Here is a 228694-nt window from a genome sequence, read left to right as displayed (position 1 = left end):
CAATGCGGACACGGCGCCGCCGGGCGCCATCGCGTTCCAGGGCGGCATCACGGACATCATCCGGGTGGGCAGCCATACCGTGGTACTGGGCGAGGCGGGCGGACAGGCCTTGCAGGCGCGTCTCCAGGGGGACGCCGGCGCCCTGCGTACCGGCGGGCACGCGCTGTGGCATTTCGATCCGGCGCGCGTGCATTTGATCGCGGAGCAGCCATGACGGCCCGCCTGCCCGCGCCCGCCGCCCTGCTCGGCATCCCGCTTGCGCTGTTCGCGGCGTTTTTCGTGGCGCCCCTGTGCGTGGTCGCCCTGGCCAGCGTCTTCGCCGGCAGCCCGGGCGGTTTCACGCTGGACTATTACTTCAACGTCCTGGCGGACGGCTACCATTGGGACGTCATCGCCACCACGTTCCGTATCGGGCTCGGTAGTACGGTGGTCTGCCTGCTGCTCGGTTATCCGCTGGCGTGGTACCTGGTCCGCGTGGTGCGCTGGCGGCTCTGGCGGCGTATCTGCATCATCGTGCTGGTGGTGCCCCTGTTCACCAGCAACATCGTCCGCTCCTTCGGCTGGATGGTCATGCTGGGCCGCAACGGGCTCGTCAACGAAACCCTGCAGGCGCTGGGCGTCATCGAGCGGCCCATGCGCTTCCTCGGCACCGAACTCGGCATACTGATCGGGATGGTCTACATCCTCCTGCCCTTCGTCGTGCTGGCGGTGGGCAACACGCTCGCGCGGGTCGAGCCGGCGCTGGAACAGGCCTCCGCCGACCTGGGCGCCTCGCCCTGGCAGACCTTCTTCCATGTGACGCTGCCGCTGACCCTGCCGGGCGTGGTGGCGGGCGCCATCATGGCCTTCACCCTGGCCGTCAGCGCCTATGTGACGCCGGCGCTGCTGTCAGGCGGCCGCGTGACGGTGTTGTCGGTACTGATCTTCCAGCAGTACAGCAGCGTGTTCAACGAACACCAGGGCGGCGCGCTCAGCATCGTGCTGCTGGTATTCACGCTCGTGCTGGTGACCCTGGCCAGCCGTTTCGGCCAGCCCGCAAGGAGCTCCAGATGATCGCCCGGCCCCTGATACGCCTGTTGTCCTGGGTTCTGCTGGCCTACCTCGCCCTGCCCCTGATCGTCATCCTGGGCGCGTCCTTTACCGCCACGTCATACCTGGCGTTCCCGCCTCAGGGCTGGACGACCCAGTGGTATCGGCACCTGCTGGCCGACCCCAGCTACCTGTCCGCCTTCGTGACCAGCAGCGCGCTGGCGGCCGCGGCCACCGCCGTGGCGATCGCCCTGGCGGTGCCGTCCGCCCTCGCGTTGGCACGCTACGAATTCCGGGGCAAGGCGGCGATATCCGGCCTGTTGATGTCCCCACTGGTATTGCCGCACGTCGTGCTGGGCGCGGCGCTGCTGCAGTTCGGCGCCCCCTTGGGATTGACGCGTAATTTCACCGCGCTGCTGGTCGGCCATACGGTCATCGTCATGCCGTTCGTGTTGCGCAGCATCCTGGCCGTCATGACTCCGGAGCAACGCGCCCTGGAAGAGGCTTCCGCGGACCTGGGCGCCAGCCCGATGCAGACCTTCTTCCTGGTGGTCCTGCCGCAGATCCGGCCGGGCCTGCTGACGGGCGGCATCTTCGCCTTCATCTCATCGTTCATCAATGTCGAGCTGTCCATCTTCAACACCACGGCGCAGTTGAACACCATACCGGTCAAGCTTTTCAACTACGTGCAGTACACGATAGACCCCACCATCGCCGCCGTATCCGGCGCGACCATCGTCGCGGCCTTCCTGGCCATCGTGATCCTGGACCTCACCGTAGGGCTCGATATGTTGTCCGAGCCCCGCTGACCGCCCCGGCGGCCCGCCGCCCCAACCACCGTTCTTAACCAGCCATCCCTTTTCCATCCGGGAGTATCAGTCATGCGCAAGCAAGACGTGTTCGACGTCATCTATACCCATACCGAAGGCGAACCCCTGTGCATCATCCACAGCGGCATACCCTACCCCGCAGGCACGGATATCCTGCAGAAGCGCGCCTTCCTGGAGGCCAACTACGACTGGCTGCGCAAGGCACTGATGCGCGAGCCGCGCGGCCATCGCGACATGTTCGGCGTGTTCCTCACGCCGCCGTCCTCGCCGGACTACGATGCCGGCCTGGTGTACATCGACGGCACCGAGTATTCCCACATGTGCGGACACGGCACCATCGCCGTCAGCATGGCCATGGTGGCGCTGGGGCTGGTGCCCCGCAGCCCCGACGGGCTGACCCGCATCCGTTTCGAGACCACGGCCGGCCTGGTCGTGTCGGAGGTGAAGTCGGAAGGCGACGAAGTGCTGTGGACCCGCTTCGAGAACGTCCCTGCCTATGTCGAGGCCCAGGACCTGCCCGTGCACCTGCCGGGATATGGCGACCTCAAGGCGGACATCGTCTGGGGCGGCAACTACTTCGGCATTGTCGACCTGACGCACAGCGCGCTGCGCATTTCCCCTGAAAACGGCAGCGAGCTGTCGCGGCTGGGACTGGAAGTGCGCGACCAGCTCAATGCCCGCCACCGCATCCAGCATCCGACGCAGGCGCATATCAACAACCTGAACTATGTGACCTTCTGGCATCCCGCCACGATCGAAGGCGCGTTCTACAAGAACGTCCATGTATTCAGCCACGGCCAACTGGACCGTTCGCCCGGCGGCACCGGCACCAGCGCCATGATGGCCATGTTCGAAGCGCGGGGAAAAATGGGCCTGAACCAGCCCATTTTGTCCGAAGGCCTGCTGGGCAGCGGCACCTTCGAAGGCTGCCTGCTCGGTGAAGTGGACCTGAACGGCACCCGTGCGGTGCGACCGACCGTCAAGGGTACCGCGAGCATCCTCGGCACCGCGCGCTGGACCCTGGACCGCAACGACCCGGTGGGGGCCGGGTTCCTGGTGAAGTAGCCGGGGTATGCGGCTCGGCGTTGCCCGCGCGCCCCCGGCCGTCCGGGGCGCGTGGCCAGTGACGCCGGCCGCACTGCGATGCGGCCGGCGTCATCGATAAGGCATCATCGATAAGGCATCATCGGTAACGCATTGCCGAAATCGGGTTGGCGAAGACGCATTACCGGTAACCGATCATTCGACCTTGGCGCCCGACTTCTGCACGACTTCGGCCCAGCGCGGGATTTCCCGGGACATCAGGTCGCGCAATTGTTCGGGCGTGCTGCCGACCAGGTCCATGCCCATGGTCTTGCCGAGTTTTTCCTGCACGTCCGGTTCCTTCAGGATTTCCGCGATTTCCTTGGACAGGCGGTCGACGATGGCCTTGGGCGTGCCCTTGGGCGCGTACACCGCCTGCCACGAAGAGACGTCGAAACCCGGAACGCCGGCTTCCTGCAGGGTCGGCGTGTCCGGCGCCAGCGCGATGCGCTTGGCGGTCGTCACGGCCAGCAGCTTCAGCTTGCCCTGCTGCAACAGCGGCAAGGCGGCGGTCATCTGGTCGAACATGAAGGTGACATTGCCGGAGGACACATCGACCATGGCGGGCGGCGTGCCCTTGTAGGGGATGTGGGTCAGCGGGATGCCGATGGTTTCGGCGAACAGCTCGCCGGTCAGGTGGGTGGATGTGCCGGCCCCCGAGGACGCGAAGGTCCGCTTGGTCGGATCGCGCTTGAGCAGCGCGATCAGGTCGGCCACCGAATTCACATTGAGGTTCGGATCCACCAGCAGGACGTTGGGCAGTGTGGCGATCAAGGAAACCGGCTCGAAGTTCTTGACGGGGTCGTAGCTCAGGTTCTTGTACAGGCTGGCGTTGATGGCATGCGTGCTGATGGTGCCGCCGAACAGCGTATAGCCGTCCGGCGCCGCCTTGGCCACATAGGCCGCGCCCACGGCGCCCGCGGCGCCGGGCTTGTTCTCCACCACCACCGTCTGGTGCAGGCGCTCGGACAGCTTCTGGGCGAGCACGCGGCCGACCACATCGGTCGAGCCGCCCGGCGTAAAGGGCACTACGTAGGAAATCGGCTTTTTCTGCGGCCAATCGGAATCGGCGGCACGCGCCTGCACGCCCAGGCCGGCGAGCACGCCGGTGGCTACCAGCGCGGCGAGCGCCCTGCGTCGTTGGGTGGTCATGTCTGTCTCTCCTGTCTATCGCGATCTGTAGTTATGGAAGGCGCGGGCGACCGCCGCGCCTTGATGCCGGTACGGAATCCCCGCGCCGGAACGCTTCAGCACATCACCGCCTCACAGCTTCGGTGCTTCGGTGCTTCGGTGCTTCGGTGCTTCGGTGCCGAGGTGCCCAGCGCATCCAGGCCTCTGGCGCTTTCACGGCTTCAGCGCTATAGGCTTCGCGCCTTGGGCTTTAGCGGCCCTGCGCCTTGCGCCATTGCGCGAAGGCTTCGCGCGATGCCGGGTCGGTGGGCGGATACAGGCCCAGGATGGAAGCGCCCTCGTTCACGCGCTCGGTCACGAAGTCCTCGAACGCAGTCATTTCGGTGGCTTCGGCGGCGATTTCATCGGCCATGTGCGCGGGAATCACCACCACTCCTTCACCGTCGCCCACCACCACGTCGCCGGGGAAGACCGCCACGTCGCCGCAACCGATCGGCACGTTGATGTCCAGCGCCTGATGCAGCGTCAGGTTGGTCGGCGCGGACGGGCGCTGGTGATAGGCCGGAAAGCCCATCTGCGCGATTTCCGGCGAATCGCGGAAGCCGCCGTCGGTAACCACGCCGGCCGCGCCGCGCTTCATCAGGCGCGTGACCAGGATGGAGCCGGCCGAGGCCGCGCGTGCATTGCCGCGGCTGTCGATGACCATGACGGCGCCCTGCGGGCAGGTCTCGACGGCCACGCGCTGCGGATGCGACCGGTCTTCGAATACCTTGATGCCGTTGAGGTCCTCGCGCGCCGGGATATAGCGCAGGGTAAAGGCCTCGCCGACCATATTGGGCAGCGCGGGGTTGAGCGGACGCACGTCCTGGATGAACTGGTTGCGCAGGCCGCGCTTGAAGAGCGCGGTGCACAGCGTTGCCGTGCTGACCTTGGCCAGCAGCGCGCGCGTTTCGGGCTTGAGTTGAGACACAGGGAACTCCCGGATCGGAATGATGGGTGCGGATACGGGGCGCCGTCCGGCGCCCCGGGGTTGCGAGCGGACCGTCGTCCGCGTGGACTCAGAAGATTTCCGGTTCCGGAACCGGCGCGCCGAAGCCGGTCTCCAGGAAATCGAAATCGCAGCCTTCGTTGGCCTGCAGGATGTGCCTGGAATACATCCAGCCGTAGCCGCGCTCGTAGCGGGGCGGCGGCGGCGTCCAGGCGGCCTTGCGGGCGGCCAGTTCCTCGTCGCTGATATTCAGGTGGATGGTGCGCGCCGGCACATCGACCGTGATCAGGTCCCCCGTGCGCACGAGCGCGAGCGGACCGCCGATGTAGCTTTCGGGCGCGGCGTGCAGGATGCATGCGCCGTAGCTGGTGCCGCTCATGCGGGCGTCCGACAGGCGCAGCATGTCGCGCACGCCCTGCTTGACCAGCTTGGTCGGGATGGGCAGCATGCCCCACTCCGGCATGCCCGGCCCGCCTTGCGGCCCCGCATTGCGCAGGATCAGGATATGGTCCGCGGTGACATCCAGGTTCTCGTCGTCCACCGCCGCCTTCATGCTGGGGTAGTCGTCGAACACCAGCGCCGGGCCGGTATGCTGCAGGTACTGCGGCGCACAGGCGCTGGGCTTGATGACGCAGCCATCCGGCGCAATGTTTCCACGCAGCACGGCCAGCGCGCCTTCCTGGTAGATCGCCTTGTCCAGCGGCCGGATCACGTCGTCGTTATAGACCTCGGCGCCCGCGATGTTTTCGCCCAGCGGCTTGCCGGTCACCGTCATGGCCGACAGGTCCAGGTGTTGCGTCAGCCGCGACATAAGCGCGGGCAGCCCGCCCGCGTAGTAGAAATCTTCCATCAGGTAGGTGTCGCCGCTGGGCCGGATATTGGCGATGACCGGGACCTTGCGGCTGGCGGCATCGAAATCGTCCAGGCCCACCGTGCAGCCGGCACGCCGCGACATCGCCACCAGGTGCACGATGGCATTGGTGGAACAGCCCATCGCCATGGCGACGTTGATGGCGTTCTTGAACGACGCCGGCGACAGGATCTTCCGGGGAGTCAGGTCTTCCCATACCATTTCGACGGCACGGCGGCCGCAGTCGGCGGCCATGCGCATATGGCCTACGTCCGCGGCCGGGATGGAGGAAGCGCCCGGCAGCGTCATGCCTATGGCTTCGGCGATGGCCGTCATGGTGCTGGCCGTGCCCATGGTCATGCAGGTGCCATAGCTGCGCGCGATGCCGCCTTCCACCTCGGTCCATTCTTCCTTGGTGATATTGCCGGCGCGGCGCTCGTCCCACAGCTTCCATGCATCCGAACCCGAACCCAGCACCTTGCCCTTCCAGTTGCCGCGCAACATGGGACCTGCCGGCACGTAGACACAGGGCAGTCCCGCACTGATAGCGCCCATCAGCAGCCCCGGGGTGGTCTTGTCGCAGCCGCCCATCAGCACGGCGCCATCCACCGGATGGCTGCGCAACAGCTCCTCGGTTTCCATCGCCAGCATGTTGCGATAGAGCATGGTGGTCGGCTTGACGAAGGACTCCGACACGGACAAGGCCGGCAATTCCACCGGGAAGCCGCCGGCTTGCAAAACGCCGCGCTTGACGTCGGCCACCCGCTCCCTGAAGTGCATATGGCAGGGTTGCAGGTCCGACCAGGTGTTGATGATGGCGATGACGGGGCGGCCGACCCAGTCGTCCGGGCCGTAGCCCATTTGCATCATGCGGGAACGGTGGCCGAAGGAACGCAGGTCGTCCTTGGCCATCCAGCGGGCGCTGCGCAGGCTTTCGTAGGTACGCGTCATGGAATCCACTTGTCGTCGTCGTGGGCTGCCGGGGGACGGCAGCGGCTTTGTCTCACGGCGATTGAAACACTAATGTATTAGTATGTCAACGCGGATCCGCCGCTACAATTCCCACCCCCATACGCCACTCGCCGCCATGCCGCTGCCGGACATCCTTTCGTCGCCCCGCCTGGACCGCTCGCGCCACGCCGCACCGCAGGTCTTCGAGAAACTGCGCGAACTGATCGTGTCGATGGAGCTCGAACCCGGCACGGTGCTGTCGCGGCCGGAGCTGGCCGAGGCCTTCGGCCTGAGCCAGACGCCCATCCGCGATGCCCTGCTGCGCCTGAGCGAGGAAGGATTGGTCGACATCTTCCCGCAGCACACCACCGAGGTGAGCCGCATCGACATCGCCGCGGCGCGCCAGGCGCACTTCCTGCGCCGCTCGCTCGAACTGGAAATCGTGCATGTGCTGTCGGGCCGCGCCGACGCCGTGCTGGCCGCGCGCCTGCAGGCGCACATCGATCTGCAGCGCGCCAGCCTGGCGGCGAATGCCTATGCGCAGTTCATCGCCGCCGACCAGGCCTTCCACCGGGACATGCATGAAGCCGCCGGCGTGGCCGGGTTATGGGAGCTGGAGCAGCGCTACAGCGGGCATGTCGATCGCCTGCGCCGGCTGCACCTGCCGGAAGCCGGCAAGGCGGAGCGCATCCTGGTCGACCACCAGCGCGTGCTCGACGCCATCGTCGCGCGCGACGCGCGGCGGGCCCAGGAGGCGCTGCGCGAACACCTGTCCGGCACCTTGAGCCAGATCGAGGATATCTGCCGGCGTTATCCGGACTACGTGCGCGCCGGCTGAAACCGCCCGGCCGAGCCCCGCCGCCACACGCCCGACATTAGGGAAAACCACCCTGGCCGCGCCATGCACAGCCGGTAGAATGCCTGCATTGTGCTTGAAAGTATGACTTTATGATGAACGCGCCAGCGGAGTCGGTACTGCGTCGCAGCCGCGTCCCCCTGTACCTGCAGGTGGCCAGCCTGATGCGCCAGAAAATCGAAAGCCAGGAATGGGCGTTCGGCGCCCAGATCCCCACGCTCGACGAACTGGAGAAGGAGTACGAGGTATCGCGCATCACGCTGCGCGCGGCGCTCAACCAGCTGGAAGGCCTGGGCATCGTGCGACGCACGCGCGGCCGCGGCACCTTCGTCGCGAAGGACCTGTCGGAACAGCGCTGGTTCAAGCTGCCCAATACCTTCGACGAACTGGTCGGCACGGTCGCCAACCTGAAGATACGGCTGCTGCATATCGAACAGGCCGAGCGGCCCCTGGTGCCGGCCTTCCCTTTCGGCAACGTAGGCACGGCCTATCACCGGCTGCGGCGCGTGCACTATCACAACGAGGTGCCGTACTGCCTGATCGACATCTACCTGGACAAGGCCATCTTCGATTCCGATCCGGCCGCCTTCAGCAGCGCGACCGTCGTTCCACAACTGGCGGCGCGAAAGGATGTCACGATCACGGCGGCACCGCAGGTGATGCGCATCACCGTTTCCGACGAGGAGACGGCCGCGCACTTGGACATCGGCGTCAGCGATCCGATCGCCGATGTCTGCCGGGCACTGGTCGATACGGACGGGCGCATCGTCTATTACGCGCATATCCAGTACCCGGCGCAGATGATCCAGATCGAAACCGATCTGATGCAGGCGGGACGCAGGTCCCGGAAGAAGCGGTCTCCCGGCTAGGAGGCCGGGCGCACGGAACGGCGCGGCGGCGATATCCGAGGGCGCGGCAATGCCACGGATACGGCGAATACGGCCGGTAACGCCGGCACCAGAAAGGCCGGCCACGGCCCATAAGGAGACATCGATGTCAAGAAGCAGTACCCGCGCGGCCAGCAGCCTGGGCTGGGCCCTCCTGCCCTTCGTATTCCTGGTGCTCGGCTGGGTGGCGTTGCGCATATCGGGCGTGATCAATCCCGCCCTGCTGCCTTCCCCGCTGGAGGTCTTGCAGACTTTCTGGAGCCGGCTCAGCCAGGGCGAGCTGCTGCCCAACATCCTGATGTCGGTGCAGCGGGTGGTGGCCGGCCTGCTGCTGGGCATGGTGGCGGCGGTTCCGGTCGGCTTCCTGATCGGCTGGTACGCGCCGGTACGCCGCTTCGTCGACCCCCTGATCAATTTCTTCCGCGCCCTGCCGCCCATCGCGCTGATTCCGCTGGTGATCGTCTACCTGGGCATCGGCGAGCTGGCCAAGATCGCCATTCTTTTCTATGCGTCGTTCTTCGCGGCGGTCATCGTGATGTACGAAGGCATGACGCAGATCAGCCCGGTCTATATCCGTGTCGCGCGTACCCTGGGCGCGACCGACCTGGAAATCTTCCTGAAGGTCATCGTGCCCATGGCCGTGCCGCACATGCTGACGGCCCTGCGCGTGGCGCTGGGCGTGGCGTGGGCCACGCTGGTCGCGTCCGAACTGGTGGCCGCCCAGCAGGGCCTGGGCGCGATGATCCAGAACGCCTCGGCGTTTTTCGACCTGCGCACCATCTACCTGGGCATTATCTGCATCGGCGTCCTGGCGCTGTTGATGGACCTGGGCCTGCGCGCGCTGTCGCGCCGCCTGGTCAGTTGGCAGGACAAAACGGAGAACTGATCATGCAACACCCCGACGAGCGCATCCGCTTCGATAACGTGTCGATGCAGTTCCGCACGCCGCATGGCGCGCTGGACGTCGTGCGCGACATGTCGTTCTCCGTAAACCAGGGCGACTTCGTATCGCTGGTGGGGCCTTCCGGCTGCGGCAAGACGACCTTGATGAACATGGCGGCGGGCTTTATCAAGCCCACGCGGGGCCAGGTCACGCTGGACGGCAAGGTCATCGAAGGGCCCGGCCCCGATCGCGGCGTGATGTTCCAGGAATACGGCGTGTTCCCGTGGCTCACGGTGGAGCAGAACATCGCCTTCGGCCTCAACCTGAAACACAATGCCCGGCTGGGCGCCGCCGAGAAAAGAGCGATTATCGAGCGCTACCTGGCCCTGATGGGGCTGGCCGATTTCCGCAAGGCCTATCCCAAGACACTGTCCGGCGGCATGCGGCAGCGCCTGGCGCTGGCGCGCACCTATGCGGTGCATCCGGAATTCGTGCTGATGGACGAGCCTTTCGGCGCACTGGACGCGCAAACCCGCAGCGCCATGCATGACCTGCTGCTGGACGTGCTGCACGCGGAAGGCAAGAGCGTGCTGCTGATCACCCATTCCGTGGAAGAGGCGGTGTATCTGTCCAACAAGGTCCTGGTGATATCCGCACGTCCGTCGCGGATACGGGAGGTCATCGAGATCCCCTTCCCGTATCCCCGGCGCCGCGCGCTGCAGGAAACGCCCCAGTTCAACGCGCTGCGCGCCCGCATCCACGATTCGGTCATGCGCGAATACGCGGCCCAGGAAGCCCAGGCCCGCGCGCCCGTGACGATTTAGGGTCCGGCCGACCGCGACCGGGCCTGCATGGCAGCCTCTCGATACAACAAGACCACGAGGAGACACACATGAAACGACGCACTTTCATCCAGCTGGCCGCCGCCGGCGCCGCGACCGCCCTGCACGCGCCCTTGGCATATGCCCAGGCCACGCAGAAGATCAAGGTCGGCTACCTGCACACGCTGGCGGTGGACGGGCAACTGTGGCTGGCCGAGTCCATGGGCTTGTGGAAAAAGGCCGGCCTGGATCCGGAGTTCATCCAGTTCCAGACCGGACTCGAACTGTTCCAGTCCATGAGCGGCGGCAGTATCGACGTCCTGAGCACCGGCGCGGTCATGTCGAACTTTCCCGCGCGCGGCCAGGGCAAGGTATTCCTGATCAACGACGTCGAGTTCGCCACGGCGCAGTTGTGGGTGCATCCCGATATGGGCGTCAACAGCCTGGCGGACCTCAAGGGCAAGAAGATATCGACCACCACCGGCACCACGGCCCACGTCTTCCTGGACAAGGCCTTGCGCGCCAACGGCATAGACCCCAAAAAGGACGTACAGATCGTCAACCAGCGCATGCAGGACGCGACGTCCGCCTTCATCTCCAAGGCGGTGCCCGCGGTGGCGCTGTGGGTTCCGTTCAATATCGCCGTGCGCGACCGCGTGCCTTCGGCAAGGATGCTGGTGGATGCCTCCAAGTACTACCCGGACACGGCAATTGTCGGCGGCTGGGCGGCGCGCAACGACTACTACGACAAGAACAAGGACGCGCTCAAGCGCATCATCCAGGCCTGGGTGCAGGCCAACGACCACATGGTGGCGCACCCGGACGAATCGCTGGAGCTGCTGCAGAAAAAATACTATCCGAACGTGCCGCTGTCGGATATCAAGGAGCAGTACAAGGCCCAGAAGATGTTCGACTCGCGGGCCTGGGCCAAGCTCTATGCCGACGGCACGGTGACGAAGTGGCTGCAGCAGGTCACGGACTTCTTCGTCGACTTCGCCAGCATCCCCAACGCCGTGCCCGCCGCGCAGTACTTCGATCCGAAACTCTACCTGGATATCGTGAAGGCATGAGCGGCATCGGCAAGGGACCGCAGGCGGTCTATGACTACATCATCGTGGGCGCCGGCTCGGCGGGCTGCGTGCTGGCCAACCGGCTGTCGCGCGACCCGTCGGTCAAGGTGCTGCTGCTGGAATCCGGCAAGCCGAACCGGAACTTCTGGCTGCATTTGCCGGTGGGCTATTTCCGCACCATCTACGACACCCGCTTCTCACGCCTGTTCGATACGGAAGGCTGCGAAGGCACGGCCGGCCGCAACATCGTCTGGCCCCGCGGCCGTGTGCTGGGCGGCTCCAGCTCCATCAACGGGCTGCTCTATATCCGCGGGCAGCACCGCGACTACGACCATTGGGAAGCGCTGGGCGCCACGGACTGGAACTATCGCTCCGTGCTGCCGTACTTCAAGCGCTCCGAGGGCTACGAGCGCGGCGCAAGCGCGTACCACGGCGGCAGCGGCGAGCTGGGCGTTTCCGACCTGAAGAACGACCATCCCTATTGCCAGGCCTGGGTCGAGGCCGGGCAGCAGTTCGGCCTGCCCTACAACCCGGACTTCAACGGCGCCAGCGACTATGGCGTCGGCCCTTACCAGTTGACCATCCGCAACGGCTGGCGATCCAGCGCCGCGGTGGCCTTCCTGCGGCCGGTCATGGAACGGCCCAACCTGACCATCGTCACCCAAGCCGACGTGCACCGCATCCTCTTCGAGGGGGATGCCGCCACCGGTGTCGAATGGGTGCATGGCGGCACGGCGCGCCGCACGCGGGCCGATCGCGAGGTCATCCTGAGCGCCGGCGCGATCCAGTCGCCGCAATTGCTGCAGCTGTCCGGCATCGGCCCGGCCGCGCTGCTGCGCCGCCACGGCATCGAGGTGGTGGTCGATGCCCCGGAGGTCGGCGAGAACCTGAAGGACCACTACCAGGCGCGCACCATCGTGCGCCTGAAAAAAAAGATGTCCTTGAACAACGACGTGCGCAATCCCTATCGCCTGGCGGCCATGGGACTGGAATGGCTGGTCAAGCGATCCGGGCCGCTGACGGTGGGCGCCGGCCAGGTGGGCGGATTCGCCGCCACCCAGTACGCGCGCGAGGGCCGTGCCGATATGCAGTTCAATGTGATGCCGCTTTCGGTGGACAAGCCCGGCACGCCGCTGCACGACTACCCCGGCTTCACCGCCTCGGCCTGCCAGTGCCGGCCCGCTTCGCGCGGCCGCATCCAGATCCGTTCGGCCGATCCGCTGGACCCGCCCCGGATCGAGACGAATTACCTGAGCGAGCCCATCGACCGCGACACGCTGGCCGCCGGCGTGGAGATGCTGCGCGAAATCTACCGCCAGCCGGCGTTCGCGGGCCTGGTCGAGGCCGAGGTCCTGCCGGGGCCGGAAAGCCGCACGCGTGCGCATATCGTGGAGTTCGCCAAGCGCGCGGGCGGCACCGTGTTCCACCCGGTCGGGACCTGCCGCATGGGCACCGACGAGGGCGCGGTGGTGGATCCTTCCCTGAACGTGCGCGGCGTACGCCGGCTGCGCGTCATCGATGCATCGGTGATGCCCGATATGGTGTCGGCCAATACCAATGCGGCCGCCATCATGATCGGCGAGAAAGGTGCCAGCCACGTGCTCGAGGAAGCCGCCCTGCCCGCCCTGGAACACGCCGCATGACCCCGGCGCGCACCGCGGGCCGCCTCGGCGCCCGCTCGGCGGACCGAAGGCACGCGGGCCCCTTCGCGGCGCGCGCCGCCTTCCCCTGCATCCCCTCTTTTTCGAAGGCATCACCTTATGCTGCCCTTGCCCGCCTCCACGCCGCTACGCATCGCGAAGATCGATGCCATGGTCTTCCGCGCGCCGATTGCCCAGCCCGTGCAGACATCGTTCGGCACCATGGTCGACCGTCCGGCGTTGCTGGTGCGCGTACAGGATGACGACGGCGCATATGGCTGGGGCGAGGTCTGGTGCAACTTCCCCAGCGTGGGCGCGGAACATCGGGCGCGCATGATCGACGCCTACGCGGCCGCCGTGCTGCTGGAACGGCCGTGGTCCCATCCCACCGAAGCCTACGAGGCCCTGACGCGGCGCTTGCGCGTGCTGGCGATCCAGAGCGGCGAGCCGGGCACCATCGCCCAGGTCATCGCCGGGCTGGACGTGGCGCTGTGGGACCTGGCCGCGCGCCGGCTGGGCCAGCCCTTGTGGCGCCTGCTGGGCGGGGCGCCGCAGGTCCAGGTCTACGCCTCGGGGCTGAACCCCACGAACCCCGCCGAACTGGCGGCCGCGAAGCATGCGGAAGGCTATCGCGCCTTCAAGCTGAAGGTCGGCTTCGGCGCGGCGCGCGACGTGGCGAACCTGCGCTCGCTGCGCGACGCGTTCGGGCCGGACGCCACGCTGATGGTCGATGCAAACCAGGCATGGTCGCTGGCCGAGGCACGCGACATGAGCGCGCGCCTGGCCGAGCTGCGGCCGATCTGGCTGGAAGAACCCATACCGGCCGACCATGGCGCGGACGATTGGCGCAGCCTGGCCGCGGCCAGCCCCGTGCCGCTGGCGGGCGGCGAAAACCTGCGCGGCGACGTCGAATTCGACGCCGCCATCGAGGCCGGCGCGCTGCGCGTCATCCAGCCTGACCTGGGCAAATGGGGCGGCTTCAGCGGCTGCCTGCCCGTCGCCCGGCGCGCGATGGCGCAAGGCCGGATGTTCTGCCCCCACTGGCTGGGCGGCGGCGTCGGCCAGTTGGCCTCGTTGCACCTGAAAGCGATCGCCGGGGGCCCTGGCTATGCCGAAGTGGACTCCAATCCCAATCCGCTGCGGGAGCGGTTCGGCGGCGATCGCCTGCGACCGGTGGATGGCGTCGTCACGCTGCCCGATGCGCCCGGGCTAGGGAGCGAACCCGACCTGGCAGCGTGCCGCGACTACGCGGTCGACCATCGGTCTTGAGATTGTTCTGATTTACCGCGACCGCCGCGGCGCCTAAGGTTCTGCATGGCGCCCGCCGCGTGGCGGCCGATTCCCACAAGGAACTGCCGAGACAGGCCAGTGGCACGACCGCTTACCGCGCGCGTGCCACGCCTACCCATTGCACCACCCGCTGAACGGGGGACCGTGCGATCCACGCAAGCGACGCCCTCCACTCCGCCCATCGCCCTCGCGATGCGGCCCTCGCCGCCGCCGCGTACCGGGTAAACCACTACGCAGTAATACGAGCGAACGACTTCCCACGAGCGCGAACCGCTGTTATGGTATTTTGCATTCAAAATTCAAGATGCCAGGAGCGAGACATCCATGTTGCGACTCGACTTCCATCCCGCCGGGCGCCATTTCCTGCAGATCCCCGGGCCCAGCCCCGTCCCGGACCGGCTGCTGCGCGCCATGAGCTACCCCACGATCGACCATCGCGGCCCGGAGTTCGGCGCCCTGGGCCTGGCCGTGCTGGACGGCATAAAGAAGATCTTCAAGACCCGGCATCCGGTCATCATCTATCCGGCTTCCGGCACGGGTGCGTGGGAAGCGGCGCTGTCGAACACCATGAATCCCGGCGACCATGTCCTGATGTTCGAGACGGGGCACTTCGCCAGCCTGTGGAAAAAGATGGCGGATGGGCTCGGGCTCAAGACGGAATTCCTGGGACTTCCGGGTGTCGAGGGATGGCGCCGCGGCGTGCAGCCGCGCATGATCGAGGACCGCCTGCGGGCGGACGCCGCGCATGACATCAAGGCCGTCTGCGTCGTGCACAACGAGACCTCCACGGGCGTGACGTCCGATATCGCGGCGGTCCGGCGCGCCATCGACGCCGCCGGGCATCCCGCCCTGCTGCTGGTGGACACGATTTCAGGCCTGGCGTGCGCCGACTACCGCCACGACGAATGGGGCGTGGACGTGTCGATATCGGGTTCGCAGAAGGGCTTGATGCTGCCGCCCGGTATCAGCTTCAACGCCCTGTCGCCCAAGGCCATCGAACGCAGCGAACAGGCCGGGCTGCCGCGCAGTTTCTGGCGCTGGTCCGAAATCCTGGAGATGAACAAGACCGGGTATTGGCCCTATACGCCCAGCACCAACCTGCTTTACGCGCTGCACGAGGCGCTCGAGATGATCCTGGACGAAGGACTGGATGCCGTGTTCGCGCGGCACCAGCGCCTGGCCCGCGCCTGCCGCGCGGCGGTGCAGGCCTGGGGCCTGGAGATCCAGTGCGTCGAACCCGAACGCTATTCGCCCGTGCTGACCGGCGTCGTCATGCCGGCGGGCGTGGACGCCGATGCCGTGCGCCGCCTGATCTACGAACGCTTCGACATGTCCCTGGGCACGGGCCTGGGCAAGGTCAGGGGCAGCATGTTCCGCATCGGCCACCTGGGCGACTGCAACGACCTGACTTTGATGGCAACGTTGGCGGGCTGCGAAATGGGCCTGAAGCTGTCCGGCGTCACCCTGGCCGGCAGCGGCGTGCAAGCCGCCATGGATTGTTTGCAGGACACCGTGGAGGAACGCCAGGCGAAGGTCGCCTGACATCCGTAGCGGACGATCGCCGCGCCAGAAGGCGACGTCCATATCCGCGGCCACCCCACCCCGGAGGAGACATCATGCGAGCAAGGAAACTGCGAGGACTGCGGGCTTTTGCCATGGCTGCGGCGCTGCTGCCGGCCATGGCCTGGGCCTGGGAACCGACCAAACCGGTCGAAATCATCGTGCCGTTCAGCGCGGGCGGCGCCTCCGACCAGATGGCGCGCACGATACAAGGCATCGTCGCCAAGCACGCCTTGATGAAACAGCCGCTGATCGTGGTGAACAAGGCCGGCGCATCGGGCGCCGAAGGCCTGATGGACGCCAAGGAGTCCGCTGGCGATCCGCACAAGCTCCTGGTGGCCTCGTCGGCGCTGTACACCGTGCCCCTGATAAGCAAACTGCCCTTCAACTGGCGCGACCTGTCGCCGGTGGCCATGGTGGCGGTGGACGAGTTCGTGCTGTGGGTCAACGCGAAGTCCTCGTACAACACCGTCGACGACTTCATCGCGGCGGCCAAGGCCAAGCGCCTGAAGATGGGCGGCACCAGCTCCAAGCGCGAGGACCAGATGATCACCGCCATGGTGGAACATGCCACCGGCGCCAAGTTCATCTACGTGCCCTACAAGGGCGGCGGCGAGGCCGCCACGCAACTGTCGGGCAACCACATCGACGCCAACGTGAACAACCCGGCGGAGTCCGTGGCGCAATGGCGCGCCGGCGAGCACCGCGCCTTGTGTGTCTTCGCGGAACAGCGGCTGTCCTATACGCAGAAGGTCACGGAGACGCAAAGCTGGGCCGACATTCCCACCTGCAAGGAAAAGGGGCTGGATGTGCACTACGAGATGCTGCGCATCTTCCTGCTGCCCGGCAAGGCGACCCCGGACCAGGTGGCCTACTACACCGACGTCTTCAAGAAGATCAGCGAGACGCCGGAATGGAAGCAATACCTGGAACGCTCGGCCCTCAAGCCGGAGCTCCTGACCGGCGCGCCGCTGACGCAGTTCCTGGAGAAGGACGAGGCCGTGCACAAGGACATCATCAAGTCCGCCGGATTCGCGCAGTAGTGCCGGGCGGCGCGTTCCCCCTCGGGCGCGCCGTTTCATCGGATGGAGCACGATCATCATGCAGGAAGAGCGCATGCAGGAAGCGTCGTTGCCGGGAGCGTCCGCGCAGCAATCGGTGCAAAAGCAGCCCATCCAGGAGGCCCGGGTGCCCCCCGGGCCCCGGGACGGGATGGAAGCGGACGCCCCACCGGCCGGCCGCGCCGTCGTCACCTACATGACCATGGAACTCGCCGTCGCCGTGCTGCTGGCCGCGCTGGCGCTGACGGTGATCTGGAGCAATTACCGCATCGGCGCCGGCTGGACCGAGGACGGTCCGCAGGCCGGCTACTTCCCGCTGCGCATCGGCGTCATCATCCTGGCCGCCACCCTCGCAGTAGCCATCCAGGCGCTGCGCAAGCAAGACCGGCGCGCCTTCGTGCACACGCATGAACTGCGGCAGGTGGCGGTGGTGCTGCTGCCGCTCATCGTCTATGTGGGCGTCATCAAGGCGCTGGGCATCTATGTCGCGTCCGCGCTGTTCATCGCGGGATTCATGCGCTGGGTCGGCAAGTATCCGCTGTGGAAAGGCCTGCCGCTGGCCGTGGCCATCATGGCGGTGCTGTTCTGGGTCTTCGAGATGAAGTTCCTGGTGCCGCTGCCCAAGGGCCCGCTGGAAAACATGCTGGGCTACTAGCGTCGACAGGCCCCAGGCCTTTACACGCTGCAAGCAGCGCCGCATGGCTACGCAAACCGCTTATCCCGGGAAAACATCATGCAAGAACTGAGCGCCCTGTATGACGGCTTCGCGGTCGTGCTGTCGTGGGGGAACATCGGCCTGATGCTGGTCGGCATCCTGCTGGGGATCGTGGTCGGCGTGCTGCCCGGACTGGGCGGTCCCAACGGCGTGGCGATCCTGCTGCCGCTGACTTTCTCCATGCATCCCACATCGGCCATCATCCTGCTTTCGTGCATCTATTGGGGTGCGCTCTTCGGCGGCGCGATCACGTCCATCCTGTTCAACATTCCGGGCGAGGCCTGGTCGGTGGCCACCACCTTCGACGGCTATCCCATGGCGCAGCAGGGCCGCGCCGGACAGGCGCTGACGTCGGCCTTTACCGGATCGTTTTTCGGCGCGCTGGTGGGCGTGCTGCTGATCACCTTTCTCGCGCCGGCGGTGGCGCGCTTCGCCCTGCGGTTCGGTCCGGCGGAGTTCTTCGCGGTGTACCTGCTGACCTTCTGCAGCTTCATCGGCATGGGGCGGGAATCCAAGCCCAAGATCATCATCGCCATGGGCATCGGCTTCGCCCTCGCGGCGGTCGGCATGGATACCGTATCGGGCGACCTGCGCATGACATTCGGGTCCTCTGAACTGTTGCGCGGCTTCGACTTCCTGGTTGCCGTCATCGGGCTCTTCGGCATCGGCGAGATCCTGCTGACCATGGAGGAAGGCGTCGCCTTCAAGGGCAACAAGGCGCGCATCGACCTGAAAGTGGTGTTCAAGACCTGGGCGCAGTTGCCGCGCTACTGGCTGGTGCTGCTGCGGTCCTCGGCGATCGGCTGCTGGCTGGGCGTCACGCCCGGGGGCGCCATCGCGGCTTCGTTCATGGGCTACGGCATCGCGAAGAAATTCGCCAAGGATCCGGACTCCTTCGGCAAGGGCAATGTGGAAGGCGTGCTGGCGCCCGAAACCGCGGCGCACGCGGCCGGCACCAGCGCTTTGCTGCCCATGCTGGCGCTGGGCATCCCGGGCTCGGCCACGGCCGCGGTGCTGCTGGGCGGCCTGATGATCTGGGGCCTGCAGCCGGGACCGCTGCTTTTCACGGAGCAGAAGGATTTCGTGTGGGGGCTGATCGCCAGCATGTACCTGGGCAACCTCGCCGGCCTGATCGTCGTGCTGTCGACCGTACCGCTGTTCGCGGCGATCCTGCGCATTCCGTTTTCCATCATCGCGCCCCTGATCCTGGTGGTGTGCGCGATCGGCGCCTTCACCGTGCATAACGCCAGCTTCGACATCTGGCTGATGCTGGTCTTCGGCGTGGTCGGCTATCTGTTCAAGAAGCTGCAATACCCGCTCGCCCCCCTGGTCCTGGCACTGGTGCTGGGCGACCGCGCGGAAGACGCCTTTCGCCAGACCATGCTGATTTCCTCCGGCGACCTGAGCGTCTTCTGGTCCAACGGGCTGGTGGGCACCATCGTCACCCTGGCGCTGCTTGCGCTGTTCTGGCCGCTGCTGTCGGCCGGTGTCGCGCGGCTGCGCAAGGGCCGCAACAATCTTTCTCCCCGCTATCCATGACTACCACTCCCGCTCCCGGCCTCTCGCAGCCGATACGCCTGGTGCCCTATGCCGCGGGCGCCGCGCCTGCGCTGGCGGGACGCCTGCGCAGCGAACTGCGTGGCGACGTCCTCTTCGATGGCGCCAGCCGCGGCCGCTATGCCACCGACGCGTCCATCTACCAGATCACGCCCCTGGGCATCGTGGTGCCGCGCGACCAGGCCGATCTGATCGCCGCGCTGGACATCGCCCGCGACGAGGACATTCCGGTGCTCGCGCGCGGCGCCGGCACCAGCCAATGCGGCCAGACGGTCGCCGACGCGCTGGTGATCGACACCAGCAAATGGTTGAACAATATCGTCGCGTTCGACGCGCAGGCCCGCACCGTGACGGTCGAGCCGGGCATGGTGCTGGACCACCTGAACGCCTGGCTCAAGCCCCACGGGCTATGGTTCCCGGTGGATGTCTCGACTTCCGCGCAATGTACGCTGGGCGGCATGGCGGGCAACAACTCCTGCGGGTCGCGCTCGATCGAGTACGGCAACATGGTGCACAACGTGTTGTCGATCGACGCCATCCTGCCCGACGGCGCCCAGGCTGCCTTCGGCGCGGTCTCCCGCCTGGCCGCAGGCGCCCGCCTGCAAGGCATCCTGCAGGGGGTACGCGAAATCGCGCAGCGCGAGCGCGCCGAGATCGCCGAACGCACGCCCAAGGTGCTGCGCCGGGTGGCCGGCTACAACATCGACATTTTCGATTGCCAGAATCCGCGCGCCTATACCGACGACGGCGAGGCCAATCTGGCGCACCTGCTGGTGGGTTCTGAAGGTACGCTCGCATTCACCCGCCAGGTCACGCTGAAGCTGGCGCCGCTGCCCGCGCACAAGGTGCTGGGCGTCGTGAATTTTCCGACCTTCTACCAGTCCATGGACGCCGCGCAGCACATCGTGCGGCTGGGTCCCGTGGCCGTCGAGCTGGTCGATCGCACCATGATCGACCTGGCCATGGACAACCCTTCGTTCCGCCCCGTCATACAGGGCGCGCTGGTGGGGCAGCCACAGGCCATACTGCTGGTGGAATTCGCCGGCGACGACAAGGCCGTCCTGCTGGCGCGGCTGCGTGAACTGTCGCAACTGGTCGCCGACCTGGGCCACGCCGGCGCGGTCGTGGAGATGATCGACGCCAGCGCCCAAAAGGCGCTGTGGGAGGTCCGCAAGGCCGGCTTGAACATCATGATGAGCATGAAAGGCGACGGCAAGCCGGTGTCCTTCATCGAGGACTGCGCCGTCCCGCTGGAACACCTGGCGGAGTACACGCGCCAGCTCACCGAGGTGTTTCACCGGCACGGCACCGAGGGCACGTGGTACGCCCATGCGAGCGTTGGCACGCTGCACGTGCGGCCCATCCTAGACATGCGGCGCGATGGCGCCGCGAAAATGCGCGCCATCGCGGAGCAGGCGGCCGAGCTGGTGCGCCGCTACAAGGGCGCGTATTCCGGCGAACATGGCGACGGCCTGTGCCGCGGCGAATGGGTCAGCTGGCAATACGGCCCGCGCATCAACCAGGCCTTCCGCGAAATCAAGGCCCTGTTCGATCCGGACAACCGCTTCAATCCGGACAAGATCGTCAATCCGCCGCGCATGGACGATGCGGCCAACTTCCGCTTTCCCCCCCGCTACACCGTGCCCCCGCTCGCCCCGGCGCTGGACTGGTCGGCATGGGACGTGACGCGCGACCCGCTGACCGGCGTGGAAACGGCGCCGGGCAGCGGCGGCGACACCACCGGCGGCCTGGCCAAGGCCGTGGAGATGTGCAACAACAACGGGCATTGCCGCAAGTTCGACGCCGGCACCATGTGCCCCAGCTACCGCGTCACCAAGGACGAACAGCATGTCACCCGCGGGCGCGCCAACACCTTGCGGCTGGCGCTCAGCGGCCAGGTGGGCATGGAGGGCCTGGCCAGCCGGGCGGTGAAGGAAGCGCTGGACCTGTGCGTCTCGTGCAAGGGCTGCAAGCGGGAATGCCCCACCAGCGTCGACATGGCCAAGTTGAAGATCGAGGCGCGCCATGCCTGGGTACGGAAGCACGGGCTGACCCTGCGCGACCGCATGGTCGCTTTCCTGCCGCGCTACGCCGCGGCCGCCAGCCGCTGCGCGCCCCTGATGCGCTGGGTGGACAGGGCGCCGCTGCTTTCCGGCTGGGTCAAGCGCGGCCTGGGCATCGCGCCCGAGCGCTCCCTGCCGCATTTCACCCGCCCCTTCCTGGCGGGCGGCACGCCCGCGCAGCCGTCCGGGACCAGGCATGAAGTGCTGCTCTTCGTCGACACCTTCAACAACTACATGGAGCCGGAGAACGCGCGCGCCGCGCGCCAGGTGCTGGAAGCCGCCGGCTATACCGTGCACGTCAATATCCAGCCCGGGCAACGGCCGCTGTGTTGCGGACGCACCTTCCTGGCGGCGGGCCTGGTGGAACAGGCCAAGGCCGAGGCGCGCCGCCTGCTGGACGCCCTGTCTCCCTATATCGACCGCGGCGTGCCCATCGTCGGCCTGGAGCCCTCGTGCCTGCTGACCCTACGCGATGAATTCCTGCACTACGGATATGGCGACGCCGCCCGGCGGCTCGCGGATTCGGCTTTCCTGTTCGAGGAATTCCTGGTCCGCGAACAGCAGGCGGGGCGCCTGGCCCTCGACCTGCGCACGCCGGAGCGGAGCACCGCCGTGGTCCACGGGCATTGCCATCAGAAGGCCTTCGACGCCGTTCACCCCATCAAGACGGTGCTGGGCTGGATTCCAGGACTGCAGGCCAGCTTTGTCGAATCCTCCTGTTGCGGCATGGCGGGCAGCTTCGGCTACGAAGCCGAGCATTTCGAGGCGTCCAAGGCCATGGCGGAAGCCGCCCTGCTGCCCGCCGTCCGCAAGGCGCCCGCCGACAGTTGGATCATTGCCGACGGCACCAGTTGCCGGCACCAGATCCGCGACGGCGCCCAGGTAGAATCGCTGCACGTCGCGCGCGTGCTCGCGGCGGCCCTTGCGCCCAGGGCTGAGCCGGCAGTTCGCGGGAAGCCGGCCCTCCATGGAGATGAGGCCCACCCGGAACGCTGATGCTTCCCTGCCGTACCCGATGCACCCTTGGCGTTATGGGCCGGGCTGTTCAGCGCCGATGCGCCGCGGCTTTCGCGACCGCCCCTGACGGTGGGCGCCAGCGCAGCCCGGGGCGCAGGGGCCGGCCAGCAACGCCGTCGCGCCGCTCCGCACTCCGGTGGCCCATCGAAGATCCGCTATGTATACGAACCACGATTCTCCGCCCGTCACGCCAGTCCTGCCCAAGGTGGAGCGCGCCATCCTGCACGACTCGGTCACCGACCACCTGCGCAATTTCATTATCGAGGGCGTGCTGACGCCCGGCATGAAGCTCAACGAACGGGCGCTGTGCGAAACGCTGGGCATCTCGCGCACGCCGCTGCGCGAAGCGTTCAAGGTCCTGGCCGCCGAGGGCCTGATCGAAATTTCCCCCAACCGCGGCGCCGCGGTCGCCCGCATGACCGAAGCCGAGATCCGCGAGGCCTTCGAAGTGCTCAGCGGCCTGGAAGCTTTCTCGGGGGAACTGGCCTGCCAGCGCATCACCGACGACGAGGTCGAGCAGATCAAGGCGCTGCATCACGGCATGCTGGCCTGCAAGGCGCAGGGCGATCTGCCGGGCTACTACAGCCGCAACCAGCAAATCCACGACCGCATCAATCTCGCCGCGCGCAACCAGGTGCTGCGCCAGACCTACGTCTCGCTCAACCGCCGGGTCCAGGCGCTGCGCCTGCGCTCCAACCTGAAAACCCCGAAGTGGGAAAGCGCCATCGAGGACCACGAACAAATGCTGGTCGCCCTGCAGGACCGCGACGGCCAACGCCTGTCCCGCATCCTGCGGCAGCACCTGCTGGACAAGCGCGATGCCATCCTGGAACTCGGTGTAAAGGCTTGAGCGGTCGCGCGACTTGGCGTTTCCCCGCCCTTCCTGAGGCAAGGTCGTCGGCACGAGCCCGCCAGCACCATATTCGGTGGGCCAGAAAGGCTCCACAGTCGTTGGCATCCGGGGGGGCCGTCGCTGTCCCCGCCTGGGACATCGGCCACACGCACCGGCGTAAACGCTATGCCCGGCCGCCACGCCCCCGCTGCAGCAAGGTCTGGATATACCGCCCCGCCTCCAGGATGTCGCAGCGGATCGCGTGCGCCGTCGCTTCCGCGTCCCCGCGCGCCAATGCTTCCACCGCCACTGCGTGATAATCCATCCGCTTCAGATGCGGCACATACTCCGCCAGGACGAAGTTCAGCACCGGGCCGCAGCGCAACCACAGCGTCTCGATTGCGTCCTCGATAATGTCGAGCCTGCTCAGTCCGTAAATATGGAAGTGGAATTGCCGGTGTACCTCCAGGTAGCCCTGGTGCCCGTCCACATCGATCAGGCGCTTCATATCCGCCACCAGGCGCCGCAGCGTGTCCACATCCTCGGGCGTCGCGTGCGCAACGGCCTCCAGCGCCGCGCGGCTTTCCAGCTCCGCCCGCATCATCAGTAGCTGCCGCAACTGGTCCGCATCTACTTCCGGGACCACCGCGCCGCCGCCCTGGCCGCCCGTGCCCCGCCGCAGTATCCGTTCCGCGATCAGGTGGTTCACCGCGTCACGCACCGGCGTCAGGCTGATACCCAGCTCGCCCGCCACCTCCCGCAGCAGGATCCGGTGCCCGGGTTCGTAGCGGCCGCTCAGCAGCGCTTCGCGCAGCGCGGCATACGCGCGGTCCCATAGGGTTTCGCGGTCTATGGGCTGCAGCGCGGCGGGTTTCGCGGCCGCTGGGGAAGCGGCGGCTTTCAATTGGGACATGCCTGACCTTTGGTGTGGCGGTTTGCTTCGGTGGTTATCGGGGCGCCTTCGGGCGGGCGCATAGCGCTGGGTATTTTCGCACTCCTGCCCGCCCAGCGGATGCGCGCGCGCATCTCCGCAACCACGACAATACTCCGAAACTCCCCATTGTTATTCGTTATAACGAATGCTAGTATGCCTACGCAACGTCGCCCACAGAGGCACGGGGCGCGCCATCCCGGGCGCGACTGATGAGGAGACCGTACATGTCACTGCTAAGCAAATTGGCCGGCGCGCTCGCTTGCGCCTGCGCCGTATCCACCGCCTTCGCCGCCGACGGCACCTTCCCCGACCGCAGCATCCGCTTCATCATCCCGTGGAACGCCGGCGGGTCCAACGACATTGCCGCCCGCCAGCTCCAGCAGATCGTCGCCGAGCAGCAGAACGTCACCCTGGTCGTCGAGAACGCGCCCGGCGCCACCGGGGCCATCGGCCTGGGCAAGGTCGCGGCGGCGCCCCCCGACGGCTATGTCGTCGGCATGGGCACCAGCTCGACCCTGGCGCAGATCGCGCAGAACCTGACGCCGCTGCGCAACGAGCAGTTCGCCCACATCGCCCGCGTGTCGACCGATCCCCTGGTACTGCTCGTGCCCAAGGATGGCCCTGCCGACCTGGACGCCTTCCTCGCCGAGATGAAGCGCAATCCGGGCAAGGTGTCCATCGGCACCCCGGGCACCAACAACCTCAACCACATCTTCGCGGAAATGACGGCGCGCGCGGCCGGCGTCGGTTATGTCAACGTCCCCTACCCCGGCGGCTCGCGCGTCATCGCGGACCTGGCGGGCAAGCAGATACAGGCCGCCGTGCTCAAGCCCTCCGAAAGCAAGGGGCAGATCGACGCGGGCTATGTGCGCCCCATCGGCGTCTTCGGCAATGAGCGGCTGCAGGTCTTCCCGGACGTCCCGACCTTCAAGGAAAAGGGCTACGACGTCTATCCCTACGGTCCCTTGGTACAAATGGCCTATGTAGTCGCGCCGGCCGGCATCTCGCCCGACGTGCGGGCCCGCCTGATCGAGATCTTCGGCAAGGCCATCCAGAGCGAGAAGTTCAAGACCTTCGCGCAACAGAACGGCTTCCTGGTGGACGACCTGACCGGCGCGGCGCTGGACAAGGAAGTCCGCGACGTCCAGACCACGCTGAACAGCGTGGCCACCAAGGTATTCAAGCAACCCTGACCATCCGAACCGTCGTCCCACGGAAACATAATGAGCACAATCAAGAAAGTCACCTGCCATGTCGTCGCGGCACCCGTGCAGCGTCCCTTCACGTCCTCGCGGGGATGGCTGTACAAGACACGCGGATCGTGCATCGTCGAGATCGAGACCACCGATGGCGTGGTGGGCTGGGGTGAATGCTACGGCCCGTCCCAGGTGGCGCGCGCCTATATCGATACGCAGTACGCGCCGCGCATCATCGGCCGCGACGCCTTCGACGTGGAAGTGATCTGGGAAGACCTGTACAACCGCATCAAGGACTACGGCAATACCGGCATGGCGATCTCGGCGCTCAGCGGCATCGACATCGCCCTGTGGGACATCATCGGCAAGGTGTGCGGCAAGCCGGTGCACAAGCTCATCGGCGGGGCCTATCGCACGGAAGTGCAGTCGTATGCCACCGGCCTGTACTTCATCGATATGGACCGCCTTATCGAAGAAGCGGTGGAAGAGGCCTGCGAATACGTGAACCAGGGCTTTCGCGCGGTCAAGATGAAGATCGGCCTGGGCTCGCCCAAGCTGGATATCCGCCGCGTCGCGGCCGTGCGCGAAGCGGTGGGCGACGATGTGCGGCTGATGGTCGACGCCAACCACTGCTTCACCGTCCCCGCGGCGATCCGCCTGGGTCGCGAGCTGGAAAGCCTGGACATCGAATGGTTCGAGGAACCCATCTCGCCCGAAGACCTGGACGGGTATGTCGAAGTCACGCGCGCACTGGACATGGCCGTCGCCGGCGGCGAAAACGAGTTCACCCGCTGGGGCTTTCGCGACATCGTGACGCGCAAGGCCATGGACATCGTGCAGCCGGACGTATGCGCGGCCGGCGGCATCAGCGAATGCCGCAAGATCGCGACCCTCGCGATGACGCACGGGGTGGAGTGCGTCCCGCATGCCTGGGGATCGGCCATCGGCCTGGCGGCGACGCTGCAGTTCCTCGCCGCCCTGCCGGACCAGCCGCCCAGCTTCCGTCCCATGCCGCCGCTGCTCGAATTCGAGCAGTGCGAGAACCCCTTCCGCGACCTGCTGACCACCGAACCCATCGAGCAACGCCGCGGCATCGTGCAGATACCCACCGGTCCCGGCCTGGGCATCGAGGTCAAGCGCGAGATCCTCGACCGCTATCGCGTCGCGTGAGGACGCGATGAAATTCGTTTCCTTCCACCGCGACGACGGGCGCGTCGTGCCCGGCTTCATCGATAGCCGCGATCCCCAGGCGCCCCAGGTCATCGACGTGACGCGGCCCGGCAACGATCCGTGGGCAGCCGCGCTGCCCACGGATCTGGCCGCGTGGGTAGAACTGGGACTGCAATCGCTGGCGCACCGGCTGGCCGCGTGCAGCTACCCGGACGCCGCCCGCGTGCCACTGGCCCGGGCCAGGCTAGCCGCGCCCCTGCCTCGTCCCGGCAAGATTGTCGGCGCCGCCTTCAATTACCACGACGCGCTGCGCGAACGCGACATGGCGCCGCCCGCCACGCCGGTTATCTTCGTCAAATCCGGCCGCACGGTGATCGGCCCGGACGCACCCGTACGCCTGGCCGCCGATGTGGGCAATGTCACCTACGAGGCCGAGCTGGGCGTGGTGATCGGCCGCACCGCCCTGCGTATCGAGCCCGCGCAGGCGCTGTCCCACATTGCCGGCTATCTGGTCCTGAACGATGTCAGCGCGAGCGACATGGTGCGCGCGGACAAGGCGTTCGTGCGCGGCAAGAACCAGCCCACGTTCTGCCCCTGCGGGCCCTGGATCGCGACGCCGGACGAAATCGAGGACCCGGCCGCGCTCGGCGTGCGATTGCAGGTGGACGGCCGGATCCGCCAGTCCGGCAACACGGCGGACCTGGTGTTCGGCATCGCCGAGCTGATCGCCTATGCCTCGACACAGATGCCGCTGGACCCGGGCGATATCATCGCGACGGGCACGCCGGCGGGCGTCGCCGCTTCCCATCAACCCCCGGCGTGGCTGCGGCCCGGTTCCTCGATGATTACCGAAGTGGACGGCCTGGGCGCCCTGCATACCCCCATCCTGGCAAGCGAGCCTTCATGAACACTCTGCCCATCGTGGTGCTGACTAGCGCCATCCATCCGGACGAACATGCGCGCCTGGCCCAGGCCGCGGAGGTGCGTGTCGCCGCCGACGCGCGGCCGGACACCTTGAAGGCCGCCGCCACGGAAGCCACCGGCATCATCGTGCGCAACCCCTTGCCGGCGGACCTGTTCGACCACGCCCCGCATCTCAAGGGCGTGGTTCGCCATGGCGTGGGCCTGGACATGATTCCGGTCGAGGCAGCGACCCGGCACGGCGTCATGGTGGCGAACATCCCCGGCTCGAACACGACGTCGGTGGTCGAGTACTGCCTGGCCGCCATGCTGCACCTGCGGCGGCGGCTGGCCGTGGTGGACGGCATGCTGCGGCAGCAGGGCTGGGCGCCGGCGCGCGCCTTCGGCGAGGCGGGCGGCGAACTGGCCGGCGCCGTATGCGGCATCGTCGGCGTGGGCGCGATCGGCGGCCGGCTGGCGGCGGTGGCGCAGGCGCTGGGCATGCGCGTGCTGGGGCTGACCCGCCGTCCGGAGTCTCTGCCGCCCGGCGTGCAGGCCGTGGACAAGCCGACGTTGATGCGCGAATCGGATTTCATCGTGCTGGCGTGTCCCTTGAATGAACAGACGCGCGGCCTCATCGATGCCGGCGCGCTGTCGCTGGCCAGGCCCGGCGCCGTGCTGGTCAACGTGTCCCGCGGGCCGGTGGTCGATACCGGCGCCCTGCTCGCGGCGCTCAAGGAGGGCCGGCTGGGCGGCGCCGCGCTGGACGTGCACGAAGTGCAGCCGCTGCCGGCGGACTCGCCCGTGTTCGGCGATCCGCGCCTGCTGCTTACGCCGCACCTGGCCGGCACCACCACGGCCAGCCTGCGCAGCATGAGCCGCGGCGCCGTGGACGAGATGCTGCGCATCCTGCGCGGCGAGCCACCCCTGAATTGGGTCAACCGCGAGATCGCGGCCGCCGCGCGGCCGGCCTAGGGTCACTTTGGATAGAGGAAGACAACCATGCGGATCACCGATGTAAAAGCGCTGCCGATTTCCTTTCCCGTGCCGGAGAACCGTTCCGTGCGGCTGGGCATCGGACGCAGCGTCAAGCGCGATGCCGTGCTGGTGCGCATCGACACGGACGAAGGCCTGGTCGGCTGGGGCGAAGCGCATCATGGACGCTGCCCCGGCGCGATCGCGCGGCTGGTCGATACGACCATACGGGAACTGGTGCTGGGCATGGACCCGCGCGATGTCAGCGGTGTGACGGCGCGCGTGCTGAAGATGCAGTTCGCCAGCCATGGCATGGGCGCGGCCGCGGCGCTGGCGCTGAGCGGCGTGGACCTGGCCCTGTGGGACATACGCTGCCAGGCGACCGGCTGGCCCCTGTTCCGCCTGCTGGGCGGCACCGCACGGCCGATCAAGGCCTACGCGGGTGGCATTGCCCTGGGCTGGCAGGCGCCCGAGCTGCTGGCCGAGGAAGCCAGCGGCCTGGTGGCGCAGGGCTTCCGCGCCCTGAAGCTGCGCGTGGGCGATACGCCGGCGCGCGATATCGCCCGCGTGCGGGCGGTGCGCAAGGCGGTGGGCGACGACATCGACCTGCTGGTGGACGCCAACACGGCCTACAGCATCGAGGACGTGCGGCGCGTGATGCCGGCCTACGAGGAATGCCAGGTCATCTGGCTGGAAGAGCCTTTCCCGGCGCATGACCACCATGCGTACGCCCAGGCGGCGCGCCTGGGCCGGGTGCCGCTGGCGGCCGGCGAAAACCACTACACGCGCTATGAATTCGGCCCCCTGCTGGCGAGCGGCAGCGTGGGCTATGTGCAGCCGGACCTGTCCAAGGTGGGCGGCGTGACCGAAGGCATGCGCGTGGCAGCGCTGGCCAGCACACTGAAGCTGACCGTCAATCCGCACACCTCGGCCACCGCCATCAATATGGCGACGTCCATCCACTACCTTTGCGCAGTCGACAACCCGGGCTATTTCGAAGCGGACGTGACGCTGCTGAATCCTTTCCGGGACGACATGATGGACCGCGCGCCCTACACGCTGGACAAGGACGGCTACGTACGGCCGTACGAGGAGGCGGGCATCGGCCTGAAGATCGACCAGGACTTCCTGGCCGCGCATCCCCTGATCGAAGGTCCCTGCTACGTGTGATGGATGCGGCACGGAGGCCGCGCGACTGCTACGATTGCGGCATGCCGAGCAAACCCGCCCCGCCTCCTGCCGAAGACCCTTCGCCGAACCCATGGCTCAGCGGCGTTACCGCGCCTGCTCTCGCGCTGCGCCGGGAAGACTTCGTCGCCATGGCGCAGTTGCGCTACGCGCTGCGGCGCTTTACCGCCTTCAGCGAAGCCGCGGCAGCCGAATGCGGGCTGACGGCCCAGCAGCACCAGGCCTTGCTCGCCATCAAGGCAGCCCCGGACGAAACCATGACTGTGGGGGAAATCGCCGACTGGCTGTTGCTTCGCCCGCACAGTGCCGGCGAACTGGTCGACCGGCTCGAACGCATGGAAATGGTGCGCCGCACCGCGGATCGGATCGATCGGCGCAAAGTACATGTGGCGTTGACCCCCGCCGCCGAGCAGAAGCTGCAGGCTCTGGCCAGCGCGCACTTCGAGGAATTGCGCGCGATCGGCCCGCAACTGCGGCAGCTGTTGCGCCACATCGAAGCACGGCAGAATGGCACGCGTTGAAGAAACCGCATTGCGGGAACGCGTCGATGGAGCGCGTTGCGACGCCAGCTGACTGGACGCGTTGATTCGGCGCGCGTTTACGCCGGCACCTCGGTGATCTGCCACCACGCCGGCAGCAGGCGCCGCACCGCGGGACGGCGGAAACGCTCGTCCACCAGATAGACGCAGCCTTCATCGGTTTCCGAGCGGATCACCCTGCCGGCGGCCTGCACGACCTTCTGCAAACCCGGGTATAGATAGGCATAGTCGTACCCCTGGCCAAAGCGGTCCTGCATGCAGCGCATCATCTGGCCGTTCTCCCGGTTCCACTGCGGCAACCCGAGGGTCAGGACGAAGGCGCCGATCAGGCGCGTCCCGGGCAGGTCGATGCCTTCGCCAAACGCGCCGCCCAGTATCGCGAACCCAAGTCCTTGTCCATCCGCCTGGAAGCGCGCCAGGAAGGCTGCGCGGTCCTGGTCCGGCATGCCGGCGGTCTGTGTCCAGGCGCGCATGGCCGGATGCCGTTCCCGCAGCCGCTCGAAGATCCGGTGCAGGTATTCGAAGCTGCTGGCGAAGCACAGGTAATTGCCTGGCCGCCGCGCGTACTCGCGGGCGATCAGGTCCACGACGATATCCAGGCTGCCGTCGCGGTCGGCATAGCGTGTGGACACGTTGCCGACGACATGGACCGCCAGTCGCGCCGGGTCGAAAGGCGGCGGGATATCCAGGCACACGGTGCCGCGCGGCACGCCCAGTGTGTCGGTGTAGAAATGCCATGGATTCAAGGTGGCCGAGAACAGCACGCTGGCGTGGGCGGCGGCGAAACGCGGCGCCAGGAACGGGGCCGGAACGACGTTGCGGATGCACGCCGCGTCCTGCGTCACATCGAAAATCGAATGCGCTCCGTAGTCGTCCGCGATGCGCAGGAAGCGCAAGGCATCGAAGTAGAAGCGCAGGAGGGCGTCGTCGGCGCCGGCGGGCGCCGATCCATGTCCGGCCATGTTTCCGGCCGTATTTCCGGGCACCTGTTCCGCCACACCACCCGCTACAGCTCCCGCCATATGCTCCGCGATGGCCGCCGTGCCCTGCTCCAGCGCCTGCCGCAACGCTGGAGACGGTGCCTGCGGCGTCTGCGCGCCGGCCGGCCGCAAGGCCTGCGCCATTGCCCGCAAAGGCGCCCGCAGGGCCGGCGCGGCGACCCGAGCCAGGCGCTGCGCCTCGGACGCGCTGAGCTCCGCCGTATACATGCCACGTCCCCGCTCCAGCACGTTGTGCGCCTCGTCCACCAGCACGGCGACGCGCCACTGGTTGGCCAGCGCCAGGCCATGCAGCAAGCCATTGTGGTCGAAGTAGTAGTGATAGTCCCCGATCACCACATCGCTCCAGCGCGCCAGTTCCTGCGCCAGGAAATACGGGCAGACCGCATGCTCCAGGGCGACGCCGCGCACCGCAGCGCGGTCCCATCGGGGTTCGGCCAGCGCGGCGGCGCGCGCGGCGGGCAGTCGGTCGTAGAAATTCCGCGCGAGCGGGCACGAGCCGCCGTGGCAGGCCTTGTCCGGATGTACGCAGGCCTGGTCGCGCGCCACCAATTCCAGGGTGCGCAAGGACGGGCCTGCGCCCTGCTCCGCCTGCATCCGGTCGATGGCCTGCAGGGCGAGCTGGCGGCCGGCGGTCTTGGCGCAGAGGAAAAACACCTTGTCCAGGCGTCCCGGCGCGGCCTTCAGCGTGGGGAACAAGGTCGCCAGCGTCTTGCCGATGCCCGTGGGCGCCTGCACCATCGCGCATTGCCGGTCGCGGACCGCGCGGTACACCGTTTCCGCCAATTCGCGTTGCCCGGCCCGGAAGCTGGCATGGGGAAAGCGCAAGGCCGACAGCGCCGCGTCCCGTGCGTCGCGATGCGCCAATTCCAGGTCCGCCCAGGCGGAAAAGCGCGCGCAGGCATCTTCGAAGAAGGCCTGCAGCGATGCCGCGTCCTGGCGTTCCACCAGCACCGTCTCGCGCTGCGTGGCGATGTCGAAATACACCAGCGCCAATCCGATCTCGGCGCATCCGAGCTTGCGGCACAGCAGATGGCCGTAGATGCGGACCTGGGCCCAGTGCAAGGCACGTTGATGATGCGGAATCGCCTGCGCGTTGCCGCGATGCGTCTTGATCTCCTCGACGCGATGACCGGCGGGATCGTAGCCGTCGGCCCGGCCGCGGACGCGCAGCCTGCCATGCGTGCCGCTCAGGAAGACTTCGGTCTGGTAGCCCGCCGGACGACGTGCCGTCACCACCGCATGGCCGGCCTGGCCCTGCTGGGCCGACGGCGACGGCGCGAAGCGCAGGTCCAGGTCGCCGGTGCGCGCGCTGAACTCGCACAACGCGCGCACGGCAACGGTATAGGCGGGCGGCGCGGCGTCGATTTCTTGCGCGGACGGCCCGGCGGCGCGTTCGGACGCGATGGGCTCGTCGCCGCCCGCGGCAGGCATGCTCATTTCTGGAGGCATATAAATACTGTATTTGCATACAGTATATCCCTGCCCGCCTCCCCACGTTCCGGCTTACCGCCTTTCGGCGTCCGGGCCGCTTGCCCGGCGCGGCGCCATGGGGCGGGCAAGCGCGGCGCGTCGGGGCGCATCGCCTGGCGACTGCGGGAACATCCGCGTTGAGCCGCCTGGTTCCGGCAGGTATGCTGCCCGCCAGAACGCAGCAAGAATGCACAACACGGAAGCACGGCATGCGCGATGCGCGTGGGTGCCATCGGGAAATCGAGATGCCGACCGAACCTGCCGCCCCGCGGGCCAAAGCGCCCGCACGCTGGCCCCTGAACCTTTCATCCCGGCTGGACTTCGTGACACTGAAGCTCTTCGTCGCCACGGTGGAAGAGCAAAGCATCGCCAAGGCGGCGCAGCGCGAGTTCATCGCGCCGTCGGCGGCCAGCAAGCGCATCGCCGACCTGGAACATGCCACCCAGGCGCAATTGCTGTCGCGGCACCGCAAGGGGATAAGCCCCACTCCCGCGGGCGAAGCCTTCCTGCAGCACGCCCGCGCCATCCTGCGCGACATGGCGCAGTTGGAGGCGCACATCGGGGATTTCTCCACTGGCGCACGCGGGCATGTGCGCATCGCCACCAGCGAATCGGCGCTGTACCGGTTCGTGCCCGACGCGCTCAGTTCCTTCGCGCAGCAATACCCGCAAATCCGCATCGACCTGAAGGCGGAAGTCAGCACGGCGGTCATCCCCCTGGTCCAGGAGAACGCTACCGACATCGGGATCTTCTGGGGCGAGCTGCCCACCCCGGACCTGCATGCGGTGCCCTGCTATTCCGACCGCCTGATGGTGGCGATGCCGCGTGACCATGAGCTATCCGGGCACGCGACGCTGCGCTACCACGAAGTGCTGGAATTCGAGGTCATCGAACAGGAGGCGAACAGTTCGATGCAGGCCCTGCTGCTGCATGAGGCCAACCTGCTCGGGATGGTCCTGCGTAGCCGTATCCGGGTGGGCGGTTATGACGCGGCCTGCAGCATGGCGGTGGCAGGCTTCGGCCTGGCGATCATTCCCGACAGCTTCACGCAGCGCATGCAGCCCGGAATGGGCTTGGTCCTGGTGCCGCTGGATGAACCGTGGGCCACGCGGCAATACAAGATCTGCGCACGGGCCACCGACTATCTGCCGACGGCGACGCGGCTGCTGATGGAGCACTTCCTGTCCTGTGCGGCCGCCAACCGCCTGGCCAGTACCCCAGCGGCGCCGCCACGCTAGCGGCGGTTGGCCCGCAGCGCGCTGGCCACCGCGTCGCCCATGGCCTGGGTACCGACGATTTGCGCGCCAGGCTGGGCGATATCACGGGTACGGATGCCGTTTGCCAACACGTGCCGCACGGCCGCCTCGATGCGGTCGGCCGCTACCGGTTGGCGCAGGCCATGCCGCAACATCATGGCGGCCGACAGGATGGACGCGAGCGGATTGGCGATATCCTGGTTGGCGATGTCCGGCGCGCAGCCGTGCACCGGCTCGAACAGTCCCTTGCCGCCGGCGTTGATCGACGCCGACGGCAGCATGCCCAGGGAGCCGGTCAGCATGGACGCTTCGTCCGACAGGATATCGCCGAACAGGTTGCCGGTGACGATGACGTCGAACTGCCGTGGATCGCGTACCAGCGCCATGGCGGCCGCATCGACGTACAGATGGGTCAGTTCCACATCGGGGTAAGAAGGCGCCACCTCGTCGACGACGGTGCGCCACAGCTCCATGGACTCCAGCACATTGGCCTTGTCCACGGAACACAGGCGCCGGCCGCGCTGGCGCGCGGCCTGGAACGCGGTGTGGACCACCCGGGCGATTTCCGTTTCGTCGTAGCGCATGGTATTGGTGCCCACCCGCAGGCCGCCCTCGACGGCGATCCCGCGCGGCTCGCCGAAATACAGGTCGGAGGTCAATTCCCGAATCAGCAGGATGTCCAGGCCCCGCACGTGCTCCGGCTTGAAGGGCGACGCATCCAGCAGCGCCTCGAACGTAACGATGGGCCGGTAGTTGGCGTACAGGTCGAGTTGCTTGCGCACGGCCAGCAGGGCATCGCCCGGGCGCAGCCCGCGCGGCAAGGTCTCGTACTGGAACCCGCCTTCCGCACCGAAGAGAATGGCGTCCGCGCGGCGCGCCAGATCCAGGGTGGAGGGGGGCAAGGGATGTCCCGTGGCTTCGTACGCGCACCCGCCGATCAAGGCCTCCTGGCGTTCGAAATTCAATCCTTCGCCGGCCAGCACGTCCAGCACCTTCAAGGCCTGCCGGGTCACTTCAGGGCCGATGCCATCGCCGGGCAGGACTGCAATCTTCATGGTCATTTGACGAGCTACCTTATCGGGTGTTGCGGGCTTCGTAGCGGTCGATATGCGCGGCGAGTCCCAGGGTGTAGTCGATCTCGTCCAGCCCTTGGACCAGGCAGTGCTTGCTGAAGGGATCGATCTCGAAAGAAAGGCGTTGCGCGCCCGGTCCGGTCACTACCTGGCCCGGCAAATCGATGCACAGCTCGATCGCCGGGTCGGCGGCAACGGCCGCACGCCACGCGTCGGCGCGCGCATCCGGTACTTCGATGGGCAGCAGGCCGTTCTTGTAGCAGTTGATGCGGAAGATATCGCCGAAGCTGGGCGCGATGATCGCCCGTAGCCCGAAATCGACCAGGGTGTACACGGCATGCTCGCGTGACGATCCGCAGCCGAAATTGCGGTCGGCCAGCAGGATGCGCGCGCCACGGTATCGCGCCTGATTCAGCACGAATTCCTCGACGGGCCTGCCTTCGCCGTCGAAACGCAGGTCATGGAAGCAATAGCGTCCGTAGTCCTCCCTGGGCAGGTGCATGAACCGGGCCGGGACGATTTGGTCGGTATTGATGTCGCGCCCCGCCATGGGCACGGCGCACGCGCGCAGGATGTCAAAGGGCGGCATGGGGAAGCTCGTTGCGATAGTCGACGAGGCGGCCGTGGATCGCCGCCGCGGCCGCCATGCCCGGGTTGACCAGATGGGTCCTGACGCCCCGTCCCTGCCGGCCGACGAAATTGCGGTTGGAGGTCGACACGCAGCGTTCGCCCGGCCGGCCCGCATCGCCGTTGATGGCCAGGCACATCGAACAGCCCGGCTGGCCCCACTGCATGCCGGCGTCCAGGAAGATGCGGTCCAGGCCTTCCGCCTCGGCCTGCCGCCGCACGAGCCCGGACCCGGGCACCACCAGGGCGGGCACCCTGGCCACCCTGCCCTGGACCAGGCTGGCGGCCAGGCGCAGGTCCTCGATCCGGCCGTTGGTACAGGAACCGATGAAGACCCGGTCCACGGGCAGGCCGGCGAGCGCGAGCCCGGGGCCCAGATCCATATACCGCAGCGCGTCGTCGAAGCGCAGCCGCGCATCGCCGGGCTCGATGGCGTCGCGCGATGGAATCCGCTCCGCGATGGTCATGGCCTGCGCCGGCGATGTACCCCAGGTGACCATGGGCGCAAGGCCGGATACGTCCAGCGTGACTTCGCGGTCGAACACCGCGTCCGCGTCGCTGCGCAAGGTCCGGCAGCGCGCCACCAGTTCGTCCCATTGCGCGCCGACGGGCGTGCCGGGGCGTCCGCGCAGGTAATCCAGGGCCACCTCGTCAGGCGCCACCAGGCCGGCCCGCGCGCCTGCTTCGATCGACATATTGCACAGCGTCATGCGGCCTTCCATGGACAAGGCCTGCACGGCGGAGCCCTGGTATTCGATCACGTGTCCGGCGGCGCCCGCGGCGCCGATCTGGCGGATCACGGCCATGATGATGTCCTTGGCCGTCACCCCGAAAGGAGCCGTGCCGTCCAGGCGCACCCGCATCGTGGCCGGCTTGCGCTGCCATAGCGTCTGGGTGGCCAGGACGTGCGCCACTTCGGTGGCGCCGATGCCCAGCGCGAAAGTGCCCAGCGCGCCGTGCGTGGCGGTGTGGCTGTCGCCGCAGACGACGGTCATGCCGGGCAAGGTGAGCCCCTGCTCCGGGCCCACGACGTGGACGATGCCTTGGCGCGCGTCGCCCAGCCCGAAATAGGTGAAGCCCGCCCGTTCCGACTGCTGCCTGAGTTCCAGGATCATGGCGCGCCGCTGATCGTCCACCACGTCTTCCATGCGCGCACCCGCGGTCGGGGCGTAGTGGTCGGGCGAGGCGACGATCGTATCCGCCCGTCGGATGGGAATGCCGCGCCGGTGCAGCGAGCGAAACGTGTCGATGGGCAGGTCGTCGCCGACGTAATGGCGGTCGATATAAAGCAGCGTCTGGCCGTCGTCGCGTTCCAGGACGACATGCTGCCGCCAAATTTTGTCGAACAGCGTCGTTGCTGACTGCAAGTCGCCTGGCATGCTGCTTCCGCCTCCCAAGGCCGAACGTGGACCAGGCGCAAGTCTAGGCATGGGCCCGGGCGCCGTAAATTCGTGGATAGGCAGGCCAGCTACGCGAATGACGAGGGCGCGGCTGCATCGTTTTTCGCGAATGCGGCTTTCCCATCAACGTGTTGTGTGCCCATGGACGTCTCTGTAACGTTGCCGTCATCAAGGAGCGGGAGGCAGGGGTCCATCCGGCAGCACGCGATGACCGCACTCACCGCCCTCCCGCGAATTCCGGGCCAGGGGGAAGAATGGCACGTTCGGACGACGTTCTCGTCAGCTTCCGCGCCGTCGACAAGAGCTATGACGGCGAGCAGTACGTGGTGCAAGGTCTCGACCTCGACATCCATCGAGGCGAATTCCTGACGCTGCTGGGCCCCTCGGGCTCCGGCAAGACGACCTGCCTGATGATGCTGGCCGGCTTCGAGTATCCGACGCACGGCGAGATCACGCTGGAAGGCCGCGTCATCAACCGTATCCCGCCGCATAAACGCCAGATAGGCGTGGTGTTCCAGAGCTACGCGCTGTTTCCCCACCTCACGGTCGAACAGAACGTCGCCTATCCGCTGGCGATCCGGCGCGTCGACCGCGACAGCATCGCGCGACGGGTGGCGCAGGCGCTGGAGATGGTGCAGATGGGTCCTTATGGCAAACGGCGCCCGGCACAGCTGTCGGGCGGACAACAGCAACGCGTCGCGCTGGCCCGGGCGCTGATCTTCGATCCGCCGCTGGTGCTGATGGACGAACCGCTCGGCGCACTGGACAAGCGGCTGCGCGAGCACATGCAGCTGGAGATCAAGGAACTGCATCGGTCGCTCAACCTGACGGTGGTGTACGTCACCCATGACCAGGGCGAGGCACTGACCATGTCCGATCGCGTGGCGATATTCGATGCGGGCCGCATCCAGCAGATCGACCAGGTACGGTGTCTTTACGAAACGCCGTCGAACCGCACCGTGGCCAACTTCGTGGGCGACAGCAACCAGTTCCACGGCGTGGTCGTGGACGGCGCCGGCGAACGGTGCCAGATCCGGCTCGCCGACGGCACCTGCGTATGGGGAACGGCCGATACCGGTCTGGCGGCCGGCACGCCCGTCCATGCCTGCGTGCGCCCGGAGCGCCTGAACGTGCTGGCCCCCGGCCAGGCGGCCGTGAACCGGCTTGGCGCCACGGCCCTGGGCCTGATCTACCACGGTGACCATTTCCGGCTGCGTTGCGACGTGCAGGGCGCGTTGATGCCCTGCTTCGTCAAGGTCAGCCTGGAAGATCCCTGCCTGCGTGACTTCCAGCCTGGCCAGCCCATCGAACTGGGCTTCTCCCCGCCCCACCTGCGGGTCTTCCCATAGTCGCCTTCACCCGGTTTCTGGAGAAAACAGATGCATATCCAAACGAAGATGGCCGCCGGCATGCTGCTTGGCCTGCTGGCCGGGAACGCGCCCGCGCAGGACGCGCTGACCGTGGTGAACTACGGCGGCGCCAACGGCGCCGCACAGCGCAAGGCGTTCGTCGAGCCTTTCATTCGGTCCAGCGGCATCTCCGTCACCGTGGCCGAATACGCTGGCGAGCAGGCCAAGGTCAAGGCCATGGTGGACGCCGGCCGCGTGACCTGGGATGTGGTGGAGGTGGAATCCGCCGACGTCGAGCGCGGCTGCGATCAGGGGCTGTATGAACCGCTGGACTGGCAGTCCCTGGGCGGCAAGTCGCAGTTCCTGCCGCAGGCCGTGACCGAGTGCGGGGCCGGCTTCTTCGTATGGGCCACCGTGCTGGCCTACAACAAGGGCCTGGTCAAGGAAGCGCCGACCGGATGGAAGGACTTCTGGGACGTGAATCGCTTCCCCGGCAAGCGGGGACTGCGCAAGAGCGCCCGCGGCACGCTCGAATTCGCGCTGATGGCCGACGGCGTGGCGCCCCGGGACGTCTACGCCACGCTGAGCACCCCCGCGGGCGTCGACCGTGCCTTCCGGCAGCTGGACAAGCTTCGGCCGCACATACAGTGGTGGACCGCCGGCGCCCAGCCGCCGCAAATACTGCTTGCCGGCGACGTCGCCATGACGAGTGCCTTCGGCGGCCGCATCCGTACGGCCATCAGCGAAGGAGGCAATGTCGGCATCGTCTGGCGCCAGACCCTGTCGGACCTCGACTACTGGGTGATCCCCAAGGGTGCGCCGAACAAGGCGCTGGCGCAGAAGTACATCGCCTATACGCTGCAGTCGCCCGTGCAGAAGGAGTTCGTCACGATCTATCCGAACGGCCCGGTCAATGTCGACGCCTTCAAGCAGATGACGCCGGAGCAACTGGCGGTCATGCCGAATTCGCCGGAAAACATGAAAACCGCCCTGATCCAGAGCGCCTCGTTCTGGAACGAGCACGGCGACGACCTGGACCAGCGCTTCGCCGTCTGGGCCGCACGTTGATGGCATCCGGCATGGACGGGCGTTGACATGTTCATTACGACGCAGCCCACGGCGCTTGCCCGCGGCGCCGCCGGCGCCGTGGCCGACCCGAAGGCGGCGCTGCGCCGCGAGCGCCGCAAGCGTACGCAGGTGGCCCTGGCCTTCATCGCGCCATTGCTGGTTTTCATGGTGCTGTTCTTCGTGCTGCCCATCGCCAAGCTGCTGACCCTGGCGGTGTGGAGCCCCGAGGTGCGCGACGCGCTGCCCCGCAGCGCTCCCGCCTTGGCGGCGTGGGACCGGACCGCGCTGCCCGACGATGCCGTCTACCAAAGCTTCGTCGCCGACCTGCTCGCCGCCGCCGGCGACCGGGCACTGGGACGCATGGCGCAGCGCCTGGAGTACGAGCAGCGCGGCTTTCGCGTCCTCATCCAGCGCACGGCCCGTGCGCTGGGGCAGGCCCGGCAAGCCGGGACGCTCGCGCCGGCCACGGCCCGCGCCGCCCTGTTGGATGCCGACCGCCGTTGGGGCGAGCTGTCGTATTGGCAGGTCCTGGCCCGCGCCGCGTCGCCGTTGACGCCGTACTTCGTGCTGACGGCCATCGACATGGCGCAGGATCCGGACGGCCGCATCCACGCGGTGGAGCCGTCCCATGCGGTCTACCTGCGCATTCTCGGCCGCACGTTCTGGGTCAGCGCCGTCGTGACGCTGTTCTGCCTGGTGCTGGGCTATCCGGTCGCCTATTGGCTCACGACCTTGCCCGCGCGCCGGGCCAGCTGGGTCATGATCGGCATCCTGATCCCCTTCTGGTGCTCGATACTGGTGCGCATTGCCGCGTGGATGGTGCTGCTGCAGCGCGAAGGCCTGGTCAACACGCTGTTGCGCGCACTGCACCTGATCGACGAGCCGGTCGATATGCTGTTCCACCGCATCGCCGTCTACGTTTCCATGACGCATATCCTGCTGCCGGTCATGATTTTTCCGCTGTACAGCGTCATGAAAGAGATCCCCCCGGGCTACCAGCGCGCTGCGATCTCGCTGGGCAGCCATCCCTTCCAGGCGTTCTGGCGCATCTATGTGCCCCAGACCATGCCCGGCATATCGGCGGGCGCGCTGCTGGTGTTCATCATGGCCCTGGGCTACTACATCGCGCCCAGCCTGCTGGGCGGCGCGGGCGACCAGTTCATGAGCTACTACGTCGCGTATTTCACCAACCAGCAGATCAACTGGGGCCTGGCCTGCGCGCTGGGCGCCGTGCTGTTGCTGGCCACGGCGCTTTCCTATGTCGTGTTCATCCTGCTCAAGCGAACCGGGATGCTGGTACTGCGGAGATCCTGATGCGTGTCGCGCGGTTCGCCCCCTACACGTCGCCGGCCGAGAAAGCGTGGTACTACGCGCTGCGCGGCATCGGCTATGGCGTATTGGCCTTCCTGCTGCTGCCTATCGTATCCATCATCCCGCTGTCGTTCAGCGAGAATCATTTCCTGGGATACCCGATCACGGGATATTCGCTGAAATGGTACCGCTCGCTGTTGGCGTCGCCGGAATGGATCACGGCCGCGCGCAACAGCTTCATCGTGGCACCGGCCGCGACGCTCGTGGCGACAGTGCTGGGCGTCCTGTGCGCGCTGGGCCTGCAAGGCGGCGATTTCCGCGGACGCGGGGCCATCATGGCGATCATTCTTTCACCGGTCGTCACGCCCATCGTCGTGGTGGGCGTCGGCATGTATTTTTTCTACGCGGACCTTGCGCTGAACGACACCTACCTGGGGCTGGTGCTGGCGCACGCGATCCTGGGCGCGCCGCTGGTCGTGACTACCGTGCTGGCGACGCTCAAGGGTTACGACCGGCGCCTCGCGATGGCCAGCGCCAGCCTGGGCGCGTCCGGTGTACAGACCTTCCGGCGTATCACCCTGCCCATCATCCTGCCGGGCGTTCTGACCGGGGCGGTGTTCGCCTTCGCCGTGTCCTTCGACGAGGTCGTCGTGACGCTGTTCCTGGCCGGGCCCCGGCAAACGACCATTCCGCGGCAGATGTTCAGCGGCATCCGCGACGACATCAACCCGACCATCATCGCCTTGTCCACCGTACTAATCCTGCTGACCACCGCCCTTTTCCTGGTGCTGCGATGGCTGCGGCACCGCACAGACGGCCGCGCCCGCCCGTTCGGGTAGGTCGCACGGCCCGCCCTTTTCCACGATCTGGTTCCCTTCAAGGAGATTGCGATGCCCTCATCCGCATGCCCACCCAACGGCGCGCCAGCGCGCCCATCCCGTCGCAGCGCGCTGCGACGCGCGGGCGCATACACCGCGGGCCTCGCGGGCCTGGGCCTGGCGGGACTGACCTTCGCCCAGTCGACCGCGCCCCTGCATCTGCTGGTCGCGTATCCTCCAGGCGGCTCGGCCGATATCCTGGCGCGGTTGCTGGCCCAGTACCTGGGACCGGTCCTCGGGCGTTCCGTGGTCGTGGACAACCGTCCCGGCGCGGGCGGCATGCTGGGACTGAACGTGGCTGTCCAATCCCCGCCGGACGGCAACACCATCTTCCTGTGTCCGGTCACCACGCTGATCATCGGTACCGAGCTGAATAAGAATGCCCGCAACGATGTCGTCAGGGATCTGGAGCCGGTGTCCTTGCTGGCCAGCGCGCCGCATGTGCTGGCGACCAATACGCACGTGCCCGCGCAGGACATGGAGAGCTTTATCGCCTGGCTGAGGAAAAACGGCCCGAGCGTCAACTATGCCTCCGGCTACGGCACGCTCTCCCATTTGGAAGGGGTGTTGCTGCAGCAACGGCTGGGCGTGCAACTGACGAACGTGCCATACAAGGGCTCGGCCCAGGCCATGACCGACCTGCTCGCGGGGAGTGTGTCTTTCATCTTCGACAGCATCCCCTCGGCACTGCCTTTCATACGCAGCGGGCAGTTGCGCGGCCTCGCCGTGGCGTCGTCGCGCCGGGTCCCGGCGCTGAGCCAACTGCCCACACTGAAAGAAGCCGGCGTGCCGGGGTATGACGTGGACAACTGGTTCGGCATCTGCGCGCCCAAGGGAACGCCCCCGGCGGCCATCCAGACCCTGGACCAGGCCTTCGCCGGGATCATGGCCGATCCCAAGCTGGACGCGAGCCTGGAGCAGAACGGCTACCTGGCCAACTATGCCAATGCCGCGACGCTGCGCGATGTCTCCATTGCCGAAACAAGGAAATGGGGCGAGCTGATCAAGGCTGCGAATATTTCCCTGTAACTGCGTGCGCGCCCATCAGTTCCTCGCGCAGCTGCGCCACCAATGCGGCGGCCGGCAGCGCGCGCGATAGCGCGACGGCCTGGCCGGCCCACTGGGCGGCGAACTCGCTGTTGCCCTTGGCCTTCGCCGCCGCGTTCAGCGCCTTGCCGGCATCGTACGCAATGGGATAGTCCGGCACGCGGGGGCTGTCGGCGGCTTCGCCCAGGCGCATGAACCGGTTGTACAAGCCGCGCGCGCGGCGGCCGGATATGGCTGCCGTCATGGCCGTCCGGGCATTGCGCCCATCCTGCAGCGCCGCGCGGAAGGCCGCATCCGCGGCCGACTCCGGGCACGCGATGAAGGCGGTGCCCAGCTGCGCCGCCTGCGCGCCCAGGGCCAGGACCGCCGCGATGCCGGCGCCGTCCATGATGCCGCCGGCGGCCACCACCGGGATCTCGACATTGCGCACGATCAGCCGGGTCAGCGCCAGGGTCCCGAGCCGCTCATCCGCTGCCTCCGGGTCGAAAACGCCGCGGTGGCCGCCGGCCTCGTAGCCCTGCGCCACGACTGCATCGACGCCAGCCTCCTGTATGCGCAAGGCTTCATCCACGCTGGTCGCGCTGGCCATCAGGTAGATGCCGGCCTCGCGCAGCGCCCGGATACGGTCGGCGTGCGGCAGGCCGAAATGGAAGCTGACCACCGCGGGCCGCTCCTTTACGAAGACGTCCAGCATGGCGTCGTCCTCAACGAAGCTGGTGTAGATCTCGCCTAGCGCGGCCGGCGGCTGCGCGCCGAACTCCTGGAAGACCGGCGCCAGGTACGCCAGCCAGGCCGACTCCGTGGCCGCGTCGGCCACCGCCGGGGCATGGCAAAACACGTTCACCCCGAAAGGCCGCGCCGTCAGGGCGCGGGTTTCGCCGATGGCTTTGCGGGCGGCCTCGGCCGTCATCGCGCCAACGCCGAGAAAGCCCAGCGCGCCCGCATTGGATACGGCGGCGGCCAGCGCTGGCGTGCTGACGCCCGCCATGGGGGCCTGGATGACCGGCGTGGACAGGCCGAGGCGTTGCGCGAGCGGCGTGACGGCGACCGGTGTGTCGGGGGTGGCGGCAGTGTCGGCAGTGGCGGAAGTGGCGGGCATGACGGGCTCCTCGGTAACCGCGCCAGTATATTGCGGCTCGCGTCCGGAGGATGCGGGCCGCCCCGTCGATGGCTCCCACCTAGAACGGCACCATCACCCGCAACGTCCCGCTATGGCTCGCGACCTTGGAGGAGAGCTCCCCGTCGTATTGCAGCCGGAAGTCCATGTTCGACGCGGTGGTCACCTGCAGGCCCGCGCCGATCCTCGCCACGACCCTGTCCGTATCCATTGTCGTGGTGAACGACCCCGCGCCATCCGGCGCCCCCTGGAAACGGGCGCGGGTGCTCCACTTGTCCTTGGACAGGAACGCGGCGCCCGCATACGCATACGGCCGCATGGTGGCGCCATTGCCCAGGTCGGCGCGCCCGCCGATTTCCAGCATGGGCGACAGCGCCATGACGAACTGGCTGCTTCCATCGACCGAGAGATGCAGCGCGTTGCCCGACTCGTCATACCCCGGCATGCGCGCATAGGTGGCATCCAGGTCCAGGTATGGCTTCAGGTAGAAGTTGTCCGTCGGCGTGAAGGTGCGCGCGGCACGCAGCTTCGCGCCCACGGTGTAGACATCCGGGCTGCCTTCGGCCGTGCTCTGCATGTTCTGGATGCCGATATTGCGGTCCAGTTCATAGGAGCCATAACCGCCCCCGAGCGCGCCGGAGAACGTCCAGGGGCCGGCCTGCCGCTTCAATACCACGCCCACGTAGCCGCTGTCGCCATTGCCGGACACCCTGCCGTCCTGCCCGCGCAACTGGCTGCTCTGGTACGCCGCGGAGGCGCCGATGAACCAATCCGGCTGGAACTCGCGTTGCCCGCCAAACTGATAGGTCATGCTGTCGTAATCGAAGCCGGCCGTGCCGCCGCTGCCGTCCTGATGCGTGGAACGTCCGCTCACCTGGCCCCACAGGCAATTGCGTTCGCCCGTCAGGGCGTCCGCGCCGGCAAAGGCGGGGCAGGACATCATGCCGTCATTGAAGCGGCTCATTCCGGCCTGCATCTGCACGGCGGGCGCCAGCGCGACGCCGGGCGAGAGATCGGAGATGCTTTGCTGGTACGCGCCCGCGCCCTGGCGCGAGGCCTGGTCCAGGGCGGCGAACAGCGGGCCGAAACTGGAGTTGCCGCCGGCGTCCCAGGCGCCCTGCAGATTATCCGCGACCGCGGCCTGGTTGCGCTTCAAGCCCATGGACGGGGCCGCGAAGTCCGCGCTCGCGGCGCGCACGCGGTAATCCGGGCCTGCCGGGGTCACGGCGTAATCGATGACCGGCGAGTCCACCGCGTTCAACTGACCCTGCGCGGGGCCCTGGGCGGTCAGCACGGTGACCTCGCGATCCGGCAGCAGGCTTACCGCGCTCACGTCCACCGTCCCGCCCAGAACGGAAGCCCCCTGCACCACCAGACGGTTCGAGCGCAGTTGGTCGAAATCGGCGGTGACGCGCATCACGCCGCTTGCCTGCTGCGTGAAGTTGCCCGTCACCGTAGCGGTATCGAACTGCGCCGGCGTGCCGATAAACATGACGCCCGCATTGACCACATTGGCCTGGTAGACCGTGGCGTCGGCGAGCATGCCGGTCTGCGCATTGATGACGTTCGGCAGGCTGCCCTCGTTGCAGGCGGGGCCGCTGCCCGAGGTGTAGCAGTTGACGTTGCCCTGGATGACGCCGTTGTTGTTGACCGTCAGCACCGATCCATTGGACGTGTAGTTATCGCCGTCATATAGCACCGCCACGCCCGACAACGCGGAAATCGAGCCGTTCGTCCCGACATTCAGCACGTTGTTGTAGCCGTCGGCGACCCAGACGCCGCTGGCGCTTCCCGAACCGCCCTGCACCGTGCCGTTCACGTTCACCGTGACGGTGCCATTGCCGCTGGGGCCCTGGCTTTGCGCCAGGATGCCCGTCGAGCCCGGGCCGTTGGCGTACAGCGTGCCGCTCTGCGTCACCTGTACGTTGCCCGCCGTGCCGGAGGCTTGTTGATTGCTATTGCCGGCGAAGCCGGTGCCACCCACGCCACCCAGGCCGCCGCCGCCGCCTATCGACTGCGCGACGATGCCGAATGCGTTGGCGCCGTTGGTGCTGATGCTGCCGTCGACCGAGACCGACACCTGCTGCCCGGAACCATTGGCGCCGGAATCGGCGGGCCTGCCGTTCCAGGCGCCGGGGTTCAGTTGCAAGGCCAGCGATGTGTCGCCCGCGATACCGCCGCCACCGCCGATGGACTGCGCCACGATGGCATGCGAGCCCGCGCCGGATGTCGCCAGGCGGCTTCCGCTGGTCAACGCCAAGGTGACGGCCCCGCCGTCGCCCGCCGCGCCGCCGCTTCCGCCCAGCGCCACGCTGAGCAGGCTGCCGGCCGACCCCGCCCCGCCTATGCCCCCGCCGCCGCCCACGGACTGCGCCAGGACGCCATACGAGCGCGCGCCATGGGTCGTGAAGGCGCCGCCCGTCGAGGCATCGATGGTGCCGCCGTCGCCGCTGACGCCGCCCTTGCCGCCTACCGCCACGGCGACCTGGTGCGTGCCTATGCCGACCGACGAACTGGTGTTGCCCGCGCCGCCGATGCCGCCCCCACCGCCGACGGACTGCAAGACCATGGAGGGAGAGTCGCTGCCGCTGGTCGTCACATTGATCCAGCTGCCGCCTGCCGGCAGCGAGATCGTGCCGCCCGCCCCCGCCGCGCCGCCCGCGCCGCCGGCCACGCCGCCGACGGTCAGATTGCCGTTGGCCATATCGGAACCGTCGCCCCCCTGGCCGCCGCCCCCGCCGATGGACTGCAGCAGGACGCCGTATGCCATGTAGCCTGCGGTGGTGATGAGGTTGGCGTGGTCGTCGTCGAAGTGGCCGGTGATGTTTCCACCGTTGCCGGAGATGCCGCCCGTGCCGCCCACGCCAACCGTGATGTTGGCATTGACCTTGCTGCCCGAGGCGACCGATGAACCGCCGGCGCCGCCGCCTCCGCCGATGGATTGGGCGACATAGCCGTCGGCCCAGTCGCCCTGCGTGGCGATCTGGCCGGCGTGCGTGAAGGTGATCGCGCCGCCATTGCCGCCGCCGCCACCGCTGCCGCCGACGTTTACGGTAAGCGTATAGGTGGCGCCTGAATCCCCGAGGCGGTTTTTGTTGTCCTCGATGGTGCCGATGCGGTCGAGGATGGGATTGGACGACGCATCCGCGCCGATGGAGCCGCCCAGGCCGCCGCCGCCGCCGACCGATTGCAGCATGACGCCGTCGGCATCGCCGCCCGCGGTGGCGATGGCGCCGGAGGTCAACGCGCTGACGTCGCCGCCGTCGCCGCCCGAACCGCCGGTCTTGCCGACTCCCACGCTGAGGCGGGCGCCATAACCGCTCACCGCGCCGCCCAGGTAGAGCGTGCCGCCCTGCGAATTGCCGCCGCCGCCCCCGATGGATTGCGCGGTAATGCCGCGCGAGCCCGAGCCCAGCGTCTGGATGGTCTGGTTCGGATTCTGCGTAACGTTCACCGTGCCGCCGTAGCCGCCATAGCCGCCCTTTCCGCCCAGGCCCACGTTGGCCTTCAGGTTGACCACGCCGCCTTGCGCGTAGGCGTTGCTGGCGCCGATGCCGCCATTGCCGCCGCCGCCGCCGATGGACTGCGCCAGCACGCCGTTGGCATAGTCGCCGTAGGTCACGATGGTCGATGGCGGCGCCTGTTGCGAGATGGGCGGCAGCTGCAGCGGCGCCGGGATGCGCGCGTAGGCCGTGCCGACATCGCCCACGGTCACGTTGACCGTTCCGCCGTTGGCGCCGTTGCCGGTGTTAACGCCGCCGATGGCGATGCTCCCTGTAATCTCAACGGTGTCCTTGTCGCCCAGCACGGTGGACAGCGTGGAAGCGTCGCCACCGTTGCCGCCCCCGCCGCCGATCGACTGCGCCACCACCGCGTGCGAACCGTCGCCCAGCGTCGCCACCGAAGTGCCGTTGCTCAAGTTGATGTTCACCGTGTTGCCGCCGCCCCCCACGCCACCGTTGCCGCCTACCGAGGCGTTGAAGTTGACCGCGACGGGTACGCCGGTGCCGGTCGGCGCCGCCAGCACGAAGTCCTTGGCCGTGGAGCTGCCGCCGTTGCCGCCGCCGCCACCGATGGATTGCGCCAGGATGCCGAACGCGTCGTCGGGCGCGAAGGTCGACGGATCCACGTTGGGCGGGGGCATGCCCGTCACGATCTGGCTGTTGCGCAGATTGACCGTCGTCACGTCCGCCGAGCCGCCCGGGCCGCCGCTGCCCCCGATCGCAACCCCGGCGTTGAAACCTATCGTGGCATCGAAAAACGACGAGTCGCCACCGTTGCCGCCGCCGCCGCCGACGGACTGCGCCAGCACGCCGATGGCGTGCGCACCGCTGGTCGTGATCGACAGGAAGTCCTGCTGGACGGTCACGGCTTTGCCGCTCCCGCCCGCGCCCCCTGCACCGCCGATCTGCAATTCGACGAAGGAAGCCAGGCTGTGGTTGGTCGCGCTGCCGCCGTTGCCACCGCCGCCGCCAACGGATTGCCCGACCAGGCCGATGGCATAGTCGCCGAGCGTGGTGATCGCGCCCGGCAGGATGGCCGGCACCGGTGTGGCGCAGCTTCCGGTGTTGTCGATGCAGACGATGCCGCCGTCGCCGCCGCCGCTGGCGTTGCCGCCGATGCCCAGCGACACGCCGGTGGACAGGGTCATGGTGTCGCCGCCGTTGCCGCCGCCCCCGCCTATGGACTGCGCGAGCGCGCCGACCGCGAAATCGCCCGATGTCTTCACCGTGCCCAGATTGAGCAGGATCGCTTCGCCGCCCGCCCCGCCGGCCGAACCCGTGCCGCCGACCCCGGCGATGCCCTTGGCGTCGCCGCCGGTGCCACCGCCCCCGCCGACGGACTGCGCCAGCAGGCCGATGGCGGCATCGCCGGTCGTCGTGACCGCGCCAGAGTTGTAGATCAGGACCGTGCCGCCGGGAGAGGTGGTGGTGCCCGCGGCCTTGCCGCCGATGGAGAGCAGGCCGGTGGCCGAACCGGCCGCGCCGCCTCCGCCGCCTATGGATTGCGCGACCACGCCGTGCGCGCTATAGCCGCTGGTACTGATGGCGCCCACGTTCTCCACCTGGGCCAGGTCCGCCGTGCCGCCGCCCGCGCCCGACCCGCCCAGGGACAGCGCCACGGAGGTGTCCACGCCTCCGTTGCCGCCGCTGCCGCCCACGGACTGGGCCAGGATGCCGTAGGCGTGATCACCGCTCGTGGTGATACGCCCGGCGTTCTGTATTCTTACGACGCCCGCGTTGCCGCCATTGCCGCCATTGCCGCCCGACCCGCCCAGCACGCTGACGAAATCCGAACCCGTGCCGCCGCCGCCGCCCACCGAATGCCCGACGATGCCGACGGAATAGGCGCCGGTGGTGGCGATGGAGGTGCTGGATTCCGTTTCCACATAGATGGCGCCGCCGTTGCCCCCGAAGCCCCCGCCGCCGCCCGTGCCCGCGAGCGCGCCGCCGTTGCTGCCGTCCCCGCCCAGGCCGCCCAGGCCTTCGGCCAGGATGCCGAACATGGAATCGCCGCGCGTGGTCACCGAGCCGTTATCGGTCAGGTAGACCTCCGCGCCCCAGGCGCTGCCGCCGTAGCCGCCATAGTTGTCGCTGCTCGGACCCTTGCCGCCATCGCCGCCATGGCTGAGCGCGGCGATACCCGCGCCGATCACGCCCGCGGCGCCGGTCACGTCCAGCAGGATATTGGCGGTGGAGGACGTCACTTTCGCGTATTGTCCGGCGCCGCCATCGCCGCCCCGGTCGCTGTTGTCGGTGGAAGGCAGGCCATCGCCGCCGGCGCTGCGGCTCAACACGCCGAACAGGGCGCCCTGCGTCGTCGCATTCCAGTAGACGCTCACGGCGCCGGTATTGTTGAGGATGGCCCACCCGCCGTCGCCGGCATTGCCGTTATTGACGCCGCCCCCGCCACCGGCGGACCGCGCCAGGATGCCGGCGCCCAGGGCGGTTCCCTGCACCCGGCTGTTGCTATTGCCCAGGGCGATGCTGCCCTGGTTGTTTACCGTGACATTGCCGGCACTTCCGCCCGAGCCACCCAACTGGTCACCGGTCGCGGCGTTGTTCTGTTCGCCGCCCGTGCCGCCCTGGTTGTCGGCGAAGATGCCGAAAAAGCCTTCGCCCGATACGGTGCCGGACATGCTGAGCGCCGCGTTGTTCTGCACGGTGACGGTGCCGCCCGTGCCGCCCGTGCCGCCGTTGGAATTGTTGTTCTTGTTGTCGGCGCTTCCCCCGCCGCCGGCGGAGAACACGTACAGCAGCTTGCCGGTGGGAAAAAACCCTTGGTTGCTTCCGTTCAGGAACGCGCCGAGGGTGCCGTTGTTCGTCACCGTTACCGTGCCGCCCCCGCCGCCGTTGCCTTCGTCGTAGCCGAAGCCGCCTTCGCTGCCGACCAGGACCGCGGCGCCGCCCACGTACATCGAGCTGGAGTAGCTGATCGAGACATTGCCGTCGTTGGTCAAGGTGACGTTGGGACCGGCACTCCCCGTCTTGTTGCTGCTGGTGCCGTCCGCTCCGCCGTAGAGGGCTTCCTGGGAACTGCTGTACGAGCCGCCCGAAATGCTGCACGTCACGCTGCTGGTGCCGGAGCAGGAGGCGGCCCAGGCCTGGCCGGGGAGTATTGCCGGCAGTCCCCATGCCATCGCGGTGGACAGGACCGCCATTCCCGGCCAGGGTGCCACCGGCCAGCCGCCCGGCCAACGTGGGGAAGCCGGCGCCGCGAAAGTCGGCTGCTCCATCTTCCCCGTTACCCTGCGTTTCGTCGAACGTGCAGCTCGTTTGTTCATCTTCTGGTGCGCCAGGAAGGCAGCCGCCACAATGCGACCGCAATTGTTTCTTGTTACTTTTTCGGGCGCTGAAAGTTTGCCACGTGCCCGCGGCGCACGTAGGCGTTTTTCGATGAATCCGTGTTTTCGGTCGATGAAGCGTGCGTCTTTTCAGCGACAGATCTGCTGCTGACCTGCCCGGGGGCAGGAGCCGACGCACGCGGGGCAACGGCGCCGGAGGGGATCCTCCGGCGGGGCGCTGCGAGCCCTCCATTGCGCGACCCGTTCGACTGCGTCAGGTCGCGGACTGGCGCGGCGAAGGCCCGGGCGTGTCAGAGCGCCAGCCGATACAGCGCGGCCGCGTCATCGCGGCCCAGCTCGCGCGGATTGTTGACCAGCAGCCGTGTCTGCCGCATGGCGTCGTCCGCCAGCGCATCGATATCGCCAGCGCCTATGCCCACCTGCGCCAGGCGGGTCGGGATGCCGAGGGCGCCCGGCAGGGCCTCCAGCCATTCGATCAACGCGGTGGCGCGCGCCTCGACCGAGCCCTCCGCGTCCGGAAGGACCTGCCCCGCGAGTTCGGCATAGTGCCCATGGGCGGCCGGCAGGTTGAAGCGCAATACCGGCCCCAGCACCAGCGAGTTCGACAGGCCGTGCGGCACGTGGAAACGCGCACCCACCGGGTACGCGAGCGCATGCACGGCCGCCACGGGGGCATTGGCGAACGCCATCCCCGCCATGCAGGCGCCGAGCAGCATGTCCTGCCGCGCGGCGCGATCCGACGGCGTATCGCAGACCCGGTGGATATTGCGGGACAGCAGACACAGGGCTTCGCGCGCCAGGCTATCCGAAACCGGGTTCTTCAGGCGCTTGCTGGTGTACGCCTCGATCGCATGCACCATCGCGTCGATGCCCGTGGCCGCCGTGACGGCACGCGGCAAGCCCAGGGTCAGGTCCGCGTCCAGCAGCGCCACATCGGGCAGCAGCACGGGAGACACCACGCCCTGCTTCATGCCTTCGCCGGTCGTGACGATGGCGATGGGCGTGACTTCGGACCCGGTGCCCGCGGTGGTGGGCACCAGCGCCAGGGGCAGGCGGTGGCCGCGCACCTTGTCCACGCCGTAGATATCTTCCAGGCGCGTGTCTCCGCCGGCCAGCACGGCGGCCAGCTTGGCGGCATCGAGCGAACTGCCGCCACCGAAGCCGACGATGCAATCGGCCCCGCTTGCGCGGGCCTGCCCAGCCGCGCGCAGGACGACGTCCACCGGCGGGTCGGGTTCGACATCGGCGAAGCAGGAGACGGCAAGCCCCGCGCCGCGCAACCCCTGCAACACCGGCTCCAGCAGCCCGGCCCGGACCACGCCGGGGTCGGTAACCACCATCACGGAACGGCCGCCCAGGCGCAGGACATGCTCGGCCAACTGTGCGGCGCCGCCCGGCGCCACGAAGAGCGCCTTGGCGGCATGAAAGGCGAAAGCTTGCATGGCGCGTGTCTCCGTCGCGATTGGATGCCGGCCCACCTTACGCGTATCGGGAAAGCGCGGCAAGACGGGGAAAACCGGTCATGACACCGGCGCCGCGCCGGGCGTCCTGGACCGGCCGCTACAATCCCCGCATGCGGACGATGCCCGTCCACCCCGCCGGCCAAGGAACACCGTGCTTGCGCTTACCGACTACGACGAGGCCCTGTTGCGGGGCGAACACGGCGACGCCACCGCGCTGGCCATGCGCGTGCTGGTTCGTTCCGCGGCGGTCATGGGCGCGGCCGGCCTGCTGGACATCGTTAGCGCGCACATCGATGGCTGTCTTTACCATGGCCAGGCCAGCCTGGACTTCGTCGAACGGCTGGTGCAGGGCGGCGGCCGCGTCGTCGTGCCCACGACCTTGAACGTGGGCTCCATGGACCTGATCCACCCCGAACTGTTCCGCGGCGACAACGCGCTGCGCGATGCCGGCACCCGCCTCATGCAGGCCCATGTCGAACTGGGTTGCGAATCCAGCTTCACCTGCGCGCCGTACCAGATGAAGCGGCGCCCTGCCCTGGGCCAGCAGATCGCCTGGGCGGAATCCAACGCCATCGTGTTTGCCAACTCCGTGCTCGGCGCCCGCACCAATCGCTACGGCGACTTCATGGACCTGTGCGCGGCGCTCACCGGCCGCGCGCCCTGCTGCGGCTTGCACCTGACCGAGAACCGCCACGCCAGCGTGGTCTTTGCGCTGGACGACTTTCCCGGGGACCCGGCCAGCCGCGACATCTGGTACGCCGCCCTCGGTTTGCTGGTGGGAGCAAGGTCCGATGGGCGCATCCCCGCCATCACGGGCCTGCCGCCGGACACCACCGAGGACGAGCTGAAGGCGCTGGGCGCGGCCGCCGCATCCAGCGGGGCCATCGCCCTTTTTCACGCCGTGGGCATCACGCCCGAGGCGCCCACCCTGGCCGAAGCCCTCGGCACTCGTGCCGAGGGCGCAACGATCGCGGTGACGCGGGCCGACCTGCGCGCCATGCGGGCGACGCTCAGCAAGGCCCGGACGGGCGATCGCATCGCGGCCGTCAGTGTCGGCACGCCGCATTTTTCGCTGGCGGAATGCGCGGCGCTGGACCGCCTCCTGGCCGAGGACGGACGCCGATGCGCGGTCGACTTCTACGTGAACACCAGCCGCTACATCCTGTGGGAGCTGGATGCATCGGGAATGGCGCAAAGGCTGCGGGCCGCCGGCGTGCAGTTCGTGACGGACACCTGTACCTACATCACGCCCGTCATGCGGCAGACCCGCGGACTCGTCATGACCAACTCGGGCAAATGGGCGCACTATGCGCCGGCCAACATCGGCGTGCAGGTCGCCTACGGCAGCCTGCGCGAATGCGTACGCTCCGCCATGGAGGCCAGGGTGTGCATCGATGAAGATTGATCGCGGGCGTTTCCCCGGCCGCACGCTGGTTCCTGGCACGGGCGGCGGCGCGGCGCTGCCGCTGAGCGAACCATTGAGTTTTTGGGGCGGCTACGACGCCGCGACCGGCCGCATTATCGAACCGCGCCATCCCCAATATGGCGCATCGCTGCAGGGCCGCGTCATGTTGATGGCGCGCGCCAAGGGTTCCAGCTCCAGCAGCAGCGTGCTCGCTGAAGCCGTGCGCAACGGCACGGGCCCGGCGGCCATCATCATGCTGGATCGCGACCTGATCGTGGCGTTGGGTTGCATCGTCGCCGCGGAGCTCTATGGCGTCGACGTGCCGATTGCCGTGGTCGACGGCGAGACCTGGGATATCCTGCTGCGCGCGGGAGCGGACGCCACGCTGCACGTGGACGCCACGCCGACGCAATGCACGATTACCGTGTGCTGACGCCGGCACGGGCGCGAGGCCCGGTTGTAGCGGGCGGCGCCGGTATTACTGGAAGGCCGTTTCCATGAAGCTGCGCAGCTTGCGCGAGTGCAGGCGCTCCGGGGGCATTTCACGCAGAAGTTCCAGCGCCCGGATGCCGATCTCCAGGTGCTGTCCGACCTGCCGGCGATAGAAATCGGATGCCATGCCGGGCAACTTCAACTCGCCGTGCAGCGGTTTGTCGGACACGCACAGGAGCGTGCCGTAAGGCACCCGGAAGCGGAAGCCATTGGCCGCAATGGTGGCCGACTCCATGTCCAGCGCGATCGCGCGCGACTGGGCGAAGCGCTGCACGGGCTCCAGGTGCTCGCGCAGTTCCCAGTTGCGGTTGTCGATGGTCGCCACGGTGCCCGTGCGCATGATGCGCTTGAGCTCCCAGCCCGACAAACCCGCGACTTCTTCCACGGCCTGCTCCAGCGCGACCTGCACTTCCGCCAGCGGCGGCACCGGCACCCAGGTGGGCAGGTCGGCGTCCAGCACATGGTCGTCCCGCACATAACCATGGGCCAGCACATAGTCGCCCAGGCGCTGCGACGTGCGCAGGCCGGCGCAATGGCCCAGCATCAACCAGGCATGCGGTCGCAGCACGGCGATATGGTCCGTGATGGTCTTGGCGTTCGAAGGACCGACGCCGATATTGACCAGCGTGATGCCCGAGCCATTCCGCCTGACCAGGTGATAGGCCGGCATCTGCGGCAGGCGCGTGGCCACGGGCTCGGCGTCGATGGCGTCGCCCCGCTTCAACACCCGGTTGCCCGGCTCGACCAGCGCTTCGTAGTCCCCTTGCCCGCTGCTGAGCATGGCGCGCGCGCGGGCGCAGAACTCGTCCACGTAGAACTGGTAGTTGGTGAACAGGATGAAGTTCTGGAAATACCCCGGCGCCGTCGCGGTGTAATGCTGCAGGCGGTGCAAGGAATAGTCCACCCGCGGCGCCGTGAACGGGCTGAGCGGGCGGGGTTCGTTGTCGCGTCCATGCCAGGTGCCGTTGACGATGGCGTCGTCGGTGACCGCCAGGTCGGGCACATCGAAGATATCCCGCAGGGGCCGCTTCATTGCCTCCAGGTGCTGGCCTTCGATGTAGGCCCCATCCGCGAACGCGAAGTGCAACGGGATGGGCACGTGCGACTCGCCCACCTCTACCGGGACACCGTGGTTGTGCAGCAGATGGCCGATCTGCTCGGTAAGATAGGCCTTGAACAGGCGCGGCTGCGTGATCGTGGTCTGGTAGACGCCGGGATCGGAGACATGCCCGTACGACAACCGCGTATCCACGGCGTCATAGGTATGGACCGCCACGCGGATGGCCGGGTAGCAGGCGCGCACCCGGCCCAGCTGGTCTTCGCCGCGCGCGATCCGCTCCAGCGCCGTGCGCAGATAAGCGGTGTTGCGCTCGTAGATTTCGATCAGACGCTGCACCGCGGCGTCGGCCTGGTCGAATGCCTCGAAAGGCATGAAATCGGGCCGAACCGTGGGGCCTACCCCGTCGCCCATGCTCATGACTGCATCCCCCCGGCCGGCGCGGGCCTAGTTGGCCACGGTATGCGAACCGTCCTTGTGCCATTGGTAGACCTGGAAGTCGAAGGCGTTCAGGTCGCCCTGCGCGTTCCAGGATATCTTCCCGATGGGCGTGTCGATGCTGTTTTTATGCAGCCACTGCGCAACCTTGGCGGGATCGGTGCCGCCCGTAGCCTTGATGCCGTCCACAATCGCCATGGTGGCCGCATAGGCCGGCAATTGGAAGGCGCCCGACGGATTGCGCTTGGCGGCTTTCATTGCCTTGACGACCGCGGCGTTCTCCGGCTTCTGCGAAAAATCGGCCGGCAGCGTCAACAGCATGCCTTCGACCGCGTCGCCCGCGATGGCGTTGATGTCGGGGTTGCCGGCGCCTTCCGGCCCCATGAAGCGGGCCTTGACGCCCTGCTCCGCCGCCTGCCGCATCAGCAGGCCCATCTCCGGGTGATAGCCGCCGTAGTAGACGAAATCGACGTTATTGCTCTTGAGCTTGGTAATGACCGCCGAATAGTCGCTCTCGCCCGCATTGATGCCTTCGACGAAAGCGATGGGGATATTGGCCTTTTCCAGCGCATCCTTGACCGACATGGCAATGCCTTGGCCGTACGACTGCTTGTCATGCAGTACCGCGACCTTGCGCGGCTTGACCTTGTCGATGATATAGCGGGCGGCCGCCGGCCCCTGCTGGTCGTCGCGCCCGATCGTGCGGAAAATGAAGGTGTACTTCTTGCCATCCGTCAACGCCGGGGAGGTGGCGGACGGCGTGATCATGACAACGCCTTCCTGCTGGTAAATGGGCGCGGCCGCGATCGTGGCGCCGGAACAAACCCCGCCGACGACAAAGCCGATTTTCTCGTTGACCACGCGGTTGGCCGCGGTCGGACCCTGTTTGGGCTCGCAGCCATCGTCGATCACGACGGTTTCCAGCTTGCGGCCATTGATTCCGCCGTCGGCATTCACACGCTCGACGGCGGTATCGACACCTTCACGCACCATGTCGCCGTACTGGGTCACCGGGCCCGTGGTGGGGCCCACGACCGCGATCTTGATGGTCTGGGCATGGGCCGGAAAGGCCAGGAAGCCCGCGCTGACAGCCAGCGCCGCGCCCAGCGCGGCCAAACGTCGTTGGTGTGTTTTCATGGTGATCTCCTCCTGTTGCACACGCCACGCCGGTGGCGACTCGTGGTCCCCGCGGCGCGCCGCCGGCCCCACGGCCGGCGAAAAGGTTCAAAGGATACATGAAAGGCGCGCGGGATTATGGGCGGCTCGCCGGACTTCAAAAATATCGGCATCGTCTTCCGCGCGGCGTAAACGGCTGTTTCAACGGCTGGCCCGACGGCCGGCCCGACGGTTGTTTCAACCGCTGTTCCTGGGCTGTCCCAAGGGAGCTTCCAGGCTGCTTGCCCGCCCCGCCCCACGGGCCTTGCCGCCGGCCTCGCTTATAACAAGGGCAATATATACAAAAGCGCATTTAGTCGTTTGCGCAATGAAGGTCTGCCTGCATTATCGCGCCATGCGATTCCAACCGATCATCGTGCCGGGATGGCGCAATTCCGGTCCCGAACACTGGCAGTCCCATTGGGAACGCGGCCTGTCCCATGCGCTGCGCGTACGGCAGCGCGATTGGGACAACCCGGATCGCGATGCATGGATCGGCGCCCTGGCCGCGAGCGTGGAGCTCTCCCCCTGGCCCGTGCTGCTGATCGCCCACAGCCTGGGCTGCGTCGCCTCGGCCGCCCTGCCGCCCGCGCTGCATGGCCGGATCGCCGGCGCCCTGCTGGTGGCGCCGGCGGACGTCGAGCGCCCCGGCGCCCCGCCTTGCCTGGCGGCATTCGCCCCCATCGCCACCCGTCCGCTGCCCTTCCAGAGCGTCGTGGTGGCCAGCGACGATGACCCGTATTGCGGCGTGGCGCGCGCAAGGCACTTCGCCGAACAATGGGGCAGCCGGCTCGTCGTCCTGTCCGGCGCCGGCCACATCAATGCGGAATCCGGGCACGGCCCCTGGCCGGAGGGCCTGAAGCTGTTGCGGGCGCTGCGCCGGCGCGCGGCCTGGCGCGTGGTTCCGCGCGCGCCGCGCATCTGCCCGGTAGGCCATCAGGCGCGCACGTGAACGGCCGGCACGACGCCGGCCGCTCGCTCACTCTTCCAGCAGGCTGCGCAACATCCAGGCATTCTTCTCGTGGATATCCAGGCGTTGCGTCAGCAGATCCGCCGTCGGCTGGTCGTTGGCCGCGTCCGCCTTTTCGAAGGCCGCGCGAGCCGTCTTGGCGACGGATTCGTTGCCGGTCACGAGCATGCGCACCATGTCCAGGGCGGCCGGTACGTCGCTGGGTTCCTGTATCGAGGACAGCGCCGCGTATTCACGGTACGTTCCCGGCGCGTAATGGCCCAGGGCACGGATGCGCTCGGCAATGCCGTCCAGCGCATTCCAGGCCTCCGTGTACTGCGCCATGAACATCTGGTGCAGGGTATTGAAAAGCGGCCCCGTCACGTTCCAATGGAAGTTGTGCGTCATCAGATAGAGCGTGTACGAATCCGCAAGAAGCTTGGACAGCTCGCCGGCGATGGCGGCACGATCCTCCTCCGAAATACCGATATTGATGCGGGGCACCCCGGAAGCGGAACTGATGGTTTTTGCCATGGATATTCTCCGTGCAGAAAGGGATGAACGTGGAATGAAGCGTTGAATAACGGCTCTTGAAAAGAATAGCACCGCCACGCCTGCTTTATCGGAAGAACCCGCATCCGTTCTCATCCGCGCCCTACACGACATGCGGCGTCATCCGTTCCGCGCGCGCCTGTCCGCTTATGGATCGGCACATACCGCCCTTCTAGACTTGCATCGTCTTCAGCGCACGACGATAAGAAAGGAAAAGGAAGGTAATGAGCAACGCATTCGGCATACATGGCGCCCTGCCTGGCGTGATGGCCGCGCGGGAAACCGCGGCCCGCGGCAAGATCGGCAACCTCTCCTTCGCGGTACTGGCGGGATCGCCCAAAAGGCGCCCACCCGGTCCGGCCTCGGCGCCGCCACGCCCCTTCAACGTCGTGGAAACACGCAACAACGGCGCCCTGCGCAGGGCGCAGAACGCACTGGAGCGAGGCCTCGGTAAAACCGCGACGAACCTGCGGCGCGGCCTCATGAAAGCGAAGAACGGCCGGGCGCCGGACGGCCAGCGCGGCTTTGCGCGGCTCGACCGGATGGCCGGCAAGGCCGCCGACCTCGCGGCCCGTACAGACGGCGCGGCGGTCGACATCCACCGCATACTGCAGGACCACCTGCTGCAACGAGGCACCGGCAAGACCCGGCCCGACCCCGCCGAGCCGGGCGCAAGGCAGGTCGAGGATCTGCTGCGCCTGAAGCGAGCGACCGGCCATTGGATGCGCGGCGCCAGCCCCGACGAATCGGTCGAGCAGGTGAAACGGGCCTTCGACACGATGGTGAACGATGAATCCGCCCTGGTCGCGACACGCGAGCGCGTGGAAGCCTTGTGCCGCGGCCTCGCCGACGCCGAGAGAACGCCCGGCGCCGATGGATCGCTGCATATCGGCATCGATATCGTCAAAGGCTTCCGGCACTTGCAGAGCACGCGCCGCATGTTCCGCAGCGCGGCGGAGGATGTGGCCTTCCACATGCCGGCCGTACGCATGCTGAGCCGGCAGCCGAATGGCGCCGATACCTTGGGCCGGGCCTTGTGCGCGCTGTCGGCCCAGGCCGGCCCGGGATGGGAACAGGCAATGAACCGCTGGCTGGACGACGAGCCGCAACAGCTCTCGGGCGATGTCCCGCGCAGCGAAGTACTGAAGCGGGCAACCGCGGACTTGAAGAGCGAGCTGCACGCCTTCCGGACCGCCGCCATGCGCGCGCTGGAGGAAGTCGCGCAGGGCAAAGTGCTGCCCCTGGCCGATTCATCTTTGCGCGACACCGCAAGCGCCTTGCAGATCCTGTACGAAAGCGTGGCCGGCCTGCCGGGCTGCAAGGGGAATCCCCAGGAATGCAACACGCAGATCAGGGCGCTCTACGAGCATGCCCTGCATAATGCTTTGCTGCCCGCCGAAGAACGGAATCTGCACGGCGCCATCGAACTGTCCGCGCCGCTCACGGGCGTGCTCGCGACCCTCATGGCGCAGGTGGACGGGCAAATGGCTGCCTTGCGATGCCATGACGCCCTGGACGGCCAGGAGGTCCATGCCATGCGCAAGCGCCTGCTCTACGGCGTCCTGGACCGGATGGGGGTACGGCATGCCATCGACGGGCTGTCCGATTCCCTTTGGCTGGCGACGCAACGCGCGCAGCAGGCGTCCGGCCCCGGAAAGCGCGGCAAGACACGTCCCCCCTGGACGGAGAACCGCGGAAAAGAAATCAGGAAAGACCGGGCCAGGATGGCGGAGAAGGCCCGCAAGGACATGCTGAATCGCTTCGATGCCTTGCTGGCGTCCCTCGCACAGGGCGAAACCCGGCCGGCGCAAAAGGTCGCGGAGCGCAAACTGCCGGGCATTCTCGACGGCCGGCGGACGCTGGCCCGCTTCGGGCGGTCCGAGGACGCATGGATACAGGACATCGACAAGCGCCTCGCGGGGATGGGGGAAGACGCCATACGGCGCATGCGCAACGGGCCGCTCGCCCGGCACATGGCGGGCAGGATCGATCTGCTGGCAAACATGCCCGCCCAAAGCCGTGAAGACGCGCACAACGTACTGGAAAGCGTATGGCTGCGCATCAATATCGGACAGGCCAGAATACTGACGCGTGAATACATCGGCAAGGTCGCGGCGGCCGTCGACCCGGCGCACGGTCGATCTGCACCCGGCCAGCCCGGCGCGGATGGCTTCCATGACATCTTCCGCCAGGGCCCGGCGCAGCGCGAGGAGGCCCGCGACCAGGCGATATTCAAGGCCACCACCCAGCTGAACCATCAGCTCTACATGACCTTCTATGGCGTGGCGGCGGATGCCCAGGACCTGGGTGCCGCCGGCGCCCGCATGGCCTGGACCGCCATGGGGCAAGGCCTGCAACACTGCTGGCCCGCCTTGCGCGACGATGAGCTTGCCGCCTTGCTCAAGGTGTTTTCCCCCTATGCGGAGACGTCCGGCGGCATCAGCCTGCGGGCTCGTCAAGACCATATCGCGATGGCGGAGCAGGACGAAGACCGTACCGGCATGCCTGACGGGCAGGACGCCAGCCTGGCCGGACCGCGCAACCGGCCGAGCCGTGGCAACGGACGCCTGCTGCGCGGTGCGCTGAACGAGTTGATCTTCCAGAGCGCGAGCAAGGAGGCGCTTTCACGGCTCGCGCGCGCGGGCTACGCACAAGCCCCCACGCTGCGTGCAGGCCTGGCGCCGGAAGTCGAGGCACTGTGGGATGCCGTCGATCGGCGGCTGGCGGTTCAACTGAACAACGCGGAGGCACCGGAGGTGGTGTCGCGATTGGTGCGCCACGCCTGCAGGCCGGATAAGGCGGCGGTGCCGGCGTTTCTCTTTACAGGCTCGCGCTATGAGGCGGTCGAAAACCGGCTCAGCCGCCTGTGGCGTCCGTTCGAAGCGTTGGACCAGTCCCTGTCCGCCGCCGGCGCGGCCTTGAATATCGGCCTTTGCGGCGATGCCGGAGGCAACCGGATAGATGTCGTCCGCACCATGGCCGGACTGCGGCAGGCGGTGCTCGAACAAACCGGGATCCTGCGCGACATCGGCGATCCTGCCAGCCAGGGCGGGCTGCCGTGGCGGAAGATGCAAAAGGCATCGCGGCCCGTGCCCGACCGCGGTGCGGACCACACGTTCCCCTTCCCCACCTTGCCGCTGACGCCGCAGCCTTCGTTGCGCATGGCTGGCGATCGGGCCGTCACGGTGCCGCCGCCGCCCGCCGGACGGCCGGTATCTCCGCCTCATTCCCTGGCGCCCGGTTTCACGCGACAGATGTATGACGCCGTGTCCGACGACGACATGTACGAGCGCATCTCGCTGGATGGCGGCGCGATGCAAACGCACCGCGAACCTCGCCAGTCCTTGTACGAGGGTGGATCCGAGGCGTCCGTGTCGGCGGGTCAGCGCCGGCTGCCGGTGACCGGCAATGATTGGCCGCACGGCATCCACCACTACGACACGGTCAGCGATAGTGGCAGCGACAGCGGTATCCAGGATATGTCTTCGGAAGACTCCGTCGACGAAGATGGGTACCAGAGAGCGCGTCCCGCGCGCGCGGTCGCAACCGCGATCCCTGGCGGCGGCGCCGTACCGTCGCGCATCGCGCAGGACCGGCCCGGATCGGATACCGCAGACGGCCGCGGACGGCTGGCCGACCTGGCGTTCGAAGCCGCGCAGCGCCGCAAACGCGAGGCGCTGCGGATATCGATGGTCTGAGCGCCGGCCGCTAGTCCTGGTGCGCGGCCGCGATGCCCTCCAGCATGCGGACACCGGGCATGGGGCTGGCATAGACCGCCTGCGCCAGCGCTTCGATGGCGGCCAGCCGGGGGAAGCTGCGCCGCCACGCCAGCACCACGCGGCGGTCCGGCGCGGGCGCCTCCAGCGGCACGTAGCGCAGCAGGCTGTCGGCCGGCGGATGCTCCGGCACCGCGCTGACCGGCAACACGGTAATGCCGATGCCCGCGGCCACCATATGGCGTATGGTCTCCAGCGACGAGCCTTCGAAGGTGCGCTGGATGCCGTCGCTGGCCGCGGAAAAACGCGACAGCTCGGGGCAGACTTCCAGCACCTGGTCGCGGAAGCAGTGGCCGCTTCCCAGCAACAGCATGGTTTGCTGCTTCAGATCCTGCGCGGCGATCTCTTTGCGCTCGGCCCAGGGATGGTCCTTGGGTACGGCCACCAGGAATGGCTCGTCGTACAGCGGCTGGATCACGAGGCCCGCCTCGGGCAGCGGCAGCGCCATGATGGCGCAGTCGATTTCTCCCTGGCGCAGCAATTCCACCAGCCTGATGGTGAAGTTCTCCTGCAGCAGCAGCGGCATCTGCGGCGTGCGTTCGATCTGCACGGGCACCAGCCTGGGCAGCAGGTAGGGCCCGATGGTATGGATGACGCCCACTCGCAGCGGCCCCGCCAGGGGATCATGCCCCTGCCGGGCGATTTCCTTGATGCTGGCGCTTTCCTCCAGGACCTTCTGCGCCTGCGCGACGATGCGCTGGCCGATGGGCGTGACGCCGACTTCGGCGCCGCCGCGTTCGAAAATGGTCACGCCCAGCTCGTCCTCCAGCTTGCGGATGGCCACCGACAAGGTCGGCTGGCTGACGAAACAGGCCTCCGCCGCACGGCCGAAGTGGCGTTCGCGCGCCACGGCGACAATGTATTTGAGTTCGGTGAGGGTCATGGTGGCGGTTCCGTAGGCATGGCCGCAAGGCGGCACGAGGGTCGGGGTCGGCGCATCGCTTCAGGTGCGCAGGAAATCTTCGCGGCCGCGCATCCAGCGCGCCAAATGGGCTTGCACGGCATCCAGGTAATCCTTGCGCAGCCACACTGCGGCCTCGCGGGCCTGCTCGGCGATCGCCGCATCCAGCTCCAGGTCGGCGAAGCGCAGCAGGGCAAGGCCTGACTGGCGCGTGCCGAGGAACTCGCCCGGGCCGCGCTGCAGCAGGTCGCGGCGCGCGATCTCGAAGCCATCCGCCGTCTCGAACATGGCGCGCAGGCGTTCGCGCGCGATGCGCGACAGCGGCGCCTGGTACATCAGTACGCAGACCGATTCGGCCGTGCCCCGCCCTACCCGCCCGCGCAGCTGATGCAGCTGCGCCAGGCCGAAGCGCTCGGCGTGCTCGATCACCATGAGCGACGCATTGGGCACGTCCACGCCCACTTCGATCACGGTGGTCGCCACCAGCACGTCGATGTCGCCAGCGCGGAAGGCCTGCATGACGGCGGCCTTGTCGCCTTGCGGCAGGCGCCCATGCACCAGGCCGATGCGCAGGTCCGGCAGGTCCGCGCGCATCGCTTCGTAGGTGTCCACCGCCGTCTGCAGCTCCAGCGCTTCGCTTTCCTCCACCAGCGGGCACACCCAATATGCCTGGCGGCCGCTGCGCACGGCCTGTGCGATATGCGCGATGACCTCGTCGCGCCGGACATCGGACACCAGCTTGGTGACGACGGGGGTGCGGCCTGGCGGCAGTTCGTCGATGACGGACACGTCCAGGTCGGCGAAGAAGGTCATGGCGAGCGTGCGCGGAATGGGCGTCGCGCTCATGTTCAGCTGATGCGGCACCACGCGGCCGCGCGTGGTTTCGCCCTTGCGCGTCAGGGCCAGGCGTTGCCCGACCCCGAAGCGGTGTTGTTCGTCCACGATGGACAGGCCCAGCCGTTCGAAGGCCACATGGTCCTGGATCAGGGCCTGCGTGCCGACCACCAGCCGCACGCTGCCATCGGCCACCGCCGCGGCAGCTTCGCGCCGCGCCTTCGCGCCCAGGCTGCCGCTCAACCAGGCCACCCCTACGCCCAACGGTTCCAGCCAGTCGACCAGCTTGCGGAAATGCTGCTCGGCCAGGATCTCCGTCGGCGCCATCATCGCGACCTGTACGCCCGCCTCCATGGCCTGCGCCGCGGCGATGGCGGCCACCACCGTCTTGCCGCTCCCGACATCGCCTTGCAGCAGGCGATGCATGGGAAAAGGCCGCGCCAGGTCGGCGCTGATTTCCTCCACCACGCGCGCCTGCGCGGCCGTCAGGGTGAACGGCAGCGCGCGATACAGGCGCGCCACCAGGCCGTCGGGGTCCTGCGTCCGCGCCAGCGGCAAGGCCTTGTGCGTGCGTCGTGCGGCACGCGCGGCAGCCAGGGACAATTGCTGCGCCAGCAGCTCGTCGAACTTGATACGGCGCCAGGCGGGGTGCGCACGCTCGACCAGTTCGTATTCGGACACGCCGGGCGGCGGGGCGTGCAGGATGCGTATGGCCTCGTCGAAGGCGGCCAGGTCGTAGCGTTCGCGCACCGGCGCGGGCAGCGTATCGGCCAGGTCCGCCTGGGACAGCGCCTGCGCGATGGCTTTGCGCAATACCGACTGATGCAGCCCTTCCGTAGTGGGATAGACGGGCGTAAGCGCGGTGGCCAGCGGCGCATCGGCGCTGGCCATGCGTGGATGCACCATCTCGCGCCCGAACAGGCCGCCGCGCACTTCGCCGCGCGCCCGCAGCCGGCGTCCCACGGTCAATTGGCGCTGCTGGCTGGGATAGAAGTTGAGCCAGCGCAACTGCAACTCGCCGGTCTCGTCGGCGATGGCGGCCGTCAATTGCTTGCGCGGACGGTACTGCACCTCGCAACGCGTGATTTCGCCCTCCACCTGCGCGGCGTAACCCGGCCGCAACGCGGAAATCGGCGTCACCCGGGTTTCGTCCTCGTAGCGCAGGGGCAAATGCAGGATGAGGTCGGCCGGCTCCACCAAGCCCAGCGATTGCAGCCGGCGCTCGGCATCGCTGCGCGCTGCCGGGGCCTGGGCAGGCACGGCGGCGCGCGTTTTACCGGAGGCCACGGCGGTCGGCATGGCGACTGAAAGCGGCTGGAGCGTCGGAACGGCGAACTGTCTCTACAGCACCACCACGGCTTCGACCTCGAACTGCGCGCCCTTGGGCAGGCTGGCCACGCCCACGGTGGAACGTGCCGGGAATGGCTGGGGGAAGAATTCTTCCATGATGGCATTCACGGTGCCGAACTTGCCCAGGTCGGTCAGGAACAGGGTGAGCTTGGCCACGTCGGTCAGCGTGCCGCCTGCGGCCAGCACCACCGCGTGCATGTTCGCGAACGCCTGCCTGACCTGCCCTTCGAAGCTTTCCGAAACCAGTTCGCCGCTATGCGGCTCCAGGCCGATCTGCCCGGAGAGGTAGACGGTCTTGCTGCCGCTCACAGCGACCGCCTGGGAGTAAGGGCCGACGGCCTTGGGCGCGTCCTGGGTATGGATGATTTGCTTGCTCATGGGCGGATCCTCGGAAAGGCATAGGAAAACTTCTATCGAAGTTTAATCATCCATAGACTACTGCGAAAGTCCCGTGGCGTGTTCCGCCGACGCGATATGCGCGCGCTGGCACACCAGCGTGTCGTACAGGGTCTGCGCCGCCAGCGGCAGGCTGCGTCCGCTGCGCCGGACCAGGTAGAGCGAGCGCGTCGGCGCCTTGCCGGCCAATGGCCGGATAGCGAGGCCGGGACGGCGGAAGTGGAACAGCGTCATGGCGGGCACGATGCTGACGCCCAGCCCCGCGGCGACCAGGCCGGTAACGGTGGCCAGGTGTTCGACCTCCACCAGGGGGCGCAGGCGGCGCCGGCCCAGCGCGGCGTCCAGGTGCTGCCTGACACTGCTGTTGCGGGCAAGCTGGATCAACGGCCACTTGACGATCTGCGCCAGCGTGGCCGCCGGCTGCGCGGCCAGCGGATGGTCGTCGCGGCACACCAGGTGGAAGCGGTCCGCGTGCAGGAATTCGCTATCCAGCTCCGACATATCGGCGCGGCGCGACGCCACCGCGAAGTCCACTACGCCATCGCGCACCATGTCCAGGCAGGGATCGAGCAAGGCATCGCGCAGCGTCAGCGCAATGCCGGGATAGGCGCGATGGAACTCGGCCAGGATGCCCGGCAGCCATCCGGCCGCCAGCGAAGGCAGCGCGGCCAGCGCCACGCGGCCGCGGCGCCGCGCGGCGTGGTCCCGCAGGTCTTCCATGACCAGGTCGAAATCCGCCAGCAGGCGCCGCGCGGAGGCATCCAGCACCCGGCCTTCCGCCGTCAGTTCCACATGGCGCGTGGTGCGGTCGAACAGCCGCATGCCGGTGCCTTCCTCGATGGCGCGGATCAGCGCGCTGAACGCCGGCTGCGTCAGGTGGCAGCGCTGCGCCGCGCGCGTGAAGTGCTTCTCTTCGGCCAAGGCCACGAAGGCACGCAGGTGCCGCGCCGATAAATTCATGGGTTTTCTCTATCAATCCATTCTTTATTTCTATTTTACGTATGAACGGCATCTTCCTATAGTGGTTCCCGGAGACAAAGAGACACTATGGCGAACTCCCCATTACTCATCGGGTGCGCATCGGGCTTTTCCGGCGACCGTACCGACGGCGCGGGCCCTGTGGTCGACACACTGGCCGCGCGGGGCGGCGGCACGCTGATCTTCGAAACGCTGGCCGAACGCACCCTGGCGCTGGCCCAACTGGCCCGCCAGCAGGATCCGCGCGGCGGCTACGAACCCTTGCTCGATGACCTGGTGGCACCCGTGCTGGCGCGGTGCCTCGCGCATGGCATCCGCATCGTCAGCAACTTCGGGGCGGCCAATCCGCCCGGCGCGGCCCGCCGTATCGCCGAACTGGCCCAGGCCCAGGGCCTGCGCCCGCCGCGCATCGCCATCGTCCACGGCGACGACCTATCCTCGCCCGCCCAGCGGGCCTTGTTGCGTGAACAACTGGGCACGGCGGTGGACAGCATGGATATCGTCAGCGCCAATGCCTACCTGGGCGCGGCCGACATCGCGGGGGCCTTGCGCGCCGGCGCCGATATCGTCGTCGCGGGCCGCGTGGCCGACCCTTCGCTGACAGTGGGTCCGGCCATGGCCCATTTCGGCTGGGGCGAAGACGAATGGGAAAAGCTGGGCCGGGCCACCATGGCGGGCCATATGCTGGAATGCGGGACGCAGGTCAGCGGCGGCTATTTCTGCGTTCCGGGCCTGAAGGATGTCGACGGGCTGCATGAAACCGGATTTCCCATCGCCGAGATCGACGCCGACGGCCATTTCATCGTGGGCAAGGCCGCACATACCGGCGGACGCGTGGATGCGCGCACGGCCAAGGAACAATTGCTCTACGAGGTCCACGACCCGGCGCGCTACCTGACGCCGGACGTGGTGGCCGACATCGCCCGCGCCGAGGTGGTCGAACTGGGCGAAGACCGCGTGGCGCTGCGCGGAATCACGGGCCATCCACGCCCCGATACGCTGAAGGTGAATGTCTGCCATCGCGGCGGCTGGCTGGCCGAAGCGGAAATTTCCTATGCCGGCGTGCAGGCCGAGGCGCGCGCGCGGCTGGCGGCGGATATCGTGCGGCGGCGGCTGAATGGCGCCTTGCCTTTGCGCATCGACCTGATCGGGGCCGTCAGCATCCTGGACGACGATGGCGGCGCGCTGCGAGCCGCCCTGCCCGGCCGCCATGCGCGCGACGTGCGCCTGCGCGTGGCCGGCACGCATGCAGACCGCGCCACCGGCGAAGGCGTGCTGCGCGAAGTCACGGCCTTGTATTGCTGCGGCCCCGCCGGCGGCGGCGGCGTGCGGACGGCGCTGCGACCGCGCCTGAACATGGTGTCCTGCGCCATCGCGCGCGACGCCGTGCGTAGCGGCTGGCGGATGTTCGATCACGCCACGGAGTTGTCATGAACGGATCCCCACAGCAACCGCCAGCCGACACAGGCATGCGCGACGTGCCGCTCTACCGGCTGGCGCATAGCCGTTCCGGCGACAAGGGCGATATCTCCAACCTCAGCCTCATCGCCTGGGATGAGGAATGCTATGCGGTGATCGAAGCCTATGTCACGGCCGAACGGGTACGGGAATGGTTCGCGTATCGCAAGCCGGACGCGGTCACCCGCTATGTGCTGCCGCGCCTGCAAGCCATGAACTTCGTGCTGGACGGCGTGCTCGATGGCGGCGTCAACGACGCATTGAACCTGGACGCCCACGGCAAATCGCTGTCGTTCTGGCTGCTGGACCTGCCCGTTCCGGTACCGGCGGCCCTGGCGGCCCGGTTGCCGGACGTGGACGGCGACATCCCGCCCTGGGGGTGATCCAGCCCCCGACGACACCCGACCACCAAACTACCAAACCACAACTCAGGAGACATGAATATGAAAATCCAAGCCCTGCCGGCGGTCGCGGCACTGCTGGTGGCCACCTGCGCGCCGTTCGCGGCGTCCGCGCAAGACTTTCCGAACCGCAATATCACCTTCGTCGTGCCCTTTGCCGCCGGCAGCGCCACGGACCAGATCGCCCGCGCCATCGGCCAGGGCGTGACCGAACAGACCGGCCAGGCCGTGGTCATCGAGAACAAGCCGGGCGCCAGCGCCATGATCGGCGCCCAGGCCGCGGCGCGCGCGAAGCCGGACGGCTACACGGTGCTGATCACGACCAACACCACCCACGCCGCGAACGAGCACCTGTACAAGCAGCTCCAGTACGACCCCGTGAAGGATTTCGCGCCCTTGACGCTGTTGGGCAAGGGTAGCCAGATCATGGTGGTGAATCCCGCCTTCCCGGCCAGGACGGTTGGCGAATTCCTGGCCATGGCGCGCAAGGAACCCGGCAAGCTGAGCTTCGGCAGCGGCAGTTCCAGCAGCCGCATCGCCGGCGAGCTGCTGCAGCAGATGGCCAATGTGAAACTGCTGCATGTGCCGTACAAGAGCAATCCCCTGGCCGTGACGGATCTGCTGGGCGGCCAGATCAGCACCATGATCACCGACATGGCGACCGGACTGCCGCAGGTACAGGCGGGCAAGCTGCGCGCGCTGGGCGTGACGACCCTGAAGCGCTCGCCACTGGCGCCGGACGTGCCGACGATCGCGGAATCCGGCGTGCCGGGATACGAGATGGGTTACTGGTTCGCGGCCTATGCGCCGGCCGGCACGCCCGACAATGTCGTCAAGCGTTTGAACGAACTGCTGGTCAAGGCGACCACCGGCGCGGCCGCCAAACAGTTCTATGGATCCACCGGCACGGAGCCGTCGACTTCCACGCCCGCCGAACTGGCCGCCTTCCAGAAGTCAGAATCCAAAAAGTGGCAGACCATCATCAAGCAGGCCGGCATCGAGCCTGAATGAGCACGCCGCGCCGTCGGGCGGGCTTGCCCCGACGGCGCATCGATGCGGGTTGGGCCGACGCGGGCTTACTTTTCCACGAAGGCGCGTTCGACCACGTAATCCCCGGGCTGGCCCACGCCGGGGGACACGACGAAGCCGCGATCGTTCAGCATGGCGCTGATGTCGGCCAGCATGTGCGGGCTGCCGCAAATCATGGCGCGGTCCACCGCCGGGTCCAGCGGCGGCAGGCCGATGTCCTGGAACAGCTTGCCGTTCTCCACCAGTTGCGTGATACGGCCCTGGTTGCGGAAAGGCTCGCGGGTCACCGTCGGGTAGTAGACCAGCTTGCCGTTGACCATGTCGCCGAAGAACTCGTTGGCGGGCAGTTCGTTCTGGATGTAGTCCGCATAGGCGAGTTCGCTCTTCCAGCGCACGCCGTGCACCAGGACGACTTTCTCGAAGCGGTCGTAGATGTCCGGATCCTTGATGATGCTCATGAACGGCGCGAGCCCGGTGCCCGTGCCGAACAGGTACAGGTGCTTGCCCGGCTTGAGATCGTCAACCACCAGAGTGCCGACCGGCTTGCGGCTGACCAGGATGGTGTCGCCTTCCTTCAAATGCTGCAGCCGGGACGTCAAGGGGCCGTCCGGCACCTTGATGCTGAGGAATTCCAGGTTTTCCTCGTAGTTGGCGCTGGCGATGCTGTACGCGCGCAGCAAGGGCTTGCCGTCCACTTCCAGGCCGATCATGACGAAATGGCCGTTATGGAAGCGCAGCGCCGCATCGCGGGTAGTCTTGAAGGAAAAAAGGGTGTCGTTCCAGTGGTGCACGCTGAGGACGCGCTCGGTATTGAAGGCTGCCATAGGGATCGAAAGGTGTGGCGCGGCAGCGCTCTGTGACCGCGGCCGCCGGACGGCGAAAAAAGGAAGCCGTCCAGATTGGGGTAAGTCCCGATTTTATACGGTTTTGTTGATAAGGCTTCTCAACTGGGCAGGTTTTGGCATATTTGCGCCAACAGATTTGTTGTTAGCAAATAACCGATGCAACGGCGCCCGACATCCGGACGCAACCGTGGCCCATCGCCCGGCCGCTCGGACCCATGACGCGCCTGACATTCAGTTGAATGAACGGTTGATTCTTGCTATCTTCCCGCTTTCGGTGACTGATAATAATTTTCGTTAACAGTCCGCTGGCCGCACGCGGGCGGTCGGCCGACACGGAGCCACACGCAATGAAATTCCTACGCTCTCCTCTTTCGAACGTTTTCGGCGCCTTGTGCCTGGCCGGCGCGGTATACGCGGCGCCTGCGCTGGCGGCCGACGAGGTCACGCTGTATACGACGCGCGAACCCAAGCTGATCCAGCCCCTGCTGGATGCCTATACCAAGGAAAGCGGCGTCAAGGTGAACACCGTGTTCGTCAAGGACGGGCTGCTGGAGCGCGTCAAGGCCGAGGGAGACAAGTCGCCCGCCGATGTGCTGATGACCGTCGACATCGGCAATCTGCTGGATCTGGTGGACGGCGGCGTGACGCAGGCCGCGCCATCCCGCGCGCTCGAATCCGCAGTGCCCGCCAATCTGCGCGGGGCGAATGGCGCGTGGTATGCCCTGTCCCTGCGCGATCGCGTGCTGTACGTCGAAAAGGACCTGCCGCTGTCCAGCTTCCACTACGAAGACCTGGCCGATCCGAAGTGGAAGGGCAAGGTGTGCATCCGATCCGGCCAGCATCCCTACAACACCGGGCTGATCGCAGCCATGATCGCCCACGACGGCGCCGAGGCCACTGAAAAATGGCTGCGCGGCGTCAAGGCCAATCTGGCGCGCAAGGCCGCCGGCGGCGATCGCGACGTGGCGCGCGACATCCTTGGCGGCATCTGCGATATCGGCCTGGCCAACGCGTATTACGTCGGCCACATGAAGAACGCGCAGCCCGGCACCGACGCGCGCAAATGGGGCGATGCCATCAAGGTGGTGCGCCCCACCTTCGCCAAGGCCAAGGACGGCGGCACGCACGTGAATATCAGCGGCGCGGCGGTCGCGCGCCATGCCCCGCACAAGGAAGGCGCGGTCAAGCTGCTCGAATACCTGGTATCGGCGCCCGCGCAGGCCTTGTATGCACAGGCGAATTACGAATACCCCGTCCGCAGCGGCGTCAAGCTGGACCCGGTCGTGGAAAGCTTCGGCCCGCTGAAGGTGGACGGGCTGTCCGTCGCGGAAATCGCCAAGTACCGCAAACAAGCGAGCGAGCTCGTCGATAAGGTGGGCTTTGACAACTGATGGCCTGGTCATGGGGCGCGGCTCTGATCGCGCTGGTCGTCTGCGCCCCGTTGGCGGCGCTGGGTTGGCAGGCGCTGGGGACCGACGCCGGCCACTGGGCGCACCTGGCAGCCTATGTGCTGCCCCAGGCCGCCTCCAATACCGGCCTGCTGCTGTTGGGCGTGGGCGTGCTGGCCGCGCTGCTGGGCACGGGGAGCGCCTGGCTGGTCAGCGCCTATGAATTCCGCGGCCGCCGCATACTGAGCTGGGCCTTGCTGCTGCCGCTGGCGGTGCCGACCTATATCGTCGCCTTCGCCTATCTGGACCTGCTGCACCCCATCGGGCCGGTGCAGGGCGCGATCCGCGCGCTGCTCGGCTATGACAGTCCGCGCCAGTTCCGCTTGCCCGAACTGCGCTCGCTGCCCGGCGCGATTTTCGTGCTGGGCTTCGCGCTCTATCCCTACGTCTACCTGAGCACCCGCGCCATGTTCATGACGCAGGCCGCCAACATGCTGGAAGCCGCCCGCACGCTGGGCGAAGGACGCATCGGCGCGTTCTGGCGCGTGGCGCTGCCCATGGCCCGCCCGGCCATCGCGGTGGGCGTCAGCCTGGCCTTGCTCGAAACATTGAATGACATCGGCGCCTCGGAATTCCTGGGCGTGCAAACCTTGACGGTCTCGGTCTATACCACCTGGGTCACCCGTTCGGATCTGGCCTCGGCGGCGCAGATCGCGCTGACCATGCTGCTGATCGTGGTGGGCCTGATCCTGCTCGAACGCCATGGGCGCCGGCGGCAACGCTACGCGACCGCGCAGCGCATGCGGCCGATGCAGCCCGTGCGCCTGCAAGGCTGGCGCGCCGCGCTGGCCGCCCTGCTGGGCGCCATCCCGGTGACGCTGGGCTTCGCCGCGCCGGCGCTATACCTGCTTTGGGAGGTGCAGAAGCGCCTGCACCTGGTGGGCGGCGTCTCGCGCCAGCTCTGGGCGGCGGCGGGCAATACCCTGGCCATCGCGAGCATCGCCACCGTGGTTACGCTGGGCTGCGGCATGGTGGTGGCATGGGCCGCGCGCGCCACGCGGGAAAGCGCCCGCGGCAGGCTGGCGCAGGCGTATGCGCGGCTCGCCGGACTGGGCTATGCGGTGCCCGGCACTGTGCTCGCCATCGGCCTGCTGACCCCCTTCAGCCTGTTCGACCGCGCACTCTCGGCCACGGTCGGAACGACAGGCCTGGTGCTGATGGGATCGGCGGCGGCGCTGGTTTGCGCCTATAGCATCCGCTTCCTCGCCATCGCGGCCGGCGGCCTGGAGGCCGGGCTGGCGCGCATCCCCGCGTCACTGGAACAGGCAGCGCGCCTGCTCGGCGAAACGCCGGGCGGGACGCTGCGACGCGTACACCTGCCGCTGCTGCGGCCGGCCATGGCCGCGGCTGCGCTACTCGTCTTCGTCGACGCAATGAAAGAGCTGCCCGCCACCCTGCTGCTGCGGCCGATGAATTTCGACACGCTGGCGACCTGGCTGTACGGCGAGGCGGCCCGCGGCACCTACGAAGAAGGCGCCGTGGCGGCGCTGGGCATCGTGGCGGCCGGACTGCTGCCGGTCATCCTGCTGGCGCGCGGCCAGGAAAAACTGCCGCGCGCACCGGCGGGCGCGGCCAGCGCCCGCTATACCGGACATCCCGCATCATGACCGCCACGCTCGAACTCGATCAACTCGGCCTCGCCTATGACACCCCGCGTGGCCCGCGGCGTGTGGTCGATGACCTGAGCCTGACGCTGCCCGGCGGCCACATCGGCTGCCTGCTGGGGGCCTCTGGCTGCGGCAAGACGACGGTGCTGCGCGCCATCGCGGGCTTCGAACCGCCGGTGGCCGGCCGCATTCTTCTCGACGGCGCGGTCCTGTCCAGCGCCACCTCCTCCGTCGCGCCCGAACGCCGGCGCGTAGGCATGATGTTCCAGGACTATGCCCTGTTCCCGCACCTGACGGTACGCCGCAACGTCGGCTTCGGCCTGCGCCGCATGCCGCGCGACGAGTGCAGGCGCCGCGTCGACGAAATGCTGGACCTGGTCGGCCTGGCCCACGCGGCGGACAGCTATCCGCACGAGCTGTCCGGCGGGCAGCAGCAACGGGTCGCGCTGGCGCGCGCCCTGGCGCCCTCGCCCGAGCTGCTGCTGCTGGACGAGCCGTTTTCGAATCTGGACGCGGATGCGCGCGAACGGCTGGCCTTCGAGGTGCGCGACATCCTCAAGCACACCGGCCACACGGCGATGCTGGTCACCCATGACCAGGCCGAGGCCTTCGCCATCGCCGACCGCATCGGCGTCATGGCGGAAGGCCGGATCGCGCAGTGGGATACGCCCTACAACCTGCGCCATCATCCGGCCACGCCAGCAGTGGCCGACTTCATCCGCCGCGAAGCGCTTGCGGAACGGCGCGCCGCTGCGTACGCGCGCGGCGCCAGGCCCCCCGCCGCCGCGGCCTGACATCGCGCGCGGCAGCGCGGTCCCAACGCGAATCCGGCGCGGTCCCCACCGGGTTGCAGCACGATTCCATCGCGATTCCTGCGCGATTCCAGTATCCCACCGGCATCCTCGCGCCGGCACCGCGCCCGGGGTTCAATCGGCCCGCAGCTTGACCTTGCGCGACAGGGCCTCGAAGGTCTGGTATTGGCTGCGGGTCAGCTTTTCCACCTCTTCCGGCGAAGAACCGGAGGGCGCGAAGCCGGCCTGCTCCAGCTTTTGCCTGACGTCGGGCAAGGCCAGCGCCCACTGGAAACCGGCGCTCAGCGTCCTGGTGACTTCAGGCGGCATGCCTGCCGGCCCGTAGACGGCGAACCAGGGATCGACCACCGCGCCCGCATAGCCCAGCTCCTTCAGCGTGGGGACATCGGGCAGTACCGGCGAACGCTTGCTGCCGGTGACGGCCAGGGCCTTGATCTTGCCCGCCTTGATATGCGGCAGCGAGGCAGGCAGGTTGTCGAACAGCATGTCGACATGGCCGCCGAGCATGTCGTTGAGCGCCTGCGAACTGCCCTTGTAGGGGACGTGCTGCAGCCCCGCGCCGGTCAGCTGGTCGAACATGATGCCGGCCAGGTGCATGGACGTGCCGGCGCCCGGCGTGCCGTAACCCAGTCCAGGGTGCTTGCGGGCGTAGTCGATCAGTTGCGCCACGCTGTCCACCGGCAGGCGCGGACCGACATCCAGCACGATGGTGGAGGTGCCCAGCATGCTGATGCCCGTGAATGCCTTGGTAGGGTCGAAAGGCATGGACGGATAGACGAAGGGATTCAAGGCATTGGTCGAGATGGCGCCCAGGCCGATGGTATAGCCGTCCGGCGCCGCCTTGGCGACGGCCTCCATGCCGATGTTGCCGCCGGCGCCAGGGCGGTTTTCAACGACCACGGGGTGGCCGAACCGTTCGGTGAGTTTCTGCCCCACCGTACGGGCCACGATGTCGGTGGTCCCGCCGGGCGTATACGGCACGATGAAGGTGATCTGCCGGGTGGGGAAATCCGCCGCCGACGCCACTGCGCACAAGCCGGCCGCCAGCATCGCGACCGTGGAAAGCCACTTCGCCGATATTCGCATCATTGCCTCCGTGTAAGCGTTTTGACAGCCAACGCATCATATCGGCAAACCGGCGCGCGCGGCCCTGGGCTAACCCTGCCTGGCGGGCGCCAGCGCGGGCAGCGGCGGCGCCGGTATGAATTCCGTGGTGTCCTCCGGCACGCTCTGGCCGAAGCGGTCGCGCGTCCAGTCCTCGCGCGCCTGGGCGATGCGGTCGCGCCGGCTGGACACGAAGTTCCACCACAGGTAGCGCGGACCGTCCAGCGGCTCGCCGCCCAGCAGGGCAATACGCGCGTCACCGAGGGCGCGGAAGCTCACGGGCCGGCCCGGCGCGAATACCACCAGCCGCCCCGCATCGAAACGTTGGCCTTCGATTTCCACTGCGCCCACGGCCACGTAGGCAGCCCTTTCCTCATATTCGGGCGCCAGATCCAGGCGGGCGCCCGGCGCCAGCGTCACGTCGCCGAAAAAAAGCGGAGACAGGGACGGTACCGAGGAAGTCTGCCCGAACAGCGATCCGGCGATGATCTGCGCGCGCACGCCCTCGCCCTCGGCCACGGCCTGCGCATCGCGGCCGTAGTGGGCGAAACCCGGGTCGGTTTCCTCATGGCTGGCGGGCAGCGCGACCCATGCCTGCAAGCCGGCCAGCCCTTGCGGTTGCGCGCGGCTGGCGGCCGATGAACGCTCCGAATGGACGATGCCGCGCCCGGCCGTCATCCAGTTGACCTCCCCGGGCAGGATGGTCTGCACATGGCCCGCGCCGTCGCGGTGCACGATGGCGCCCTCGTACAGGTAGGTCACGGTGGACAGGCCGATGTGCGGGTGCGGCCGCACATCGATCCCGGCGCCCGCCGGCAGGACAGCCGGGCCCATCTCGTCCAGGAAGACGAACGGGCCGACGGTGCGGCGCTCCCGCGACGGCAAGGCGCGCCGCACTTCGAAGTTGCCGATATCGCTGGTGCGGGGCACGACCACCGTTTCAATGGGGGGCGCGTAGCGGGGGGTGAGCTGGGACATGAAGAGGCTCCGCAAGCAAGGGGATCCGACAGGGAAGCAAGCTTCCCTGTCACCGGAGGTCATTCTGCAGTCAGGGCAGGTCGAACACCAGGACTTCGGCGCCTTCACCGTCCGACAGCGCAATGCCGCTTTCGTCCTGGACCGCCACGGCGTCCCCCGCCTGCAAGGCCTGGCCGTTCAGGCTGACACTGCCGCGCGCCACGTGGACCCAGGCGCGCCGCCCGGCGGCCAGCGACACCGTGGCGCTTTCCGACCCGTCGAACAGGCCGACGTACAGGCGCGCGTCCTGGTGGATACGTACCGAGCCGTCGCGTCCGTCGGGCGAGGCCACCAGGCGCAGCCGGCCGCGCTTGTCGGCCTCGTCGAAGCGCTTTTCCTCGTACTCGGGTTCGATGCCGGTCACATCCGGCTCGATCCAGATCTGCAACAGGTGCGTCCCGCGATCCGGCTGCGGATTGAACTCCGAATGCAGCACACCGCGGCCCGCGCTCATGCGCTGCACGTCGCCCGGCCGGATGGTCGAGCCATTGCCCATGCTGTCCTTGTGCGCGACCGCGCCTTCCAGCACATAGGTCACGATCTCCATGTCGCGATGGCCGTGCGTACCGAAGCCGCGGCCGGCGGCGATATGGTCATCGTTGATGACGCGCAGCGGCCCGAACCCCATATAGCGCGGGTCGTGATAGCTGGCGAAGGAAAAGGTATGGTGGCTCTTGAGCCAGCCGTGGTCGGCATAACCGCGTTCTTCGCTGCGTCGCAGGGTAAGCATGGCGTGAACTCCTGTGTGGTGTGTCGATGAACACCATTCTGGGCCCCGGGGCATGGCTTGCGGATGAATCGGTTTGACGACATCATTCAATAAATTTGAATGGCTGCCGCGCGCGGTGCGCTGCCCTCCGTCCGGAAATTTCGTGCCCTCCTCCCCTGCTTCTTCCGCGGCGCCTGTCCCAGGCGCCGATGCCCTGATCACCCCCGACCTGCTGCTATTGGTGGACGCCATCGCCCGCCATGGCAGTTTCGCCAAGGCGGCGCGCGAAATGGGCAAAGTGCCCTCGGCGGTCACCTACGCCATACGTGGCCTGGAAGACAAGCTCGACGTGCTGCTGTTCGACCGTGGCGGCCACCGGGCCGTCCTGACGCCGGCGGGCCAGGCGCTGCTGGCCGACGGCCGCCTGCTGCTGCAGTCGATGGAAGACCTCACGCGCCGCGTGCGGCGCATCGCCACCGGATGGGAACCGGAACTGCGCATCGCCGTCAGCGGCGTCCTGCCGTGGCCGCCGCTCTACGACCTGATCGAGGACTTCCAGCATGTCGGTGGCGCAACCAAGCTGCGCTTCTCCAGCGAAGTCCTGAGCGGCACCTGGGACGCCATGACATCGGGCCGCGCCGACCTCCTGATCGGCGGGGACGCGGCCTTCGCGCCCCCTGGACGCTTCGCCTCGCGGCCCCTGGGCGAGGTCACGCTGGTGTTCTGCGTCGCGCCGCATCACCCCCTGGCCAAGGTGGAAGACCCGCTGGCGCCCTCCGACATCGGCGCGCACTGCGCCGTCGTCGTGGCGGACACCTCGCGCGCCCTGCCGCCGCTTACGCGCAACCTGCTCGATATGCAGCAGCGCGTCGTCATGCCGACCATGCAGGCAAAGATCGACGCACAGGTCCGCGGCGTGGGCTGCGGCTATATTCCCCGGGTGCTGGCCCAGCCCTATCTGGACCAGGGGCTGCTCATGGAAAAAGCCACGCGCGACGGCCAGATGCGCGAGCAGCTCGTCTATGCGTGGCGCGCGCCGGCGCAGGGCGAAGCCCTGAAATGGTGGCTGAAGAAACTGGATTCCGCGCGCCTGCGCGCCAGCCTGACGGACCCCACGCCGGCCGGCTGAGCGGCGCGGACTATTCGTCCTCGATGCCCAGGTCGCGCAGCTTGCGCGTGATCGTATTGCGGCCGATGCCCAGGCGGGACGCCGCTTCGACGCGCCGTCCCCGGCTGGCCTCCAGCGCTGTCTGCAGCAGGATGCGCTCGAACTGCCGCGTCAGCGTGGCCATGATGGCCGGCTCGCCACGGTCCAGGCGATGCTGGGCATCGCGCAGCAAGGACTCCTGCCAGTTCTGCGGCGGGTCCGCGACCACCTGCCGTGAAGAAATCTGCGCTACCGGCTGCTGCTCCATCGCCCGGATCTCGGGCGGCAGGTCGGCGCGTTCGATGGTCTGGCCAGGCGCCATCACCGTAAGCCAATGGCAGAAATTCTCCAGTTGGCGCACATTGCCCGGAAAATCGAAACGCGTCAGCACGGCCAGCGCTTCCGGCGTGAGCCGCTTGGCCGGCACGCCCAGGGCGCGGGCGCTCTGCGTGAGGAAATGCTGGGCCAGCGCCGGGATGTCTTCCACGCGCTCGCGCAGGGGCGGCAAGCGCAGGCGGATCACGTTCAGCCGGTGGAACAGGTCTTCGCGGAACAGGCCCTGCTCCACGCGCCGCTCCAGCGGCTGGTGGGTGGCCGCCACGATGCGCACGTCCACGCGGACAGGTTGCGCACCGCCCACGCGGTAGAAGCTGCCTTCGGCCAGGACCCGCAGCAGCCGGGTCTGCAACTCGATCGGCATGTCGCCGATTTCGTCCAGGAACAGCGTCCCGCCGTTCGCTTCCTCGAAGCGTCCGCGCCGCAGATTGTTGGCGCCGGTAAAGGCGCCGCGTTCGTGGCCGAACAATTCCGCTTCCAGGAGGTCCCGCGGAATCGCCGCCGCATTCAGGGCGACGAAGGGACCGTTGGAACGCGCGCCGTGGCCATGCAAGGCCCGCGCGACCAATTCCTTGCCGGTCCCGGACTCGCCGGTGATCAGCACGGTGACCTTGGACTGCGCCAGGCGGCCGATGGCGCGGAAGATCTCCTGCATCGCGGTGGACGCGGACTGCGTCATCATCCAGCGTTCGGAGTTGGCCTCGGCCTGCGACGACGCCTCGTCGCCGGACTGTCCATCGGCCGACTCCTGGGCCGCGCGCTGGATCAACGCCACCGCATCGTTCACATCGAAGGGCTTGGCCAGATAGTCGAAAGCTCCGCCCTGGAAGGCCGACACCGTACTGTCCAGGTCGGCGAAGGCGGTCATCACGATCACGGGCAGCGCGGGATGGCGTTCCTTGATCTGCCGCAGCAGGTCGAGCCCATTGCCGCCCGGCATGCGGATATCGGACACCAGCGCCGCGGGCACTTCCGTCTCCAGCGCCGCCAGCACGTCTGGCGCCTGGGAGAAGCTGCGGGTGGTCATGCCGCCCCGGGCCAAGGCTTTTTCCAGCACCCAGCGGATGGCCTGGTCATCGTCTACGATCCAAACGGGTTTCATGCGGGTTCCATCGGCAATACCAGGCGGAATTCGGTGTGCCTGGGTCGGGATTCGAATTCGATGATGCCACCGTGTTGCTGCACGAAATCCTGGGCCAGGCTCAACCCCAGCCCCGTGCCGCCAGGACGCGCGGTGACAAGCGGATGGAAAATGCGGTCGCGGATATGTTCAGGCACTCCCGGGCCGTTGTCGATGATCGAAAGCACCGCGGCCAGCCGGTGCTGCCGGTGCGCCAGCATGACGCGACGCGCCACGCGGGTGCGCAATACGATTTGCGCCGGCGGCGTATCGGGGCCGCCCGGCTGCAGCGCCAACTCCTGCGCGGCGTTGCGCGCGACGTTCAGCACCGCCTGCATGAGCCGCGCGGCATCGCCCTGCAGGTCGGGCATGGAAGCGTCATAGTCGCGCACGATGGTCAGGCCATCGCGGAACTCCGCCTGGATCAGCGCGCTGACGCGTTCGCAGACTTCGTGGATATTGACCGGCCGCGCCTGCAACGGCATGCGCTGGGGGCCGATAAGCCGGTCGACCAGCGCCTGCAGCCGGTCGGCCTCTGAAATGATGACTTGCGTGTATTCCGCCAGCGCCGGATCGGGCAACTCCCCTTCCAGCAGTTGGGCGGCGCCACGCAAGCCACCCAGCGGGTTCTTCACTTCGTGCGCAAGGTTGCGCAGCAATTCGCGGTGCGTTTCGATCTCGTCGACCAGGCGGTGGTTACGGTCCGCCAGCACGCGCTGCTCGATCTCGCGCGCTTCGATGAGCACCGGCCAGGGCTGCCCCATCAAGGCGACGGTGGTCACCACCACGCTCACCGATTCGCCTCCGCGCCGCAGGGACGACAACTGGCGCGCGTCGGCGAAATTGCCGGCCTGCGCCTGCTCGATGGAATCCTGCACCGCCTCGCGGTCGTCGAACAGGCCCGCGGCGGACTGGCCGCCCAACTGGCGGCGCGACCGCCCGAACAAGTCCTCTGCCGCTGCATTGGCATGCACGACCAGCCCGTGCTCGTCCACCAGCAGTACGGATGTCGCGAGCAGGTCGAAGGCGTCTACATTCATCGTTGTCACCCGGGGCGGCGGACAGGCGGACCGGCAACCCGGTCCGCCCCCGCGTGTACCCGGGAAATCAGCCGTCAATCACAGGCTGTAGTACATGTCGAACTCGACGGGGTGCGCCGTCATGCGCAGACGCTGTACTTCCTGCTCCTTCAGCACCAGGTAGGCATCCAGCATTTCATTGCTGAACACGCCGCCCCGGGTCAGGAACTCGCGATCCTTGTCCAGCGCTTCCAGGGCCTGCTCCAGCGACGCGCAGACGGTCGGGATCTTGGCGTCCTCTTCCGGCGGCAGGTCGTACAGATTCTTGTCGGCGGGGTCGCCGGGGTGAATCTTGTTCTGCACGCCATCCAGGCCCGCCATCATCAGGGCCGAGAAAGCCAGATAGGGGTTGGCCAGGGGATCGGGGAAGCGCGTCTCGATACGGCGGCCCTTGGGGTTGCCGACATACGGGATGCGGATGGAAGCCGAGCGGTTGCGCGCCGAGTACGCCAGCTTGACCGGCGCTTCGAAGTGCGGGACCAGGCGCTTGTAGGAGTTCGTGCCGGGGTTGGTGATCGCGTTCAGCGCACGGGCGTGCTTGATGATGCCGCCGATGTAGTACAGCGCGAATTCCGACAGGCCGGCGTAGCCTTCACCGGCAAACAGGTTCTGGCCGTCCTTCCAGATCGATTGGTGCACGTGCATGCCGGAACCGTTGTCGCCCACGACGGGCTTGGGCATGAAGGTGGCCGTCTTGCCGTAGGCATGGGCCACGTTGCGCACGACGTACTTCAGGACCTGGTTCCAGTCGGCGCGCTTGACCAGCGTGCTGAACTGGGTGCCGATTTCCAGTTGGCCCGGAGCGGCCACTTCGTGGTGATGCACTTCGACCGGCACGCCCTGCTGTTCCAGGATCAGGCACATTTCGGAGCGCATGTCCTGGAAGGAATCGACGGGGGGCACGGGAAAATAGCCGCCCTTGACCAGCGGACGATGGCCCAGGTTGCCGCCTTCGAACTCGGTCCCGGTGGACCACGGCGCCTCTTCGGACTTGATCTTGACGAAGGTGCCCGACATGTCGGTGTTCCACGTCACGCCGTCGAACACGAAGAATTCGGGCTCCGGGCCGAAATAAGCGGTGTCGCCGATACCGGAGGACTTCAGGTAGGCTTCGGCGCGCTTGGCCAGGGACCGGGGGTCGCGGGAATAGCCGCTCATATCCGAGGGCTCGACCACGTCGCAGGTGAGCGCCAGCGTGGTTTCTTCCATGAACGGATCGATGCGGGCCGTGCCGGCATCCGGAATCAGAAGCATGTCCGAGGCTTCGATGCCCTTCCAGCCAGGGATCGAGGAACCGTCGAAAGCGTGGCCGCTTTCGAACTTGTCTTCGTCGACGACGCGCGCCGGCACCGAAACGTGGTGCTCGCGGCCAGCGGTATCGGTGAACCGGAAGTCGACGAATTTGACCTCCTTCTCAGCAATCTCTTTCACGACTTCTTTTGGGCTTGCCATGTCATCTCCGTTTGATAAAGGGTCGAGTGCTGCAACTCGACTGGCGTAGGACTAGAAGCAACATCCATGCCATGTTTTCCCCTGGGAATCCCGAAGGGTAGATACGAAATCATGCACCGGTATTGTGCATATCCTAGGGCACAAAGGTTCCATTTTGGTGCACAGGCCGGGGCGCCGTGGTGCATCAGGGCAGGAAAATGGCTTGAAGATCGTTCAGGAACGCCCAACCCTGAGGCGTTGCCTTCAGGCGCGTCGGGTCCGGATCCAGCAAGCCGCGGCGGACGGCTGCCTCCAATTGGTGCGCGATGGTCGCCAGCGACAGGCCGGTCCGTTCGGCGAAATGGGTCGCCGGCACGCCGTCCTTGAGCCGCAGCACGTTCAGCATGAACTCGAACGGCAGGTCCTCCGGACCGACCTCGCGCGACTCGGCCACGTGCGAACCGTCGCCTGCCAGCGCCGCCGCCATCCAGCGTTCGGGGTTGCGCGTGCGCGCCTGCCGGACGATGCGGTCGTGGAAGGACAGCTTGCCGTGCGCCCCGGGGCCGATGCCCAGGTAGTCGCCGAACTCCCAGTAGTTCAGGTTATGCCGGCAGCGCGCACCGGCCCGGGCATAGGCCGATACTTCGTAGCGGGCCAGCCCGGCCTGCTCCGCCAGCTCCTGCACCGTGTCCTGCATCGCCGCCGCGGTGTCGTCGTCCGGCACCACGGGCGGGTACTTCGCGAAGACCGTATTGGGCTCCAGCGTCAGGTGGTAGAGCGACAGGTGTTCGGTGCCATGGGAGAGCGCCTCGCGGACGTCCGCCGCACAGGCCTGCACAGACTGGCCCGGCAAGGCGAACATCACGTCAAGGTTGACCCGCGCCACCGCCGCCTGCGCCATCGCGATGGCGCGACGCGCCTGCGCGGCGTCATGGATGCGGCCCAGCGCGCGCAACTGTGCGTCGTCGAAGCTCTGGATGCCCAGGGAAAGGCGGTTGACCCCGCTTGCCGCGTAGTCGCGGAATCGGCCGGCCTCCGCGGTGCCGGGGTTGGCCTCCATGGTGATTTCCGCGTCCGGCCACAGGTTCAGGTAGGCCCGCAGCATCGCCAGCAGCTCATCCAGCCCCGCCGGCGACAGCAGGCTGGGCGTGCCGCCTCCAATGAATACCGTCATCACCTGGCGGCCCCAGATCAGGGGCAGCGCCTGCTCCAGGTCGGCGCGCAAGGCATCCAGGTACGCGCGCTCGGGTATCTCGCCCGCGATGGCGTGGGAATTGAAATCGCAATAGGGACACTTGCGCACGCACCAGGGCACGTGCACGTAGAGCGACAGCGGCGGCAGGCTGGTCAAGCCGGAAGCGCCGCGACGCGCCTGCGACGCAGGAAGAGGCACGTCCGCGTGGCGGATGGGAATGGTGATGGGCATGGTAGACAGCCGCGTCAGCGCGCGGCACGGTCCAGTTTGGCGAGCAGTTCGCGCAGCGCGAGCGCGCGGTGGCTGACGGCGTTCTTTTCGGTGGGCTGCAGCTCGGCGGCGGTCCGGCCCAGCTCGGGCAGCAGGAAGTGCGGATCGTAGCCGAAACCGTGATCGCCGCGCGGCGTGGCGCTGATTTCGCCGTACCAGACGCCCTCGCCCACCAGCGGCCGCGGATCGTCGGCGCTGCGCACCAGCACCAGGACGGCGACATAACAGGCGCGCCGGTCGGCCTGTCCCGCCAGGTTCCGTACCAGCAAGGCATTGTTGGCGGCATCGGATTTTTCCCCGCCGTCCAGGCTCGCGTACCGGGCCGAGTAGACGCCCGGCGCCCCGTCCAGGGCGTCGACGCACAGCCCCGAATCGTCGGCCAGCGCGGGCAGCCCGGTCAGGCGGCTGGCATGGCGAGCTTTCTCCAGGGCGTTTTCCACGAAAGTGACGTGGGGTTCGGGCGCCTCGGGCACGCCCAATTGATGTTGCGGTACCAGTTCGATGCCCAGGGGGGCGAACAAGGCGGCGAATTCCCGCAGTTTGCCGGCATTGCCGGACGCCAGTACAACGCGGTCGAGTCGGGAGGTGACGACGCTCATGATATGTAACGGGCGTGCGAGGCCCCAGGCAAACTGCTAGTGTATCGCCCGCGCCCCGGCCTGAGGTCACACTTTGAAACGCCGGCGCAACATGGACGGCTCACCATAGCCGACCTCCACCCGCTGCCTCCGCTGGCTTCCGTATGCACGCGCCTGTACATCCCGCTTCCGGAATTCCCGCCCACCATGCCGTCGCGCCGGCGGCGGGCCTGCTGGACGATATCCTCCGCGCAGGACAACTGACGCCGCTGTTCCAACCCGTGGTCGACCTGGCGCAAGGCCGCGTCTACGGCTACGAAAGCCTGATCCGAGGACCGCGGGACAGCTTGCTGCATACGCCCGACGCCCTGTTCGGCGAGGCGCGCCGGCGCGGGGTACACCCCGCCGTCGAACACGCGAGCGCGACCAGCGGCCTGCGTACTTTCCAGGACCTGGACGCGCCTGCGGACAGTTGTCTATTCCTGAACATGTCGGCCTCCGCCCTGCTGCATTTCTGGGCGCGCTGGGGACAGGAAACGCCCGCCCGGCTGCTGGAAGCCAGCGCCATCGACGCCGCGCGCATCGTCATCGAACTGACCGAGCATGACCCGGTATGTCCCGACCTGCGCGTGCTGACCGAAGTGTTCCGCGCCCTGCGCGCGCATGGCGTGCGCCTGGCGCTGGACGACTACGGCGTCGGCCACGCCAGCCTGCAACTGTGGTCCGAGGTGCAACCCGACCTGGTCAAGGTGGACCGCTACTTCTTCCATGGCATCGCGCGCGACGAGCGGCGGCAGCAACTGGTGCGCGCGATCCTGTCGGTCGCGCAGTGCCTGGGAACTCCCACCATCGCGGAAGGCATCGAGACCGCCGAAGACCTGGCCGCAGTGCGGGACCTGGGTATCCGCTACGCCCAGGGCTGGTTCCTGGGCCATCCCGCCGCCACCCTGGCCACGCACATCGGCGCGGAGGTGCGGCAGGCCCTGGCGCGCCGTCCCGCCCCGCGCGCCACGTCGCTGCTGCCCGGCGCCACCGCCGCCACGCTGCGCGTGGAGGCGCCTTCGGTGTCGCCCGGCCGGCATACCAACGATGACGTGCACCGCCTGTTCGACGAGCACAAGGCCCTGCACGCCGTGGCGGTGGTGGACGACGGGAACCGGCCGGCGGGCATCATCAACCGGCGCGACTTCACCGAGCGCTACGCCCAACGCTACACGCGCGAATTGTTCGGCCGCGACCCCTGCACCACGTTCATGAATAGCCAGCCGGTGCTGGTGGACGTGCACGCGTCCATCGACCAACTCAGTCACGTGCTGGTCTCGGAAGACCAGCGCTACCTGGTGGACGGCTTCATCATTACCCGCGACGGCCGTTACGACAGCCTGGGCACGGGCGAGGCGCTGGTCCGCTCGGTGACGGAAATGCGCATCGAAGCCGCCCGCTACGCAAACCCCCTGACATCGCTGCCCGGCAACATCCCGATCAGCCAGCACATCGGCAGCCTGCTCGAGGGCGGCGTGGACTTCGTCACCTGCTATTGCGACCTGAACCACTTCAAGCCGTTCAACGATGTGTACGGCTATTGGCGGGGCGACGACATGATCCAGTTGTGCGCATCGGTGATCCGCGCGAACTGCGACCCGCAGCGCGATTTCGTCGGCCATGTGGGCGGCGACGATTTCGTGATCCTGTTCCGCAGCGGCGACTGGCACGCCCGCGCCGAACGCATCATCGAACAGTTCAACGAGGGCGCCATCGCACTCTACGACGAAGGCGGCCGGGCGCGCGGCGGCATCGCGGCGGAAGACCGCTACGGCATCATGCGGTCATTCCCCTTCGTCACCCTGAGCATTGGCGCCCTGCAGGTGACGCCGCGATCAGGCATGCGCATCCGCGCCGAGGACATTGCCTCTGCGGCCGCGCGGGTCAAGCATCAGGTCAAGCACGGAAACGTGCCGCTCGTCGTCGAACCCTACCTCATGGCCGACGGCGCCTGAGCCGGGCCGGCTGGCAACGGGCAGGTCGGGGGCGCCGGCGTGCCCGGCGTCCACGCCGCCCAGGCGAAACACCGCGACGGCCTCGCGCAGGCGCTGCGCCCGTCCTTCCAAGGCGGCGACGGCGGCCGCGGTTTCCTCGGCCAGCGCCGCGTTCTCCTGGGTGTTGCCGTCCAGTCCCGACATGGCTTCGTGCATGGTGCCGATCCCCAACGCCTGCTCGGCGGCCGCCTCCGATATTCCGTGCACCAGTGCCGTGACGCAGGCGACCGCCTGGCGTACGTCATCGATGGTGCGGCCGGCCTCGCCCACTTCCCGCACGCCGGCCTGCACATGGCTGGCCGAATCCGCGATCAGCGTCTTGATCTCCCGTGCGGCATTGGCGCTGCGTTGGGCAAGGGTGCGCACCTCGCCGGCGACGACGGCGAAGCCGCGGCCCGCCTCGCCGGCACGGGCGGCTTCGACGGCGGCGTTCAGCGCCAGCATATTGGTCTGGAAGGCGATGCCGTCCACCACGCCGACAATGTCGCCGATGTGCCGGGCGCTGTCGGCGATGTCGCGCATGCGGGCGACCACGCGGTCGACCGCCTGGGCTCCCTGGCCGGCCAGCGTCTCGGCGCGCTGCGCCTGCGCGCTGGCCTGTTGCGCATTATCGGAGGTCAGGTGCACGGTCTGCGCCAGGGTCGACATGCCGGCCGCGGTCTCCTGCAGCATGCCGGCCTGTTCGGCGGTGCGCTCGGAAAGCTGTATGCCGCCCGCGGCCAGCGCGCGCATATCGGCGTGGATGTCGTCCACGGCGGTGCGCACCGTGCCGACCGCGGTCGCCAAACCGGCGCGCATGCGTGCCATGGCGGTGAAAAGCACGCCGATTTCGTTGTCGCCGGTGCGTCCTACCGCGCCGGTCAGGTCGCCGTCGGCGATATCGTCCAGGTGGTGGCCGGCCTCGACCAGGGGCCGCAGCAGCGCACGCTGCAGCACCAGGCGTATGCCGATGGCCAGCAGCAGCACGAATACCGCCAGGGCCACGGCACTGCGCACCGCGATGTCCTGCATGCGCGCGACTTCCCGTATGGCGGCCGCGCCCTGCTCCCGCATATAGCGCTGGAATTCACCTTCCGCCTTGACATAGGCCGCGGCCGCGGCGGGCAGCACCTGGTCGCCGAGCCGGTTCACCTCCACGCCGTTCCAGCCCTGGATCGCCTCGCGCATCGGCACCAGGCAGCCGTCCACCAGCGCGGCGTAGGCGCGCATCACGGCGTCATAGCGCGGCTTGCCGGCCTGGTTGGCGTAGGGCACGGCCTGCAGGCGGCTCACGCCCGCGCGCGCATCGGCCAGGAAGCGGTCGACGACGCGCAGCGCTTCGTCGCGATCCGGGATACGCCCGCCTTCCATATAGGTTTTCGCATCGACCAGGGCCGCGCGGGCCTGGAACACCGCCCCGCTGACATTGCCCATATCGCTGGCGCGCTCGATGTTATCGCGCCCCAGTTCTTCCACCCAGGCGCGGTTCTCGCGCAGCAGCGCGATGGCTGCCGCACCGGCGGCGCAAAACAGCACCACGAACAGCGCCAACACGATGGATAGCGCCTGCTTCACACTGAACTTGTTGTGCATCACATCCCACTTTCCCCTCGCGGGGCAAACATCCGGGGATGGATTATGTTGCGGCAAGTTGGCAGTTTCTTGACACTGGCGCAAGTCGTTGTGCGCGCCCGGGTGGCGCGGGTCCTCGTCCCGCGCCGCGCGGGCTCAACCCTGTCCCAGCGCCGCCCGTTGCGCCTGCACCAGGCGGCCGATGCCGCTTTCCGCCAAGGCCAGCATCGCGTCGAGTTCCGCGCGGCTGAAGGCGACCCCTTCGGCCGTGCCTTGCACTTCCACGAAGGCGCCCGCGCCGGTCATGACCACATTCACATCGGCATCGCAGCCGGAATCTTCTTCGTAATCCAGGTCCAGCACCGGCCGCCCGCCCACCATGCCGACCGACACGGCCGCCACATGGTCGCGCAAGGGATTGGCAGCGAGGTCGCCGCGCTTCATCAGCACGCCGATCGCGTCCGCCGTGGCGAGCCATGCGCCCGTGATGCTGGCGCAGCGCGTGCCGCCATCGGCCTGCAGCACGTCGCAATCGATCTGCAGCGTGCGCTCGCCCAGCAGGCCCATGTCCACGACGGCGCGCAGGCTGCGGCCGATCAGGCGCTGGATCTCTTGCGTGCGCCCGGACTGCTTGCCGCGCGCGGCCTCCCGGTCGCCGCGCGTATGCGTGGCGCGCGGCAACATGCCGTACTCCGCCGTCACCCAGCCCTGGCCCTGCCCCTTGAGGAAGCCAGGCACCTTGTCGAGCACGCTGGCGGTGCACAGGACATGGGTATTGCCGGCCTTGATCAGCACCGAGCCCTCGGCGTAGCGCGTAAAGCCGCGCGCCAGGTCGAGCGGGCGCAGTTCGTCAGGGGCGCGCCCGGAAGGCCGGACCATCGTGGTAGGGGTCGTCACGCGTTTCTCCATGGATACAGTCGGTGGGGTCGGCGGATTGTACGTGGCCCTCGCGCTTCAGGTTATTCTGCCGGCAAGGGTACGCTTCGCGCCCGTTCACTATCAGGATCTACCGAACATGATACGCAGCATGACGGCCTTCGGCAGCGCCCGCGCCGACCTCGATGCAGGTTCGCTGGCGCTGGAATTTCGCAGCGTCAATAGCCGTTTTCTCGATCTCTATTTCCGGTTGCCCGACGACCTGCGGCACCTGGAAGCCCCCCTGCGGGAACTGCTCACGAGCCAGCTCGCCCGTGGCAAGGTGGAGGTCCGCGTCAGCTACACGCGCAACGTCGCCGCCGATGTCGACCGCCTCGATCCGCAATGGCTGAAGACGCTGGCCGAACAATTGCAGGCGGCCCGCGAGATATTGCCGGAGATCGAGCCGCCGCGCCTGGTCGAACTGTTCAACTGGCCCGGCCAGCGCAACAACGACGCGCTGGACCCACAAGCCTGGGGCGCGGCCGGCATGCAGGCCGCACGCGAAGCCCTGCAGCAGCTGCAGGATGCGCGCGCCCGCGAGGGCGAACGCCTGGCCGCCATGATGCGCGAATGCGCGGCCGGTATCCAGAAGATCGTGGAGGAAGTGGAGCGCCACCTGCCCCAGTTGCTGGCCGACCATCGTGAAAAGCTGGCGGCCAAGCTGCGCGAAAGCGTCGAGACCGCCTTTCCCGGCGGCTTCACCCACATCAGCGGCGCCGAGCTGACCGAACGCCTGTCGCAGGAAGCCAACCTGTTCGCGCTGCGCATCGACGTTGCCGAGGAGCTATCGCGCCTGCGCTCGCACCTGGCCGAACTGGTGCACATCCTGACCGAAGGCGATGACAAACCCAAGGGCGGCAAGCGCAGCGGGGGCGGCAGCGGCAGCGCCGGCAAGCGCCTGGATTTCCTTTTCCAGGAAATGAACCGCGAAGCCAACACCCTGGGTTCCAAGGCCGGCAGCGTCGACGTCACCCGCGCCGCCATGGACCTGAAGCTGCTGATCGAGCAGATGCGGGAGCAGGCGCAGAATATCGAGTAGAAATATTAAAAACCACTGCAGATCTGGCGCGCGAGCGCGCAAGGGCGTTCCCTATCCGTCGTGCCACGGTGCTGCGAATGAAGGCGACGGTAGACCTCTGTCGCAAACGGCTGGCGCCCGCCTGACCCCGCCGCAGCCCTTACAGCACCCGCCCGAACCAGCGCAGCGACAGCAGCGCCGCGCAGGCGGCCAGCAGCGTACCCAGCGCGGTGAACAAGGCGGTCACTTCCACCGGTTGCCGCTTGCCCAGGGCCAGCCTGGCGCTGAGCGTGCGGTATACCGATTTCAACTCGGCCGCGTCCTGGGCGCGGAAGTATTCCGCGCCGGTCATGTCGGCCACCTTCTTCAGCGCCGCTTCATCCAGCTTGACGCGGGCCGCCATGCCTTCCAGGCGCAGCACCGTCCCTTCCGGCGTACCGACGCCGACCGTATAAACGCGCACGCCATGCTCGGCGGCGATGGTGGCGGCCTGGACCGCGTCCGGACCGGCATTGCTTTCGCCGTCCGACAACAGCACGATGGCGCCGGCCGCATAGGATCCCGGGGCCACGGGTCCCCCTTCCGCCTGCGGGCCTGCGGCGCGTTCCGCCGGGCGGGAAACGGCATCGGGCGGCCTGCCGGGCGCGCGCGCCGGCTCCGGCGCCTTCGCATTGCCGGTATTCATGAAGCGCTCGGCATCGATGCCGGCCTGCGGCAGCAGGGTCGTGAGCGCGATGATCAGGCCGCTGCCCAGCGCGGTGCCCCGCTGCGCCTGGAGGCGGTCGATGGCCGCCACCACATCCGCCTTGTTGCGCGTCGGCGGCTGCGCCACCGCGGCGGTGCCCGCCACCGCGATCAGCCCTACCCTGACGCCGACGGGCTGCTCGTCCAGGAACACCTTGGCGGCCTGCTGCGCGGCATGCATGCGGGTCGGCTTGATGTCCTCCGCTTTCATGCTGCCGGAGGTATCCACGGCCAGCAGAACGGTTTCGACACGCGATGGCAGCACCATCATCGCCTGCGGACGCGCGATGGCCAGGGTCAACGCCGTCAGGGCCACGAACATCAGCACCGCCGGTACATGGCGACGCCAACCGCTGCCGCCGCGTGCAACGGCCCCGACCGTCATCAAGGCGGGATAGCTCACGGCCACGCGGCGCCGGCGCCGCTCATGCCATAGGTACGCAATGGCCAGGACAGGGGGCAGCACGAGCAGCCAGAGCATTCTGGGCCACAGGAACTCCAGGGCGGCGAGCTGGCTCATATGGGTCTCCTTCCCACCTGGCCTTGTTCCCGGCCTTGCTGCTGTCGTTCCCCTTGCTGCTGTCGTTCCCCTTGCTGCTGTTGTCCCCATTGTTGCTGGCCCTGTTCCCCGCCTTGCCGCTGCGCCTGCCCCGCGTCGTCGAGCGCGGGATCCGCGGGCATGCCGCCCTTGCCCGGCGCGCGCCGCCGGCGGGCGAATTCCAGCAGGGCCAGATCCAGGCGTGCGTCGGTCGCCAGCGTCAGGCAGGTCACGCCGGCGTGCGCGAACGCCTGCTGCAGGCCGGTCTCGCGGGCCTGCGCCGCTTCCGCGAAGCGCTTGCGGAAGCTTGCATCGTGCGTATCGACGAACAACTGTTCCCCCGTTTCCGCATCCTGCAGGACGACCAGGCCCAGATCCGGCAAGGCGGTCTCCAGGGGATCGCGCAGGCGCACCGCCACGACATCATGCCGCCGGGCCAGCTTGCCCAGCGGCGCCTCCCAACCCGGCGCGCTGATGAAGTCGGACACCACGAACAGCGCGGATCGCCGTCCCACGGCCATCCTGGCGTGCTCGAGCAAATCGCTCAGCCGCGTTTCGCCGCGCACCGCGGGCGGCGCCGCCAGCATGCGATCGAGCAGATGCAGCAGGTGGCGCCGTCCCGCCCGGGCCGGCACGACGAGGGGACGCGTGTCGTCGGCGCCCACATACACCACGGCCCCCACCCTGTTTCCGTAGCGGGTCAGCAGGCGCGCCATGACTGCGGTGAACTCGTCCAGCAGCGCCCGCTTGCGCACACCCTGCGAACCGAAGTCCACCGAGCCGCTCATATCCAGCAGGAACCAGGCGGAAACCTCGCGGTCTTCCTGGAACTCGCGCACGTAAGGCGTTTGCAGGCGCGCCGTCACATTCCAGTCCATATAGCGCACGTCGTCGCCGGGCCGGTATTCGCGCAGGTCGGCAAGATCCAGCCCGAAGCCGCGGAACAGCGTGCGATAGTCGCCCTGGAGCAATCCATCGAGGCGGCGGATCACCGTCCACTCGAGCCGCCGCACGAGGGCCTCCGCGCGGCTCGCCGATATGTCGGGCGCCAGCCCGCCCGCCCCCGCGGGCCGTGCGTCGCCGGGAGGCGCGCGCCGCCGCTTAAACCGCAGCAACCCGAACATGGGATTCCAGCGGACGCTCGGGCGCCGGCAACGCGCGCAACACGCGCGCGACGATTTCGTCGGCGCTGATCCCTTCGGACAAGGCCTCGTAGGAAAGCACGATACGGTGCCGCAACACGTCGGGCACCAGGTCGACCACGTCTTCCGGCAGCACGTAGTGGCGGCCACGCAGGAAGGCCAGCGCGCGACCGCCCTCGATCAGGCCGATGGTGGCGCGCGGACTGGCGCCGAAGGTGATGTAGCGCTGCAGTTCAGGCAGACCGCAGTTGCCCGGCGCCCTCGTGGCGCCCACCACACGGACCGCATAGTGGACCAGGCCCGGATCCACATACACCCGGCGGCATTCATCCTGGAGCAAGGCGAGTTGTTCCGTCATGGCGACCCTGTTGACGTCGATACGCGGCCCGGTCACGCGGTTGACGATGACCACCTCTTCTTCATCCGTGGGATAGCCCACCAGCACCTTCATCAGGAAGCGGTCGATCTGCGCTTCCGGCAAGGGATAGGTGCCTTCGGTCTCTATCGGATTCTGCGTCGCCATTACCAGGAAAGGCACCGGTACCGGATGGGTCTCGCCGGCGATGGTTACCTGTCTTTCCTGCATCACTTCCAGCAGCGCGCTCTGCACCTTGGCCGGCGCGCGATTGATTTCGTCGGCCAGCAGCAGGTTCGCGAAGATGGGGCCGAGCACCGTGGAAAATTCCCCCGTGCGCTGGTTGTACATGCGCGTGCCCACCAGGTCGGCGGGCAGCAGGTCTGGCGTGAACTGGATGCGCTTGAACGACCCGCCCATGGTCTTGGCCAGGGTGTTGACGGTGAGCGTCTTGGCCAGGCCCGGCACGCCTTCGACCAGCAGGTGGCCCCGCGCGAGGACGGCAACCAATACCCGTTCCAGGAAATGGTCCTGTCCCACCACCACGCGTTTCACCTCGTACAGCAGACGCTCCATCAGGTTGGCGCTGTCCACGGCGCTCAGGGCTTGGTCGTTCATACGCCTGCACCTCTCTAGAAAGGAGAAAAGCCCACGGCCGTGCCGGCGCTTTCGATGGTGGTCGCGAAGCCGATGCCGACGAAGGTGCCGGTTTTCGCGGGGTTCAGGATGGCGGTGACGATGCCCACCACCTCGCCGTCCATATTGACCAGGGGACCGCCGGAATTGCCGGGATTGGCGGCGGCGTCGAACTGGATCAGGTGATCGAGGTCCTGCTTGCTCTCCGCCGAAACGAATTCGCGGTTGAGCCCGGACACCACGCCGGCGGACACCGACGGGCCGATACCGAAGGGAAAGCCGACCGCGACCACTTCGTCGCCCGGCGCCAGGTCCCGGCTGGACCCCAGCGTGGCAGGCGGCAGGTCGTCAGGCAGCGACTTGGCGCGGATGACCGCCAGGTCTTTTTCCGGCTGGACGCTGAGCACCGAGGCTTCCGACTCGCTGCCGTCGTGGAAGGTCACCGTCAGCCGCGCGGCGCCGGCGATGACGTGGTAGTTCGTAAGGATGAGACCGCCTTCGGTCACCACCACGCCGGATCCGATATTGACCGGTCCTCGCCTGGCCTCGCCCTGGCCCTTGCCGTCCGGCGCGTGCTCCTGGGACGGTGGCGGAACCTGGGCCTGCGGAGGCGCTGAACGTGGCACGTCCGGGCCTTGCGCCTGCGGCGGTGTGGGGTTGGGCGGCCGGGCCGGCGCCTGTGGCGGTACCGGCGCGGACTCGCGCCCCTGCCCCTGCGGTGGCGCAGGCTCGGCACGCGGCTCCTGCGGCGGTCCCCGGTACGGTCCTTGGGGTGGATCCTGCGGCGGCCCCTGTCCGCCATCCTGCGGCGCGGCGGGCTTGGCTTCCTCCTGCACGGCAGGATAGCCATGGATTTCGACGACCGATTGCTGGACCGCTTCGGCCGCTCGCGCGGTGCGCGATGGCAGCCGCTTGGTCTGCAACGTGTGCAGGACGGCGGCGTCGATGTCGGCCTGCGTGAGCAGCCGCCAGCGCGGTTGCATGTACCAGGCAAAGGAAAGGCCCGCCGCGACCACCAGCGCCGCCGCCCCCGCCGTCCATCCGTAGATCGCACGCCGTTTCATCGCAGCCACCGAAGTCCCGTGCCGCCGTCGGAGTAAAGTACCATCGACGCATCAACGCGCCAAGGAGAACTGTATGCGGTTTCTCTGGCCCGAAATGCTTTGGCTGCTTTTGGCGCTGCCCATCCTTGTGGCGGCCTATGTGTACGTGCTCGCCCGGCGCAAGAAGGCCGCGCTGCTCTACCCCAGCGTTGCGCTGGCGCGGGCGGCGCTCGGCCCCCGCCAGCGCCTGCGGCGCCATATCCCGCCGCTACTCTTCCTGCTCGCCCTGGCCGCCGCCTTGTTGGCCTGCGCGCGCCCCACCGCGACCGTCACGCTGCCAGCGGATACGCTGACCCTGGTGCTCGCCATGGATGTCTCGCGCAGCATGGAAGCGGGCGATGTCGCGCCCACGCGCATCGTTGCCGCACAGCAGGCGGCAAGGAACTTCATCGCCGAACTGCCGCCCAGCGTGCGGCTGGGCATCGTTTCCTTTGCCGCGGCGGCGACCGTCGTGCAGCCGCCCACCGACAACCGGCAGGACATGCTCGACGCCATCGACCGGTTCGAACTGCAACGCGGCACGGCCACCGGCAGTGGATTGATCGTCGCGCTGGCCACGCTCTTTCCGAACGACGGCATCGATGTCGAAGCGGTGCTGCTGAACACGCCGTCGCTGCGCTTCGATCGGCAGGCCGCGCCGCTGGGCCGGAACGGCGCTGCCGAAGCGGCCCGCAAACGGGAACAGGAGCGACCGCCCGTGGAGCCGGGATCCTATCCGAACGGCGCCATCATTCTGCTTAGCGATGGCCGCCGCACCACCGGCCCGGACCCCGTCGAAGTGGCACGCATGGCCGCCAAGCGTGGCGTGCGCATCTATGCCGTGGGCTTCGGTACGCGCCAGGGCGGCTATATCGGCGAAGAAGGCATGTCGTATTTCATGCAATTGGACGAACCGACATTGCGGGCAGTGGCCAAGATGACGGGCGGCGAGTACTTCCAGGCCGGGTCCGCCGCCGACCTGAGCCAGGTTTACCGCAATCTCAGCACCCGCCTGTCGCTCGAACGCAAGGACACCGAGATCTCGGCGCTGCTGACCGCGGCGGCCGCCCTGTTGCTGGCCATGGCCTGCACGCTGTCGTACCTGTGGTTCCGCCGATGATGGTGTCAGGAAACCAGTACGAGCAGGCGCTGCGGCTGCAGGGGATGGGGCATCACATGGGCGTCGATGCCGTAGGCCAGATTCAGGTTGGCGGGTGTAAGGACTTCTGGCGGCGTACCGACGGCAACCGTACCGCCCGCGCTCAGCAGCAACAGCCGATCGCACCATCGCGCAGCGAGGTTGATGTCGTGCAGGATGACAAGCACCCCGGTGGTGCCCAGGTGCGCGATCCGCGCGGCGATGCGCAGCAGATCGGCCTGGTGCCGGGGGTCCAGGCTGGCCGTGGGCTCGTCCAGCAACAGATAGCGTGATGACGCGCCGTCGTCACGCGCGGCATTGCACTGAACCAGCACCCGGGCGAACTGCACGCGCTGCTGCTCGCCGCCGGACAGTTCGGGGTAGCGTCGCGCAACGAGGTGACGGACATCGGCCAGGTCCAGCGCCTCGGTCACCAGCGCATCGACGTGCGCCGGCGACAATGCCGGAAAGGGATAGGCGCCCATCGCCGCCACATCCCGCACATCCAGGTCGAACGCCAGGCCGGGCTTTTGCGGCAACACCGCGCGGCAGCGCGCCTGCGCACGGTGCGACAGGTGGCGCAGTTCGGTGCCGTCCAACACCACCTTGCCCGCGTCGGCGCGGTGCTCGCCCGCCAAGGCCCCCAGCAGCGTGGACTTGCCGGCGCCATTGGCGCCCAGCAGGCCCACGACTTCACCGGGCTGCACCGCCAGGGATACGTCGTCCAGGATGCGGACGCCGCCACGTGTCACCGAAATGTTTTCCGCGGCCAGTGTCATGCCTGCTTCCCGCCCCGCGCCAGCAGCCACAGGAAGAAAGGCCCACCCACCAGGCTCGTCACGAGGCCGATCGGCAGCTCGGCGGGCACGACGGCCACGCGCGACAGCCAGTCCGCCAGCGTCAGCGCCAGTGCGCCGGCCAGCACGCAGGCCGGCAGCAGCCACCGGTGATTCGCGCCCAGCGTCATGCGGACCAGATGCGGCACCACCAGCCCGACGAAGCCGATGCCGCCGGTGGCGGCAACCAGCGGCCCGACGATGAGGGCGCAGGCCAGGACCAGCTGCGCGCGCACACGCCGCAGCGCGTACCCGAGGTGTTGCGCTTCGCGCTCGCCCAGCAACAGCGCATTCATCACCCGCCACTGGCGCATCAGCCACAGGGACATCAGCAAGGTCCACGGCCCCAGGAAAGCCAGCAAGCGCCAGTTGGCGCCGGCCAGGCTGCCCATGGTCCAGAACGTGATATCGCGCAGTTGGGCGTCATTGGCCACGAAGGTAATCAGGCCGATCATGCTGCCGGCGACCGCATTGATCGCGATGCCCGCCAGAAGCAGACCGGCCACGCCGGGCACGCGCCGTCCCAGCGCATAGGCGCACAGGGTCGCCGCCAGGCTGCCCGCGAAAGCCGCGGGCGCCACGAGCTGGAACCCGCCGGACGTCAGCACGATGGCGGCCACCGCGCCCAGCGCGCCGCCGGCGGAAATGCCGATCAGGCCCGGCTCCGCCAGGGGATTGCGAAACAGCGCCTGCATCGCGGCGCCGCTGACCGCCAGCGCCGCGCCCGCGACGAAGGCGAAAACCACGCGTGGCATCCGGATATCGAGCAGCACGTTGCGCCATAGCTCGGTGCGCGGCGTGGCCGCGTGCCACAGAAGGTCCGGCAGCTCGCTCAGGGGAATGGATACGGCGCCGCTGGCGCTGGCCGCCAGACCGACCAGGGCCAGCGCCAGCGCGAGGCCGCTCAGGACCCAGCGGGGATCGGGGCCGGTCGCGGCATTGCGCTTCGGCACGCCCCTAATGCCCCATGGCACGCGCGGCCTCCTGTTTGAGCTGGGTCAAGGCCAACGGCAGGCGCGGTCCCAGCCCCAGAATAAGCAGGTCGTCCATGACGATCACGCGCCGGTGCGCCCCGGCGGGTGTGGCGGCCAGGCCCGGCAGGCGCAGCAGTGCATCGATACCACCGCTGGCTTGCAGCGAGGTCGCGGTCACGACGATCAGTTCGGGCGCCAGCGCCGCCACGGCTTCCGCCGATACCGGCTTGTATCCCTGCTGGGCCTGCAGCACGTTGACCAGCCCGGCCTGCGTCATGATCTCATTGGCGGCGGTACCCTGGCCGGCGGCTTGCGGCGTGCCGCTGCGGTTGATCAAGAGGATGGCGCGTGCGCGCGTGGCGGGCACCGCACGCGCGCGTTCCATCTGGCGCGCCACGTCGGCCACCATGCGTTCGCCCGCCGCCTGCACGCCGAGCGCCTCCGCCACCGCGCGGATGCGCGCCTGCAGCGATTCGATGGACGGCGCATCCGGGACCGTGACCACGCGCACGCCGACATCGGCAAGCCGCTTCAGCGCGTGGGGCGGCCCGGCCTGCTCCGACGCCAGGACCAGGTCGGGTTGCAACGCCAGCACGCCTTCGACCGGAACGGCGCGGTAGTAGCCGACGCGCGGCAGGCGCGTCGCGGCTTCCGGATAAAGGCTCGACAAGTCGTCCCCCACCAGGCGTGCCCCCTGCCCCAGGCCATAGACGATTTCCGTGACGCTGCCGCCCAGGGTGACCACCCTGGATGGCGGCGCGGCGCAGGCCCACGAGGCGATCATCCAACCCAGCACCACCACCAGCAGTTTCTTCATTGCAGTCCCTTCAGACGGCCAGCGGCACGCGGCAGAATCCGGACATCAGGGCGCGCCACTCGGGCAATTCGGGCCGGCCCGGCTTGCGCTCGCCGAAGAACTGCACGATCAGTTCGCCGGCGCTGGAATACAGCTCCAGCGAGGTGACCCAGCCGTCGGAGGTCGGCTTGTTCACCACCCAAGCGGAATCGATGGCGGTGGTGTCCAGGTGCAGGTTGAATTTCGGGTCCAGCACGTTGTACCAAGGGCCGGTACGGCGCAGGTTGCCGACCGGGCCGGTGTGGATCTGGATCATGCCGCGATTGCCCACGAAGCACATGATGGAAAGGCCTGACCCGGCGGCCGATGCAAGCATGCGCTCGGCGGTGTCGGCCGGAACCCGCTGGGCCAGGTCGTCGCCCGCGGCCTGCAGCGCCGCCAGGCGGGTCACCTTGAACTTGCGCAGCAGCGGGAAGAACTCGTGGGTATCGCGCATGCCCAGCCACGCCTCGCGCCAGGCATGGTCATCGCCAACATGATCGGCATCGGTAGAGGCGGCGTAGGGTTGCGGCGTGGGCCATTCGGGGGTACCCGCAAAGCGGGCGACCAGCGCGTCGTAGGCCGCCACGTCGGTGGCATCGGTTCGATAGATCTTGTGCACGGCCACCCCTGCGCCGTCGAAGAATTGCAGGCTGTGGCGGCCGTCCTGCGCGACCGCCCAGGCCGACCGCCAGCACGAGAAAAACACGCGCAGGTCGATGTCCGGTCCCAGCACCAGGCCGACGGGGCCCTGGGCCTGGATGTCTTCATATCGGCCGTGCCGTTCGTGGACGCAATGGTCGTTGCGCGTGAGCGCCATCACTTCGCCCAGCGTCCCCAGCTCTCGGAAGATGGCCTGCGGTTCGCCGGTCAGCGCCACCGCCGGCACCCCGGTGCATCCCGCGGCCACCCATTCGGCCTCGGACACGTCCAGCAGGCGCGCCAGGTCGCGCGCCCGCAGCCTGGGGTTGTCGTCGGCCAAGGCCTTGCTGCGCGCGCGCAGATCCGTGGCGAGGGTCTCGAAATCCTTGTCGGTCATGCCGTTCCTCGATCCATATACAGGGTCAATATTGGTAAGTCAGTGAGAGCCGCACGCTGCGTCCCGGTTCGGTGTACCAGTCTACCGGGCGCGGGATGGGCGTGGCGCCGGCTGTCGGCACATCGATGGCCTGCCAGTACTTCTTGTCGAACAGGTTGAACACGCCGGCCTGCACCCGCAGGCCCTTGACCGCGGCCGGCCGCCAATAGCCCATCAGATCCACGACGCCATAGCCCGGCGCCCGGAAGTCGGGATTGGGCGCGTCGCGCGTGGCTTGCGGATATTCGACCTTGTTGCGGCGCATGGCCGTGGTCAGCATGGCATCCACGCCCCATGCCTGGCGGCCGTAGCCCAGGCCGACGATGGCCTTGAGCGGCGCCACGGAATTCAGGTACTGGCCCGTGCCCTCGTCCTTGCCCACCGCCCAGGCCAGGGAACCCCAGGTCCGCCAACCCGGCATGAAGCGCCAGTGGGCGCTGGCCTCGGCGCCGTAGATGCGCACGCGCGACCGGTTCACTGCGCCGGTGATCCCCAGGGGATACTGGCCGGCCCAGCCCGGCTGCCACTGCGGCGACGCGGGATTCAGCGGAACGTCGCTGTCGATGAAGTTCTGGTAGCGGTTGTCGAAAATGGCCAATGCGCCGCCCAGCGCTTCGGAGCCCATCTTCGCGCCCAACTCCCAGCCCTTGCTGGTTTCCGGCTTCAGGTAGGGGTTGCCCACGCGCAGGTAAGAGCCGGGCGCGCCGTAATTGGTATAGAGCTGCGTCGGACTGGGCGCCTTGAAACCATAGGCGTACTGGGCATACAGGCTGAGCGTCTCGCGCGCATGCCAGGTGCCCAGCAGCTTGGGCGAAAAACGGCTGCCGCTGGAAGACGGCGGCAAGGGGCCGGCGTTCGGGTTGCTGGCGTAGCCGTTGCCGTCGCGCGGCCTTTGTTCATAGCGGTCGTAGCGCAGGGCCGGCATCAGCGTGTAGCGCCCGTCGGCGAAACTGAATTCGTCCTGCGCCCACAAGGCCCATTGTTCGCCCCGGGACGGCGGCGAATCGGCCTGGTTGGTGTGCAGCAGATCGCAACTGCGCGGGCCGAACGGCGCCGGCAGGCCCGGCCGGATGGCCGGGCAGTTGTCGTAGCCGCTGGAATACTGCTCGGTCCTGTTGCCATACCATTCGCCGCCCAGCGCCCAGCGCTGGGCGACCGGGCCGTCGAAGCGCCTGGCCAGCTCGGCGCTGGTCCCGAACAGTGTCTGCTGGATCACGTTGTCGCGGCCGAAGGCGCCGCTTGGAAAGCCATAGCGGAACGGGTCGCGCGGGATGATGCGCGCCCGCGCATCGGGACTGCGCATGCCGTCCTGGGCTTCGTCCAGCTTGACGCGCTGCCAATACACGACGGCGGTGGCTTCATCGACGATCGCGCCGCTGCCGGGAGCCCGGTAGGCGTAATCCAGCGAGATACGCTGGCGCTCGGATTTCTTGGTGGTGGTGTTCTCGCCGTACAGGTAATTCGTTCCCGGCCCTTGCTGCCACATATTGTCGATGTCGGCGTCGCGCTTGAAATACTCGCCCGTCAGGCCGAAGCGATGGCCGCCCTGTACGCGCTGCTGCAACTTCAGCAGGAAACTGTGCTGGTCATAGTGTTCCGGACTGGGTTCGTTGCGCGCCGGGCCGTAGCCGCCCACATCGCCGCGGTTGTCCAGGTCGTGGCCGCTGCGCACCCCTGCCTGAACCAGCCAGTATGTGTTGTCTCGTATGCGTCCCGCCAGGGCGGCGTTGGCGCCACGGCTGGTATCGGCGGAATCGTAGTCCGACTTGACCAGCGCGCCGAAGCGCTTGTCGCCGTCGAGCAGGTCGCCCGGTTCGAGCGTATGCAGGTCGGCCATGCCGCCGAGCACGCCCGACCCGCCCCGCGTCGCGTCCGCGCCCCGCAGGATGTCCACGCGCGACAGGCTATTGAAGTCCACCGCTTCCAGTCCGCCCTTCACGCCCCGCGCGCCGTCGTCCAGCCAGGGCAGCCGGATGCCGTCCACGCGGGTCAGCACGCGGTCCTGGTCCATGCCCCGGATGTTGATGCTGTTGTTCTGGCGGTTGTAATTCACGCCGGCTTCGGCGCGCCTGCCGAAATCGCTCCAACTGTCGATCTGCAGCGCGTCCAGGCGCGCGCGGTCGGTTGTCGATTCCCAGGCGGGCGCCGCATCCGGAACGGCGCCGTCGACGGTCACCGGCGGCAGCTGGGCCACACCGCCCGCAGGCACGCGCTCGACCACGTAGACCCCTGGGCCGCGCTCGCGCACCGTCAGGCCGGTGCCCGCCAGCAGGCGCGCGAAGCCTTCCATGACGGAATGGCGTCCGTCCAGTTCCCGGCCGCGCGCGCCCTGCACGAGGGCCGGATCGAACAGCACGGTCACACCCTGGCGCTCCGCATAACGGGACAGGCTTTCTGCCAGGGGGCCGGCCGGGATCCTGTCGGCGTCGCCCAGGGATGCAGTGCGAACGGCGCCGCCCGGGGCAGGCGTCGGTACGAAGGCGGGCGATGCGGGTGGCGATGCGTGAACGCCGCCGGACGGCAAGCCACCCAGTACCGACGCGACGGCGAGGGCCAGCGTGGCAGGTAGTGCCGAAGCGTGCGGGGCGCGCATTCGCGACGTATGAACCTGCGGTGTGCGGACCCGCCGTGTGTACGCCCGCTGTGTATGCGCCCGCTGTGGAACGACGGGCGCCGCCAGGGCGGTCGAGGCGGCGGTAGTGGACCTGCCGGAAAGGCCGGGAGCCCGGCCGGTGTCCGGAGTGATGCGAGCGCCGTTCACACGGCCGACGCGAAAATGAGCCATGGTCATCCTTCCAATGCAAGGGGTGTCGGCATTTGGCTGCCTACACTGACCATGACCCGCGTGTCCGCCGAACCGGACACGTCGCGCGGGACGGCTTTGTAACGTCGTCACTTCGGCGCCCGTCCGAGGGCAGGAAAGCCTTCGGAATTCGCCGCGGGCCCTCGGCGCGCATCCCCGCGGGCAGATGGAAGGCGGTCGGGCGGCCTCACGCGCGTGCTGCCGGACCGATGCCGACCCAATACGGGGTGAGGTAGCGTACGCGCACGGGCAACGTGGCGGGCAGTGCCGCCAGCGCAGCGTCCGTATCGCGCAACTGGAAGATGCCGGAGATGCGCAGTCCGGCGACGGCGGGATCGCAACGCAGCACGCCGCGGCGGTAGCGGCCCAGCTCGTGCGCGAAGTCCGCCAGCGGCATCCGGTCGGCGTACAGGATGCCGCGGGTCCAGCCGTCCACCCGGCTATCGGCGGGCGCCGCCTCCGGCAAGGCGCTAGCCGTGAAATCGCCCTGCTGGCCGGCCTTCACCACGACGGCCTTGCCGGGCAGGCCCGCGCAGCGGATGCGGACCTCGCCCGCGCGGACCTGGACCTGGCAGCGTGCGTCTCCATCCCGCACGTCGAAGTCGGCCGCCTCGGTTTCGATCTCGCCATGGCGGGTGCTCACCAGAAGCGGCCTGCCGGCCGCCGTCGCGTCGCGCACCGCGTGTACCGCGATCTCGCCGCCGTACAGGCGCAGCAGCCGCATCCGGGCGTCGAAGCGCACGTCGACCGCGGTCGACGTGTTCAGCTCCAGTACGCTGCCGTCGTCCAGGGCCACCCGCCGGTATTCGCCGACGCCGCTGCGGTAGTCGGCGATCCATTCCCGCGCCCGCCCCTGCCCGGCCGCCCAGGCGCCCGCGCCGCCGGCGACCAGCGCCACCAGGGCTTTCAACACCGTCCGGCGCGGCCGCGATTCCGGACGGTCCAATGCGGCCATGCCCAGGGCGGCCGGTACGCGCGCGAACCGTTCGTTGATGCGCTGTGCGCGTTGCCATGCCTGCTCGTGCTCGGCCCGACTGGCGCGCCAGCGCGCGCAGGCCCGCACATCCGCGTCCGTGGCCGACGGCGAACTCAGGCGCAGCAGCCAGCGGGCGGCCGCGCGGGCGACGCCGCGTTCCAGCGACGGCGGGCCGGCTGGCGACGCCGCGGCCGCATCGATGGCGCCATCCGCAGCCGGCCCACCCTGCGCGGCCGTTACCCGCCCGTCAGGATGCACTGCTCGTAGCCTCGAACAATGTACCGGTGCACGGTACGCAGCGACACCTTCAACCGCGTGGCGATTTCCGCATGGCTCAAGCCCTCGATCTGCGCCATCAGGAAGGCCTGCCGGGTGGGCCGCGGCAGGCCGGCAAGCATGTCGTCGATCTCGTGCAGGGCTTGGAGAATGGTCAACCTCTGCTCGGGAGATGGCGCCATGGCCTCCGGCAGGCAGGCCAGCGCGTCCAGATAGGCCTGCTCCAGCGAGCGTCGGCGGAACAGGTTGAGCATCAGCCGCCTGGCAATCGTCGTCAGGTAGGCGCGCGGTTCCAGCAGGCGGTCCAGCTCATGACGGTGCCGCAGCACGCGCACGAAGGTGTCCTGCGCCAGATCCGCGGCATCGAAGGTATTGCCCAGCTTGGCGCGCAACCAGTTCTGCAGCCAGCGGTGGTGGTCGTGGTAAAGCAGATGAACGGGATCGGCGGACACAAGCACGGGGGTCGACACGGCACGAAGCTCCTGAAAGTGCTCTATTGTAAATAGAAATCACTCTCATTACACGACGGACGTATAAGGTCGGATCAACGCCCGGGAATCAGGGCTGACGTCACGCCACCCCACAATGCGCACCGCCCGGCTCCATTCGGCAGCCGGGCGGAAGGCCCTGTCCATTCCCCGCCCCGCTCGCCGGGCCGTATCGCAGCGCTATGTGCTCGCCCGCATCCGGTCGACCATCTCCGGCGCGGCGCCCAGATACCCCGCCGGGTCGCACAGCCTTTCGATGGCTGCCGCATCCAGGTGCGCGGAGACTTTGGGATCCTGCTTCAGTACGGACGCCAGCGTCGCACCGCTGGTGTACGCGCTGCGGCAGGCGTCGTAGACCACATCGTGGGCGGTCTGGCGGCCCAGGTACGGCGCCAGGCCCATCATCACCGCCTCGGCGACGATCAGGCCGCCGGTCAGGTCCAGATTGCGGCGCATGCGGACAGTGTCCACTTCCAGGCCGCCGAGCATGAAGCGCGCCTGGCGCAGCGCTCCGGCCGTCAAAATGAAGGACTCCGGAATCACCGACCATTCCAGGTGCCATGGCCCCGTGGCGCGCTCGAAATCCTGCACCATGGCGTCCAACGCCAGCCCGGCGTGCTGCCGCACGGTCTTGGACGCGCTCCACATCAGTTCGCAGGAAATGGGATTGCGCTTTTGCGGCATGGTGCTGGACGCGCCGCGATTCTTGACGAAGGGCTCGAAGGCCTCGCCCAGTTCGTTGGTCATCATCAGCATGATGTCCAGCGCGACCTTGCCCAGCGTAGACGTCACCAGTCCCAGGAACTGCACCGCCTCCGCCAGGCCGTCGCGGGCCACGTGCCAGGTCACCGGCGCGGCGCGCAGTCCAAGTTCCTGCATCAAGGCTTCGTGTACCGGCAGGCCGCCGTCGCCCAGCGATGCCAGCGTGCCGGCCGCGCCGCCGAACTGGCCGATCAGCACGCGGGGCTTGAGCTGGGCCAGCCTTTCCCGATGCCGGCGTACCATCAGCAGCCACACCGCCGCCTTGTACCCGAAGGTCACCGGCAAGGCATGCTGCAAATGCGTGCGGCCCGCCATCGGCGTGTCGCGGTACCGTTCGGCCAGTCCGTCGAGTATGCCGTCCAGCGCATCGAGATCCGCCTCGATCAGGCCGAGGGCTTCGCGGATCTGCAACACCGTCGCCGTATCCATGATGTCCTGCGTGGTGGCACCCCAGTGCAGGTACTCGCCTTCCGGGCCGCACATTTTCGCGACCTGGTGCACCAGCGGCAGGATGGGATAACCGACGATTTCGGTCTCTGCCTTGAGCAATTCGATATCCAGCTTGCCGGCGTCGGCACGCGCGGCGATCGCCTCGGCCGCCGCCGCCGGGATGATGCCCAGACGGCCCTGGACGCGCGCCAGCGCGACCTCCGTCTCGACATAGCGGCGCAAGGTTGCGGCGTCGTCGAATACCGCGCGCATCGCTGCGGTTCCGAACATGTCCTTGAAAATGGCTGAATCGATAACGGAAATGGGCATGGTGTGGGTGCTGCGAGGTTGATGGAAAGCGACGGCGGCCCGCCCACGGAAGCGCTTACCGGCCTTGCCGTCGCGGCGTCGACGACGATGCGCGGTGCGGCGGGTGGCGCTTCCTGGGCGTTTTGCTTACTGGAGCTTGATATCGGCGTCCTTGACGACTTTGCTCCAGCGCGCCATTTCTTCCTTGATGTAATCCATGAAGCCCGCCGGCGTCGACGGCGACGGGATGTAGCCCAGCGCTTCGACCGTCTTGGCGAACTCCGGATCGGCCAGCGTATCGCTGACGGACTTGTGCAGGACCTTGACCACGTCGTCGGGCGTGCCGGCCGGGGCCAGCAGGCCGTACCAGCCCTGCACTTCATAGCCTTTCAGGCCGGACTCCTGCACGGTAGGCGTGTTCGGCGTCAGGGCGAGGCGCTGCGGGCTGGTGACGGCCAGGGGATGCAGGCGGCCGGCCTGTGCCAGGTGCAGCGTATCCGGGCCGGCAAACACTGCATTGACCTCGCCCCCCATGGCGGCGGTGATCGACGGACCGCCGCCCTTGTACGGCACATGCAGCAGCTTCACACCCGCCATGTTGTTGAACAGTTCCAGCGCCAGGTGGCTGGTGTTGCCGTTGCCGGCCGAACCGACCGACACGGCGCCGGGATGCGATTTGGCGTAGTCGATGAATTCCTGCACCGTCTTGGGCGGGAACTTCGGATTGGTGTACAGGACCAGCGGCAGCTTCGCCACCATGGACACCGGCGTGAAGTCCTTCACGGAGTCATACGGCAGATTGGGATAAAGGCTGGGATTGATGGCATGCGCGGCCAGCACCATGATCAGCGTATAGCCGTCCGGCTTGGCGCGCGCGGCGTACTGGGTGGCGATGGTTCCGCTGGCGCCCGCCTTGTACTGGACGACCACCGGCACGCCAAGCCGCTTCTGCATCCCGTCGGCCAGCGGCCGCCCCACTGCATCGGCGGTGCCGCCCGGGGGATAAGGAATGATCAATTCGACTGCATGGTCCGGGAAGGCGGCGAACGCCGCGCTGGACGAAACGGCGAGGGCCGCCGCGCAAAACACGTGCTTGATGAATTTTTTCATTATGGGTGGTCTCCTGCGTGCTTGTTATAGAACGGTAAGGGGATCGGCAAAGGAAAGCGGCGCATCCGTGGCCGCCTGCAATGCCTCGCGGGTAATGCCTTGCGCCAGGCCGCGCACGACATAGCCTTGGCCCGGCACGACATCGATGATGGCCATGTCGGTATAGATGGTGTCGACGGCTGCCTTGCCGGTCAGCGGAAAGGTGCAGGCGCGCAGCAGCTTGGGCTTGCCGTCGCGCGTGGTGTGCTCCATGACGACGATGACCTTGCGCGCGCCCGCCACCAGGTCCATGGCGCCGCCGATGCCCGGCACGGCTTCGGCATCGTCGGTGGCCCAACTGGCGATATCGCCCTCGGAGGACACCTGGAACGCGCCCAGGATGGTTGCGTCCAGATGGCCGCCGCGCATCATGGCGAAGGACAGGGACTGGTCGCATATCGAAGCGCCGCGTATCAGTTGCAGGCGCGCCTTGCTGGCATTGATCAGGTCCTCGTCGCCCGGATCGCCGGGCGTCACGTCCTCGATACCCAGGATGCCGTTCTCGCTGTGCAGGATGATTTCCTTGCGCGGGTCCAGGTACTTGGCGACCAGGGTGGGCATGCCCAGGCCGATGTTCACGTAGCTGCCGGGCGGGATGTCTTCGGCTACCAGTTGCGCAACCCGGTCGCGGCTGAGTTTCTTGGCGTCGTTCATCAGTGGGCGTCCTTGCGCACGATTCTGCTTACGAAAATTCCCGGGGTAACGATGGTTTCCGGCTGGATCATGCCCAGCGGAAGGATGTCGTCGACCTGCGCGATGGCGGTCCTGGCGGCCATGCACATGACCGGGCCGAAGCCGCGTGCCGCCAGCCGGTACGTCAAGTTGCCCCAGCGATCGCCGTGATAGGCCTTGACCAGCGCGAAGTCGGCGTGCAAGGGTTCCTCCAGCACGTAGCCCCTGCCCTTGTAGACCTGCTGCGGCTTGCCCTCCGCGATCGGCGTGCCGTAGCCGGTGGGCGTATAGAACGGTCCCAGCCCGGCACCGGCAGCGCGCATGCGCTCGATGAGCGTTCCCTGCGGCACCAGTTCCAGTTCGATCCTGCGCGCCTTGTACAGGTCGCGGAACACGTCCGCGCCGGACGACTTGGGATAGGTGCAGATAATCTTGCGCACCCGCCCCGCCGCCAGCAGCGCCGCCAGGCCGGTCGTACCGGTTCCGGCGTTATTGCTGATGACGGTGAGGTCGGTCGCACCGTGCTCGATCAGCGCATCCAGCAGCGCACGCGGCAGGCCGGAGTCTCCGAAGCCGGTCACCATCACGGACGCTCCGTCGCCGATGCAGGACACCGCATCGACCAGGCGCGGAGAAATCTTGTTGATCATCGAAGTGTCTTCCTTTGGCTCTTCAAGGCAATACAGGCTGCACCGCGCGGCACGCTTGCAGCGGGCTCGCGCGACACAGGAGGCGTACACCGCGCCGGCGGCCGGGACGCTGTCCGCGGCCACCGGCACCGGCGCTTCTACAGCGTGGCTGCCGTCCCCAGGATGGCGGTGGACTGGCTCGAAAGCGTGGCGCCGTTGCCGTGCACCAGGGCCAGCTCGGCCTTCTGCTGCCGCGCGCCGGCCGTCCCGCGCAACTGGCGCACCGCCTCGATGACCAGGAACACGCCATACATGCCGGGATGCCCGAACGACAGCCCCCCGCCATTGGTATTCACCGGCAACTCGCCGCCCGGCGCGATCCGGCCGCCGGCGACGAACCGCCCGCCTTCACCCTTGGGGCAGAAGCCCAGGTCTTCCAGGAAAAGAATGGTGTTGATGGTGAATGCGTCGTAGAGACACAGCAGGTCGATGTCCTGGCGCGACACGCCCGCCATTTCAAAGGCGCGGGCGCCCGATTCGGTGGCGGCGGTGACGGTCAGGTCTTCCATCGAGGAGATCTGGCGATGCCATACCGCGGTGGCATTGCCCAGCACATACACCGGCGCGTTCGGCGTGTCGGCGGCGCGGTCGGCGCGCACCATGACGAAGGCGCCGGCGCCGTCCGTCAACAGGCAGCAGTCACGCAGCGTCAACGGATCGCAGATCATGCGCGACGCCAGCACGTCCTCCACGGTCAAGGGATCGCGCGACCAGGCTTCGGGGTTCAGGCGCGCCCAGGCGCGCGCGGCGACCGCGACTTCGGCCAATTGCTCGCGCGTCGTGCCGTATTGCGCCATGTGCCGCGCCGCCGCCAGCGCGTACGCGCTGATCGGCTGCATCGGCTCATAGGGCGTCTCGTAGGGCTGCGGATCCAGCACCTGGCGCATCTTGCCCACCGCCGCGCGGTTCACGGTACCGGTACGCTGCGTACTGCCATAGCACACCAGCACCGCCTTGCATTGGCCGGACAACAAGGCATGCATCGCCGGCAACAAATGCGCCACGAAGCTGGAGCCGCCCAGCATGGTGCTGTCGAGGAAACTCGGCCGCACGCCCAGGTACTCGGCGACCGGCATGGCCCACATCGTGGCCGAGGCGCTGCAGGTACACAGGCCGTCGATATCCTGCATCGTCAAGCCCGCGTCGGCCACCGCCGCCATCGCCGCCTGCGCCAGGATCTCCATCTCGGTATAGCCCGTGGCCGCGCCCATGCCGGCCTGCCCGACGCCGACGATCGCGGCGCCGCCGCGCAAAGGATTGCGTGTCATGCCTGGTCCTCCGTCGGTGCGAACACCACCAGCGTCTGTTCGTTCTCGCCCACCAGCCTCGCCCGGACCCGATCGCCGATGCGCACCGCCGCGGGGTCCTTGTCCTGCACGCGGCTCATCATGCGGAAGCCTTCGTCAAGGTCCACCAGGCAAAGATGCAGGTCGCCGCCCGCCTGTGCCGGCCGCCGCATCACCGTGGTGGAGTAGATCGTGCCCAGCCCCGAGGGAGCCACCCAGTCGAACGTGTCGTTGCCGCACGCCAGGCAGGCCACGCGCGGATAAAAGACCGCCTTGTCGCAACGCTGGCATCGCGGGATGCGCCACTCGCCCGACACGAGATAGTTGAAATAGGTTTGCTCCGGGCCCGTGGCCGGGGTCGCGCCGCCGTCCGGCGCCGTGTCTCGTTGCGACATCTGTGTGTTCCGTTATGCGTTATCAATGGGCGTTGGCGCGCGGGTCCGTCATACGCGTCACGCCGTGGGTCGGCCCTAAATCGGATCCCAGCACACGACATCCGGCGAGCGCTCCAACTCGTGGAAATGGCTGCGCATCGCGGGGATGGCCACTTCGGCGATGAGTTCCGGCGTCCAGCCGGTGCTCATGTGCACGGAGCGCACCGGACGCGGCTGGCTGAACAGGAACACCTCGTTGGCCCGCACGCCGAAGATCTGTCCGGTCACCGCGTTGGCCGCGTCGCTCGCCAGAAACACCACCATGGGCGCGATCTTGCCGGCGTCCATGCGCTTGAGCTTTTCCACGCGCGCCGCTTCCTCCGGCGTATTGGCCGGGATCGAGTCGGTCATGCGGCTCCAGGCGAAGGGGGCGATGCAATTGGAGCGAACGCCGTATTTCGCCATGTCCAGCGCGATGGATTTGGACAATGCCACGATGCCCAGCTTGGCCGCCGAATAGTTGGCCTGGCCGAAATTGCCGATAAGCCCGGACGTCGACGTCATGTGGACGTAGGCGCCGCCGTTCTGCGCGCGGAAGTGCGGCGCAGCCGCGCGGCTGACGAAGAACGTGCCATGCAAATGGACATCGATGACGGCGCGCCATTCCTCTTCGGTCATGTTGTGGAAAAAGCGGTCGCGCAGATTGCCGGCGTTGTTGACCACGGCGTCCACGCGGCCGAAGTGATCAAGCGCGCACGCGACGATGCGCTGCGCGCTATTCCAGTCGGACACATTGTCGGCATTGGAAACGGCTTGTCCGCCGGCGGCGCGGATCTCGGCCGCCAGCGCTTCGGCCACGGCGCTATCGCCGCCCTGTCCCGTGAGCGATACGCCCACGTCGTTGACCACGACTTTCGCCCCGGCCGCCGCCAGGGCATGCACGATGCCGCGCCCGATGGCGCCGCCGGCGCCCGTGACCACAACAACCTTGTCTTCCATCCTGTCCGCCCTCGGCGCCGATCGTGCGTCGCCAGTGTCTTGCCGGCGTTGCAACCATTGCAGCGCGCACAGCCGTTATATGTATGAACATATTCTATGGGCTGTACATATACGCTGTCAACGGCGGCGGGGAAATCGGGCGACACGCGCCACGCCCCCGCCTAGCCCAGGCGGTAATGCTCGTCGGGCACGGGAACGGGGGGCAAGGACGCCGCCCCGGTCGCCTCGGCCAGCGAACGTTCGATATGAACCGTCAGCGCATCCAGGGGCAGATCGTTTGCGTCCTGGCCGAACGGGTCTTCCAGTTCCCCGGCGATCGTGTGCAGGGCCAGGAACGCGTAGGAAATGAAGACCGCCACGATGGGTGTCGCCCATCCGGTGCTCTCCACCAGGCCGAAGGGCAGCAAGGCGCAATAGAAGTACGTCGTCCGGTGCAGCAGCACTTCGTAGGCATACGGCACCGGGGTGGTTCGTATGCGTTCGCAGCCGCCCGCGGTCGCGGTCAGGATATCCAGCTGCGCCAGGCAGGCGGCAAAGAGCACGTCGCTCAGCCGCCCCTGGCGCCGCCATGCCTCGATATGCGCTTGCAATAGCGCGACCACATGGTGCGGCCGGTACGCGCGCCGCATCACCTCGGCGGCCTCCGCGGTCCCCAGCAGCCGGGCCAGCGTGTCGGCGGGATCAGTCCCGCGCAGTTGATGGCGCAAGGCGTGCGCGAAGGCCGCCAGCAGGTCGACGACGCGGCGCACTTCCGGATGTGCGGCCGGCAGCCCCGGCACGGTGATCGCAAAGCGCGCCAGGCAACGCGATGCACCCAGCAATTGGCCCCAGAGCTTGCGCCCTTCCCAGTAGCGCTCGTAGCAGGCGCTGTTACGGAAACTGGCAAAAATGGCCAGCGCCACGCCGATCAGGGAGAACGGCACGGGGCTGAGCCGCAGGAAGAAATGATCGCTGCGGTGGTGCCCCCAGAGGGCGAGCAGCGATAGTCCGAGAATGATGGCCAGGGGCGCGAGTATGGTGTTCTGGACCGAGCCCTCCCAGGCGAACAGCATGCGGAACCAGTTTGTCTTGGGTCGGACGATCATCGGGCGTGCTCGGCAGCCGTCGGCGGCGATCGCGACACCTTAGCAACGCGACGCAGCCGCCAAGGCGAATTCCTGCAAACTCGTTGACCAGTCCGATATAGAACAATATATCATTACATAAACAGCACAAAGCATCCTGATCGGCAGGCGCATGGACGGCGCCGGGTCGGGGTCGTGAATCGAGCCGCCAGGGGGCGGCGCCTACTCGGGGAAAAGCTTGCAGGTGGACCGCGCTTACGCTGCGCCGGCACGGCATCCGGTTATCCACGCCGCTGTACTGGCGTGGGTGTGGGTGATCGTAGTTTTCGCGCCCATGGGCGCCACGCTGCACGCGCTCACGCACCTGCGTCCCCTCCTGTCCGTGTCCGCGGGCGCGCCGGGCATGGAGGGGCAGGAACACATTGGTGCAGCGGACGGAGACGACCGGGCGCCGCATGGCGCGCCCGCGCACTGTCACGGCTGCGACGCCTGGCAGTTCTTCGATCACGTCCTGCCGCTGGCCAGCGCAGGCGCGCCGCCGTCGCACGATGCCGGCCCGCCGCACACCACCGCCGGGGCCACGCGGGCTTCGATCGAGACGCCGTGGATCCTGCCACGCGCGCCGCCGTCCCACGCCTGAACGCCGCTTCATCGATTCCCGCATCCGGCCCGTATGCACTGGCCGGGACACCCCTCTCTTGCTCAAAAAACGATGTCCATATCCCGCCTCGCCGGTCCAGGCGCCGCCATGCGCCTGTTCGCCCTGACGCCTCTTGCCCTTGCCCTCGCCCTGGTCGCCGCACCCTCCGCGCGGGCACAGGCCACTTCCTCCGCTGCCTCCGATCCGGGCGCGCCAGTCACGCTGCCGCCTGTCATTGCGACCGGCAATCCGCTGGGCAACGCCGAACTGACGGCGCCCAGCACCGTGCTGGAGGGCACCGGCCTGGACCTGCGCCGTGCCGACACGCTGGGCCAGACGCTGAACGGCTTGCCGGGTATTTCCACGACGACCTACGGACCCATGGTCGGGCGCCCCATCATCCGCGGGATGGATGGGGACCGTATCCGCATCATGAACAACGGACTGGGTTCGGTGGACGCATCTTCGCTGTCCTTTGATCATGCCGTGCCGATCGATCCGCTCACCGCCAGCCGCATCGAAGTGATACGCGGGCCGGCCGCCCTGCTCTATGGCGGCAACGCCGTGGGTGGCGTGGTGAACGTCATCGACGACCGCATTCCCACCGAACCTGTCCAGGGCATACACGGCCAGGCCCAGGGCGACTGGGGCGGCGCCAACGACAGCCGCTCCGGCGCCGTCCAGCTGGAGGGCGGCGATGGCCGGTTCGCCATCCGGGCGGACGGCTTCACACGGTCCACCGACACACTGCGCATTCCCGGCTATGCCCGCTCTTCCAGCTTGCGCGCGCAGGACGAGCCCGGCACGGACGAACCCCGCGATCACCTGCCCAACAGCGATGGCTCGGTCCATGGCGGCGGCATCGGGATGGCATGGACAGGCGACAGCGGCTACGCCGGCCTTTCCTACAGCGGCTACGACTCCGATTACGGTTCGGTCGCGGAGGACTCCGTACGCCTGAAGATGCGCCAGGAACGCTTTGGCGCGACGGGACAGATCCGCGACCTCGAAGGGCCCTTCAAAAGCCTGAAGTTCGACTTCGCCTATACCGACTACCGGCACCGCGAAGTCGACGACGGCATCACAGGGACCACCTTCAAGAACAGGGGCTACGAAGCGCGCATCGAGGCACAGCATCGCGACCTGGGACCGGTGCACGGCGCACTGGGCCTGCAGATCGGGCAAAGCAAGTTTTCGGCGCTGGGCGGGGAGGCGCTGGTTCCCACGACGGACACGGATACGCTGGCGCTGTTCGACCTGGAGCAATGGGACGTCACCGACCGCCTGACGCTCAGCGCGGGCGGCCGGGTGGAATACACGCGGCTGTCTCCGTCGGCGCAGGGCAACCCCAAGTTCACCGATGCCGCGAATCGCGACTTCACGGCGGGCAGCCTGGCGCTGGGCGGCATCTACAAGTTCGACAGCGTCTGGTCGCTGGCCGCCAATGCCTCGTACACCGAGCGCGCGCCCACGTTCTACGAGCTCTACGCCAACGGCCCCCACGAAGCCACCGGGCAGTTCCTGATCGGCGACCCGTCCTTGCCCAAGGAGCGGTCCTTCTCCGGCGACCTGGGGTTGCGCTTCAAGGATGGCCCGCACCATGGCAGCTTCGGCGTGTTCTACAGCCACTTCCGCAACTACATAACGGAAGTCAATACCGGCCTGTTCACCGACGATGAAGGCAATATCGTGCCGGCTGGCTCCGAGGATGCGCTGACCCAGGCGGTCTACCGCGGTGTGCCGGCCGACTTCTTCGGCTTCGAAGCGGAAGGCACCTTCCGTGTCCTGGATCGTGGCGGCCACAAGCTCGACGTATTGCTGTCCGGCGACTATACCCACGCGCGCAATAGCGATACGGGGCAGCCGCTGCCGCGTATTCCGCCGCTACGCCTGGGCTTCGGGCTGGACTACGCCTATGGCGCCTGGGGCGCCGGCGTGTCGTTCACCAAGGCCTTCGCGCAGCATCGCGTGCCCGACAACGACGACAGCACGGCCGGCTATTACCGGCTGGATGCCGACCTGACCTACGCCTTCCGCATCGACAAGACGCAATGGCAGGCGTATCTCCGCGGGACGAACCTGACCAACCAGGAAATCCGCTACGCCACTTCGGTGGTGCGGGATCTCGCGCCCGAAGGCGGGCGCGCCGTGCTGGTGGGCGTGAGGGCCAGCTTCTAGCGGCGCGGGCGCCGGCGCGGCGCAAACACCCCGGGATCCCTTCTGCCTACCAGGCGGGCAGGGCCCCGGGCGCATGGCAGCGCGCACGGAGGATGTCACAAAATGCCGCCAGATTCGAAGAGATAGAACGAGGATGCCCACAAATGTAAGCGTTATTTCATAGGATATAATCGCCGGCGACCCGATCCATCCGCCGGCTTGAACGCAGTTGAAGCCACGCCATTCCGCACCGTATTTCATGTGAAGTTATGACGCCGCCGACGACACGCAGACCCCTACCGCGAATCTTCCTATCGACCGCCCTCCTGTCCCTTGCCCTCTCTGCCCTGCCCGGCACCGCCGTGGCCGTGGTCTCGCCCGATGCATTCGGGTCGCTGAAAGGGCTTTCCCCCACTGATCTGCCCACCGTGCCCAGCCTGCGCGACCGCGTCGTCGCCGCCGGGCTCGATGCCATCGGCACGCGCTACCGCTGGGGCGGCGACGATCCCGACGAGGGATTCGACTGCAGCGGCCTGGTCAGCTTCATCTACAAGGAAGTCGTGGGCGTGGACCTGCCGCGCCGCGCCCGCGACCAGCGTGGCGAAGGCCGCGCCGTCCGGGTCACCGAGCTGCAGCCCGGCGACCTCGTCTTTTTCGGCGTCCGGCGCCGCAACCAGACTTCGCACGTCGGCATCTACATCGGCAACAACGAATTCGTCCACGCGCCGACCCGCGGCGAGCGCGTCCGCGTCGATACGCTGGACAACGCCTATTGGTCCAAGCGCTTCAACGGCGCACGCCGCTATCTGGACCCGCACGGCGGGAACGCGGTCGCCGTGGCTTCCAGCTCCCGCTAAGACCCCGCCCAGGCCCGTTATGTCGCCGCGCGGCTAGCCGCGCCCGACGAAGGGCATCTTGGTGGCCATGATGGTCATGAACTGGACATTGGCATCCAGGGGCAAGGCAACCATCGCGGCCACCGCCTCGGCGACGTGCGCCACGTCCATGCGCGGCTCCGGCCGGACCGTGTGGTCGGGCTGCAGTACGCCGGCAACCATGCGTTCCGTCATCGGCGTGGCTGCGTTGCCGACATCGATCTGCCCGCACGCAATGTCGTACTGCCGGCAGTCCAGGGAAATCGATTTGGTCAGTCCCGTGACCGCATGCTTGGTCGAGGTGTAGGCGATCGAGTAAGGCCGCGGCGCGTGCGCGGAAATCGATCCATTGTTGACGATCCGGCCGCCGCGTGGCTGCTGCGCCTTCATGATCCGGATCGCCGCCTGCGCGCACAGGAACATGCCGGTCAGGTTGGTGTCCACCACGCTGCGCCAGACGTCCACCGGCAGATCTTCGATGGGTACGGCCGGCGCGCCCCGTCCCGCGTTGTTGAAGAGGACGTCCAGGCGGCCATAGGCGCGCTGCGTTTCATCGAAGAGATGGCGTACCGACGATTCGTCGCAGACGTCGGTAGGCACAGCGAGCGCCCGTACCGCGTCATCGCCCGCCGACGTGCGGGTCTGTTCCAGCGGCTCCGCGCGGCGTCCGGCAAGCACTACCCGGTAGCCTTCGGACAACAATTGCAGGGCGACCGCCCGCCCGATGCCGGTGCCGGCCCCCGTCACCACCGCTACCTTGCCATCGCCACGCCTGCCGCTCGGATTCATACCCGTCTCCTTGAAAAAGTACCGGGCATGCTACTCCCAAAGGCCGGCCAGGGGCAGGTCCGCTCGCGGGGACCGCGCGAGGCAGGCACGGCCAACGGAGCGGCTGCCCGGCCATGCCGAAACGGCCCCGCCCGCCTCCCGCAAAATTCAGGTACCACGCACGGGGAAGACGAGTACGACACCGCGTACAACAGCACGATGGGGCTTCACGATTTGTTATCCTTGCCGTCTTGGCCCTTACCGTACCCACCATGCCGCCCGCCGCCGGAATGTCCGCCTCCCCTGGAAACGTATTTATGGTCGTAGCGCCCAGCGGCGCCGGCAAGTCCACCCTGGTCCGCGCCCTGCTCCAGCAGGACCCGGCGATCTGCCTTTCGGTATCGTGCACCACGCGCGCGCCACGCCCCGGCGAAACCGACGGCCGCGATTACCGGTTCGTCACGGCGGCCGAATTCGACCGCATGCGCGAGGAAAACGCGCTGCTGGAATGGGCGGAGGTGCACGGGAATTTCTACGGCACGCCGGTGGACGGCATCGTGCAGGCCACGCGCGAAGGCCGCGACGTGCTGCTGGAAATCGATTGGCAGGGCGCTCGCCAGGTGCGGCAGCGGTTTCCGGGCGCCATCGGCATCTTCATCCTGCCCCCGTCCATCGAGGAACTGGAAAGCCGCCTGCGCGCGCGCGGGCAGGACTCCGACTCCGTCATCGCGCGCCGCCTGCTGGGCGCCGGCGGTGAAATCGCGCACGCGCCGGAATGCGAATATGTTATTATTAATCAAGAATTTAGCGTTGCGTTGAACGAACTTGTCCAGATCGTCAGCGCAGCGCGGTTGCGTTTCTCCTCACAAGCCGTCCGCCACGCCCAGTTGTTCTCGCAGCTCGGCATCTCGGCGCCCCATTGAGCGCAGGGCGCAGCTTCGTTCCCCTCTTCCAATCCGTTCGTCATCAGGTGACCCACTATGGCCCGTATTACCGTTGAAGATTGTCTGAGCCACATTCCCAATCGTTTCACGCTGACCTTGGCTGCCACCTACCGCGCACGTGAACTGGCCCAGGGCCACGCTCCGCGCCTGGACAGCAAGGACAAGCCCACGGTCACCGCCCTGCGCGAGATCGCCTCGGGACTCACCGGCGCTGAAATGCTGCGTAAAGTACCGACCTGATCGCGGTCGGGAGGTGGCGCGCATGGCCTTCCCCGCATTCAAATATGCCTCCACGGGACTGCTCGCCGCCCTGCGTGCGGGTTCCCGGCTGGGACGCCGCCCCGGCCGGCGGTCCAGTAAAGTCGCCCCCTCGCCCATTGCGGCGGCCATTCAGCAGGCCGCCGATGTGCCCGCAGTCCCGCAGATCGCGTCGCTAGCGCCGCTGACGGAAATCATCAGCCAGTACCTGGACCCCAAGGACGTCGAGCGGGTGCGCGAAGCCTACCGCTTCGCCGACCAGGCTCACCTGGGCCAGTTCCGCGCCAGCGGCGCACCGTACATATCCCACCCCATCGCCGTCACGGAAATCTGTGCCGGTTGGAAGCTGGACGCCAACGCGCTGTCCGCGGCGCTGCTCCATGACGTCATGGAGGATCAGGGCGTCACCAAGCACGAGCTTGCCGAACGCTTCAGCCCGGAAGTCGCGGACCTGGTCGACGGCTTGTCCAAGCTGGACCGCCTGGACTTCGCCACCAAGGCGGAGCAGCAGGCCGAAAGCTTCCGCAAGATGCTGCTGGCCATGGCGCGCGACGTGCGCGTCATTCTCATCAAGCTGGCCGACCGCGTGCACAACATGCGCACGCTGGACGCGGTGGCCCCGGAGAAACGCCGCCGCATCGCCCGCGAAACCCTGGAAATCTACGCGCCCATCGCCCACCGGCTGGGCCTGAACCTGCTCTTTCGCGAATTGCAGGACCTGTGCTTCGCGGCCATGTACCCGAACCGGTACCAGGTGCTGTACAAGGCGGTGCTGGCCGCGCGCGGCAATCGGCGCGAAGTCATCAGCAAGATCGAAGACGCCGTGCGCGCGGCACTGCCTGCCGCGGGCATCGAGGCGGAGGTCAGCGGCCGCGAGAAAACGCTGTACGGCATCTACCGCAAGATGGTCGACCAGAAGAAGACCTTCTCGGAAGTGCTGGACATCTACGGCTTCCGGGTCGTGGTCCACACGCTGCCGGAATGCTATCTGGCGCTGGGCACCCTGCACCAGTTGTACCGGCCGGTGCCCGGCAAGTTCAAGGACTACATCGCCATTCCCAAGGTGAATGGCTACCAGTCGCTGCACACCACGCTGGTCGGTCCCTACGGCACGCCGGTGGAATTCCAGTTCCGCACGCGCGACATGCATCATGTGGCCGAAGAAGGCGTCGCCTCGCACTGGCTGTACAAGAGCGCGGACGTCTCCCTGAACGACCTCCAGAAGCGCACCCACCAGTGGCTGCAATCGCTCCTGGATATCCAGAGCCAGACGGGGGACTCCAGTGAATTCCTGGAACACGTCAAGGTCGACCTCTTCCCCGACGCGGTCTATGTCTTCACGCCGCATGGCAAGATCATCTCGCTGCCGCGCGGCGCCACGCCGGTCGATTTTGCCTACGCCATCCACACCGATATCGGCAACCAGGCCGTGGCGGCGAAGGTCAACAACGAATTCATCCCCCTGCGGACCGAGCTGTCCAGCGGCGATACGGTGGAAATCATCACCTCGCCCGCTTCGCGACCCAACGCGCAGTGGCTGAACTATGTACGCACCGGTCGCGCACGGTCGGAAATCCGCCACTATCTGCGCACGGTGAAGTACGCGGAATCGGTCGCCTTCGGCGAACGCCTGCTGGCGCAGGCATTGCAGGAATTGCATCTTTCCCTGCCGGCGGCCGATGATCCCGAATGGGAAAAACTGGCGCGCAGCACGGGCGCCAGCTCACGCGACGAGATCCTGGCCGATATCGGGCTGGGCAAGCGCCTGGCCGCCGTGGTCGCGCGGCGCTTCGCCCCGGAATACCAATTGATCGCCACCACCGCGGCTGCCGTCGACGAGATCACGGCCGCGCGCAGCGCGCCCATCCTGATCCAGGGCAACGAAGGCCAGGCGGTACAACTGGCGCCCTGCTGCGGGCCGTTGCCCGGCGACCCCATCGTCGCCGGCATGCGGCTCGGACACGGCCTGGTGGTGCACACATCGGACTGTCCCGTCGCCGCACGACAGCGTGCGCGCGAACCGGAACGCTGGATCAATGTGGCCTGGGATGCGCAGACCGCCAAGCATCTGTCCACGCGCCTGGACATCGTGACGCGCAACGAACGCGGCGTGCTGGGCAGGCTGGCCGCCGAAGTCACCGCCACCGATGCCAATATCGTCCACGTGACCATGCACGACGACGCGGCGTCCACCGTGTCCCTGCACCTGACGGTGCAGGTCGACAACCGCAAACACCTGGCGCAAGTGATACGGGCGATCCGCCACGTTCCCCAGGTGCAGAAGATCGTTCGCGTGAAGGGCTGACGCAGCTTTCCGGCCCGTCTGGGTCCGCTTCGTCCGCTTCGTCCGCTTCGTCCGCGCAGTCCGTTCAGTCCGCTTGCGGCCCACTAAGGCCCGCCTGGATCTCCGCTCGGCCGTCCGGGCCGGCCCTTCGCGCTGCCCGCGCCGCCCGGCGCGTCGCGCCGGGCGCCGGCGCTACCAGCGAGCAGTCAGCCCACGTGCTGCAGGAAGTCCTTCAGCCGCTGGCTGGGCGGGTTGGACAGCAATTCGGACGGCACGCCATCGTGCGCGACCTTGCCGCCGTCGATGAAGATCAGCCGGCTGCCTACGCCGCGGGCGAACTCCATTTCATGCGTGACGACGACCATGGTCATGCCCTCTTCCGCCAGGTCGCGCATGACCTTCAGCACCTCATGGCGCAGTTCCGGGTCCAGCGCCGAGGTCGGCTCGTCGAACAGCATGAGCTTGGGCTTGATGGCCAGGGCCCGCGCGATGGCCACCCGCTGTTGCTGGCCACCGGACAATTCCGAAGGATAGTGGTCCATCCGCTGGGCCAAACCCACCTTGGCAAGCAGGGCCTCGGCTTCGGCCCGCGCTTCGCCGCGCGATGTCCCGCGCGTGTGTACCGGCCCGAACATCACGTTCTGCAAGGCCGTCATCTGCGGGAACAGATTGAACTGCTGGAACACCATGCCGGCTTCGCGGCGGATTTCGCGCACCTGGCCGGCATCGCCCTTGACGCTGAGGCCATCCACCAGCAGATCGCCGCCGTCGATGGTTTCAAGCACGTTGATACAGCGCAGGAAGGTCGACTTGCCCGAGCCCGATGGCCCGACCACCACCACGACCTCGCCGGCTTCGATGTTCAAGCTGATGCCGTCGAGCACGGTGGACGTGCCGAAGCGCTTGATGACGTTCTGGAATTCGACCATGCTCATAGAATGCGCATCCTTTTCTCGGCGATCCGCAGCGCCACCGCCATCAGGCCGGTGAGGATCAGATAAATGATCGCCACGGCGGACCAGATCTCGACCGCGCGGAAGTTGCTCGCCATGATTTCCTGTCCCTGCCGGGTCAGCTCCGCGACCCCGATGACGATGAACAGCGAGGAATCCTTCAGGCTGATGATGCACTGGTTGCCCAGCGGCGGGATCATGCGCCGCAGGGCCACGGGCCCGATGATGTGCAGCAGGATCTTGTGGAAAGGCAGCCCCATCGCCTGCCCCGCCTCTTTCAGCCCCTTCTGTACGGACAGCAGCGCGCCGCGGACGATCTCGGCAATATAGGCGCCGGAATTCACCATCAGCGTGATGATCGCCGCCAGTTCGGCATCGATGCGCAACCCGCGGGCGATCAGCGGCAAGGCGAAGTAGATGAACATCACTTGCACGACGATCGGCGTACCGCGGATCACGGCGACGTAGACCAGCGCAATGGTGGCCAGCGCGCGCGGCGCATAGGCGCGGGTCACGCCAGCCAGCGCGCCCAGCAGGAATCCGCCGAGCAAGCCCCAGAAGGTGATCTTGATCGTCATCACCGTTCCGTCGAGCAGGTTGGGCAAGGCGGCCCAGATCACGGACCAATCGAAATTCACATGTTTCCCCTGAAGGAAAGGCGCTACGCCGCACCGGCGCGGCGGTGCGGGAAGGCGGCGGGTGCCGCCACGCGTAAGCGATAAGAAAGAACCGGCGGCGGACGGATGTTGCGGAAGCGTCGTGGACGCATGCCCGTCGCCGGGAGAGATGGCTTGCTTACTTCGGCTTGGCGCCGAACCACTTGGTATAGATGGCGTCGTACTGGCCGTTGGCCTTCAGCGTGGCCAGCGCCTTGTTGACCTGTCCGACCAGGGGGCTGCCCTTGGGGAAGGCGATGCCATAAAAGTCGCCGCTCTTGACGGTACCCACCACCTTGACGCGGCCCTTGCCCGCCGTATTGGCGTAGTACTGGACATTCGGCGTGTCATGCACGGCGGCATCCACCCGGCCCGTGGCGAGCTCCAGGTATGCGTTGTCGATGTTGGGGAACAGCTTGAGATTGGCGCCGGGCACCTGGGTCTTCAGGAAATCGACCGTGGCCGTGCCGGTCTTCACCGCGACGTTCTTGCCAGACAGGTCAGCGGCGGTCTTGATCGTGTTGTTGTCCTGCGCCACCAGGATGGCCAGGCCGCTCTCGTAGTAGGGATCGGAGAAATCGATCACCTTCTTGCGGTCGTCGCGTATGGTGATGCCGGCCAGCGCCGCATCGATGTTGTTGGTCTGCAAGCCCGGGATGATGCCGTTGAAATCCATGGGCTGAAGCTTGTACTTCAGGTTCAGCTCTTTGGCGATGGCGGCCCACAGATCGATGTCGAAACCGGTGTAGGTACTGCCCTGCTTGAACTCGAAGGGGACGAAGGCGGTGTCGGTGGCGACCGTCAGCGTCTTGTCGCTCTGCGCCGACGCGGTGCCCATCATGGCGAACCAGGCCACGGACATGCCGGCGACTGCCGCGACGAATTTCTTATTGAGCATGTTGTACTCTCCTTTGTTGAAGGGCCCGGGGTACAGGCCGCTGGCCCCCGCGGGTTGGCGGAGGCCGAGCAGGCGATGTTACCGCAGCACACCTGACGCGTACCCCATTCGAATCGCTCCGGCACCGTTAAATTTTGCCGAAACCTCCGCCTCCGGGCGTTTCAACCACGAAAATATCGCCGGGTTGCAGTTCTGTGCTGTCCTGCGGCCCCAGCGACTCCACGCTGCCGTCGATCCGCTCGACATAATTGCGCCCCACCTGCCCAGGTTCGCCGCCATGCAGGCCGAACGGCGCGTAGCGACGATTGTTCGACAGGATGGCTGCCGTCATGCGCTCCAGGAAACGCAGCTTGCGCACGCCCCCGTCGCCGCCGCGATAGCGCCCCCGCCCGCCGGAGCCATGGCGAATCTCATACGATTCCAGGCGCACCGGGAAACGCAGCTCCAGCACTTCGGGGTCGGTAAGGCGGGAATTGGTCATGTGCGCCTGTACCACGGACTGGCCGTCGAAGCCCTGGCTGGTGTCGGCGGGCGCATCGATGCGCAACGGGCCGGCGCCCGTGCCGCCGGCGATGGTTTCGTAATACTGGTAGCGGGCGTTGCCGAAGGTCAGGTTGTTCATGGTGCCCTGGCTGGCCGCCAGCACACCGAGCGCGCCGTACAACGCATTGACGATGCACATCGAGGTTTCGACATTGCCGGCCACCACCGATGCCGGCGGATCGGGCCGCAGCATGGACGCGGGCGGAAGGATAATCTCCAGCGGCTTCAACCCCCCAGCATTCAACGGGATTTCATCGTCCACCAGGGTGCGGAACACGTACAGAACCGCCGCCACCGCGATCGCGCCCGGCGCGTTGAAGTTATTGTCCAGTTGCGGCGACGTGCCGGTGAAGTCCACGACTGCGCTGCGGCGCTCGCGGTCGACCCGGACCGCCACGCGGATCACCGCGCCGTTGTCCAGCGGGTATTCGTAGCTGCCGTCCTTCAGCACCGAGATCACGCGGCGCACGGCTTCCTCGGCATTGTCCTGCACATGGCCCATATAGGCCCGCACGACATCCAGGCCGAAGTGCTCGCACATGCGCAGCAATTCCTGCACGCCCTTCTCGTTGGCGGCGATTTGCGCGCGCATGTCGGCGATGTTCTGGTCCGGATTGCGCGCCGGCCATTTGCCGGAGCCCAGTATCTCGCGCGCCGCCTGCTCGCGGAACTCGCCGTCCCGCACCAACTGGAAGTTGGTGAACAGCACCCCCTCGTCTTCGACGGTACGGGAATCGGGCGGCATGGAGCCGGGCGTCGTGCCGCCGATGTCGGCATGGTGTCCCCGCGATCCCACGAAGAAAAGGATCTCCTTGCCCGCGCGGTCGAATACCGGCGTAATGATCGTCACATCGGGCAAATGGGTGCCGCCATGGTAGGGGTCGTTGACCACGTAGGCGTCGCCCGGCTTCATCGCGCCGGCGTTGGCCATCATGACGGTGCGTATCGACTCGCCCATGGAGCCCAGGTGCACCGGCATGTGCGGCGCATTGGCGATGAGGTTGCCCTGGGCGTCGAAAATGGCGCACGAGAAATCCAGGCGTTCCTTGATGTTGACCGAGTACGCCGTGTTCTGCAGCCGGTACCCCATCTGTTCGGCGATGGACATGAACAGGTTGTTGAAAACTTCCAGCATGACCGGGTCGGCCTCGGTACCGACGGCCCGCCCGTGGGGCCGCGCCGCGACACGGCGCAATACCACATGGTCGCGTGGCGTCAGTTCCGCCCGCCAGCCCATCTCCACCACGGTGGTCTGGTTTCTTTCCGAGATGATGGCCGGACCATCGACCACGTCGCCGGGAACCATGTCTTCGCGCACGTACAAGGGCGTGTCGCGCCAGGCGCCGGCGCTGTACATCCGGACGGTACGGCGGACTTGCAGCGGCCCCTCGCGCCGCGCGGATACGGCCGCTTCGACGACGGCTTCGCCTCCGCCGGTGGCTTCCACCGAGATCGTCTCCACGACGAGCTCGCGCCCCGGCATCAGGAAGGAGTAGCGCTGGCGGTACGCGGCCTCGAATTCGGCGCGGGCCTGCGTCGCGGGGGCGAATGGCACCTCGAGGGCCGTATCGGTGCCGCGGTACTTCAGATGCAGGCGCCGCTGCACGGTGATGGCGTCTTCGGCGACATGCTGGCGCCGCAATTCACCCACGGCGGCATCCGCCAGCACGTCCAGCTGGGCCTGGAGTTCGGGAACGAGGGGGTCGTCCAGCACCCGCTCCACCGTCTTCTGGCGCATTTCGGTCTGGTCGGCCAGCCCCATGCCGTAGGCGGACAGCACGCCGGCCAGTGGGTGCGCGAACACCGTCGTCATCCCCAAGGCGTCCGCCACCAGGCAGGCATGCTGCCCGCCCGCGCCGCCGAACACGGTAAGCGCGTATTCCGTCACGTCGTGGCCGCGCTGCACGGAGATGCGCTTGATGGCCTCGGCCATATTGCCGACGGCGATTTCCAGGAAGCCTTCGGCCAATTGTTCCGGGGTCATGTCGCGGCCCGTTTCCGCCTTGACGCGCTGGGCCATCTCGGCGAAGCCGCGCTCGGCCGCCTCGCGGTCCAGCGGCTGGTCCGCCCTGGGCCCGAACACGCAGGGAAAAAAGTCGGGCTGGATCTTGCCCAGCAACACGTTGCAGTCCGTCACGGCGAGCGGCCCGCCACGGCGATAGCACGCGGGACCGGGGTTGGCGCCGGCCGAATCCGGGCCGACGCGCAGGCGAGAGCCATCGAAATGCAGGATGGATCCGCCGCCCGCGGCGACGGTGTGGATGCTCATCATGGGCGCCCGCATGCGCACGCCGGCCACCCGCGTTTCGAACTCGCGCTCGAACTCGCCCGCGTAGTGCGACACATCGGTGGATGTGCCGCCCATGTCGAAGCCGATCACGCGGGTGAATCCGGCCAGTTCGCTGGTGCGCACCATGCCGACGATGCCGCCGGCGGGACCCGAGAGAATCGCGTCCTTGCCGCGGAAACGGTGCGCGTCCGTCAGGCCGCCGCTGGACTGCATGAACATCAGCCGGATGCCGGGCAGCTCGCCCGCCACCTGTTCGACGTAGCGCCGCAGGATGGGCGACAGGTAGGCATCGACCACCGTGGTGTCGCCCCGCGACACGAATTTGATCAAGGGGCTGACTTCGTGCGATGCCGATATTTGGGTAAAGCCCACCTCGCGCGCCAGCTCGGCGGCGCGCTGCTCGTGCCGGGGCTCGCGCCAGGCATGCATGAAGACAATGGCAAGCGCCCGAATGCCGCGGTCATACTCGGTCTGCAGGTCGCGCCGCAAGGCTGCCTCGTCCAGGGGCAGTACGACGCTGCCGTCAGCCGCCATGCGCTCCTCGGCTTCGATGACGCTGTCATAGAGCATCTCGGGCAGGACCACATTGCGATCGAACAGGCGTGGACGGTTCTGGTACGCGATGCGCAAGCCATCGCGGAAGCCGCGTGTGGTGACCAGCAGCGTGCGTTCCCCCTTGCGTTCCAGCAACGCATTGGTGGCGACCGTCGTCCCCATCTTCACGCAGTCGACCTGGTCGGCGGGCACCGGTTCGCCGGGCGCCAGGCCCAGCAGCGCGCGGATCCCCGCGACCGCGGCATCGCGATACTGTTCCGGGTTCTCCGACAGCATCTTGACGGTGGTGGTGGTGCCATCGGGCCGGCGGCCGACGATATCCGTGAACGTGCCGCCACGGTCAACCCAGAATTGCCACTTCATATGGATTCCTATGCTTGATGCCTGGCCCGGCGGGCTCGCCTGGGGCCGGTGGAAGGAAACTGCTCGAAAAACGGAATGCCGACGCCCGCGCTACAGCGAGGTGGCCGCGCGCGCGGCCTGGTCATAGACCCCGGACAGCCCGCGCAGCAGATTGGCGAGCTCCTGGGAAAACTCCAGCCCGTTGCTGGAGCCGGGCAGCCCATCGATCAGGCAGCGCTCGCGCACGTCGACGTAGCGCGCGATGATGTCGCTGCCCTTGGGCGTGACGGAATACACGACCTCCTTGCCGCTGCGCTGCCCGCTTACGACGCCCAGCCGCTCCAGCTTCTTGAGCGAATAGTTGACGATGTGGGTGTCTTCGATATTGAGGGTGAAGCAGATATCCGCCAGCTTCTTGCCGCGCTGCCGATGGTAGACGTGATGAAAGACGATGACATCGATGGCCGTGAGGTCGGGCAGTCCGGCGGCGGCCATGCAGCGCACGATCCAGCGGTTGAAGGCATGGCCGGCGATCATCAGGCCAAACTCCACCGCGGAGAGATCCGGGGCACGGTCGGATACCAGATGCGATGATGCGGCGATCATCGGTTTGGGCGCGTGGGGCGTATTCATCAGCCGTTTTCCAGTGGCACAACGGCTGCATGCTAATATTTTGTTGACGATTTATCAACGAAATATAAAACAAGCCGGGTTTTCCCCAAAGGAAGACCCGGCCCTACAGCCGTCAACGAGGCGCGGACCCGCCGTCCGGATCCAGGCGTACGCCTTCGACCCCTTGCACCGCCCCGCCGCCGGCTGCCGGCGGGCTGGAAACGGCGGGTGGCGACACCGTCGGCCGGGCTGCCGCCGGTGCGGTCCCTGCGGGAGGCGCCGCGCCCTGGCCGGCGCGCCTGGCCGCCAGACTGGCGAGACGTTCGGCTGCGGCTTGATCCAGTTTCGCCGCCAATTCTTCGTGCTTGGCCGAGCGCGCCCAGCTGCCGGCGTCCAGGCCCTGCGTATTGCGCATGGAAGGATCCGCGCCCGCCCGCAGCAACAATTCCGCCATCGCCTGGTTGCCCGATAGCCCCGCCATCATCAAGGGAGTGGTTCCGTCCGGTCCTGGTGCATTGACGATGGCCCGATGCGCGAGCAGCAGCTTGGCGACATCCATTTGCGCCTTCGACGCGGCGTAGTGCAACGGCGTCCATCCCAGGCGGTTGACTTGCGCCCCGCGCGCGATGAGGGCGCGCGCGCGCTCGGTCTGGCCTTGGATCGCCAGGTACATCAGCGGTGTTTCGTCGTGGGAATTCGCCACATTGACGTCCGTGCGCGGGTCGGCGGCCAACACATCGAAGACTCTCCAGGCGCCCTCGCGTATGGCCTGCATGATCGCCGGCTGCCCTTTGACCGTGCTGTTGGGGTTCCACTTTTGCGCAAGCAGCTCGCGCACCTCCACGACCCGGTCATTGGCGAGATAGGTTGCGACGTCCGCAGGATTCGCGGCGAGCGCTGCCCCCGCGCACGCCCATCCGGCAATGTGCAGGGTTACTCCGCCAGCCAGAAGCTTCCAACGATTCTCTTTCATTTCAGCACCTTAAGGAATTTAGTTAAAGTTCAACATCAGGTGCGCACCGAGCTGTCATGACGGCACACCGAAGGGCGAACGTCTTGAGAAACCACTTTAAGTTCAACCGGAAGCCGAATCTTTGTATGTTGAATATCAATAACTTACGTGAGGAATATGCGGGAATAGATTAGATTCGATGGCGGGGCTTTCCGAATGACTTGCTGTGGGTCCGGCATCGTGCCGGCACCGCTGAAGAGGGCGCGCGCAGACCTCATGCCCGACACGTGGGTGATACGGATTCCTCAGAATTCACTTTAAAAGTGAATTCTCTATATGCGCTGTACTTTACTGAAAAGATTGAAAAAATTATCGCTTGAAGCAGTGGCGATGTCGGCCACCGGCAAGCCTTTCAACTCCGCCACCTTCTCCGCGACGTGCACCACCATCGAGGGGTCGTTCAGCTTGCCCCGGTAAGGCACCGGCGCCAGGTACGGCGAATCGGTCTCGATCAGCAATCGATCGAGCGGCAGGCGCGAGGCGACATCGTGGAGCGTCGTGGCGTTCTTGAACGTCACGATCCCCGACATGGAAATATGGAAGTTCAGGTCCATGGCGGCCTGCGCAACATCCCAGGTCTCCGTGAAGCAATGCATTACGCCGCCCACTTCCTCGGCCCTTTCTTCGCGCAGGATCCGCAGGGTGTCCTCGGCGGAGGCGCGCGTATGGATGATGAGGGGCAGTCCCGCGCTGCGCGCGGCGCGGATATGCGTGCGAAAGCGTTCCCGCTGCCAGTCCAGCGGCTCGCTCAGCCGGTAATAGTCCAGGCCGGTTTCCCCGATCGCCACGACTTTGGGCGCCGTCGCCAGTTCGGCCAATTCATCGGCTGTCGGCTCCTGCATGTCTTCGTAGTCGGGATGCACGCCCACCGAGGCCCACAGGTTGGGGTGCGCGGCAACCAGGGCCATCAGGCCGGGCCAGTCCGGCATGGCGACGCTGGCTACCAGCGCATGGGTGACCTGGTTGGCCGACATGCGCGCCAGGATATCGGGAAGGTTCTCCGCCAGTTCGGGGAAGTTCAGATGGCAGTGGGAATCAACGTACATGGAATCGGCAATGATGCTCGAACGATCGCCCGGCGACCCGGGCTGCGGGATTCAAGCCTGGCAGGATAGCACCACGCGCTGCAGCGCGGCATGCGCGAACAGCTTGGGATTCAGGGGATGTCCGGCCACCGCGCGCTGGCGGGTCAGCCAGCGCGCCGCTTCGGCCATGCGCGCGGCGTTCGCGCGCGCCGCCGTCCGGGCCACGGCCGTTGCCAGCGCGGGAAAGTAGCGCGGCTGCGCGCCGGCGCCGGCCAGCATCAGGTCGACGTACAAGCGCTGCAAGGCATCGATCCACTGCACCGCGGGCATTTTTTCCAATTGGTCGGCCAGGGTGCCGACGTCCGGCGACTGGCCCTTGGCCAGGGGCGCCACGAGCTGGTCCAGCCAGGGCGGGCAGGCGCTATCGCCCGATTGCGCCAGCCGCAACGCGCCCAGGGGCGCGCCGCCGGCGGCCGCCAGCCACGACGCGGCGTCGGCCACCCCTTCCTGCGCCTGCAGCCACGCCAGGGACTGCCCGGCAGCCGGCGCCGCGAGCGGCAGACGACGGCAACGCGATAACAACGTGGGCAGCAGCCGGTCCGGCGCATCGGCCACGAGCAGGAAAACCGTATGCGGTGGCGGTTCCTCCAGCACCTTGAGCAAGGCGTTGGCCGATATGACATTGAGCGCCTGCGCGGGGTATAGCAGCGCGACGCGCCATCCGCCGCGATGCGTGGCGGTGTTGAACCACGACTCCAGGCCGCGGATCTGATCGACACGGATTTCCTTGGACGGGGCCCGCTTGGCTGCGCCGCCCGTGGCGGTGGAGGCTTCGGTATCTTCGCCTTCTGCGGCCGCCTCGGCCCCCTCTTCCAGGGCCACGGCTTCCGGACGTATGCGCCGCAAATCCGGGTGATTGCCGCTGGATACCCATGTGCAGGCCGCGCACTGGCCGCACGCCAACCCTTGTTCCGGGGTTTCGCACAGCAGGCTGGCCGCCGCCGCGGTCGCGAACTGCAGCTTGCCGATGCCCGCCATGCCGTGGACCAGCCACGCATGGGCGAAGCGGTCCCGCTGGCCCAACCAGGCGCGCGCGGTCTCCGTCTGCCACGGCAGGAATTGCGCCACGCTCATGGACCGGCCCTGCGCGCATCGACCAGCGCGCGGATCTCGGCTTGCAGCTGCGCCCGTATGGCCGGGATGTCGCGCGCACCGTCAATAACGCGGAAGCGGTCCGGATACGCACGGGCCCGCTCCAGATAGGCATCCCGCGTGCGCTGGAAGAAAGCCGCGCCTTCGCTTTCGAAGCGGTCCGGGCTGCGCGCGTCCGCCAGGCGCGCGCGCGCCACTTCAAGAGGCACGTCGAACAGCCAGGTGCGATCCGGCTGCAAGTGCGGATGCACCCACTGCTCCAGCACCGCCACGCGGCCCGCGCCCAGTTCCCGCCCGCCGCCCTGGTAGGCGTAGGTGGCATCGGTGAAGCGGTCGCAGACCACCCAGTCGCCGCGTGCCAGCGCCGGTTCGATGACCTGGCGCACGTGTTCGCAGCGCGACGCGAACATGACGAGCGTTTCGGTTTCCAGGCCCATTGGATGGTTGAGCACCAGTTCGCGCAGACGCTCGCCCAAGGACGTACCGCCGGGCTCGCGCGTGGCCACCACGTTCAGGCCGTGACTGCGCAGGGTCTCCGCCAGCCAGTCGGCATGGGTGCTTTTACCGGCGCCGTCCACCCCTTCCAGGGTGATGAATCCGCCTCGTGTCGTCATGGCGTCTGGTCTCTGCCCAATATGTAGCGCGATACGTTGCGGTTGTGATCGGACAGCGTCGCGGAGAACTCGCTGGTGCCGTTGCCCCGCGAAACGAAATACAGGTATTTGTGCTGCGCCGGCTGCACCGCCGCCAGCAGCGCCGCGCGGCCGGGACTGGCGATGGGGGTCGGCGGCAAACCAGGCCGGGTGTAGGTATTCCAGGGCGTATCGGTTTGCAGGTCGCGACGGCGGATGCGGCCCTGATAGGTATCGCCCATGCCGTAGATCACGGTCGGATCGGTCTGCAGGGGCATGCCTTCGCGCAGGCGGTTGATGAAGACGCCGCCGACGCGGGCGCGGTCGGCCGCGTCGCCGGTTTCCTTTTCGATGATGGAGGCCAGGATCAGGGCGTCATACGGCGTGGCCAGGGGCAGGTTCGGGTTGCGCTTGGCCCAGGTCTGGGCAAGGATGCGCTGCCCTTCCTGGTAGGCGCGACGCAGCAGATCGAAGTCCGTGCTGCCCGGCGAAAAAACATAGGTGTCCGGAAAGATCAGCCCTTCCATGCTGGGTGCATCCGCGCCCAGCCGCCGCAGCAGCTCGGCCTCGCCGACATCGCCCAGGGTCTGCTTGATGTCCGGGTTCTCGCGCAAAGCCTGGCGGATCTGCTTGAAGGTCCAGCCCTCGACGAAGGTGATCTGGCGCTGGGTCATGTCCCCGCGTGCCAGGCGCTCGAGCAGCAGCCACGGCGTATCGCCCTGTATCGCCTGGTAGCCCCCCGCCTTGATGAGCTTGTCCCGGCCGCTCAAGCGGGCCATCCACACGAAGCCATCCTCCCACACCGGGATGCCGTTCGCATTCAACATATGAGCGACGGCACGCGGACTGCTACCCGGGTCCACGACGAAGTCCACTCTTTCCGTGGGAAGACGCATGGAATGATTCATCCACAGCCAGGCGCTGGCGCACGCCGCTGCGGCGGCGATCACCAGGATGAGCAACGCGGCAAGGAGGTAAAAGACGGGACGCTTTGTCATGAGACCACGGAGTTTAATGGATGTGCCAAGGCCCCGCAGAGCGGGCGTTATCATCTTTGGTTTGCACTTTTGCCCACCAACAACAATGAACAGGGTCGCCCTATGAACGATATTCTTGCAGCCTCGTCCTCTGGGCCTGCCGTCGATCGCGCACGCTACGCCATCCTCCCCTACCTGCAGGTGCTGTCGGCTTCCGGCATGGATGCGGTCGACTTCCTGCACGGCCAATTGACCCAGGACGTGCGCGAGCTGACCACCGACGCCGCCGCCCTGGCCGGTTATTGCACGGCCAAGGGGCGCCTGCTCGCCACCCTGGTCATCTGGCGAACACGGGTCGACGGCCAGGGCGACCCCGAGGCCCCGCGCGTCCAGGCCCTGGTGCGCGCCGACGTCGCCGCGCCACTGGCCAAACGGCTCAGCATGTTCGTCCTGCGCGCCAAGGTCCGGCTGGCGATCGAGCCGCTGCACGTCGCCGGCGTGTGGAGCGATGGCGACACCGTCGCGCTGGAGGACGCCGCGGGTGGCCGGCTGCCGCGCGCCGCGTGGGAACGCGCCGACCTGCCCAGTGGCATCTGGATCGGCGCGCCCGGCGGCTCGGGGCGACGCTGGTGGTGGATCGCCTCCGCCGACCAGTTGCAGGCGCGCGAGCCCGGCCTGAACAGGATATTGGAGCAGGCCGACGCCGCGACCTGGCAGGCGGCCGACCTGGCCGCCGGAATCCCGTGGGTCGGTTCGCCCACGCAGGACCTGTTCATTCCGCAGACGGTCAATCTCGACCTGGTGGGCGGGGTCAGCTTCACCAAGGGCTGTTACCCGGGACAGGAGGTCGTCGCGCGCAGCCACTATCGCGGCACGGTCAAGCGCCGCATGGCGTATGGCATCGTGGCGGGACATTCGGGCGCGGCCATCGCTGCGGGATCGGATATCTACGATGCGACGGACGCGGGAGAGCCGTGCGGACGAGTGGTGGACGCGGCCGGCGCACCCGACGCGGCCGTTCTGTTCGAAACCACCTTGAGTTCACTGCCGCACGGCGACTTGCGCCTGGGCAGCGCCGACGGCCCGTCCATCGCGCTGCGGCCCCTGCCGTACAGCCTGGAGCCGAGCGAGCAGCCCTGACGGCGGCATCATGACCCCTCGGGCGCCGCCAGCAAGCCCTGACGGCGCCTTCAACCGCCCGGCGCCGTGTCGTCCAGCGCCCTTCAGTTCTTGCCGAACTCGTCCGCAAGTTCGCGGGAGCGCTGGGCCGCCGCCTGCATGGCCTTGGCCACCAGGCCCATGAAGTCGGCATCCTCGAACACCTTGAGCGCGGCGGCGGTCGTGCCTCCCTTGGAGGTCACCCGCTCGCGCAGCAGGGCCGGCGGGTCCTGCGATTCGCGGGCCAGGCGGGTGGCGCCCGACAAGGTCGCCAGCGCAAGCTCGCGTGCCTGGGTCGCATCGAGGCCGACCTGCTGGCCGCCTTCGATCAGCGCTTCGATAAAGCGGAACACATAGGCTGGCCCGCTGCCCGACAACGCGGTCACCGCGTCGATGGCGGCGTCGTCGTTCACCCAGACGACCTTGCCCACCGAGGCCAGCATGGCTTCGGCCAACGCCCGCTCCGGCGCGGCGACGCCCCCCATGGCCAGCATCCCGGTTACGCCCTCGCCCACCAGGGCCGGCGTGTTGGGCATGCACCGCACCAGCTTGGGCCAGGGTGTCGCGCTGCCGCCCAGCCAGGCCGCCAGCACGTCGCCGCGGATGCCGGCCGCCACACTGACCACCAGGGTACCTTCGCGCAGCCAGGGCCGCGAGGCCTCGACGGCATCGCGCATGAACTGCGGCTTGACGGCGTAGAACCACACATTGCAGCGCGCCAGCCGTTCGTCCGGCGCGGTGGCCGCCGTGGCGCCACGCGCGATCCACGCCTGATGCGCGGCGGTATTGATGTCGACCACATGAAACTGGTTGGCCGGGCAGATATTTCCGGCCATGCCGGCGCCCAGGGCGGAGGCCATGTTGCCGCCGCCGATGAAGGCTATGTGCAGATTGGTGTCCATGGGCGAAATTGTAAACGCAGGCGCATGGCGGTATTCGAATCGCCGCGCTTATTACTGCAGGTTTGCTCCTGCGCTCAGGGTGAGTCCCATTTGACAGACCTACTGGCGGGTGTAACAGTCACGTGTTCGTCACAAACAATTCATATGGTGTCGGGCTGCCTGTCCCTATCCGGGGCTGCAGCATCGCAATCCAGGAGGAACCACCCATGCGATCCCATCGACTCGCGCTTGTCGCGGCGACCCTGCTTACCGCCTTTGGCGCCGCGTCCGCCAATGCGGCGACCGAAATTCAGTTCTGGCATTCCATGGAAGGAGCCCTGGGTGACCGCGTCAACGAAATCGCGGCCAACTTCAACAAAACCCAGTCGGACTACGTCGTCAAGCCGGTCTACAAGGGTAACTACGGCGAGTCGATGAACGCCGGCATCGCGGCATTCCGGGCCGGGAACGCGCCCGATATCCTGCAGGTCTTCGAGGTCGGCACGGCGACCATGATGTACGCCAAGGGCGCGATCAAGCCGGTGCAGCAGATGTCCGAGGAAGTCGGCGATCCCATCGACCCGAAGAACTTCATCGGCGCGGTGGCGGGGTACTACTCCGCGCCGGACGGCAAACTGGTCTCCATGCCGTTCAACAGCTCCACGGTGGTGTTCTATTACAACAAGGACGCCTTCAAGAAAGCCGGCGTGGACGCCGACAAACCGCCCAAGACCTGGCAGGAACTCCGGGCCGTCGCGGACAAGCTGAAGGCCGCCGGCCAGGAGTGCGGCTACACCACTTCGTGGCCTTCCTGGGTCCAACTGGAAACCTTCTCGGCCTGGCACAACGTGCCCTACGCCAGCAAGGACAACGGCTTCGGTGGCCTGGACGCCCGCCTGAACATCGATTCGCCGCTGCACGTGCGTCACCTGACCTTCCTGGCCGACATGGCCAAGGCCGGCGAGTTCATGTACGGCGGACGCGGCGACGACCCCAACGCGCTGTTCATTTCCGGCAAGTGCGCGATGATCACCGGTTCGAGCGGCCTGCGCGCCAACATCATGAAGAACGCCAAGTTCGAGTTCGGCACCTCAACGTTGCCGTACTACTCGGACGTCAAGGGTGCGCCGCAGAACACCATCATCGGCGGCGCCTCGCTGTGGGTCTTCGCCAACAAGAAGCCCGAGGTCTACAAGGGCGTGACCAAGTTCTTCAAGTACCTGTCCAGCCCCGAAGTGGCGGCGAAATGGCACCAGCAGACGGGCTACGTGCCCATCACCACGGCCGCGTATGAGCTGACGCAGAAGGAAGGCTTCTACGATAAGAATCCAGGCACCGACGTTGGCGTCAAGCAATTGAACGTCCAGACCACCGCGCAGTCGCGCGGGGTGCGCCTGGGCTACCTGCCGCAGATCCGCCAGATCGAGGATGGCGCGATCGAAAACATCGTGGCGGGCAAGGTCAGCGCCAAGGAAGGGCTGGAGGACGCCAAGAAGCGCGGCGACGAACTGCTCGAAAAATTCGAAAAAAGTGTAAAGTAGCGCGCCTTTTCGGCGAAGTGTAGGACCAAGTCGCGCCCGGTCTACCGGCCGCGACTTGGCTGCCCCGCATGAACCCGAACCGATCGGCCCGGCGTCCGGGCTGATCGTTTCAGGTTTCTTACCGCCTACGGCCTTGCGCCCGCGAACACTTGCAAACATGGAAAAACGCGTCGTTTTCGGCCACAAGGCCCTGCCCTACCTGCTGCTGTTTCCGCAGCTCGTCATCACGGTTGTGTTTTTCTTCCTGCCCGCGGGACAGGCGATGTGGCAATCGCTGCACGTCGAAGACCCCTTCGGCCTGTCGTCTCAGTTCGCCGGCCTGTCGAATTTCGCCGACCTGTTCAAGCAGCAAAGCTACATCGACTCCTTCAAGGTCACGGCGGTGTTCTCGCTGCTGGTCGCGGTGGTCGGCCTGTCCGTCTCGCTGCTGCTGGCGGTCATGGCGGACCGCGTCCTGCGCGGCGCCAACGTCTACAAGACCCTGCTCATCTGGCCCTACGCCGTCGCCCCGGCGGTGGTAGGCGTGCTGTGGCTGTTCCTGTTTTCCCCGGCCGTCGGCATCCTGGCCGTGGCGCTGCGCAACATCGGCGTGCCATGGAATCCGCGCCTCGACGGTGAGCAGGCCATGGCGCTGGTGCTGATCGCCTCGGTGTGGAAACAGGTCTCGTACAACTTCCTGTTCTTCCTGGCCGGATTGCAATCGATCCCCCGCTCCCTGATCGAGGCGGCCGCCATCGACGGCGCCAGTCCGGCACGGCGGTTCTGGAGCATCGTCTTCCCCTTGCTTTCGCCGACGACCTTCTTCCTGCTGGTGGTCAACGTCATCTACGCCTTCTTCGATACCTTCGCGGTCATCGACACCACCACCCAGGGCGGCCCCGGCACTTCGACGTCCATCCTGGTCTACAAGGTGTACAGCGACGGCTTCCGCGGCCTGGACCTGGGTTCGTCGGCCGCGCAGTCCGTTGTGCTGATGGTCATCGTGGTGGCGCTTACCGTGCTGCAGTTCCGCTATATCGACCGCAAGGTCCAGTACTGATACACACAGAGGCTCTAGGCAATGGTTGAACGCCGTCCCTGGCTGGATGTCCTGGCCCACGTCATCCTGCTCTGCGGGGTGGCCGTGGTGGCCTTCCCGCTTTATGTCACCTTCGTGGCTTCCACCCAGACGGCACAGGAAGTGGCCAATGCGCCGATGTCCCTGCTTCCCGGGTCCCATTTCGTCGACAACTACCTGCAGGCCCTGTTCGCGGGGTCCGGCGGCGGCTCCAGCGGGCCGCCGGTGGGCCGCATGCTGTGGGTCAGCCTGGTCATGGCCCTGGCCATTTCGATCGGCAAGATCGTCATCTCCCTGCTGTCGGCGTTCGCGGTGGTGTACTTCCGCTTCCGCGGCCGCATGTTCTTCTTCTGGATGATCTTCGTCACGCTGATGCTGCCGGTGGAAGTCCGTATCGCACCCACCTACAAGGTTGTTGCGGACCTGGGCCTGCTCAACAGCTATGCAGGCTTGACGCTGCCGCTGATCGCCTCGGCCACGGCGACCTTCCTGTTCCGCCAGTTCTTCCTGACGGTGCCGGACGAACTGGTGGAAGCCGCGCGCATCGATGGCGCCGGCCCCATGCGCTTTTTTCGCGACGTGCTGCTGCCCCTGTCGCGCACCAGCATCGCCGCGCTGTTCGTGATCCAGTTCATCTACGGCTGGAACCAGTACCTGTGGCCGCTGCTGATCACCACGCAGGAAGACATGTACCCCATCGTGATCGGCATCAAGCGCATGGTCAGCGGCGGCGACAGCGTCACCGAATGGAATATCACCATGGCCACGGCCATGCTCGCGATGATCCCGCCCGCGCTGGTCGTCATCCTGATGCAGAAGTGGTTCGTCAAAGGCCTCGTGGACAGCGAAAAGTAATCGCTGCCGCAACTCACCGACTCTCCGTATGGCTACCCTGAGCTTTCGCAACGTCAAGAAAACCTACGCCGGCAATATTCCCGTCATCCACGGCATAGACGTGGATATCGCGGATGGCGAGTTCGTCGTCATCGTCGGACCGTCGGGCTGCGGCAAGTCCACGCTGATGCGCATGGTCGCCGGCCTCGAAAGCATTACCAGCGGCGAGATCGCGATCGACGGACGCACGGTCAACAACCTCGAGCCGGCCGAGCGCGATATCGCGATGGTGTTCCAGAACTACGCCCTGTATCCGCACATGAGCGTGTTCCAGAACATGGCCTACGGGTTGAAGATCCGCAAGATGTCGAAGGACGAGATCCGCAAGCGCGTCGAGGCCGCCGCGCAGATCCTGGAACTGGGTCCGCTGCTGGAACGGCGCCCACGCCAGTTGTCCGGCGGCCAGCGCCAGCGCGTGGCGATGGGACGCGCCATCGTGCGGGAGCCCAAGGTGTTCCTGTTCGATGAACCGCTGTCGAACCTTGATGCGAAGCTGCGCGTGGCGATGCGCCTGGAATTGCTGAAGCTGCACCGGCGCCTGGGCACGACCAGCCTCTACGTGACGCACGACCAGGTGGAAGCGATGACCCTCGCGCACCGCATGATCGTCATGAACAAGGGCATACCGGAACAGATCGGCACCCCCATGGAAGTATTCGAGCGGCCGGCATCGACCTTCGTGGCCAGCTTCATCGGCTCGCCTCCCATGAACCTGGTGACCGTGAATGTGCAGGGAGACGGCACGCTCAAGACGGCGGGCGGCTTCGACCTGGCCATCGCGCCAACCGAAGTTCCGTCGGCGGTGCGCGGCCGCAGCCTGGTCATGGGCATCCGCCCCGAGCACATGGTGCTGAACGCCCCGGGCGCGCGCATGGAAGTCGAAATGGTGGAAACACTGGGTTCGGAACAACTGGTGCACGGTCGCTGCGGAGATGCGGAGCTGGTCGTGCGCTGTGCCACCCGGCAGTTGCAGGAAGCCACCGTCAAGCCGGGCGACCAGCTGAACGTCGGCCCGGACGGCCGCCATCCGCTGCACTGGTTCGAGGCGGACAGCGGCAAGCGTGTCCAGGGAACCTGAGCGTCGGACCCTGCCGGGCCCGGCCGGTCAGGCCACCCTGTTCTTCACGCCGCCTGGTCTTCCCTGCGTGTAGCGGTCGCCTCGGCGCCCCAGGCATCGCGGTGCACGGACAACGACAGCTCGCGATCCCGGGCGATGGATTTTTCCAGCGTCTCCTGCGCACGCCGGGCCACCGTGATGCGATAGCCGTCGTCCTCGAAACGAGGCGCGGTTTCTTCCAGCATATCGATGTTGTTGCGGCGAAACGCGTCCGCGACTTCCTTGGCCTCGTACGCCCCCATGCCCAGGGCTTCCAGCGCCTGCCGTCCGGCACGCAGCGAAGACTCGAACATTTCGCGCTCCACCACGTCCACCCCTCGCTTGCGCAACTGGTAGTAGTGCACCGCATCACGCGCCCGCGCCACCACGCGCAGGTGGGGAAAGTCGCGCCGTACCAGGTCCACCAGCCGCAGGTTGTCCGGCACGCTGTCGATCGCATTCAACAGCACTTCGGCGCGCGCCGCGCCCGCCGTCTCCAGCAGGTCGGCGCGCGTGGCGTCGCCATAGAAGACCTTGGCGCCGAACCGGCGCAGCGTATCGACGTTGTCGGGGTCGTGATCCAGCACGACCACCTTGACGCCGTTCGCCAGCAGCAGGCGGCCGGCGATTTGCCCGAAGCGGCCGAAGCCGGCGATGATGACGCGCGCACCGTCGTCCTCGATGCGATCATCGGCGCGCGTGCTGCGCGGACGGCGCCGGTCGACGGCGTCGAGTATGGCCAGGATGATGGGCGTGGCGCCCATCGACAAGGCCACGACCAGGGTAAGGACCCGTGCCCAGTCCTCCGGCAGTACATCGGCCGAGCGCGCCGTGGCGAACACCACGAACGCGAATTCGCTGCCCTGCCCCAGCAAGGTGGCGAACAGCAGGCAACGGCCACGCTGCGCGCCGAATATCCGGCCCAGGGCATACAGCAGCAGGAACTTCAGCGCCAGGAAGCCGGCCAGCAGGCCAAGGACCAACAAGGGGCGCCCCAGCAAGGTGCCGAAGTCCACCGACATCCCCACGCCCATGAAGAACAGGCCCAGCAACAGGCCCTTGAACGGCTGGATATCGCTCTCCAGGGCATGGCGATACTCCGAGCTGGCGAGCAGGACGCCGGCCAGGAAGGCGCCCATGGCCATCGACAGCCCGGCGTGTTCGATGATTTCGCCTACGCCGATCACGAGCAGCAAGGCTACAGCGCTGAAGACCTCCCGCAGACCCGAGCGCGCGACGAAGCGCAGCAAGGGACGGGCAAGGTAGCGGCCCATGACTACGGCCGCCCCCAACGCGGCGACGATCTTCAGCGCGGCCATTCCGATGGAGTCTCCGCCGTCCCCTGCCTCGCCGACCGCCAGCAGCGGGATCAGGGCGACCAGCGGAATGGCCGCCAGGTCCTGGAACAGCAGCAAGGAAAACGCGCGCTCGCCCAGTACGGTCTGCAGCAGCCCGCGTTCGCTCATTGCCTGCATGGCCACGGCGGTGGATGACAAGGCCAGGGTCAGGCCGACGAGCGCCGCCAGCGGCCAGGCCATGCCCAGCCATGCCATCAAGCCGGCCAGCGCCGCCCCGCACAACCCCATCTGCAGGATGCCGCCGCCGAAGACAGGCACCCGCATGCGCCACAGGCGGCGCGGGTCCAGCTCCAGCCCGATCAGGAACAGCATCAGCACCACACCGATCTCGGCGAACTCCAGGATCTGCCCGGGGTCGGCGACCAGGGCCAGCCCCCAGGGCCCGATGACGCAGCCGGCCACCAGGTAACCCAGGACGGACCCCATGCGAGCCCGCATGGCCAACGGGACGAAGATCACCGCGGCGGCCAGGTAGACCAGTACCTGCAGCAAAAGCGCGTTATCCATGCGCGGTCTCCATCACGGCGGGCGCGGCCGACCCGGGCACGGTCCCCTCGACGTAAGGGGCAAGCCGCTCGCGATACCGCGCCGCCGCGATGTCCAGGCGTTCGGCATCCAGCGTGGCCGCCCCGTGCAGCGCGTAGGGCGGCTGCCAGCGCATGCCGCACAGTTCCGCCGCGCTGCGCAGGGGCTGTCCGAGCACGCCGAGATCGGTATCGGTGCAGCGCGTGAAATCGTCCGCGGCGCCGCCCGTGGTCACCGCCCACAGCACGGCCTTGCCGCGCAACGCATCGCCACCCTGTCCGTAGGCCCACCCGTGCTGCAGCACCTTGTCCATCCATAAGCCGAACAAAGGCGGCGTGCCGTACCAGTGCATCGGGTGCTGCCATACGACCAGGCTGGCCGGCCGCAGCGCGGCCTGTTCCGCGGCCGCATCGATATGGAAGTCGGGGTAGAGATCGTAAAGCGATCGCACTTGTACGGGCATGTCGCCCACGGCATCCAGCATGGCCCGATTCGCGCGTGAATACCGCGGATAGGGATGGGCGTATACGATAAGGATCATGAAGGTATCCTGCGGTGTGGCAATGTCGCGTTCAACGGGATGTTAGCCGTGCACGGGACGTTTCGGGAGCAAAGCATAATGGAACCGGTAGATCTCATTGGTGCGCCGACCGATGTCGGCGCCAGCATCCGCGGCGCGTCGATGGGGCCGGAGGCCTTGCGGGTCGCCGGCTTGCAGGCGGCGCTCGAAAGGCATGGACTCACCGTGTCGGACGCCGCCAATCTATCCGGGCCGCCCAATCCCTCCCACCCTGCCCGCGACGGCTTTCGGCATCTGGACGAAGTCGTCCAATGGAACCGCGCGGTCTACGAAGCCGTCCTCGGTTCCCGGCGCGCGAACCGCTTCCCTGTGCTGATGGGCGGCGATCATTGCCTGGCCATCGGTTCCATCACGGCCGTGGCGCAGCACTGCCGGGAAGCCGGCAAGCGCCTGATGGTGCTGTGGCTCGACGCGCACGCCGATGCGAACACCCATGCGATCACCCCGACCGGCAACATCCATGGGATGCCGGTGGCCTGCCTGTGCGGTGACGGTCCCTCCGCCCTCACCCGGCTGGGAGACGCCTTTCCCGCGGTCGCCGATCCGTCCAACATCCGGCAGATCGGCATCCGCAGCGTCGATGCCGAAGAAAAACGTCAATTGCGCGCGATCGGCCTCAAAGTCTTCGACATGCGCTACATCGACGAAAACGGCATGCGACAGACCATGGAGCAAGCCCTGGCGGGCCTGGGCGATGACACCCACCTGCATGTGAGCTTCGACGCGGATTTCCTGGATTCCGTTGTCGCCCCCGGCGTGGGCACGCCGGTACTGGGCGGGCCGACGTACCGCGAAGCGCAATTGTGCATGGAGATGATCGCCGACACCGGGCGCCTGGGTTCGCTGGACCTCATGGAGCTCAACCCGGCCCGGGACGTCCGCAACCAGACCGCCGAAGTGGTGGTCGACCTGGTGGAAAGCCTCTTCGGCAAGTCCACCCTGCTGCGCCCCTGAGGGCCGGCTGACCCGGCGGCCGGCCGGGCTGCCTGCCGCGCGCCGGCCCCGGCGGCTGCAGCCCGTGGCGGCGTTGGTCCCGATCGCACCACCCGTTCGCCTTCGTTGGCTCGCTGCCGCAGACAGCCGATCGAAGGTCGGCGCCGCCTGAACGAAAGGCGGCCGAAGGCCTTGCGCACCAATTGTGGAGCCTTGCCCAGGCCGCGCGTGGTTTTACCGGAAAGATTTGCAATAATTGCGCGACGCCCAGCCGGCGGCGATGCAAGATCGCGGACATCGCGGCCGGGTGCGGGCGCCACCCATCCACACCAACTTGAGAAGAAAACGATGAACCGACACGACGATATGGCCAAGCTGATCCTGCGGCTGGCCCTGGGCATCCTGATTCTGTTGCATGGCATCTTCAAAATGACGCATGGCGCCGGCGGCATCGTGAACGTGGTGAGCCAGCATGGCCTGCCCGGCTTTCTGGGCTATTTCGTCTATGTCGGCGAAGTGGTCGCGCCCATCCTCATCATCGCCGGCATCTTTACCCGCCTGGGCGGACTGATTGTCGCCATCAATATGGTGGTCGCCATCCTGCTGGCGCATCGCGGCCAGCTCTTCATGCTGAACGCGCAAGGGGGCTGGCAACTGGAATTGCAAGGCATGTTTCTGTTTGCGGCAATCGCGGTTGCGCTGCTGGGCGCGGGCCGCTTCAGTGTCGGCGGCGCCAGCGGCCGCATGAACTGAATTGCCTCGCCTGCCGGCGTAGGAATTCGTAACCCGGCAGGCATTTCAAAACGATTTCAAGGAGCCCTGTCCATCGACTGCATGCCTACACTGAAGCCGTGCACCGTATCGCGGCTGCATCAAGGAGTCAGGCATGAAGAAGCTCATCGCGGTCTTGGCAGTCACCAGTACGCTTAGCGGCTGCATCGTGGTACCGGCGCGCCCGGCCCACTACCGGCCGGCGCCGGTCTATTACTACCCCGCCGCGCCTCACTATTACTACGGCTACTGAAGGGTGCACGGCTGATGGGGAGGTTCCATGGATACCGCTTATTCTCCGCGCATCGGGCGCCTGGCGGCCGGGGCGGTGCTGTTGACCGCCGTCATGTCAGGCATGACGACGCCGCGCGCGCAGACCGCTTACCCTCAATCCTTGCCGGCCGTCGGCCACGATGGCGGACTGCCATATTCCACCGCAACGGGCTCCGGGAACGCGCCGGAGCAGTCGCCCGACCCATCCGGGCTGGATCCCTCCCAGCCGCAATACGCGGCATCGCCGGACCCGGACGCCGGGATACCACCCGTCCCATCTGACGGCGCGGACCCGGCTTCGGCGCAGGACGGGCAGGCGCCCCTGGCCGCCGACGGCCCGGATCCCGCCGACGCGAATCTGGCGCCTGTCGCCGTCTCGGCCGAACCGCCCCCTCCGATTCCGGTATACGCGCAGCCCGCGGCGCCAGGCGATGGCTACATCTGGATTCCGGGGTACTGGGCGCGCAACGCATACGGCTTCTATTGGGTGCCCGGGACCTGGGTCCTCGCGCCGTATGTCGGCGCCTTGTGGACTCCCGGCTACTGGTCGTACGCCGGCAGCGGGTATCGCTGGTCCCCCGGCTATTGGGGACCGCACATCGGTTACTACGGCGGCATCGACTATGGCTTCGGTTATATCGGCATCGGGTATCTCGGCGGCTATTGGAAGGACCGGCACTTCTACTACAACCGCGCCATCACGCGCGTGGATCCCGGTCGTGTGCGCTATGTCTACCACCACCCGAGGAACGTGGAGCACCGTCACGGGCCGCGCGTCAGCTACCACGGCGGTCCGGGAGGCCTGCGCAGGGGACCCGACGCCCGCGAACGGGCCGCGCAACGCGAGCGGCACGTCCCGCCCTTGCGGGCGCAGACCGAGCTGGACCGCCAGGCCGGCCGCCAGCGCGAACAGTTCATGTCCGTGAATCGCGGCCGCCCCGTGCATGCGGCCTTTGCCCATCCCGCGGGTAGCCCCGACGCGTGGCGCGCACCAATTCGTGGCGCAGGACGCTCCGGCGAGGGATTCGACAGGCATGAGCGGCCGGATGGCGCCTGGCCGGGCCGCGGCGGCCAACTGCAGCACATGCGAACGCAACGCCGCGAGCTGGAGCAGCAACGGGAAAGCCAGGAGCGGCTGGCCTCGACGCAACGCCAGCAGATGCACGAGCGTTTGGACCGCCCGCGAAGCGACATCCCGCGCAGGCTGCAGCAGGGCGATCCGCAGTTCCAGGCGCAAGCCCAGACGCCGCGCCTGCCCCTGACTTCTCCTTCGCAGGCGGCTCAGCCGCAGCGTCAACAGCAGTTCCAGCAACAACTCCAGCAACAGCAGTTGCGCCAGCAGCAGCAGTTGCAGCAGCAGCAACTGCAGCGCAATCTGGACCAGCAACAGTACCAGCAGCGATCCTTGCAGCCGCCCCGGGCGCCCGTGGTGCCGCAGACCCAGTTCCAACAGCAATTGCGGCAACAGCAGTTGCAGCAGCAACAGCAGCAGCTCCAGCAGCAGCAATCCGAGCAGCAGCAGCGGCTCCAGCAACAGCAGTTCCAGCAACGCCAGCAGCAGGAGTCCCAGCAAAGACAACTGCAGCAGCGCCAGCAGTTCCAGCAGCAACAGCAGCAGCAATTCCAGCAACGCCAGCAATTCCAGCAGCAACAACAGCAGCAATACCAGCAGCGCCAGCAATTCCAGCAGCAACAACAGCAGCAATACCAGCAGCGCCAGCAATTCCAACGGCAACAGCAGCAGCAGTACCAGCAACGCCAGCAATTCCAGCAACAACAGCAGCGCCAGCAGCAGTTCCAACGCCAGCAATCGCAGTACCAGCAGCGGCAGCAATTCCAGCAGCAACAGGTCCGACAGCAGCCGATGGGCCCGCAACAGATGCGGCAACCGCAGATATGGCAACAGCGTCCGGCGCAGCAGCGCCAGATCGAACAACAGCACCATCAGGCGCAACGCCAGGTGGCGCGTGAACATCAGGCCCGGCAGCAACAAGTCCGGCAGATGCAGGTGCAACGCCAGCAGGTGCAGCAGCGCCAGGTCCAGGACCGCCAACGCGGCCAGCGCGGGCCCATACGGGAAGCACAGCGTTAAGCGCGCTCCGCCGCCGGGCTTGCATCTCCCGGCATGCGCGGAGTGCGCAACCTCACACCATCGAAAGGCCCGGCGGCGGCCAGCGCACGCCCTGACGTCATGCAGGGTGCCTTCGCCGCCCGCTTCATCACCACGGCAGTCGGATGGTCCGCAGCAGCCCACGGGACGGAATAAAGCCGCGGGTGAGCCGTTTTACTGGCATGCGGCGGCGATCGGCCGTCAGCGCGACCAAGCGTCCCGATAAGCCATGGAGCTGGCCCGGCGTTGCCGCCGTGCGCGAGCCGCGTGCGGCCGACGGTGGACGCGAACGACAGGAGTGCAGCATGGCCAATCGTATCCACCAATCCGTCGATTCAACCGATCCCGGCTCGCCAGGACCGCGGGCGATCCAGGACGGCTATGCCGGACTGCTGCGCAGCGCGCGGCAGCCGCCGATACAGCCAGCCCACGCCACGTCCGCCGCAGCCCTCGCATCGGCGCTCGCGCATGTCCCAGCCGTGAGCAACGACAGGTCGCCAGGCGACGCGCCGGCGCCTTTCGTAATGGGCGTCCTGGCCGACCTTTCCGGGCAGCCCGGGGATCCTCTGCCACCCGTCGCGGACCGTCCTTTCCTGCCCATCGGCATCCACGATTTCGACGACCGCCTGAGGCAAGTGCGGCCCCGGGTCGCCATGAGCGTTCCCAACGCCTTGACCGGACACGGCCGCCTGAGCGTGGACCTTACATTCCAGTGCCTGGAGGATTTCGGTCCGGACGCGATCGCCCGCAACGTGCCGCCGCTGGCCAAGCTGCTGCACGCCCGCCGGGCACTGAGCGCCGTGATGCCGCCGACCCGTGGCCCCGTGGACGACGGCGTGGCGGCCAGGACGCGCAATGTCGTGGTCCAGGCGCTGGACACGCTGTCGGCGCACGCGCTCGGGCCAGTTGCCGGCGTATCGGAAGACATGCACAGGACCGCCCAGGCCCTCATCGCACGTATCGACAGCCTGCTCAACCGTCAGGTCAACGCCATACTGCATGCCGCGGCGTTCCAGCAGCTGGAAGGCAGTTGGCGCGGGCTGCACTGGCTGGTTACGCATACCGCCGACGATCGCGGCCTCGCGCTGCGTGTGATGAATCTGTCCAAGGCGGAATTCCATCGCAGCCTGCACCGCTATGCGGAAAGTTCTTGGGACCGGAGCCCGGTATTCTGCAAGCTCGCCCTCGGTGAAGGTCCCTCGCTGGGTCGGCCCTTCGGCGCCCTGGTGGCCGACTACTATTTCGACCACAGCGACCCCGACGTGGCACTGCTGACGCAGATCGCGCGGATGTCCGCCGCGTCGTACACCCCCTTCATTACCGGCGTCGACTCCGCCGTCATGTTGATGGGCTCGTGGCGCGAACTGCAAGGCCGGCGCGATCTCTCGAAATCGCTGGAGACCGGCCAACATGCGGCGTGGCAGGCTTTGCGCGACCTGGATGCGTCGCGCTATATCGGCCTGGCCATGCCTCGCTTCGCCGCGCGCCCGCCGTATGGCGCGCAGGGGCAGCAGGTGGAGGCATTCCCCTTCGAGGAGGAACTGAGCGCATCCGACCTGAGCCACTACACCTGGGCGAATGCCGCGTATGCCATGGCGGCGAATATGAACCGCGCCTTCCATTACTACGACTGGTGCCTGCGCGCGCGCGACGCCGAACTCGGCATGGCCGCCACGCCGATGGCGCCGACCGCCATCGTGGATACCGGCGACGGCCAGGCCGCTGCCTATCCGACCGAAGCGATCATCGGCGACCACCAGGAGGCGGAATTGACCCGAGGCGGCCTGATGCCGCTCGTCGGGCATGCGCGGCACGATGTCGCCGGCATCATCGCCGCCCCATCGTTCAACCGTCCCGCCGTGCGCGCCTCCGGAGACGCCGCGGCCCAGGCGCACCTATCGTCCCGGCTGCCCTATCTGTACGCATGCTGCCGCATCGCTTTCCAGATGAAGCGCGACGCGACCTCGCGTGCCTCGCCCCCGTCCGCATCCGCCACCGGCGTCTCGGCCACGCCCCTGCCCGTCGCGGCCGCGCCTGCGAATGCGTTGCCCCCGGGCCAGCGCGCGGACGACACGACACCGCTGCTGCTGCGCGCCATGCAACATGGCGCCATCGCCTGGCCCTGATCGCGCCGCGACCCGGCTACTCGCGGCCCCGCCGCCCATTTCCGACTGCGCCGACGCGCCCACCAAAGGAACCCCTCCATGCCTGTCCGACGTCCCCGCGCCGCTCGGCCTATCGCCGCCGCGCTGGCCGGCACCGCGCTATTGGTTGCGCGGGCGCCATCGGCCTCCCCCATCGATCCGCCCACCGGCACGCCGGTGCTGACCCTCACCGCGGTGGGCTACCAGGCGTACTCGTGCGAGTACGACGCGTCCCGCCGGCTGCAATGGCAATACATCGCCCCGCATGCCCGCTTGTATGACGCGAACGGCCGCCCCCTGGTCGAACATGGCCCCGGGCCTACGTGGCGAGCCAGCGATGGCAGTGGCATCACGGGCCGCGTCATCGGACAGATCCCGAGCGAAGCACCGCGCAGCGTACCGCAGCTGCTATTGGCCAGTACCAGTGTCGCGGGGCCGGGAATGCTGGCCGCCGTGCGGTATGTGCAGCGGGTCGGAACGGTGGGCGGGGCCGCGCCGGAGGCGGCCTGCGCGACAGAACATCAATCCGCTGAGTCGCCCTATATGGCCCAGTACGTGTTCCTGCGGTAACGCGATGGTGGGCGCGCTACATGCCGTACCGGGTGGTACGCGGTACGGGACCGTGGTGCCATAATGGCCAAACCGATACGCCCCCGTGCCGGCATCCGCCGGGCGCCATCCTTACGCCGCCGCAGAGGTCACCATGAAAACCCCCGCCACCTTGTCCCTGGCGCTCGCGCTGTGCGCCGCACCGGCCGCATGGGGCGCGCTGCCCGTCGGCGCCACGGCGCCCGATTTCTCCACCCAGGCGGCGTTGGACGGCAAGCCGTTCACCTTTGAGCTGGCGCGCGCCCTGCGCGACGGCCCGGTCGTGCTGTACTTCTATCCCGCGGCATTCACCAAGGGATGCACGATCGAGGCGCACAATTTTGCCGAGGCGACGGAGCAGTACCGCGACCTGGGCGCCCGGGTGATCGGCGTTTCCGCCGATGACATCGACGTGCTTCAGCGCTTTTCGGTCAGCGCATGCCAGAGCAAGTTCGCCGTGGCGGCGGACGCCGACCAGCGCATCATGCGCGCGTATGACGCCGTGCACGACCGCAACCCGGCGTATGCGCAGCGCGTTTCCTACGTGATCGTGCCGCCCGGCCGGGTAATCTACGCGTACACGGATAGCGATCCGGAGCATCACGTCACCAACACCCTGGACGCATTGCGCGCCTGGCGCCAGCAGAACCCGCAACGCTGATCCCCCTGGTGCGGCGCTTCGCGCGACGGACCGCCCTAGCCAGGCAGGATTTCGCGCAGGACGTCCGCGGGACGGCAAAGCCGTGTGCCGATGGGCGTGATGACGAAGGGCCGGTTGATCAGGATCGGATTGTCGATCATCGCATCGAGCAACTGCTCGTCGGTGACGTCGGCGGCATCGAGTCCCAACTCCTCGTAAAGCGGCTCCTTGGTGCGGACCGCCTCGCGAACGGTCAGACCGGCCTGGGCGATCAATGCCTGCAAGGTCGAGCGCGATGGCGGCGTCTTCAGGTATTCGATAACGGTCGGCGACATGCCGGCTTCGACGAGATGTTCCAGCACGGTGCGGGAGGTGCCGCACCGTGGGTTGTGATAGATGGTGGTGGACATGGTGGCACCTGGACCGATGACGTCCCGAGAGGGGCACGGGATGAAAAGTCTACCGGAAAAGCCCAGCGGCCCGGGGCCTGGGTTAGCGTGCGCGGCGGCGACGAGGTGCTAACTGAACGGCCACACGGTGGGATTGGTGCCGGGCGGTACCGAAGGCCGGATCCACTTCGGGGCCGTGGCGGAGAACCGGGCGGCATGGCGCACCGCGACCAGCCTGCCGAAACCCGATTCGGTTTCTTCCAGGTAGCCGTCCAGCGCCGGTAATGGGCAGGCAAGGCCGTTCGGTACGCGGGGCAGCCCGCGCAGCCAGCGCGCGGTCTGCGCCAGCGACACCCGCACGTGCCAACTGCCGCCCTCCACCGCCTGGCGCGCCAGCGCGGCCTGTGCGCCAAACGCCATCAGGTAACCGCTCGCGTAGTCCAGTATCTGGACTGGCATGGGGCGCGGCGCTTCCTGGCGCGCGGCCTGCGATTCGGCATGATTGAAGCCGGACGCGGTCTGTACCAGCGAATCGAAGCCTCGGCGCGTCGCCCAGGGACCGACATGGCCGTAGGCGGACAGGGAAACGTAGACGATGCCGGGACGGATACGCGCCGCGTCCTGCGGACCGAAACCCAGGGCGTCCAGGGCTCCGGGCCGGTAGCCCTGCACGAGAATATGCGCGCTGCGCAACAGGTTGCCGAGCGTGATACGGCCGGTGGCCGTATCCAAGTCCGCGTGCACGGAGAGCTTGCCGCGGCTGGTCTCCGCGATGGCGGCGATATTCGGCAGATTCGGAGAATTCAACAGCATGACGTCGGCGCCGTAGGCGGCCAGCGTGCGGCCGCAGACCGGCCCGGCCAGGATACGCGTGAGATCCAGCACGCGTATGTCCTTGAGCGGCCGGGGGTCATGCCCGTAACGCGGCAAGGGCCGCGACGGCGCATCGCCGATACGTTCGATGCTTACCAGCGGCAACTGCGACACGGCGATGCCCTGGGGATGGCGGTCCCATTCGTCGAAGCTGCGCAGGGCCGCGACAACCAGCCCCGCGTCCGCGGCGGCCTGCTCGAATTCCAGCGCGCTCCAACGCGACAGCGCCCGTTCCACGGCATCGCGATTCACCGTGGCGCCGGTGGGACAGCCCAGGAGAGACAAAGCGCCATCGCGATGATGCGCGAAGTTGGCGTGTATGCGGACCCAGTTGCCATCGCCGCAGCGGTAGACGCCGGTGATCTTGTCCCAGAGATTGGGCTGCACGCCGTCAAGGGTGAAATAGCCGCGCGTTTCCTGAGCCGCGTGGCGCATGTCGACGGACACGCGCTGGCGCTTGCCACCGCGCAGATGCCAGATTTCCGCGGCAGCCAGCGCAGCCGCGGCGATGCTGCACTGGGCCGCCATGCCGACGGCGAACGACGAAGGGAGGACGGGATCGGTGCCGGGCAGATCGACGTAGCCCAAGGCCTCGTCCGGCATTTCCGCCATCTGCCATAAAGCGGTCAGCGCGCCGTGCGCCGATTTCCGGCTGGAGGTAACCCCTCTGAAGAAGGGCGGACGAAGATCCATCAAATATCCCATTGCGACAGGCCGTGCTTATCCCAGCGCATTACAAATCCCGGGCCACAGAGGCGTCAACATGGTACGGCGTGCCCCGTGTTTCACGGTTTGACCGCAAGGCATACAAATGCACTGCAACAGCGGGGTACCGCTGCCCCAAGGGGTCACGCTGCGGTCACATCTGTTTTCGATTTGTGGCTCAAACCTACGCCAGCAGCGCCTCGGCTGTGACGCGCTTCCAACACCCGCGAAGCATTGGTGTCCGCGGCAACGGATCACGTATGCACGGCACTACGCAATAGTGCGTAAAACAAGGCAATAAAAGTGGATCGACGCGGACCGCCGCAAGTGCGGAACACGTGAGTCACGTCCGCTTATCAAGGCGCCGCAGGAACACGGCGACTTCCTTCATCACTTGCGCGTCGCCGTGTTCTGCGGCCACGGCGCTGGCACGTTCCCAGGCATGGCGCGCGCCCTCCTCATCGCCAAGGCCGAGACGCGCCTTGCCCAGCCATTTCCAGCCCACCGAATAGCGGGGGTCGTAGGCCACGCAGGTTTCAAGGTGATCGCAGGCCTTGGCGTAGTCTTCGGCTTCCGCATAGGCCTTGCCCAGGGTGTATCGCAAGAGTTTGTCGTCGCGGCCGGATGCCAGCATGGCTTCCAGGCGTTCCGTCATGGACCTCTGCGTCGTCATCGCCCTCTCCTTTCCTTGCTTGCGCGTGCGCGCCAGGCCCAACCGGATCCATGCGTACGGCTCGTCTAAAATGGCATGGCGGTCGCACCGTGTTCATGGTTCATCCTTTCGGCCCCATCCAGGCCGCGACCGCCTCTCACACCTACGTCCCGGTTCACACTCCATGCCTTTGCACCTTCTTGCGCTGGCCGCCGCCGCTTTCGGCATCGGCACCAGCGAGTTCGTCATTATGGGCCTGCTGCCCAACGTCGCGCAGGATCTTCACGTCAGCATCGATATCGCCGGCCTGCTGATCACCGGCTACGCCATGGGCGTAGTGGTCGGCGCGCCGATCATGGCGATCGCGACGGCCCGCATGCCGCGCAAGGCAACCCTGATCGGATTGGCCAGCACTTTCGTGGTCGGCAACCTGCTGTGCGCGCTATCTCCCACCTATGGCTTGCTGATGGGTGCGCGCATCGTCACGGCCTTCTGCCATGGGGCCTTCTTCGGCATCGGCGCCGTGGTCGCCGCCGACCTGGTGCCAAGGCACCAGCGCTCCAGCGCCATCGCGCTGATGTTCACCGGGCTGACGCTGGCGAACGTGCTTGGCGTGCCGCTCGGGACCGCGCTCGGCCAGGCCGCGGGCTGGCGCGCCACCTTCTGGGCCGTGACGGGAATCGGCACGCTGGCCGTCGCGGCGCTGATCGCATGGCTGCCGGGACGCATCCCCATGCAGGCGGGCAATATCCTGCGTGAATTCCGGGTGCTGGCCGATCCGCGTGTGCTGTGGCCGCTGCTGGGCAGCGTGCTGGCGTCGGCGGCGCTGTTCTGCGTGTTCACCTATATCGCCCCCCTGCTGCGCGACGTAACGGGCATATCGGATCGCGCCATCACCGGGATGCTGCTGGTGTTCGGCGTCGCCCTGACGGCAGGCAGCACGCTGGGGGGCAAGCTCGGGGACCGCAGCCTGGAGGCCTCGCTGCGCTGGCTGCTATTGGCCCTGGTTGCCGTGTTCCTGGCGATGACGAAGGCCGTGCACGGCTGGCTGCCCATGCTGTTCATCATCTTCGTATGGGGCATGCTTGCGTTTGCCCTGGTACCGTTGCTGCAGACGCTGATTGTCGACCAGGCGGCCGAAGCGCCCAACCTGGCGTCCACCCTGAATCAAGGCGCCTTCAATCTGGGCAATGCGAGCGGCGCCTGGCTTGGCAGCATGGCCTTGCGGCATGGGCAACCCTTGACCGCCCTGCCCTGGATCTCGCTGTGCATTATTACGGTCGCGTTGGCCTTGGCCGTTTGGGGAACGCGCTACTATGGACGCGCCATGCCGCCCGCGGGCACCGTACCGCTGCCCGGCCGCGCCACGCGCTAGCGCCATCATTGGGCGGCGCACGGCGGTTTGCCGGCCGGCACTATTCCCGGTCCCTTTCATGCATGGCATCGAACGGTGACGCTCCATGACCTCTCTCTACGATTTCTCGGCCCGCGACATCGATGGCGTGGAACGCTCCCTGGCGGATTACGCCGGCCGTGTCGTGCTGGTGGTGAATGTCGCATCGCGCTGTGGCTTCACGCCGCAATACGCCGGCCTGGAGGCGCTGTATCGGAGCCACCGGGAAGCAGGCCTTACCGTACTCGGCTTCCCTTGCGACCAGTTCCGCCATCAGGAACCGGGCGACGAAGCGGAAATCAAGCGCTTCTGTGCCTTGCACTATGACGTGACATTTCCGCTCTACGCCAAGATCGACGTCAACGGCGCCGCCGCCCACCCCCTGTACCAATGGCTCAAGCGGGAACGCCCTGGCGTACTGGGCATCCCGTCGATCAAGTGGAATTTCACCAAGTTCCTGCTCGGGCGGGATGGCCAGCCCATCAAGCGCTATGGGCCAGCCGTCAAGCCGGACTCGATCACGCCGGATATCGCCGCGGCCTGCGCCGCGCAGCGTGGCCAGCAGTGAAATAGTGCGGCCTTCAAGGTCCGCACTGAAGCTCGGGTAACCTCCCCGCGGCCGCGCGCCATCGGCGCGCGAGGCTCGTTCGCCACGCAGGTCTCCCTATCGCTCGAACAATGCTCAGCCGAGCGTGCGGGAAAGGAAGTCGCGCACCCGCGGCAGCGCGTCGTCGAAATGCGTCTCGAGCAGCCAATGGCCGGCATCAGGGAGCAGGTGCAACTCGGCGTCGGGCAGGTCGCGCAGATAAGCCCTGGCGGCGCTCTCCGGCATATAGCCGTCCTGCGGTCCCCAAATGAGCAACGTTCGCGGCTGGCGCGCGCGCAGGTAGGCCTGGTAGCGGGGAAACCATTCCAGGTTCGCTTCAAGCCCTTCCATCAGCGCGACGGCGATGCGCCGCCGCACCGGCGAGTTCATCAGTGGCCAGTGCAGCTTCCAGAGGTCCGGCGTTATTCGGACGGCCACCGCGTCGGAAACCTCGCCCACGAACTCTTCCCGGAACCCCTCCTCGCTGACTGCCTCTTCCAGCGGCCGGCGCGCTTCGGGGGTCTTCTGCGCCCAGTATTTCCTGATGGTTTCGTACTTGGGGCCGAGCTGGTCTTCGTAGATATCGCCGTTCTGGATGATCAGCGCGGCCACGTTATCGGAACGCGCGAGCGCATGGCGCAGGCCGATCTGCGAACCGTAATCGTGAAGCCAGAGCGCGTAACGCTGCAGATTCAGGGCATCCGCGAATTCGCCAAGCAAGTCGGCATAGGCGCTGAAGTCATAGCCGAACGCGGACAAGGCGGGCGTCCCGCTGTAGCCGAACCCCGGCCAGTCGAAAGCGATAGTCCGCCAGCGGTCGGCAAGTGCCGGCATGAGCCGGCGGAACTGGAAGGAAGAGCATGGATAGCCGTGCGGAAGGAGCAGGACGGGTGCGTCCGGGGGCCCCGCTTCCCGAACGAAGATGTCGAGGCCGGCGACCCGTTCGAAACGGTGCGTGGTTTCGCGTGTAGCCATGATGACTCCGTGACGTTTGGATCACCATAGCCAATTTCCACGAACGCGGGGTCCCGAGGGATGTCACATATCTCTACCGGAAGCGAAGCGTGCTTATTCACGAAACCGGTTCAGTCCAGCGGCGGCAGACGCCGGCGCAGCGTGGCGGCCTTGATGATGGCCGTATTGGTTTCCGCGTATTCCGTTACCCGCTCCAGTATCTCGTCCAGGTGCCCGATGGTGCGCAGCACCACCCGCGCAACGAAGCAATCGTCGCCGGTGACCTTGTCGCATTCGATGAATTCGGGAATATCCGCCAGCAATTGCTCCACCCGCCGCAACTGGCCCGGCAACGGTCGAACACGGACGATGGCTTCCAGGGCATAGCCTAGCGCGGCCGCGTCCACCTCGACGGTATAGCGGCGAATCACGCCAGACTCCTCCAGGCGACGCAGACGGTCCGCGACGCTGGGAGAGGACATTCCGACCTGCCGCGCCAGGTCGGCGACGGTGACCCTGGCGTTCGCCGCCAGCAGCCGGATCAGGCGCCGGTCCACCGCATCCAGGCCCCCTTCCTTGGTATTAAGGTCGCTAGCCATTTTTTCCCCAGAAAATTAGGTTTTCGGCTTGAAGTGCCACATCTTCGCCATATCGATCGGCGGTTCCGGCTGGGATAATTTGCCTGCACACAATACATAGCGCGCCTTCCTGGCGCAAGGTTTCGAGGTTTCATCATGGCGATATCTCCAGAACGCTTCGGCGCCGCGCAAATGAGCGCCGCCATGGGCCTGTCGGGCACGCTCGGTTTTTTCGTGCTGGAGTCCGGCCAAACACCCTTCAACGTGGTGTTCTTCCGCTGCGTCTTCGGCGCCCTGGCGCTGCTCATCTACTGCCACGCGCGCGGCTTGCTGTCGCGCAGATACTTCACGCGGCGCACGCTGCTGCTTGCCGCGGCGGCCGGCGCGGCCCTGGTGATGAACTGGGTGCTGCTGTTTTCGGCTTATCGCCTGGCGTCGATTTCCCTGTCCACGGCGGTCTACAACTTCCAGCCCTTCTTCCTGATGGCGCTGGGGGCGCTGTTCCTGGGCGAACGGCCCGGCGTGGCGAAGGTGGCCTGGGCCGTGGTGGCGTTCGCCGGCCTGTTGCTGCTACTGGATCTCAAGAGCGCTCAGGCGTCGCTGCACGACGGCCATCTGCTGGGCTTGCTGCTGGGCATGGGAGCAGGCGCGCTGTATGCCGTGACGGCAATCATCGTGAAGCGCCTGTCGGGCATTCCACCCCATCTGCTGGCACTGGTACAGGCCGCCATAGGCATCGTCATGCTGGCTCCCATGGCGGATTTTTCCGCGCTGCCGGGCTCGCTTCCGCAATGGGGTTGCCTGGTGGTGCTGGGCGTAGTCCATACTTGCCTGATGTATATCCTGCTTTACTCCGCCATCCAGAAGCTCGCCACGCCGATGATCGCGGCGCTGTCCTTCATCTACCCGGCCGTCGCCATCCTGGTCGACTATGCCTTCTTCGGACAACGGCTGGACATGGCGCAGGCCATGGGTATCTCGCTGATCCTGCTGGCGGTGGCCGGCGTAACCCTGAACTGGCGCCTCTGGCCGCGGATGGCGCCCAAGCGCTGCGCGCCTGGACCCGCTGCCCGCCCGTGAAGCCGGCGGCCGCCGGTCTCCACGCCGGCGTGCCGGGCCCGCCGGGACTTGTCCCCGAGCACCCTGCCGGCCTGTCCATCCCGGCGCAATAACCCCTGCCACCTGTCCCGTCCCGCCCGCCGGGCGGCCCGGTGCGCTTAAGATCCACCCATGCGCATGCCGGCCGGCGCTGTCCGGGCCGGCATGATGTCTCTGCCGCCGTGGTGGCGGCACTTCATGAGGACGATGCGCGATGACGGATCTGCATGACTGGGCGCCCGCCGGCGCCGGCACGACCAGGATGTTCGACGACGGCCGGCCGGCCCCCAGCCGGCGCGGACGAACCGCCCGGGGGGTGACGCCATGATGCGGCATGGCGAATACAAGGTGCCAGGCGGCAAACTCGTCGTTGCGGACGTCTCCATCGACGGCGGGGTATTGGCGCACGTCAGCATCAGCGGCGATTTTTTCCTGGAACCGCCCGAAGCCCTGCCGGAGATCGACCGCGCCCTCACCGGCCTGCCTGCGAACGCCACGGAGACCGAACTGGCGCTGGCCGTTGCCCTGGCGCTGCCGCCCGGCACCGAGATGTTCGGGTTCTCGCCGGAAGCGGTCGCCATCGCCGTGCGGAGGGCCCTGGCATGACGCGCACGACATGGCAGGAACACGACTGGCAACTGATCCACGAAGGTCCCCGCACACCCTTGCAGCACATGGCGCTGGACGCCGTACTGTGCGACGAGGTGGGCGCCGGACGCAGGCCGCCCACGCTGCGCTTCTGGGAATGGGCGGCGCCGGCCGTGGTCATCGGCCGCTTCCAATCGCTGAAGAACGAGGTGGACCCGGATGGCGCCCTGCGCTACGGCATCGAGGTGGTGCGGCGCGTGAGCGGCGGCGGCGCCATGTTCGTGGAGCCGGGCAACACGATCACCTATTCCATCTACGCGCCGCAAACCCTGGTAGAGGGCATGAGTTTCCAGGAGAGCTATGCCTTCCTCGACGAATGGACCCTGGAAGCCCTGCAGTCGCTCGGCATCAAGGCGTGGTACCAGCCGCTGAACGACATCACGTCCGCCGCAGGCAAAATAGGCGGAGCGGCCCAGGCGCGGCGCGGGCGGGCCGTGCTGCACCACGTCACCATGGCCTACGACATCGATGCCGGGAAAATGGTCCAGGTGCTGCGCATCGGGCGCGAAAAGCTGTCCGACAAAGGCACCACCAGCGCCAAGAAACGCGTGGACCCGCTCTTGACGCAGACCGGCCTTCCGCGCGAACGGATCATCGCGTGCATGATCGATATCTTCCGCGAACGCCACGGGCTGACGCCGGGCGCCGTCACACCGGCCGAGGAGGCCGAGGCGGACCGCCAGGCGCGCGAGCGCTTTGCCAGCGAAGCCTGGATAATGCAGGTCCCGTGATCGCACTGGAGGCTACGATGCGCCAACGACTTCACATTTTCCGGCCCGCGCCCATGGTGTCCCGCCGTGCGCTGGGCGGCGTGCTGCTCGCGTTGTGCGGCCTGTTGTCTGGCTGCGGCAGTTCGCCGCCCGCGGATATCAGCCTGGCTGGGGCCGGCAAACCGCAGGCGGATCTGGGCGACGTGCGGGTCGAAAGCGTCAAGTGGAGCCGCACCAAGCCCGGCTGCAGCGGCGAATGTCCGCGCATCGAGGTGGATTCCGTCGCCTTCCCCGGTATTCCGAAGCTGACTGCCCTGGTCGACCACGTACTGGCCTACATGACAGGCGTGGACCGCAACCGCCCGGGCCCGTATGACACGCTGGAGGAATACGCACGGTATTTCTGGCAGACTGCCGGCCCCCGGGACGAAACCTGGTTCAACGCGCAGGTCAAGGACACGGTGGGCGACATCATCGCCGTCGAGCTGAACACCGGACAGCAACTGACCGGGGCCGCGCATCCCATCCCCGCCACCCAATACCTGAACTGGCAGCGCAGCCAAGGCCGCGTGCTGGCCCTGGATGAGGCCATCATCCCCGGCCGGCAGACGCAGTTCGAGAATGCGCTGAAAGCGGCCCACACCAAATGGCTGGCGGGCAACGAGGACGCCAAGCGCGACCCCGCGGCCTACCGGAAGTTGTGGCCTTTCCTGCCTTCGGAGAACTTCGCCCTGACCAGGGATGGCGTCGTCGTGAAGTACGACGCCTACAGCATCGCGCCGTATTCCTATGGGGAACCGGAACTGCGGATACCGTACAGCGAACTGGTCGGCATCCTGCGTCCGGAATTCATCCCCGCCAGGAGTTGAGCCCCGGCGAGCCTTACGCCTCGGCTCAGGGGTACAGGCCGCGCACTTGCCGGGCTTGCAGGATGCGCGTGCACGCGACGATGAACGCGGCCGTGCGCAGCGTCACCTTGTGTTCGCGCGCCACCTGCGACACTGCAGCGTAGGCGTCGCGCATGATGCGCTCCAGGCGGTGATTGATCTCGTCTTCCGTCCAGAAGAAGCTGGAGAAGTCCTGCACCCACTCGAAATAGCTGACCGTCACGCCGCCGGCATTGGCGACCACGTCGGGTACGACCAGGATGCCCTTGTCGAACAGGATGTCGTCGGCCTCGGGGGTGGTCGGTCCATTGGCGCCTTCCACGACGACCTTGGCGCGGATGTCGCCAGCATTCGCGGAAGAGATCTGGCCTTCCAGCGCCGCGGGAATCAGGAACTCCGTTTCGAGCTTCCAGAACTCGGCCGGATCGAGCGCCTGCGCGTGCTCGTAGCCCCCCACCCCGCCGTTGCGGGACACGTGGACCAGCAGCTCCGGCACATCGAGCCCGAACTCGTTGTAGATGGTGCCGGTGTGGTCCTGCACGGCGATGACCTTGGCGCCCACGCCATGGAAAAGGCGCGCCGCGGTTCCGCCCACGTTGCCGAAGCCCTGGACGATCACCCGCGCGCCCGCCACGTCGATGCCCAGGTCGCGCGCCGCTTCGCAGCCGACCACGAATACGCCGCGGCCCGTGGCTTCCACGCGTCCCAGGCTGCCGCCCAGCGCCACCGGCTTGCCGGTGACCACGCCGGTCGCGGTGGACCCTTCGTTCATGGAATAGGTGTCCATCATCCACGCCATGATCTGGGCGTTGGTGTTCACGTCCGGCGCGGGGATGTCCTTGGAAGGCCCGATGATGACGCCGATCTCGCTGGTGTAGCGGCGCGTGATGCGCTCCAGCTCTGCCTGGGAATATCCGCGCGGATCCAGCCGAATGCCGCCCTTGGCGCCGCCGTAGGGCAGGTTGACCGCGGCATTCTTGATGGACATCCAGGCGGCCAGCGCCATGACTTCGGGCAGGGTCACATCCTGGTGGAAGCGCACCCCGCCCTTGCCCGGCCCGCGCGAGGTATTGTGCTGCACCCGGTAGCCCTCGAAATGCGCGATGCGGCCGTTGTCCAGCTCTACTGGAACGTCAACGATGAGCGCGCGCTTGGGCCGCTTCAGGGTCTCGGCCCAACGTCCCAGCGCGCCGAGGTATGGGGTCACCCGGTCGACCTGCTGCAGATAGGTCCCCCAGGGTCCCAGGTGGTCAGCATCCAGGTACGAAGGCAAGGCGTGGGTAGGCGTTTGGTGCATTTCGAACTGCTCCTGACGTGATGGCGCGCCCATTGTAGACGCAGAACAGATCCGTGTCCCTGTTAAATCGATAAATCAACATAACAGGGACATATTGGAACTTCCGCGGGGACAGCTGTTACCCGGCGCATGGCAGGCGCCGCCCCGCTCCGCGCATCACATACTGCCACCCGCGCTGCGCCTGCCCCCCGCCTACATGCCGAGGTAGGCCCGGCGCACCTCATCCGAGGCCGCCAGCTCGGCGGCACTGCCGGAGATCGCGATGGCGCCGCTCTGCATCACATAGGCACGCGCGGCCACCTCCAGCGCCGCGTTCATGTTCTGCTCCACCAGCAGCACCGACACCCCGGCCTGCGTGTTCAGGGCGGCCAGCGCGTCGAACACCTGCTCGACCAGCAGCGGCGAAAGCCCCAGGCTGGGTTCGTCAACCAGCAGCAGCCGCGGACCGCTCATCAGCGCGCGGCCGATCGCCAGCATCTGGCGCTCTCCGCCCGACATGGTGCCGGCCAATTGCGTACGCCGCTCCCGCAAGCGGGGAAATACCGTATACACCTGCTCCAGGCGTTCGCGATACACCGCTTCGCTGGCAACCGTGTAGGCGCCCAGGCGCAGGTTCTGCTCGACCGGCTGGCGTGCGAACACGCGCGCGCCTTCGGGGATCATGGCGATGCCGCGCTTGACCAGTTTTTCCGGTGGCGTGCCGGTGATGTCCTGCCCCTCGAAGACGACCCGGCCGCCGGCCGGCCGTACCATGCCCACCACGGCGGCCAGCGTGCTGGACTTCCCCGCGCCGTTCGCGCCGAGCAAGGCGGTGATCTCGCCAGGGCGCACTTCGAGCGAGATACCGCGCACCGCCTGCACGCCACCGTAGGCCACGCTCAGGTTTTCGACTTTCAGCATGGCGTCAGGCACGGTGCTTCCTCCCCAGGTAGGCCTCGATCACGGCGGGATGGCGCACGATTTCCTGCGGCGGCCCCTCGGCGATCGTCTGGCCGAAATTCAACACCAGTACCCGGTGCGCCAGGCGCATGACGACTTCCAGCACGTGCTCCACGATGACCAGCGTGATGCCGGCCGCATGGATGCGGCCGAGGATTTCCGACAGTGCGATGGCTTCGGTCGGATTCAGGCCGCCGGCAACTTCGTCCAGCAACAACATGCGCGGCTCCGTGGCCAGGGCGCGCGCCAGCTCCACGCGCTTCTGCCCCGCCACGTTCAGCCCCGCCGCCTTGACGTTGGCGCGATCGCCCAGGCCGACAAGGTCGAGGACGTTTTGCGCCGACGCGCGCGCATCGGCCAGGCGGCGATGGCGCAGCAACGCGCCTACCATGGCATTCTCCAGCACGGTCATCTGGCCGAAATTGCGCGGAATCTGGTACGTGCGCACCAGCCCCATCTCCGCCACCTGCTCCGGCTTCAGGCCCAGCATGGACTTGCCATTGAAGGACACCGTGCCCGCCGTCGGGGCGTGATGGCCCACCAGGCCGTTGAACAGCGTGCTCTTGCCCGCGCCGTTCGGGCCGATGACGGCGACGATCTCGCCTGCCTCCACCGACAGGCTGATGTCCTTGTTGGCCACCAATCCGCCGAAGCGTTTGGTCAGATCCTTGACTTCAAGCAGAGCCACGACGCCCCCTCAACGTGATCAGGCCGCCCGGCAGGAACATCGTCACCAGCAATATGGCCAGGCCGAATACCAGCAGATCCAGGCCCAGGCCGGAACTGCCCCACAGCACGCGCGTGCCTTCGGACAGGGGCAGCAGCAGCGCGGCACCGATCCACGGCCCGACGAGAGTGCCCACGCCGCCCAGGATGGCGACCAGCACCACTTGCACCGACATGGTCAGGCTGAACATCGATTCGGGATCGATGAAGCCCACATACATGGCGAAGAACCCGCCCCAGGCACCGGTGATGCCCGCCGAGAGCACGAAGGCCAGCATCTTGTAGCGGTCGGCCGGCACGCCCAGGCTGCGCGCGGCGGCTTCGTCGCCGTTGATCGCGCGCCAGTAGAAGCCGGTGCGCGAATGGACCAGGAAGTAGGTCAGCAGGAAGGTCAGCAAGGCCAGCACTACGGCGATCCAGTAGTACGGGACCTTGCTGCGGAACAGCAGCATCCATGGCGCTTCGCCGATGGGCGCCTCCAGTCCCACCGCCCCACCGGCCCAGTCCCAGTTGACCATCAGCAGCAGCCCGATTTGCAGCAGCGCGATGGTCGCCATCGCGAAGTAGTGGCCGGACAGCCGCAGGGTCGGTCCGCCGACGATGTAGGCCAGCAGGGCCGAAACCAGCGCGCCCACGGGGATGCCGATCAGCGGCGTCAGCTTCAGATGCTGCAGCAGCAGGATGGTGGTGTATGCGCCGACGCCAACGAAGACGCCATGGCCGAACGACACGCGTCCCAGGAAGCCGCCCACCAGATTCCATGCAGCGCCCAGCGCGCCGAACAGCAGCACCTGCAACAGGACCTGGATGGTGAACTGGTCGCTGATGAAGACGGGCGCCAGCGCGAACACCACCGCCAGCGCGACCGCGGCGACCAGGGGCGCCCGCGAATAGCGCGCCTTGGCGGGCATGGCGGCCGTTATATCGAGTTGTTTTACGTTTGCCATATCACCACCGCCCGAACAGGCCGCGCGGCCGGTACCAGAGAACCAGGACGAACAGGATGAAGATGGCCACCGTCTTCATCGCGGGCGCCACGAAATAGCCGGTCATCGCCTCGATGATGCCGATCAGGATGCCGGCGATGAAAGCGCCCGGCAGCGACCCGAAGCCACCCATGCACACGGCCACGAAGGCCAGCAGGCCGAACACCGTTCCCACGGAAGGGAACACATAGAAGAACGTCGTCAGCAGCGCCCCGGCCAGGCCGACCGCCGCGCTGCCCAGCATCCAGACCTGCGCATTGACGCGGTCGGGCGAAATGCCCACCAGCGCGGCGACCTGGCGGTCCTCGGCCACCGCTTGCAGCGCGTGGCCCCAGCGGGTGCGGTAGACCAGCACGAACAGCGCGATCACGACCACCAGCGCGACCAGTCCCGTCACCACCTGCGGTCGGCCTATGGACACGCCGGCCAGCGTCACGCTGCCCGACACGATGGTGTCCGGCAGGTTGCGGTAGTCGGGCGTGAAGGCGATGAAGGCCAACTGCCGCAATACCAGACCCAGGCCGAAGGTGGCCAGGATGACCGCCATGGGCGGCCCCTTCTGCAGGCGCTTGATGATGAGCGCATACGTCAGGAAGCCGACAAAGGCCAGCAAAATGGCCACCAACGGCGCCGACATGGTCGGATCTACGTGGCCCAGCGTAAAGAACCAGTAGGCGGCATACATGGCCAGCATCAGGAATTCGCCATGGGCGAAATTGATGACGTCCGTGATACCCCAGATCAAGGCCAGGCCCACGGCCACGGCGGCGTAGATCAGGCCATTGAACAGCCCGGCGTAGAGCGCTTCAAACATGCGGTGCTCCTGCGGCAGGCCCTGGCGGGCCGCCGTGTCTTGCGTTGCGCGTACGTGCGGACCGTCTTACTTCCAGGCGAAGGGCAGCGTCGGCAGCGATTTGTCGGTGCGGTATTGTTCCGGCCATACAGGCACGTAACCCGCGCCCTTCAATTCCAGGATCAGGCCCGCGCCCTTGGTGTTCTGGTTGTGGTTGTCGAACTTCACGCCGGCCCACGGCATGGCGATCTGGTTGTCGCCCAGGTCCGTCGCCGCGAGCGCCTTGCGTATCGCTTCGGGATCGGTGGAACCCGCACGGTTGATCGCATCGGCGAGCACGAGGACGCCCTGCATGGAACGGGCATTGTTGCCGTTCAGGTCCTTGCCGGTCTTCGCCTTGTACATCTCATTGATCTTCTTCAGGCCCGGCTTGGCGGCGGCGACGTCATTGCTCCACACGTCGCGCGTCAGCACGCCCTGCGCTTGCGGACCGACGTCCTGCACGAACTTCGAATCGATGAAGCCGGCATCGTTGGCCAGGAAGATGGGCGGCGCGTACTTGGCTTCGCGCATGGTGCGCACGAACAGCACGGCGTCGGACGTATAGCTGGCGAACAGCGCGACGTCGGGCTTGGAGGCGGCCAGCTTCTGCACTTCCGCCGTCACCGAGGGCGATCCCGCCGAATAGGCGATGCCGGTGATCTCGCGCTTGCCGGCCAGCTTCTGGACCGCCTTGTAGGTGTTGACGCCGAAGTCGGTGTTTTCATACACCACGACGATCTTCTTCGTGGGCAGCTGCTTGATGCCGTCCAGGAAGGCCAGCATGTTCTCGATGAAGGTCTCATCCGTGGGCGACGTGCGGAAGAACCACTTGTAGCCGCGCTCGGTCAGGTCGGGGCTGCTGGATTCGCCGTTCAGGTACGGGATACCCGCCTGTTCGGCAACGCGGCTCGCCGTCTTGGTGACCGCCGACTGATACGCGCCCGTCAGGGCCACGACCTTCTCCTGCTGGATCAGCCGCTGCGCGTCGGCCAGGCCGACATCGGGCTTGCCCTGCGAATCGCCGAACACAACTTCCAGCTTGGCGCCGCCGAGGTTCGGCAGGCCCGCGCCTTCGGCCAGCGGCAGTCCTTTGAGCTCCGGATGCGGGTTGTTGATGATGTCGACCGCAAGCTCGATAGCGTCCTTGATCTCGGTGCCCGTGGAAGCCAGGGCGCCGCTCAAGGGATAGATGGCCCCGATGCGCACGGTCTTGGTCTGGGCGGCGACGGGCTGCCCGAACATCAGCGCCATGCACGCAGCGAGGCCGGCGATCAGCTTCGCTTTGGACGCGACCGGCGCCACGTGAGGGATCATTCTCATTGCTTTTGCTCCTGAGGACTGACGATTTCGAAGAAAGGAAAACTGCCGACAGCAAGCTTATCCGCTACACCGCGATACAACCGCCCGAACAAACCCTGACAGGCAATGCAAATCGCGGCGTATGTTGCCGCCGGGACCATGGGCTTGCGCCGCCGCCGCCGCGCAGCCAGCCCCCGGACTTGGCGATCACGGTATGGGCGGGTGAGGATACGCGGGAATCAGAGCGCCGCCACGCGGCTATTGATCAGATCGGTCACCAGCATATGGCCCGGCGCGTGCGTGATGCAGAAGGCCGGCTTGACCGCCGCGACCACGGACTGCGGCGTGACGCCGCAGGCCCAGAACACGGGCACCTCGCCCGGCCGGATCTCCACGGGGTCGCCGTATTCCGGCCGATTGATATCCGCAATGCCGATGGCCGCCGGGTCGCCGAAGTGCACCGGCGCGCCGTGCACCGAGGGAAAGCGCGATGTGACCTGGATGGCGCGTATGGCGTCCGCCGGCTTGAGCGGCCGCATCGATACCACCAGGGGGCCGCTGAAACGGCCGGCCGGTGCGGTAGGCACATTGGTCCGGTACATCGGCACATTGCAGCCCTGCTCGATATGGCGCACGGGCAGGCCATTGTCCAGCATGGCTTCCTCGAACGAGAACGAGCAGCCGAGCAGGAAAGACACCAGATCGTCGCGCCACACGTGCCGCACATCCAGGGGCTCTTCCACCAGCACGCCGTCCTTCCACACGCGGTAGCGCGGGATATCGGTGCGGATATCGATGTCCACACCGAGCTCCGGCAAGGCGGGATCGCCTGGCTCCGACACCGCCAGGATGGGACACGGCTTGGGATTGCGCAGGCAGAAGCGCAGGAATTCGTCGGCCATTTCCCGGGGCAGGATCGCCAGGTTGGCCTGGACATGGCCAGGCGCCACATTGGCGGTGGGGCCGGTCATCGCGCCCGAACGGGCGGCCAGCCGGGCACGATAAGGCGCCGATGGGCCATCGGACGCGGATTGCGGAAGTGCGGACATGGTATTTCCCCGTGCAATGTGATGATTTTTTGTATGCGCTATTGCACCTTACCGTGGACCCGCCGTCCAATCACATGTTGCGATAAACCGCGATCACAATTATTTATCGCTCTTCCCGGGAGAGCGAGGGTTACTACCTAGAGCAGGCACGAGCGGCGGGGCCTCCAGCGTCATCGGGCTGGTCGCGATACGGGCGGCATCCTGGCGCGCGATGTACTGCGCGGCCTGCGCCACGGTACGCGCGACATGGCTGTCCGGCCCCTGCATCCAGCAGGCCGTGTAATTCAGGGAAGGCAGCTCCGGGGCGCGCACCTGCAGGACTTGCAACTGGCCCTGCGCCAGTTCGCGGCCCAGGATTACCGGGGCGATGACCGCCGTCCCGATGCCGTCCAGCGTCATGCGGACGATCACGCTGAGCGCGGAACTGCCGTACATGCGCGGCGTCTGCACGCCGCCTTCCAGCAGGATGCGGCGCACGGCGCGATGCGGATCGGTATTGGACGTATAGGTAATGACCGGCCAGCGGCCGAGCCGCTTCAGGGAAATCGGCGGACGCCCCAGCCGTAATTGCGGGCTGGCGATCCAGGCCAAGGGATAGCGGCACAAATGCAGGCTTTCGACGCGCGGCTCTTCCATGGGACCGAGCAGGAAGGCCAGATCGATCTGGTGCGACGCCAACTGCGTGCGCAGGCCCGTGCTGGTGTCGACCTGGATCTCGACCATCAGCGCCGGATAGGCCTCGTGCATGTATTCCATCAGGCTGGGCAGCCAGGTGTGGACGATGGTCTCCGACACGCCCAGGCGCAAGGTGCCGCTCATGATGTTCTGCGCGCGCGCGGCCTGCTGCATATCGCTGCGCATCTGCAGCATGCGCTCGGCATGCGACAGCAGTTCGCCACCCTTGGCCGTGAGCGTGATGCCACGCGAATTGCGTTCGAAAAGGCGCACGCCCAGGCCGCTCTCCAGCGAGGCGATACGTTGCGAGATCGCTGGCTGCGTGGCGCTGAGCTTCTCCGCGGCGGCGCGAAAGCCGCCCAGCCTGGCGACCCAGAAAAATGTCTCGATGTTGCGCAGGTCGATCATGGACGGCCGGTGCCGCGGGCACCCATCAGGAAAATTGATCGCGGTGAGCGTATCATGGCGGGCGCTGCAAAGAGGAGATCACGACATGCCACGGGTCACCGGCGCCCGAACCGCCGACACTGCCGCGCGTGCCGCGCCGGTTGCGGCCTCTCGTCCGCTGGCCGGCATCGCGCTCTTGCTGCTGTCGATGTGGGTGCTGTCCAGCCTGGACGCCAGCGGCAAATGGGTCATGGCGGCCGGCGTGCCGATGTTGCTGTTGTCGTGGGTGCGCTACGCCGCGCATCTGCTGGTGGCGCTGGCCCTGATCGTGCCGGTCAAGGGCTGGGGCATTCTGGCCAGCAAACGGCCGCGCGAGCAGATGCTGCGCGGCGGCGCCATGCTGGGCGCCACCCTGTTCTTCTTCACGGCGCTGCGCTTCCTGCCGCAGGCCGAAGCCACCGCCATCAACTTCCTTGCGCCGTTGATCGTGCTGCTGCTGGCGCCCTGGCTGCTGCGCGAACCGCCCCGGATGTCGCGCTGGGTCGCCGCCGGCGTGGCCTTCTGCGGCGTCCTCATCGTCATCCGCCCCAGCGGCGGCCTGGACGCCATGGGAACCATGTACGGCCTGCTGGGGGCGTTCTGCTTCGCCGGACAATACATCGCCACACGGCGCGTGGCCGGCGACGACCCGCTGACGTCGGTGATCTGGAGCGGCGGCGTGGGAACCGTGGTGCTCTCCTTCACCCTGCCCTATGCCGTGCCGGCCGCCTTGCCGGTCTTGCGCGAACTCGATGCCCTGCACTGGTTCGTCCTGGCGTCCACCGGGGTGACAGGCTGCCTGGGCCATCTGCTGCAAATCGCGGCGTATCGCAAGGCGCCGGCGTCCAGCCTGGCGCCCTTCGCGTATCTGCAGATCGTCAGTTCCACCACGACGGGCTGGTTGATCTGGGGGCATTTCCCCGACGCGCTGACCTGGGTCGGCATCGCCATCATCTGCGGCAGCGGCATGGGCATCGGCGTCCTCGAATGGCGGCGCGCGCGGCGGCTCGCACCTTAAGCAGTAGAAGCGCGGTAGACAGCCCCGCCGCGCGGCACACGCGCCGGTGCGCGGCCTATACTCGCCTGATAAAAAATCGGAAAACCCAAGAGCCGCCTGTTCCAGGTAGCCCGAGGCGGCCTCACCGTGACACCGGCGCGCGTCGCACGACGCCGTCCCTGCCGCGCCCTGCACGCATTCTGTCGACGGCGGGCCTTCGCCCCAACGCGGGCGCTGCACGCCGAAGGGGGCCTCATGTTCACGCTGTCCACCAACGCCATAGATGAATTGAAGAGCACGCTCCGAGGACGGATCGTGCGGCCATCCGATGCGGACTACGACGACACCCGCCGCATCTGGAACGCCATGATCGACCGACGCCCCGCCCTCATCGTCCGCTGCGCGGGCGTGGCGGACGTGCGCCACGCCGTGCGTTTCGCGCGCGCGCACGGCGTGCCCCTGACCTTGCGCGGCGGCGGGCACAATATCGCCGGCAGCGCGATCTGCGATGACGGGATGATGATCGATCTTTCACCGATGCGATCGGTCCGCATCGATCCGGCCGAGCAGCGCGCCTATGTCGAAGCCGGCGCAACCCTGGCTGACTTCGACCATGAGGCCCAGGCCTTCGGGCTGGCCACGCCGCTCGGCATCAATTCCACCACGGGCGTGGCCGGGCTGACCTTGGGCGGGGGTTTCGGCTGGCTGAGCCGGCGCTTCGGCATGACGGTCGACAACCTGCGGGCCGCGGACGTGGTCACGGCCGAGGGCGAGCTGGTGCGCGCCAGCGCCTCGTCGCACGAAGACCTGTTCTGGGCCCTGCGCGGCGGTGGCGGCAATTTCGGCGTCGTCACCATGTTCGAATTCCAGCTGCATGCCGTGGGCCCGCAGATCTACGGCGGGCTGGTGGTCGTGCCCGGCGAACAGGCGCCCCAGGCCTTGCGCGCCTACCGCGCGGCGGCGGCCTCCATGCCGGAGGAACTGACGGTATGGAGCGTGCTGCGCCAGGCGCCACCCTTGCCCTTCCTGCCTGCCGAGGTGCATGGCAAGCCGGTCGTCGCCTTCGCCGTCTGCTACACCGGGCCCATCGAGAACGGCCCCGCGGCCGTGCAGCCGGTGCGCCAGTTCGGCACGCCCTATGGCGAGCACCTGGGCGAGATGCCGTACACCGCGTGGCAGAAAGCCTTCGATCCCCTGCTGACGCCCGGCGCGCGCAACTACTGGAAATCGCATGATTTCGGCGAGCTTTCCGATGGCCTGCTGGACGCGCTGGTGGACGCGGCGGGGCGGCTGCCGTCACCGCAATGCGAGATCTTCGTGGGCCAGTTGGGTGGGCAGACGACGCGGCCCGCCGCCGACGCGATGGCCTACGGCAATCGCGAGACTCAGTACATCGTGAATGTGCACGGACGCTGGGCCGACTCCGCCGATGACGCCGCCGGCATCACGTGGGCGCGCGACTTCTTCGACAAGGCGGCGCCCTACTCCCTCGGAAGCGTCTATGTGAACTTCCTGACCGAAGAGGAATCGGATCGGGTCAACGCGGCCTACGGGACCAATTTCTCCCGCCTGGGCGCCATCAAGGGCCGCTACGATCCGCAGAACCTGTTCTGCCATAACCAGAATATCCGTCCGGCGAGCTGAAGGCCCGGGATTGCGCCGGTACGCTCAGTCGCTCGCGACAACCTTGCCGGCGGCCAGCACGAGCTGCCGCTCGCAGCGCGCGGCCAGGCTGGCGTCGTGCGTCACCAGGACGAGGGTGGCGCCCTGTTCGCGGTGCAGGTCGAAGATCAGGTCGATGACGCGCGCGCCGGTCGCCGCGTCCAGGCTGCCGGTCGGTTCGTCGGCGAACAACAGGTCCGGCTTGACGACGAAGGCGCGCGCCAGCGATACCCGCTGCTGCTCGCCCCCGGACAGCGTCCGCGGGTAATGGTGCAGCCGGTCGCCCAGGCCCACGCGCTCGAGCATCCCGCGGGCAGCTTCCTGGGCGGGCTGGCCCGCCAGCTCCAGCGGCAACATGACATTTTCCAGCGCGGTGAGGTTGGGTAGCAGCTGGAAGGACTGGAATACGAAGCCCACGTGGTTGGCGCGCAGCCGTGCGCGGCCGTCCTCATCCAGGGCGAACAGGTCATGCCCGGCCAGGGTGACCGAGCCCGAGCTGGGAACATCCAGGCCGGCCAGCAGTCCCAGCAAGGTCGATTTGCCGGAACCGGAACTGCCGGTGATCGCCAGGGCCGTTCCGGCCGAGACCGTAAAATCGATTCCTTCCAGAATGGACAGCGTCCCGCCCGCGTCGGCCACCCGCTTGCCCAGTCCCCGCACCTCTATCGCGTTTCCCGTATCCATGCGCCCGCTCATCCGTTTGTTGTTCGCGTTTATCCTGGCCGCGGCCGCCGCCGTCGCCTCTGCTCAGACCGCTGCCACCCAGGGCGGTTCCATTCCCGGCAAAACCATACTCGTGGTCGGTGACAGCCTGTCGGCGGAGTATGGCATCGCCCGGGGCAGCGGCTGGGTGCCTCTGCTGGGCCGCCGCCTGGGAGAGCAATACCCGGCCTATCGCGTCGTCAACGCCAGCATCAGCGGCGACACCACCAGTGGCGGCCTCAGCCGGCTGCCCGCCTTGCTGCGCCAGCACCATCCCGCCATTGTGATACTGGAACTGGGGTCCAATGACGCCCTGCGCGGCCTGTCGCTGGCGATGACGCAGCAGAACCTGACCGAGATGGCGCGCCAGGCGAAGCAGGCCGGCGCCGCCGTGCTGATCGTGGGCATGCAGATCCCGCCCAACTATGGCCGCACCTACACCGAACAATTCCGCGACCTCTTCGCCAAGGTCGCCAGCACGGAAAACGCGCGCCTGGTTCCCTTCCTGATGGAAGGCATCGCCACCGACCGCAGCCTGTTCCAGTCTGACGGGATGCATCCCAACGAAGCCGGCCAGCCCAGGCTGCTGGAAAATGTCTGGGCCGGGCTGAAACCGATGTTGAACTAAGGCAAAGAAGACGGGGCCGCTGGCCCGTTATCCGACCGCGCGAGCCACCGGGTCGAAATCAGCCGGCGGCCGTCTCGGCATCGCCGCCTTGCAGGACGCGTGCGGCCTCCGGCGCGATCTCGACCTTGTACTGGCTGCGCAGCATCTTCAGGACCGCCTCGTCCTCTGCCTGGCCCCAGGCATTCGACAATTGCTGGCTCAGGCTGGCCACCGCGCCCGGGTCGCTCTTGCCTGCTTCGACCTTCTCGATACGCGCCAGCACGTAGTCATCGCCGTCGCGCGTACCGGCATAGGCGGGCAGCGGCGTGGCGGGCGCCCGCATCACGGCATCCAGTACGGGACGGGACAGGTTCTGCGGATTCTGGCGCGAGACGTCGACCGGTCCGCCAAACCCGTCGGCCGGCGCAGCCGGATTCTTGCGCAAGGCTTCCAGCGCCTGTTCGCCCGCCTTGGCGGCGGCGTCCGCGGCGCGCTCGTCCACCAGGCGCGCGCGGATCTTGTCCTTCAATTTATCCAGCGGCGGAACGTGCGCCGGGGTGTTGGCCGCGACGCGGACCACCACCATGGTGTCGGGCGACAATTCGATGACGCCGGAGTTCTGTTTGTCGCGCAGGACTTCCGGACTGAACAGCGCCTGGCGCACGCGCGGGTTGTCCAGCAAGGCGGAATCCGGGCTGGCCGATGCCGCGCCGGTGCCGGCCTGGTCTTCGGGCAGCAGGCCGGTGCGCGTGATGCCGCCGGCCTGGCGGATCTTCAGGCCCAGCGCGTCGGCGGCGGGCTGCAGGCTGTCGCGCTGGTCGTAGACCAGCGAAGTGAGCTTGGTGGCCATGTCGGAAAAGCGCGACGCGGCGATCTGCTTCTGGATCTCGCCGGCGATCTGGTCGCGCACTTCGGCGAGCGGCTTGATCTGCGCGGGCTGCAGGTCCGTCAGCATGAGCACGTGCAGGCCATAGGGGCTTTCGACCACGCCGGATACCTGGCCCTTGGACAGGCCGTCGATCGCCTTTTGCAGCGCAGGTGTCAGCATGCCGGGCGAAATCCAGCCGAGGTCGCCGCCCTTGGACGCGGAACCGGCGTCCTGGGACAGCTTTTTGGCCAGATCGGCGAAGGCCGAGGGGTTGGCCGCCGCCTGGCGCGCGATATCGTCCGCCTTGGCGCGCGCGGCCTTGCGCTGCGCCTCGGTCGCGCCGGCCGGAACCTCGATCATGATATGGCTGGCGCGGCGCCGCTCCGGCTGGCCGAAGCGGCTCTTGTTCTGCTCGTAGTAGCGCGCGATGTCATCGTCGCTGACCTGGACGCCAGTGCTGGCGGCGGCTTCGTCCAGCACGATGTATTGCGCCTGCACCTGGTCCGGCACCAGGTACTGCTGCTTGTTGCCGTCGTACCACTTCTGCACGTCTTCGTCGCTGACCTGGACCTGCTTGCGGTAGTCCGCCGCGGCGAAGCGACGCGTCAGCACGTGGCGCGTTTCCGTCAGCGCGCTCTCGATGTAGTTGGCCACCGTGGCGGGCAGCCGCGCCGACTGGCCGATGGGATCCAGCACGCGGCCGATCGCCAGGTCGCGCCGCAAGCCGGCCTCGAACGTCGCCGGCGTCAGGCCCTGGGCCGCCAGGACGGCCCGATAGCGTTCCGGAGAGAAGCGGCCGTTGTCCTGCACCGCGGGATTGGACGCGATGGTGTTGCGCAGGGTCTCGTCGGAGACCGAGAACCGGTTGGCCGCCGCGGCCGCGGCCAGCAACCGCTGGTTGATCAACTGGTCCAGCAGGCGCTCGCGCATGGCGGGCGTGTCCAGCAGGGCCGGGTCGAACTGCGCGCCCATCATCTGACGGTACTGGTCCAGCTGGTCGCGCCGAGCCTGGTCGTATTCGCGCTGCGTGATCGGCTTGCCGTCCACGGTCGCCATCTTGGGCTCCTCGGACATGAAGCTGCTGTAGCTTTGCACCCCGAAGAAGGCGAAGGACGGAACTATCAGGATCAGCAGGATGAACTGCATCCAACGCTGATGGTTGCGAATGAAATCGAACATGGAGGCCCTGTTGCGGCGCGGTACACGTCTAGCCGTGTCGATCCGCGAAAAAGACGCAAAAAAAAGCGAACCGGATTCGCCTTGCTCTCATTACTGCGTGGTACCGGATCAGCGGGCTGCAGTTTAGCACCTCCGGCCACCCCGGCGCGCGGGCGGCGCGGCGTGCCGTTTGCATGGGCGGCACCAGGGACGCGCGCACCGGGACCGGCACGCGTCGCGGATGGCGCCCATCCGGGAGCGACGCCGCGGCGCCGCCGTGCGACGGTGCGGTATCCTTGATGTCGTCATCATGCCATCAAACGCCCACGCTTCATGACCACTTCTCTGTCACCCTGGCCCTATCCCCGGCTGATCGCGCACCGCGGAGGCGGACGGCTGGCGCCCGAGAACACCCTGGCCGGCATGCGTGCCGGCTTCGAGCATGGCTACCGGATGTTCGAATACGACGTCAAGCTCAGCAAGGACGACGTGCTGATCCTGCTCCACGACGACGACCTGGACCGCACCACCAATGGCCAGGGACCCGCCGCCGCCAGGACATATGCCGAACTGGCCGCGCTGGATGCCGGGGCCTGGCATTCGCCCGCCTTCGCCGGCGCGCGGATTCCGACGCTGCAGGAAGTGGCGCGCTACACGATCGAACAAGGCATTGCCAGCAACGTCGAAATCAAGCCCTGCCCCGGGCGCGAAATGGAGACGGGGACGGCGGTCGCGCTGGCCGTGCGCGAACTCTGGCGCGATGCGCCCGTGCCGCCTCTGCTGTCTTCGTTCTCGGAAGCCGCGCTGACCGCCGCGCACGTGGCGGCGCCGCAGATACCGCGCGCGCTGCTGGTCGAGAAGATTCCCACGGACTGGCGCGATCGGCTGGTGCAGCACGACTGTGCCGGTCTCAACGTCAACCAGAAGGACGTCACGCCGGCGCTGGTGCAATCGGTGCATGCCGCGGGCTACCGGCTCGCGGCATGGACGGTGAACGACCCTGCCCGCGCGCGGCAGCTGCTGGACTGGGGCGTGGACGCCATCTTCACGGACGAACTGGCCGCCATCCGGCCCGACGCCTGAACGCGCCGGCCAGCGCCCCCTCACGAGAAACTGCCTTGTTCAGCTACCGCCACGCCTTTCATGCCGGCAACCACGCCGACGTACTCAAGCACGCCATCCTGATCCACATCCTGGATTACCTGGGCCAGAAGGATGCGCCCTACTGGGTTATCGATACGCACGCCGGGGCGGGCTTGTACCGCCTGGACAGCGATTGGGCCTCCAAGAATGCGGAGTTCGCCGACGGCATCGGCCGGCTCTGGGATCGCCCGGACTTGCCGCCGCTGCTGGCGCGCTACGTGGAACGGATACGCGACTACAACGGCAATGGCCAGTTGCGGCACTATCCGGGCTCGCCCTGGCTGGCGCTGGACGCCTTGCGCGAGCATGACCGCCTGCGACTGTTCGAACTGCATCCCACCGAAGCCGAGGTCCTGGTGACGAACCTGGAGCGGCTCGGCGGCACGGCCCTGCGGCAGACCACCATCTATGCCACCGACGGGTTCGAGGGCATGAAGGCCCTGCTGCCGCCGCCTTCCCGGCGCGGCCTGGTCCTGTTCGATCCCTCGTACGAGGACAAGCAGGATTACCGCCGCGTCGCGCTGGCGCTGAAGGAAGGCATCAAGCGCTTCGCCACCGGCACCTATGCGGTCTGGTACCCGCAGGTGCAGCGGCGCGAATCGCAGGAACTGCCGCGCCAATTGGAAAAAGCCGGCGTCAAGCGCTGGCTTCATGCCAGCCTTTCGGTGAAGAAGCCTGCCAGCGAGGGTTACGGGCTGCATGGCAGCGGGATGTTCCTGGTCAACCCGCCATGGACGCTGGCCGAGCAGTTGAAGCACGCCCTGCCCTGGCTCAAGGATGTGCTCGGCCAGGACGCGCGGGCGCGCTTCACGCTGGACTACCGCGAGGACTGAAATGCGGGTGGCCGCCTGCGCGAGACGGCAGAAGCAGCGCGACGGCGCGTAGATCCGCACATCCACGCGCCGCGTGCGCCACGCGCGCGGCCCCTTACCATTGCGGGGACTGTTGCGGCGCCTGCGCCTGCGGTTGTTGCGGCGGCTGCGCGCCGGGCTGTTGTTGCGCCTGGGGTTGCTGCAACGCCTGCGGCGGCTGTTGCGGCGCCTGCGCCGGCTGCTGCTGCGCCACGGTCTTTTCCGTCCAGCCGCCGCCCAGGGCCTTGTAGAGGTCCACCAGATTCGTCAGGCGCGCCAGCCGGGTCTGCACCAGCACCTGCTGCGCGTCGTAGAGCGACCGCTGCGAGTCCAGCACGCTCAGATAGCTGTCCACGCCCTGCCGGAAGCGTTGTTCCGACAAGTCGTAGGCCCGCTGGTTGGCGTCCACCAGGAGCTGCTGCGCGCGGATCTGGTCGTCCAGCGTACCGCGGCCGGCCAGGGCGTCGGCCACCTCGCGGAACGCCGACTGGATGGCGCCCTCGTACGTGGCGATCTCGATCCGTTTCTGCACCTTGGCAAGATCGAGATTCGCTTGCAGCGATCCGCCGGTGAAGATCGGTATGTTGATCTGCGGCGTGAAGCTCCAGGCCCCCTGCCCGCCATCGAACAGGCGGCCCAGGCTGGCGCTGGCCGTGCCGGCCCCGCCCGTCAGCGTGATGCTGGGAAAGAATGCCGCGCGCGCAGCGCCGATATTGGCGTTGGCGGCCTCCAGCTGGTGCTCGGCGGCCCGGATATCGGGACGGCGCTCCAGCAGGTCGGACGGCAGCCCCGCCGGCAAGGTGGTCGGCATCAGCGCATCGTTCAGCGGCGACGGTTGGTCCAGCCTGGCGCGCACATCCTGCGGCAGCGGATTGCCCACCAGCAGCACCAGCGCATTCATGTCCTGCGCCGCCTGCCGCTCGAACTGCGCCAGGTTGCGTTCGGCGGTGCGCACGGAGATCTCCGCCTGGCTCAGGTCGAGCGCCGTGGCAATGTTGTTGTCGTAGCTCTGCTTGGTCAACTCGTACGAGTCGCGCTGGCTCTTGAGCGTATCGCGCGTCAGCTGCAGGAGCTCCTGGTCCGCACGCAGCGTCATGTAGGCGCTGGCCACTTCGGAGATCAGCGCCAGCTGCGTCGCCGTCCGAGTCTCGTCCTGCGCCAGGTACAACTGCAGCGCCTGTTCATTGAGGCTGCGCAGACGCCCGAACAGATCCAGTTCCCAGGCCGAGACATTGGCACCCACCTGGTAGCTGCGGGTGGTGGTCGCGCGGCCACTTTGCGAGAGGTCGCCCGGCAGGCGCTGCGCCGATTCCTGGGCGCCCACCGTCACCGTGGGCAACACTTGCGCGCGCTGGATCCGGTAGGTCGCCCGCGCGGCTTCCACGTTCAGGGCCGCCACGCGCAGGTCGCGGTTGTTTTCCAGCGACAGCGCGATGACCTGCTGCAGGAGCGGGTCGGTATAGAAGTCGCGCCAGCCCACATCGGGCGTGGCCGGATCGCGCGACCGGCCGGGCGCCTGGTTAATGGAGCGGTATGCCGGTCCGGTCGGATACGCCGCGTCGACGGGCGCCGCGGGCCGTTCGTAATCCGGCATCAGGGTGCAGCCGGCCAACACCGCCGCCATGGTGGCGGACAGCGACAGGCACAGCGTTCTACTCATTGCTTTCGTTGTCATTCGGCATGCCCCCCTGCTTGCGCCGGGGGCGTCGTACTGTGTTTCGGATCGCCGGGGTCGTGCGGGTCGCCGCGTTCGCTTTGGCGCTTGACCTTGAATACCCGCAGCATCGCGACGAAGAAGGTCGGCACAAAGAAAATCGCCAGGAAGGTCGCGGTCAGCATGCCGCCGATCACGCCGGTACCGATGGCGTTCTGGCTACCCGAGCCGGCGCCGCTGGCGATGGCCAGCGGGACCACGCCCAGGATGAACGCCATCGAGGTCATCAGGATGGGCCGCAGCCGCTGCCGCGCCGCATGGATGGCCGACTCCGTCAGGCTCGCCCCGGATTCGTAATGCTCCTTGGCGAACTCGACGATCAGGATGGCGTTTTTGGCGGCCAGGCCGACCGTCGTCAACAGACCGACCTGGAAGTACACGTCATTGGACAGGCCGCGCAACAGCGTGGCCGCCAGCGCGCCGATGATGCCCAGCGGGACCACCATCATCACCGCCGTGGGAATGGACCAGCTTTCGTACAAGGCGGCCAGGCACAGGAACACCACGATCAGCGATATCGCATACAACGCCGGCGCCTGCGAACCGGACAACCTTTCCTCATACGACAGGCCGGTCCACTCGTAGCCGATACCCGGCGGCATGGTGGCGGCGATGCGCTCCATTTCCGCCATGGCTTCGCCGGTGCTGCGCCCGGGCGCCGGCTGGCCCAGGATTTCATAAGCCGGCACGCCGTTGTAGCGGTTCAGCTTCTGCGGCCCATAAGTCCAGTCCGCCGATGCGAAGGCCGAGAACGGCACCATATCGCCCGCCGCATTGCGCACGTACCACTTGTTCAGGTCGTCGGGCAACATGCGCGAGCTGGGCATGCCCTGCACGTAGACCTTCTTGACGCGGCCGCGGTCGATGAAGTCGTTGACGTAGGTGGAACCCCAGGCCGTCGTCAGCACGCTGTTGACGTCCTGGATGGAAATGCCCAGCACGCGCGCCTTTTCGCGGTCGATGTTCAGGCGGTACTGCGGGGCGTCCTCCACGCTGTTGGGCCGTACGGCCATCAGGACGGGGCTCTTCGCCGCTTCGGCCAGCAACTGGTTGCGCGCGGCCAGCAGGCGATCGTGCCCCAGCCCCCCGCGATCCATCAACTGGAAGTCGAAGCCCGTGGCATTGCCCAGTTCCAGCACGGCGGGCGGCGCAAAGGCGATCACCTGCGCATCGCGTATGGTTTGCGCGAAGTGCGCGGACGCGCGCTGCGCCAGCGCGGCGACCTTCTGCCGCGCATCGGGCCGGTCGCCCCAGTCCTTGAGCTTGACGAACATCAGCCCGGCATTCTGCCCCCGGCCGCCGAAGTTGAAGCCGTTGATGGCGAACACCGACGCCACCGTATCCTTTTCGTCATCGAGCAGGTACTTGGTGGCCTGGTCCAGTACCGCCTGGGTGCGCTCGGCCGTCGCGCCGGACGGCGTGGCGACCTGCACGAACAGGATGCCCTGGTCCTCGTCCGGCAGGAAGGACGTCGGAATACGGGTGAACAGGAACACCATGCCGGCCACGATCAGCGCATAGATCAGCAGCACGCGCGGCGTGCGATTCAACACGCGCGACACGGTGTTGGCATAGCCGTGGCTGCTGCGGTTGAAGACGCGGTTGAACCAGCCGAAGAAGCCGCGCTTGTTCTCGTGGTGGCCCGGGGCGATAGGCTTGAGCAGCGTCGCGCACAGCGCCGGCGTGAAGACCAGGGCCACCAGCACGGATAGCGCCATGGCGGACACGATGGTGATGGAGAACTGCCGGTAGATCACGCCCGTGGACCCGCCGAAGAAGGCCATCGGAATGAACACGGCGGCCAGCACCATGGCGATGCCGACCAGCGCGCCGGTGATCTGCTCCATGGACTTGCGCGTGGCCTGGCGCGGCGTCAGGCCTTCTTCGGCCATGACCCGTTCGACGTTCTCCACGACCACGATGGCATCGTCCACCAGCAGGCCGATGGCCAGCACCATGCCGAACATCGTCAGCGTATTGATCGAATACCCGAACGCCGCAAGGACCCCGAAGGTGCCCAGCAGCACCACCGGCACCGCCAGCGTGGGCACCAGTGTGGCCCGCAGATTCTGCAGGAACAGGTACATCACCAGGAAAACCAGCACGATGGCTTCGCCCAGTGTCTTGAACACGTCCTCGATCGAAAGCTTGACGAAGGGGGTCGTGTCGTAGGGATAGACCACGTCCATGCCGGGCGGGAAGAAAGGCTTGAGGCCGTCCACGGTGTGCCGCACTGCCTCGGCCGTGTCCAGGGCATTGGCCCCGGCGGCCAGCTTGATCGCCAGGCCGGCGGCCGGCTTGCCGTTGTACAGGCTGTCGATGGTATAGGACTGCGCGCCCAGGCTGACGCTGCCGACGTCACGCAGGCGCACCTGCGAGCCATCCGCATTCACCTTCAGCAGGATGTTGCCGAATTGCTCCGGCGTCTGCAGGCGCGACGGCCCGATGATGGTCGCCGTCAGGTCCTGCCCGCGCACGGCCGGCAGCCCGCCCAGCTGCCCCGTGGAGACCTGCACGTTCTGCTGCGAAATGGCGTTGACCACATCCACCGTGGTCAGGCTGTAGTTCAGCAGTTTGGCCGGGTCGAGCCAGATGCGCATCGCGTACTGCGAGCCGAACAACTGGAAATCGCCGACGCCGCTGGTGCGGCTGATCGGGTCCTGCACATAGGACGCGACATAGTCGGCCAGGTCGGCGCGCGACATGCTGCCGTCCGTGGAGATGAACGCGGCCACCAGCAGGAAGTTCTTGGTGGCCTTGGTGACGCGGATACCCTGCTGCTGCACCTCCTGGGGCAAGAGCGGCTGCGCCAACGACAGCTTGTTCTGCACCTGCACCTGCGCCGTGTCGGCATTGGTGCCCTGCGTGAAGGTCAGCGTGATGGTGACGCTGCCGTCGGCCGCGCTCTCGGAGTTCATGTACTCCAGGCCATCGAGCCCGTTCATCTGCTGCTCGATGACCTGGACGACCGTATCCTGCACCGTCTGGGCCGATGCACCCGGGTAATTCACCTGGATGCTGATCGAGGGCGGTGCGATGGCGGGGTATTGCGATATCGGCAGACGCAGGATGGACAGGGCGCCCGCCAGCATCATGACGATGGCGATCACCCAGGCGAACACCGGCCTTTCTATGAAAAACTTAGCCATGCTTGAAACTCCCTGACCGGCTTACTGGGCCGGCGTCGCCGCGGCCGCGGTCGCGGGCTTGGCATTGGCATCGGCCACGGTTACGTCCATGCCCGGGCGTATGCTTTGCAAACCTTCGACGACCACCTTGTCGCCCGGCTTGAGGCCGCTGGTCACCAGCCAGTTCGAGCCGATCGCGCGATCGGTGGTCAGGTCGCGCACCTCGATCTTCCCTTGTGCGTTCACCACGTAGGCGGTCGGCGTGCCGCGCTGGTTGCGCACGACGCCGCGCTGCGGCACCAGCAGCCCTTCGCTGGCGACCCCGTCGACCAGCTTGGCCCGCACGAACATGCCGGGCAACAGGCGATGCTCGGGGTTGGGGAATACGGCACGCAACGTGACCGAACCGGTGCTCTGGTCCACCGTCACCTCGGAGAACTGCAGCTTGCCTTCATGGTTGTACTGGGTGCCGTCCTCCAGAGTCAGCGTCACCTGCGCGGCCTGCTGGTCGGCGGCCCGCTTGATCTCGCCCTTTTTCAGTTGATCCTGCAGGCGGAGCAACTGGACGCTGGACTGCACGACGTCGACGTAGATCGGGTCGATCTGCTGTACCGATGCCAGCGCCGACGTCTGGTTGGCCGTGACGAGCGCGCCTTCGGTCACCACGGACCTGCCGATGATGCCCTCGATGGGCGACAGGACCTTGGTATAGACGAGGTTGATGCGCGCGGTATCGACGGCCGCCTTGGCTGCCATGACGTCCGCCTTGGCCTGGTCGCGGGCGGCCACGGCGTCATCGTAGGTCTGGCGGCTGATGGCGCGCGTCTCCGTCAGCGGCTTGTAGCGTTCAGCCAGCAACGTCGCGGTCTTGACCTGGGCTTCGGCTCGCGCCAGTGCGGCGCGCTCGCTGTCCAGGGTGGCCTGGTACAGCGATGGGTCGATCTGGTACAGCTGCTGCCCCGCCTTCACCTGGCCGCCTTCGGTGAAGAGTCGCTTCAGGATGATGCCGTTGACCTGCGGCCGCACTTCCGCGACACGGTATGGCGTGGTGCGGCCGGGCAGCTCCGTGGTCAGCGACACAGGTTGTGCCTGCACGGTCACCACGCCGACGGTCGGCTTGGCGGGGGCGGCGGCGGCATTGTCCTTTTTGCCGCAAGCGGCCAGAGCAAGGACGAGCACGGCCAGGGCGGCCGCCGCGGCGGCACGCCCGGCGGTCTTCTTATTCATACGGTGCATTTCCTGATTCCCAACAAGAACCGGTCGGCGATCGCCGACCGCAACAACACGATCAAGGCGAGGCGCGCAGCGAGGCGCCTGGGCGGTTTGCTGCATTGCAAAAGCGTTGATTGTGCACTATTCCACCCGCGTAACAAAGGGCGCTATTGCGAAAACTTCGTTCCATCAATGAGACAATGATGCCATGACAAAGTGCCTTCAAACTATGGAGTTGTTCGTCGAGGTCGCGCGGGCGAAGAGCTTCAGCCGCGCGGCGCTGGTGCTCGGCGTCCCCAAGTCCACGCTGTCGCGCCAGGTTGCGGAACTGGAGCGCTCCCTGGGCGTGCAGTTGCTTAGCCGCACGACACGCAAGGTCGAACTGACCGACGCCGGCTCGCGCTACTTCGAGCGTTGCCAGCACATCGTCGCCGAGGCACAGTTCGCGCACGAGGAGATCCAGGGGCTGGCCAGTACGCCGGCGGGACCCTTGCGCGTGAACATGCCCATCGACTTCGGCACCGACTTCCTGGCCGAGTCGCTGATGGCGTTCTCGCGCCGCTATCCGGACGTCACCTTCCACCTGGACATGGCCGCGCCCGACCATGCCGGGCAGGTATTCCATGCCTGCGACGTCGCCATAGAAATCGGCGAACAGCCTTCGCCCACACGCATCGCCCGCCAGTTGGGGTCGATTTCGGCCTACCTGTACGCCGCGCCGTCCTATCTGGCCGCGCGCGGTACGCCGGTCCATCCGGACCATCTTGCCAGCCACGAATGCATGGAGTTTCGCGCAACGCCGGGCGCGCGCGTCACGCGGTGGCCGTTGCATCGGAACGGCGAACATATCGAATTCCATCCGGGAAAGCGGTTCTCGATGAACAGTGCCAGCATGTTACGGCGGCTGGCCACGCTGGGCGCAGGCATCGCCGTGCTGTCCGAGGTCGCCGCGCAGCAGGAGGTGGCCGCGGGCCGATTGCTGCGCGTACTGCCCGACTGGGAGGTCGGCCCCTTCCCCGTGTACGCCGTCACCGAGACACGGCTGCTGCCGGTCAAGACCCGCACCTTCGTGGAATTCCTGACCGAACGGCTGCAGGGCGACTGGTCGCGCCATGCGAAGCGTAGCGCAGCGCGGGCATTGGATGTCCGCGCTGAAACGGATTGAAATCGGTCGCGCGCTTTTCTTATGGGATCAGCGCTCCCACGGCGGCGCCGGACGCGCCGCGGCGCCCAGGCGCGCACGCAGCGCCTCCACGTCGTCGCCGCGCTGCAGGCTATCAAGCGCGCTCAGCACCATCCAGTCTGCGCTGACCTCGAAGAAATCGCGCAATTGCGCACGCGTATCGCTGCGCCCGAAGCCATCGGTGCCCAGGGTACGGAAGCGGCCGGGCGCCCAGGCGCGTATCTGCTCCGGGACCGCCCGCACATAATCGCTGGCAGCCACGATGGGCAATGCCGACTGCCCCCACTGCTGCTCGATCCACGCGGGCGGCGCATCCAGGCCCAGCAGGCGGGAGCGGTCCACCGCGCGCGCCTCGCGCGCCAGTTCGGAGAAGCTCGTCACGCTCCAGACTTCGGCCGCGACACCGTATTCGTCCTGCAGGCGTTGTGCCGCCATCATGGCTTCGCGCACCATGGGGCCGGCCGCGGCCAGGCGTATCCGGGCGGCGCCGCCGGCATCGCGCAAGCGGTACATGCCGCGCAGAATGCCTTCACGGACGGCGTCGCCGGCGGGCATATCCGGTTGCGGGATATTCTCGTTGGTGACGGTCAGGTAGTAGAACTCGTCACGCTGCTCGGTCAGCATGCGCCGCATGCCGGCTTCGACGATGACCGCGACCTCGTAGGCGTAGGCGGGATCGTAGGCCCGGCAGTTCGGGATCGTGCCGGCCACCAGGTGGCTGCTGCCATCCTGGTGCTGCAGGCCCTCTCCGCCCAGCGTGGTGCGCCCGGACGTGGCCCCGACCAGGAAGCCGCGCGTGCGCTGGTCCGCGGCGGCCCAGATCAGGTCCCCTACCCGCTGGAAACCGAACATCGAGTAGTAGATGTAGAACGGCAGCATGGGCAGGCCGTTGACGGAATAGCTGGTGCCCGCCGCGATCCAGGACGACAGGGCGCCGGCTTCGGTAATGCCCTCCTCCAGGATCTGTCCGTCGCGCGCCTCGCGGTAGTGCAGCACCGAGCCGATATCCTCCGGCTCGTACAACTGGCCTTGCGAGGAATAAATGCCGACCTGGCGGAACAGGTTGGCCATGCCGAAGGTGCGCGCCTCGTCGGCCACGATGGGCACGATGCGCGCACCCAGGTCGCGGTCCTTCAGCAACGCCGTCAACATGCGGACGATGGCCATGGTGCTGGACATCTCCTTGCCGCCGGGAGCCAGCGCGAAGGCAGCCCAGGACGCCACCGGCTGGGCCTGGAGAACGGGCGCGCGTCCGCTGCGGCGCGGGATGCAGCCGCCCAGCGCCGCGCGGCGGTCGCGCAGATAGCGCATCTCGGCGCTGTCCGGGTCGGGCCGATAGAACTTCAAGGCGGCGCAGTCCGCATCCGTGATCGGCAAGGCGAAGCGGTCGCGAAACGCCAGCAGCGCCTGTACGTCCAGTTTCTTCTGTTGGTGGGTCGTCATCTTGCCCTGGCCGGCCTCGCCCATGCCATAGCCTTTCTTGGTCTGCGCCAGGATGACGGTGGGCTGCCCGGCATGCCGTGCGGCGCGATGGTAGGCGGCATGGATCTTGACGATGTCATGCCCGCCGCGGCGCAACCGGTCGATGGCGTCGTCCGACCAGTCCGCCACCAGCGCGGCCAGTTCGGGCGTACACCCGAAGAATTGCCGCCGGTTATACGCGCCGTCTTTCGCGGCGAAGGTCTGGAACTGGCCGTCCACCGTATGCGAAAAAGCATGCGCCAGCGCGCCGGTGGCATCGCGACGCAGCAGCGGGTCCCAGTCACCGCCCCACAACAGCTTGATGACGTTCCAGCCCGCGCCCGCGTACAGGGTTTCCAGTTCGTCGATGATGCGGCCGTTGCCGCGCACCGGGCCGTCCAGCCGCTGCAGATTGCAATTGACGACGAACACCAGGTTGTCGAGCTTTTCGCGTGCCGCCAGCGTCAGCGCGGCGACCGACTCGGGCTCGTCCATTTCGCCGTCGCCGAAAATGCCCCAGACCTTGCGATCGGATGGCGCGGCCAGCCCGCGATGCTCCAGGTAGCGCATGAAGCGGGCCTGGTAGATGGCGTTGATCGGGCCAATGCCCATGGAGCCGGTCGGGAATTGCCAGAAGTCCGGCATCAGCCAGGGGTGCGGATATGACGACAGGCCGTGCATGCCGCGCCCCGAGGCTTCGATTTCACGGCGGAAATGGGCCAGTTCCGCTTCGCTCAGGAAGCCTTCCAGGAAGGCGCGCGCGTAGATGCCCGGCGCGGAGTGCGGCTGCATGTAGACGACGTCGCCGCCATGGTAGGCAGTCGGCGCGCGCCAGAAATGATTGAAGCCCACTTCGAACAGGTCCGCCGCCGAGGCATAGCTGGCGATATGCCCACCCAGTTCGCCGTGGGCCTGGTTCGCGCGTACCACCATGGCCAGCGCATTCCAGCGGTTGATCGAAGCGATGCGCTCCTCGATCTGCATATCCCCCGGAAACGGCGGTTCCTGCTCGGCGGGGATCGTGTTCAGGTAGGCCGAGGCGACCGGCCCATGCCCGCGCACGCCCAGGCGCGCCGCATAAGCCAGGACCTGTTCAAGCACGAAGGCCGCGCGGTGCGGACCTTCGGCGGCCACCAGGGACGCCAGGGCATCCCGCCATTCCGCCGTTTCCTGCGGATCCGCATCCACGCGCGCCATGGCGGCGGCGGGGTCCGCGGCTGCCCCGTCCAGCGGGACGGTGGCGGTCGCGGCGGGCGTGGCGATATGGGCAAGGTGGGGGGCGTCGGTGTCGAACATGGCGGCTCTCGCGGGACGCGGGAACAGGCCCATGCAGGCACGCGGAGGGACCGGTGGCGACATGTGCACAGGGGCATCCCAGTGCCCACCATGCTAGATGTGCAAGCCCGGCATAGGGCTTCGAATTCGAGGCGCCACGGCGGGCGGAACGGCATGTTATTCCGTCGATGGCGCGGTGTGCGGCACTTCCTGCCGTTATGCACGCGAAAGGCTGGATGAACCCCTGCGCCGCGTGTCACGGTGCGGCAATCGCGGTGTCCGCCGTGGCGGCGCATCCCCGGCCTGCGCGTCGTGCGGGTCGTGCGGGTTCTTGAGACGTCCGGCGGGGTAGTCGCCTGCCCGGGCCGGCGACTACCCCGCCGGACTCGAGCGTCTTGAATCGACGGATGCTGCGACCGGTTGTGTTCTTGCAGCTTCGGTCCCAGCAGTGGGGGGTGGAAGAGTTTGCGATGCCCGCCAAAGCACGGCCCCCTGCGGGCCGTGCTTTGGCATACGCGGTGCGGGCTTGCGACGGGTGATGGCGTTGTCGGTGGGATTGCGTCGGGATTGTGTTATTTCACCGACGGCCAGCGCCCGCCCAGGGCTTGGGTCGCCGTGCGCGCGGCCTCCTGCACCAGGCGCGACATCTTCTTGATGGCCGCGGGGGTGAAGCGCTCCTTCGGTCCGGAAAGCGATATAGCGCCGGACAACTGGTCGTCCGGCCCGAAGACGGGGCTGGCGACGGCGGCGCAATTGGGATCGCGCTCGCCCATGGACAGCAGCATGAGCCCCGCATCCTGGGGCGCTTCATGCTTGACCACATACGCGGTGATGAGGCGCCCGGCCGCCCCCTTGCTCAACGGCAGGAGGTCGCCGACCCGGATGCGATCCAGCGTGGAGTGATGCGAATCCACCCGCAGCAGGCAGATGCGGGAATCGGCATCCTGGTACACGTGGAAGGAGGCGCTCTCCGTACCCTTGTCCACCAGGTCCTGCAGCAAGGGCAGGATGCTTTCGGTCAGCTGGTAGGTGGCCTCGTAGGCGCGGCCGAGGCTGTGCGCATAGGGACCGAGGGCATAACGACCGTCCGGCCGCCGCACCACCAGGCACGCCCTTTCGAGGGTCGCGATCAGGCGCAGCAAGGTGCTCTTGTAGAAACCGGTGGCGCGGGACAGGTCTGCCAGGGTGATGGGATCGGTGCGCTGTGCGACGGCGTCGACGATGGCGAGGGCGCGCTCGACGGCTGCCACGCCATCGGTCGCGCCCTCCTGGCTGGCTTGGCGACTCATGCGTATGAAGAAAAGGAATTAAGGTGTGTCGACACTGGAAGACGTCTCCGGCTCGGCGTCGATGGCGCGGCTGACGACCGGCCAGTACCGATTGCCATCCCCACGCTGCAGCGCCGCTTCGAACCAGTGATCGACATTGCGGGCACCGAAGGCCTGCACGCCGGTCTGCTCGGCCAGCAGCAGCGCATAGCGCAGATCCTTGCGGGCGTACTGGACGGGGAAGGCCTTCTCCGGAAAATCACCCGGCAGAATAGCCTTTAAGCCATGGTTGCGCAACGCGAAGCTGTCGGCCGAGCCGCGCGACAGGGTGTCGAGCAGGACCTGCGGATCGACGCCCGAGCGGCGCGCGATGGCACGCGCCTCGGACAGCGCCACCACGGTCTCGAACAACACCATGTTGTTGAGGATCTTCACCACCTGGCCGCTGCCGACCGGACCGCACAGCGTGATCTCGCTGGCGAAGGTGGCGATCAACGGCCGGACGCTTTCGAAGGTGGCCGCATCGCCGCCCACCATCACCGACAGGGTACCGGCCTCGGCGGCGGCGCGCGTCCGCGCCACCGGCGCATCCAGGAAGGCAACGCCCCGTGTCGCGAAGTCGGCCGCCAGCTGGCGCGTGGTATCGACCGGCGACGTGCTCAGGTCGATGACGATCTGGCCGTCGCGCGCGCCCGCGAGCAAGCCGTCGTCCGCGCGAACGATCCTGTCCACGACTTCGCCGGAAGGCAGCGACAGGAAGACCACATCGCAGTCGCGCATGATGGCCGGCACGTCGGCGCCGGCTACCCCGTGTGCGGCCACCCGCCGCAGCGGTTCGGGATCGATATCGCAGGCGACCACCGGTACGCCGCACTTCTGCGCCAGATTGCGGCACATGGGTTCACCCATGACGCCCAGGCCGATGAAACCGATTTTCTTGATTGCACTCATGATGTCTCCGTCGAGTCGTTGGACCGATCGCCGCGCGACCGGCCCATGGGATGGATGGGCCCGCCTCACATGCCGAAATAGATGCCCTTGGACTGTTGATACAGGCGCAGGCCCCCTATGCCCTTCTCGCGCCCCAGGCCGCTCTGCTTGTAGCCGCCGAACGGCGTCGAGACGGACAACTGCTTGTAGGTGTTGATCCACACGCTGCCGGCTTCGAGCCGCGTGGCGATGCGCCAGGCGCGGCGGTAATCCGCGGTCCAGATGCCGGAGGCCAGGCCGTAGACGCTTTCGTTGGCTTGCTCGATCAAGTCCTCTTCGTCCTGGAACGGCAGCGCGCACAGCACGGGACCGAAGATCTCTTCACGCACCACCAGCGCGTCGCGCCGCAGTCCGCTCAGGATGGTGGGCTGGTAGAAAGCGCCCCCCGCCAGCGCCTCGGCCTCCGGTCGCTGGCCGCCGATCAGTACCTCGGCGCCTTCATCGCGCGCCGACTGCACCATGCTCTCTATCTTCTGCCGATGGCCGAAAGAAGCGATGGGCCCCATCTGCGCGCCCTGCGCCTGCGGCATGTCGACCTTGATGCGCGCGGTCCGCGCGACCAGGCGCTCCTGGAACTCCTGCGCGATGGCGGCCTGCACATAAAGCCGCGACCCGGCCACGCAGGATTGGCCGCTGCCTTCGAAGATTCCGCCCACGACGGCCTCGATGGCGGCGTCCATATCGGCGTCCGCGAACACGATGTGCGGCGATTTTCCGCCCAGTTCGAGCGCGACGGGCATCAGCTTCTGCGCCGCCGCGATGGCGATGGCGCGGCCGCTGGCCGTGCCGCCCGTGAACGAAACCATGCGCACGCCCGGGTGTTCGACCAGGCCCTTGCCGGCGACGGCGCCGGTGCCGGTAACCACGTTCAGGATGCCCGGCGGCAGCCCGGCTTCGAGGGCCAGGCGGCCCAGCTCCAGCGCCGGCGACGGCGTTACCTCCGACGGCTTCAGGATGACCGCATTTCCGGCCGCCAGCGCCGGTGCAACCTTCTGCGCTTCCATCGTCAGCGGCGAGTTCCACGGCGTAATGGCGGCGACCACGCCGTAAGGCTCATAGCGCGTCATCGACAGATAGTTGCCGCGTGCCGGCGTTACCTCGGCGCAGATGGTTTCGCAAACACCGGCGTAATAGCGGAAGGTGGCGGCGGCGCTGGCGACCTGCGCCTTGCACTCGGCCCACACCTTGCCGTTCTCGATCATCTGCAGCTGCGCGAACAACTCGGATTCGCGGTCCATGGCATCCGCGATGCGGCGCAGGATGCCCGCGCGCTGGTGCTGCAACATGTCGCGCCACGCTGGCTCGCGCACGGCGCGCCACGCGGCTTCGACGGCACGGTCGACTTCGGATGCCGTGGCGGCGCTGACGCGGAAATTCTCCTCTCCGGTGGCCGGATTGATCGAGGCAAAGGCATCGCGGTCGACGCTGACCCAGGCGCCATCGATCAACATGGGCTTGAGCTGTACGGCTGACGATGCAGGAGGCGTTCTCGGCGTGGACATGGTCGTCTGTTTCCTCTCGCGGAGCCGCCGCGGTGCCCGGGATGAGCGCGTGCGGCACGCATTTTCGTTGACAAGTTCTATGCCGCACAATATAAAATAGAATGATCGTTCTGTCTATAAGAACACACTGCACGCGGCACCGCAAGACAGAAACGTTCCAACAAACACCCCTTATCGAAGGTTCGAGGAGACCAAGTCATGCATTCATCCTGGATACGCGCCGGCCTGTTGGCCATGGCGCTGTTGACCGGCACGGCGCAGGCCGACACCTACCCCGCCAAACCGGTGACGATGGTCGTCCCATATCCCGCCGGCGGGGCGACCGACGTCGTCGCGCGTGCGGTAGCCGAGAAGCTCGGCGTTGCATGGAAGCAGTCGGTCATCGTCGAGAACCGCGCCGGCGCGGGGACCACCATCGCGGCCAGCTACGTCGCGCGCGCCCAGGGCGACGGCTACACGCTTTTCATGACGACGTCCGCGCACACCATCAGCGGCCACTTGTATTCCAAGCTGCCCTACGACCCGATGAAGGACTTCACGCCCATCACCCTGGTCACCAAGGTGCCCCTGGTGCTGGTCGTCAACCCCGCCATTCCGGCGCAAAACCTGAAGGAATTCCTTGCCTATCTGAAGAAGGACGGGGCCAGCGTGAACTTCGCCTCGCCCGGCACGGGGACGGCGCAGCACCTGAGCGGTGAACTGTTCAAGATCGCGACGGGATCCGGGATTACGCATGTGCCCTATCGCGGCGACGCCCCCGCCTTCACCGACCTGGTCGGCGGCCAGGTCCAGATGATGCTCGCCACCATTACGTCGGCGTTGCCGCTGATCGAATCCGGAAAGCTGCGCGCGCTGGCCGTGGCCAACGACAAGCGCGTATCCGCGCTGTCCTCGGTGCCCACTTTCGCCGAAGCCGGCATGCCCGGATTCGAAGCGGCCACCTGGTTCGGCCTGCTGGCCCCCGCCAGCATGAAGCCGGAGCTCGCCCAGCGCATCTACGGCGACGTATCGAAAATCGTCGCCACGCCCGACATGCGCAAGCGCATCGAGGACCTGGGCGGCGAAGTCGTCAACAGCACGCCGGCGCAGTTCGCCGATTTCATGCGCGCCGAAGAAAGCAAGTGGGGCAAGGCCGTGCAGGCGTCGGGCGCGAAGGCATCGGACTGACCGTGGCGCGGCGTTGGCGCGGCAGCCAGGGCAGGCACAAAGCCCGCGCACGCCCCAGGGGCACTGCGCGACGGCCCCGGACAAGCCCTTGTTGACATCGCGCTGACAGCCCCTAGAATGTTCTCTACAAAAGAATAGCCATTCTGTTTGACAGAATAAGCAATAAGCCGTCCCACACCCAGCCGCCGGGCGCGCAACCAGGCGCCCGGCGGACGCGACGAGGCAGGAGACATGCACGACCCATCCATCCAGCCGGACGAGGATCTCGTCCGCCGTTTCACCGCCTGCGCCACCGGATTCGCCCGCGCGCGGGCCGTGGACGCCGACATCCTCGTGCAGTTCGGCAGTGCGCCGGTGATCGTCAAGGTCCGCGACGGCGCGGTGTGTTCCATCGCCGCGCCGCGCGCACCGCTGCCATCCTGGGACTATGCCGTACGCGGCAGCGCGCGCGGATGGCAGGCGCTCTGGGAAGCCCCGCCGGCGCCGGGCTGGCACGACATATTCGCGCTTGCCAAGCTGGGCGAATTCGCCATCGAGGGACGCCTGCAAGGCCTGATGGCGCACCTGCAGTTCGTCAAGGACCTGCTCGCCTGCCCCAGGGCCGCCGGCACGCCGGGGAGCCACGCATGAACACGCCCATCGAACCCATCGTCGGTCGCTATGCGCGGATCGACATCCAGGGCAAGCCATGCCGTGTCTATTTCGAGGAGGCCGGCGCCGGCATCCCGTTGGTCTGCCTGCACACCGCCGGCGCGGACGGCCGGCAGTATCGCCACATGATGTGCGACGACGCCATCACGTCCCGCTACCGTGTGCTGGCCTTCGACATGCCGTGGCACGGCAAGTCCTATCCGCCTGACGGCGCCTACGGCGAGGAATACCGCCTGACCACCGGCTTGTACGTGGATACGGTGATGTCGTTCTGCGCCGCCTTGAACCTGGACCGGCCCGCCTTGATAGGCTGCTCCATAGGCGGGCGCATCGTGCTGCAACTGGCCCACGAGCACGGTGCGCGCTTTCGCGCCCTGATCGGCGTCGAGGCGGCCGACTACCAGGAACCCTGGTATGACACCGCCTGGCTGCATCGTGGCGACGTGCATGGCGGGGAGGTATGCGCCGCGCTGGTCTCGGGGCTGGTCGCGCCGCAATCGCCGGCGCGGTACCGCGACGAGACCCTGTGGCAGTACATGCAGAGCGGTCCGGGCGTATTCCGCGGCGACCTCTACTTCTATCGTCAGGACAGCGACCTGCGCGGTCGTCTCGGCGGCATCGATACCGCCGCCTGCCCGCTATACCTGCTCACAGGCGAGTACGACTTCTCATGCAGCCCGGACGACACCTTGCGCACGGCCCGCGCCATTCCGGGCGCGCAGGCCACCATCATGCGCGAGGTCGGGCACTTTCCCATGAGCGAAAACCCGGCGCAATTCCGCCGATACCTGCTGCCCGTTCTCGACGAGATCGCGGCGCGCTGACGCCCCGCGCAAGACCAACAACCCCGGAGACGATCATGAAAACCCACACTACCGCCACCTTGCTGCTGGCTCTCGGCGCCGCCTGCACCGCCACCGCGCACGCCCAGGCCACCGACACCCTGACCATCGGCGCGCTCGTCACGCTGTCCGGCGCCGGCGCGGCCTGGGGCCAGGGCATGAAGAATGCGGCCGAGATCGCGGCCGACCAGGTCAATGAAGCCGGCGGCCTGAAGGTCGGCGGCAAGACGTACAAGGTCAACGTCATTGCCTACGATGACAAATACCAGGCCAACGAGGCCGTGACCGTGGCGAACCGGCTGGTGTTCGAGGACAAGGTCCGCTACATCATCGGACCGGTGGGGTCGGCGCCCGTCCTGGCCATCCAGCCGACCACCGAAAAGAACAAGGTCATCGTCATGACCCTGGGGTTCACGGCCAAGGCCCTCGGCCCGGAAAAGCCCTACACCTTCCGGCCCAACGTCACTACGGCGGAAGTGTCGCAGCCACAGATCGACTGGCTGGTAAAGACGCAGGGGCTGAAGAACGTGGGCGCGCTGTTCCCGAACGACGAGACGGGCCAGCAGATCGCCCAGGACCTGGAAAGCGCCTACAAGAAGGCGGGCGCCAAGCTTTCCGCCAAGGAGTTCTTCGAACGCGATCGCGTGGACTTCGTGCCCTTGCTCACACGCATGATGGCGCGCGGCATCGACGGTATCGAACTGGACGGCAATTCCCCCACGACGGCGGGACTGATCGTCAAGCAGGCGCGCGAACTCGGCTTCGAGGGCAGGATCGTGCGTACCGGCGGTCCGGCCACGCAGGAGATCGTCAACGTCGCCGGCGCGCAGGCGACCGACGGCATGTTCGTCCATACGCCCATCGATCCGACGCTGCCGTCGATCCAGGCCTATGCGCAGCGCTATGCCGCGAAGTACAAGACGGCCATGAATGGCTTCAGCCCCGCCTTTTATGACGGCACGAACATGCTGTTCGAAGCCATGCGGCGCGCCGGCACCGTCGAAGATACCGAACGCGTACGCGTTGAACTGGAGAAGCTGCACGACTTTCCCGGCGCGCTGGGCAAGCTCGACTGGACAGGCAAGGCTGTGTACGGGATCGACCACCAACTGAACGCGCCCTTCTACGTGGCCGAGGTCAAGGACGGCAAGGAAGTCATCCGGGCGCGGTGCACCGTCGAGGGCTGCCGCTGATCGCGGTCGGGAGAACACCTTGGACTGGACCGTGCTGCTCGGGCAGGCCACGATCAACGGGTTGATCGTGGGACTGCTATACCTGCTGATGGCCGTCGGCTTCACGCTCGTGTTCGGCGTCATGCGCATGGTGAACTTCGCGCACGGCGAGTTCTACATGCTGGGCGCTTTCGCGGCGTACTTCTTCACGACCAAGGCGGGCGTGCCCTTCCTGCCTGCCGTCGCGCTGACCTTCGTCGGCGCGGTGGCCGGCGGCGCCCTGCTCGAATGGGGCGTGCTGCAACCGTTTCGCCGCGATGAGCTCAATGGCATGATCGCCACCATCGGCCTGGCGATGATCCTGCAGAACCTGGCCCTGATTTTCTTCGGGCCGGACCCCCTGTCCATGCCGGCGGTGGCGCGGGGAACGGTGCGCTTCGACAAGATCGTCGTGCCGGCCTCCCGTGCCTATGTGGTCGGTTTCGCCCTCCTGGCTTTGGCCCTGCTCTATGGCTTCCTGCGCTACGCCAAGGCGGGCCGGGCGCTGCGCGCGGTGGTCGAGGATTTCGAGATCGCGGCCGTGCAGGGCATACGTTCGCGCATCTACTATCCCCTGGGCTTCGGCCTGGGGGTAGGACTGGCGGCGGTTGCCGGCGCGCTCATGGCGCCCCTGTTCTCCGTGTCGCCATTCGTCGGCGCCACGCCGCTGCTCAAGGCCTTCATCGTGGTGATCCTGGGCGGCCTGGGGAGCATCCCCGGCGCGGCCGTGGCGGGGCTTACGCTGGGGCTGGTGGAGAGCTACGCCAGCCTCTTCCTGAGCGGAAGCAGCGCGGACATGCTGATATTCGTGTTGGTGATCGCCATGCTGGTGGTGCGGCCCAAGGGCCTGCTCGGCCGAGGAGAAGCATGATGAACGCATCCGCCGTTTCCGCAGCGGCCTTGCGCGGCGGCGCATGGTGGCCCCGGTGCGCCGCCATCCTGCTGGCCGCGATCGTCGTTGTGCCCTGGTTCTCCGGCCCCTTCGTACTGCACCTCGCCGTGCTTGCCTGCCTGAACGTCATCGTGGTCAACGGCCTGGCACTGATCAGCCGTGCCGGACAGCTCTCGCTGGGCCACGCTGCCTTCGTGGCCATCGGCGCCTACGTGGCCGTGCTTGCGCAGCGCGAGCTTGGACTGCCGTTCGGCGTCGGCATGCTGCTGGGCGTCGCCGCCGCGGCGCTGGTGGCCGGCCTGCTGGGCTGGGTGGTCCTGCGGCTCAAGGGCGTGTACTTCGTGCTGGTCACCTTCGCGTTCGGCGAGCTCGCGCGGCTGGCGCTGCTGGACTGGGCCGGCCTGACCGGTGGGGCCAACGGCCTGGCGGCGATTCCCGCCGCGCAGTTCTTCGGCTTCGCGTTCGACACCCGCGCCAGCGCCTACGGCCTGGCGCTGGCCGTCGCGGCCGGCTCGCTGGCGCTGCTGTGGCTGCTGTTCCGCCAACCGCTGGGCCACGCCATCGATGCGGTGGCGGACAATCCGCAACTGGCCGAATCCACGGGATTGAACGTACACCGCATCCAGTTGCTCGCCTTCATCGGCGGCTGCGCCCTCGCCGGCCTGGGCGGCACGCTGCAGGCCAGCTATGTGGGCTATGTATCGCCCGAGTCCTTCAATACCGGCGTATCGATCGGCTTCATCATCATGCTGGTCATCGGCGGCCGGCAATCGATCTGGGGTCCATGCATCGGCGCGCTGGTGTTGACGCCGCTGCCGGAACTGTTCCGTGGCGCGGTCCAGACGCAGCACATCTTCTATGGCGCGGCGCTGATTCTCATCCTGCGCTTCATGCCGCGCGGCCTCGCCGGGCTGCGTGGCGCGCCAGGCGGCTTGCGCAACCGGGAGCATCCATGATTCCTTCCTCCTCCCCGCTGCTGGAGGTGCGAGCGCTGTCGCGCAGTTTCGGCGGGCTCGCCGCATTGCGCGACCTGAGCTTCTCCGTGTCGCAGGGCGATATCGTGGGCCTGATCGGACCCAACGGCGCCGGCAAGACCACCGCCTTCAACGTCATCAGCGGCGCCATGCCGGCGACGTCGGGCGAAGTGCGCTTCGCCGGCACGGACCTGACGAAGGGGCCGTCGAGCCGCAGCGTGGCGGCGGGCCTGGCGCGCACCTTCCAGTCGACCGCGACCTACGCGCAATCGTCGGTGGCGGACAACGTCTATCGCGGCATGCTGTCGCGCATCCGGCAAAGCGCCCTGCGCCGCCTGACCGGGCGCACGGAGCACCTGCTCGACTCCAGCGAGGTGCCCGCGGAGATCGACGCCATCCTGGACATGCTGGATCTGCGGCCCTGGCGCGATGCGGCCGCCGGTTCGCTGGCCTACGGCCTGCAGAAGAAACTGGGTATCGCCGTGGCGCTGGCCGCCCGGCCGCGCATGCTGCTGCTCGACGAGCCGGCCGCCGGCCTGAACCACGAAGAGTGCAATGAACTCGGCCGCCTGTTGCGCCGGCTTCAATCCGAGCATGGCTTGACGCTGCTGCTGGTGGAACACCACATGGCGCTGGTAATGGACCTGTGCCATCGCATCGTGGTGCTGGTGCAGGGCGAAAAGATCGCCGAAGGCACGCCCGCCCAGGTGCGCGAGAACCCCGCCGTGATCGAAGCCTATCTGGGAGCTCCCGACTATGCCCATGCTTGAGGTACAGGACCTCAGCGTCCGCTATGGGCCGCTGGAAGCCGTGCGAGGCGCGCATTTCGCCGTGGAGTCCGGGCATATCGTCGCACTGGTAGGCGCCAACGGCGCCGGCAAAAGTTCGATGCTCAAGGCGATCATGGGCATGGCCGGCGCCGCGCGCGGCACTATCCGCCTGGACGGCAAGGACATCACCCGCACCGGCATCGCGGCGCGCGTGTCGGCCGGCGTGGCGCTGTCGCCCGAAGGCCGGCGCCTGTTCGGCCGCATGAGCGTGCTCGACAACCTGCTTGCCGGCGCCCACGCGGTACGCGGCGGCGAGCGCACGCGCCGGCGGCTGGAGGAAGTCTATGCGCTGTTTCCGCGCGTGCGCGAACGCCGCCACCAGTTGGCCGGCTCCTTGTCGGGCGGCGAGCAGCAGATGGTGGCCATCGGCCGCGCGCTGATGGCGCAGCCCCGCCTGCTCATGCTGGACGAGCCGTCCCTGGGCATCGCGCCGAAGATCGTTGCCGAGATCGCCGGCGCCATCCAGCGCATCAATGCGGAAACGGGGTTGTCCATCATCCTGGTGGAACAGAATGCGCGCCTGGCGTTGCGCCTGGCGCACCAGGCCTATGCGCTGGAGCATGGCGAGATCGTGCGCGCCGGCAAGGGCAGCGACTTGCTGGTCGACCCCTTCATCCAGCAAGCCTACCTGGGGATGTGAGCATGAACCATCTCGTCCGCTCGGACGCCTGCCTGCCCGAATACGAAGTCTATGCGTTGCGCTACGCCCACATGGCGCGGCAACGGCGCGACAACTTTCTGGGCGGGGACCCGCACGACGGGGCCATGCCCATGGACTTCTTTGTCTGGCTGGTGCGCGCGCCTGGCGCGGTGGTGCTTGTCGATACCGGCTTCAGCGCCGCCACCGCCGCGCGCCGCCGCCGCGATCTGCTCGGCTGCCCGATCGAGGCCCTGGCCCGCCTGGGCGTCCAGCCCCAGGACGTGCAGCATGTGGTGTTGACCCATTTGCACTACGACCATGCGGGGAACCTGGACCGATTGCCGCGCGCGCGCTTCCATATCCAGGATGACGAAGTGGGCTATGCCACCGGCCGGTGCATGTGCCACGAGCCCTTGCGGCACGCCTACGAAGTCGAGGACGTGGTGACGCTGGTGCGCCGCGTGTACGAGGACCGGGTGCAATTCCACGATGGCGACAGCGTGCTGCTGCCCGGCGTGGAATTGCTCAAGATCGGCGGCCATACGCGCGGCCTGCAGGCGGTGCGCGTGCACACCCGGTGCGGCTGGGTCGTGCTGGCTTCCGACGCCAGCCACTACTACGAGAACCTGCACACGGAGCGGCCCTTTCCCATCGTCTACAACACCGCCGACATGCTGGCCGGCTACGCACGCCTGCGGGTCGCGGCGCAAAGCCCGGACCACATCGTGCCCGGCCACGACCCGCTGGTGCTGCGCCGCTATCCGCTGCTGGATGGCTGCGCCGATATCGCGGTGCTTCATGAGGCGCCCGGGAGCTGAGCGTCATCGGCGGTGCGTCATGAGGCGCCCGGGACCTGGGCGTCATCGGGGAGACCGCCCGCACCGGGCCTTATCCCGGTGCGTCGCCGCCGCGGAAACCTTGATTAATAAGTGGTAGCTTACGCATAGAATCAGAATCGGCGGCACACCCGCCGTGCGGAACCCCTATGCCAAGCCCCACTCTAGACGCCATCGACCGCCGCATCCTGGAAGTGCTGCAAACGGACGCCAGCATCACCAACGTGGAGCTGGCGCGGCGGGTCCACCTGTCGCCCTCCCCCTGCCTGGCGCGGGTCAAGGCGCTCGAAGCCGCGGGCGTGATCCGCGGCTACGTCGCGCTGGCCGATCCGCTCAGCCTGGGTTTGAGCCTGAATGTCTTTATCCAGGTCAGCCTGGAGAAACAGATCGAATCGGAGCTGGAGCGGTTCCAGCAGGCCATGGCCGCCTATCCCGAGGTCATGGAGTGCTACCTGATGACCGGCGATGCCGATTACCTGCTGCGGGTGGTGGTGCCCGACATGCGCGGACTGGAGCGGTTCATCGTGAGCCACCTGTCGCGCATCCCGGGCGTGAAGAACATCCGTTCCGGCTTCGCCCTGAAACAGGTGAAATACCAGACCGCGCTGCCGCTTCCCGATCCGCAGCCATGACGTGGCGGGCCATCCGGACTGCGGTGGAACGGCACGGCGGCATTCGCGATCCGCGCGGGGCAGCAGGCCGCCGCCCACGCCCCCAGGCGCGGCGTCGCTCAGAAGCGTTCGTTCTCGCGCAGATAGCGCCACTGCCCGAGCGGCAGGTCGGCGAGCGCCACGCGGCCGATGCGGACGCGCTTCAAGCCCACGACCTTCAGCCCGACCAGCTCGCACATGCGGCGGATCTGCCGCTTCTTCCCTTCCTTCAGGATGAAACGCAGCTGGTCCTCGTTCTGCCATGCCACCTGCGCCGGACGAAGCGGCTTGCCGTCCAGGGACAGGCCGTGATTGAGCAGCGCCAGGCCATTGCCGCCAAGGCGGCCCTGCACCCGCACCAGATATTCCTTTTCGACGTCCGAGTCCTCGCCGATCAACTGCTTGGCGATGCGGCCGTCCTGGGTCAGGACCAGCAGGCCTTGCGAATCGATATCCAGCCTGCCCGCGACGGCCAGGCCGCGCAAATGGGAAGGTTCGAAGCGTAGCGGCGAGCGGTCGTTGGCCGCGCGCGAACGCGCGTTGACCAGCGCGACGGCCGGCGTGTAGCCCTGTTCGGCCTGGCCGGATACATACCCGACCGGCTTGTTGATGAGAATGGTGACCCGCGTGCGCTGCTGCGCCTGCGCGGCGCGCTCCAGGGTGATGACCTGGTCCGGATAGGCCTTGGCGCCCAGTTCGGACACGACCTGGCCGTCCACGCGCACCCAGCCGCGCTCGATATAGCTGTCGGCTTCGCGGCGCGAGCACAGGCCCTGCTCCGACATGAGCTTGGAGATGCGTACTTTTTCCATGGCGCGGCAAACGAAAGCCGACATTCTAACGGTTGCACCGCGGCGGCCGGCCGCCCGCTTGCGGGATAATACGTCGCCATGAAGATTCCGCATCCCGACAGCCCCGGCTGGATACCTGTCCCTCCCCCGTCCTGCACACCCACCCAACGGTTCTGGCTCCTGCGCCCCGGCGCGCTGACCGCCGGCCTGCGCCAGCTGGGCACGATGAGCCTGCGCGTGCTGGCCGAGTACCCCCAGGCCGCACTTGCGGACGAAGCGCATGCCCTGCGGCTGGAGCGCGGTACGCCGGTGTGGGTGCGCGAAGTCATGATGGCCATCGATGGCCTGGATTGCGTGGTGGCGCGCAGCCTGACGCCGCTGCGTGCGTCCAGGTCGACCTGGCAGGGCATGCGGCGCCTGCGCACCCGCCCGCTGGCCGACATGCTTTACCACGACCGCAGCGTGCGCCGGTCCGCCTTCGAATGCCGGCGGCTGGCTCCCGGGGTACCGTTCCATGCGACGGCGCGGGGGACCTGGTCGCACGACGGCGCACCGGACGGCGGCCTTGCGGCAAACCCGGGCGGGCAGGCGCCGCACGATGCCGGTCGCATCCTGGCGCGCCGATCGGTGTTCTGGCGCCATGGTCAACCGCTGCTGGTGGCCGAAGGATTCCTGCCGGGATTCTGGGACAAGGCGGGGACCCGCTGCCCGCCGTGAAAGCCGGGCAGCGCGGCGGTCGCGCGACGGCATGCCGCGGACGCCCCCCGCTGCTCACTCGCGCCAGGTTTCCGGCGCCAGCGTCACGCTGCCCGCTTCGGCCGTCACGTAGACCTCCCGATCCTGCACATTGATATCCAGGGCCATGGTGCGCTCGGCAAGAAGGCCAAGGGCCTGTGTCGCCGCCGCGGGCAGGTTGACCACGCGCAGGTTGCGGGCGCGCGACAACTTGTCGCGTATGCCGTTCCACCAGATCTGGCTGGCATGGCCGCCGTAGCAATAGATCAGCACCTGTTCCGCGCGGCCGCAGGCCTTCAGTATGCGGCGCTCGTCGGGCTGTCCGACTTCGATCCACAGCTCGATGGCGCCCGTCAGGTCCTTGCGCCACAGATCGGGTTCGTCGGTATCGCTCAGGCCCTTGGTGAAGGACAGCGCATCGTCCGCGTTCAGGGCATACGCCAGCATGCGCACCATCATGCGTTCGTCGGTCTCCGACGGGTGGCGCGCCACGGTCACGGCATGGCTGCCGTAATAGCGGCGATCGTTGTCCGCCACATTCAAATCGGCCTTGTAGATGGTCGCGCGTAGTGCCATGGGAGCTCGTCGCCTGCAAAAGCGTGGAATGATACCGCCCGGGTTGCCGCGACGATCCCTAGCCGCGTGCCGTTACATCGCCGGATATGCTCCCACCGCGTGGCGGGCCACGAAGTGCCCGCTGGACACTTCCACCAGCGGCGCCACCACCGGCTCGTCGCCCACCTTGCGCACCGGGCTCGGTATCTCGTCCACCAGCAGCGAACGCTGGCGGTGCCGGCGCTGCGGGTCGGCGATGGGCACCGCGGCCATCAGCTTCCTGGTATAGGGATGCTGAGGATTCTCGAAGATGGCCCGGCGCGGGCCGATCTCGACAATCTGTCCCAGGTACATGACGGCCACCCGATGGCTGATGCGTTCCACCACGGCCATGTCGTGCGAGATGAACAGGAAGGCCACGCCCAGCTCGCGTTGCAGGTCCAGCAGCAAGTTGACGATCTGGGCCTGTATGGACACATCCAGCGCCGACACCGATTCATCGGCCACGACGACCTTGGGGTTGAGCGCCAGCGCCCGCGCGATGCAGACGCGTTGCCGCTGGCCGCCGGAAAATTCATGCGGGTAGCGCCCGATCATCTCCGGCACCAGGCCGCATTTTTCCATCAGCCAGCGTACGCGCTCCTGCGCTTCGCGGCCTTTGGCCGTGCCGTGGATCAGCAGCGGCTCCATGATGGAGTCGCCGACGGTCATGCGCGGGTCCAGCGAACCGAAGGGATCCTGGAAAATGAACTGGATATGCCGCCGCAGCGTCTGCATGGCGGCGCCCCGCAAGGCGCCGATATTGCGGCCGTCGAACTCGATGGTGCCGCCCTGGCTGTGCACCAGTTGCAGCAGGGAGCGTCCGGTGGTGGTCTTGCCGCAGCCGGACTCCCCCACCAGGGATAGCGTCTCGCCGGGATAGAGATCGAAGCTGACCTTCTCCACCGCATGCACCCGGCGCTGCACGCGCCCCAGGATGCCGCCGGCGATGTCGAAGCGGGTGACCAGGTCGCGCACTTTCAGCACGGGACCATTGTCGCGCCGCACGGTGCTCTCGGCCACGCGGGGAATCTCCGGTGTCGGCTCTGCCTGTCCCGCGCCGGCCTGGGTCACCGTCAGCAGGGGAAATGGCGCCGGCTCGTCGGTGCCGTGCATGGCGCCCAGGCGCGGCACCGCGGACAGCAGGGCGCGCGTGTAGGCATGGCGCGGATGGGCGAAGACCTCGTCCGAACCGCCCTCTTCCACCTTGTCCCCGCGGTACATCACCAGTACGCGGTCCGCCACCTCGGCGACCACGCCCATATCGTGGGTGATGAAGATCACGCCCATGTTCATCTCTTCCTGCAGTTGGCGGATCAACTGCAGGATCTGCGCCTGGATGGTCACATCCAGCGCGGTCGTCGGCTCGTCGGCGATCAGCAGTTGCGGCTTGCAGGACAGCGCCATGGCGATCATGACGCGCTGCCGCATGCCGCCCGACAATTGGTGCGGGTAGCGGTCCAGCACCGATCCGGCCTCCGGAATGCGCACGCGTTCCAGCATGCGCAGCGTCTCCGCGCGGGCGCCGGCAGCGTCCAGGCCCTGGTGCAACCGCAAGGCTTCGGCGATCTGCACGCCTGCCGTGAAGCTGGGATTGAGCGAGGTCATCGGCTCCTGGAAGATCATGGCGACGTCGGCGCCGCGCACGCGCTGCAAGGCCTGCTCGGAAGCCGCAGTCATGTCCAGCACGTCCCCGCTGCGCCGGCGCAACCTTACCCGGCCATTGGCGATGACGCCGCCGCCATATTCGACCAGCCGCATCAGCGCCAGCGAGGTGACCGATTTGCCCGACCCGGACTCACCCACGATGGCCAGTGTTTCGCCACGGTCGACATGGAACGACACGTTGCGCACCGCCTCGACCGTGCGGTCGTGGGTCTTGAAGCGCACCGTCAGATCTTCTACCTGAACCACCCGGTTGGATTCCATATCCATCGCGCTACTTCTCCTGACGTGGATCGAGCGCGTCGCGCAGCCCGTCGCCCAGCAGATTGAAACCCAGCACGGCCAGGAAGATGGCCGAGCCGGGAAAGATCGACATCCAGGGAGCCTGGGTCATGAAATTCTTGGCGGTGTTCAGCATCGATCCCCACGAGGGATTCGGCGGCTGCAGTCCCAGCCCCAGGAACGACAGGCTGGCCTCGGCGATGATGGCCGTGGCGATGGTAATGGTGGCCTGCACGATCAGCGGCGGCATGATGTTGGGCAGGATATGGCGCAGGATGATGCGCCCGTCCGTCGCACCCAGTGCGCGCGCGCTCTGCACATAGTCCTCGTTCTTGACGGCGAGCACCTGCCCGCGCGCCAGCCGCACGAACTTCGGCGCCGCCGACACGCCGATGGCGATCATGGCGTTCATCAGGCTGGGCCCCAGGAAGGCCGCCAGCGCGATGGCCAGGATCAGGAACGGAATGGCCAGCAGTGCCTCGGTCACGCGCGAGATCGCGCTATCGATCCAGCCGCCGAAATAGCCGGCGAGCAGGCCGAACGGCACGCCGACCGCCATCGCGATGACCACCGAGGCCAGGCCGGCCATCAGCGAGGCGCGCGCGCCATAGAGCATGCGGGTATAGATGTCGCGGCCCAGCTCGTCCGTGCCCAGCCAGAAGCGCGCCGACGGCGCCTTGCGGATGGCGGAAAAGCTGGTCTGGAAAGGATCGTGGTTGGACAGCAGCGGCGCCAGGATGGCCACCACCACGAAGAACAACACGATGATGGCGCCCGCCATCGCGATCCGGTTGCGCCGGAATTTGCCCCAGGCCCGACTGGTCCGGCGGGGCGCCGCGCCGGCGGCGGCCACGGTCTGTGCCGTCATAGGAATACTCCCGTGCTCAAGAATGCCGCAACCGTGGATTGACGACGATGTAGAGGATATCGGCCAGCAGGTTCATGACGATGAAGCCGACGGCGACGCAGAGCACCACGCCCTGCACCACCGCATAGTCGCGGTTGAAGACCGCGTCGACCACCAGCTTGCCGAAGCCGGGAATGGTGAAGACCTGCTCGGTCAGCACCGCGCCGGCCAGCAGTTCGCCGAACAGCAGGGTCACCAGGGTGACGATGGGCATCAAGGCGTTGCGCAGCGCATGACGCAGCACGACCGCGCGCGGCGAGGCGCCCTTGGCCCGCGCCGTCCGGACATAATCCGCGCCCAGCGCCTCCAGCATGGCCGAACGGGTGTGCCGCATCAGATAGGCGGCCAGCGAGGTCGACAACACGATGGCTGGCATGATCATGGTCTTCATCGACAGCCAGAAGTCCTCCGCCGGAGACACATAGCCCGATGCCGGCAGCCAGCGCAGTTGCACCGAGACGATCATGATCAGGATGATGCCCAGCCAGAAGTTGGGTATCGACATGCCCGACAGCGCCGCGATATTGGCGCCGTACTCCATCAGCTTGCCCTTGCGAACCGCAGCCAGGATACCGGTGGGGATACCCACCAGCAGCGCGATGACCATGGCCATCGCCGCCAGTTGCAGGGTCACGGGCAGCTTCTGCGCGATCAGCGACGCCACGGGCACGTCGGTGCGCAGCGATTTGCCAAGGTCTCCGGTGGCGACCTGCTTGACCCAGGCCACGTACTGCACGGGCAAGGGATCATCCAGATGGTATTTCTCGCGCAGGTAATCGAGCACGGCCGGATCGCGCTCTTCGCCCGCCAGCGTCAATACCGGGTCGCCGGGCAGCACTTTCTGCAGCAGGAAGACGATCATCGACACCAGTATCAGCGTCGGGATCGCCACAAGCACGCGGCGTAGGATCAGTTTGAACATAGGAAAACCGGTGAAACCTAAAAGCGAAGGACCGGCAGCCCTGCGCCGGCACTTCGCCTCGATGGACGCGCTTATTTCTGCGCGAACGTGACGCCCTTCAGGCGGATCATGCCATCGGGATAAGGCAGGAATCCCTTGACCTTCTTCTGCATGGCGAAGGGCCATGGCTGGAAGTACAGGAACGCGTCGGGCATTTCCTGCTGGATGATGGCCTCGGCCTGCTCGTACAGCACCTTGCGCTTGCCTTCGTCCGGCACCTTGCGCGCCTCGTTCAGCAGCTCGTCCACCTTGGGATTGCAGTACTGGCCGTCGTTCAAGGCGCCCTTGCAGGTGACGAACGGATAAACGTTGCCATCCGGATCGGGCCGGCCAGACCAGCCGCGCAGCGCGACCTCGAAGTTGCCGCCGCGCATCTGCGTCAGCAGCGCGGCGTAATCCGTGGGCCGCAGGCTGAGCTCGATGCCGGCTTCGCGCGCCATGGCCTGCATCATTTCGGCGATCGCCGCCGTCGTGGTGTTGTTGCCGAAGGCGAGCTCGGCCTTGACCTGCGTCATGCCGGCCTGCTTGAGCAGCTCCCGCGCCTTGGCGATATCGCGCTTGGGCACCGGGAACTTGTCGCTGTGGTACGGACTCGCGGGCGGGAAGGCCTGGTTGGCGGGCTCGTAGATGCCGCCACCGATGACCTCGTTGATGGCGTCACGGTCGATGGACAGGCTCAATGCCTGGCGCACCCGCTGGTCGCGGAAAGGATTGGTCTTGGCGCGATCGCCATTGTGCTGGTTGAACACGATCTCCTGGAATCCCAGGCCGGCGACCGACGAGAAATGCAGGTTGGGATCCTTCTTCACATCCGGCGCATCCGACGGGTTCAGGCGCTCCAGGATGTCCAGCCCGCCCGACCGCAGGTTCTGCAGGCGCACCGTCGTATCGGGAATCGGCAGGAAGGTGATCTTGCTGAAGTGATAGCTCTTCGCATCGTAGTACTGGTCGAATTTCTCCAGCACGATGCGGTCGTTCTGCACCCGCTCGACGAACTTGTAGGGACCTGAGCAGATGGGTTTGCGGCCCACGGCATTCGCATCCTTGGGGTCGAAGGACGCCGGCGACAGCACCATGCCGGCGCGATCGGTCAACTGGTACAACAGCGTGGCGTCAGGCTGCTTCAGGGTCAGCACGACGGTCTGCGCGTCCGGCGCCTCGACGTTCTGCACCGACCCCAGTTCGCCCTTGCGGAAGCTGTCCGGCAGCGTGCGGGCGCGGTCCAGGTTGGCCTTGACGGCCGCCGCGTCGAGCTTGGTGCCGTCATGGAAGACGGCATCGCCGCGCAGCTTCATGGTCAGCACCGTGTTGTCGGCGTTCCAGCTCCAGGACGTGGCCAGCTGCGGCACGATGTTCAGCTTGGGATCGATGTCGACCAGCTTGTCGCACAGCGAGGTGAAGACGATGCGGCCCACATAGGTGCGGGCGCGGACAGGATCCAGCACATCCGGATCCTCCTGAAGGCCGATGCGCAGTTCCTGCGCGAAGGCCGATCCCGCGGCCAGCATGAGCAGCGCCGCGGCGATGGCGGTACCTTGTTTTTTCATTGCATTCCCCTTGTGGATGGATCGTCGCCGGTCAGAAGCCGACGGCCTGGCCGTCCCGTCTGCTGTCGCTCGCGGCCACATAACCGAGTTCGTTGTCGTCCTCGGACATACGCCAGATGAATTGGCCCGACCCGAAATCCATGTAGGGATCGTTCACGCTTTTCAGCACATGCCCCAGGTTCTTCAAGCCTTCCAGCGTCGCCGCCGGCATTGTGGACTCCAGGTCCACCGTGAAGTCGCGATTGACTTTCCAGCGCGGCGCGCAGCACGCGGCCTGCGGGTTCTGATGATAGTCCAACATCCGCACGACGGTCTGCAAATGGCCCTGCGGCTGCATGTCGCCGCCCATCACGCCAAAGCTCATGACCGGCTTGCCGCCGCGGGTCAGGAAACCCGGGATGATGGTGTGGAAGGGACGGTGCCCGCCCTTCACCACATTCGCGGCCTGGGGATCCATGGAAAAGCCCACGCCGCGATTCTGCAGGCTGATGCCGGTGCCCGGCACGACCACGCCCGAACCGAAGCCCATGTAGTTCGACTGGATGAAGGACACCATCATGCCGCTTTCGTCGGCGGCCGACATATAGATGGTGCCGCCGGCATGCGGCCGGCCCGCCGCGAAGGCCGTTGCCCTGTCCATGCTGATGAGCCTGGCGCGCGACGCCAGGTAGGCGTCATCCAGCATCTGCGCCGGCGTGACGTCCATGCTGCGCGGATCAGCGACATACTTGTACAGGTCCGCGAAGGCCAGCTTCATGGCCTCGATCTGCAGATGCTGGGACTGCACCGAATCGAGCGCCAGTCCGGCCACATCGAATTTTTCGAGGATGCCCAGCGCCATCAGCGCGGCAATACCCTGCCCGTTCGGCGGGATCTCATGGACTTCGTAGCCGCGATAGGAACGCGAGATCGGCTTGACCCAATCCGGCCGGTAATTGCGCAGGTCGTCCAGCGTCATGGCGCCGCCGCATTCCTTGCTGTACGCGGCGATTTTTTCGGCGATCTCGCCTTCGTAGTAGTCGCGGCCCTTGCTGGCGGCGATGCGGCGCAGCGTCCAGGCGGCTTCGGGCAAACGGAAATGCTCGCCTACGGCGGGCGCGCGGCCGTTCGGCATGAAGGCCTGCGCGAACCCGGGCTGGTCCTTGAGCTCCGCCGCGGCGGCGTCCCATTTGCGCGCCACGATGGGCGGCACGGCGTAGCCGCGCTCGGCGATCTCGATCGACGGCTCGAACAATTGTTCGAACGGCAGCTTGCCGAACTTCTCATGCAGCGCGGCCCAGCCCGCCACCGCGCCCGGCACGGTCACGCTGTCCCAGCCGCGCTTGGGCTGCTTGGCCAGCCCATCCGGTCCGGTGCCGTACTTGCGCTTGAAATATTCAATACTCCAGGCAGCCGGCGCCACCCCGGAGGAATTCAGGCCATGCAGTTGCTTGCCGTCCCACACGATGGCGAAGCAATCGCTGCCCAACCCGCAGGACACCGGCTCGCACAGGGTGATCGTCGCGGCCGCCGCGATCGCGGCATCGATGGCGTTGCCGCCCTTGAGCAGCATGCGCAGGCCCGCCTGCGCCGCCAAAGGATGCGAGGTCGACACGACGTTACGTGCGAACAGCGGCGCCCGGATGGTGGGATACGGATTGTCCCAGTTGAAGTTCTTCATGGTCGGATCAGGGGGTGGGAAAGGCGGCGAAGGCCAAACCTCGCAAGGTACACGCGTGGTTTAATTAGATCAATTTGATTTTTTTTCAAGTCACAAAAGATTCTTTTATGGGTCATTTATCGGCCACCGATGGGGCCGGCAGGGATGCGGCCCCGGCGTTTTGCGGTTCCCATATGACGTCTTGCGGCCTGCGACCTGCCCTCGCCATTGCCCATCGGGCGGCTTCGCTTACCGGCCGGTCCGCATGAGCACCGTGCGTTTCCTCCGTACCTTCCTGGCGGTCGCCCGCTATGGTTCGTTTTCCGAGGCGGCCGAACGCGTGGCGCTGACGCAGGCGGCTGTCAGCTTCCAGATGCGCGCGCTCGAAGAGGAACTGGGCCGTGAACTGTTCGACCGCAGCGGCCGGCTGGCCATCCTCAACGCGGCCGGCCGTGAACTGTTGCCCGAGGTCAAGCACCTGCTCGACCTCTACGACCGGATGCGGCTGCCGCGCAAGCCCGGTCCGGGGGAACTTGCCGGCTCCGTCGCGTTCGGCGCCATCGTCTCGTGCATGGGGCCGCTGTCGAAGGTGGTATCGCAACTCAAGCGCCGGCACGACGGCCTGGACGTCCGGCTGTTCACGGGCAAGTCGAGCGAGCTGGCCAGCAAGGTGGAAAGCGGCGAACTGGACGCGGCGCTGGTGGTGGAATCCGGGCGCCGCATGGCCAGCACGCGATGGACGCCCCTGTACGAGGAGCCGCTGGTCGTGCTGGCGCCGCGCACCGCGGTCGGCACGACCGTCCAGGAAGTGCTGGAGGGCAACCCCTTTTTGCGCTTCGACCGCACCCAGCGCACTGGCCTGCAAATCGACCGCGTCCTGCGCCGCATGAACGTCCACGTCCACGAGTTCCTGGAATTGAATGCCATCGAAACCGTGGTCGAGCTGGTACGCCAGGAAGTCGGCGTCAGCCTGCTGCCCTTGCTGATGGCGGCACAGTGGCGCGGCGAGCCGGACCTGAACGTACTGCCGTTGCCCGAGGATATCGGGCCCGTGGTGCGCGCCGTGGGCATGATCGAACGCCGCGAACATGTGCGCCAGCACATCACGGAATCGATCTTCAAGGAATATGCCGGCCTGTACGAGTCCGGCGGCCGCAAGGGCTAGAAGACGCCCGGGAGCGATGCGCCCGGCCTGGGGGTGCCTGCTTGCGCCTGGCAAGCCGCAGCGCGGCGTCGCCAGGACGATGCGGGATTACAGCGCGTCGTTGTCCGCCTCGCCGGTACGGATACGGATGGCTTGCTCGACGGGGGTCACGAAGATCTTGCCGTCGCCGATCTTGCCTGTACGCGAAGCCTTGACGATGGCTTCGATGGCGCCTTCCACCAGGTCATCGGCCAGCACCACCTCGACGCGGATCTTGGGCAGGAAGTCGACGACATATTCGGCGCCGCGGTATAGCTCGGTATGCCCTTTCTGGCGGCCGAACCCCTTGACCTCGGTGACGGTCAGGCCGCTGACGCCCACTTCGGCCAGGGCTTCCCGCACTTCGTCGAGCTTGAACGGTTTGATGATGGCGGTGACTTGTTTCACTTGCAGTCCTCAGTATTCATTTTTTGATGTGCGCCGCGATTCAAAGCGTTTCGCGAAAACCGTTGGTGACAGGATAGCGCCAATCCCGGCCGAACGCGCGGGGCGTGATGCGCGGGCCAGGAGGTGCTTGCCGTCTTTTGTATTCGTTGATGCGGATGAGGCGCACCACCTGCTCCACCGCGGCCTCGGGAAAACCCGCAGCGACGATATCGGCCGCCGAGGCGTTGTCCTCCATGTACCGCTCCATGATGCCGTCCAGGATGTCATAGGGCGGCAGGCTATCCTGGTCTTTCTGGTCCGGCCGCAATTCGGCCGAAGGCGGACGGGTGATGATGCGTTCCGGAATGATCGCGCGCTGCTGGTTGCGCCATTGCGCCAGGCGATAGACCAGCGTCTTGGGCACATCCTTGATGACCGCGAAGCCGCCGGCCATGTCGCCGTACAGCGTGCAATAGCCGGTGGTCATTTCCGATTTGTTTCCGGTGGTCAGCACCAGCCGGCCGGTCTTGTTGGACAGGGCCATCAGCAGCGTGCCCCGTACCCGGGCCTGGATGTTCTCTTCGGTGGCATCCGGCGACATTCCCGCGAAGTGCGGCGCCAGCACGCCGTCGAAGGCATCCACCATCGCGCCGATGGTGATGACGTCGTACTGCACACCCAGCCGCTTGGCCATATCGCTGGCATCGAGCTGCGAGATATCGGCGGTATAGCGCGAGGGCATCATGACCGCGCGCACGTTCTCGGCGCCCACGGCATCGACCGCGATGGCCAGCACCACGGCGGAATCGATGCCCCCGGACAGGCCGATGATGGCGCCGGGAAAGCGGTTCTTGCCCAGATAGTCGCGCACGCCCAGCACCAGGGCGTTCCACACCTGCTCTTCCACGCTGGCGGGCGCCGCGTCGGCCTGCCCGCCGACCGGACGCACGCCTCCCTGGGCGTCCACGTCCACGGCCTGCACGCAATCGACGAAGTCCGGCAGCCGCGCGGCCGGCCGGCCCTGCGCGTCCAGCGCGAAGGAGGCGCCGTCGAAGACCAGCTCGTCCTGGCCCCCCACCATATTGGCGTAGACGACGGCGCAGCCGCTGGAGCGGGCGCATTCCGCGGCCACCTCCTGGCGCTGCGCCTGTTTGCCGGTGTTGTAGGGCGAGGCGTTGGGCACCAGCAGCACCTGCGCGCCGGTCTGGCCGACCGCCTTGGGCACCGCGTCGAACCAGATGTCTTCGCATATCGCCACGGCGAAGCGCACGCCCTTGACCTCGAAGGCCAGCGGCGTGCCGTCCGCGGTGAAATAGCGCTGTTCGTCGAACACCGAATAGTTGGGCAGCTCCCGCTTGCGATACGTGCCCAGCACGCGTCCTTCGCACAGGACGGATGCCGCGTTGTACAGGCGGTGATGGCCGCTGCGGTCAGCGAAGGCATAGGCCGGCGCGCCGCGCGCATCGCCGTCCACGTGCCCGACAACCACATGCAGGCCCTTCAGCCCGGCGAGTTCCCGGCGCAGCTCGTCAAGCTGCTGCTGCTGCTCGCTGACGAAAGACGGCCGCAGCAGCAGGTCTTCCGGGGGATAGCCGGTCAGCACGAGTTCCGGCGTAAGGAGCACATCGGCGCCCAGTTCGTGGGCCCGCCGGGCGGCGGCCAGTACACGTTCGGCATTACCGCACAGGTCTCCCACACAGGCATTGATCTGCGCAATGGCGACACGGGCTGCGTTCATGGACGACCTTCCGTAATAAGATGAAAAGCGGGAGCGTAAAGCGCGACAGGGTCGCGGGGCGACGACAATCCGATTATCTCATCGGCGCGGCACGGCACGGCGGTCATTATCTCACCACCGCTGCAGACCGGTTCTATAATCCCGCCACTATGTCGAAGCCCTCCTCCCCCGCCCAGAACCAGTTCGCCAACAAGGCGCAAGCCTGGTCCGCCCGTTTTTCCGAACCCGTCTCCGATCTCGTCAAGCGCTATACAGCTTCGGTGGGTTTCGACCACCGCCTGGCCCGCCACGACATCCAGGGCTCGCTTGCACACGCCGACATGCTGGCCGCGCAAGGCATCATTTCGGACCAGGACAAGGCCGATATCGAGCGCGGCATGGCGCAGATTCTTGCTGAAATCGACGCTGGCAGCTTCCAATGGCTGCTGGACCTGGAAGACGTCCATCTGAATATCGAAAAGCGGCTGGTGGAACTGGTCGGGGACGCGGGCAAGCGGCTGCATACCGGCCGCTCGCGCAACGACCAGGTGGCCACGGACATCCGGCTGTGGCTGCGCGGGGAAATCGACATTGCGCTGGACCTGCTGCGCCAGCTTCGCCATGCGCTGGCCACGGCGGCGCTCAACCACGCCGACACCATCATGCCCGGCTTCACCCACCTCCAGGTGGCCCAGCCGGTGACCTTCGGCCATCACCTGCTGGCCTATGCGGAAATGTTCGGCCGCGATGCCGAGCGCCTGCAGGACTGCCGCCGCCGTGTCAACCGCCTGCCGCTGGGGGCGGCGGCGCTGGCGGGAACGAGTTTCCCCATCGACCGCGAGCGTGTCGCCGCGACCCTGGGCTTCGACGGCGTATGCCGCAATTCGCTGGATGCCGTGTCCGATCGCGATTTCGCCATCGAGTTCTGCGCCGCGGCCGCGCTGGTCATGACGCATATATCGCGGCTTTCCGAAGAGCTCGTGCTATGGATGAGCCCGCGCGTGGGCTTCATCGACCTGGCCGACCGCTTCTGCACCGGCAGCTCCATCATGCCGCAGAAAAAAAACCCGGACGTACCCGAGCTCGCCCGCGGCAAGACGGGCCGGGTCAATGGACACCTGGTCGCGCTGCTGACGCTGATGAAAGGCCAGCCGCTGGCCTACAACAAGGACAACCAGGAAGACAAGGAAGGCCTGTTCGATACCGCCGACACACTGCGCGATACGCTCACGATCTTCGCGGACATGATAGGCGGCATCAAGGTCAAGGCCGACAACATGCGCGCCGCGGCCCTGCAGGGCTACGCCACCGCCACGGACCTGGCCGACTACCTCGTCAAGCGCGGACTGCCCTTCCGCGACGCGCATGAAATCGTCGCCCACGCCGTGCGCGATTGCGAACAGCGCGGCTGCGACCTGGCCGACCTGACGCTGGACGAGCTCAGGGCGTATCACGGCGGCATCGGCGAAGACGTGCGGCAGGTATTGACGCTCGAAGGTTCCGTCGCGGCGCGCAGCCATATCGGCGGCACGGCGCCCCAGCGGGTCCGCGAGGAAGCGCAACGCGTGCTCGCCGAGACCGCCGGCTGACGCGCCCCGGCTAGCCAGCCGGGCTGTGCCACTGCCAGGCCCGGCTTCGGGCCGCCCTTCGGGCTAGGCCGCCCGCATTTCCGGCTGCAGGGCTTCCTCCCGCTTGGCCGCGGCCTGGCGTTGCGCCGCTTCGATCGCCTCCACGTCCTGCGATTCAAAGACCGCGATCGATTCCACGTGGCCGGTGTGCGGGAACATATTGATGACGCCGGCGCTCAGGACCTGGTAGCCGCCTTCGTGCACCATGATCGCCGCGTCGCGCGCCAGGGTGGCGGGGTTGCAGGACACATACACGATACGGCGCGGACGCTCCCGGGCCGACAGTTGCGCCAGCGCCTGCGCCACCGCCTGCGCCCCTTCGCGCGGCGGATCGATCAGCATGCGGTCGAAATGCCCCAGGCCGCGCAGCCACGCCACGTCGACTTCGAACAGGTTCAGGGTGGCGAAGGACACTTTTTCGCCCAGGCCGTTGCGCGACGCCGCCTCATGGGCGCGGTCGGTCAGCGGCTTGCTGCCCTCCACGCCGACGACTTCGCGCGCCCGGGTCGCCAGCGGCAGCGTGAAGTTGCCCAATCCGCAGAACAGATCGGCCACGCGCTCGTCGGGCCGCGCGTCCAGCAGGCTTAGCGCGCGCGACACCAGCGTGCGATTGATGGCATGGTTGACCTGGGTGAAATCGGTCGGCCGGTACGGCATGCGCAGGCCGAACTCCGGCAAGGTGTACGCCAGTGTTTCGGCGTGTTCGCGTTCCAGCGGATGACAGGTTTCCGGCCCCTTGGGCTGCAGCCACCATTGCACGCCGTGCTCGGCGGCGAACGCGCGCAGGATATCGATATCGCCCTGCGCCAGCGGCACGAGGTGGCGCAGCACCAGCACCGTGGCCACGTCACCGACCGCGACCTCGATCTGCGGCAGCCGGTCCGGCGCCGACATGGCCGCGACCATGGCACGCAGCGGCACCAGCAGGCGCGCAACATGCGGCGGCAGCACGTGGCATTCGCGCATGTCGGCGACATAGCTGCTCTTGCGTTCGCGGAAGCCCACGAGCACCCCGCCTTTCTTGGGCACCACACGCACCGACAGCCGGGCGCGGAAGCGGTAGCCCCAGGTCGGCCCATGCAACGGCGGCAGGATGCGGCCAGGACGCAGCTTGCCCACATGCCAGAAGGTGTCCTCGAGCGAACGCTGCTTGATAGCCACCTGGGCCGCGGGCTCCAGGTGCTGCATGGCGCAGCCGCCGCAGACGCCGAAATGGGCGCAACGCGGCACGACCCGCTGCGCCGAGGGACGCAGCACGTCGACCGTCCGCGCGATCTCGTAGGATGGCTTGCGGCGCACCGTATCGGCGCGGACCTGCTCGCCGGGAAGCGCGCCCTCGACGAAAACCACCTTGCCATCGCGACGCGCGATGCCCCTGGCCTCCAGGTCCAGGGATTCGATATTCAGAACTTCAGCCATCTGCAATCTCGTGTGAACAGCCTGGCATTGTAGAAGTTCTGCCGGTGGACGGCACGGATGGGGACGGCAAAAAAAAACGTCCGCCTCGCGGCGGACGCTTCCCCTTGGGAGTGCGGGCTAGCCGCTTTTGTATTTGCCTAGAACGTGCGGGAAATCGAGGCGACCAGGCCCAGGCGGCCGGCCGGATGGTCGTACTTGGTGGCGTACCAGTTGTCCTTGGACGCGCCCACGGCGGCCAGGCCGAAGACCCAGCCCTTAATGTCCTTCGTGACTCCCAGCTTGTAGTCAACGTAGTGGCCGATGTCATCGCCATCGGTGTCCACGGAATTCTTCAGTTTCTGGTAGCCGACGTGGCCGATCAGCCCCCAGCCGTCGCCCAGGTCGAAGGTGGCCGAAGCGTCCAGGTACCAGGTGCCTTTGGAATTCGGCGTACTGAAGAAATCGCCGGGCGTATAGGAGTACTTCAGGGAGTAGTTGGCGTACGTGCCGCCGATATAGAGGTCGGTGTTGTTGTAATTGCCGCCCTTCGGCGAGGTGGACCCCGGGTAGTAGTAGTGCAGCACGCCGACGTCCAGCCCGAAACCGTTGCCGACATCGCCGCGCCAGCCGCCATAGAAATCCATTTCCAGGTTGCCTTCAGTGAACAGCGTGCTGGAGACGTTCGAGTTCCAGTTGCCGAGGTAGAAGCCCGAGGAATGCGTCAGGTCCAGTCCAAGCTGCGCCGCCGGCCGGAAATCGGTCTGTGAGTACCCGCGAAAGCGATAGTCATTGGTGATGGTGGCGTTGCCGCTGAGGGAAAATCCTGCCCCCAGGTCGGTAGGCTCGGCATGGGCCATCGCGGCAAAACACGTGGCTATTAGGGGCACCGCGCGCAGCGTCTTCTTCATGGTAGGGATCCTGATGTAATTGGCGTATCCGGGCATGGCGCGGCTGCTTCGATGACCGCCCATGAACCGGTGGGGAACGACCTACTGCCCGAAGCCGCGACGCACGGCGCCCGGGAGCGGGCGCCGGGGGCCGTACCTCCTTCGGCTTCTCCCCGTTAAAAGCACAATCTGTGCCAACTTTTCACATCATCAAGATTCGGTAACGCGCAGCCCGTGGACATGCCGGTACATGGCCGGTGCGGAGCCTGTTCGAGGCCGTTCCCGGGCGTGCTGCACCACAACGATGCATCGCCATGGTGCAGGCTGGCGCGACGCGCCCCATAAACGGGAAATGCCCGATCCGGGCGGGCGAACCCGCCCGGATCGGGCATCGTGCAGGACAAGGAGGGAATGCCGCCGAAGCTGTCGTGGCAAGCCGGTGTGGCTTCGGCGGACGGCGGATTACCCTGGACTAGGCAGGTCAGGTAGCCGAGGGCGGTGCGTCGGCGGGCGCGGCGGGATGGTGGCCCATTCCGGGACGTCCTTCCTTGCGGCGTTGCTCCCAACGGGCCTGGCGCTCCTTCACGAAGCTCGTCACCTGCTGGCGTTGCGCATCGTTCAGGCTGTCCCATACGGCCAGCCACTTCTGCCGGACCTGGTCGGCCTGCGACTGGCGCTCCTGGCGGGATTGGGATTGCGCGTCCGCCAGCGCGTGGGGATCGAGCTTGCCGGCCTGCAACTGGCTGTCCAGCGTCTTGTGGCGCGTCATCATGGATTCCCGCATGGACTTGTGGAAATCCTGCTGGGCCTGCCGGGCGGCATCGAACAGCGCCTGCTGATTGGTGTCCAGTTTCAGTTTGGCGACTTCCTGCTTGCCGATCGGGCCGACGCCGGGCAACCACAAGGCGTCGCGCATGCCCTGGAAGTGATGGCCACGCGGGCCGGCGCCGTGCTTGCCCATGTGGTCGGCGCCAGACTGGGCGGCCGCGGGCGTGTCGGAGGGCGCGGCGCTGGCGGTGCCGGCGAATACGCCGGCGGCAAGCGTGACGGCCAGGCTGGCAACGATGGGGCGAATAGCGAATCGGGACATGTATGGTCTCCAGTGGATTAACGCGAGACCATTGTCGGGGCGTGTCGATTACGGGGTGGTTTCGCGCAAGGGCTTGTCTGTTTCAGTCCATTGCGCGGCAGCGGCCCCTGCCGACGTGCGCTATTCGTCTTCCCAGGCTTCCAGGTATTCCAGCCAATGGGGCGCCGAGCTGGCGGCCAGGGTATCGCGCACCAGGTCGATTTCCTCCTGGTACGACGCGGCGTCCAGTTCGCCGCGCAGGAAGCGCCAGCGGCAATAGACCAGCCAGGTGTTGACGACGTCCGTTTCGCAATAGGCCCGTACCTCGTCGGCCTTGCCCTGGTTCCACGCTTCCCACACCTTGCTGCCGTCCATGCCCAGCTTGCCGGGGAAGCCGCACAGCTTGGCCAGTTGATCCAGCGGCGCGTTGGCGCGGCCGTTGTACTTGGCCAGCACATCCATCAGGTCGATGTGCCGGGTGTGGTAGCGACCGATGTAGTTGTTGAACTTGAACTCGCGGTCATCCTCGCCCATGTCCCAATAACGGGGGGCGGGCACGCCGTGGATCAGGCTGCGATAGTGCAATACCGGCAGATCGAAGCCCGACCCGTTCCAGCTGACCAGCCGCGGCGTATAGCGTTCGATGGTCTTGAAAAATCCCGCCAGCAGGACCGGCTCCGGATCGTCGGGATTGCCCAAGGTGCGGACGCGAAAGCCCTGGTCGTCGCGGAACACGCAGCCGATCACCGCGACGCGCTGCAGGTGCAGGGGCAGGAAGTCGCTGCCGGTGGCCTCGCGCCGCTGCGCGAAGGCGCGCTCGGCGACTTCGCCGTCCGGCACGTCGGCGCCCCAGCCGTTCAAGCGGCGCAGGCCGGCCACGTCGGGCAGGGTTTCGAGGTCGAAGACCAGGGTCGGCGTCATGGCTAGCGCGCGGGCAGGTATTGCAGCGGGTCGACCGGCGTACCCTGCTTGCGGATTTCGAAATGCAGCCGCGGCGAACTCGTGTCGGTCTGCCCGACCTCGGCGATCTTGGCGCCCTTCTTCACTTCCTGGCCGGCCTTCACCAGCAGCGCGCGATTGTGCGCGTAGGCAGTGATGAAACCGCTTTGATGGTTGATGATGATCAGGTTGCCGAGCCCGCGCACCCCGTTGCCGCTGTACATCACCTTGCCGTCGGCGGCCGCGAGCACGGGATCGCCGGGATTGCCGGCGATGTCGATGCCCTTGGTCGTCGAGCTGAAGGTCTGGACCAGGCTGCCGGTGGCCGGCCAGCCCCAGTTGATGGCGCCCGCGTCGGCCGCGCGTGGCGGCTTGGGTGTTTCGACGGGCGCCGGCGCCGGGGTGGCGGGCGGGTTGGCAGCCGGTGGCGACGCCGGTTGCTCGCCAGGCGGCGGCAGCGGCGTCGGTTCGTTCTTCTGCTCCGGCGGCCGCACGGGCGTGAGCGGCGGCGTCTTCGTACCTGCCCCTGCCGCGCCAGAAGTCGGCGCCGACAGGCGCAGCACCTGGCCCACCGCGAGGTGGTTGGTGTCCGTGATGGTGTTCCAGCGCTTCAGGCTTTCCACGTCCACGCCATTGCTGCGCGCGATGCCATACAGCGTATCGCCCGGCTTGACGACATAGGTGGCGCCCGAAGCAGCGGGCGTGCTGGGCGCGGGCGTTGCCGTCATGTCGACCACGGGCGCGCGCGCGGTGCGCGACGCGCAGCCGGCCAGGACCAGGCAAATGAACGCCACGCAAAGCGGGGCCAGGGGCAGGCGCGCGCGCGGCGCGCCAGGCAATTCGGTTCCGGTCAGTAATGACTGCCCGTCGAGCATATGATTCTCCTGGTAGCTCAAGATTGTATGCCGGCCCTTAGCGGGACAAAGCGCACGGCTTCGAGTTCCACCCGTTTCCAGCTGGCTGCGCCGGTACGCTCGACCAGCACCAGGCGCTGGTTGGAACCGCCCTCGGGCGCGATCAGCCGGCCGCCCGGCGCCAACTGCGACAACAGGGCCTGCGGAATGGCCAGGCCCGCGGCGGCCACAACGATAGCATCGAACGGAGCCGTATTCGGCAGCCCCAGCATCCCGTCGCCGAAGGTCAGCCGCACACGCGTGGTCAGGCGCAGCATGCGCAGGTGGCCACGCGCCAGATCGTACAGTCCGCGTATGCGTTCGATGGCATGGACATCGCGCACGAACTGGGCCAGCACCGCGGCCTGGTAGCCGCAGCCCGCGCCGACTTCCATCACGCGGGTCGGTTCGCGGTCCTCGCACACGGCGGCGATCATGCGGGCCACCACCCAGGGCTGTGAAATCGTCTGGGAGTGGCCGATGGGCAGGGCCGCGTCCTCGTACGCGCGGCTGGCCAGGGCCTGATCGACGAACAGATGGCGCGGCACGGCTTCCATGGCGGCCAGCACGCGTTCGTCCGTGATGCCTTGCGCACGCAGGCGCTGCACCATGGCGCGCCGCAGGCGCTCCGAATTCAAGCCGAGATTGTTGGCCGCGTCGGCGGCCGCCGGCGGCGCGATACGCCGCTGCAGCGTCGCCGCAGACACGCGGGTGTTGCTGTTCGCGGCGGTGACTCCCGGCGCCAGCGTACCGGCGCGGTACGGAGTGGTGCCGGGCCGATCGGGTTCGGCCCGCGGCATCGGGTCCGGCCCTACTCGTTTCCGCATAGAGGCTTCGCCCAGGAACGCACTTCGGCCAGCCGCCCCTGGTGCGTCAGGTCCAGCCGCAGGGGAGTGATGGATACCGCGCCGTCGTTGACCGCATGGAAGTCGGTATCCGGGCCGGCATCGGCGGCCAGTCCAGCCGGCCCGATCCAGTACACGGTATCGCCATACGGCGTGGTGGTGCGCACGACCGGTTCGGAAGGATGGCGCTTTCCCAGCCGCGTCACGCGCCAGCCTTTCATCGCCGTCAAGGGCCTGTTGGGAATATTCACGTTCAACAGCACCGGCGCCTGCAGGGGGTGTGCGATCTGGTGTTCGACCACCTGCCTTGCCATGGCCGCCGCCGCGTCCAGATGCGACCAGCCCTTGTCCTGCAGCGAAAACGCAATGGCCGGGATGCCGAACAGATAGCCTTCGATGGCCGCCGCCACGGTGCCGGAATACAGGGTGTCGTCGCCCATGTTGGCGCCATTGTTGATGCCGGACACCACCAGGTCCGGCCGCGTATCGACCAGGCCGCCCGTCAGCGCCACGTGCACGCAATCCGACGGCGTGCCATTGACATAGATAAAGCCATTGGCCGCCTCGCGCACGGACAACGGACGGCTCAGGGTCAGCGAATTGGAGGCGCCGCTGTGGTTGACCTCGGGCGCCACGACGGTAAGGTCGCCGAGTCCGCGCAGGGCCTCCACCAGCGCCTGTAAACCGGGCGCCGTATAGCCGTCATCGTTGGAAACCAGAATCCGCATTCTGCGTCGAAAAGAAAATTGTTGCCGCGGTGGCGTCGAATTGTACCCGCTGCATCGGCGCGGCGGCGATCAAAGCGCCGGCTCCGCGCGTAACATTGGACCGCCCCGATGGCATGGGGGTGGCGGCGGATGTAACCTCGTCGCGTCGCGCCCGTCCGCCACGGTAGAATCCGCGCCTGTCCACCCAATGGAAAGGTCCATGCCCGATCTATCTCACGCCGTCGCATTCAATGTTGGTCTGGTCGTCCTGGCTTACCTGGTCGGCTCCGTGCCATTCGCGGTGGTCGTGTCCAAGCTCATGGGGCTGCAGGACCCGCGTTCTTATGGATCGGGCAATCCCGGCGCGACCAATGTGTTGCGTTCAGGCAGCAAGACCGCCGCGATCCTGACCTTGCTGGGCGATGCCGCCAAGGGCTGGTTCGGCGTCTGGCTGGTGCAGCATATCGGCGCGCCGGAGGGCTGGACCTGGAATGTCCTCGCCCTGGCCGCGCTGGCGGTATTCCTTGGCCACCTGTTTCCCATCTTCCTGGGATTCCGCGGCGGCAAGGGTGTGGCGACGGCGCTGGGCGTGCTGTTCGCCGTCTCGCCGTGGCTGGCGCTGGCCACGCTGGCCACCTGGCTCATCATCGTGGCGTTTTTTCGCTATTCGTCGCTGGCCGCGCTGGTCGCGGCGATCTTCGCGCCGGTGTACTACCTGTTCGGTTCGGGACTGGCCTGGTACGCCGAACCGCCCATGCTGGCGGCCATTACGTTGATCAGCGTGCTGCTTATCCTGCGGCACCGGGCCAACATCGCGCGGCTGCTGAACGGCACGGAATCGCGCATCGGCGCGAAGAAAAAGGCTTGAGCCAGGAAAGCCCCCGCCAGTGCCGGGCCGCGTTGTCCGTCGATAAGGCAAGGCGTCCGATACCGGATCCGGCGCGACCGCAGCTGCCTTATGGCGACCAACGCTGCCCTATGGAGCCACCGTGTCGAGCTCGGCCAGGTCCCAGCGCGGGCGCACCGTGAAGGCATGGTCGCCGCGATCGAGATTCGCAAGACCCGCCTTGACGCGTTCGCCCGCGGCGAAGGCGATCATGGCGCCGTTGTCCGTGCACAGGGCCAGGGGCGGAAAATACGCTTCCGCATTGAGCCGGGGCAGCGCGCTGCCCAGGCGTTCACGCAACGCCTTGTTGGCCCCCACGCCACCGGCTACGACCAGGCGACGCAGTCCCGTTTCCTTCAGGGCGCGTACCGCCTTGGCGGCCAGGACATCGACGATCGCCGCCTGCGTGGCCGCAGCGAGATCGGCCCGGGCGCGTGCATCCGGGGCGCTGCCCGCCGCCTCCATCGCCTTGACGCGCGTCAGCACCGCGGTTTTCAGGCCGCTGAAACTGAAATCCAGGTCGCCGCTGTGCAGCATGGGGCGCGGCAGATCGAAGCGACTGGCGTCGCCTTGTTCGGCCAGGGCCGCCAGCGCCGGCCCGCCGGGATAGCCCAGGCCCAGCAGCTTCGCCGATTTATCGAAGGCCTCGCCCGCGGCATCGTCCAGTGTTTCGCCGAGCAAGGCATAGCGTCCCACGCCATCCACCCGCATCAGCTGGGTGTGGCCGCCCGACACCAGCAGCGCCACGAAAGGAAACGCCGGCCTCGGCTCGGCCAGCATGGGCGACAGCAGATGCCCTTCCAGGTGATGCACGGCAATGGCCGGCAGGTCGCGCGCCCAGGCGAACGCCTGCGCGACGCTGGCGCCGACCAGCAGCGCGCCCGCCAGGCCCGGCCCCGCCGTGTAGGCCACGGCATCGACGTCCTGTACCGTCAGGCCGGCTTCCTGCAGCACCTGGCGCGTCAGCGGAACCACGCGTCGCACGTGATCGCGCGAGGCCAGTTCGGGCACAACGCCACCGTACTCCTGATGCATGGCGATCTGGCTATGCAGAGCATGCGCGAGCAGGCCGCGCTCGGTGCAGACCGCCGCAACGCCGGTTTCATCGCAGGAACTTTCGAAGCCGAGAATGATCATGGCGGCGAGTTTACATGGACGGGAAATGTTATTTTCGCGCCTTGGCCAATAATCCCGCGACCACGAAGGGAATGCCTGGGAGAAGCGCATGCTGGAGCGATTTTTTCGACTGAACGAGCACGGGACGACGACGCGCGGCGAAATCGTCGCCGGGTTCACCACCTTCCTGACGATGTCCTACATCATCTTCGTGAACCCGGACATCCTGTCGACAACCGGCATGGATCGCAATGCAGTGTTCGTGGCCACATGCCTGGCCGCGGCGCTGGGTTCGCTGGTCATGGGCCTGCTGGCCAACTGGCCCATCGGCATGGCGCCCGGCATGGGGCTGAACGCGTTTTTCGCCTTCACCGTGGTCAAGGGCATGGGCTACAGCTGGGAGCAGGCACTGGGCGCGGTCTTCATCTCCGGCGCCATCTTCCTGGTGCTGACCATCACCGGCATCCGCGCATGGCTGATCCGCGGCATACCGAACTCCCTGCGCAGCGCCATTGCCGCCGGTATCGGGCTGTTCCTGGCCATCATCGCGCTGTCGAATGCGGGCATCGTGGTGCCCAACGCGGCAACCAAGGTCAGCCTGGGGGACCTGCGCACGCATGGGCCGCTGTTCGCCGTGCTGGGATTTTTCATCATCGCGGCGCTGGACGCCCTGCGCGTGCGCGGCGCAATCCTGATCGGCATCCTTGTGGTCACCGTGCTGTCCATGGTCCTGGGCTACAACAGCTTTCACGGCCTGGTGTCGGCGCCGCCCAGTCTCGCTCCGACCTTCATGCAGCTGGACATCGCCGGCGCCCTGCACGCGGGACTGTTCCACGTGATCCTGGTCTTCGTGCTGGTGGAGGTCTTCGACGCCACCGGCACGCTGATCGGCGTGGCCAAGCGCGCGGGGCTGATTCCCGAGGACCGGCCGAACCGCCTGGGGCGGGCATTGTTCGCCGACAGCGCCGCCATCGTCGCCGGCTCGGTGCTCGGCACCAGCAGCACCACCGCCTACGTCGAAAGCGCCTCGGGCGTGCAGGCGGGCGGACGGACCGGCCTGACGGCCGTCGTGGTGGGCCTGCTCTTCCTGGCGGCCCTCTTCGTTTCGCCGCTGGCGGGCTCGGTACCCGCCTATGCCACCGCGCCCGCCCTGCTGTACGTGGCCGGCCTGATGATGCGCGAGCTCATCGAGGTCAACTGGGACGACGTGTCGGAAGCCACGCCCGCCGCGCTCACGGCCCTTGCCATGCCGTTCACCTACTCCGTGGCGAACGGACTGGCATTCGGCTTCATCAGCTACGTCGTGCTGAAATGCCTGACCGGCAAGGCCCGCGAGGTGCATGCGGCCACGTGGCTGGTCGCGGTCCTGTTTGTCATCCGTTTCGCGTTTTTCGCCGGGTAAGGCGCCCCGTCCGGAGATATTCCAGGGGCCGCACGGGGTTATCGAAGGGCGGAATACCCGCCGCTTGGTAAAATACCGGGTTTTCCCCACACCCCGCTGTTTTCATGACCTACGCCGCCAAGGAAATCTTCAAGACCCTGCAGGGCGAAGGTGCGCAGGCGGGACGCGCCGCGGTGTTCTGCCGCTTTGCCGGCTGCAACCTGTGGTCGGGTCGCGAGAGCGATCGCGCCACCGCTGCCTGTACCTTCTGCGACACCGATTTCGTCGGCACGGACGGCCCCGGCGGGGGCAAGTTCGCCACCGCCGATGAACTGGCCGATGCGCTGGTCGCCGAATGGGGCCCCGGCACGAACGGCCGTTACGTCGTCTTCACGGGCGGCGAGCCCCTGCTGCAACTGGACGGCGCGCTGCTGGACGCCGTGCACGCGCGCGGCTTCACCGTGGCCATCGAAACCAATGGCACCATGGAGCCGCCCGCGGGCATAGACTGGATATGCGTCAGCCCCAAGGGCAAGGCGCCGGTGCTGCTGCGCCATGGGAACGAGCTGAAGCTGGTCTACCCGCAGGCCGATGCACGTCCCGAAGCCTTTGCCGGCCTGGAGTTCGACCATTTCTTCCTGCAGCCCATGGACGGTCCGGACAGGCTCGCCAACACCACCAGGGCGGTCGAATACTGCATGCAGCACCCGCAATGGCGCCTGAGCCTGCAAACCCATAAATACATAGGCATTCCATGATGAGCCTTACCCGCGCGGGGAACCGAGCATGATATCGGTCACGCGCAGGCTGGAGTTCGACGCCGGCCACCGTATCCCCGACCATCGCAGCCAGTGCCGCAATATGCACGGGCACCGCTATGTGCTGGAAGTCACCCTGGCCGGCGATGTCGTCAATGTGCCCGGCGCTTCCGATAACGGCATGGTGATGGACTTTTCCGACATCAAGGCCATTGCGCGCGAACATGTGGTGGACAAGTGGGACCATGCCTTCCTGGTGTTCGCCGGCGATACGGCCGTACGCGCCTTCCTGGAATCCCTGCCGGACCACAAGACCGTGGTGCTGGACCGTATCCCCACCGTAGAGAATCTGGCACGTATCGCCTTCGACACCCTGTTTCCGCATTACCACGGGCAATACGGCGGCGATCTGCGGCTGGTGCGCGTGCGGCTGTATGAAACGCCGAATTGCTGGGCGGATTGCGAGGGCTGAGCGCGCATCGCCAGCCCACTCAGCAGCGGTGGGCGCGAGCATAGGCTCCGTCAGGGACTGGACCAGCACCCACGAGGCGATGGAGCGTCCCATCTTTCCCAGCCGGGCGGTGGCTTCCACTGAGAAATGGGCGCAACTGGCGTATGTGCGAAAGAGCGCGCGCAGGTGTTGCAGTCCCCTCACCAATACGAGCAGTGGAATGCTGGAAATCAGGATCGCTCCGAGGATATGCCACCACAGCATGGGGCCGATGTCGACGGGTGGATGTTCCGTCCAGCCCGCGTGGAACACCCGGGACCCTAGACCCCCAGATAGGCCCGCCGCACGGAGGGATCCGCCAGCAGCGCCTCGCCGCTGCCGGACCGCGTCACCGCGCCCTGCTCGAAGACATAGGCCTGCGCGGCCAGGCTGAGCGCCAGGCGGGCGTTCTGCTCCACCAGCACCACCGATATGCCGGTATCGCGGTTCAGCCGCTGCACCGCGCGCGCGATTTCGCCGACCACCTTGGGCGCGATGCCGAGCGACGGTTCGTCCAGCATCAGTATCCGCGGGCAGGACATCATGGCCCGCCCGATGGCCACCATCTGCTGTTCGCCGCCGGACAGCGAACCGGCCATCTGGCGCCGGCGCTCCGCCACGATGGGGAACAGGGCGTACACCTGCTCCAGCGCCTGGCGCCGCTGCGCCACGGACCGTACCGTGTGGCTGCCCACCTCCAGGTTCTCGATCACGCTCATGCGCGGGAACAGGCGCCGGCCTTCCGGCGACAAGGCGATGCCGCGCGCGACGCGCTGCGCGGCGCTGGTGTGATCGATGCGTTCGCCGTCCATGTACAGCGAACCCGACGACACCCGCTTCAGGCCCATGAGGGCTTTCAGCGTCGTGCTCTTGCCCGCGCCGTTGGATCCGATCAGCGCCACGATCTGGCCTGGCGCGATGGTGAATGTCGCCTGCCTCACGGCCGCGAGCGCGCCGTAATGCACCACGATCTCTCTGGCTTCAAGCGTCGGCATGCTGCGGCGTCCCCAGGTAGGCTTCCACCACGCCGGGGTCGCGGCGGATCTGCTCCGGCGTCCCTTCGGCGATCTTGCGTCCCTGCACCAGCACCACGATGCGCTCGCAGGTGTCCATCACGAGCGCCATATGGTGTTCCACGAAGAGCAAGGTGAGTTTGTATTCGCTGCGCAGGCGCTTCAGCAGCCTGCCGAAGTCCGCGCACTCCTCCGGGTTCAGACCTGCCGCAGGCTCATCCAGCAGTAAAAGCGCGGGCCGCGTCGCCAACCCGATGGCCACGCCCAGCCGCTTCTGGTAGCCGTAGGGCAGCCCGCCGGCAGGCTGGTCGCGGAAGCGTTCCAGCCCTGTAATGGCAAGGACTTCGTCCGTATGCCGCTGCAAGTCCTGCATGGCGTGCCGAAAGGCGCGGGTGCGGGCCAACTGCCCCATGAAGGAGGTCTCCAGCGTCGAAATGGCGCCGCGGAAAACATTCTCGGCGACCGTGGCGTCCGGGTACACGGAGGCGGACTGGAAGGTGCGCGCCAGTCCGTGACGGACCACCTTGCTCGGAGCCAGCCCGGCGATTTCCTTGCCGCGGAATGCCACGCTGCCCGAACTGGGTCGCAAGGCGCCGCTGATCAGGTTGAAGGCCGTGCTTTTGCCGGCGCCGTTGGGACCGATCAGGCCCATGATCTCGCCTTGCGCGACCTCGAAGGTCAGGCCGCTCACGGCCTTCAGGCCACCGAAGGATTTCGACAGATCCCGTACTTGCAGCAGGACACTCATGATTTCCTCCCGCGACGCGCCGCAAGCAGGCTGGCGATCCCCTGCGGCAGGAACTTGAGGATAAGGATCAGCGTGACGCCATAGAAAATATTCTGGGACTGCACCGCGCCGCGGAACAATTCGGGCAGCGGCGTCATGATGAGGGCGCCTATCAATGGGCCCACCACCGAGTTGCGGCCCCCCACCACCAGCGTAATGATGGCCGCGATGGACACCTGGGCATTGAACGATTCCGGCGAAACATATCCCACGTAGCGCGCGAGAAAGGCGCCGCCCAACCCTGCCATCGCGCTGCCCACGGCGAAAGCGAACAGTTGGTGGTTCCGTACGCTCAATCCGCTGGCTTCGGCCAGCGTGGCGTTCTGCCCCACCGCGTCCAGCGCATGCCCGCGCGGCGTGCGGAACAAGGCCGCCAGAAATACGACCGCCGCCACGGCCAAGGGCGCCGCCGCGCAATAGAAGGCCTTCTTGGTATCGAGCACGATGCCGAACAGCGTGGCGGGCGGTATGCCGGCGATGCCGTTGGCGCCACCCGTCAGGCTGGCGCCTTCCAGCAATCCCAGGCGCACCAGTTCGCCGAAGGCGAACGTGATCAGTACGAAGTACACCCCGCGCAGATGCAATATGGCGGCGCCCAGCAGGAAGGCCAGCAGTGCCGAGGCGGCGACACCCAGCGCCACGGCAGCCAGGAACGGAATCCCCAGGCGCATGGACGCCAGCGCCGAAACGTAGGCGCCGATACCCATGAAGGCGGCGTGGCAGAGGGAAAGCTGGCCCGCCCGTATCAGCATGGACAGGCCGCTGACGATGACCACGTTCAGGCAGACCAGCACTGCCAGGTGCACGTAGAACTGGCTGTCCGTCAAGAGGGGCAGCACCAGCAGCACGAGCGCCGCCGCCCAGCCCAGTGGCGCGCGCAGGACGCCCGGCCTGCCCTCCCCGCCGCTGGCCGCGCCTACGGGAATGGCATTCTGCTTTTCCATGGTCATTATTCCGCCCGTCCCATCAGCCCTGTAGGCCGGAATATCAGCATGACGATGACCAGGCCGAAGATCATCATGTCCGCCGTACTGCCGTCGAAAAACGTGCTGCCCAGGCTTTCGGCCACTCCCAGCAGCAGGCTGGCCAGCGCGGCGCCGGGAATACTGCCCAGCCCGCCCAGCACCACCACGATGAAGGCCTTGAACAGCGGCGCCGCGCCAATGAAGGGAGACACCGAGAAGACGGGCGCCATCAAGGCGCCGGCGATCGCAGCCAGCGCGACGCCGAGCGCGAAACCCAGCGGATAGACGATGTGGGAGCGTATGCCCTGCGCGGTGGCGATCTCCATGTCCTGAACCACCGCGCGCAAGGCCCGGCCGCTGCGCGTATGCATCAGGAACACGTACAGCCCCACCAGCACGGCCGCCGAGAAAACAACGACGTAGAGCCGCGACAAAGGCATGATGATGTCGCCCATGGCGAACACGCCTTCGACCGGTGCAGGCATCGACTGCGGATCGGGGCCGAACAGCATCAGCGCGCCGTTCTGCAGGATCATCGCCACGCCCAGCGTGGCGATCAGGCCATTGAGCTCATCGCCCCGGAACGACTTCAGGATCAATACCTCCACGACCCAGCCGAAGGCCAGCACCAGCGCGAAGGCCACGAACACGGCCACCAGGTAGGGCATGTCGTATTGCGTGACACACACCAGCGCGGCGAACGCGCCGAGCATGTAGAACTCCCCGTGCGCGAAGTTGGCGATCCGCATGACGCCGAACACCAGCGTGAAGCCGATGGCGATAAGCAGGTAGAGCAGGCCCACGATAATTCCGTTGGTCAGGGCCTGGCCGATCAGGAAGGTGAGGTTCACGGAAAGCTCCCCGCGGCCGCTATCGGCACGCCGCAAGCGTGCAGGTCGCCGCGATCACTTCCTTGCCGTCATGCACCTTCGACAGGAAGAACGGGGCATCGATCTGCTGGTTCGAGCCGTAGACGGCCTGCCCGGTCCAGTTGCTGTTGCCCAGGATGCCGGGGTAGTCCTTGATATCCCGCAGCGCGGCGCGCACCTTGTCGGTGTCCGATACCGTACCCGCCGCCGCGATCGCCTGGAACAGCATATGCGTGCCGTCGTAGAAGGACGGGCTGAAGCCGTTCATCGCCTTCTTGTACTTGGACTGATAGCGCTGCTGGTAGGCCTGCACGGCAGGATTGGCGGGGTCGAACTGGGTATAGACGACCATGCCTTCCACCGCCTTGGGACCCGCCACCGCGACGATCTCCGGCGTAGCCGGGCCGCCGCTGCGGATGAACATGCCCCTGAAGCCCAGCTCGCGCGCCTGCTTCGCGATCAAACCCGCGGTTGCCGGCGAGATGCCGTTCAGCTCGATGGCATCGACGCCCTTGGCCATCAGGCGCGTGATCAAAGGCATCATGTCGACACGGTCGCGGTCGAAATACTCGGCGGCGACGAACGGATACCCCGCTTTCGCGTAGGCCTTGGACAGGTACTCGTGCTGCTGCTGGCCCGACTCGTCGTTGACGAACAGGCCTCCCACCTTGTGCGCCCCCGCGACCTTGGTCACCCAGTCGATCTGCGGCTGCGCGGTCTCCACCGTCGTCAGTACGGGACGGAAGGAGAACGGCTTTTCGGGCGTCAGCGCCTTGGATGTAAACGCCAGCATCATCAATATGACCTTGTTCTTCTCGGTAATGGGAGCCAGCGCCAGTACCGGCGCGGACCCGGTCGGGCCGATGATGAATTTCACCTTGTCGTCGTATACGAGACGGTTGACCGCGGTGACGGCCTCGTTGGCCTGGTACTTGTCGTCATACGCCACCAGCTCGATGCGATACTTCTTGCCGCCCACATCCAGGCCGCCCTTGGCGTTGATGTCGTCGGCGGCCAGTTCGGCGCCGTACAGCATGCCCTGGCCCCAGGCCGCGCCGGGCCCGGAGAGCGTCACCACCGCGCCGATCCGCAGCGTGTCCTCGGCGTGCGCGGCACCCGCGGCGCACAGCAGCGCAGCCCCTAGATAGTGCTTCCACATGGCGTTCTCCTGGCTTACTCGCATGCCTGTACCGTGCAATGCGCGCGTATGATTTCCTTGCCGTCCTTCACTTCGGCCAGGTAGTACGGCACGTCGACCTGGTGGTCGATGCCATACGCCTGCTTGCCGGTCCAGTTGGTCGTGCCCATGATCCCCGGGTAGTTCTTGATGGCCGCCAGCGCCGCGCCCACCTTGTCCGTGTCCGTGACCGTGCCCGCCTGCGCCATGGCCTGGAACAGCATGTGGGTCGCGTCATAGAAGGACGGGCTAAAGCCGTTCATCGGCTTTTTGTATTGTTTCTGGTAGCGGTCGGCGTAGGCCTTGATGGCGGGATTGGCGAGGTCCAGCGGGGAGTACACGATCATGCCCTCGGTGGCGCGCTTGCCGGCCACGCTGACGATTTCCGGCGTCGCCGGCCCGCCGCTGCGCAGGATGAGGCCCTTGAAACCCAGTTCACGCGCCTGCTTGACGATCAGTCCCGATGTCGTCGGCGCATTGCCGTCCAGCTCGATCGCATCCACGCCCTGGGCCATCAGGCGGGTCAGCAGCGGCGCCATGTCCAGGCGGTCGCGTTCGAACAATTCCTTGGCGGCCAGCGGGGTGCCTGCCCTGGAATACGCCTTTTCCAGGTCGACGATGATCTTCTGCCCGGTCTCGTCGTTGGGGAACAGTGCCCCCACCTTCTTGATGCCCATGGTCTTGGCTACCCATGCGATCTGCGCGGGCGCGGTTTCGCTGGTCGTCAGGATGGGACGGAACGAATACGGCTTGTCGGGCCCCAAGGCCAGCGGCGTGAAGGCCATGGTCATGGTGATGACCTTGGCTTTCTCGGTGATGGGCGCGATGGCCAGCTGCGTCGCCCCGCCCATGGGGCCGATGATGAACTTGACCTTGTCTTCGAAGATGAGCCGGTTGACCGCCGTGACGGCTTCGTTGGCCTGGTACTTGTCATCGTAGGCAATGACCTGCACCCGGTACTTCTTGCCGGCGACCTCCAGGCCGCCCTTGGCGTTCACATCCTCCGCGGCCAGTTCGGCGCCATACTGAATCGCCTGGCCCCAGGCCGCGCCAGGTCCGGACAAGCTGCCCATCGCGCCGATCTTCAGCACTTCCTGCGCATGCGCGCCGCCGGTGGCCAGCAACAGCGCGCCGGCCATCACCCATGGGTTCTTCATCGCGTTCCCCTTTCAGTTCGGTTTGGGCTGGAAGGCGGCCGACGTGCCGCCATCGATAGGCAGCACGGCGCCCGTCATGTATCGGGAGTCGTCGCCGAGCAGGAAGCGGATGACCGGCGTGACGTCGGCCGGCAGCGCCACGCGCCCCAGCGGCGACAGGCCGGACACCGTATAGCCGTTGTGCGCGGCATCGGCGGCCAACTGGCGAGTCATGGCGGTATCGACGGTGGACGGCGCGATGGCGTTGACCAGTATGGACCTGGGCGCCAGCTCCACCGCCAGGACGCGCGCGATCTGCGTCAGCGCGACCTTCGACGCGCCATAGGCGCCGCCGCCGACCTTCGGCCGGATCGCCGCGATGGAGGCCACGAACACGATGCGCGCCGGCGCCTGCGTACTTGCCGCGTTCTCGAGCAAAGGGAGGGCCGCGCGCGCGCACAGCCATGCCCCTTTGGTGTTCACATCGAACAGGGCGGCGAAGTCTGCCTCCTGCATGGCCATCAGGGGGCCGGTACGGAATATGCCCGCCGAGCACACCAGCGCGTCCAGCGCCGGGCTGCGCTGCGCCACCCAGCCGAAGGCCGCCGCCACCGCGGCGGAGTCGGACACATCACACTCCTGCGGCGCGAAGCGCCCCCCCGTATCCCCGGCCTTGTCGGCGGTCTGCCGCAGGCTATCGCCAGACCGGTCCAGTCCATAGACGGTCCAGCCGCTGGCCAGCAGATCGAGGCAGCAGTCCTGCCCTATCCCGGACCCCGCGCCGGTCACGACGGCATGTTTCATTCGGCTATCCTCCGTATGCGTTCTGTGCGGCGGCCGGCGCGACCGCGTCGCGCCGCGCCTGGGCCTTCAGCGCCCAGTCCTGGTACATGGCCAGCAAGGCCACGACATCCCTGCCCGCATGCCCTTGCAGCAGCGCCAGCCCGAACATCTCCCGGACCAGGGAAGCCGCCGGCAGCGGCACCTGTTGCGCGCGGCCCAGCGCCACGCCGAGGGCCAGGTCTTTTTCGCCGAGCTCCATCTTGAAGCGCGGATCGAAATCGTTCTTCAGCGCATGCGGAAAGCGCTTGGTGAAGGTGCGCGACGTGCCGCCGCTTTCGGCCAGCACCGCGAACAGCGTGGCCGCATCGACGCCGGCGGTCACGCCCAGCGAGAAGGCTTCGCAGGCCACCAGCAGGTTGCCCATCGCCATCATGTTGTTGACGATCTTGACGACCTTCGCGGTACCGACGTCGCCGGTATGGCATAGCGTGCCGCCCAGGCGCTTGAGCACGGGCTCCATGCGGGCGACGGTGGCCGCGTGTCCGCCGACCATCATCACCAGGGTGCCGGCGCGCGCCTCCACGGGGCCGCCGCTGACGGGACAGTCCAGCACGGCCAGGCCGCGGGCCGCCGCGCCCTGGGCGACTTCCACCATGACGCCGGGTTCGATCGTGCTCAGATCGATGCAGACGCTGGAAGGCTCTGCCGATGCGACGATGCCGCCCTCTTCCAACCATGCGGCACGGACGGCGCGCGCGTCGGGCAGACTGGTCAGGACTGCGTCGCACTGCGCCAGCGCCTGGCGCAGCGTTTCGGCCACCTGCAGCCCCATGCCCGCCGCGCGGGTGCGCGCGGCGACATCCACATCCCATCCCCGGACGTGGCAGCCGGACTGCGCCAGCCGGGCCGCCATGGCGGATCCCATCTGGCCCAGGCCCACCATCGCCACGCGCTGCATCATGCGGCTCCGCGCGGGGCGGCGTCGCGGCCTTCACGCCACTGGACCAGCCGCCGTATCCCTTCCTCGAGGCTGACCTGCGGCTCCCAACCGAGCAGCCTGCCGATCTTTTCGCGGCTGAAGGCCAGATGCTTGCCCACGGATGCCCGCACATGGGAGGTCTCGGTGCTGTAGTCCGGACGCAGGTCCGATCCCATCACTTCGAGCAGCGTCGCGACCAGGTCGTTCAGCGTGGTGGCGGTACCCGTCGCCACGTTCATGCTCTCCCCCGACACCTCGCTTTCCATGGCCATGACGTTGGCGCGCGCGACGTCGGCGACATGGACGTAGTCGTGCACTTCCTGGCCATCGTCGGGAATGAGCGGGCGCTCGCCGCTCTTGATCCGGTCGTAGTTCTCCATGATGTACAGGGCGTTGACGCCGCGGTAGTGCTGCCGCTCGCCATAGACGGTG

201 protein-coding genes (2 of these 201 running past the window's edge) are annotated in these 228694 nt (G+C 67.2%); 91 read left to right on the top strand and 110 right to left on the bottom strand.

Features of this window, described 5'->3' with window-relative positions:
* From BAU07_RS12210 to BAU07_RS12195, 4 genes are all read left to right on the top strand, one after another.
* Nucleotides 1–214, top strand: the 3' portion of a protein-coding gene (locus BAU07_RS12210; protein WP_066665354.1) for an ABC transporter ATP-binding protein. The gene continues 857 nt to the left of window position 1, outside the view; 214 of the gene's 1071 nt are visible here — the last part of the coding sequence; its start codon lies off the left edge, out of view; its stop codon occupies nucleotides 212–214.
* On the top strand, nucleotides 211–1053 hold the full coding sequence (locus tag BAU07_RS12205) for an ABC transporter permease (protein WP_066657948.1): 843 nt from the start codon (nucleotides 211–213) through the stop codon (nucleotides 1051–1053). The genes BAU07_RS12210 and BAU07_RS12205 overlap by 4 nt, the downstream gene beginning before the upstream one ends.
* Nucleotides 1050–1838 (top strand): ABC transporter permease, encoded by a 789-nt coding sequence (locus BAU07_RS12200; protein WP_066657940.1) that lies wholly within the window; start codon nucleotides 1050–1052, stop codon nucleotides 1836–1838. Before BAU07_RS12205 ends, BAU07_RS12200 begins: the two co-directional genes overlap by 4 nt.
* Before the next feature lie 72 nt (nucleotides 1839–1910).
* The gene (locus BAU07_RS12195; protein WP_066657936.1) at nucleotides 1911–2924 is read left to right on the top strand and encodes a proline racemase family protein; all 1014 of its coding nucleotides are present in this window, start codon (nucleotides 1911–1913) and stop codon (nucleotides 2922–2924) included.
* Between the two features lie 174 nt (nucleotides 2925–3098).
* Here BAU07_RS12195 and BAU07_RS12190 read toward each other — a convergent pair whose 3' ends face one another.
* The 3 genes from BAU07_RS12190 to araD form a co-directional block, all read right to left on the bottom strand.
* Nucleotides 3099–4094, bottom strand: a complete 996-nt coding sequence (locus tag BAU07_RS12190; protein WP_066657928.1) for a Bug family tripartite tricarboxylate transporter substrate binding protein — start codon at nucleotides 4092–4094, stop codon at nucleotides 3099–3101.
* A 229-nt stretch (nucleotides 4095–4323) separates the two neighbouring features.
* Nucleotides 4324–5043 carry a ribonuclease activity regulator RraA gene (locus tag BAU07_RS12185; RefSeq protein ID WP_066657925.1) on the bottom strand — a complete coding sequence of 240 codons (720 nt, stop codon included), beginning with the start codon at nucleotides 5041–5043 and terminating at the stop codon, nucleotides 4324–4326.
* Between the two features lie 88 nt (nucleotides 5044–5131).
* Nucleotides 5132–6862 (bottom strand): L-arabinonate dehydratase, encoded by a 1731-nt coding sequence (gene araD / locus BAU07_RS12180; protein ID WP_066657922.1) that lies wholly within the window; start codon nucleotides 6860–6862, stop codon nucleotides 5132–5134.
* A gap of 136 nt (nucleotides 6863–6998) precedes the next feature.
* On the opposite strand from araD, the gene BAU07_RS12175 reads away from it, so the two are divergent.
* The 13 genes from BAU07_RS12175 to BAU07_RS12115 all read left to right on the top strand — a co-directional run bounded on the left by BAU07_RS12175 (nucleotide 6999) and on the right by BAU07_RS12115 (nucleotide 23132).
* The gene (locus tag BAU07_RS12175; protein ID WP_066665353.1) at nucleotides 6999–7700 is read left to right on the top strand and encodes a GntR family transcriptional regulator; all 702 of its coding nucleotides are present in this window, start codon (nucleotides 6999–7001) and stop codon (nucleotides 7698–7700) included.
* 110 nt (nucleotides 7701–7810) lie between these two features.
* On the top strand, nucleotides 7811–8587 hold the full coding sequence (locus BAU07_RS12170) for a GntR family transcriptional regulator (RefSeq protein WP_066657919.1): 777 nt from the start codon (nucleotides 7811–7813) through the stop codon (nucleotides 8585–8587).
* Nucleotides 8588–8711: 124 nt separating this feature from the next.
* Nucleotides 8712–9491, top strand: coding sequence for an ABC transporter permease (locus BAU07_RS12165; RefSeq protein ID WP_066657917.1), 780 nt, complete (start codon nucleotides 8712–8714; stop codon nucleotides 9489–9491).
* A gap of 2 nt (nucleotides 9492–9493) precedes the next feature.
* Nucleotides 9494–10312, top strand: coding sequence for an ABC transporter ATP-binding protein (locus BAU07_RS12160; RefSeq protein WP_066657915.1), 819 nt, complete (start codon nucleotides 9494–9496; stop codon nucleotides 10310–10312).
* A 68-nt stretch (nucleotides 10313–10380) separates the two neighbouring features.
* The gene (locus tag BAU07_RS12155) at nucleotides 10381–11379 is read left to right on the top strand and encodes an ABC transporter substrate-binding protein (RefSeq protein ID WP_066657912.1); all 999 of its coding nucleotides are present in this window, start codon (nucleotides 10381–10383) and stop codon (nucleotides 11377–11379) included.
* Entirely contained in the window at nucleotides 11376–13022 is a 1647-nt protein-coding gene (locus tag BAU07_RS12150; RefSeq protein ID WP_066657909.1) for a GMC family oxidoreductase, read from the top strand. Before BAU07_RS12155 ends, BAU07_RS12150 begins: the two co-directional genes overlap by 4 nt.
* A 117-nt stretch (nucleotides 13023–13139) precedes the next feature.
* Entirely contained in the window at nucleotides 13140–14288 is a 1149-nt protein-coding gene (locus BAU07_RS12145; RefSeq protein ID WP_066657906.1) for a mandelate racemase/muconate lactonizing enzyme family protein, read from the top strand.
* Between the two features lie 345 nt (nucleotides 14289–14633).
* Nucleotides 14634–15851 carry a pyridoxal-phosphate-dependent aminotransferase family protein gene (locus BAU07_RS12140; protein WP_066657903.1) on the top strand — a complete coding sequence of 406 codons (1218 nt, stop codon included), beginning with the start codon at nucleotides 14634–14636 and terminating at the stop codon, nucleotides 15849–15851.
* 74 nt (nucleotides 15852–15925) lie between these two features.
* The gene (locus BAU07_RS12135; protein WP_066657901.1) at nucleotides 15926–16912 is read left to right on the top strand and encodes a Bug family tripartite tricarboxylate transporter substrate binding protein; all 987 of its coding nucleotides are present in this window, start codon (nucleotides 15926–15928) and stop codon (nucleotides 16910–16912) included.
* Nucleotides 16913–16970: 58 nt separating this feature from the next.
* Nucleotides 16971–17585 (top strand): tripartite tricarboxylate transporter TctB family protein, encoded by a 615-nt coding sequence (locus tag BAU07_RS12130; RefSeq protein WP_232338292.1) that lies wholly within the window; start codon nucleotides 16971–16973, stop codon nucleotides 17583–17585.
* Between the two features lie 78 nt (nucleotides 17586–17663).
* The gene (locus tag BAU07_RS12125; protein ID WP_066657899.1) at nucleotides 17664–19184 is read left to right on the top strand and encodes a tripartite tricarboxylate transporter permease; all 1521 of its coding nucleotides are present in this window, start codon (nucleotides 17664–17666) and stop codon (nucleotides 19182–19184) included.
* On the top strand, nucleotides 19181–22261 hold the full coding sequence (locus BAU07_RS12120; RefSeq protein WP_084025647.1) for an FAD-binding and (Fe-S)-binding domain-containing protein: 3081 nt from the start codon (nucleotides 19181–19183) through the stop codon (nucleotides 22259–22261). The genes BAU07_RS12125 and BAU07_RS12120 overlap by 4 nt, the downstream gene beginning before the upstream one ends.
* A 178-nt stretch (nucleotides 22262–22439) precedes the next feature.
* Entirely contained in the window at nucleotides 22440–23132 is a 693-nt protein-coding gene (locus BAU07_RS12115; RefSeq protein WP_066657897.1) for a GntR family transcriptional regulator, read from the top strand.
* Between the two features lie 166 nt (nucleotides 23133–23298).
* Here BAU07_RS12115 and BAU07_RS12110 read toward each other — a convergent pair whose 3' ends face one another.
* Nucleotides 23299–24027: a GntR family transcriptional regulator gene (locus BAU07_RS12110; RefSeq protein WP_066657895.1), complete on the bottom strand. Its 729-nt coding sequence runs from the start codon at nucleotides 24025–24027 to the stop codon at nucleotides 23299–23301.
* Between the two features lie 245 nt (nucleotides 24028–24272).
* Between BAU07_RS12110 and BAU07_RS12105 the strand changes: the two genes are divergently transcribed.
* The 6 genes from BAU07_RS12105 to BAU07_RS12080 all read left to right on the top strand — a co-directional run bounded on the left by BAU07_RS12105 (nucleotide 24273) and on the right by BAU07_RS12080 (nucleotide 29998).
* Nucleotides 24273–25241, top strand: a complete 969-nt coding sequence (locus BAU07_RS12105) for a Bug family tripartite tricarboxylate transporter substrate binding protein (protein WP_066657892.1) — start codon at nucleotides 24273–24275, stop codon at nucleotides 25239–25241.
* A gap of 30 nt (nucleotides 25242–25271) precedes the next feature.
* Nucleotides 25272–26414 (top strand): mandelate racemase/muconate lactonizing enzyme family protein, encoded by a 1143-nt coding sequence (locus BAU07_RS12100; RefSeq protein WP_066657889.1) that lies wholly within the window; start codon nucleotides 25272–25274, stop codon nucleotides 26412–26414.
* A 7-nt stretch (nucleotides 26415–26421) separates the two neighbouring features.
* A complete protein-coding gene (locus tag BAU07_RS12095; RefSeq protein WP_066657887.1) occupies nucleotides 26422–27321 on the top strand; it encodes a fumarylacetoacetate hydrolase family protein in 900 nt (299 codons plus the stop codon).
* A complete protein-coding gene (locus BAU07_RS12090) occupies nucleotides 27318–28289 on the top strand; it encodes an NAD(P)-dependent oxidoreductase (protein WP_066657885.1) in 972 nt (323 codons plus the stop codon). The genes BAU07_RS12095 and BAU07_RS12090 overlap by 4 nt, the downstream gene beginning before the upstream one ends.
* A 27-nt stretch (nucleotides 28290–28316) precedes the next feature.
* A complete protein-coding gene (locus tag BAU07_RS12085) occupies nucleotides 28317–29459 on the top strand; it encodes a mandelate racemase/muconate lactonizing enzyme family protein (RefSeq protein WP_066657877.1) in 1143 nt (380 codons plus the stop codon).
* A gap of 149 nt (nucleotides 29460–29608) precedes the next feature.
* Nucleotides 29609–29998 carry a MarR family winged helix-turn-helix transcriptional regulator gene (locus BAU07_RS12080; protein WP_232338339.1) on the top strand — a complete coding sequence of 130 codons (390 nt, stop codon included), beginning with the start codon at nucleotides 29609–29611 and terminating at the stop codon, nucleotides 29996–29998.
* Nucleotides 29999–30075: 77 nt separating this feature from the next.
* Here BAU07_RS12080 and BAU07_RS12075 read toward each other — a convergent pair whose 3' ends face one another.
* Nucleotides 30076–32448, bottom strand: coding sequence for an ATP-dependent DNA helicase (locus BAU07_RS12075; RefSeq protein ID WP_084026045.1), 2373 nt, complete (start codon nucleotides 32446–32448; stop codon nucleotides 30076–30078).
* Nucleotides 32449–32732: 284 nt separating this feature from the next.
* Between BAU07_RS12075 and BAU07_RS12070 the strand changes: the two genes are divergently transcribed.
* Complete coding sequence (locus tag BAU07_RS12070) at nucleotides 32733–33725, top strand: LysR substrate-binding domain-containing protein (protein WP_084026044.1); 993 nt, start codon at nucleotides 32733–32735, stop codon at nucleotides 33723–33725.
* Here the strand turns inward: BAU07_RS12070 and leuB are convergent.
* From leuB to leuC, 3 genes are read right to left on the bottom strand one after another with little or no spacing between them, the layout of a single operon-like run.
* Nucleotides 33722–34804 carry a 3-isopropylmalate dehydrogenase gene (gene leuB / locus BAU07_RS12065; RefSeq protein WP_066657875.1) on the bottom strand — a complete coding sequence of 361 codons (1083 nt, stop codon included), beginning with the start codon at nucleotides 34802–34804 and terminating at the stop codon, nucleotides 33722–33724. The genes BAU07_RS12070 and leuB overlap by 4 nt on opposite strands.
* 13 nt (nucleotides 34805–34817) lie before the next feature.
* Nucleotides 34818–35405: a 3-isopropylmalate dehydratase small subunit gene (gene leuD / locus BAU07_RS12060; RefSeq protein ID WP_066657873.1), complete on the bottom strand. Its 588-nt coding sequence runs from the start codon at nucleotides 35403–35405 to the stop codon at nucleotides 34818–34820.
* Nucleotides 35392–36822, bottom strand: a complete 1431-nt coding sequence (leuC, locus tag BAU07_RS12055; RefSeq protein ID WP_066657858.1) for a 3-isopropylmalate dehydratase large subunit — start codon at nucleotides 36820–36822, stop codon at nucleotides 35392–35394. Before leuC ends, leuD begins: the two co-directional genes overlap by 14 nt.
* A gap of 275 nt (nucleotides 36823–37097) precedes the next feature.
* On the opposite strand from leuC, the gene BAU07_RS12050 reads away from it, so the two are divergent.
* The 5 genes from BAU07_RS12050 to BAU07_RS12030 are packed head-to-tail and all read left to right on the top strand — an operon-like array spanning nucleotide 37098 to nucleotide 42478.
* A complete protein-coding gene (locus tag BAU07_RS12050; RefSeq protein ID WP_066657855.1) occupies nucleotides 37098–38192 on the top strand; it encodes an ABC transporter ATP-binding protein in 1095 nt (364 codons plus the stop codon).
* Between the two features lie 30 nt (nucleotides 38193–38222).
* Nucleotides 38223–39260: an ABC transporter substrate-binding protein gene (locus tag BAU07_RS12045; protein WP_066657852.1), complete on the top strand. Its 1038-nt coding sequence runs from the start codon at nucleotides 38223–38225 to the stop codon at nucleotides 39258–39260.
* Nucleotides 39261–39287: 27 nt separating this feature from the next.
* A complete protein-coding gene (locus tag BAU07_RS12040) occupies nucleotides 39288–40574 on the top strand; it encodes an ABC transporter permease (RefSeq protein WP_066657850.1) in 1287 nt (428 codons plus the stop codon).
* A complete protein-coding gene (locus BAU07_RS12035; RefSeq protein ID WP_066657848.1) occupies nucleotides 40574–41410 on the top strand; it encodes an ABC transporter permease in 837 nt (278 codons plus the stop codon). The genes BAU07_RS12040 and BAU07_RS12035 overlap by 1 nt, the downstream gene beginning before the upstream one ends.
* 51 nt (nucleotides 41411–41461) lie before the next feature.
* Entirely contained in the window at nucleotides 41462–42478 is a 1017-nt protein-coding gene (locus BAU07_RS12030) for a Bug family tripartite tricarboxylate transporter substrate binding protein (RefSeq protein ID WP_084025645.1), read from the top strand.
* Here BAU07_RS12030 and BAU07_RS12025 read toward each other — a convergent pair.
* Complete coding sequence (locus tag BAU07_RS12025) at nucleotides 42453–43595, bottom strand: NAD(P)H-dependent flavin oxidoreductase (RefSeq protein WP_066657845.1); 1143 nt, start codon at nucleotides 43593–43595, stop codon at nucleotides 42453–42455. The genes BAU07_RS12030 and BAU07_RS12025 overlap by 26 nt on opposite strands.
* A gap of 79 nt (nucleotides 43596–43674) precedes the next feature.
* Nucleotides 43675–50184 carry an autotransporter outer membrane beta-barrel domain-containing protein gene (locus BAU07_RS27690; protein ID WP_157122198.1) on the bottom strand — a complete coding sequence of 2170 codons (6510 nt, stop codon included), beginning with the start codon at nucleotides 50182–50184 and terminating at the stop codon, nucleotides 43675–43677.
* On the opposite strand from BAU07_RS27690, the gene BAU07_RS27140 reads away from it, so the two are divergent.
* Complete coding sequence (locus BAU07_RS27140) at nucleotides 50171–50569, top strand: hypothetical protein (protein WP_157122196.1); 399 nt, start codon at nucleotides 50171–50173, stop codon at nucleotides 50567–50569. The genes BAU07_RS27690 and BAU07_RS27140 overlap by 14 nt on opposite strands.
* A gap of 139 nt (nucleotides 50570–50708) precedes the next feature.
* Here the strand turns inward: BAU07_RS27140 and BAU07_RS12015 are convergent, their stop codons facing one another.
* Nucleotides 50709–51860 (bottom strand): iron-containing alcohol dehydrogenase, encoded by a 1152-nt coding sequence (locus BAU07_RS12015; RefSeq protein ID WP_066657841.1) that lies wholly within the window; start codon nucleotides 51858–51860, stop codon nucleotides 50709–50711.
* Between the two features lie 172 nt (nucleotides 51861–52032).
* Between BAU07_RS12015 and BAU07_RS12010 the strand changes: the two genes are divergently transcribed.
* Complete coding sequence (locus tag BAU07_RS12010) at nucleotides 52033–53286, top strand: aconitase X (protein WP_066657839.1); 1254 nt, start codon at nucleotides 52033–52035, stop codon at nucleotides 53284–53286.
* A complete protein-coding gene (locus BAU07_RS12005; protein ID WP_084025640.1) occupies nucleotides 53276–53719 on the top strand; it encodes an aconitase X swivel domain-containing protein in 444 nt (147 codons plus the stop codon). Before BAU07_RS12010 ends, BAU07_RS12005 begins: the two co-directional genes overlap by 11 nt.
* Before the next feature lie 45 nt (nucleotides 53720–53764).
* Here the strand turns inward: BAU07_RS12005 and BAU07_RS12000 are convergent, their stop codons facing one another.
* Nucleotides 53765–55255, bottom strand: a complete 1491-nt coding sequence (locus tag BAU07_RS12000; protein WP_066657836.1) for an AMP nucleosidase — start codon at nucleotides 55253–55255, stop codon at nucleotides 53765–53767.
* 27 nt (nucleotides 55256–55282) lie between these two features.
* Nucleotides 55283–56410 (bottom strand): high-affinity branched-chain amino acid ABC transporter substrate-binding protein, encoded by a 1128-nt coding sequence (locus BAU07_RS11995; protein ID WP_066657833.1) that lies wholly within the window; start codon nucleotides 56408–56410, stop codon nucleotides 55283–55285.
* Nucleotides 56411–56783: 373 nt separating this feature from the next.
* On the opposite strand from BAU07_RS11995, the gene BAU07_RS11990 reads away from it, so the two are divergent.
* On the top strand, nucleotides 56784–57380 hold the full coding sequence (locus BAU07_RS11990; RefSeq protein WP_066665345.1) for an RBBP9/YdeN family alpha/beta hydrolase: 597 nt from the start codon (nucleotides 56784–56786) through the stop codon (nucleotides 57378–57380).
* A gap of 27 nt (nucleotides 57381–57407) precedes the next feature.
* On the opposite strand, the gene BAU07_RS11985 is transcribed toward BAU07_RS11990, so the two are convergent.
* Nucleotides 57408–57911: a Dps family protein gene (locus BAU07_RS11985; RefSeq protein ID WP_066657829.1), complete on the bottom strand. Its 504-nt coding sequence runs from the start codon at nucleotides 57909–57911 to the stop codon at nucleotides 57408–57410.
* 242 nt (nucleotides 57912–58153) lie between these two features.
* Here BAU07_RS11985 and BAU07_RS11980 point away from each other — a divergent pair, with 242 nt between their 5' ends.
* Entirely contained in the window at nucleotides 58154–61627 is a 3474-nt protein-coding gene (locus BAU07_RS11980; protein WP_066657826.1) for a hypothetical protein, read from the top strand.
* Between the two features lie 10 nt (nucleotides 61628–61637).
* Here the strand turns inward: BAU07_RS11980 and BAU07_RS11975 are convergent, their stop codons facing one another.
* Genes BAU07_RS11975 through BAU07_RS11960 form a run of 4 tightly spaced genes read right to left on the bottom strand, consistent with a single transcriptional unit; the run spans nucleotide 61638 to nucleotide 66146 of the window.
* Nucleotides 61638–62588 carry a LysR substrate-binding domain-containing protein gene (locus BAU07_RS11975; protein WP_066657823.1) on the bottom strand — a complete coding sequence of 317 codons (951 nt, stop codon included), beginning with the start codon at nucleotides 62586–62588 and terminating at the stop codon, nucleotides 61638–61640.
* Nucleotides 62589–62648: 60 nt separating this feature from the next.
* Complete coding sequence (gene recG, locus BAU07_RS11970) at nucleotides 62649–64739, bottom strand: ATP-dependent DNA helicase RecG (protein WP_084025638.1); 2091 nt, start codon at nucleotides 64737–64739, stop codon at nucleotides 62649–62651.
* A gap of 42 nt (nucleotides 64740–64781) precedes the next feature.
* On the bottom strand, nucleotides 64782–65168 hold the full coding sequence (locus tag BAU07_RS11965; RefSeq protein WP_066657820.1) for a Rid family detoxifying hydrolase: 387 nt from the start codon (nucleotides 65166–65168) through the stop codon (nucleotides 64782–64784).
* A 57-nt stretch (nucleotides 65169–65225) separates the two neighbouring features.
* A complete protein-coding gene (locus tag BAU07_RS11960) occupies nucleotides 65226–66146 on the bottom strand; it encodes a LysR family transcriptional regulator (protein ID WP_066657818.1) in 921 nt (306 codons plus the stop codon).
* Between the two features lie 87 nt (nucleotides 66147–66233).
* Here BAU07_RS11960 and BAU07_RS11955 point away from each other — a divergent pair, with 87 nt between their 5' ends.
* From BAU07_RS11955 to BAU07_RS11945, 3 genes are read left to right on the top strand one after another with little or no spacing between them, the layout of a single operon-like run.
* Entirely contained in the window at nucleotides 66234–67598 is a 1365-nt protein-coding gene (locus BAU07_RS11955) for an acyclic terpene utilization AtuA family protein (protein WP_066657815.1), read from the top strand.
* Nucleotides 67595–68005: an AtuA-related protein gene (locus BAU07_RS11950; protein WP_232338291.1), complete on the top strand. Its 411-nt coding sequence runs from the start codon at nucleotides 67595–67597 to the stop codon at nucleotides 68003–68005. Before BAU07_RS11955 ends, BAU07_RS11950 begins: the two co-directional genes overlap by 4 nt.
* A gap of 60 nt (nucleotides 68006–68065) precedes the next feature.
* Nucleotides 68066–69034 (top strand): Bug family tripartite tricarboxylate transporter substrate binding protein, encoded by a 969-nt coding sequence (locus tag BAU07_RS11945; RefSeq protein ID WP_066657810.1) that lies wholly within the window; start codon nucleotides 68066–68068, stop codon nucleotides 69032–69034.
* Nucleotides 69035–69099: 65 nt separating this feature from the next.
* Here the strand turns inward: BAU07_RS11945 and BAU07_RS11940 are convergent, their stop codons facing one another.
* On the bottom strand, nucleotides 69100–69876 hold the full coding sequence (locus BAU07_RS11940; protein ID WP_066657807.1) for a ferredoxin--NADP reductase: 777 nt from the start codon (nucleotides 69874–69876) through the stop codon (nucleotides 69100–69102).
* Between the two features lie 368 nt (nucleotides 69877–70244).
* On the opposite strand from BAU07_RS11940, the gene BAU07_RS11935 reads away from it, so the two are divergent.
* Genes BAU07_RS11935 through BAU07_RS11925 form a run of 3 tightly spaced genes read left to right on the top strand, consistent with a single transcriptional unit; the run spans nucleotide 70245 to nucleotide 73746 of the window.
* Nucleotides 70245–71288, top strand: coding sequence for a Fe(3+) ABC transporter substrate-binding protein (locus BAU07_RS11935; protein ID WP_066657804.1), 1044 nt, complete (start codon nucleotides 70245–70247; stop codon nucleotides 71286–71288).
* Entirely contained in the window at nucleotides 71288–72952 is a 1665-nt protein-coding gene (locus BAU07_RS11930) for an ABC transporter permease (protein ID WP_066657801.1), read from the top strand. Before BAU07_RS11935 ends, BAU07_RS11930 begins: the two co-directional genes overlap by 1 nt.
* Nucleotides 72949–73746, top strand: coding sequence for an ABC transporter ATP-binding protein (locus tag BAU07_RS11925; RefSeq protein WP_066657798.1), 798 nt, complete (start codon nucleotides 72949–72951; stop codon nucleotides 73744–73746). Before BAU07_RS11930 ends, BAU07_RS11925 begins: the two co-directional genes overlap by 4 nt.
* A 132-nt stretch (nucleotides 73747–73878) precedes the next feature.
* Here the strand turns inward: BAU07_RS11925 and BAU07_RS11920 are convergent, their stop codons facing one another.
* From BAU07_RS11920 to BAU07_RS11910, 3 genes are all read right to left on the bottom strand, one after another.
* Nucleotides 73879–74853 (bottom strand): Bug family tripartite tricarboxylate transporter substrate binding protein, encoded by a 975-nt coding sequence (locus BAU07_RS11920; RefSeq protein WP_066657794.1) that lies wholly within the window; start codon nucleotides 74851–74853, stop codon nucleotides 73879–73881.
* 66 nt (nucleotides 74854–74919) lie between these two features.
* Nucleotides 74920–75846, bottom strand: coding sequence for a pirin family protein (locus tag BAU07_RS11915; RefSeq protein WP_066657789.1), 927 nt, complete (start codon nucleotides 75844–75846; stop codon nucleotides 74920–74922).
* 70 nt (nucleotides 75847–75916) lie between these two features.
* Nucleotides 75917–76615, bottom strand: coding sequence for a pirin family protein (locus tag BAU07_RS11910; protein ID WP_066657786.1), 699 nt, complete (start codon nucleotides 76613–76615; stop codon nucleotides 75917–75919).
* Between the two features lie 142 nt (nucleotides 76616–76757).
* Between BAU07_RS11910 and BAU07_RS11905 the strand changes: the two genes are divergently transcribed.
* Nucleotides 76758–77723 (top strand): LysR family transcriptional regulator, encoded by a 966-nt coding sequence (locus BAU07_RS11905; RefSeq protein WP_066665343.1) that lies wholly within the window; start codon nucleotides 76758–76760, stop codon nucleotides 77721–77723.
* A gap of 10 nt (nucleotides 77724–77733) precedes the next feature.
* On the opposite strand, the gene ntrC is transcribed toward BAU07_RS11905, so the two are convergent.
* From ntrC to rdgB, 5 genes are all read right to left on the bottom strand, one after another.
* Nucleotides 77734–79179, bottom strand: coding sequence for a nitrogen regulation protein NR(I) (gene ntrC, locus BAU07_RS11900; RefSeq protein ID WP_066657780.1), 1446 nt, complete (start codon nucleotides 79177–79179; stop codon nucleotides 77734–77736).
* Entirely contained in the window at nucleotides 79176–80237 is a 1062-nt protein-coding gene (gene glnL / locus BAU07_RS11895) for a nitrogen regulation protein NR(II) (RefSeq protein ID WP_066657777.1), read from the bottom strand. The genes ntrC and glnL overlap by 4 nt, the downstream gene beginning before the upstream one ends.
* A gap of 78 nt (nucleotides 80238–80315) precedes the next feature.
* On the bottom strand, nucleotides 80316–81728 hold the full coding sequence (gene glnA / locus BAU07_RS11890; RefSeq protein WP_066657771.1) for a type I glutamate--ammonia ligase: 1413 nt from the start codon (nucleotides 81726–81728) through the stop codon (nucleotides 80316–80318).
* A 184-nt stretch (nucleotides 81729–81912) separates the two neighbouring features.
* Nucleotides 81913–83133, bottom strand: coding sequence for a radical SAM family heme chaperone HemW (gene hemW, locus BAU07_RS11885; protein ID WP_066657766.1), 1221 nt, complete (start codon nucleotides 83131–83133; stop codon nucleotides 81913–81915).
* Between the two features lie 14 nt (nucleotides 83134–83147).
* On the bottom strand, nucleotides 83148–83771 hold the full coding sequence (gene rdgB / locus BAU07_RS11880; protein ID WP_084025636.1) for an RdgB/HAM1 family non-canonical purine NTP pyrophosphatase: 624 nt from the start codon (nucleotides 83769–83771) through the stop codon (nucleotides 83148–83150).
* A 143-nt stretch (nucleotides 83772–83914) separates the two neighbouring features.
* On the opposite strand from rdgB, the gene BAU07_RS11875 reads away from it, so the two are divergent.
* Nucleotides 83915–85747: an EAL domain-containing protein gene (locus BAU07_RS11875; protein WP_066657762.1), complete on the top strand. Its 1833-nt coding sequence runs from the start codon at nucleotides 83915–83917 to the stop codon at nucleotides 85745–85747.
* On the opposite strand, the gene BAU07_RS26795 is transcribed toward BAU07_RS11875, so the two are convergent.
* Both BAU07_RS26795 and rph read right to left on the bottom strand, forming a co-directional pair.
* Entirely contained in the window at nucleotides 85628–87358 is a 1731-nt protein-coding gene (locus BAU07_RS26795; RefSeq protein WP_157122507.1) for a methyl-accepting chemotaxis protein, read from the bottom strand. The two genes, BAU07_RS11875 and BAU07_RS26795, sit on opposite strands and share 120 nt — an antisense overlap.
* 135 nt (nucleotides 87359–87493) lie before the next feature.
* Nucleotides 87494–88246 (bottom strand): ribonuclease PH, encoded by a 753-nt coding sequence (gene rph, locus BAU07_RS11870; protein WP_066657755.1) that lies wholly within the window; start codon nucleotides 88244–88246, stop codon nucleotides 87494–87496.
* A 106-nt stretch (nucleotides 88247–88352) separates the two neighbouring features.
* Here rph and BAU07_RS11865 point away from each other — a divergent pair, with 106 nt between their 5' ends.
* The gene (locus tag BAU07_RS11865; protein WP_066657747.1) at nucleotides 88353–89294 is read left to right on the top strand and encodes a YicC/YloC family endoribonuclease; all 942 of its coding nucleotides are present in this window, start codon (nucleotides 88353–88355) and stop codon (nucleotides 89292–89294) included.
* Nucleotides 89295–89433: 139 nt separating this feature from the next.
* On the opposite strand, the gene BAU07_RS11860 is transcribed toward BAU07_RS11865, so the two are convergent.
* Genes BAU07_RS11860 through BAU07_RS11845 form a run of 4 tightly spaced genes read right to left on the bottom strand, consistent with a single transcriptional unit; the run spans nucleotide 89434 to nucleotide 93752 of the window.
* Nucleotides 89434–90537 (bottom strand): VWA domain-containing protein, encoded by a 1104-nt coding sequence (locus BAU07_RS11860; protein ID WP_066657744.1) that lies wholly within the window; start codon nucleotides 90535–90537, stop codon nucleotides 89434–89436.
* Nucleotides 90534–91679, bottom strand: coding sequence for a DUF58 domain-containing protein (locus BAU07_RS11855; RefSeq protein ID WP_084025634.1), 1146 nt, complete (start codon nucleotides 91677–91679; stop codon nucleotides 90534–90536). Before BAU07_RS11855 ends, BAU07_RS11860 begins: the two co-directional genes overlap by 4 nt.
* Complete coding sequence (locus tag BAU07_RS11850; RefSeq protein ID WP_066657741.1) at nucleotides 91657–92670, bottom strand: AAA family ATPase; 1014 nt, start codon at nucleotides 92668–92670, stop codon at nucleotides 91657–91659. Before BAU07_RS11850 ends, BAU07_RS11855 begins: the two co-directional genes overlap by 23 nt.
* 14 nt (nucleotides 92671–92684) lie before the next feature.
* The gene (locus BAU07_RS11845; protein WP_066657740.1) at nucleotides 92685–93752 is read right to left on the bottom strand and encodes a S1C family serine protease; all 1068 of its coding nucleotides are present in this window, start codon (nucleotides 93750–93752) and stop codon (nucleotides 92685–92687) included.
* Nucleotides 93753–93825: 73 nt separating this feature from the next.
* Here BAU07_RS11845 and BAU07_RS11840 point away from each other — a divergent pair, with 73 nt between their 5' ends.
* A complete protein-coding gene (locus tag BAU07_RS11840; protein ID WP_066657737.1) occupies nucleotides 93826–94890 on the top strand; it encodes a VWA domain-containing protein in 1065 nt (354 codons plus the stop codon).
* 5 nt (nucleotides 94891–94895) lie between these two features.
* Here the strand turns inward: BAU07_RS11840 and BAU07_RS11835 are convergent, their stop codons facing one another.
* From BAU07_RS11835 to BAU07_RS11765, 15 genes are all read right to left on the bottom strand, one after another.
* Nucleotides 94896–95687 (bottom strand): heme ABC transporter ATP-binding protein, encoded by a 792-nt coding sequence (locus BAU07_RS11835; protein ID WP_066657730.1) that lies wholly within the window; start codon nucleotides 95685–95687, stop codon nucleotides 94896–94898.
* A complete protein-coding gene (locus BAU07_RS11830; protein WP_066665340.1) occupies nucleotides 95684–96652 on the bottom strand; it encodes a FecCD family ABC transporter permease in 969 nt (322 codons plus the stop codon). Before BAU07_RS11830 ends, BAU07_RS11835 begins: the two co-directional genes overlap by 4 nt.
* A gap of 49 nt (nucleotides 96653–96701) precedes the next feature.
* The gene (locus BAU07_RS11825; protein ID WP_066657727.1) at nucleotides 96702–97535 is read right to left on the bottom strand and encodes a heme/hemin ABC transporter substrate-binding protein; all 834 of its coding nucleotides are present in this window, start codon (nucleotides 97533–97535) and stop codon (nucleotides 96702–96704) included.
* Nucleotides 97536–97545: 10 nt separating this feature from the next.
* Nucleotides 97546–98592 (bottom strand): hemin-degrading factor, encoded by a 1047-nt coding sequence (locus BAU07_RS11820; RefSeq protein WP_066657724.1) that lies wholly within the window; start codon nucleotides 98590–98592, stop codon nucleotides 97546–97548.
* Between the two features lie 25 nt (nucleotides 98593–98617).
* Nucleotides 98618–101224: a TonB-dependent receptor gene (locus BAU07_RS11815; RefSeq protein WP_084025632.1), complete on the bottom strand. Its 2607-nt coding sequence runs from the start codon at nucleotides 101222–101224 to the stop codon at nucleotides 98618–98620.
* Between the two features lie 397 nt (nucleotides 101225–101621).
* Nucleotides 101622–102668 carry a FecR domain-containing protein gene (locus tag BAU07_RS11810; protein WP_415830456.1) on the bottom strand — a complete coding sequence of 349 codons (1047 nt, stop codon included), beginning with the start codon at nucleotides 102666–102668 and terminating at the stop codon, nucleotides 101622–101624.
* Nucleotides 102647–103156 carry a sigma-70 family RNA polymerase sigma factor gene (locus BAU07_RS11805; RefSeq protein WP_066657722.1) on the bottom strand — a complete coding sequence of 170 codons (510 nt, stop codon included), beginning with the start codon at nucleotides 103154–103156 and terminating at the stop codon, nucleotides 102647–102649. Before BAU07_RS11805 ends, BAU07_RS11810 begins: the two co-directional genes overlap by 22 nt.
* Nucleotides 103157–103354: 198 nt before the next feature.
* Entirely contained in the window at nucleotides 103355–104695 is a 1341-nt protein-coding gene (locus BAU07_RS11800; RefSeq protein ID WP_066657718.1) for a class-II fumarase/aspartase family protein, read from the bottom strand.
* A 126-nt stretch (nucleotides 104696–104821) separates the two neighbouring features.
* Complete coding sequence (locus BAU07_RS11795; RefSeq protein WP_066657716.1) at nucleotides 104822–105784, bottom strand: Bug family tripartite tricarboxylate transporter substrate binding protein; 963 nt, start codon at nucleotides 105782–105784, stop codon at nucleotides 104822–104824.
* 24 nt (nucleotides 105785–105808) lie between these two features.
* Complete coding sequence (locus BAU07_RS11790) at nucleotides 105809–106477, bottom strand: 3-oxoacid CoA-transferase subunit B (protein WP_066657713.1); 669 nt, start codon at nucleotides 106475–106477, stop codon at nucleotides 105809–105811.
* Nucleotides 106477–107145, bottom strand: a complete 669-nt coding sequence (locus tag BAU07_RS11785) for a 3-oxoacid CoA-transferase subunit A (protein ID WP_066657710.1) — start codon at nucleotides 107143–107145, stop codon at nucleotides 106477–106479. The genes BAU07_RS11790 and BAU07_RS11785 overlap by 1 nt, the downstream gene beginning before the upstream one ends.
* 137 nt (nucleotides 107146–107282) lie before the next feature.
* On the bottom strand, nucleotides 107283–108452 hold the full coding sequence (locus BAU07_RS11780; RefSeq protein ID WP_066657708.1) for an acetyl-CoA acetyltransferase: 1170 nt from the start codon (nucleotides 108450–108452) through the stop codon (nucleotides 107283–107285).
* Nucleotides 108449–108865: a Zn-ribbon domain-containing OB-fold protein gene (locus tag BAU07_RS11775; protein ID WP_066657706.1), complete on the bottom strand. Its 417-nt coding sequence runs from the start codon at nucleotides 108863–108865 to the stop codon at nucleotides 108449–108451. The genes BAU07_RS11780 and BAU07_RS11775 overlap by 4 nt, the downstream gene beginning before the upstream one ends.
* Before the next feature lie 75 nt (nucleotides 108866–108940).
* Nucleotides 108941–109843: an SDR family NAD(P)-dependent oxidoreductase gene (locus BAU07_RS11770; RefSeq protein ID WP_066657704.1), complete on the bottom strand. Its 903-nt coding sequence runs from the start codon at nucleotides 109841–109843 to the stop codon at nucleotides 108941–108943.
* A gap of 161 nt (nucleotides 109844–110004) precedes the next feature.
* A complete protein-coding gene (locus tag BAU07_RS11765; RefSeq protein WP_066657702.1) occupies nucleotides 110005–110928 on the bottom strand; it encodes a bestrophin family protein in 924 nt (307 codons plus the stop codon).
* 292 nt (nucleotides 110929–111220) lie between these two features.
* Between BAU07_RS11765 and BAU07_RS11760 the strand changes: the two genes are divergently transcribed.
* The 3 genes from BAU07_RS11760 (at nucleotide 111221) to BAU07_RS11750 (ending at nucleotide 114561) form a co-directional block, all read left to right on the top strand.
* Nucleotides 111221–111547: a hypothetical protein gene (locus BAU07_RS11760; RefSeq protein ID WP_157122194.1), complete on the top strand. Its 327-nt coding sequence runs from the start codon at nucleotides 111221–111223 to the stop codon at nucleotides 111545–111547.
* Between the two features lie 72 nt (nucleotides 111548–111619).
* Nucleotides 111620–113725, top strand: coding sequence for a TonB-dependent receptor (locus BAU07_RS11755; protein ID WP_084025630.1), 2106 nt, complete (start codon nucleotides 111620–111622; stop codon nucleotides 113723–113725).
* Between the two features lie 248 nt (nucleotides 113726–113973).
* Nucleotides 113974–114561 (top strand): C40 family peptidase, encoded by a 588-nt coding sequence (locus BAU07_RS11750; RefSeq protein WP_066657695.1) that lies wholly within the window; start codon nucleotides 113974–113976, stop codon nucleotides 114559–114561.
* A gap of 33 nt (nucleotides 114562–114594) precedes the next feature.
* Here BAU07_RS11750 and BAU07_RS11745 read toward each other — a convergent pair whose 3' ends face one another.
* On the bottom strand, nucleotides 114595–115368 hold the full coding sequence (locus BAU07_RS11745; RefSeq protein WP_066657694.1) for an SDR family oxidoreductase: 774 nt from the start codon (nucleotides 115366–115368) through the stop codon (nucleotides 114595–114597).
* A gap of 269 nt (nucleotides 115369–115637) precedes the next feature.
* Between BAU07_RS11745 and gmk the strand changes: the two genes are divergently transcribed.
* Genes gmk through BAU07_RS11730 form a run of 3 tightly spaced genes read left to right on the top strand, consistent with a single transcriptional unit; the run spans nucleotide 115638 to nucleotide 118854 of the window.
* Nucleotides 115638–116270: a guanylate kinase gene (gmk, locus tag BAU07_RS11740; protein ID WP_084026043.1), complete on the top strand. Its 633-nt coding sequence runs from the start codon at nucleotides 115638–115640 to the stop codon at nucleotides 116268–116270.
* A 57-nt stretch (nucleotides 116271–116327) separates the two neighbouring features.
* A complete protein-coding gene (rpoZ, locus tag BAU07_RS11735; RefSeq protein WP_066657689.1) occupies nucleotides 116328–116531 on the top strand; it encodes a DNA-directed RNA polymerase subunit omega in 204 nt (67 codons plus the stop codon).
* A gap of 22 nt (nucleotides 116532–116553) precedes the next feature.
* Complete coding sequence (locus tag BAU07_RS11730) at nucleotides 116554–118854, top strand: RelA/SpoT family protein (protein ID WP_066657687.1); 2301 nt, start codon at nucleotides 116554–116556, stop codon at nucleotides 118852–118854.
* A 185-nt stretch (nucleotides 118855–119039) separates the two neighbouring features.
* Here the strand turns inward: BAU07_RS11730 and glnQ are convergent, their stop codons facing one another.
* The 10 genes from glnQ to mltG form a co-directional block, all read right to left on the bottom strand.
* A complete protein-coding gene (glnQ, locus tag BAU07_RS11725) occupies nucleotides 119040–119768 on the bottom strand; it encodes a glutamine ABC transporter ATP-binding protein GlnQ (RefSeq protein ID WP_066657679.1) in 729 nt (242 codons plus the stop codon).
* On the bottom strand, nucleotides 119765–120424 hold the full coding sequence (gene glnP / locus BAU07_RS11720; RefSeq protein ID WP_066657678.1) for a glutamine ABC transporter permease GlnP: 660 nt from the start codon (nucleotides 120422–120424) through the stop codon (nucleotides 119765–119767). Before glnP ends, glnQ begins: the two co-directional genes overlap by 4 nt.
* A gap of 157 nt (nucleotides 120425–120581) precedes the next feature.
* Entirely contained in the window at nucleotides 120582–121304 is a 723-nt protein-coding gene (gene glnH, locus BAU07_RS11715) for a glutamine ABC transporter substrate-binding protein GlnH (protein ID WP_232338334.1), read from the bottom strand.
* Between the two features lie 163 nt (nucleotides 121305–121467).
* Entirely contained in the window at nucleotides 121468–125091 is a 3624-nt protein-coding gene (locus BAU07_RS11710; protein ID WP_066657674.1) for a hydantoinase B/oxoprolinase family protein, read from the bottom strand.
* A 90-nt stretch (nucleotides 125092–125181) separates the two neighbouring features.
* A complete protein-coding gene (locus BAU07_RS11705) occupies nucleotides 125182–125703 on the bottom strand; it encodes a winged helix DNA-binding protein (RefSeq protein WP_157122192.1) in 522 nt (173 codons plus the stop codon).
* 112 nt (nucleotides 125704–125815) lie between these two features.
* Nucleotides 125816–126655, bottom strand: a complete 840-nt coding sequence (locus BAU07_RS11700) for an ankyrin repeat domain-containing protein (protein ID WP_066657662.1) — start codon at nucleotides 126653–126655, stop codon at nucleotides 125816–125818.
* Nucleotides 126656–126966: 311 nt separating this feature from the next.
* Nucleotides 126967–127740 (bottom strand): TatD family hydrolase, encoded by a 774-nt coding sequence (locus BAU07_RS11695; RefSeq protein WP_066657660.1) that lies wholly within the window; start codon nucleotides 127738–127740, stop codon nucleotides 126967–126969.
* 51 nt (nucleotides 127741–127791) lie between these two features.
* The gene (holB, locus tag BAU07_RS11690) at nucleotides 127792–128853 is read right to left on the bottom strand and encodes a DNA polymerase III subunit delta' (RefSeq protein WP_066657658.1); all 1062 of its coding nucleotides are present in this window, start codon (nucleotides 128851–128853) and stop codon (nucleotides 127792–127794) included.
* Nucleotides 128850–129485, bottom strand: coding sequence for a dTMP kinase (tmk, locus tag BAU07_RS11685; protein ID WP_066657655.1), 636 nt, complete (start codon nucleotides 129483–129485; stop codon nucleotides 128850–128852). Before tmk ends, holB begins: the two co-directional genes overlap by 4 nt.
* Nucleotides 129482–130501, bottom strand: coding sequence for an endolytic transglycosylase MltG (mltG, locus tag BAU07_RS11680; RefSeq protein WP_066657649.1), 1020 nt, complete (start codon nucleotides 130499–130501; stop codon nucleotides 129482–129484). Before mltG ends, tmk begins: the two co-directional genes overlap by 4 nt.
* Nucleotides 130502–130603: 102 nt before the next feature.
* On the opposite strand from mltG, the gene ygfZ reads away from it, so the two are divergent.
* On the top strand, nucleotides 130604–131620 hold the full coding sequence (ygfZ, locus tag BAU07_RS11675; RefSeq protein WP_084025628.1) for a CAF17-like 4Fe-4S cluster assembly/insertion protein YgfZ: 1017 nt from the start codon (nucleotides 130604–130606) through the stop codon (nucleotides 131618–131620).
* Nucleotides 131621–131703: 83 nt separating this feature from the next.
* Here the strand turns inward: ygfZ and proC are convergent, their stop codons facing one another.
* Nucleotides 131704–132540: a pyrroline-5-carboxylate reductase gene (proC, locus tag BAU07_RS11670; protein WP_066657647.1), complete on the bottom strand. Its 837-nt coding sequence runs from the start codon at nucleotides 132538–132540 to the stop codon at nucleotides 131704–131706.
* Nucleotides 132541–132746: 206 nt separating this feature from the next.
* Between proC and ugpB the strand changes: the two genes are divergently transcribed.
* The 4 genes from ugpB (at nucleotide 132747) to BAU07_RS11650 (ending at nucleotide 137089) form a co-directional block, all read left to right on the top strand.
* Complete coding sequence (gene ugpB / locus BAU07_RS11665; RefSeq protein ID WP_066657640.1) at nucleotides 132747–134060, top strand: sn-glycerol-3-phosphate ABC transporter substrate-binding protein UgpB; 1314 nt, start codon at nucleotides 132747–132749, stop codon at nucleotides 134058–134060.
* Nucleotides 134061–134217: 157 nt separating this feature from the next.
* Entirely contained in the window at nucleotides 134218–135099 is an 882-nt protein-coding gene (gene ugpA / locus BAU07_RS11660) for a sn-glycerol-3-phosphate ABC transporter permease UgpA (protein ID WP_066657632.1), read from the top strand.
* A gap of 21 nt (nucleotides 135100–135120) precedes the next feature.
* A complete protein-coding gene (gene ugpE, locus BAU07_RS11655) occupies nucleotides 135121–135972 on the top strand; it encodes a sn-glycerol-3-phosphate ABC transporter permease UgpE (protein ID WP_066657630.1) in 852 nt (283 codons plus the stop codon).
* A 28-nt stretch (nucleotides 135973–136000) separates the two neighbouring features.
* Nucleotides 136001–137089, top strand: a complete 1089-nt coding sequence (locus BAU07_RS11650) for a sn-glycerol-3-phosphate import ATP-binding protein UgpC (RefSeq protein ID WP_066657627.1) — start codon at nucleotides 136001–136003, stop codon at nucleotides 137087–137089.
* A 44-nt stretch (nucleotides 137090–137133) separates the two neighbouring features.
* Here the strand turns inward: BAU07_RS11650 and kefC are convergent, their stop codons facing one another.
* Nucleotides 137134–138972 (bottom strand): glutathione-regulated potassium-efflux system protein KefC, encoded by a 1839-nt coding sequence (kefC, locus tag BAU07_RS11645; protein ID WP_066657624.1) that lies wholly within the window; start codon nucleotides 138970–138972, stop codon nucleotides 137134–137136.
* Entirely contained in the window at nucleotides 138965–139531 is a 567-nt protein-coding gene (kefF, locus tag BAU07_RS11640) for a glutathione-regulated potassium-efflux system oxidoreductase KefF (protein ID WP_066657615.1), read from the bottom strand. Before kefF ends, kefC begins: the two co-directional genes overlap by 8 nt.
* Before the next feature lie 78 nt (nucleotides 139532–139609).
* Here kefF and rocF point away from each other — a divergent pair, with 78 nt between their 5' ends.
* The 7 genes from rocF (at nucleotide 139610) to BAU07_RS11610 (ending at nucleotide 147050) form a co-directional block, all read left to right on the top strand.
* The gene (rocF, locus tag BAU07_RS11635; RefSeq protein WP_066657607.1) at nucleotides 139610–140524 is read left to right on the top strand and encodes an arginase; all 915 of its coding nucleotides are present in this window, start codon (nucleotides 139610–139612) and stop codon (nucleotides 140522–140524) included.
* Between the two features lie 327 nt (nucleotides 140525–140851).
* Nucleotides 140852–141256, top strand: a complete 405-nt coding sequence (locus BAU07_RS11630) for a DoxX family protein (protein ID WP_066657604.1) — start codon at nucleotides 140852–140854, stop codon at nucleotides 141254–141256.
* 133 nt (nucleotides 141257–141389) lie between these two features.
* On the top strand, nucleotides 141390–141527 hold the full coding sequence (locus BAU07_RS27375; protein ID WP_198168901.1) for a hypothetical protein: 138 nt from the start codon (nucleotides 141390–141392) through the stop codon (nucleotides 141525–141527).
* A 27-nt stretch (nucleotides 141528–141554) separates the two neighbouring features.
* On the top strand, nucleotides 141555–143639 hold the full coding sequence (locus BAU07_RS27535) for a YXWGXW repeat-containing protein (RefSeq protein WP_232338290.1): 2085 nt from the start codon (nucleotides 141555–141557) through the stop codon (nucleotides 143637–143639).
* Nucleotides 143640–143962: 323 nt separating this feature from the next.
* Complete coding sequence (gene tssC, locus BAU07_RS11620) at nucleotides 143963–145783, top strand: type VI secretion system contractile sheath large subunit (protein WP_066657601.1); 1821 nt, start codon at nucleotides 143963–143965, stop codon at nucleotides 145781–145783.
* Between the two features lie 78 nt (nucleotides 145784–145861).
* Entirely contained in the window at nucleotides 145862–146371 is a 510-nt protein-coding gene (locus BAU07_RS11615; RefSeq protein ID WP_066657598.1) for a DUF3455 domain-containing protein, read from the top strand.
* 133 nt (nucleotides 146372–146504) lie between these two features.
* Nucleotides 146505–147050, top strand: coding sequence for a peroxiredoxin (locus BAU07_RS11610; RefSeq protein WP_066657595.1), 546 nt, complete (start codon nucleotides 146505–146507; stop codon nucleotides 147048–147050).
* A gap of 35 nt (nucleotides 147051–147085) precedes the next feature.
* Here BAU07_RS11610 and arsC read toward each other — a convergent pair whose 3' ends face one another.
* The 3 genes from arsC to BAU07_RS11595 all read right to left on the bottom strand — a co-directional run bounded on the left by arsC (nucleotide 147086) and on the right by BAU07_RS11595 (nucleotide 149669).
* A complete protein-coding gene (gene arsC, locus BAU07_RS11605) occupies nucleotides 147086–147439 on the bottom strand; it encodes an arsenate reductase (glutaredoxin) (protein ID WP_066657585.1) in 354 nt (117 codons plus the stop codon).
* Nucleotides 147440–147547: 108 nt separating this feature from the next.
* Nucleotides 147548–148996 carry a CoA transferase gene (locus BAU07_RS11600; protein WP_066657582.1) on the bottom strand — a complete coding sequence of 483 codons (1449 nt, stop codon included), beginning with the start codon at nucleotides 148994–148996 and terminating at the stop codon, nucleotides 147548–147550.
* A gap of 343 nt (nucleotides 148997–149339) precedes the next feature.
* Entirely contained in the window at nucleotides 149340–149669 is a 330-nt protein-coding gene (locus tag BAU07_RS11595; RefSeq protein ID WP_084025624.1) for a hypothetical protein, read from the bottom strand.
* A gap of 163 nt (nucleotides 149670–149832) precedes the next feature.
* Between BAU07_RS11595 and BAU07_RS11590 the strand changes: the two genes are divergently transcribed.
* Nucleotides 149833–151023, top strand: a complete 1191-nt coding sequence (locus BAU07_RS11590) for an MFS transporter (RefSeq protein WP_066657580.1) — start codon at nucleotides 149833–149835, stop codon at nucleotides 151021–151023.
* Between the two features lie 85 nt (nucleotides 151024–151108).
* Nucleotides 151109–151609, top strand: coding sequence for a glutathione peroxidase (locus tag BAU07_RS11585; protein WP_066657577.1), 501 nt, complete (start codon nucleotides 151109–151111; stop codon nucleotides 151607–151609).
* A 114-nt stretch (nucleotides 151610–151723) separates the two neighbouring features.
* On the opposite strand, the gene BAU07_RS11580 is transcribed toward BAU07_RS11585, so the two are convergent.
* Both BAU07_RS11580 and BAU07_RS11575 read right to left on the bottom strand, forming a co-directional pair.
* Nucleotides 151724–152461, bottom strand: coding sequence for an alpha/beta fold hydrolase (locus BAU07_RS11580; protein WP_232338289.1), 738 nt, complete (start codon nucleotides 152459–152461; stop codon nucleotides 151724–151726).
* 251 nt (nucleotides 152462–152712) lie between these two features.
* Nucleotides 152713–153180 (bottom strand): Lrp/AsnC family transcriptional regulator, encoded by a 468-nt coding sequence (locus tag BAU07_RS11575; RefSeq protein WP_066657573.1) that lies wholly within the window; start codon nucleotides 153178–153180, stop codon nucleotides 152713–152715.
* Nucleotides 153181–153315: 135 nt separating this feature from the next.
* On the opposite strand from BAU07_RS11575, the gene BAU07_RS11570 reads away from it, so the two are divergent.
* The 4 genes from BAU07_RS11570 to BAU07_RS11555 all read left to right on the top strand — a co-directional run bounded on the left by BAU07_RS11570 (nucleotide 153316) and on the right by BAU07_RS11555 (nucleotide 156484).
* The gene (locus BAU07_RS11570; RefSeq protein ID WP_066657570.1) at nucleotides 153316–154239 is read left to right on the top strand and encodes a DMT family transporter; all 924 of its coding nucleotides are present in this window, start codon (nucleotides 153316–153318) and stop codon (nucleotides 154237–154239) included.
* Nucleotides 154240–154581: 342 nt separating this feature from the next.
* The gene (locus BAU07_RS11565; RefSeq protein ID WP_232338288.1) at nucleotides 154582–154863 is read left to right on the top strand and encodes a biotin--protein ligase; all 282 of its coding nucleotides are present in this window, start codon (nucleotides 154582–154584) and stop codon (nucleotides 154861–154863) included.
* Nucleotides 154860–155636, top strand: coding sequence for a lipoate--protein ligase family protein (locus BAU07_RS11560; RefSeq protein ID WP_066657567.1), 777 nt, complete (start codon nucleotides 154860–154862; stop codon nucleotides 155634–155636). Before BAU07_RS11565 ends, BAU07_RS11560 begins: the two co-directional genes overlap by 4 nt.
* Before the next feature lie 17 nt (nucleotides 155637–155653).
* The gene (locus tag BAU07_RS11555; RefSeq protein ID WP_066657564.1) at nucleotides 155654–156484 is read left to right on the top strand and encodes an RsiV family protein; all 831 of its coding nucleotides are present in this window, start codon (nucleotides 155654–155656) and stop codon (nucleotides 156482–156484) included.
* A gap of 25 nt (nucleotides 156485–156509) precedes the next feature.
* Here the strand turns inward: BAU07_RS11555 and BAU07_RS11550 are convergent, their stop codons facing one another.
* The 8 genes from BAU07_RS11550 to BAU07_RS11515 form a co-directional block, all read right to left on the bottom strand.
* Complete coding sequence (locus tag BAU07_RS11550; protein WP_066657562.1) at nucleotides 156510–157799, bottom strand: Glu/Leu/Phe/Val family dehydrogenase; 1290 nt, start codon at nucleotides 157797–157799, stop codon at nucleotides 156510–156512.
* A 192-nt stretch (nucleotides 157800–157991) separates the two neighbouring features.
* Nucleotides 157992–158699 (bottom strand): ABC transporter ATP-binding protein, encoded by a 708-nt coding sequence (locus tag BAU07_RS11545; protein WP_066657559.1) that lies wholly within the window; start codon nucleotides 158697–158699, stop codon nucleotides 157992–157994.
* A 4-nt stretch (nucleotides 158700–158703) separates the two neighbouring features.
* The gene (locus BAU07_RS11540) at nucleotides 158704–159426 is read right to left on the bottom strand and encodes an ABC transporter ATP-binding protein (RefSeq protein ID WP_066657556.1); all 723 of its coding nucleotides are present in this window, start codon (nucleotides 159424–159426) and stop codon (nucleotides 158704–158706) included.
* Nucleotides 159413–160375, bottom strand: coding sequence for a branched-chain amino acid ABC transporter permease (locus tag BAU07_RS11535; RefSeq protein ID WP_066657554.1), 963 nt, complete (start codon nucleotides 160373–160375; stop codon nucleotides 159413–159415). The genes BAU07_RS11540 and BAU07_RS11535 overlap by 14 nt, the downstream gene beginning before the upstream one ends.
* A gap of 37 nt (nucleotides 160376–160412) precedes the next feature.
* Nucleotides 160413–161264, bottom strand: coding sequence for a branched-chain amino acid ABC transporter permease (locus BAU07_RS11530; RefSeq protein WP_066657552.1), 852 nt, complete (start codon nucleotides 161262–161264; stop codon nucleotides 160413–160415).
* Between the two features lie 66 nt (nucleotides 161265–161330).
* Nucleotides 161331–162605 (bottom strand): ABC transporter substrate-binding protein, encoded by a 1275-nt coding sequence (locus BAU07_RS11525; RefSeq protein ID WP_232338286.1) that lies wholly within the window; start codon nucleotides 162603–162605, stop codon nucleotides 161331–161333.
* Nucleotides 162606–162823: 218 nt separating this feature from the next.
* Entirely contained in the window at nucleotides 162824–163633 is an 810-nt protein-coding gene (locus BAU07_RS11520) for a putative hydro-lyase (RefSeq protein ID WP_066657547.1), read from the bottom strand.
* 99 nt (nucleotides 163634–163732) lie between these two features.
* The gene (locus tag BAU07_RS11515; protein ID WP_084025622.1) at nucleotides 163733–164716 is read right to left on the bottom strand and encodes a LysR family transcriptional regulator; all 984 of its coding nucleotides are present in this window, start codon (nucleotides 164714–164716) and stop codon (nucleotides 163733–163735) included.
* A gap of 85 nt (nucleotides 164717–164801) precedes the next feature.
* Here BAU07_RS11515 and BAU07_RS11510 point away from each other — a divergent pair, with 85 nt between their 5' ends.
* The gene (locus tag BAU07_RS11510) at nucleotides 164802–165752 is read left to right on the top strand and encodes a DMT family transporter (RefSeq protein WP_066657544.1); all 951 of its coding nucleotides are present in this window, start codon (nucleotides 164802–164804) and stop codon (nucleotides 165750–165752) included.
* 234 nt (nucleotides 165753–165986) lie between these two features.
* The gene (locus BAU07_RS11505; RefSeq protein WP_066657541.1) at nucleotides 165987–167375 is read left to right on the top strand and encodes an FAD-binding oxidoreductase; all 1389 of its coding nucleotides are present in this window, start codon (nucleotides 165987–165989) and stop codon (nucleotides 167373–167375) included.
* A gap of 24 nt (nucleotides 167376–167399) precedes the next feature.
* Here the strand turns inward: BAU07_RS11505 and BAU07_RS11500 are convergent, their stop codons facing one another.
* The gene (locus tag BAU07_RS11500) at nucleotides 167400–168077 is read right to left on the bottom strand and encodes an ABC transporter ATP-binding protein (RefSeq protein WP_066657538.1); all 678 of its coding nucleotides are present in this window, start codon (nucleotides 168075–168077) and stop codon (nucleotides 167400–167402) included.
* Here BAU07_RS11500 and BAU07_RS11495 point away from each other — a divergent pair.
* Nucleotides 168076–168723: an arylesterase gene (locus tag BAU07_RS11495; protein ID WP_066657536.1), complete on the top strand. Its 648-nt coding sequence runs from the start codon at nucleotides 168076–168078 to the stop codon at nucleotides 168721–168723. The two genes, BAU07_RS11500 and BAU07_RS11495, sit on opposite strands and share 2 nt — an antisense overlap.
* 58 nt (nucleotides 168724–168781) lie before the next feature.
* Here the strand turns inward: BAU07_RS11495 and BAU07_RS11490 are convergent, their stop codons facing one another.
* The gene (locus BAU07_RS11490) at nucleotides 168782–170749 is read right to left on the bottom strand and encodes a SurA N-terminal domain-containing protein (protein ID WP_066657534.1); all 1968 of its coding nucleotides are present in this window, start codon (nucleotides 170747–170749) and stop codon (nucleotides 168782–168784) included.
* A gap of 312 nt (nucleotides 170750–171061) precedes the next feature.
* Here BAU07_RS11490 and ugpQ point away from each other — a divergent pair, with 312 nt between their 5' ends.
* Both ugpQ and BAU07_RS11480 read left to right on the top strand, forming a co-directional pair.
* Entirely contained in the window at nucleotides 171062–171811 is a 750-nt protein-coding gene (gene ugpQ, locus BAU07_RS11485) for a glycerophosphodiester phosphodiesterase (RefSeq protein ID WP_066657523.1), read from the top strand.
* Nucleotides 171812–171846: 35 nt separating this feature from the next.
* Nucleotides 171847–172704, top strand: coding sequence for a 23S rRNA (adenine(2030)-N(6))-methyltransferase RlmJ (locus BAU07_RS11480; RefSeq protein ID WP_066657521.1), 858 nt, complete (start codon nucleotides 171847–171849; stop codon nucleotides 172702–172704).
* Between the two features lie 94 nt (nucleotides 172705–172798).
* On the opposite strand, the gene BAU07_RS11475 is transcribed toward BAU07_RS11480, so the two are convergent.
* From BAU07_RS11475 to BAU07_RS11465, 3 genes are read right to left on the bottom strand one after another with little or no spacing between them, the layout of a single operon-like run.
* Nucleotides 172799–174382, bottom strand: a complete 1584-nt coding sequence (locus BAU07_RS11475) for an efflux transporter outer membrane subunit (RefSeq protein ID WP_084025620.1) — start codon at nucleotides 174380–174382, stop codon at nucleotides 172799–172801.
* 11 nt (nucleotides 174383–174393) lie between these two features.
* Complete coding sequence (locus BAU07_RS11470) at nucleotides 174394–177585, bottom strand: efflux RND transporter permease subunit (RefSeq protein ID WP_066657519.1); 3192 nt, start codon at nucleotides 177583–177585, stop codon at nucleotides 174394–174396.
* 21 nt (nucleotides 177586–177606) lie between these two features.
* Nucleotides 177607–178791 carry an efflux RND transporter periplasmic adaptor subunit gene (locus BAU07_RS11465; protein WP_066657516.1) on the bottom strand — a complete coding sequence of 395 codons (1185 nt, stop codon included), beginning with the start codon at nucleotides 178789–178791 and terminating at the stop codon, nucleotides 177607–177609.
* A 214-nt stretch (nucleotides 178792–179005) separates the two neighbouring features.
* Here BAU07_RS11465 and BAU07_RS11460 point away from each other — a divergent pair, with 214 nt between their 5' ends.
* Nucleotides 179006–179941: a LysR family transcriptional regulator gene (locus tag BAU07_RS11460; RefSeq protein ID WP_157122503.1), complete on the top strand. Its 936-nt coding sequence runs from the start codon at nucleotides 179006–179008 to the stop codon at nucleotides 179939–179941.
* Between the two features lie 27 nt (nucleotides 179942–179968).
* On the opposite strand, the gene mdeB is transcribed toward BAU07_RS11460, so the two are convergent.
* The 4 genes from mdeB to BAU07_RS11440 form a co-directional block, all read right to left on the bottom strand.
* The gene (gene mdeB / locus BAU07_RS11455; protein WP_066665329.1) at nucleotides 179969–182617 is read right to left on the bottom strand and encodes an alpha-ketoglutarate dehydrogenase; all 2649 of its coding nucleotides are present in this window, start codon (nucleotides 182615–182617) and stop codon (nucleotides 179969–179971) included.
* Nucleotides 182618–183267: 650 nt separating this feature from the next.
* Nucleotides 183268–183984: an IclR family transcriptional regulator gene (locus BAU07_RS11450; RefSeq protein ID WP_066657513.1), complete on the bottom strand. Its 717-nt coding sequence runs from the start codon at nucleotides 183982–183984 to the stop codon at nucleotides 183268–183270.
* Nucleotides 183985–184002: 18 nt separating this feature from the next.
* Nucleotides 184003–184983, bottom strand: a complete 981-nt coding sequence (locus BAU07_RS11445) for an NAD(P)-dependent oxidoreductase (RefSeq protein ID WP_232338285.1) — start codon at nucleotides 184981–184983, stop codon at nucleotides 184003–184005.
* A complete protein-coding gene (locus BAU07_RS11440; RefSeq protein WP_066657509.1) occupies nucleotides 184980–186455 on the bottom strand; it encodes an aldehyde dehydrogenase in 1476 nt (491 codons plus the stop codon). The genes BAU07_RS11445 and BAU07_RS11440 overlap by 4 nt, the downstream gene beginning before the upstream one ends.
* A 198-nt stretch (nucleotides 186456–186653) precedes the next feature.
* On the opposite strand from BAU07_RS11440, the gene BAU07_RS11435 reads away from it, so the two are divergent.
* The 10 genes from BAU07_RS11435 to BAU07_RS11390 all read left to right on the top strand — a co-directional run bounded on the left by BAU07_RS11435 (nucleotide 186654) and on the right by BAU07_RS11390 (nucleotide 195130).
* On the top strand, nucleotides 186654–187622 hold the full coding sequence (locus BAU07_RS11435; protein ID WP_066657507.1) for a Bug family tripartite tricarboxylate transporter substrate binding protein: 969 nt from the start codon (nucleotides 186654–186656) through the stop codon (nucleotides 187620–187622).
* 231 nt (nucleotides 187623–187853) lie between these two features.
* Nucleotides 187854–188252, top strand: coding sequence for a hypothetical protein (locus BAU07_RS11430; protein ID WP_066657505.1), 399 nt, complete (start codon nucleotides 187854–187856; stop codon nucleotides 188250–188252).
* Nucleotides 188249–189097 (top strand): alpha/beta fold hydrolase, encoded by an 849-nt coding sequence (locus BAU07_RS11425; RefSeq protein WP_066657503.1) that lies wholly within the window; start codon nucleotides 188249–188251, stop codon nucleotides 189095–189097. The genes BAU07_RS11430 and BAU07_RS11425 overlap by 4 nt, the downstream gene beginning before the upstream one ends.
* A 35-nt stretch (nucleotides 189098–189132) precedes the next feature.
* Complete coding sequence (locus tag BAU07_RS11420; RefSeq protein ID WP_084025618.1) at nucleotides 189133–190308, top strand: ABC transporter substrate-binding protein; 1176 nt, start codon at nucleotides 189133–189135, stop codon at nucleotides 190306–190308.
* A gap of 19 nt (nucleotides 190309–190327) precedes the next feature.
* Complete coding sequence (locus BAU07_RS11415; protein ID WP_066657500.1) at nucleotides 190328–191197, top strand: branched-chain amino acid ABC transporter permease; 870 nt, start codon at nucleotides 190328–190330, stop codon at nucleotides 191195–191197.
* Nucleotides 191194–192174: a branched-chain amino acid ABC transporter permease gene (locus tag BAU07_RS11410; protein WP_198168900.1), complete on the top strand. Its 981-nt coding sequence runs from the start codon at nucleotides 191194–191196 to the stop codon at nucleotides 192172–192174. Before BAU07_RS11415 ends, BAU07_RS11410 begins: the two co-directional genes overlap by 4 nt.
* Complete coding sequence (locus BAU07_RS11405; RefSeq protein ID WP_066657498.1) at nucleotides 192171–192962, top strand: ABC transporter ATP-binding protein; 792 nt, start codon at nucleotides 192171–192173, stop codon at nucleotides 192960–192962. Before BAU07_RS11410 ends, BAU07_RS11405 begins: the two co-directional genes overlap by 4 nt.
* Nucleotides 192949–193662, top strand: coding sequence for an ABC transporter ATP-binding protein (locus tag BAU07_RS11400; RefSeq protein ID WP_066657496.1), 714 nt, complete (start codon nucleotides 192949–192951; stop codon nucleotides 193660–193662). The genes BAU07_RS11405 and BAU07_RS11400 overlap by 14 nt, the downstream gene beginning before the upstream one ends.
* A gap of 2 nt (nucleotides 193663–193664) precedes the next feature.
* Nucleotides 193665–194480 (top strand): N-acyl homoserine lactonase family protein, encoded by an 816-nt coding sequence (locus BAU07_RS11395; protein WP_066657493.1) that lies wholly within the window; start codon nucleotides 193665–193667, stop codon nucleotides 194478–194480.
* A gap of 167 nt (nucleotides 194481–194647) precedes the next feature.
* Complete coding sequence (locus BAU07_RS11390) at nucleotides 194648–195130, top strand: Lrp/AsnC family transcriptional regulator (protein WP_066657491.1); 483 nt, start codon at nucleotides 194648–194650, stop codon at nucleotides 195128–195130.
* A gap of 98 nt (nucleotides 195131–195228) precedes the next feature.
* Here BAU07_RS11390 and BAU07_RS11385 read toward each other — a convergent pair whose 3' ends face one another.
* A complete protein-coding gene (locus tag BAU07_RS11385) occupies nucleotides 195229–195960 on the bottom strand; it encodes a pseudouridine synthase (protein ID WP_066665326.1) in 732 nt (243 codons plus the stop codon).
* Between the two features lie 78 nt (nucleotides 195961–196038).
* Here BAU07_RS11385 and BAU07_RS11380 point away from each other — a divergent pair, with 78 nt between their 5' ends.
* The gene (locus tag BAU07_RS11380; protein WP_066657489.1) at nucleotides 196039–196656 is read left to right on the top strand and encodes a chorismate--pyruvate lyase family protein; all 618 of its coding nucleotides are present in this window, start codon (nucleotides 196039–196041) and stop codon (nucleotides 196654–196656) included.
* A 54-nt stretch (nucleotides 196657–196710) separates the two neighbouring features.
* Here the strand turns inward: BAU07_RS11380 and BAU07_RS11375 are convergent, their stop codons facing one another.
* The 6 genes from BAU07_RS11375 to BAU07_RS11350 all read right to left on the bottom strand — a co-directional run bounded on the left by BAU07_RS11375 (nucleotide 196711) and on the right by BAU07_RS11350 (nucleotide 204290).
* A complete protein-coding gene (locus tag BAU07_RS11375; RefSeq protein ID WP_066657483.1) occupies nucleotides 196711–197250 on the bottom strand; it encodes a YaeQ family protein in 540 nt (179 codons plus the stop codon).
* 72 nt (nucleotides 197251–197322) lie between these two features.
* Complete coding sequence (locus BAU07_RS11370; RefSeq protein WP_066665325.1) at nucleotides 197323–199197, bottom strand: dipeptide ABC transporter ATP-binding protein; 1875 nt, start codon at nucleotides 199195–199197, stop codon at nucleotides 197323–197325.
* A 10-nt stretch (nucleotides 199198–199207) separates the two neighbouring features.
* Nucleotides 199208–200083: an ABC transporter permease gene (locus BAU07_RS11365; RefSeq protein ID WP_066657479.1), complete on the bottom strand. Its 876-nt coding sequence runs from the start codon at nucleotides 200081–200083 to the stop codon at nucleotides 199208–199210.
* Nucleotides 200084–200099: 16 nt separating this feature from the next.
* Nucleotides 200100–201044, bottom strand: coding sequence for an ABC transporter permease (locus BAU07_RS11360; RefSeq protein ID WP_066657476.1), 945 nt, complete (start codon nucleotides 201042–201044; stop codon nucleotides 200100–200102).
* 71 nt (nucleotides 201045–201115) lie between these two features.
* Entirely contained in the window at nucleotides 201116–202630 is a 1515-nt protein-coding gene (locus BAU07_RS11355; protein WP_066657474.1) for an ABC transporter substrate-binding protein, read from the bottom strand.
* 31 nt (nucleotides 202631–202661) lie between these two features.
* The gene (locus BAU07_RS11350; RefSeq protein WP_066657468.1) at nucleotides 202662–204290 is read right to left on the bottom strand and encodes a gamma-glutamyltransferase family protein; all 1629 of its coding nucleotides are present in this window, start codon (nucleotides 204288–204290) and stop codon (nucleotides 202662–202664) included.
* A gap of 244 nt (nucleotides 204291–204534) precedes the next feature.
* On the opposite strand from BAU07_RS11350, the gene BAU07_RS11345 reads away from it, so the two are divergent.
* On the top strand, nucleotides 204535–205434 hold the full coding sequence (locus tag BAU07_RS11345; protein WP_066657467.1) for a LysR family transcriptional regulator: 900 nt from the start codon (nucleotides 204535–204537) through the stop codon (nucleotides 205432–205434).
* 87 nt (nucleotides 205435–205521) lie between these two features.
* On the opposite strand, the gene BAU07_RS11340 is transcribed toward BAU07_RS11345, so the two are convergent.
* Nucleotides 205522–205860: a P-II family nitrogen regulator gene (locus tag BAU07_RS11340; RefSeq protein WP_066657466.1), complete on the bottom strand. Its 339-nt coding sequence runs from the start codon at nucleotides 205858–205860 to the stop codon at nucleotides 205522–205524.
* A 40-nt stretch (nucleotides 205861–205900) separates the two neighbouring features.
* Nucleotides 205901–207577: an NAD+ synthase gene (locus BAU07_RS11335; protein WP_066657465.1), complete on the bottom strand. Its 1677-nt coding sequence runs from the start codon at nucleotides 207575–207577 to the stop codon at nucleotides 205901–205903.
* A gap of 149 nt (nucleotides 207578–207726) precedes the next feature.
* On the opposite strand from BAU07_RS11335, the gene argH reads away from it, so the two are divergent.
* On the top strand, nucleotides 207727–209145 hold the full coding sequence (argH, locus tag BAU07_RS11330) for an argininosuccinate lyase (protein ID WP_066657463.1): 1419 nt from the start codon (nucleotides 207727–207729) through the stop codon (nucleotides 209143–209145).
* Between the two features lie 63 nt (nucleotides 209146–209208).
* Here argH and rlmD read toward each other — a convergent pair whose 3' ends face one another.
* The 7 genes from rlmD to surE form a co-directional block, all read right to left on the bottom strand.
* Nucleotides 209209–210603: a 23S rRNA (uracil(1939)-C(5))-methyltransferase RlmD gene (rlmD, locus tag BAU07_RS11325; protein ID WP_066657461.1), complete on the bottom strand. Its 1395-nt coding sequence runs from the start codon at nucleotides 210601–210603 to the stop codon at nucleotides 209209–209211.
* A 137-nt stretch (nucleotides 210604–210740) separates the two neighbouring features.
* Entirely contained in the window at nucleotides 210741–211490 is a 750-nt protein-coding gene (locus tag BAU07_RS11320) for a TorF family putative porin (RefSeq protein ID WP_066657458.1), read from the bottom strand.
* A 460-nt stretch (nucleotides 211491–211950) separates the two neighbouring features.
* Nucleotides 211951–212559, bottom strand: a complete 609-nt coding sequence (locus tag BAU07_RS11315) for a hypothetical protein (RefSeq protein WP_066657455.1) — start codon at nucleotides 212557–212559, stop codon at nucleotides 211951–211953.
* A 120-nt stretch (nucleotides 212560–212679) separates the two neighbouring features.
* Nucleotides 212680–213459 carry a 3'-5' exonuclease gene (locus BAU07_RS11310; RefSeq protein ID WP_066657452.1) on the bottom strand — a complete coding sequence of 260 codons (780 nt, stop codon included), beginning with the start codon at nucleotides 213457–213459 and terminating at the stop codon, nucleotides 212680–212682.
* A gap of 2 nt (nucleotides 213460–213461) precedes the next feature.
* On the bottom strand, nucleotides 213462–214352 hold the full coding sequence (locus tag BAU07_RS11305) for a peptidoglycan DD-metalloendopeptidase family protein (RefSeq protein ID WP_066657445.1): 891 nt from the start codon (nucleotides 214350–214352) through the stop codon (nucleotides 213462–213464).
* 17 nt (nucleotides 214353–214369) lie between these two features.
* Nucleotides 214370–215170, bottom strand: a complete 801-nt coding sequence (locus BAU07_RS11300) for a protein-L-isoaspartate(D-aspartate) O-methyltransferase (protein ID WP_066657443.1) — start codon at nucleotides 215168–215170, stop codon at nucleotides 214370–214372.
* Between the two features lie 11 nt (nucleotides 215171–215181).
* Nucleotides 215182–215943, bottom strand: a complete 762-nt coding sequence (surE, locus tag BAU07_RS11295; RefSeq protein WP_066657441.1) for a 5'/3'-nucleotidase SurE — start codon at nucleotides 215941–215943, stop codon at nucleotides 215182–215184.
* A gap of 199 nt (nucleotides 215944–216142) precedes the next feature.
* On the opposite strand from surE, the gene plsY reads away from it, so the two are divergent.
* Complete coding sequence (gene plsY, locus BAU07_RS11290; RefSeq protein ID WP_066657440.1) at nucleotides 216143–216790, top strand: glycerol-3-phosphate 1-O-acyltransferase PlsY; 648 nt, start codon at nucleotides 216143–216145, stop codon at nucleotides 216788–216790.
* Nucleotides 216791–216898: 108 nt separating this feature from the next.
* On the opposite strand, the gene tsaD is transcribed toward plsY, so the two are convergent.
* Entirely contained in the window at nucleotides 216899–217945 is a 1047-nt protein-coding gene (gene tsaD / locus BAU07_RS11285; RefSeq protein WP_066657438.1) for a tRNA (adenosine(37)-N6)-threonylcarbamoyltransferase complex transferase subunit TsaD, read from the bottom strand.
* 88 nt (nucleotides 217946–218033) lie between these two features.
* Between tsaD and BAU07_RS11280 the strand changes: the two genes are divergently transcribed.
* The 3 genes from BAU07_RS11280 (at nucleotide 218034) to queD (ending at nucleotide 220535) form a co-directional block, all read left to right on the top strand.
* A complete protein-coding gene (locus BAU07_RS11280) occupies nucleotides 218034–219326 on the top strand; it encodes an NCS2 family permease (RefSeq protein WP_066657435.1) in 1293 nt (430 codons plus the stop codon).
* A gap of 104 nt (nucleotides 219327–219430) precedes the next feature.
* Nucleotides 219431–220063 carry a 7-carboxy-7-deazaguanine synthase gene (gene queE / locus BAU07_RS11275; protein ID WP_066657434.1) on the top strand — a complete coding sequence of 211 codons (633 nt, stop codon included), beginning with the start codon at nucleotides 219431–219433 and terminating at the stop codon, nucleotides 220061–220063.
* 28 nt (nucleotides 220064–220091) lie between these two features.
* Nucleotides 220092–220535: a 6-carboxytetrahydropterin synthase QueD gene (gene queD, locus BAU07_RS11270; RefSeq protein WP_066657432.1), complete on the top strand. Its 444-nt coding sequence runs from the start codon at nucleotides 220092–220094 to the stop codon at nucleotides 220533–220535.
* A 299-nt stretch (nucleotides 220536–220834) separates the two neighbouring features.
* On the opposite strand, the gene BAU07_RS11265 is transcribed toward queD, so the two are convergent.
* The 9 genes in view from BAU07_RS11265 to BAU07_RS11225 are tightly spaced (at most 19 nt apart) and all read right to left on the bottom strand, a layout consistent with a single transcriptional unit that may run on beyond the window.
* Nucleotides 220835–221548 carry an ABC transporter ATP-binding protein gene (locus tag BAU07_RS11265; protein ID WP_066657430.1) on the bottom strand — a complete coding sequence of 238 codons (714 nt, stop codon included), beginning with the start codon at nucleotides 221546–221548 and terminating at the stop codon, nucleotides 220835–220837.
* Nucleotides 221535–222314: an ABC transporter ATP-binding protein gene (locus BAU07_RS11260; protein WP_066657420.1), complete on the bottom strand. Its 780-nt coding sequence runs from the start codon at nucleotides 222312–222314 to the stop codon at nucleotides 221535–221537. The genes BAU07_RS11265 and BAU07_RS11260 overlap by 14 nt, the downstream gene beginning before the upstream one ends.
* A complete protein-coding gene (locus BAU07_RS11255) occupies nucleotides 222311–223297 on the bottom strand; it encodes a branched-chain amino acid ABC transporter permease (protein WP_232338284.1) in 987 nt (328 codons plus the stop codon). Before BAU07_RS11255 ends, BAU07_RS11260 begins: the two co-directional genes overlap by 4 nt.
* A 5-nt stretch (nucleotides 223298–223302) precedes the next feature.
* Entirely contained in the window at nucleotides 223303–224169 is an 867-nt protein-coding gene (locus tag BAU07_RS11250) for a branched-chain amino acid ABC transporter permease (protein WP_066665321.1), read from the bottom strand.
* A 19-nt stretch (nucleotides 224170–224188) separates the two neighbouring features.
* A complete protein-coding gene (locus BAU07_RS11245; protein WP_066657419.1) occupies nucleotides 224189–225346 on the bottom strand; it encodes an ABC transporter substrate-binding protein in 1158 nt (385 codons plus the stop codon).
* A 14-nt stretch (nucleotides 225347–225360) separates the two neighbouring features.
* Nucleotides 225361–226521 (bottom strand): ABC transporter substrate-binding protein, encoded by a 1161-nt coding sequence (locus BAU07_RS11240; protein ID WP_066657418.1) that lies wholly within the window; start codon nucleotides 226519–226521, stop codon nucleotides 225361–225363.
* Between the two features lie 12 nt (nucleotides 226522–226533).
* Nucleotides 226534–227304: an SDR family NAD(P)-dependent oxidoreductase gene (locus BAU07_RS11235; protein WP_066657417.1), complete on the bottom strand. Its 771-nt coding sequence runs from the start codon at nucleotides 227302–227304 to the stop codon at nucleotides 226534–226536.
* 4 nt (nucleotides 227305–227308) lie between these two features.
* Entirely contained in the window at nucleotides 227309–228244 is a 936-nt protein-coding gene (locus tag BAU07_RS11230; RefSeq protein WP_084025609.1) for an NAD(P)-dependent oxidoreductase, read from the bottom strand.
* Nucleotides 228241–228694, bottom strand: partial view of an NAD-dependent epimerase/dehydratase family protein gene (locus BAU07_RS11225; protein ID WP_066657412.1) — the 3' end only. Its footprint extends 548 nt past the window's final position; 454 of the gene's 1002 nt are visible here — the last part of the coding sequence; its start codon lies off the right edge, out of view; the stop codon is at nucleotides 228241–228243. The genes BAU07_RS11230 and BAU07_RS11225 overlap by 4 nt, the downstream gene beginning before the upstream one ends.

Origin of the sequence: Bordetella flabilis (genome assembly GCF_001676725.1) — a bacterium.
In the GTDB taxonomy this organism is placed as follows: domain Bacteria; phylum Pseudomonadota; class Gammaproteobacteria; order Burkholderiales; family Burkholderiaceae_B; genus Bordetella_C; species Bordetella_C flabilis.
This window is presented reverse-complemented; position numbering and strand designations above follow the sequence as displayed.

Excerpts from the sequence above, each read along its gene's own strand:
- BAU07_RS12205 (WP_066657948.1), top strand. The coding sequence starts at position 211 with ATGACGGCCCGCCTGCCCGCGCCCGCCGCCCTGCTCGGCATCCCGCTT.
- BAU07_RS12200 (WP_066657940.1), top strand. The coding sequence starts at position 1,050 with ATGATCGCCCGGCCCCTGATACGCCTGTTGTCCTGGGTTCTGCTGGCC.
- BAU07_RS12195 (WP_066657936.1), top strand. The coding sequence starts at position 1,911 with ATGCGCAAGCAAGACGTGTTCGACGTCATCTATACCCATACCGAAGGC.
- BAU07_RS12190 (WP_066657928.1), bottom strand. The coding sequence starts at position 4,094 with ATGACCACCCAACGACGCAGGGCGCTCGCCGCGCTGGTAGCCACCGGC.
- araD (WP_066657922.1), bottom strand. The coding sequence starts at position 6,862 with ATGACGCGTACCTACGAAAGCCTGCGCAGCGCCCGCTGGATGGCCAAG.
- BAU07_RS12175 (WP_066665353.1), top strand. The coding sequence starts at position 6,999 with ATGCCGCTGCCGGACATCCTTTCGTCGCCCCGCCTGGACCGCTCGCGC.
- BAU07_RS12170 (WP_066657919.1), top strand. The coding sequence starts at position 7,811 with ATGATGAACGCGCCAGCGGAGTCGGTACTGCGTCGCAGCCGCGTCCCC.
- BAU07_RS12165 (WP_066657917.1), top strand. The coding sequence starts at position 8,712 with ATGTCAAGAAGCAGTACCCGCGCGGCCAGCAGCCTGGGCTGGGCCCTC.
- BAU07_RS12160 (WP_066657915.1), top strand. The coding sequence starts at position 9,494 with ATGCAACACCCCGACGAGCGCATCCGCTTCGATAACGTGTCGATGCAG.
- BAU07_RS12155 (WP_066657912.1), top strand. The coding sequence starts at position 10,381 with ATGAAACGACGCACTTTCATCCAGCTGGCCGCCGCCGGCGCCGCGACC.
- BAU07_RS12150 (WP_066657909.1), top strand. The coding sequence starts at position 11,376 with ATGAGCGGCATCGGCAAGGGACCGCAGGCGGTCTATGACTACATCATC.
- BAU07_RS12145 (WP_066657906.1), top strand. The coding sequence starts at position 13,140 with ATGCTGCCCTTGCCCGCCTCCACGCCGCTACGCATCGCGAAGATCGAT.
- BAU07_RS12140 (WP_066657903.1), top strand. The coding sequence starts at position 14,634 with ATGTTGCGACTCGACTTCCATCCCGCCGGGCGCCATTTCCTGCAGATC.
- BAU07_RS12135 (WP_066657901.1), top strand. The coding sequence starts at position 15,926 with ATGCGAGCAAGGAAACTGCGAGGACTGCGGGCTTTTGCCATGGCTGCG.
- BAU07_RS12130 (WP_232338292.1), top strand. The coding sequence starts at position 16,971 with ATGCAGGAAGAGCGCATGCAGGAAGCGTCGTTGCCGGGAGCGTCCGCG.
- BAU07_RS12125 (WP_066657899.1), top strand. The coding sequence starts at position 17,664 with ATGCAAGAACTGAGCGCCCTGTATGACGGCTTCGCGGTCGTGCTGTCG.
- BAU07_RS12120 (WP_084025647.1), top strand. The coding sequence starts at position 19,181 with ATGACTACCACTCCCGCTCCCGGCCTCTCGCAGCCGATACGCCTGGTG.
- BAU07_RS12115 (WP_066657897.1), top strand. The coding sequence starts at position 22,440 with ATGTATACGAACCACGATTCTCCGCCCGTCACGCCAGTCCTGCCCAAG.
- BAU07_RS12110 (WP_066657895.1), bottom strand. The coding sequence starts at position 24,027 with ATGTCCCAATTGAAAGCCGCCGCTTCCCCAGCGGCCGCGAAACCCGCC.
- BAU07_RS12105 (WP_066657892.1), top strand. The coding sequence starts at position 24,273 with ATGTCACTGCTAAGCAAATTGGCCGGCGCGCTCGCTTGCGCCTGCGCC.
- BAU07_RS12100 (WP_066657889.1), top strand. The coding sequence starts at position 25,272 with ATGAGCACAATCAAGAAAGTCACCTGCCATGTCGTCGCGGCACCCGTG.
- BAU07_RS12095 (WP_066657887.1), top strand. The coding sequence starts at position 26,422 with ATGAAATTCGTTTCCTTCCACCGCGACGACGGGCGCGTCGTGCCCGGC.
- BAU07_RS12090 (WP_066657885.1), top strand. The coding sequence starts at position 27,318 with ATGAACACTCTGCCCATCGTGGTGCTGACTAGCGCCATCCATCCGGAC.
- BAU07_RS12085 (WP_066657877.1), top strand. The coding sequence starts at position 28,317 with ATGCGGATCACCGATGTAAAAGCGCTGCCGATTTCCTTTCCCGTGCCG.
- BAU07_RS12080 (WP_232338339.1), top strand. The coding sequence starts at position 29,609 with ATGGCGCAGTTGCGCTACGCGCTGCGGCGCTTTACCGCCTTCAGCGAA.
- BAU07_RS12075 (WP_084026045.1), bottom strand. The coding sequence starts at position 32,448 with ATGCCTGCCGCGGGCGGCGACGAGCCCATCGCGTCCGAACGCGCCGCC.
- BAU07_RS12070 (WP_084026044.1), top strand. The coding sequence starts at position 32,733 with ATGCCGACCGAACCTGCCGCCCCGCGGGCCAAAGCGCCCGCACGCTGG.
- leuB (WP_066657875.1), bottom strand. The coding sequence starts at position 34,804 with ATGACCATGAAGATTGCAGTCCTGCCCGGCGATGGCATCGGCCCTGAA.
- leuD (WP_066657873.1), bottom strand. The coding sequence starts at position 35,405 with ATGCCGCCCTTTGACATCCTGCGCGCGTGCGCCGTGCCCATGGCGGGG.
- leuC (WP_066657858.1), bottom strand. The coding sequence starts at position 36,822 with ATGCCAGGCGACTTGCAGTCAGCAACGACGCTGTTCGACAAAATTTGG.
- BAU07_RS12050 (WP_066657855.1), top strand. The coding sequence starts at position 37,098 with ATGGCACGTTCGGACGACGTTCTCGTCAGCTTCCGCGCCGTCGACAAG.
- BAU07_RS12045 (WP_066657852.1), top strand. The coding sequence starts at position 38,223 with ATGCATATCCAAACGAAGATGGCCGCCGGCATGCTGCTTGGCCTGCTG.
- BAU07_RS12040 (WP_066657850.1), top strand. The coding sequence starts at position 39,288 with ATGTTCATTACGACGCAGCCCACGGCGCTTGCCCGCGGCGCCGCCGGC.
- BAU07_RS12035 (WP_066657848.1), top strand. The coding sequence starts at position 40,574 with ATGCGTGTCGCGCGGTTCGCCCCCTACACGTCGCCGGCCGAGAAAGCG.
- BAU07_RS12030 (WP_084025645.1), top strand. The coding sequence starts at position 41,462 with ATGCCCTCATCCGCATGCCCACCCAACGGCGCGCCAGCGCGCCCATCC.
- BAU07_RS12025 (WP_066657845.1), bottom strand. The coding sequence starts at position 43,595 with ATGCCCGCCACTTCCGCCACTGCCGACACTGCCGCCACCCCCGACACA.
- BAU07_RS27140 (WP_157122196.1), top strand. The coding sequence starts at position 50,171 with ATGCTGCACGTCACGCTGCTGGTGCCGGAGCAGGAGGCGGCCCAGGCC.
- BAU07_RS12015 (WP_066657841.1), bottom strand. The coding sequence starts at position 51,860 with ATGCAAGCTTTCGCCTTTCATGCCGCCAAGGCGCTCTTCGTGGCGCCG.
- BAU07_RS12005 (WP_084025640.1), top strand. The coding sequence starts at position 53,276 with ATGAAGATTGATCGCGGGCGTTTCCCCGGCCGCACGCTGGTTCCTGGC.
- BAU07_RS12000 (WP_066657836.1), bottom strand. The coding sequence starts at position 55,255 with ATGAGCATGGGCGACGGGGTAGGCCCCACGGTTCGGCCCGATTTCATG.
- BAU07_RS11995 (WP_066657833.1), bottom strand. The coding sequence starts at position 56,410 with ATGAAAACACACCAACGACGTTTGGCCGCGCTGGGCGCGGCGCTGGCT.
- BAU07_RS11990 (WP_066665345.1), top strand. The coding sequence starts at position 56,784 with ATGCGATTCCAACCGATCATCGTGCCGGGATGGCGCAATTCCGGTCCC.
- BAU07_RS11985 (WP_066657829.1), bottom strand. The coding sequence starts at position 57,911 with ATGGCAAAAACCATCAGTTCCGCTTCCGGGGTGCCCCGCATCAATATC.
- BAU07_RS11980 (WP_066657826.1), top strand. The coding sequence starts at position 58,154 with ATGAGCAACGCATTCGGCATACATGGCGCCCTGCCTGGCGTGATGGCC.
- BAU07_RS11975 (WP_066657823.1), bottom strand. The coding sequence starts at position 62,588 with ATGACCCTCACCGAACTCAAATACATTGTCGCCGTGGCGCGCGAACGC.
- recG (WP_084025638.1), bottom strand. The coding sequence starts at position 64,739 with ATGCCGACCGCCGTGGCCTCCGGTAAAACGCGCGCCGCCGTGCCTGCC.
- BAU07_RS11965 (WP_066657820.1), bottom strand. The coding sequence starts at position 65,168 with ATGAGCAAGCAAATCATCCATACCCAGGACGCGCCCAAGGCCGTCGGC.
- BAU07_RS11960 (WP_066657818.1), bottom strand. The coding sequence starts at position 66,146 with ATGAATTTATCGGCGCGGCACCTGCGTGCCTTCGTGGCCTTGGCCGAA.
- BAU07_RS11955 (WP_066657815.1), top strand. The coding sequence starts at position 66,234 with ATGGCGAACTCCCCATTACTCATCGGGTGCGCATCGGGCTTTTCCGGC.
- BAU07_RS11950 (WP_232338291.1), top strand. The coding sequence starts at position 67,595 with ATGAACGGATCCCCACAGCAACCGCCAGCCGACACAGGCATGCGCGAC.
- BAU07_RS11945 (WP_066657810.1), top strand. The coding sequence starts at position 68,066 with ATGAAAATCCAAGCCCTGCCGGCGGTCGCGGCACTGCTGGTGGCCACC.
- BAU07_RS11940 (WP_066657807.1), bottom strand. The coding sequence starts at position 69,876 with ATGGCAGCCTTCAATACCGAGCGCGTCCTCAGCGTGCACCACTGGAAC.
- BAU07_RS11935 (WP_066657804.1), top strand. The coding sequence starts at position 70,245 with ATGAAATTCCTACGCTCTCCTCTTTCGAACGTTTTCGGCGCCTTGTGC.
- BAU07_RS11930 (WP_066657801.1), top strand. The coding sequence starts at position 71,288 with ATGGCCTGGTCATGGGGCGCGGCTCTGATCGCGCTGGTCGTCTGCGCC.
- BAU07_RS11925 (WP_066657798.1), top strand. The coding sequence starts at position 72,949 with ATGACCGCCACGCTCGAACTCGATCAACTCGGCCTCGCCTATGACACC.
- BAU07_RS11920 (WP_066657794.1), bottom strand. The coding sequence starts at position 74,853 with ATGATGCGAATATCGGCGAAGTGGCTTTCCACGGTCGCGATGCTGGCG.
- BAU07_RS11915 (WP_066657789.1), bottom strand. The coding sequence starts at position 75,846 with ATGTCCCAGCTCACCCCCCGCTACGCGCCCCCCATTGAAACGGTGGTC.
- BAU07_RS11910 (WP_066657786.1), bottom strand. The coding sequence starts at position 76,615 with ATGCTTACCCTGCGACGCAGCGAAGAACGCGGTTATGCCGACCACGGC.
- ntrC (WP_066657780.1), bottom strand. The coding sequence starts at position 79,179 with ATGAAACCCGTTTGGATCGTAGACGATGACCAGGCCATCCGCTGGGTG.
- glnL (WP_066657777.1), bottom strand. The coding sequence starts at position 80,237 with ATGAATGTAGACGCCTTCGACCTGCTCGCGACATCCGTACTGCTGGTG.
- glnA (WP_066657771.1), bottom strand. The coding sequence starts at position 81,728 with ATGGCAAGCCCAAAAGAAGTCGTGAAAGAGATTGCTGAGAAGGAGGTC.
- hemW (WP_066657766.1), bottom strand. The coding sequence starts at position 83,133 with ATGCCCATCACCATTCCCATCCGCCACGCGGACGTGCCTCTTCCTGCG.
- rdgB (WP_084025636.1), bottom strand. The coding sequence starts at position 83,771 with ATGAGCGTCGTCACCTCCCGACTCGACCGCGTTGTACTGGCGTCCGGC.
- BAU07_RS11875 (WP_066657762.1), top strand. The coding sequence starts at position 83,915 with ATGCACGCGCCTGTACATCCCGCTTCCGGAATTCCCGCCCACCATGCC.
- BAU07_RS26795 (WP_157122507.1), bottom strand. The coding sequence starts at position 87,358 with ATGCACAACAAGTTCAGTGTGAAGCAGGCGCTATCCATCGTGTTGGCG.
- rph (WP_066657755.1), bottom strand. The coding sequence starts at position 88,246 with ATGGAGAAACGCGTGACGACCCCTACCACGATGGTCCGGCCTTCCGGG.
- BAU07_RS11865 (WP_066657747.1), top strand. The coding sequence starts at position 88,353 with ATGATACGCAGCATGACGGCCTTCGGCAGCGCCCGCGCCGACCTCGAT.
- BAU07_RS11860 (WP_066657744.1), bottom strand. The coding sequence starts at position 90,537 with ATGAGCCAGCTCGCCGCCCTGGAGTTCCTGTGGCCCAGAATGCTCTGG.
- BAU07_RS11855 (WP_084025634.1), bottom strand. The coding sequence starts at position 91,679 with ATGTTCGGGTTGCTGCGGTTTAAGCGGCGGCGCGCGCCTCCCGGCGAC.
- BAU07_RS11850 (WP_066657741.1), bottom strand. The coding sequence starts at position 92,670 with ATGAACGACCAAGCCCTGAGCGCCGTGGACAGCGCCAACCTGATGGAG.
- BAU07_RS11845 (WP_066657740.1), bottom strand. The coding sequence starts at position 93,752 with ATGAAACGGCGTGCGATCTACGGATGGACGGCGGGGGCGGCGGCGCTG.
- BAU07_RS11840 (WP_066657737.1), top strand. The coding sequence starts at position 93,826 with ATGCGGTTTCTCTGGCCCGAAATGCTTTGGCTGCTTTTGGCGCTGCCC.
- BAU07_RS11835 (WP_066657730.1), bottom strand. The coding sequence starts at position 95,687 with ATGACACTGGCCGCGGAAAACATTTCGGTGACACGTGGCGGCGTCCGC.
- BAU07_RS11825 (WP_066657727.1), bottom strand. The coding sequence starts at position 97,535 with ATGAAGAAACTGCTGGTGGTGGTGCTGGGTTGGATGATCGCCTCGTGG.
- BAU07_RS11820 (WP_066657724.1), bottom strand. The coding sequence starts at position 98,592 with ATGACCGACAAGGATTTCGAGACCCTCGCCACGGATCTGCGCGCGCGC.
- BAU07_RS11815 (WP_084025632.1), bottom strand. The coding sequence starts at position 101,224 with ATGCGCGCCCCGCACGCTTCGGCACTACCTGCCACGCTGGCCCTCGCC.
- BAU07_RS11800 (WP_066657718.1), bottom strand. The coding sequence starts at position 104,695 with ATGCCCATTTCCGTTATCGATTCAGCCATTTTCAAGGACATGTTCGGA.
- BAU07_RS11795 (WP_066657716.1), bottom strand. The coding sequence starts at position 105,784 with ATGAAAAAATTCATCAAGCACGTGTTTTGCGCGGCGGCCCTCGCCGTT.
- BAU07_RS11790 (WP_066657713.1), bottom strand. The coding sequence starts at position 106,477 with ATGAACGACGCCAAGAAACTCAGCCGCGACCGGGTTGCGCAACTGGTA.
- BAU07_RS11785 (WP_066657710.1), bottom strand. The coding sequence starts at position 107,145 with ATGATCAACAAGATTTCTCCGCGCCTGGTCGATGCGGTGTCCTGCATC.
- BAU07_RS11780 (WP_066657708.1), bottom strand. The coding sequence starts at position 108,452 with ATGACACGCAATCCTTTGCGCGGCGGCGCCGCGATCGTCGGCGTCGGG.
- BAU07_RS11775 (WP_066657706.1), bottom strand. The coding sequence starts at position 108,865 with ATGTCGCAACGAGACACGGCGCCGGACGGCGGCGCGACCCCGGCCACG.
- BAU07_RS11770 (WP_066657704.1), bottom strand. The coding sequence starts at position 109,843 with ATGGAAGACAAGGTTGTTGTGGTCACGGGCGCCGGCGGCGCCATCGGG.
- BAU07_RS11765 (WP_066657702.1), bottom strand. The coding sequence starts at position 110,928 with ATGATCGTCCGACCCAAGACAAACTGGTTCCGCATGCTGTTCGCCTGG.
- BAU07_RS11755 (WP_084025630.1), top strand. The coding sequence starts at position 111,620 with ATGTCCATATCCCGCCTCGCCGGTCCAGGCGCCGCCATGCGCCTGTTC.
- BAU07_RS11750 (WP_066657695.1), top strand. The coding sequence starts at position 113,974 with ATGACGCCGCCGACGACACGCAGACCCCTACCGCGAATCTTCCTATCG.
- BAU07_RS11745 (WP_066657694.1), bottom strand. The coding sequence starts at position 115,368 with ATGAATCCGAGCGGCAGGCGTGGCGATGGCAAGGTAGCGGTGGTGACG.
- gmk (WP_084026043.1), top strand. The coding sequence starts at position 115,638 with ATGTCCGCCTCCCCTGGAAACGTATTTATGGTCGTAGCGCCCAGCGGC.
- rpoZ (WP_066657689.1), top strand. The coding sequence starts at position 116,328 with ATGGCCCGTATTACCGTTGAAGATTGTCTGAGCCACATTCCCAATCGT.
- BAU07_RS11730 (WP_066657687.1), top strand. The coding sequence starts at position 116,554 with ATGGCCTTCCCCGCATTCAAATATGCCTCCACGGGACTGCTCGCCGCC.
- glnQ (WP_066657679.1), bottom strand. The coding sequence starts at position 119,768 with ATGAGCATGGTCGAATTCCAGAACGTCATCAAGCGCTTCGGCACGTCC.
- glnH (WP_232338334.1), bottom strand. The coding sequence starts at position 121,304 with ATGTCCGTGGCCTGGTTCGCCATGATGGGCACCGCGTCGGCGCAGAGC.
- BAU07_RS11710 (WP_066657674.1), bottom strand. The coding sequence starts at position 125,091 with ATGAAGTGGCAATTCTGGGTTGACCGTGGCGGCACGTTCACGGATATC.
- BAU07_RS11705 (WP_157122192.1), bottom strand. The coding sequence starts at position 125,703 with ATGAATACGCCCCACGCGCCCAAACCGATGATCGCCGCATCATCGCAT.
- BAU07_RS11700 (WP_066657662.1), bottom strand. The coding sequence starts at position 126,655 with ATGAAAGAGAATCGTTGGAAGCTTCTGGCTGGCGGAGTAACCCTGCAC.
- BAU07_RS11695 (WP_066657660.1), bottom strand. The coding sequence starts at position 127,740 with ATGTACGTTGATTCCCACTGCCATCTGAACTTCCCCGAACTGGCGGAG.
- holB (WP_066657658.1), bottom strand. The coding sequence starts at position 128,853 with ATGAGCGTGGCGCAATTCCTGCCGTGGCAGACGGAGACCGCGCGCGCC.
- tmk (WP_066657655.1), bottom strand. The coding sequence starts at position 129,485 with ATGACGACACGAGGCGGATTCATCACCCTGGAAGGGGTGGACGGCGCC.
- mltG (WP_066657649.1), bottom strand. The coding sequence starts at position 130,501 with ATGACAAAGCGTCCCGTCTTTTACCTCCTTGCCGCGTTGCTCATCCTG.
- ygfZ (WP_084025628.1), top strand. The coding sequence starts at position 130,604 with ATGAACGATATTCTTGCAGCCTCGTCCTCTGGGCCTGCCGTCGATCGC.
- proC (WP_066657647.1), bottom strand. The coding sequence starts at position 132,540 with ATGGACACCAATCTGCACATAGCCTTCATCGGCGGCGGCAACATGGCC.
- ugpB (WP_066657640.1), top strand. The coding sequence starts at position 132,747 with ATGCGATCCCATCGACTCGCGCTTGTCGCGGCGACCCTGCTTACCGCC.
- ugpA (WP_066657632.1), top strand. The coding sequence starts at position 134,218 with ATGGAAAAACGCGTCGTTTTCGGCCACAAGGCCCTGCCCTACCTGCTG.
- ugpE (WP_066657630.1), top strand. The coding sequence starts at position 135,121 with ATGGTTGAACGCCGTCCCTGGCTGGATGTCCTGGCCCACGTCATCCTG.
- BAU07_RS11650 (WP_066657627.1), top strand. The coding sequence starts at position 136,001 with ATGGCTACCCTGAGCTTTCGCAACGTCAAGAAAACCTACGCCGGCAAT.
- kefC (WP_066657624.1), bottom strand. The coding sequence starts at position 138,972 with ATGGATAACGCGCTTTTGCTGCAGGTACTGGTCTACCTGGCCGCCGCG.
- kefF (WP_066657615.1), bottom strand. The coding sequence starts at position 139,531 with ATGATCCTTATCGTATACGCCCATCCCTATCCGCGGTATTCACGCGCG.
- rocF (WP_066657607.1), top strand. The coding sequence starts at position 139,610 with ATGGAACCGGTAGATCTCATTGGTGCGCCGACCGATGTCGGCGCCAGC.
- BAU07_RS11630 (WP_066657604.1), top strand. The coding sequence starts at position 140,852 with ATGAACCGACACGACGATATGGCCAAGCTGATCCTGCGGCTGGCCCTG.
- BAU07_RS27375 (WP_198168901.1), top strand. The coding sequence starts at position 141,390 with ATGAAGAAGCTCATCGCGGTCTTGGCAGTCACCAGTACGCTTAGCGGC.
- BAU07_RS27535 (WP_232338290.1), top strand. The coding sequence starts at position 141,555 with ATGGATACCGCTTATTCTCCGCGCATCGGGCGCCTGGCGGCCGGGGCG.
- tssC (WP_066657601.1), top strand. The coding sequence starts at position 143,963 with ATGGCCAATCGTATCCACCAATCCGTCGATTCAACCGATCCCGGCTCG.
- BAU07_RS11615 (WP_066657598.1), top strand. The coding sequence starts at position 145,862 with ATGCCTGTCCGACGTCCCCGCGCCGCTCGGCCTATCGCCGCCGCGCTG.
- BAU07_RS11610 (WP_066657595.1), top strand. The coding sequence starts at position 146,505 with ATGAAAACCCCCGCCACCTTGTCCCTGGCGCTCGCGCTGTGCGCCGCA.
- arsC (WP_066657585.1), bottom strand. The coding sequence starts at position 147,439 with ATGTCCACCACCATCTATCACAACCCACGGTGCGGCACCTCCCGCACC.
- BAU07_RS11600 (WP_066657582.1), bottom strand. The coding sequence starts at position 148,996 with ATGGGATATTTGATGGATCTTCGTCCGCCCTTCTTCAGAGGGGTTACC.
- BAU07_RS11595 (WP_084025624.1), bottom strand. The coding sequence starts at position 149,669 with ATGACGACGCAGAGGTCCATGACGGAACGCCTGGAAGCCATGCTGGCA.
- BAU07_RS11590 (WP_066657580.1), top strand. The coding sequence starts at position 149,833 with ATGCCTTTGCACCTTCTTGCGCTGGCCGCCGCCGCTTTCGGCATCGGC.
- BAU07_RS11585 (WP_066657577.1), top strand. The coding sequence starts at position 151,109 with ATGACCTCTCTCTACGATTTCTCGGCCCGCGACATCGATGGCGTGGAA.
- BAU07_RS11580 (WP_232338289.1), bottom strand. The coding sequence starts at position 152,461 with ATGCCGGCACTTGCCGACCGCTGGCGGACTATCGCTTTCGACTGGCCG.
- BAU07_RS11575 (WP_066657573.1), bottom strand. The coding sequence starts at position 153,180 with ATGGCTAGCGACCTTAATACCAAGGAAGGGGGCCTGGATGCGGTGGAC.
- BAU07_RS11570 (WP_066657570.1), top strand. The coding sequence starts at position 153,316 with ATGGCGATATCTCCAGAACGCTTCGGCGCCGCGCAAATGAGCGCCGCC.
- BAU07_RS11565 (WP_232338288.1), top strand. The coding sequence starts at position 154,582 with ATGATGCGGCATGGCGAATACAAGGTGCCAGGCGGCAAACTCGTCGTT.
- BAU07_RS11560 (WP_066657567.1), top strand. The coding sequence starts at position 154,860 with ATGACGCGCACGACATGGCAGGAACACGACTGGCAACTGATCCACGAA.
- BAU07_RS11555 (WP_066657564.1), top strand. The coding sequence starts at position 155,654 with ATGCGCCAACGACTTCACATTTTCCGGCCCGCGCCCATGGTGTCCCGC.
- BAU07_RS11550 (WP_066657562.1), bottom strand. The coding sequence starts at position 157,799 with ATGCACCAAACGCCTACCCACGCCTTGCCTTCGTACCTGGATGCTGAC.
- BAU07_RS11545 (WP_066657559.1), bottom strand. The coding sequence starts at position 158,699 with ATGCTGAAAGTCGAAAACCTGAGCGTGGCCTACGGTGGCGTGCAGGCG.
- BAU07_RS11535 (WP_066657554.1), bottom strand. The coding sequence starts at position 160,375 with ATGCCCGCCAAGGCGCGCTATTCGCGGGCGCCCCTGGTCGCCGCGGTC.
- BAU07_RS11530 (WP_066657552.1), bottom strand. The coding sequence starts at position 161,264 with ATGTTTGAAGCGCTCTACGCCGGGCTGTTCAATGGCCTGATCTACGCC.
- BAU07_RS11525 (WP_232338286.1), bottom strand. The coding sequence starts at position 162,605 with ATGAGAATGATCCCTCACGTGGCGCCGGTCGCGTCCAAAGCGAAGCTG.
- BAU07_RS11520 (WP_066657547.1), bottom strand. The coding sequence starts at position 163,633 with ATGTCCGCACTTCCGCAATCCGCGTCCGATGGCCCATCGGCGCCTTAT.
- BAU07_RS11515 (WP_084025622.1), bottom strand. The coding sequence starts at position 164,716 with ATGATCGACCTGCGCAACATCGAGACATTTTTCTGGGTCGCCAGGCTG.
- BAU07_RS11510 (WP_066657544.1), top strand. The coding sequence starts at position 164,802 with ATGCCACGGGTCACCGGCGCCCGAACCGCCGACACTGCCGCGCGTGCC.
- BAU07_RS11505 (WP_066657541.1), top strand. The coding sequence starts at position 165,987 with ATGTTCACGCTGTCCACCAACGCCATAGATGAATTGAAGAGCACGCTC.
- BAU07_RS11495 (WP_066657536.1), top strand. The coding sequence starts at position 168,076 with ATGCGCCCGCTCATCCGTTTGTTGTTCGCGTTTATCCTGGCCGCGGCC.
- BAU07_RS11500 (WP_066657538.1), bottom strand. The coding sequence starts at position 168,077 with ATGGATACGGGAAACGCGATAGAGGTGCGGGGACTGGGCAAGCGGGTG.
- BAU07_RS11490 (WP_066657534.1), bottom strand. The coding sequence starts at position 170,749 with ATGTTCGATTTCATTCGCAACCATCAGCGTTGGATGCAGTTCATCCTG.
- ugpQ (WP_066657523.1), top strand. The coding sequence starts at position 171,062 with ATGACCACTTCTCTGTCACCCTGGCCCTATCCCCGGCTGATCGCGCAC.
- BAU07_RS11475 (WP_084025620.1), bottom strand. The coding sequence starts at position 174,382 with ATGAGTAGAACGCTGTGCCTGTCGCTGTCCGCCACCATGGCGGCGGTG.
- BAU07_RS11470 (WP_066657519.1), bottom strand. The coding sequence starts at position 177,585 with ATGGCTAAGTTTTTCATAGAAAGGCCGGTGTTCGCCTGGGTGATCGCC.
- BAU07_RS11465 (WP_066657516.1), bottom strand. The coding sequence starts at position 178,791 with ATGAATAAGAAGACCGCCGGGCGTGCCGCCGCGGCGGCCGCCCTGGCC.
- BAU07_RS11460 (WP_157122503.1), top strand. The coding sequence starts at position 179,006 with ATGGAGTTGTTCGTCGAGGTCGCGCGGGCGAAGAGCTTCAGCCGCGCG.
- mdeB (WP_066665329.1), bottom strand. The coding sequence starts at position 182,617 with ATGGCGCGCGTGGATGCGGATCCGCAGGAAACGGCGGAATGGCGGGAT.
- BAU07_RS11450 (WP_066657513.1), bottom strand. The coding sequence starts at position 183,984 with ATGAGTCGCCAAGCCAGCCAGGAGGGCGCGACCGATGGCGTGGCAGCC.
- BAU07_RS11440 (WP_066657509.1), bottom strand. The coding sequence starts at position 186,455 with ATGTCCACGCCGAGAACGCCTCCTGCATCGTCAGCCGTACAGCTCAAG.
- BAU07_RS11435 (WP_066657507.1), top strand. The coding sequence starts at position 186,654 with ATGCATTCATCCTGGATACGCGCCGGCCTGTTGGCCATGGCGCTGTTG.
- BAU07_RS11430 (WP_066657505.1), top strand. The coding sequence starts at position 187,854 with ATGCACGACCCATCCATCCAGCCGGACGAGGATCTCGTCCGCCGTTTC.
- BAU07_RS11425 (WP_066657503.1), top strand. The coding sequence starts at position 188,249 with ATGAACACGCCCATCGAACCCATCGTCGGTCGCTATGCGCGGATCGAC.
- BAU07_RS11420 (WP_084025618.1), top strand. The coding sequence starts at position 189,133 with ATGAAAACCCACACTACCGCCACCTTGCTGCTGGCTCTCGGCGCCGCC.
- BAU07_RS11410 (WP_198168900.1), top strand. The coding sequence starts at position 191,194 with ATGATGAACGCATCCGCCGTTTCCGCAGCGGCCTTGCGCGGCGGCGCA.
- BAU07_RS11405 (WP_066657498.1), top strand. The coding sequence starts at position 192,171 with ATGATTCCTTCCTCCTCCCCGCTGCTGGAGGTGCGAGCGCTGTCGCGC.
- BAU07_RS11400 (WP_066657496.1), top strand. The coding sequence starts at position 192,949 with ATGCCCATGCTTGAGGTACAGGACCTCAGCGTCCGCTATGGGCCGCTG.
- BAU07_RS11395 (WP_066657493.1), top strand. The coding sequence starts at position 193,665 with ATGAACCATCTCGTCCGCTCGGACGCCTGCCTGCCCGAATACGAAGTC.
- BAU07_RS11390 (WP_066657491.1), top strand. The coding sequence starts at position 194,648 with ATGCCAAGCCCCACTCTAGACGCCATCGACCGCCGCATCCTGGAAGTG.
- BAU07_RS11385 (WP_066665326.1), bottom strand. The coding sequence starts at position 195,960 with ATGGAAAAAGTACGCATCTCCAAGCTCATGTCGGAGCAGGGCCTGTGC.
- BAU07_RS11380 (WP_066657489.1), top strand. The coding sequence starts at position 196,039 with ATGAAGATTCCGCATCCCGACAGCCCCGGCTGGATACCTGTCCCTCCC.
- BAU07_RS11375 (WP_066657483.1), bottom strand. The coding sequence starts at position 197,250 with ATGGCACTACGCGCGACCATCTACAAGGCCGATTTGAATGTGGCGGAC.
- BAU07_RS11370 (WP_066665325.1), bottom strand. The coding sequence starts at position 199,197 with ATGGAATCCAACCGGGTGGTTCAGGTAGAAGATCTGACGGTGCGCTTC.
- BAU07_RS11365 (WP_066657479.1), bottom strand. The coding sequence starts at position 200,083 with ATGACGGCACAGACCGTGGCCGCCGCCGGCGCGGCGCCCCGCCGGACC.
- BAU07_RS11360 (WP_066657476.1), bottom strand. The coding sequence starts at position 201,044 with ATGTTCAAACTGATCCTACGCCGCGTGCTTGTGGCGATCCCGACGCTG.
- BAU07_RS11355 (WP_066657474.1), bottom strand. The coding sequence starts at position 202,630 with ATGAAAAAACAAGGTACCGCCATCGCCGCGGCGCTGCTCATGCTGGCC.
- BAU07_RS11350 (WP_066657468.1), bottom strand. The coding sequence starts at position 204,290 with ATGAAGAACTTCAACTGGGACAATCCGTATCCCACCATCCGGGCGCCG.
- BAU07_RS11345 (WP_066657467.1), top strand. The coding sequence starts at position 204,535 with ATGAGCACCGTGCGTTTCCTCCGTACCTTCCTGGCGGTCGCCCGCTAT.
- BAU07_RS11335 (WP_066657465.1), bottom strand. The coding sequence starts at position 207,577 with ATGAACGCAGCCCGTGTCGCCATTGCGCAGATCAATGCCTGTGTGGGA.
- argH (WP_066657463.1), top strand. The coding sequence starts at position 207,727 with ATGTCGAAGCCCTCCTCCCCCGCCCAGAACCAGTTCGCCAACAAGGCG.
- rlmD (WP_066657461.1), bottom strand. The coding sequence starts at position 210,603 with ATGGCTGAAGTTCTGAATATCGAATCCCTGGACCTGGAGGCCAGGGGC.
- BAU07_RS11320 (WP_066657458.1), bottom strand. The coding sequence starts at position 211,490 with ATGAAGAAGACGCTGCGCGCGGTGCCCCTAATAGCCACGTGTTTTGCC.
- BAU07_RS11315 (WP_066657455.1), bottom strand. The coding sequence starts at position 212,559 with ATGTCCCGATTCGCTATTCGCCCCATCGTTGCCAGCCTGGCCGTCACG.
- BAU07_RS11310 (WP_066657452.1), bottom strand. The coding sequence starts at position 213,459 with ATGACGCCGACCCTGGTCTTCGACCTCGAAACCCTGCCCGACGTGGCC.
- BAU07_RS11305 (WP_066657445.1), bottom strand. The coding sequence starts at position 214,352 with ATGCTCGACGGGCAGTCATTACTGACCGGAACCGAATTGCCTGGCGCG.
- BAU07_RS11300 (WP_066657443.1), bottom strand. The coding sequence starts at position 215,170 with ATGCCGCGGGCCGAACCCGATCGGCCCGGCACCACTCCGTACCGCGCC.
- surE (WP_066657441.1), bottom strand. The coding sequence starts at position 215,943 with ATGCGGATTCTGGTTTCCAACGATGACGGCTATACGGCGCCCGGTTTA.
- plsY (WP_066657440.1), top strand. The coding sequence starts at position 216,143 with ATGCCCGATCTATCTCACGCCGTCGCATTCAATGTTGGTCTGGTCGTC.
- tsaD (WP_066657438.1), bottom strand. The coding sequence starts at position 217,945 with ATGATCATTCTCGGCTTCGAAAGTTCCTGCGATGAAACCGGCGTTGCG.
- BAU07_RS11280 (WP_066657435.1), top strand. The coding sequence starts at position 218,034 with ATGCTGGAGCGATTTTTTCGACTGAACGAGCACGGGACGACGACGCGC.
- queE (WP_066657434.1), top strand. The coding sequence starts at position 219,431 with ATGACCTACGCCGCCAAGGAAATCTTCAAGACCCTGCAGGGCGAAGGT.
- queD (WP_066657432.1), top strand. The coding sequence starts at position 220,092 with ATGATATCGGTCACGCGCAGGCTGGAGTTCGACGCCGGCCACCGTATC.
- BAU07_RS11265 (WP_066657430.1), bottom strand. The coding sequence starts at position 221,548 with ATGCCGACGCTTGAAGCCAGAGAGATCGTGGTGCATTACGGCGCGCTC.
- BAU07_RS11260 (WP_066657420.1), bottom strand. The coding sequence starts at position 222,314 with ATGAGTGTCCTGCTGCAAGTACGGGATCTGTCGAAATCCTTCGGTGGC.
- BAU07_RS11255 (WP_232338284.1), bottom strand. The coding sequence starts at position 223,297 with ATGGAAAAGCAGAATGCCATTCCCGTAGGCGCGGCCAGCGGCGGGGAG.
- BAU07_RS11245 (WP_066657419.1), bottom strand. The coding sequence starts at position 225,346 with ATGTGGAAGCACTATCTAGGGGCTGCGCTGCTGTGCGCCGCGGGTGCC.
- BAU07_RS11240 (WP_066657418.1), bottom strand. The coding sequence starts at position 226,521 with ATGAAGAACCCATGGGTGATGGCCGGCGCGCTGTTGCTGGCCACCGGC.
- BAU07_RS11235 (WP_066657417.1), bottom strand. The coding sequence starts at position 227,304 with ATGAAACATGCCGTCGTGACCGGCGCGGGGTCCGGGATAGGGCAGGAC.
- BAU07_RS11230 (WP_084025609.1), bottom strand. The coding sequence starts at position 228,244 with ATGATGCAGCGCGTGGCGATGGTGGGCCTGGGCCAGATGGGATCCGCC.